This is a genomic window from Acinetobacter sp. 479375 (genome assembly GCF_000581715.1).
Taxonomy (GTDB): Bacteria; Pseudomonadota; Gammaproteobacteria; order Pseudomonadales; family Moraxellaceae; genus Acinetobacter; species Acinetobacter ursingii.
This window is the reverse complement of the sequence record NZ_JEZN01000001.1, coordinates 57,672-288,357: the sequence shown is the minus strand read 5'-3', so window position 1 is coordinate 288,357 and position 230,686 is coordinate 57,672. Positions and strand designations below refer to the sequence as shown.

Genomic DNA, 230,686 nt, shown 5'->3' with positions numbered 1-230,686 from the left:
AATTGCAGCATTTACCTTGCCTTTTATTGTCAATCTGTCTATTCAACATTTTATTAATGATGGTCAACAGCTTGGACTTCAGTTTAGCAAAGTCATTCAGGTTTTTCTTATTATCATCGTACCTGTTTGTTTAGGCATGCTCGTTCGCTATTTTTCACCTAATGTTGCGGACAAATTACATAAACCAGTGCGTACCTTTGCAGTGGTATTTTTAATACTGATTATTATTGGTGCTGTGGCAAAAGAACGAAATAGTATATTGGAATACATTATGCAGGTTGGACTGGCAACATCTCTATTTTGTATAGCAAGCTTATTGATCGGCTACTTTATCCCACGAATATTTGGGATCAGTAGTACGCAAGCACGTGCTTGTGCTTTTGAAATTGGGATCCATAATAGTACGCTGGCCATGACCATTGCTCTCACCATACTTGCAAGCACCACTATTGCAATGCCTGCGGCAGTTTATTCAATATTTATGTACATATTTGCTGCTATTTTTGGGACGTTGTTAAATCGTTATGATCCTCAAAGAGCCGAAACTCACTTAGTTGCAAAAAATGAATAACCTTCTCATCAAATCAATGGGTCGCTCGTTGAAATTATTTCTCGAGTGATCCATTTATCCGTTACAATAGATGTTTCAAATCGAATTTAGGTCTTATTCCCGTGAAGTGGTTACAAATACACATTACTGTTGATCAAGCGCAAGTGGATTTTACAGAAACATTACTTATGTCCTTAGGTGCAGTAAGTGTAACGCTAGATGATGCCGAAGATCAGGCATTGCTTGAGCCGCTTCCTGGAGAAACTCCGCTTTGGAATAAAGTCATTGTAACTGGGATTTATCAGGAAGATGATCAAGACCCTATCGATGTTGAAATGCTTCAAGCATTCCTAAAAGAACAACTTCCTGATGCCCCTATACGTCATGAACAACTTGAAGATCAAGTCTGGGAACGCGCATGGATGGATTATTATGAACCCATTCAAATTGCAGAAAATTTCTGGATTGTTCCTGAATGGCTAGAAGCTCCAGACAGTAATGCGGTCAACATTAAACTTGATCCAGGTCTGGCTTTTGGTACAGGGAATCACGCTAGCACTTTTCTTTGCCTGCAATGGTTAGGACAAACTGATCTTAAAGATAAAATTGTGATCGATTATGGTTGTGGCTCAGGTATTTTGGGTGTCGCAGCATTGTTGCTTGGGGCAAAAAAAGTCTATGCCACTGACATCGACCCGCAAGCTGTATTAGCCACTAAACAAAATGCTGAACTCAATCATGTATTAGATCGTTTATTTGTCGGTTTACCTGAAGAGTTTAATGCAGAATTTAAATCGCAAAAAGCGGATGTTTTAGTGGCCAATATTTTAGCTGCGCCACTCATGGCACTTGCGCCAGAGTTTGCAACTTTGCTCAAATCTGAGGGAGAGTTCGCACTTGCAGGCGTAATCGAAGAGCAAGTTGCTGATGTTACTGGTGTTTATTCTGAATTTTTTGATATAGTACACATCGAGAAGCGCGAAGAAAACTGGTGTCGCATATCAGGGAAGCGCCAATAACAAATAAAAGTAGATGACGGTTCCATGAGTGAAAAACAAACCCGCTGCCCCAAATGTTTGACAGTATATAAAGTCTCACTAACTCAGCTCACAGTTGCTCAGGGTATGGTTTGTTGCCCCAAATGTGATTTAAACTTCAATGCACTAACTAATCTCATTCTGGCAGAAGATCATTCTGCCAGCTCGATTCAGTATTCAGCTTTAAATCAATGTGCGATTTCACCCTCTGCTTTGCAATACAGTAACTTTAATGTTCTGGATATTTTTGATCGTAGAATTGAAAATTCAAATATTGATCTGCTGACCTATCTCAATAATTTAAATTATTTTCAAAATGAAGAAATCAGCAGTTTCCCCCAACTCAATCTTGCCGAGAGCGAAAGTCCAAGTTTAGACAATAGTCCCAAAAAACGTAAAAAGCATAGTCTGCTATATTATGTAATCTGGAGTTCTATTAACCTTGTATTATTGGGAATCCTGTTCTTCCAAATTTTATGGTTTAACCCAAGAGTTATGCATAATAGCCCTGTACTAGGCGCGGTATTCAATCAATTATGCAGTGTATTTAGTTGTAAGAAACTTGAAGAGAACTACGCACTTTTGACTATTAATAAAGTTAAAGTCGTGAGCATTGAGCATCATAAAACTCGTTTTTCAGGTGTTTTGGTCAATTATCATGATAAAAGCTTACAGCTTCCTCTACTCAAGCTGACTTTGAAAAATAAACATGAAAATAAGAGTGTTATTTTAAAGCCTCAAGATTATTTAGCCGCCAGCCTAAACGGTATTCAGCGTATTCCTAAAAACCTGCCTTATAAGTTCGAATTTAGCATTAATCAGCCCAGAAAAAGCTTTGATGATTATACTTTAGAAATAGTCCACCCCTAATCACTAAAAAAAACATAAAAAAAATGAAAAAAAATGCAGTTAATTTGCTCACTTTTTCTTAGACAATGGTATCATACGCGCCACGAAAGCTTGACCCTACAACATCTTCGGATTTATCCACAACAATTACTGTCGTCATCTGTGCTTTATCAAGTGATAGCGCATTGCGTGGCTTTTTTGTTTTTGAATCTGGGCTGTAACAAATATTAAACTATTGTTACGCTTATTTTTCGCACAATATACAGAGTTGTGGCAAGCTGTTGTTTCCATGTTTTAGAGCCTCTGTTTTAGGATCTAAAACGGGGTTCATTATTTAGACCACATTTACATACTGCTTTACCCAAGCGGTAATATGATTTCGGATTAACTCGCATGAATAGCAAATCTCCTATTTTTACTGCACAATCTGATGTTGCTCTTCGCATCCACGTGGATCGCGCAGTTCGCCATTATTTTGCACAATTGCAAGGTGAGCAACCATCACAAGTTTATGACATGGTGCTAGCAGAAATGGAGAAACCTCTTTTATCTGTCGTCTTAGAATATACCCGTGGCAATCAAACTCGTGCTGCGGAGATTCTAGGGCTAAACCGTGGAACTTTACGCAAAAAGTTAAAAGCTCACGGCTTAATGAGTGAATAAATGATAAAATGCTCACGTCCTGTGGGCATTTTTTATGCCTATTTGTTTTAATCTGTAAACTTAAACCGTTGATTTAATCATGACTATTAAACGTGCTTTGATTTCTGTTTCTGACAAAACAGGAATTGTGGAATTTGCTCAAAATCTTGCAGCTCTAGGGGTAGAAATTTTATCTACTGGCGGTACATATAAGTTGCTTAAAGACAACAATATCGCTGTTGTAGAAGTTTCTGAACATACTGGTTTTCCAGAAATGATGGATGGTCGTGTAAAAACCCTACATCCTAAAATTCATGGGGGTATTTTGGCTCGTCGTGGTCTGGACGAAGCTGTCATGCAAGAGCATGATATCGCGCCTATTGATTTGGTTGTAGTCAACCTGTATCCATTTGCAGCAACCGTTGCTAAACCAGACTGCTCTTTGGCAGATGCGATTGAAAATATCGATATCGGTGGCCCAACCATGGTTCGCGCAGCAGCAAAAAACCATGCTTCAGTCGGCATCGTGGTCAATGCATCTGACTACGCTACTATGATTGCAGAGCTTAAAGATTCTGGTGCATTATCTTACGCTACGCGTTTTGATCTTGCGGTAAAAGCCTTTGAACACACTGCACAATATGATGGCATGATTGCTTCTTATTTAGGTGCACGTGTAGGTAAAGAACAAGGCGAAGCAGATTTATTCCCGCGTACCTTTAATACTCAATTGGTTAAAGCTCAAGACTTACGTTATGGCGAAAACCCACATCAATCTGCTGCATTCTATGTTGATCCAGCTGCCAAAGAGGCATCCGTTTCAACTGCAAAACAGTTACAAGGCAAAGAGTTGTCTTATAACAACATTGCCGATACCGATGCAGCACTTGAATGTGTAAAATCATTTGCAAAACCAGCTTGTGTCATTGTGAAACATGCTAACCCGTGTGGGGTTGCTGTGTCATTAGATGGCATCAAAGCAGCTTATGATCTTGCTTATGCAACCGATACCGAATCTGCTTTTGGCGGCATCATTGCCTTTAACCGCGAATTAGATGTTGAAACTGCACAAGCCATTGTGGATCGTCAATTTGTTGAAGTGATCATTGCACCAAGTATTGCTGATGGCGTACTTGAAGTGACTGGCGCGAAAAAGAACGTTCGTGTCATGATCTGTGGTGAGCTTCCTGCCATTGATGAACGTGCTCCACAGTTAGACTATAAACGTGTTAATGGTGGTTTATTGGTTCAAGATCAAGATTTGGGTATGATCAAAGCATCTGACCTGAAAGTCGTGACTGAACGTGCACCAACAGAACAAGAAATTGATGACCTGATTTTTGCATGGAAAGTTGCAAAATATGTGAAATCAAATGCGATTGTCTATGCAAAAAATCGTCAAACCATCGGGGTTGGTGCAGGTCAAATGAGCCGTGTAAACTCAGCTCGTATTGCCGCGATTAAAGCAGAACACGCAGGACTTGTGGTTGAAGGTGCAGTAATGGCCTCTGATGCATTCTTCCCTTTCCGTGATGGGATCGATAATGCAGCCAAAGCAGGCATTAAATGTATCATCCAACCAGGTGGTTCGATGCGTGATGAAGAAGTGATTGCAGCAGCCAATGAACATGGTATTGCGATGGTCTTTACTGGTATGCGTCATTTCCGTCATTAATTTGACTGAATTTTAAAGTATAAGAAATTTTTTTGACTTTAAGCTGATCGCCCTCTTCTTATGAAGAGGGTCTTCTACATCAAGAATCGTGTAAAAGTCCAGATCAGTTTATGGATTCATGGAGTATGAACCCAATGAATATTCTTGTTTTAGGTAGTGGTGGTCGCGAACATGCACTTGCTTGGAAAATCGCGCAAGATGCTAAAGTCACCAAAGTTTTTGTTGCACCTGGTAATGCAGGAACTGCAACCGAAAACAAATGTGAAAATGTTCAAATTGATATTTTAAACAATCCAGAAATTATCAACTTTGCAAAAAATAACCATGTTGATCTGATTATTGTTGGCCCTGAAGCACCTTTGGTTAACGGAATCGTCGATGCAGCACGCTTGGCTGACTTAAAAATTTGGGGACCTACCCAATATGCAGCACAACTTGAAGGTTCTAAAGCCTTTGCCAAAGACTTTCTAAAAAAACACAACATTCCAACGGCTTTCTATGAAGTCTTTACTGAAGTAGAACCTGCTAAAGACTATATCAAAAGACATGGCGCTCCAATTGTCATTAAAGCTGATGGTCTTGCGGCTGGCAAAGGTGTGATTGTTGCGATGAGCAATGAAGAAGCTTTTGAAGCTATTGATGATATGTTGGCTGGCAATAAGTTTGGCGATGCAGGCTCGCGTGTGGTGATCGAACAATTCCTTGCAGGTGAAGAAGCATCATTTATTTGTATGATTGATGGTCAAAACATTTTACCAATGGCGACTTCTCAAGATCACAAACGAATTTTTGAAGGCGATCAAGGCCCAAATACAGGTGGTATGGGCGCTTACTCTCCTGCCCCTGTGGTGACTTCTGAAGTTTTTGATCGTGTCATGACTGAAATCATGCGCCCAACCGTTGAAGGTATGGCACGTGACGGTCACATCTATACAGGTTTCCTTTATGCGGGTTTAATGATTGACGATCAGGGTCAACCTCGTGTGATTGAATTTAACTGTCGTTTTGGCGACCCTGAAACACAGCCGATTATGATGCGTTTAAAATCATCTTTGGTTGATCTGGTTGAAGCAGGTATTGCAGGTAAACTTCCCGCTCAAGCCGAATGGGATGAACGTAAATCAATCGGTGTGGTACTTGCTGCTGAAGGATATCCTGAAACTGTACGTAAGGGCGATGTTATTTCTGGTTTAGGTCAATCTCCTGAAGGCACTAAAATTTTCCATGCGGGTACGAGCATGAAAGATGATGGTCATGTCGTGACCGCAGGTGGTCGTGTATTATGCGTGACCGCTTTGGGCGATAGCGTGCTTGAAGCTCAAGTGAATGCTTTAGAAGTTTGCGGTCAAGTGACATTTGCGGGTATGCAATATCGCAGTGATATTGGCTATCGCGCTATTGCACGTGAAAAAGCAGACCATTAAACACACTCAACCTCTGTTTGATCCTCTTAGATCAGACAGAGGTTTTGTTTTCAAAAAATTGATTAAGTGATGATCAAATACTTAATATCATCCGACTAGATTTTAATCTTATATCGTAACTTAATAACCTTATCAGAAATTATTAATGATTAATCCTTTTTCTTTTTGACATATAACAAGATATCTTTATACTCACTTTTTTTGATTTAAAAGCATTTTTTGTGCTTAAATTTCAAGCATCGCAATTCCCTATTGGGCTTTCACTTTTAAATTGATTTAGCCTGACTAAATCCAGGAACTCAAGCAATGAAAAAACTGTTTAGTGTTTTTTTAAGTATTGCAGTCGTTGTTCTCGCAGCTTGTTCAAAACAACCTGAAGATAACAAAGCTGCTGCGCCTGCAAATGCTTTGCATAAAATTACGCTTGCCTCTAGCGGGTCAGATACAGATATCTGGCGTTTTATCGCACAGCTTCCAGAGACCAAACAAGCGGGTATTGAACTTGATGTGAAAAACTTCACAGACTATGTTTCGATGAACACAGCGGTTGCCAACAAAGAAATCGATGTCAATGCATTTCAATCTTATGCATATTTAGTCGCATTTAATGCGGGAAATAAATCTAAAATTGCTCCATTGGCCACAACTTATTTAGAACCAATGGGGATTTATTCAGATAAAATCAAGAAGATTGAAGACTTCACAAATGGCGAAACGATTGCCGTTCCAAATGACCCTGCTAATGAAGCTCGTGCCTTGTTATTGCTTCAAACTGCGGGCTTGATTAAGTTAAAGCCTGATTTTGATGTGGCTAAAGGCTCTCCTGCTGATATTACTGAAAATCCGAAGAAACTCGTGATTAAAGAAATTCCAATGGCGACTTCTGTACGCGTAAAAAGCGAAGTCGATGCCATTGTATTGGGTAATGTTTTGGCCATGGAAGGTGGTTTGAATGTGCTTAAAGATTCAATTTTCCATGAACCTGTAGATCAATCTACCAAAATGAATGTCAATGTTCTTGCGGTTGCAGAAGGTCGTCAAAACGATCCTGAGTTATTAAAGCTGAAAGACCTTTATCATTCTGCACCTGTAAAACAATTTATTCAGGAAAAATTTCAGGGTACAAAAGTTGATGTGAACGAACCAATCAGCTACCTTACTGGCGGAAAACAGTAATATAATATCCTCTTCATAAACAGGCACACTGTTGCCTGTTTTTCTTTTTTTAGCACTCTAGATCATATGATTGAATTTAAGAATATCTCCAAGTTCTACACACAAAATGGGCAAACCATTCCGGCACTGGATCAAATTAACCTGAGCATTCCCGCTGGTAGTATTTTCGGCATCATTGGTTATAGTGGTGCAGGTAAAAGTACTCTCGTACGATTGATCAATTTACTGGAGCGTCCAAGTGAAGGTCAGGTCATCGTCAATCAAAAAGATATGACAGCACTGAGTGCTAAAGATTTGCGTACTGAACGTACTCATATTGGTATGATCTTCCAGCATTTCAATCTATTGCAAACCAAAACTGTAGCAGAAAATATTGAAATGCCATTGCTACTTTTAGGTGTCGATAAAGCCAAACGTCAGGCGCGTCTGGAAGAATTGCTGGATTTCATCGATCTAAAACATAAACGTAATGCTTTTCCTGATGAATTATCTGGCGGTCAGAAACAACGCGTTGGTATTGCACGTGCTTTGGCAAATCACCCTAAAATTCTATTATGTGATGAGGCGACCTCAGCACTTGATCCGCAAACCACCAAATCTGTCCTCGATTTACTTAAAAAAATTAATGAAGAACAAGGGATTACTATTGTTATCGTTACCCATGAAATGGATGTGATTGAACGTATTTGCGATCAGGTTGCGGTAATGGAAGCAGGCAAAGTGATTGAGCATGGTCCAACCGTGCAAATTTTTAGCCACCCCCAACACCCAACGACCAAAACCTTTATTCAAACCGTGTTTCAGCAACAATTACCACGTAAGATTCTGGATAATTTGCAACATAAAGGAATTGATACCATCTACCGTTTACAGTTTTTAGGCAAATCAGCACATCAACCTGTGATTCAAACGGTCATTCGTGAATTTGATATCGATTTTAATATTTTATTTTCCAATATGACTGAAATTAATGGCACGGTTATTGGTCAGATGTTTGTCCAAATATTAGGCAGTGTCGATGTTGTTGCACAAGCAGTTGACTATATGAAAAAGCATGATGTTCTGATTAGCCAAGCGGAGAATGAATAATGAAAGAATTCATTGTGCATTGGCTCACTGTGATTACACAACCATTCTGGACCAGTCCGCTCGGCATGGATCAATTTGTTGATGCCATGCAAGAAACTATACAAATGGTGCTGTTGTCTTTTCTATTTGGCGGAATTTGGGGTTTAATTCAAGGTGTAGCATTGGTTGTCACACGTGACAAAGGCATCTTACCTAACAAAGCCATTTATCATGGTTTGAATCCGATTATTAATGCTTTGCGCTCTTTACCCTTTTTCATCTTAGCCATTGCTGTCATTCCATTGACGAAATGGATTGTTGGATCATCCATTGGTACTTGGGCTGCGATTGTTCCTTTAACGATTTTTATCGGTCCTTATATGGGACGCTTGATTGAAACTTCTCTGCTCGAAGTTAATGATGGCATTATCGAATCCGCACAAGCGATGGGCGCGACGCCATGGCAAATCGTATTTAAGTTTATTTTGCCAGAAGCACGTAGTTCACTCATTTTAAATATGACCACTGCAACGATCAGTCTGATTGGTGCAACCGCAATGGCGGGGGCTGTCGGTGCAGGGGGTATTGGTGATTTGGCTTATTCTTATGGTTATCAACGTTTTGATAGTAGCGTGATGCTCTTGACCGTGATTGTCTTGTTAATCTTGGTACAATTGGTACAGTCACTAGGGAATTGGCTTTCCAAACTTCGCTAGTTAAGCCCAAAGCCGCTATAGAGGGAGCTTTATCAGCTCCCTATTTTATAGCTCAATGATTTTAATGATCTGAGCAATAGGTAACATTCGCTGCAATAAAGGTATTAACATGTAACGGGACTAGCTCTTCAAGTGGCTGATAACCACCAGCAAGTACAAATAAAATTGGAATGCCTTTTTGTTTTGCCATTTTAAATACAGCTTGATCACGTTGATATAACAATTCAGTCGTGAACCATTTTGAGCCATATTTGTCTTTTTGATGGCAATCCATTCCAGCCTGATACACAATTAAATCGGCTTGAAAGCGTTCAATCATTTCAAAACTTTCATGTAAGGCCTCTAAATATTGTTCAAAATTCCCCTGTTTAGGATGAATATATCGAGTAAAGTTACGACTGTTGGCACGGCACCCAAAACGAATCCCCAAAATTCCAAAGTTAATGAGATTGGGTAATTTTGTTGTAAATTGTGCTGTTCCATCTCCACCATGTTGATCACAGTCCAATATAAAGATCGTTTTCTTGGGATAATATTTAGTGATAAGTGCCAGCCCATTAAAAGTACAATATGCAGCACCAGCTTCATAACTGGCATGATGAAAACCCTGTGCAATATTGGCAGCAATTCCCTCTTTCATAGCAAGTTCAGCACCCAATAATTGACCTGCGTTAATTGATAATACTGCATCACGAAGCTGTGGATTCCAGTCACGAAATCCTTGTATCGAAGCTTCTGGTTGTTTACCCGCGATAAATGCTTCGACATAATCAGGACGATGCAACTGTTTAAGTAATTCCACCTCAATGATGCCTGGATTAATGCATAGTGCTAATTGTTTTTGTTCGTCTATTTTCACAACCGCAGTTAATTTTTCCATACTGTTGGTATGAGTATTTGCGTAATAACGTGGTGAATAACAGGCTTTGAGCATAGTATCCCTTTTTATGATTAGATTTGCTCTAGAACAACTTCAATTAATTGGCTCAGTTCAGTACTTTCAGGACGAAATAAACCATTTTGAATCTGTTGTTTAAAATGGTGACTAAATGCTCTCGCCCGATGAGCTGGAGAAATTGCAAGCGTCGTCAGTCTTAAAAACCAGAAACCCTCAACCTCATCGATTGGAATAATATTGCCTTTATAATTTTTATTTTTCCGTTTGCTAATACTTGCATGATCATAGCTGACAGAAAAAAGACAACCCGCGGGTAAACGCACACCATTCATGATTAACGACTGCAAACTAATACAGGAGTGATTATCCCCCATATTTAGTTTTTCAATCATGACGGGTTGTTGATGTGCATCGACAAAAATATTAATTTCACCCTGTCGCAATAAGCGTCGATGCGCCACTTTTAAAAAATATTTTTCTGCTAAAGGACATGAGCCTACTTTGGGTTTTTCTTGGAGGGTTTTTAATTCAATTAAAGGATTCATTTCAGCCAGTTTAGGAAGAATAATATCTTCAATCAACTTGCAAATCAGAATACTTTCTTCAAGTTGCATCTCTAGATAAAGATGTCTAAGTTTTGCCTGAAAACTTGCTTCCTGCGATACCGCCTGATGAAAATGTACTGAAACATCATGGGCTTTGAGATTATTTTGCAAATTATGATGTTGATCCAGATCGCGCCATGAATCCAGATCAATGTGATAGCAGGAACTTTGATTTAAAATATATTTCAAAAGTTTCGGATCATAATCTGCAAACAAACGTAAATCCTGAAAGTTTTGATGATCTCTGGGCTGATTCACTATTTCTGCAATCACACGAGTTGCTTGCGTATAACCACAGCCGCGTCGTTCGGTCTGATGGCTATAATGTTCATTTAACATTTCTGTCAGTTTTTCTGAAAGTGGATGCAAATATGTTTTAAATACTTCGACGATTTCATGATCTTGTCTTCCTGACATATCTCCTCTCCATACATGAAACTACTGATTAATCGTTTATTTAAATGTCGTTATTTTGATTGAACAAAAGTGTTGCTCAAGTGCGTATTTGTTCTTTTAAAAGAATCATAAAATGGTTGAATGATAAAATCCACTGTAAAATCATAAGATTAGCTTATTATATTTAACTGCATTATATTATTAGGAAAGAATGATAAATTCATCACTTTCTAAAAGTTAAACATTTATTCTATGCCAAGCTTACTCAAAATATCTGTTATGATGATATTGAACAAGTATAGACTCGCCTTTCAATTTAAACAGTTTAATTGATTTTTAGGATAAAAAAATGCGTTATCAGGTTCACTTTATTGATGTCCAAAATGATTTAAAAAATTACATATGGATGCTTGAAGATACAGAAACGCAAGAAGTCGTCGCTATTGATCCGACTGAATCAAAATTGGTAGAGAATTTTTGTGAGCAACATCATTTGAAGTTAACTCAAATCTGGCTTACTCACTGGCACAAAGATCATATCGGTGGCGTACCCGCTCTAATTGCCCAATATTCAATCCCTGTTTTTGGCCCTCGTGAAGAGTTGAGTAAAATTCCATTTATCACTCATGCTTTACAACATGCAGATCAATTTAGATTTAATCAATTAAATGTCGATATTATTGCAACTCCAGGCCATACGCTTGGTCATATTGTCTATTTTATCGATCAAATTGATAGTCTATTTTGCGGTGATACACTTTTTTCACTTGGCTGTGGTCGAGTTTTTGAAGGTACATTTGAACAAATGTATCACTCCTTAAATCGCTTGGCTGCACTACCACCACAAACCCAAGTCTACTGCACCCATGAATATACGCTTGCCAATGCACAATTTGCATTAACAATTGAACCTCATAATCTTGCACTGCAAGAACGTGCTCAACAGGTTCAACAACTCAGAGAAAATGGCCAAATCACCTTACCCAGCAGCATTCAACTAGAATTAGAAACCAATCCTTTCTTACGCACTGACTGTGTTGAAGAGTTCGCTAGAATACGAACGTTAAAAGATCAATTCTAAAGATCAAGGATCAATCGGTCATTGGTTGATGCAACCCTCTCTTTTGCCTTATGACCGATCTTTTTTAAAATATGAAATATATTTTTACATCTATTTTTTTTGAATGCTCTACTCATTTAGCTAATTCCTCATCTTTAGCATAAAAAATTAAATGATTAAAAATCAACATATTAATCAAAATAGTTTTAATTTTTTAAGCGCTGTGCTTTGTAAAAAACATAAAAATTGATCTTTTATCTATACAATTTGATGGTAATTTCATGAATTTAAAAATTCTTAAACAGTTTTCCCCTTTAAAAAATTCACAGTTACCCTTATTAATAAAAATAACGATTGTGGTGGTGATGGAGAACATTCAAATGAGAAAAGTGGTCAAAGCTAAAAATTTAATTGCGTTTCGTATCTGGCTAGAAAAACTGGGATATTCCGTAAAAAACTTAGCGGATAACAAAGGTTTTACGTTTAGTTTCAAAAAAGAATATGGTCTTGTTACCTGCGATTTATCTGGTAATAATTTAGCCATTCAACTTGGTGAAGAATTTGAGGATCATTTAAAAGCATAAACTTGATAAGCTATTTTCTCTATGTACTTAATACATATAGGATTGTATAAGAATAGAAATTTAAAAAATTATGGATGAGTTCAAATAGCATCATATCTGATGCTATTTTTTAATGTAAATTTTATAGTTGGAAATTTCTTAAGCTTAAATTTTGCTATACATTTCTTATATTGAGAATTATTCTCATTGCATTAAGTTGTTTTTTACTGTATAAAAAAGACTCAACAATTATAAAAAGGTGGGGTTATGAAAACAGTAGAAGTCGTTTTAGTTTCCTCGACCATTTTCACACTCATGATTATGGTCTACTTATTTGGACAATTAGCGTATAGATAAAATAAGTGATTGATAATAATATAATAATCACTCAAAGGCTTAAACATTATGTTTAAGCCTTTTTAATGTCTACAATTCATGAATATAGGTTTTACAAATAAAAAAAGCTTAATATTCTATAATATTAAGCTTTTATCGAAGCTAAGTTCTTAATTCAAGAGCAAATCAACTCTTGATAATATATGGTGGGGGCGAAGAGACTCGAACTCTTACACCTTGCGGCGCTGGAACCTAAATCCAGTGCGTCTACCAATTTCGCCACGCCCCCAAAACTTGGGATTTTACAACTAAATTCTGGCAGAGGATCAAGGACTCGAACCTTGACGAACGGTTTTGGAGACCGTCATGCTACCATTACACCAATCCTCTAGATCTTATAATGTGAAGGTTTTCACTTCTCACTATAATTAAGCAAAGCTTTATCTTGCTTAAAATGGTGGGGGCGAAGAGACTCGAACTCTTACACCTTGCGGCGCTGGAACCTAAATCCAGTGCGTCTACCAATTTCGCCACGCCCCCCGATGGCTGTGTATATTATAGAGAAGGTTGGATTGTGACAAGTATTTTTTATAAAAAAACCAATTGGTTGATTAAATAAAAAACAAATCAAAAACTTATGTTTATTATATCGGCATTTTTGTTAAGTTAAGTACTTTTAAAGCTTGATTTACATCATTAAATCGTAAGTTTTGCTGCTTGTTTAATAAGCCAGCGAGTAAGGGAAAAAAACATTGTTTATTTTCAGATAGCTCTATGTTGAGTTGTTGGCAATGTAAAATTGCCCAATCTTGATAACTACGTGAAGTGAATCGTTGTATTGTGAGCCATTCATATAAAATAACGCCTATAGCGTATAAATCACTTTGAATAGTTTTAGGACTACCATGAAATAACTCTGGCGCCATATAATGAGGTGTTGCTGTCATGGTTAACGCATTTTTAGCATTTATTTGCTGAGACTGCTCAAAATCGATGAGATAGACGTGCTCTTGATATTTTGCAAAATGTTCAGTTTTTAAATCACCGTGTATCCAGCCAGAGGCATGCATGTTCGCTAAACTCTGTAGTGCCTTTTCAATATATTGCTTAGTTTGCGACAAAGTCATTGAAGAGATCTGATGATCCGTAAAATAAGGATCAGCATGCGGTAGTACCATTCCCCACTTATATAATTCTTCTTGAAAAAAATCATCGATTTCGAGAAATTGTACAGGCAGTACAAAATCATAAGAACCTTGCTTTTGATAAAAGCTGAGCTCATGTTCAAATCCTGCTTTGCTGGTTGGATGAGAATCTTGTAACTGTAGCTTAAGCCAATAGTTTTTTCCTTCAGATTTAAAAGTATAAAGACGACGCCCAAGCGCCATACTTTTAGCTTTGGTCTTTAAACACAATTGATCAAAGTGTCCAAACATTTATTTTTTAACACTTTCTTTAGTCAAATGCTGCGTTTCTTGAAAATACAACAATTCTAAACAATGCTGAATGGTCTTTCCAATACGGGCATGAATTTCTATTGAGGAAATTTTGGGCCATGTGGCTCTCTCACCTTCTTGCTGCAACAGTTTAAATAATTCGGGGCGAGGATTTTGCAGCATATAACTATAATTACGCAGGTTAAAGCGACCAATAATATTGACATCGCCATAATAGCGCTGCCCAACGATACCATAACCATGATCCAATAAACGGCGTACTGGTTGTACACGACCTAAGCGTTCACGAGTAAAGTCCATGAAGCCCATTGCCACCACTTTCGCCTGACGACGTAAAATTCTTTGCGGCCAACTGAGTAAATCTTTACGATAACGCGATTGATCACTTTGCATAAATGGCACGACATGGGGGTTGACCTGACTGGCAATGGTATAGTTCAGATTATATAAACGCGCCATTTTTTCTTGAGGAAAATCACTACGAACACTTCCATCCACCCATTTTGCATTGGCCATATAAGGAGTATGAACACCATCGTAGCGTTTACTGGTTAAACGGATTGGCGGGAATAAAACAGGAACCGCACAAGATGCCAAGACAGCACTCCAAACCAGTAAATTAGGCGCGGTATATCCATTCATAATCCTTGGATTCTGTGAAGCATCATAAGGTGCCACTGCCACATTGGTATGTAAACCTGATTTCTTATAGGCTTCTGCAAAAGTTAAATCACCCAGATTTTCAATTAAAAAGTTTTTTAAATACTTAACATCTGCCAAGCCCCCATTCCCGTTTGCAATGTCACTTAACTTTCTAAAATGAAAGGCTTCAGTGAAGAATTTCTGCCCTTTCAGAATTTCAGGAATGTCGCCAATAGAAGAAGTGCCAAGCATCCCCGCCATAATCGCGCCTGCACTTGATCCTGATAACACTTTTGGCAATAGGTCTTGTTCAACTAACGCTTTACAAACTCCAGAATGAAACAAACCCAGTGTTGCACCGCCAGAAAACATTAAAGCGGGCTGACCATAGGCTTTTTGACAGTTTTCAAAAAAATTAATCTTTTGTTTAAGGGTAAGTGTCTGACAGGTACTAATCGCAATGAATCTCAGACAATGACTGACCTCTTCCACATAATCGACAATTAATTGTTTAGTCCCCAGATAAGTTGCTGTAAATAGCATCGGATGCCCAATATTTGCAATGTCATGGGTCAAGCCTTCCTGCAATAAATAAAGCGCATCTAGTACTCTTTGCTGAGTACGATATTTGCGTAATAAATTAAGCCGATAAGAAATAACTTCAGCATTGAAATAGGGCGAACTGTTATCATATTTCCATTCTTGCGCCCCTGTTTCTTCATCCAATTTTAAGGCGACAGTTTTCCATTCATCATAAGATTCGGCGTTTTTTAATTGATATTTCAATTTTTTTACACGATGCCGCTGATGTAAATTCATATCCTGTTGAAGTGTTTCAAACATATCAAGTCAAATCCTAATTCTGGATTATTTTATGCACTATGCAAGCTGAACAGCTTAGGGTCAATTGCTAAAATGTTCGACTCTAGGTTATAGAGGTTTACTTTGAAACATCACACAAGAGTCTGTATCATCTTGTGGCAATGACTACAAAGGAATCATAATGGCAAACTTTGAACTCCCAGATCATCTGATTGAAACCCTTTCTTTGGTGTTAAAACAACTTCATCAAACTTTGCCAGAGGTTCATCAAGAGCCTGATTTTAATGCCCCAGCCTTTAAATGGCATCATCATCAGCTCAAACCTATTTATCAACCCAAGCAAATGTATCTGGAGGATTTGCTCGGAATTGATACACAAAAACAAAAGATTATCCAAAATACATTGCAATTTCTTGAAGGTTTACCTGCCAATGATATTTTGCTGACAGGCTCAAGAGGGACAGGGAAATCCTCGATTGTTAGAGCGCTATTAACACAGTATGCAGACCGTGGACTTCGTTTGATTGAAATTGAACGTGATGATCTCTCTGATTTACCACTCATTCAAAAAATCATTCAAGATCGTCCTGAAAAATTTATCGTTTACTGTGACGACTTGGCGTTTAATGCAGAAGATGAAAACTATCGTAGCCTAAAGAGTGTTCTGGATGGTTCACTCCAATCAGGTTCAACTAATTTTATTATCTATGCGACCAGTAACCGTCGCCACCTTCTGCCAGAATTTATGCATGAGAATACACCAGTTACCAAAGTAGATGTTCCGCAGTACACCGAATTGCATCCACAAGAAGCCATTGAAGAGAAAATTTCATTATCAGATCGCTTTGGTTTATGGCTTTCATTTTATCCAATGAATCAGGTCTTATATCTTGAAATTGTTGAACATTACATCAAAAAATCAGGGCTCGAGTATAACGATGAAGTTCGTGCTGAAAGCTTAAGGTGGTGTCAATTACGTGGACAACGTTCAGGACGTGCTGCTTATCAATTTTCTAAACACTGGATTGGTGCTGAGCAATTACAGCAAAAACTGTCAAACAATTCATAGTAAATTGTGTCCTTAACTGACTTAAAAGTGACTCAATAAGGTCTGTAGCCTGTCGTTTAAAGATTTATACACTGAACAGTATAACTTATAACTAGACAGGCTATTTTTATGAATCTTTTCTCTCTTCCTAAATTATCTCCCCGTGCCGAACTATTGGCAAAAACTCTACATCACCTCACTCCATTAGTAGATCATTCCACAACTTTTTCACGTCAAATCTTCCAACAAGATGCCATGATCCAACCGTATTTTGATCATCCCTTTTATTCATGTACCCGTTATGGATTTAACTTTCCTCATCTTCCTTCGCCATTACAGTATCTAAATATCTCAGCGATTTTAGGTACAACAGGTTTACTTTGCTATGATCAGGATGAGTTACAGCATACTCCTCCGAGGAAAAATGCCACCGTTTTTATGAGTACCGCTTTTGAATCTTCAGCATTGTTGCAACATTATGCTTTAGATGGCGATGAGGTAGTACATACTTCAAATAAAATGTTATTTGGTCGTGAGCTTTTAATTGAAGGTCATTATCCAGAATTTGAGTTAAAAGCACATTTTCAAGGTATCGAACTTCAATTCAAGATTGATGTGAGTCGTCAAAGCTCATGGATGATGAAAACTCCCTTATATGATGATCTAAGTTTAGTGATGCACTATGAAGGATTTTTTCATATTCAAGGTGAACGCTATCCTGTTTCTGGTACAGGAACATTTGAATTTGCAAGAGCAGCGACGCCAAATAGTTTGCTCCCTCACCCTCTATCACTAACAGATAAAGTTCCAGTAAATTTTGTGACTTATCAAATTATCAACTTGGATGACCAGAGCCAACTGATTCTATCTAAAATTGACGTGGCTGCAAAATCGATGAGCTATAAAGCCTATATCAGGCATAAAAGCGGTCTATGCGAAGTCTATGATAACGTTGAATTTAGTATTGTTGAGTATCAAGACAAACCGACCTTGTCACCTTTTGGGCAATATACGCTTTTACCCAAAAGCTTTGAATGGAAAATATTCAATCAAAACCAAGAACCCTATTTAATGATTAAAGCCAAAATCAGTAGTACATTTCAGTATGGCGTTGGACTAGGCTATGCCGCGGCTTTTGAGTTTGAAGCCATTGATCATTTATATTCATGTCATCGATATGGTCAGGGTTATTTAGAATATATCGATGTAGTTGAACAAACCGAGATTTGCCCTTATCCCGATGCTATTTCAGGATTAACACAACCTCAGCAAAGCATCCCGATCATATAAATAAAGGCTTTCAGGCAAATAGCTTGAAAGCCTTGTGTTTTATCTCTTTAAAAATCCTGAAACGATATTCAGTACATTTTGAATATCTTGATTGGCTTCTTGCGGATTGGTTTGATCGCCCTGTGGGGTCAATGAATTAATAATCTGAGGCAATACAGATGAAATGGCTCCATAAATATCCTGCTTAGGAACTTGTGTTTGTTCAGCAACCTGCTCGACCTGCTGATCATCAAATAATTCCTGCACATTTTGAGGAGCTACGTTATTATTACTTTGTTCAGGGTCAACCCAACTTTGCACTTGAGAACCCAAACCTATATTTCTAAGTTTATCCAAAGCGCCCTGTAAACCACCCTGTTGCTGAATCCATGCCAAAATCAAAGGCACGACTGCAATCAATAATGCCTGTGTTGAACCACCTGAGCTATTAGTTGAACTTTGATTGCTTGAAGCCTGATTATTCGCTCCAACACCAAATTGATTTAATACCGAACCCAAAATGCCACCGAGTCCAGCGTCCGTATTTTGAGTTTGAGTATTGCCCTGATTTTGAGTCTGTTGGTTTGCACCTAACTGACCCAAAACCGAACCTAAAATACCACCTAGACCGCCTTGAGAAGATTGTTGACCGCCCATTGCCTGTTTGGCTAGGATTTCAACAATATTAGTTAAATCCGTCATCTTATGTTTATCCTGAAAAACATTCCATCCTCAGCATAGACCAGTTTTTAGATAGTTTCCAAAAGACAAATTGTTTATTTTTGCAAGATCAACGACCCTTTTAAAATTACCAGCGAAACTTATCCCAGTTATCAGGATTTGCCCAAAATTTTGAGTTAAACCAGTCAGGTACGTGCTTATAGGTTAAAATATTAAACTGCCACAACGCAAAATCCGCTTCGTGTGAAGTTTTATCAATCAATTGGGTAAAACCTAGAGCACGAAGTAATTTTTCATCCTGACGTTGACTCACCACCACGATTCTTTTTGCCATCAAATCACGTAATTTGACTAGCATTTGAGACTTTTGGATTTCTGAAATATCACGCATCAATGCTGTATCAAAAACCACAAAACCCAGATCATAACGCTGACTAAAAGGCAGATTTAAAAACTCATTTACGTTAAAATAGTGCCACTGGATTGCGCTATTCTGGTCAATATTTTGACCTATACAGAGTGCAGTATGTATGGGCTGTTCACTTGATAAATCGTCTAGCATAGAAGTGATGACATTTAATTCAGCCATAACTGCAACCTTTTTTGATGTGAGTTTAAATCGATGGAACTACAAGGCATTTGTCATAAAATGCACGCAGCGCTTAAAGACTGTAGTGTAACTGATCAGCAAGCAAGCAAGGCAAATGTTGAATACAAATTTATATTAGACCGTTCAGAAATTGACCTCCCTTTCGTTCCGGGTCAAGAAGTTGAGATTGAATGGACAGGAAATATTTATTGTACCTCTTGCGGTGCTAAAACGCCGAAATCCTATTCACAAGGTCATTGCTTTAAATGTTTTAAAACCAAAGCTGAATGTGATCTTTGCATCATGAAGCCAGAAACCTGTCATTATCATCTTGGAACTTGCCGTGAAGATGATTTTGCACATAAGGTTTGCTTTCAGCCACATATTGTTTATCTGGCAAACTCTAGCGCACTCAAAGTTGGGATTACCCGAGTCAGCCATATGCCCACACGTTGGCTAGATCAGGGGGCAACCCAAGCACTGCCGATTTTAAAAGTTGGCTCACGACGCTTATCAGGCCAACTCGAAATTTTATTTGGTACGCAAATCGCAGATAAAACCGATTGGCGTAAACTGCTAAAAGGTGAAGCTGAACCCTTAAACCTGCTTGAACAGCGTGATCAAATTATTGAAGAATTTGCGCCAAAAATTCAAAGCATTCGTGAAGAATTTGGGCAAAATCTTGAGCTTAATGAATCTGTTGAATTGCTAGAGAATGAACAGCCACGTGAGTTTGTCTATCCTGTGGAACAATATCCAGAAAAAATTAAATCATTAAACCTAGATAAAACGCCTAAAATTCGTGGTGTTCTGCACGGAATCAAAGGGCAATATTTAATTTTTGATATGGGCGTAATCAATGTACGTAAATACACAGGTTACGAGTTGATTCTACGCGCTTAAAACCTGCCCTTCTCAAGAAAAATGGAGCAATCATTGCTCCATTTTTTATGTTTAATGATCTACTAAGCTTAAAATTGCTTGAACGGGATCTTCAGTATCACCAGAAATGAGTCTTTTATGCATCGAAAGATGTTGCATCACCTGAATCTGAGATTTTTCTATATTCATGAGTGATTCAATTTCCTGTGCCAAGCGTTCAGGCGTGGCTTGTTTTTGAATCAACTCTTCAATGACTTTTTTACCTGCAATGATATTGGGTAAGGAGTAATATGGAATTTTGACCAAAAGCTTGGCAATAAAATAAGTCAACGTATTGAGCTTATAAAAAGTTACCATTGGTCGATGTAACAACATCGCCTCTAAGGTTGCTGTACCCGAAGCCAAAGCCACAATATCACTGGCACTCATCACCATTCGACCAACGTTTGATTCAGTATCGCTATTTTCAAGAATATGTAATTTCGCAATCAAAGCTGGATCACATTGCGCAACACTACTTTCTATTTGAGTCTTACGTGCATCATTAATGGCAGGGATCAAGTATTCAACATTTGGATATTTTGTAGATAAAATCTGGGCTGAACCTAATACTAAAGGCAACAGCCGTTCCACTTCGCCCCGACGGCTACCCGGTAGCAAGGCAATATACGTTTTCTCAGGATCAAGTCCCAAGTTTCGCTTTGCATCCTGAACTGAATTATTTAAAGGAAGTTGCTTTGCCAATGGATGTCCCACAAAAGCTGCTGGCACACCGTATTGTTGATAAAAATTCTTTTCAAACGGAAATAGGCATAACACCAAATCAATGGTTTTCTTGATGCCATGTACTCGTCCTTGTCGCCATGCCCATACCGATGGACTGACATACTGTACCGTTTGAATTGGCAGATTTTTTTCTTTGAGCGTTTTAGAAAGTCTTAAATTAAAATCTGGTGCGTCAATCCCAATAAATACATCTACAGGTTGCGCTATCCAGAGTTCGACCAATCCATCGCGTACTGCAAATAACTTTTTCAGGTCTTTTAAAACTTCAACGATCCCCATCACCGATAATATTTCCATCGGATAATAACTTTTAAATCCTTCCGCAATCATTTGCGGGCCACCTATACCTTCAAATTCAGCATCAATGCCCTGCTCACGAAAACTTTGCATCAGTTTTACGCCTAAGGTATCACCTGAAACTTCCCCAACCACAATGCCAATTTTTAGTTTTCGTGTAGACAATTGCAAACGTCCTGCATCAAATTTATAGCGGGTTCTATACTAACATATAGGTTTTATAATCAAGAAATTCCGCACTTTTTTCTATTTGTGTTCGTGTATTTGTTACATAAGTTTATCTAAAATTACATTTAGAAATATCATGATTATCACAATTAACGATGACAAGAAGATTGTAGAGCATTTAGCTAAATAATAAAATAAATGAGAATTATTCACATTACTTTATCTCATGACCACATCCAACCCACTTTTATTTAAGTTATCACTGATCACTCTAGCGATCTTCCAAGTGCATCTTGCGCATGCAGAAGATACAACTCTACCTGTGATCGAACTTCAGGCGGATGCTTCTGGTAATCAAAGTTCAGAACAGACTAAATCCTACATCATCAAAAAAAGTAGCAGTGCAACTAAGCTTAATATTGATGCTCAGGAAACACCTCAGACCATCAATGTTGTCACTCGTCAGCAAATGAATGACTTTAATTTAAACTCAACGCGTAAAGTTCTTGAAAATACTCCTGGCGTCACAGTTTCGAATCAAGAAACTGAACGTACCACCTACATGTCTCGCGGTTTTGAAATATCAAACATTTTGACTGATGGCGTAGGTTTCCCACTTTCGAATTACAATTATAATAACACCAATCCAGATACTTATTTTTATGATCGAGTCGAAGTAATTAAAGGTGCTGATGCACTTACCAATGCTTTCGGTGATCCAAGTGCCACGATTGATAATATTCGAAAACGCCCGACTAAAGAATTTCAAGCCAATGCTGGAATCAGTTATGGTTCTTGGGATACACAGCGTTATGAAGCAGACGTATCTGGATCTTTAACTAAAGATGGTCGTGTACGCGGTCGAATCATGGGTTTTGAGCAGACTGGCGACTCTTATTTAGATTGGTATTCGTCTGAAAAAAATGGTTTTGCAGGAATCTTAGATGCTGATTTAACTGACACTACTACACTAACAGTAGGTTATAGCGAACAGCAGAATAATCCAAATGCCAACAACTGGGGAGCTTTACCACTTTTAGATAATAATGGTCAGCAAATTTCCTATAGCCGTTCATATAATCCAAATCCAAATTGGACGCATTGGGATCATAAAACCCAAGAAGCATTTGCAGAGCTTAAGCAAAAACTTGGATAAAAATGGACAGCTAAGCTCACTTATAACTATACGAAAACTGAACATGACAGTAGATTACTTTACTATTACGGAAGTCCAACGGTACAAGGCAGCGATGTATCTTTAACAGCTTGGGGCGGCAAAGAAAGAAACGAGCAGAATTTATTCAATTTTGACTTACAAGGGAGTTATGCACTTTTTGGTCAGGAACATGAAGCTGCTCTAGGTTACAATCACGTAGAAAATAAACAAAATGATCAACAATCCAGTGGTTTTATTAACGACTCTAATATCAATAATGATAATTCACTAGGATATTTGCGCCAACTTACAACAAATTGGGCAAGTTGGACTCCTCAATCTGTGACGTGGTCAGATTTTTCAGATGCTGCAAATTACAAACAGAAAATTGATTCATTCTACGCTGCTACACGTTTGCATCTTACAGATGATTTAAAATTATTATTAGGCGGTAATTATGTACAAGCTGAAAGTAATGGTAATAGCTATGGCTCAGACATGTCATATGATAAAGATAAGTTTTCTCCATATGCAGGGATTACTTATAACTTCACTCCTGAATATACGGGCTATGCAAGTTATACCTCTATTTTTAGGCCTCAAACAGGGGTTGATGAAACTACGAACCAAGCATTGAAAGCCGTTGAAGGGAAAAGTTACGAAGTTGGTATGAAGAGCTCTTGGTTGGATAATAAGCTAACTGGAACACTCGCTGTCTTTAAAACCGAACAAAATAATTATCCATTAAGAAGTTCCGATGGCAATCCACTCAATCGGAAAGTTTTAACCAGTGATTTAGATTCGCAAGGTGTCGAAGTTGGTTTAGCAGGTCAACTCACAGATCATGTCAATCTTTCATTTGGTTATGCGCAGTTCAGCATTAAAGACAAAAAGAATGGTGGAGAAGCTCGTACCTATAATCCATCTCAAACGTTAAATTTACTCGCAACTTATACTGTTCCAGTTTTACCAAAATTAAAAATTGGAGCGGGTTTACGTTGGCAAGATTCAATCAAACTTTATGATGTAAGTTTAGGTGATTCAAATCTGATCAAACAAAATGCCTATGCTTTGGTAGACCTAATGGCTAGTTATGATGTGAATGAGCATATTAGTTTGCAAGCCAATGGAAATAATATTACAGATAAAAAATATCTGAATAGTTTTCCAGATGGGCAAGCTTTTTATGGTGAACCTGCCAACTATACCGTTGCTGTAAAATTTAAATACTAAGTCTATTAAGCCAAGTCTTTAGTACAAGGCTTGGCTTAAGCATTTTAAAAGAAGCAAGCCATTATGAGTAAAACACAGTCACTTTCCATTACTTACCGATTTACAGTGTTCTATCGCTTTGTAATTGCCTTTATTATCGGTTTTGTATGCACTGCTTTTTTTAGTATGGCTTTGGCTTATATTTTTAATATGATGATGCCAAAAGCTGACTCTGTTTATTTGGCAGCATTTTGCTCGATTTTATTTTATGCCGTTTTTGTCATCATCGCATTTTGCGTTCAATCTTTATTAAAACTGACCATTTATAGTGTTGTGGTGAGTGGCATCTGTATTTTTCTGACATTAGGATTAGGCTAAATCATGCATAAGAGTATTCGACAGTCGATGGCATGGTTACACTCATGGACAGGATTACTGTTAGGGTGGTTACTATTTGCTATTTTTGTAATGGGGACAGCCTCCTATTATCGTCATGAAATTAATTTATGGATGCAACCGAAGCTTGCCCAATATGATGTCAACCAAGAAACTGCGATTAAAACAGCCTATCAATATTTGCAAGAACATGCCGTCGGGGCTAAAACTTGGTATATCGGTGTTGCATCTGAACAGTCTCCTGTCACGAATATTTATTGGCAAAAAGCAGATGGTGGCTATGAAAGTAAAACACTCGATGCCACTACAGGCAAAGAGCTAAGTCTTTCTGCCACGCAAGGTGGCGATTTCTTTTATACCTTTCATTATCAACTTTTTGGTTTTCCCGTCATTATTGGTCGGATCATCGTCTGTATAGCAGCATTTATTATGTTGATTGCCCTGATTTCAGGGATCATTACCCATAAAAAAATCATTACCGATTTCTTTACGTTACGCACTTTCAAGTCTCAACGTTCATGGCTAGATTTTCATAATGTTTCATCCGTCATTGCTCTACCATTTTTCTTGATGATTACCTTTACTGGTTTGGCAATTTTCTTTTATATCTATTTACCATTTGGAATGAAAAAACTTTATCCAGAGAACTCTTTTCAATTCTTTAAAGAAATTCGCACCAATGTCATAGAAAACAAACAACCTCCAATAGACATGAAAAATTTACCTCTCGAAGTTCTGCTTGCCAAAGCACAAACTCAATGGGGAAATAAAGAAATCGATTCCATTACGGCGGACAAACCCAATACTAATCAAGCTCAAATCACGATTAGTCAAACTGAAGATCATTCCATTACAGGCAATAAACCACAAATTACCTTTGACGCAACGACAGGAAAACAATTGGCTGCCACACGAAATGATAGTTCGATTGCCACATTAAGTTTTGGGGTATATGGTTTACACATGGCGACTTTTGCCCAACCATTATTACGTCTTGCCTTTTTCTTTTCAGGTATTTTAGGCTGTTTTATGATTGCTTCTGGGTTGTTACTCTGGAGCCTGAAACGTCAAATTCAAAATAAAACACATGCATTTCATTTTGGACATTATCTGGTTGATCGTTTGAACGTGGCTACTTTTGTAGGTTTACCAATTTCTATGCTGGCTTATCTCTATAGTAATCGCTTTGTCGAGTTACAGCCTGCAATGCCGAACTATGAAATCTATACCTTTTTTATTGTCTGGCTGGCTAGTTTTATCTTGGCAATCTTTACAAAAAAACACTGGCTATGGCGTTCGCAACTCAGCATTTTTATCCTTTTGGCTATCGCCCTGCCTTTTTTCAATGTGATTTATTTAATCCAGAATCATCTGATTACAGACTTAAGAAGTTACTGGCTATTTTTAAGAGTCGATATTGTCTTTGTTCTGTTTGCTGGTTTGGGATTATTTATTGTTCGAAATATTCATCCGATACAAACCAAATCCCGAGAAAAGCTTGAAAAGAAGTTAGCGCTTGCTAATCCTGAGGTAAATGCCTCATGAGTATTGTATTGGGTGTCTTTTTGATCGTGTTCGGCATGTATATTTTATATGTGCTGAGCAGTAAACAGATTGAAAAAACCAAAAAATCTAAATTACATTTTATGACCCAGCATATCAATATCCTGCGTCTCTTCGCATGCCTTTTTTTTTTTGAGTGCAGGAAGTTTGTTTATTGCGGCTTATGGCACTTCTATTGGCTTTGTCAGTTGGTGGCTGTTTGCTACTCCTTTAGTTTTTGCACTTATATTGTATCTCAATGACTTAAAACCCAAAGCGGATAAGCGTAATCAGTCATCCAGAGTACATAAAATTTAATTTACCAATCTTAACTTGCTGATTTATCAAACGCTAAACATGCCTTTAGCGTTTTTTTGCATAAGCAAAGCATTATTATTCACAATCCTTTATCTCAAAAAGTCATAAGATATGCAGGTTTTTTATATTTGGCTGATTTATTCATGTTTGGTCCTCTTGAGTTTATATTAGCAGGCGTACTGGTTGGTTTCTGTGTGGGTATCACTGGCGTAGGTGGCGGTTCGTTAATGACCCCTATCTTAATCAGCCTTTTTAGAATTGAACCTCATATCGCGATTGGTACAGACTTACTCTATGCCGCAATTTCCAAATTTTGCGGCTCTCTGGTACATGCCAAAAAACTCAATATCGTCTGGCCGATTGTCATCTGGCTGGCAGTAGGCAGTATTCCTGCTTCTTTTGCTACCTCATGGGTGCTCGAACATTATTTAAGTCAGTCCTCGCACTATAAAATGGTTTTAACTATGGTGTTGGGCTTCATGCTCACCCTGACTGGTATTTCAATTATTTTTCGCGCCACGATTGAAAAGTTTTTTATGGGTTTGCGTAAGAAAAAAGAACTTCCAGAACAAATCGCACATGACACTATTTCTGAAACCAAACGCGTTTATATTATAATCATGGGCATTATTTTGGGTGTGTTTGTCACGTTATCATCGGTCGGGGCTGGTGCTTTTGGTATCATGGCACTGATTATTATGTTTCCTAATCTGCCGATGATTCGGATTATTGGTTCAGATGTGGTACATGCCGTACTGTTAACTTTGGTGGCTGGTTTGAGTCATATGAGTGCGGGTAATGTCGATTTTCACTTACTCATGTGGTTATTAGTAGGTTCAATTCCTGCGATCATAATCGGAACTTTAATTAGTTCACGTTTACCTGAAAAAATTATCCGTAAGGTTTTGGGTGTTACGCTATTTGCACTGGGTGTGAACTTTATTGTTCATCCTGTTAAAGCCAAACCTGTTGAAAAGCCTGCCATCACTCAACCTGTTTCTGCCGAAAAAACCACCACAAAATAAGCTATCTAACGGATTAATCGTTTTTTTTAAATGATTAATCCGTTGTAAATATAGTCAGATACCGCTTATTTCATGGTATATTCGTTAAACAGATAACCCTAAGCAATGATCGAATCAGTGACAGCAATGAATACTCTACAGTCTAATCCAGTCTCTCAGCCAGATATCGACGACGTTAATATTAAAAGCATCCATCCTCTTGTAACACCAGCAGAATTAAAGTCTGAACTGCCATTGACTGAAGATGCGTATCAAACCGTTCTCAAAGGCCGCGAAACCATCCGTAATATTTTAGATGGTACCGACAACCGTGTTTTTGTTGTGATTGGCCCTTGTTCTATTCATGACCCAAAAGCTGCACATGAATATGCTGATCGTTTAAAAGCTTTGAGTGAAAAAGTAAAAGATACACTTTACATCGTGATGCGTGTTTATTTTGAAAAACCACGTACCACTGTAGGATGGAAAGGACTAATTAACGATCCAGATATGAATGACTCTTTTAATATTGAAAAAGGGCTACGCATTGGCCGTCAATTATTACTTGAGTTAAACCAAAAAGGTTTGCCATGCGCAACCGAAGCACTTGATCCTAACTCACCACAGTATTATCAAGATCTTATTTCTTGGTCTGCGATTGGCGCGCGTACTACGGAGAGTCAAACTCACCGTGAAATGTCATCGGGCTTATCTTCTCCAGTCGGTTTTAAAAATGGGACAGACGGTGGTTTGACGGTTGCGACCAATGCAATGCAATCGGTTAAGCATGGTCATAGCTTTCTTGGTCTCAATGAAAATGGACAGGTTTCTGTGATTCGTACCAGTGGCAATCCATATGCGCATGTGGTGTTGCGCGGTGGAAATGGTAAACCAAATTATGATGCGGGTTCTGTAGCGGAAGCTGAAACGGCTTTGGCTAAAGCCAAAGTTAGTAACAAAATTATGATTGATGCCAGTCATGCCAACTCAAATAAAGACCCTTACCTGCAACCATTGGTATTACGTAATGTGGTTGAACAAATCAATGACGGAAACAAGTCCATTGTGGGTGTGATGGTAGAGAGCCATTTAAAAGGTGGTCGCCAAGATATTCCTGAAAACTTATGTGATCTTGAATACGGTAAATCTGTAACCGATGGCTGTATTGATTGGGATACTACGGAACAAGTTTTACTCGAAATGCATGAGAAACTTAAAGAGTTGCTTCCAAAACGCTAATTTGAGCAACCATTGAATAAAAAACCCTTAATTATTAAGGGTTTTTTTATATTCATCTGATTCAAGAATGTTTACTGATCAATGATCATATTTTCTGATCAACAATCCAGTAGATTTTATAGGGAATTTAAAGCTAATATGATGATGCGGTTAACATTCAGTTTTGGCTGAAACGAACACCTTATTATATTCTAACGATATATCAGTATTTCTATGACCACTTTAGAACAATCTTTATCCCAAATTCCGAACTTTTCTCCAGTCCATGAACATCTACTGAGTTCAGGACAACCGACAGCCGAGCAGTTACATCATATTAAAGAATATGGCTGTAGCACGGTCATCAATCTTGCATTGAATGATGCCGAACCACACCTTGATCAGGAAGACCGAATCTGTCTGGAACTAGGATTAAACTATATTCATTTACCTATTTTATGGGAAATGCCAGCAGCAGATCAGTGCCTATTGGTTCTGGATTTAATCGACCATTTGGTTACAAACGAGATCGTCTGGATACATTGCGCAAAAAATTATCGTGTCAGTTGCTTAATGGCACTGTACCGCCAATATTTCATGGGAATGGATATCGGCTCTGCACAAGAGCTATTGCATCAAATTTGGGAACCGAATGAAACGTGGACGGGACTGATGCATAGTGTTGCCCTACAACTTCAAGGTCGTATGGCAACTCAAGATTTACAACAATCTTTGATCGATCCAAATCAATTTACTTGATGGGTGATTAAAACGGTGGCCGTTGAGAGGATTCCCTCTTGGCGGCCTGTAAAGCCAAGCTTTTCTGTCGTGGTTGCTTTGATGCTGATTTGAGTAATATCTAGCTCCAACACATCTGCAATACTCTGACGCATTTCCAGATTATACTTTGCAAGTTTTGGACGCTCACACGCTACGGTAATATCTGCATTATTTAAAACATAGCCACGATCTAAAATGAGCTGATAGACATGTTTTAACAAGACACGACTATCTGCACCTTTAAAATCTGGATCAGTATCGGGAAAATGCTGGCCAATATCGCCAAGTGCTAAAGCCCCTAATAATGCATCCGATAAAGCATGTAATACCACATCACCATCGGAATGTGCCTTTAAACCATGGGTATGTGGAATTTTCACGCCTGCTAAAGTCACATGGTCTCCATCTTCAAAAGCATGCACATCCAGACCCTGACCGATGCGAATTGGTAATATCATTTATTTTCCTTTATAAAACAAATCACACAACTTGTATTCTGGCTTTTGGTTTCGCTATAGTACGTCTAGCCACTGAAATGGAAGTATAAGCGATCATGACGTCTCGTACAGATAGATTTCCTTTAAAAAACGTAGTTTGTGCACTCACGATCAGTTTTTGCTTTTCCTCAGCCCATGCAACGGATCAATTTGATTGTGACAATCATAAAGCGTCATTTGTGAGCAAGAAAATCTGCGCTGAAAATTTTCATGAGACACGACATGAGCTCAATAATAAATTTCTAATTGCTTATCTGGTTTCAGATGCGCCTATTAAACTGTTGTACGACACGCATTCGCTTTGGTTCAATCGTTTACAACAATGTAAATCTCAACACTGTATTGATCAACAATTTGCACTACGCGATGACGATCTCAACTTTTATACTTCTTTGAATCAGAGTTTAACCCAGCATTTTTTAAAGTTTGAACATGGCAAAATTGCCCAACCAGCAATTCATTTACAGGTTCATCAACTAGGCAAAGACAAAATTAAAATTGAAGGCATGGCGTATCGCAATCCCAATAACAGTAATGATAGCCAGACAATTTCTTTTTTGGCGTATACGACACCCGATAAAAAAGAGCAAATTTTTGATAATGAGCATGATTGTAAATACAATTTTAATTTTCAGAAAGGTATTTTAGTGGTAAAAACTGACCAGAAAGGTTGCGAACGGTTCAACGGTATCTATCGTCTTTATGATTAAAAATGAGGGTTGATCTCCCCTCATTTTATTTTCAATCTTTAATTTTATAGCGTCAGGCAGATAATTTCATCGCGATTTCCTGACTAATAATAGCCGCTGTTGCTGCTGAAAGTGTCCAGCCCAAATGCCCATGTCCTGTATTATAAAATACTCGCGGATGTTTTCCTTGTTTAATGACAGGCATCATATTCGGCATCATCGGGCGTAAACCCGCCCAAGGAACAGCATGTTCTGTAGATATGTCAAAGTTGGCATTGACCCAATTAATCAAGGGCTGAATACGGTCTGCACGAATATCACGATTATAACCATTAAATTCTGCCGTTCCTGCGACACGGAAACGATCCTCACCTAAGCGTGAAGTCACAATTTTGGCACTTTCATCAAGCAGACTAACCCAAGGCGCATTTTGAATACTTTTTTGATCGTTTAAATGTATCGTAATGGAATAGCCTTTCACAGGATAAACATTCACTCGATCACCCAGCATATCTGCCAGTTGATAACTCCCCACACCTCCACAAATCAAAATTGCATCAGCTTCTAAGCGAATAGGTTGATCTTTAGGTTCAAGCATGTTTTCTGTGCTTGGCTGGCAAGACACAATCACTTTTTGATCCGAAAGTTGCACTTGCTGTACATCTAGCCCAAAGCGATATTTCACGCCGTATTTTTTGGTTTTTTCAGCCAATCCTACAGTAAATTTATGGATATCACCCGTCGCATCGTCTGGTGTGTAATAACCACCATAGTAATCACCTGAGAGCGTAGGCTCAATTTGCTTAATTTCCTCTGGACTCACCGCATGTCGTGCCAATGTTCCCTTACAAAGCATATCATTAACATTTTTGGCAATGTTGTAATCTGCTTCGCTATGGTAAATATGTAAAATTCCACGCTTTTCCAAGTTGAAATCGACTTGCTCCTTTTCAGCAATTTCAAACAGACGTTTACGGGCCAGCAAAGCTAGTCTTACCGTTTCGAGTGTATTGGTTTCATAGTGTTTAATGCTGGCTAAAAATTCAAATAACCAGCTATATTTATGAACATCGAAAGAAGGATTGAGCAATAATGGTGCATCTTTTTTTGACATCCACTTCATGCCTTTCAGCACGGTAGATTTTTGATTCCAAACCTCGGCATTACAAGCTGATAATTGACCACCATTAGCAAAAGAAGTTTCCATCGCAGGAAATAAATGCCGATCGATCACGGTGACATCATAGCCCAATAAAGCCAACTCATAAGCAGAAGTGACACCCGTGATTCCAGAACCAACCACAATTACATGAGACATATACAACTCCTTGAAATGAAACTCATCTCAAAAAATGCCCCATCTGTCTATGTACCTGAGAGCTTCGGTTTTCAATAATTCCTATTAATTATTTTAACCATCCCCTTCGGTGAGTATTTTTAAATACTTCTCTCCAGATTGATGTCGATTATTACAGTCCTTTTGCCTGAGAGTTTCCGGGGTCGTTGCTCCTTCGGCGTGTTCACAGGAACATCTCTCCTGCAATAATTCATATTGTTATAAAAGCAATGTACATGCCAGTTTTTAAAAGTCCAACTTTATTTTGTAGCTCGAATAAAAAAACCTCATCAGCCTAAAACTAATGAGGTTTCTGGGAATCAAATTGTTGAAAAAGCTTAATCGTCGACTGGATAAGTAATCTTGATTGTCTTGATTCTATTTTCATCCATTTCCAATACTTCAAAACGAATGCCTTCATGATCAATCGTGGTACCAATCTGAATCGGTGAAGCTGCTTTATCCATAATTAAGCCCGAAACACTGATATATTCACCATCTTCTGGCATGAGTTCAATCATTCCCAGTTCAAGTTCAAGCTGATACAAATCCAAAAGCCCAGTTGCTTGCCATGTACGCTCATCGATTTTTACCAATTCTGGCTGTTCATCGGCATCTGGAAATTCACCGGCGATTGCTTCAAATACATCTAGTGGCGAGATCAGACCTTGTACTGTACCAAACTCATCACTCACTAAAACCAGTGATCCTTTGGAAGCACGTAAGGTATTAATCGCATCAATCACTTTCATGCGTTCAAAGATAAAGATTGGACGCTGTCGCTTTAATAAAACTTTGACATGATCTGGATGATCCAGCGCATCAATTAAATCCTTAGCACGAGCAACCGTAATCACTTTATCCAAACTGCCGCGACATACGGGAAACAAACTATGCGGAACAGACAAAATTTGCTGACGGATAAGTTCAGGATCATCATCAATATTGACCCAAGAGATCTGAGAACGAGGAGTCATGATCGATGCCACAGTTCGTTCGGCAAGCGTCAGTACACCGCCAATCATATATCGCTCATCATTAACAAATAATGTTTGAGATTCCGAGTTTTCATCCACAGCCGCAATTCGATCTTTTTCACCCATCATTTTGAAAATGGCATTGGCAGTTCGATGACGTAATGGAATCTTGGACTGATTTTTTTCGACATTGCGCTGTGAAAACTGATTAAAGGCTTCGATCAGAATGGCAACGCCAATACCTGAGTAGATGTAACCTTTTGGAATATGGAAACCCATTCCCTCAGCGATCAAGCTGACACCAATTAAAAGCAAGAAACTCAGACATAAAATGACAACGGTTGGATGTCGATTTACAAAGGCTGTTAAAGGTTTAGATGCGATGAGCATCACAATCACCGCAACAGTCACAGCAGTCATCATGACATAAATATTATCCACCATCCCAATGGCAGTAATAACTGAGTCTAGCGAGAATACAGCATCGAGTACAATAATCTGTGCAACCACTGCCCAGAAACTTGCATAGGCAACTGAAGAATTCGTTTTGATTTCAGGTTTGCCCTCCATCTTTTCATGAAGTTCAGTCACCGCTTTATAAACAAGAAATAAACCACCCAATAGCAGAATTAAATCTCGACCAGAGAATGTCATTCCCGCAACGTCAATCAAAGGTTTTGTGAGTGTAACCAACCATGAAATAACAGAAAGAAGCGCCAAACGCATAATAAGCGCCAACGATAAACCAATAACACGTGCTTTATCACGCTGTTCAGGAGGAAGTTTATCGGCCAAAATAGCGATAAAAACCAGATTATCAATTCCTAGAACAATTTCTAATGCAATCAGGGTCAGCAACCCTACCCAAATACCAGGATCTAATAAAAATTCCATCATTAGATCACCTCAAATACTTGAGAACAAATCAATACAAACAACCTACACGGCGATGGATCCATTCACGGATACCCTTTTCAATTAAGATGGTTTTATTATGCATAACTTTTTCTACTTGTAATTATTTTTTTGTATATTGAGTAAATTTTTTAAGCTTAAATTAAGTTTTATAAAAATATCTCACAAACTTTAATCAAAAAAGTTAATTTATCGAATAATTTTAACAATTGCCGCACACAATCAAATAAAAAAGTGAAACACTCAAATTTATCCAAAATATTGATACTTTACAACTGGATAATGACTGCTATAAATTATCATATTGTGCTTTTGAGCACTGCATTTCCACCGGAATAAATATACAAATTCAAAAAATATTGCCAAACACATCACAAAATATTATGATTATTCTGCTAACACAACGACTTTAGAACAATACGGTATAGCAACAATAATTACACATTCACCAACTTGGGAATTATGAAATGAGTAAAAAATACACGAGGTTTTTACCAACCGCAGAGTCTTATGACTTTAACGAATTTCCATATTACTGGATTACACAAGTCCATGCACGTTATGTCCTAAACATTGATAATGTCCTAAAAAAATACGGTTTGGATAATTCTCGTCGGCGTATTTTATTAGCATTGAATTCAAAACCCAAAGCCAGTGTTTCAGATTTATCTGAGATGATCATTTCAAAAATGTCTACGACCACGAAAATCGTTTACCGCCTAAAAGATGAAGGGCTAGTCAATACCTTTTGTTGCCCTGAAGATGCGCGAATTACTCGCGTTGAACTCACTGAAAAAGGCAAGGAAATGATTTATAAAATTAACGATATTACCAGTGTCGTGCTAGAACAGTCTTTTGATGGCTTGACTCCTCTTCAACTGGAAAAAACCATTGAAAACTTAAAACAGATTTATAAAAATCTGTCACATTAATCAAAAAAGTTTAATTGTGGTGATATTTTCGTAGCAGTTTGACGTGGCACATGCATACATTCAAACTCATCAACAGGAAAACCCTCTATAAAACTTTGTATGTCAGGTGTTTTTAAATCAAGCCATTCATGCAAACGTTCATGAGGAATGACGATTACCGATCGTTTGACATCTCCTGGTTCATGAAATTCTTTCATCATCGGGTGATCTATGGCGTCCATTGTAATCATGGCAGCCGAACGAATAATATCACCATCTAATCGACAAATTTCATAAATTGCTGCAATAAAGAAAGCTTCACCATCTTTACGACGCACACACCAACGTTGTGGTTTCCCATCACTATATTTAGCTTCATAGAACTCAGTGACAGGAATAACACCAAAGTTACACTTAGCCGCGGCTTCAAAGAAGCTTGAACGCTGTAATAAGGTTTCACTACGCGCATTATAAGTTTTTTTTGCAGAAGATAAATCAGTCGCCCATTTAGGTACTAAACCAAACATCACATCGCGCCATTCCAAACCCAATTCAGATTTAAATAATAACGGTGTCGTATAAGCAGGATAAACTTCATCCAAATATTCAAAAGGAATTGGAGGTAAATTCAATGCTTGAAGTTGACTATAAGTTAAAGGCTTAAAATTTGGGCACATTTTAATAAATCTTGATTACCCTCTATTTAAATGATGCTGATTTTCTATTTTTCAATAAAAAAGTCCCCGAAGGGACTTTTTTATCAACAAGTGATTAAATTAATCACCTGTATAACCTTTTAATTTTAAACGAGCTGCATGTAGTAAAGGCTCTGTATAACCTGAAGGTTGCTCAGCCCCTTTGAAGATCAAGTCAGAAGCTGCTTTAAAGGCAATATCATTGACAAACTTAGGCGCCATTGGCGTGTATTCCGGATCATTAGCATTTTGACCATCCACCACTTTCGCCATACGCTCCAGAACTTCTTCAACTTGCTCTTTGGTCACAATACCGTGACGCAACCAGTTCGCAACGTGTTGTGAAGAAATACGTAACGTCGCACGGTCTTCCATCAAGCCAACATCATTGATGTCTGGAACTTTAGAACAACCAACACCTAAATCAACCCAACGAACCACATAACCTAAGATACCTTGACAGTTGTTTTCAAGTTCTTTGGTAATTTCATCAGCTGTCCAGTTGGTATTTTCAGCCAACGGTGGAGTAAGCAAATCATCAAGTGGTAAAGCTTGCGTATTGAGTAACTCTTTTTGGCGCTCAGATACATTACATTGATGATAATGAATTGCATGAATCACCGCGCCAGATGGAGACGGAACCCAAGCACAGCTTGCGCCTGCTTCTGGATGCTCAATTTTGGTTTTATACATGTCTAACAGCATATCTGGTTTTGGCCACATGCCTTTACCAATTTGTGCTTTACCACGTAAACCGGTCTGTAAGCCAATCATAACATTACGGTTCTCGTAAGCAGGGAACCATTTTTGTCCTTTGATTTCGACTTTACGAACAAACGCACCCGCTTCCATAAAGGTATGAATTTCGTCACCTGTACGATCCATAAAACCAGTATTAATAAAGATGGTACGATCATTCGCCTGAGCAATACAGTTTTTCAGGTTTACAGAAGTACGGCGTTCTTCATCCATAATACCGACTTTAAGTGCTTTAGCAGGTAAACCTAATGCTTGTTCTACGCGCTCAAACAATTCAACCGTAAATGCAACTTCTTCTGGACCATGCATTTTTGGCTTAACGATATACATAGAACCTTTACGCGAGTTCTTCAATGTATTGTTGCCACGAATATCTGGAATCGTAAGCAAAGGCGTCACTAGAGCATCCATGATGCCTTCATAAATTTCTTTGCCATCGACTAAAATCGCTGGATTCGTCATCAAATGCCCAACATTACGAAGAAGCATCAATGAACGACCATGCAACGTCGTTGTACCGCCAATCAGATTCTTAATAACACGATCTTCGCTGAGTTTACGTGTAACCGTTTTACCGTTTTTCTCAATAGACTCTGTTAGATCACCTTTCATCAGACCTAACCAGTTACGATAGCCTTCAACTTTTTCTTCTGCATCTACAGCTGCAACTGAATCTTCCAAATCCTGAATAGTGGTAACCGCAGCTTCTAAAACTAAATCTTTGACCCCAGCAGCATCTGTTTTACCAATTGGGCTGTTGGCATCGATTTCAATAATGACATGCAAACCATTGTTGAGTAACACCACTTCGGTCGGTGCTGCTTCTTCGCCGTTATAACCAACAAATGCTGATTCTTGCTTAAGCTTGGTTTGTGAGTCATCTTTTAAGGTCACTACGAGTGCTTTATTTTCAATTGCATAGTGAGTTGCATCGGCATGTGAGCCTTGTGCTAAAGCGAATGTTTGATCAAGGAAATTTTTAGCAAAAGCAATTACCTTTTCGCCACGCACTGGGTTATAGCCCTTGCCTTTTTCAGCACCATCTGTTTCTGGAATCACATCGAAACCATAAAGTGCATCGTATAAAGACCCCCAGCGTGCATTAGCAGCATTAAGGCTATAACGTGCATTACGTACAGGTACCACCAATTGTGCGCCTGCAAGTAAAGCAATTTCTTCATCTACATTTTCAGTGGTGATCTGGAAATCTTCTACTTCTGGTAATAAGTAGCCAATTTCTGTAAGGAAAGCTTTGTAAGCTTCTAATTCAAATTTGTTATTACGGTGCCACTCGTCAATTTTAGCCTGTAACTCATCACGCTTTGCCAAAAGCGTCGTGTTTTTTGGACTAAGATCAACAACGACTTGCTCAAAGTTCTTCCAGTAAGTTTCACTGTCCAAACCTGAAACTGGTAGAGCTTCATTTTCGATAAAGTCGTAAAGTTCTTTAGCAATCGCTAACTTGCCTTTTTGAATACGTGCCGTCATTGTCTTTCCTGATGTTGCTACTTTTTATAACAAGAGTTTCAAGTATACCGATTTATACTTTGCTGAATAGTAATATCACGCTGCTAAATAACAAGCATTTCAAAAACAAACCATCTTGTTAGTTCTTATTTAGCGAGGTAAAACTTTCATTTCCGCAATTCGCATACCCAATTACAGTGTATAAAATTTTTAAAATGCCGAAATTAGACTTAAGTTCAGATCAGTCTAATCGACTCCTTTTTCATAATGAACCATAGTTATAACAAAAAAATATGGCATTGAAAGCATTGGCTCAAAGAAATTTGTACATTCTTTTATAACGATTTAGATGCAAAGAAAAAGGCGTTCAATTTGAACGCCTTGAGTATCCATTATTTCGAGCTTAGCTGTTTTCAGCGGCTTGATGAATCTGTCTGTGTTCAGAATGCAAATACTCATCAGATTGCATTTCTAGCAAGCGAGAACGAGTACGTTCAATTTCAAAAGCCAATTTTTCACCTTGATATAAATCAATGATGGAATCCTGAGAAGTCAGAAGCAATTTGACGCCACGATCATAAAACTCATCCACCAGATAAATAAAACGACGTACACCTTCAGATAAACTATCGGTTAAATGCGGCACATTACTCACCAAAACCGTATTATATAAGTTTGCAATTTCAATAAAATCTGCTGGACTGCGCGGTTTGAAGCAAAGTTCTGAAAACTCACACCAAAGTACATCTTCCGTATGACCTAACGTTTCTACAACACGGTGATTAATGGTGATCGGTTCATCCGAATAACCTTGTGTTTGGGTAATGGCTTTAAAACGCTGTGCCATCCAGATTTTAGCATCATCAGTAAGAGGATACTTAAACAGTTGCGCTTGCTTAAGTACACGCAAACGATAATCGACACCTGCATCTACATTTAAAACCACACAATTCTTTTTCACCTGTTCAATTGCAGGTAAGAAACGATCTCGATGAATGCCGTTTTTGTATAAGCCATCTGGAGCAATATTTGAAGTTGCAATGAGAGTAATACCACGTGCAAACAATTTTTGGAACAAATCGCTTAGAATCATGGCATCCGTGACATTGGATACAAAAAATTCATCAAAGCAAATCACCACAGCATCTTTATAGATTTGATCCGCGACCAAATCTAATGGATTACGCTGACCAGACAAACGATTTAGCTCACGATGTACATGTTGCATAAAATGATGAAAATGCATGCGTGTCTTACGGCGAAATGGAACAGAATCATAAAATTGATCCATCAACCATGTTTTACCACGCCCTACACCACCCCACATATATACGCCTCGTGGCGCAGTTTGGCGACGGAAACGGCGGAATGCTTTTTTTGAAGCTTTATAACGACTAATGAGATCCTGCCAAACTCGTTCTAATTCATGTACAGCCTGTGCCTGTGCTTCATCAGGCATAAATTGTCCTGAAGATAATGCTTGTGCATAACGCTCTGCAGGAGATAAAGGGGTAAACGCTGTACCATGAGGAGAATGAATGTTTGCCATGTCTTTTATTTGCTTTCAGTATTTGTAGAAAAAGTATATCGAAGATTCGATGCGTGAAAATAGAACTTTGGACTATAGCTTTGATGCTATTTTCCATACTGTCTTGGACTTTGTCCAAACCAGCGTTTAAATGCATGATTAAATGCAGCGGGTTCTGAATAGCCCAGTAATTCTGCAATGACTTCGATTGAATATTCCTTATATTCCATAAGCTTTAATGCCTTAGTTTTAATTAACTGCTCACGAATTTGTTTATAACTCGTATTCAGTTGTTGCAATTGATGCCGCAGAGTTCGCTCAGGAATCTGAAGAGCAATTGCCGTTTCCGCCATTGTGGGAATTACACCCTGTTGTAATTCGAGATAGTTATGCACACGCTGCACCAGATCGGATTGCTGTGTTGCTTCATCATCTAAACGTTTGATCTCATCCAGACATTTAGCTTCATAGACGCGATGGGTAATGATATCCGCAGATGGGATTTTTACATCTAATACCGCTTGATTCAAACTAAAAACCGCATGATCAGCATTAAAATGCAAATTATTGCCATAATAATGCTGATACTGCGCTAGCATATTTAAATTTTGCGGCTGCGGGAATGGCAAATCCACTCGAATTTCAGGTGCCTCCAATCCCATCATTTTATAAATATCTAAAATAAATTTGTAAGTACCCGATATTTCACACTGGGCTCTTAAGCGTCCCATTTCTGTATTTAAATCGATGGGTACGTAAACTAATGACGCATATCCATCTCGTTCACTCAGACTGAGTTGTCCAAACAAATGCGTGAGACTTTGATATTCAATACCTTTATAAATGGCATGACGAATGCTATCGGCAGTGACCAATAACATTAATAAAGGTCCATAACCTGCCAGCGCGTAATGTTGTCCAATATATAAGCCTTGTTCAGAAGGAACATCCTGACTGATAATATGCTGGATATCCCATTCCAAACTATCATGAATAATAGAATGTGGATTGAGGGCATCTATCCGAATCCCAATATTTGCCAGACGCGAATCGACATCAATACCAGAATTACGCATTCCTTGTATTAAATACATGAGTCCAAGTATTGATCGCTTCATTCACAGTTCTATTTTTCGATTACTGTAGTGTTGTACTATAAAGCAGCAATAAAATTAATTGCCGAATCTATCAATTTTGATGTCGATCTAATCATGTTTCTGGCTCTGATAATTCATTAAACTGATTATAAATAGATCATTATTTCATTATCGGATCAATATCATGCAAGATTCCTTAATCAATGCAATTCAAAAAACAAAAGTTGCAATTATCGGTGCGGGTTTTGGTGGGCTTGCAATGGCAATTCGTCTTCTACAAAACAATATTCATGATTTTGTAATTTTAGAAAAAGCCAAAGATGTCGGTGGAACTTGGCGAGAAAACCAATATCCCGGTGCGGCTTGCGATGTCCAATCACACATGTATTCATTTTCGTTTGCACCCAAAACCAACTGGTCTAAACGCTATGCCGAAGCGGGCGAAATTTTTTCATATATTCAGGATATTACGGAGCAATTTCAACTTAGAGAATATTGTCAATTTGAGCATGAAGTTACCCGTGCAGAATATGATGAAGGGCGTTGTATCTGGACACTTTCATTTAAAGAGCATGACCCATTGGAAGCACAATTTGTGATTTTTGCCTCAGGCCCTTTACATGTTCCACAAATCCCACATATTAAAGGCATTGAAAAATTTCAAGGCAAAGTATTTCATTCATCAGAATGGGATCACCATTACGACCTAATAGGTAAAAATGTTGCTTCTATCGGAACAGGTGGTAGTGCAATTCAATACATTCCTGAAATTGCAAAACAGGTCAAGCAACTATATGTATTTCAACGTACAGCAGCGTGGGTGATTCCCAGAGACGAGCGTCAATATTCACATTTAAGCAAATTATTATTTAAAAAATCAAACACTTATCGGCAAGTTCATCGTGCAAGATTATACTGGAGTAATGAGTCGAGAGTTATACCTATTGTCCAACCCCACATTATGAAATATGGACAAAAACTTGCAGAAGCTTTTATTCGATTTCAGGTAAAAGATAAAGCACTTGCGAAGAAACTGACCCCAGACTTTGTGATGGGTTGTAAACGTATTTTGATTTCAAATAAATACTTTCCAACCTTCAATCGTAAAAATGTCGAGTTAGTGACCGATGGAATTCAAGAAATTATAGAAAATGCCATTGTGACCCAAGATGGTAAGCAACGACAGATCGACTGCCTAATTTATGGAACAGGCTTTATTACAGATCCACGTATCTATCTGAAACATTTTGAATGTTTCGGGAAAAATAACCAAGAACTCAAACAAGCTTGGAAAAATGGTCCAGAAAGCTATTATGGAATAACGACAGCAGGCTTCCCTAATTTATTTCAGCTTCTCGGTCCAAATACAGTGCTTGGACATAATTCCGTTATTTTTATGATCGAATCTCAAGTGAACTATATCCTTCAACTGATCGAGATGGTGGATAAAACTCAAACACTTGCGGTTGAGGTGAAAGACGATGTTCAAACTCAATTTAACCATAAAATTCAACAGCAACTAAAAGATACTGTCTGGCAGTCTGGCGGATGTGTCAGTTGGTATCAAGCTGCGGATGGTAAAAACTTTGCTTTATGGCCAACCTATACATGGAAATATTGGTTAGAAACCCGAACTGCGAATGCCTCTGACTATGTCTTTCTTGGACAAAATAGAACAAATGATAAAAAACAGGTTGCTGCATAATTTCTTATCATCATAATAAGTAGGTTAAATATAACCTACTTATTTTATGCAATCCCTTATTTTAATTGTGCAAATTTTTATCGCAATTGGCTTAGGCTATTTTATTGCACCTCATTTAAAGCAAACCCTTCGCCAGTTTATATTTAAAACACTCCCCTACTTTTCTTACTTACTGTTAATCAGTGTTGCTTTTGAATTTGCTCAAGCCTTAACTCATTTAGAGCATCCTGAGCGGATTTTACCCACAGCTCTTTTAATTGCAGCATCAACTTCAATTGCTTCATTTTTTGTGTGTTTGATCGCTTATAAATTATTAGATAAAGACAGTGTACAGGGAACAATTTCTTTGCATTTGTTTTTAAATGCATTAAAAAACATCAGTTATGCCTTTATTGCACTGGGTTTTGGAGCCACTTTAGGCTTTGTAGTTCATCATTTTCAGATCAATGTGCTGTTCAATAGTTGGTATTTGCTTTTAGTTTTTATAGGTTTTATTGGTGTTGAACTTGCTTACACCCATTTTGACCGTACGTGGCTCAGTTGGAAAATACTGATTGTACCTTTGGCTGCGATATTTGGTTCACTGATTGCTGCTTTCTTCTGTTTTATGCTTTTAACTGGCTATAGCTTAAATGAAGTGATCGCTTTATCTCAGGGTTATGGTTGGTATTCGATGTCAGGAATCTTATTTACTAAATTGCACTCAACCGAATTAGGCGGCATTGCTTTACTTACTGATTTATTTAGAGAAATTTTTGCAATTCTATTGATGTATTGCTTAGGTTGGCGCTTTCCTCGCTCTGCAATTTCAAGCGCTGGCGCAACATCAATGGATGTCACGTTAGCAATGGTCAAACAGTCATGCGGCACACATTATGTACCACATGCCATGATGAGCGGGATTATATTAAGTTTACTTGCACCCTTGCTCATTAGTTTCTTTTTAATGCTTTAATTGAGTGATGCCCAAATACTTTTGAGCATCTCATTTGGATTTTCAGCTTTGGTAATCGGACGACCAATCACCAAATGAGTTGCACCATCCAGCATCGCTTGCTTTGGTGTCACAATCCGTTTCTGATCATCGGCACTTGAACCTTCTGGGCGAATCCCAGGCGTCACCAAAGAAAATTCTGAACCAATTTGCTCACGTAACATCTTAGCTTCTTGCGCAGAACATACTACGCCATCCAAACCACTGTCTTTGGTCAATTGAGCTAAACGTTTGACTTGTTCAAATGGCTCGATATCTAAACCAATATCACGTAAATCTTCTCTTCCCATTGAAGTGAGAACCGTAACAGCGATCAATTGAGTATGATAGTTCCCTGCTTTTAAACGCTCAACGCAAGTTTCCATCATTTTACGCCCGCCTGAAGCGTGAACATTGACCATCCATACGCCTAAATTAGCCGCGGCACAAACTGCCTGTGCCGTCGTATTCGGAATATCATGAAATTTAAGATCAAGAAACAACTCAAAGCCACGATCCTGTAAAATTCTGACCGTTTGTGGACCATCATGAGTAAATAGCTCTTTACCCACTTTCACCCGACAAAGTGATGGATCGAGCTGATCAGCAATGCTCAAAGCGTCATATTGGCTCTTTGCGTCCAAAGCAACAATAATACTCACAAATTTATTTCCACAGCTTTAAATTCGGCTAATTATAGATGGATTCACGCATTCAACAAAGCAGGAATATGGCTTTTATGACAAAAGCCATATCACAAAATTGATCTGATCTATCTTTGTTCAGAGATCAGGATAGCACGTGTATCATCATCAAGTACTTCAAGTATATGTTCTTGATCAGCAGCCTAACAAATATAATCCTCTTCATTTAAAATGACGGGTTCAGCAGTCAACCCAACTTTTGCGTGTCCTTGCATAATAATATGTTCAATACTTCCGATCGGGTACCGATGACTCAAATGTGGTTCAATTGGCTGAGTACTCAGGATATAAATCACATCTTGATTTTGTAGGACAATTCGCTAGTAAATACCTGATAATGCGCAATCTCCGATCTAACTGAGAGCCCTTAATCCTGGTCACAGTTAGAGTGACTGCCACCTTGAAAGCTATAGGTTTCCCATAAAAAAACCCTTTAAGTCATAAAGGGTTTTTTATTTCAATATCTAATGTTTTCATCTATAAATAAGACAATTTATAATGGAGTTCGATTCTGAGTCTCAGGTTGAACTTCCACCACTGTCTTTTCATGCTTGGTATTCGCCGCAACTTGGGCAGCAGCAACCTGTGCCATTTGAATCTGCTCTTTACGCAGATGTTCAATATCCTTTCTCAGTCGTTTAATTTCCCAACCTTTTTGAATGACTTTAAAGACTAAAACACCAAGTAAAAGTCCAATGACAATTCCAAGTGCCAAAGTAATCAAAAGTAGTAAGCCCAAACGCATTGCTGGTATTTGTGTGAACAACAAATCCACAGATAACTCCGTACTATTTTGGAGTACCAGAGCAAGCGAATAACCAAATAAAACAACGAGTAATGCGATCAAGATAATACGCATAAGCACCTCATTTTTATTAATTCTTAATTGTTATTTTGCCACAACTTCGTTTACCGCATCACGAAGTGCTTTTCCAGGTTTAAAGTGCGGAACGGCTTTCGCTGCGACTTCAACTGATTTTCCCGTCTTAGGATTACGCCCTACACGTGGATCACGATGATGCAATGCAAAGCTACCAAAACCACGAATTTCAATACGATTATCTGTTGATAAAGCCTCGATCATTTGATCGATCATGATCTTTACCGCTTCTTCTACTAAAGGTTCTGCCAAGTGAGGATTCTTTAAGGCAATACGCTCAATTAAGTCAGATTTATTAAGTGCTTCAGTCGTCATTGATGACCTCTTTATTTCTTACTGATTTTCAATGACTTTAATAATAACCTGTTTAAATACAAAACGGTAGCGCAGTACACTAATACTACGCTACCGTTTACAGTAAATCGTATAAAAAGTACGAATTAGTTACACTAACCGTACTTTTATATAAGTTTTACTTCATTTGTGCCTTGATCAAGTCACCAATGGTCTTAGGACCATTTTCTTGAGAAGTCGTTGCAGTACGAAGATTTGCAACAGCTTCTTTCTCTTCAGCTTCGTCTTTCGCTTTGATAGACAAGTTGATAGAGCGAGACTTGCGGTCAACGTTGATGATTTTCGCTTCAACTTCTTGACCAACTTCTAGGAACTTAGTTGCATCTTCAACGCGATCACGGTTGATTTCTGATGCTTTCAAAGTTGCTTCAACTTCGTCAGCCAACTTAACAGTTGCGCCTTTCGCGTCAACCGCAGTTACAGTACCTTTAACCAATGCACCACGTTCATTCGCTGCCAAGAAGTCATTGAATGGATCGCTGTTCAATTGCTTGATACCAAGGCTGATACGGTTGCCTTCAGCATCTACAGACAAGATAACCGCTTCAACAGTGTCACCTTTCTTGTAACGACGGATTGCATCTTCACCTTGTTCGTTCCAAGAGATATCAGACAAGTGAACTAGACCGTCGATACCGCCAGGTAAACCGATGAAAATACCGAAATCAGTGATTGATTTGATCGTACCAGAAACTTTTTCACCTTTGTCGTGAGCCTTAGCAAACTCTTCCCATGGGTTAGCACGAGTTTGTTTGATACCAAGAGAGATACGACGACGTTCTTCATCAACTTCAAGAACCATAACATCAACTTCATCACCAATCTGAACAACTTTAGATGGGTGGATGTTTTTGTTGGTGTGATCCATTTCAGAAACGTGAACAAGACCTTCAACGCCTTCAGCGATTTCAGCGAAACAGCCGTAGTCAGTTAAGTTCGTAACACGCGCTTTAACGATAGAACCTTTAGGATAACGGTTCATGATCGCTAACCATGGATCTTCACCAAGTTGTTTAAGACCTAGAGAAACACGGTTACGCTCACGATCAAATTTAAGGACTTTAACAGTCACTTCTTGACCTACTTCAACCACTTCAGATGGGTGCTTGATACGTTTCCAAGCCATATCTGTAATGTGAAGAAGACCATCGATACCGCCAAGATCAACGAACGCGCCGTAATCAGTAAGGTTCTTAATTGTACCTGTAACAGTTTGACCTTCTTCAAGCTGAGCAAGAAGTGCTTCACGGTCAGCAGAAGATTCAGCTTCCATAACTGCGCGACGAGATACCACAACGTTATTACGTTTAGCATCAAGTTTGATCACTTTGAACTCTAACTCTTTACCTTCAAGGTGAGTTGTGTCACGGATTGGACGAGTATCTACAAGTGAACCTGGTAAGAACGCACGAACAGGACCGATGTCAACAGTGAAACCGCCTTTAACTTTACCAGAAATAACACCAGTAACGATTTCGCCATCTTCAAAGATTTTTTCAAGCTTAGTCCAAGTTTCAGCACGTTTTGCTTTTTCACGTGATAAAACAGTTTGACCCATACCGTTGTCAAGCGCTTCTACAACGACGTCAACAGTATCACCAACTTGAACTTCAAGTTCACGTTGTTCATTTAAAAATTCAGCACGGTCAACAACGCCTTCAGATTTAAGGCCAGTGTCAACAGTTACCCAGTCACTATCGATGCTAACAACAACACCTTGGATGACTGCACCCTTTTCAACGTTGAGGTTTAATTCACTTTCTTCAAAGAGGGCTGCAAAAGATTCGGTCATGATATACCTGATAAAGTCAGCGGTCTTGGATCAGACAAGGCCGGTTTAATTAAGTCTCTACATAGTCCGTAATAAACTGATCAAGCTATGCTTTAACTGATTTAAAAAATCGGTTAGGCTTTTATACGTTGGTCGACGTAATCGGTCATTAACTGAAAAACTTGATCAATAGTCAAATTTGAGCTATCAATCTGATAAGCGTCTTCAGCTGGGCGCAAGGGTGCAACTGCTCGTTGCATATCACGCTGATCACGCGACTGTATATTAGCCAAAATGTCATTCATTTTAACATCTAGCCCCATCCCCTGCAACTGCTTTACACGACGCTCTGCGCGCGACTCAGCAGATGCGGTCAGATAAATTTTGGCTTCGGCTTCTGGGAAAATGGAAGTCGCCATATCACGACCATCTGCAACCAGACCTGGGGCCAGAATAAAAGCGCGTTGTCGATCAAATAAGGCTTTGCGAAGTTCGGGAACTGCCGCAACCTGAGATGCAAACTCCCCCACGCGTTCTGTACGAATCGTTTGGGTCACATCCTCACCATCTAAAATAATGGCAGTTCCTTCATCTTTTGTTTCAAATTTAATATTAAGATGGGTCGCAACTTCTACACATTCATCTAAACGTATATCTAACGCATCGAGTAAGTTTTTTTGATGTAATGACAGCCCCAGCAATCGATATAAAGCACCTGAGTCAAGTAAATGAAAACCATAATGTTGAGCAAGTTTTGCAGCAAGTGTGCCTTTACCAGAACCACTTGGTCCATCGATTGTAATAATATGAACTGTCATTAAAATCCCACTAAGCGATCGATTTTGCTAATTTTGAAAAGCCTAGTGTAATCGCTGCTTTAAGTTGTGCAAGAATTAATTTACTCACAAATGGAATTTTTGCGGTTAATTCAATGGTATAGGTCACTAAAGTTTTGTTGGGCGAAATTTCCTGAAAATCGATTCGACCAATATGATGTTTTATCAATGGATTATCGATTAATTTGTATTCGATACGCTTGTTTTCTTCCAACAAAGTAATTTCTTCTTTTAACGGCTTAAATGGCCCAAACCCCATACGACGTACTGACCCTAAACCATCTGGGCGATCAGGATCTGCGGAGTCCTTAACTCTCACCACTTGAATTGGTGCAAAAGCTTGGTTATAGGTTGCATGTTTTGAGAGTAGATCAAATACTTGATCTATCGGCGCATTAAATTCTTTTTTTATGGTGATGGCATTCATCACATCCCTCCAGATAGCAATGACAATTTATATTGTCAAAACACACTATCGAAACATACAAAAGGAATCAAGAGATGCTGCGTGAATGTTTTTTGTCAGTTCAGCGAATATGAGATTATTCTGCATCACTTTTTAAAGCGTTAAAATTAAGTAGACGCTCGGAACGCTTTTGCTCTCTTCGCTGCTTAAAAAAAAGGCTCAATTGCTCTGAGCATTGTTGTTGCATACAACCATGCTCAACGATAAATTTATGATTATAATAGCCTGAGTCGAGTAATTGGCGCGCACTGACCAACGATCCTGCCTTTGGTTCTGTGGTTGCAAATACCACACGATAAATACGCGAATGTATTAATGCGCCCACACACATCGTGCACGGCTCTAAAGTCACATACAAAGTTGCATCAGCGGGTAAGCGATAATTTTGAATCGATTCACAAGCCATGCGAATCGCACGAATCTCAGCATGTGCTGTAGGATCGTTTAAACAAATCGGTGAATTATAACCTGTACCAATCACACGATTTTGGCTCACAATCACCGCACCAACAGGTATTTCTCCTTTTGATGCAGCCAATGCAGCCTGCTCAAAAGCAAGCTGCATCCAATACTCATCAGAATAAATCGGCTCAGACATAAGCTAGTTGATAACACCATAATGTTTGAGCAATTGATTCCAGCTTTCAATATTGGTGACAGGTGGATGATCACCCAAAATACCTTTTAAGCTAAAATCTTGAGTATCTTTCCATGCAGGCGATAAATCTTTATCAACCAGACGTGCACGAACACCCTCTACAAAATCAGGATGGCGGATTTTCCAGTCAGAAATTTGCGCTTCAAGCTTAAACACTTCATCCCAAGCATGTACCTGCTTGCCCCATTGCCACAGAAGCCATGTAATTGCTGCCGTACTTGGAGAACCTTTTTGCAAGTTTTCACTGGCTTGGCGTAACCAGTCACTACGCGCATCATTTAGTCCAATAATCGCCTGATAATCCTGCTCAAAACTGACGCCACGACAGACACTATGAATGACATCCAGAGAGTTTTGTAATGGCCCTGCTGCCACAGGTCGATGCAAACTATTTAACGTATCATCAATTGCTCTAAAATCACCTGCGGGATAATGATTCCAGTCGATATCGATGACTTTTTTCAGTACATTATCACGTTGAGCATCGCAAATATGCGTCGCCCAACCGATACTGTACGCACCAGCTGCCGTCATGATTGAACCTGTCAGTCCTGTAAATAAACCTATAGGACCACGATCTGCAAGGAAACGACTTGCACCGACATCAGGATACAAACCAATGTTAATTTCTGGCATTGCCAAACGTGAATATGGCGTCACCAAACGAAATGGTGCAGCCATAAATAAGCCTAAACCACCGCCCATGACATAACCTTCGCCCCACACAATCACTGGTTTGGCATAGTTATGAAGTAAAAGATCTAGCGCATATTCCTGCTCAAAAAACTGATTGGCAGTTTCAACTTCATTATTAATCACCAACTGGCGCAGCTTACGGACGTCTCCCCCCGCACAAAATGCTTTTGGCGTTGTAGAATCTAACCAAATGGCTTTCACCTGATCATCCTTGTGGAAATCCTCAAAGACACGCAATAGTGCAGTCGCAATCGACTCATCTAAAGCATGCAAAGACTTCGGGCGATTCAGGCGAACAATGCGCCAGCCGTTTTTTGCCTCTTCGACAATAAGATCTGGGTGATATCGGGTTACATCGGGAGAATTTGTCATGCGTCCAACTGCCAATCTATAGGCTCAATGCCATTTTGTTTCAAATAATTATTCGTCTTGGAAAAGACTTTACAACCAAAAAAACCGCCACGATTTGCTGCCAGTGGCGATGGGTGTGCTGCGGTGAGCACCAGATGTTTGTTTCGATCGATACGTTGTCCTTTACGTTGTGCATAAGCACCCCATAAAATGAAAACCACATGTTCACGCTGTTCATTTAATACATCGATAACATGATCTGTAAACTCTTCCCAACCACGTTTCTGATGTGAGGTCGGTTGTCCTGCTTCAACAGTCAGTACGCTGTTGAGAAGCAAAACACCTTGATTGGCCCATTTGGTCAAATCCCCATGATTTGACATAGGCACACCCAAATCAGTGTGTAATTCATGAAAAATATTGCGTAAAGAGGGTGGTAAAGTGATGCCACGTTGTACAGAAAAACTTAATCCATTGGCCTGATTCGGTCCATGATAAGGATCTTGTCCCAAAATAACGACTTTGACCTGATCTAAAGGCGTGGTATTCAGGGCATTAAAAATCTGTTTACTCGGCGGATAAACCAGTTTTTGCGCCTGCTTTTCCTGAACCAAGAAATCACGCAAGTTATCCATCAGCGGACTTAGTAAAAAGTCTGCCAGTGAATATTTCCAACTTTGTTCTAACTGAACCTTACCCAGTTTATCCTGCTGTTGCTCAGTTAATTGCATTATTCCATCCTGAAATCAATCGATTACCTTTTATATTCTTTATTGACCTAGATGGTCACTTGTAACTCAACTTTTGGGTTTTGAAATTTAGCGCCTTGTTTTAATTGTTCATACATCTCTGGATCAGACCACTCTAATCTGACTTGCTCTGAAAATTCAATACTTTCCAGATCCAGTTCACCCATTTGTGTATTTTGAATATCTTCCAAAAAGCTTTGTGCATAGCCTGTATCAGTTTCATGCACAATCACCGAATAAACCTCAACATCTCCTTCACCATTTTGGGTTTCAGTTGATTTTAAAACTTGCTGTGCCAAATAAAAGAAGATACGGGAAAACTGTTCTGCCGAAGGTGAAACAGGTAACGCCACCCAACGTGCACTAAATGTTTTACAGGCTTGAATATATTCAGCACTATCATCCTGCCAGAAACAAATCGCATGATCAAAACTATCAAATAATTCTTTGATGACCCCTTTGAGCAAACCAAAGTCATATACCATTTGCCCATGATCAAGCTTGGAAGCTTTAAGTATCAACTCAACTTTATAGCTATGACCGTGAATCGAACGTTTACAACGATCCGATGTACAATTTCGCACAATATGAGCATTTTCAAACTTAAATAACTTTCGGATTAACATGCGCCAAATTAAAAATAATGATCAACGGATTCTAATTATAAAGGAAAAAGTCGGAGCTTTACATTAATTTTAACGTTAATAGCAATAGTCAAAAAGTATCAGAACATTTATTTTTAGGTCAATTTTTCAACACTGATGAACGATCTTACTTTTTAATACTTTTAAAAAGGTGCCAAGCTTCTTGAATAGACAAAAACCTTTTTGTCCTTACGCATCAGACTACTACTAAACTGACGTTTACGTTCACTCAACATGACCTCTATATGTGCCTGAAAATAATTGGATTTAACATCGAGTAAAGACATCACCCGTTGTTTATTGTCTGGATCAATATTTTTAAATGCATCTAATGACCAGAGATCATTGACACTATTAAAATATTCCATTTTGGCAAATTTTGCCTTTAGTTGGTCATCAATCGCGTGTTGATCCAGTTTTTCATCAATACTTGCCAGAACTAGAGCAGGTGCCGTATTAATATTGATTTTTGTGGATTGTGTAGTGGGTAAAGCACTAATATAAGGTTTGATCAAATCAAAATTTTTACCCTCAAAACCGCGTACTCTTTTTAATTCTTCAATACTATGAAACTGGGTATTAGGTGCAAGATAAGGTGGCTGTAAACCTTGATAATACGAACTTTCCGCCCCCATTGCGCCAGTAGGTTGATCATCTGGATCTTGCCAATCAATGACAGCCTGACTTAGTTCTGCTGGTAACCCAACTCTGACCAATAACTTTTCAAACCATTTTTGAACATTTTCATCAGGTGTTCCATCCGCCTTCACCAAATTATTAAGATTGAATTTTCCAGATTCATCCTGCAACTCTCCAGAAATATAACCATCTTCCACAGGAAAAGCAGGCATCGGCTTAGCCCATGTCTCCCCTAAATGATCAACTTGCGCACTATCTTGAGCATCTTGCACCAAAAGCTCAGAAAAGAAAGCCTCCGCACTTTTGGCATAAAGCAAGGATTGATCTTGTCGAATCAGATAGGCTGTGTTTTCAGCAGTATTGCTTTGTTTTTTTGCAATTGTTGCGGCCAAAATTGTTGCTAACGCCACCATCACCAGAATTGTAATCAGTGCAATGCCTTGCTGATTCTTTATGCGGCTTCTCATCATGACGATTAATTCTGTCCAGTCTGATTAGTGGAATTGTGATTGGTATTATTCGTTGAATTATTATTGTTGCTTGATGCATCATTTTGTTGCTGCTTTAAAACAATAGCTTTAGTATCCAATAAGCTGTAAATCCATTCATATTCAGTTCCTACCATGATGACATTAATTTTTAAACCTGCGGGCAGAAGTTTTAAATTTTGAGTCTGAGTAAAATCTAAACTTGCATCAGGCCATTGATTTAAAGCCTGAGGATTCAATACATTAATTTGAAACTGTTCCACATTTTTCAATAGGATACTGGATTGAGGCTGTATACTATTGGGTAGATTCAAATCTGAATATTTTAAGCGATAGACTACTTTCTGCGAAGCATCATAGCGATACTCAATCCGCTCATAGGGCGACACCCCCTGCCCTAATGGATCAGTCACACCAGCTTTGCTAAACTGAAGTACATTATTATTCAGTGATAATGCTGGACGCATTTGTCCATTCATATTTGCCGTAAGTGGAATGATCTGTAAAGTATCTCGTAAAATTTGCTGATACGCGTCTTGTAAAATAAAAAGTTGCTCTTCGTGCTGAGCATTTCGATCTTTAGTCTTGATGAGATAATCAAAAACTTTCCAACCTAATGCAGACAATACTGCAAATATCGCAATCGCGACCAAAAGCTCAACCAACGTAAATCCTGAGCAGCGATTAGCAAAACATCGTTTTGCCGCTGCGCAAGGTGAGAAGCTATGCTTCGAGTCGCGAGGTTTTAATCGAGCAACGCTCAATCCTGTCACCACAAGATGAGAAGCTTTACTTCGATTCCGATAATGTGAGCAAGGCATGAAGCCAGTGGTAAAGTGGCAAGATTTAAACTGAGTAATACAGCGTCTAAAAGCAATTACTTCAAAACATGATTGATTATTTTCTTTTATTTTCATTGTGTTTTTACTTGTTGAGGATAATTAAAAAACACAACATTGGTAATGCCAGATTCGACCTTACCTTGTTCAGTATTAAATAAACTGACTTGTATTTCAACGCGCTGCACATTAGGGCTGATCGTAGATTCAGAACGTTTATCAATTTGCCATGTTTCACCCTGAGACGTGATTTGCTTAGACTCAGTTCCAGTCAACCATTGTTTATTAATTTCCATTTGAGCCGCCTCATTCATGGCAACAAATTGGGCTTTGGTTCTTAAAATGGCATTTGCAGTGGACTGAGTGTATTGCATACCCACTTTTGTCACAGCAACGGCTGCAATTGCAAAAATAGCCAGAGCCACCATGACTTCAAGTAACGTAAATCCTGAGCGAGGATTAACAAAGCAAAGCTTTGTCCGAGCGCAAGATGATAAGCTACGCTTCGAATGGCGAGGACTAACAAAACATAGTTTTGCCGCTCTGCAAGACGAAAAGCTCTGCTTCGAGTGACAAGGTTTAAATCGAGTAACGCTTGATCTAAAAGGCAGCGCTTCGCAAGAATAATAAGAAGCTATGCGTCGAATACGAGGATGAGCACAACAATAGAATCCAGAAGTGGGCTTATTGGTTTTCATTAATATTACCCAAATGATCAACCTCAATTGGATCACCAACAGGGTTTTGTTCAAAATAAAACTGGATTCGTACTGGTTTTACTTCACCATTGCCAAACCAAATTAATTTGGGAGCTTGTTGATTAATTAAATCCTGTTGAGTTGCATTCTGATAGTTTTGATCAACAGATTCAATATTAAACGCGACTCTTTCAGGTAATACTCTGACAGGAAATTCCGAATAAGGTTGCCATTTTTTATCTTCCTGAATAACTGTTTGAGTACGAAGGTCATGATATTCAGCCAACTCATAGCTAAATGGAGCAACATCTGTCGCATTATGAGTTAATAGAGCAAAAATACGGGATTGATCAACCGATTCTTTATTGATTTTTTTTAAATCGAGAATAAAAAATTCACGTGCTTGCATTGCTTTACGCTGATCGACCCCACTGATATTTAATAAAATCAGCGAAGCCAAAATCGCGATAATAACAATGACCACCATCAACTCGATCAACGTAAATCCTGAGGCAGGTTTAAATCGAGCAACGCTCGATCTGAGAAGCAACGCTTCGCAAGAAGGCTGAGAAGCTATGCTTCGAGTATGAGGCTGAACCCAAGACGAAAAGCTATGCTTTGAGTGGTGAGGATTAAATCGAGTGTAACTCGGTCGCACCGTAAGACCGAAAACTTTGCTTGAGGTGTGATAAGCAAAACCACTACGCTTCGCTACATCTTGCGAAATACATTTCTCATTTGCAACTGCGCAAGACGAGAAGCTATGCTTCGCGTGTTCGTCCTGATTAGGCATATTGTTCATGGATAAGCTTGGGCATAGCTAAAGCCTGATCAATATAAGCAATGCGCAAAGTATCTCTGGAACCCAAATAACGCTGATAAAAACTCGAATTTAAAATAGCGGCTGCACCATGTGTAAGCGACCAAATTCCAGCCAAATAATCACGTGTGGTCATTGAGCTTTGGATTGACTCCAGATAAGTATCTGTCATACCAATAATAATACGTAAACGTTTCTTACGAATCTGATAAAGCTCTTGAAAAAGTTGCTGTATCCCTTGTCCAGTTGTCGACAAACGCTCTTCAATCTGATGAAACATCACAGTACGTTCAGGATGATGCAAATGATGCAACATAAAAAAAGCTAAATGCTCCTGAAAAGTCTTTTGCGTATCCTGCACCATTTCGTGCAACATCTTTTCATTACGAATGATCAATAAAATATACAGTTCATCTTTACTTTGAAAGTGCTTATAAAGCGTGCCTTTAGCAAGATCAAGCTCCGCTGCCAAAGCATCAAGTGTCATACCTGCTTCGCCATTTTCCAATAGGAGTTGTTCTGCAACCTGAAATATCAATATTTCTCTTGCTCGAAACTGAGCCTGACGATCCATCTTCACGCAATAACTCTCTTACTTTAGCTTTCGTTTAATTCAACTATTTCATATTCAGAAGATTTTCAAAGTTTTGGCGAGTAATAGCTGCCATTTCTTCTAGAGGTTTATCATATACATCACTTAAAGCTTTGGCTACAAATGGCACATATTTTGGTTCATTTGATTTACCACGATAAGGCATAGGTGCCAAATAGGGGCTATCTGTTTCGATTAACACTCGATCAAGTGGCACTTGTTTAGCGACATCTCGTAAATCTTGCGCATTTTTAAAGGAAATAATGCCTGAAAAGGAAATATAGTAACCACAATCTAGCGCTGCTTTTGCCGTTTCCCAATCTTCAGTGAAACAATGCAAAATACCATGTGTCGAATGTTCTGCACGAATAATATCAATGGTATCTTGCTTAGCAGAACGAGTATGCACCACCACTGGTTTTTTCACAATTTTAGATGCCGCAATATGTCGGGCAAAACATTGCTTTTGTTGTGCTACAAATTCAGTACTGTGATAATAATCAAGCCCCGTTTCGCCTAATGCCCAAACTTTATCAGATTGTGCCAATTCAACCAGAAATTCAGTGGTCGCTCGTGCCATCGTGGCTGCATCTTCACAGGGATGCACACCAACCGTATATCCCACATCATCATGGCGTTCGGCGATTTGAGCAAGTTGAAGATGATCATCCAGATCAACTGAAATACTCATAAACTTGGATACACCTGCTTGACGCGCCTGTGCCAAGGCCTGATCCAAATCTCCATCATAAGCTGTCAAATCCAGCATGGTCAGATGACAATGAGTATCTACAAACACAATTTTTTCCTATTTTTTACATGGTGAAATTAGGACGATCAGATACACTACCCGCCAAAAGCTTCTCTGCTTCATTTTTGTAGTAGATTCCCTTTTCGCCACTGAGTTGAATCGCAAAACCATGCGGTTTAACCCCAGTTTGTTTACGCGAAATCCAGATCACTTTTCCAGTGAGTGGAATCTTTTGCGACTGCTCAGGCAAGGTAGCCAGTACAAATATCTCATCACCTAGCTTGACAGCTTGCTTGGAAGGAATAAATAAACCACCACCTTGCACAAAACTCATATAACTGGCTTGCAAGGTTGCACGATCAGGAATATTTAACTGAATAATTCCGCCCATCATACGTGGTTCCATTCTACTTCCCCTTTATTTAACATTCATTAATTTTATAAAAAGTTGATCCAAAACCAGATTGGTTTGTACATTTTGCTCAACCAATTGCTTGGCATGTTGTATTTCTGCATAGATTTCAAACAATTGCTCAAGCGTATAGGCTGGCACGATTTGATCAAAAGACAGATCAATGTTTTTGATTGATTGATTGAGCTTGACACAAATTAGATCACCCAACAAGTACTCCAACATAGCAATAAAATCATTAAAGCTCAGCTCTTTTGACCATTTGGTTGCGAGCATTATGGGTCTATTTTTCTGTATGACCAAATTTGTCCAATCAGCCATAAAGTCAGTACGCTTATTTAACCAATCACTTTCTGCTAACTGTAACGCACTTAAGGGCATAGCGCCCGTAAGATTCAAAAGTAAGTTGATTTGTTCTACCGAAAGTTCAGGCTGTTCATTTTGAATATATTGCAATGCTTGCTCAGGTGAAATTCGATCCAGTGCAAAGTGCTGCAAACGACTACGAATAGTCGCAAGTAATTTTAAATAATGATCTGCCAATAAAATTAAAATGATACGTTCACCCGGCTCTTCGAGTGTTTTTAAGAGCGCATTGGACGAAGCAATATTCAAAGCTTCCGCGGGTTCAATCACAATCACACGCCAGCCATCTACGGTTTGTTGCACAAAAGGCAATAGCTCACGTATTTTCTCAATTTTGATCTTGGCATTTTGTTTTTTATTGTCTTCATCGGTACTGATATGTACATAATTGGGATGTGTATCGGACTTTAACCACTGACAACTTACGCATTCACCACATGCTGCTTGAGCCTGTTTATTAGAACAGAGAATCCAAGCTAAAAAATGCTGGGCAAATTCATGTTTCCCACAACCATTTTTGCCATAAAACAAGAGACCATGACCCACTTCTGGGAATCGGCTGGTGAGCGTCTCCCATACATTTTGTTGCCACGGATAAACAGTTTGCATCAAATCATCCAAAATTATTGAAAGCTTGAAACGGGCATCGCGTTTAAACGCTCTAAATCCGCCAAAGTGTCCACACCCGGTGGCAGATTGGCTTCTGCAATCGCAATCGCGATTCGATGACCATTTTCTAGCACACGCAACTGCTCAAGACTTTCAAGTTTTTCTAATGTGCCCTGTTCCCAAGTCACATATTCCTGTAACAAACTGACCCGATAAGCATACAACCCCAAATGACGATAAGCATGTGCATGTAGTTGTTGGGTGTGCTGTTGTGCCGCATCACGGTCATAAGGAATCGTTGCACGACTAAAATATAGCGCTTCATTGCCTTTAGACATGACGACTTTCACAATACTGTTACGCTGAAATTCCTCCAACTGGTGAATCGGCTCACATAAGGTCGACATGGAACAATTTGGTTTTTCAACCAATAACTGACTCACCTGTTGCACTAATTTAGCAGGCAACAAAGGTTCGTCACCTTGCACATTAACAATAATGTCATCACTTGCCCAGCCTTTGATTCGTGCAACTTCACTTAAACGATCTGTACCAGAAGGATGTTCCGTACTGGTCATCACGACATCAATATTTTCTGTACGACAAATATGAGCAATACGTTCATCATCTGTGGCCACGCAGTAATCATCAAAACCTTGAACTTTTTTTGCCTGATCAACAACACGTAAAATCATGGCACGACCATGAATCTCTAAAAGAGGTTTCCCAGGTAAACGTGAGCTAGCAAAACGAGCAGGAATGACGATGTGTTTCATTTAAATTTCCTGAGGCAGAGAAATACCCAACTGTTGTAATTGAGCGTCAATTAATTGGTAACAATCTTGAGAAAGGATTGCCTCTACAGGCACGACCCAAATTTCAGTAGCAAAATCTGGATACTGTTGAAGCAAAGCTAAAATCTTTACAGCATCTTTTTCAGTAGTAATAATGGGGTTGTGATCATCAAACTGTAAATCTTCAATTTCATAATCATAATGATCGGGAAATTCGTGACATTGAAATTCCTGAATGCCAATCGATTCAAGCGTTTTATAAAAACGCTGCGGAAAACCAATAGCAACTACTGCATAAAACTGGTCTTGCGGATTAAATAAATTTGCAGCATTTTTGGATGGATTTAACAAATACGGCTGACCTGCTTGAAGGTGCATATTTAAGCTCGACTGCGATTGTACTCCATGTTCAATAACAGTCCCCTTTTCTAAACGTGATTTGGGTTCACGTAAATAACCTTCGGGTAACAGTTTTTCATTGCCCAAGCCGCGATTAAGATCCAGTACAATCCATTCAATTTGTCGATCTAAGGCCCAATGTTGTAAGCCATCATCACTGATAATGAGATCAATCTCATATTTACTTAACAGTAATTGAATTGCTGCTTCACGGTCTGCTCCTACAGCCATCGGCACATGTGTAGATTGAACAATTAAACACGGCTCATCGCCCACTTCGTCAGGTTTGGAACTCATATCTACGAAAGCAGGAAAAGGACCTTGACCACCATAACCACGACTGATCACACCGACTTTAAGCTGTCGCTGCATCAGATATTTGATCAGTTGGATTAATAGAGGCGTTTTACCGCTCCCACCTACCGTAATATTACCAATCACCATCACAGGTACGGGTGCGGTATATACTGCTTTTACGCCAGTTTGATAAAGCTTGTGATTAAAACTTGAACCTACCCAATATAAACATGACAGTGGACGTAACAAAATTAGCCATTTTGCTTGTTTATTCCACGCATCCTGAATTATTTGGGCAAAAGACATGCGGACTAATCCTCGAAATTACGCTGGTGTAATTGATAGTAAGCGCCATGTTTAGCCAGTAATTCCGAATGTGTACCTTGCTCCACAATACGACCTTTATCCATCACCACAATTCGATCTGCATTTTCAATCGTCGACAAACGATGTGCAATCACAATGGTGGTACGATCTTGCTGCATCGCCTGATCAAAAGCTTTTTGGATAAAATGCTCAGATTCATTATCCAGTGCACTTGTCGCTTCATCCAAGATCAAAATCGGAGCATCTTTTAGGATCGCTCGGGCAATCGCGATACGCTGACGCTGACCACCCGATAGATTCAATCCCTGAGCGCCAAGAACAGTGTCATAACCTTGTGGTAAGTTCATGATAAAATCATGTGCATAAGCAGCTTTTGCCGCAGCGATAATATCTTCTTCTTTTGCACCTTCAAGCTGTCCATACGCAATATTTTCGCGCACTGTACGATTAAACAACACTACTTGCTGATTCACCATCGCAACCTGACGGCGCAAAGTAGGCAAATCGATATCTTCAATACGAAGATCGTCCAGATAAATTTGACCACTAGTCGTTTCCTGAAAACGCACCAACAAATTCACCAAAGAAGTTTTACCTGCACCAGAACGCCCGACCAAAGCTATCGTTTCACCTGATTTGATATTGAGCGTAAAATCCTGAATGGCATGAACATCTGATTTATACACCAGACCCACATGATCAAAACGAATATTACCTTTCAATTCAGGCTTCAAAGTTCCTGTATTTTTTTCTTCAGGTAGATCCAATAATTCAAAAACAGAATAAGCTGCTGCAATACCGCGTTGTATCTTTTCATTAACATCGGTCAGATTTTTTATAGGCTTTGCGAGCAAGCCGGCAGCCGTAATATAGGCCACAAACTCACCCGCAGTCGTATTACCCAAAATTTGTGGCCGCAATGCCAACCAGACGATTAAACTCATGGCAAATGCCATTACTAATTGTACCAGTGGCGAGTTCATGTTTTGAACTACCACCATTTTCAAACCACGTTTGAGGTTTTCCTGAGAAGATTTATAAAAGCGCTGTTGTTCTGAGGCCTCGCCATTAAAGGTTTTGACCACTGAATTACCATTGATACTTTCCTGTACCACGTGATTCACATCACCCATGGTATTTTGTACTTGAATCGAAAGTTTACGCATTCTTTTAGATGCTTTACGAACAAGCAAACCAATCAAAGGCATAAAAATTAGAATACACAGAGTCAAACGCCAGTTCGAGTAAAAAAGATAACCCAATAAACCAATGGTAATAAAACCTTCTTTAACAATGGTCGTCAGCGATTCAGAAGATGCAGCCGTGAGTTGCTCTACGTTATACATGATCTTGGCAGTAATATGCCCTGACGAATTATCCAGATAATATTGTGAAGGCAAACACAACAGTTTTGCATAGACATCCTGACGAATACTAAAGATCAAACTGCGTGAGATGACAGCGGTAAAATAACTGCCCATGAACAAGCCCAGACCACGAAAGAAAACCAACAACACTATAAGGGCTGGAAACCAATCAAGATTTTGTCGACTACCTTCCTGAATTGCATCAATGATATATTTTAATAACTTGGCAACTGACACCTCAGTTGCAGCATTGATCGCAAAACCAACCAATACTAATAATGCAATGCCCCAAAAGGGTTTTAGATAGGATAGTAGACGAAGATAAATCTTAAAATCTTGCTTCACTCAGTAAAACCTCTGGAAGGAACTTTTGTACTAATGTTGATGTTAACAAAACCAAGCTGTCCTGCCACATCCATCACGCGAATCACATCCTGATGCGTCGCTTTGGCATCAGCGGCGATGACAAACATTAAATCACGACGATCATGTGCAGCCTGTTTAATTGCACTACTTAAATCAGAACTACTCTGACTAGAAATGGCTTGACCATTGACCATGTAATGCCCCGAAGAGTCTACCATGACCTCGATTTTTTGATCGTATTGTTTTGGTGGAACCCCTTGTGCATCGGGTAAAGTCAGATTAATTCGACTATTTTGTGCAAAGGTCGTAGAAAGCAACAAAAACACCAAAATAAACAGTAGACAATCAATCATCGGTGTCAGATTGATATGAATATCTTCAACTTGCGGGCGCTTAAATTTCATAATATCCCGCCCTAGCCTACTCGACGTTGCTCAAATGCATTTGACTGCGAAGGTTTGAAAAAAAGTGCGGCATGGAAAAGAGTCGCTTGTTGTTCAAGCTCCGCGATGTATTCATGCACAAGACGCTGAAAATAACGATACGCCATTAACGCTGGAATTGCGATCAACATCCCCACAGCGGTAGTGATCAACGCTTTAGAAATACCAGGAATCATTAAAGTTGGACTACTACTCGATCCAATATCAATCACTAGAAAGGATTCGATGATTCCAACGACTGTACCCAAAAGACCAAGTAAAGGCGCAACAGCACTCATCGTTCCCAAAAAGTTAATATTACGTTCCAGATACCCAATTTCCTGAGAGGCGGTAACTTCCATTTGTGCTTTGGCAAATTGCTCGCCCATACTCTGGTTTTCAATACCAGCTTTTAAAATTCGTCCTAAAGGACTGGTTTGCAAGGCTTGGTTTTGCTGCAATTGCACAATGACCTGATCAACCGAATGAGAACTTGAAGACATGAGGGCGCTTGGCAAAACTGCTGATCGTTTCAGGCGAATAAAACGTTCGATACTAATCGCCACAGTAAAAATAGAACATAGAATGAGGGGCAGCATCAACCAGCCCCCTGCCTTAACTAATTCCCACATGCTGTACTTCCCCAATGACTACAAAAAATTTAAAAGGTCAGCATAGACTAATCGGTTAAGCAAATATTTAAAATACCATCTAACTCATCAAGTGAATGATAGTGAATGACCAGTTTGCCTTTTCCTTGTTTATTGTGATCGATTTTTACATTTGCACCAAAACGCTCAGATAATTTTTGGGTCAATTGCTCGATATCTGGCGAAATCACAGCCTGAGGTTTGTCTTGTTTTGGCTCATTCCATTCACGAACCAGTTGCTCTGTTTGACGTACTGAAAGACTTTTTTCGATGACAATTTTGGCGACTGCCATTTGATCTTTGGCCTTTAACGCCAAAATCGCACGGGCATGCCCCATATCCAATTGACCTTCCTGCATCAGATTTTTGATGGCATCATCCAGACTGAGTAAACGCAGTAAATTACTAACCGTGGTACGTGCCTTACCCACGGTTTCTGCAATTTCTTGATGACTTAAACCAAACTCGTCGTGAAAACGTTGTAAAGCCAATGCTTGATCAATTGGATTGAGATCCTGACGCTGAATGTTTTCAATCAATGCCAATGCAATCGCTACCTGATCATTCAAATCACGAACAATCGCAGGAATTTCTTTTAAACCTGCCAATTGTGCTGCGCGCCAACGACGTTCACCCGCAATGATTTCATACGGATATTGTTCATCCTCAATCGGACGAATCACAATCGGCTGCATCACACCATGTTTTTCAATCGATGCTGCAAGCTCTTTTAAGTCTTGTTCCTGTATAAAGCGACGTGGCTGGTATTCCCCACGTTTCAGTAGATTAACATCAATCTGTTTGAGCTGACCATGATCAATCGCCTGTGCTTCTATTTGTAACTTTTCCTTTTGAATAGAGCCGAGAAGTGCATCCAGACCACGACCTTTTGCCAATCCGCGTTTTTTTGTGGTCATGCGTGACTCCCTTTTTTCACTTTACTTTTTTTTAACATTTCAGCAGCAAGATTTAAATAAGCCACTGCACCTTTGGAGCTTTTCTCGAAATAAATAATCGGCAAACCGTGTGCAGGTGCTTCAGCAAGACGAACATTACGCGGAATGACCGTATCATAGAGTTTTTTGCCAAAAAATTGTTCTAATTCAGCAGAAACATCACGAGTCAAAGCATTACGTGCATCGTACATGGTGCGTAGTACACCAATAATTTGTAGCTCAGGATTCAATGCCTGTTGAATACGATCAATGGTCTGAGTTAAATCGGCTAAACCTTCAAGCGCATAATATTCGCACTGCATCGGAATCATAACCCCATCTACAGCAGCAAGTGCGTTAACGGTAATTAGACTCAGACTAGGCGCACAGTCGATGATGATATAATCAAAAGCATCACGAACACTATCTAGCGCTTTTTTTAGAATAAATTCACGCCCTTCCTGATCCGCAATCGCAAGCTCTACACCCGAAAGCTCACGGTTTGAACCCAGCACTTTATAACCTACTTCAGATTTTGTGATTGCAGTTTCGACAGGAACTTCACCGAGCAATACATCGGTGATGGAATACAGCAAATCATTTTTCTGCACACCAGACCCCATAGTGGCATTGCCCTGTGAGTCCATATCCACTAAAAGTACGCGTTTTTTTAATACAGCCAATGAGGCAGCCAGATTCACAGCGGTCGTGGTTTTACCTACGCCGCCTTTTTGATTGGCTATTGCAATAATCTGAGCCATAGTTACCCCAATTTAAGATTGTTTTTGTTCAAGTAAAAGCAAATGACGTTGTTCATCTAAACGCGGCACTTGCAACTCAATCACCTGACACGAAAATTCATGTTGCATTTGCTGCATTTCTTCTAAAGGAACCAAACCTTTCATCGCAGCGATGATACTACTTTGATGCATGTACGGCCGTGCGGCATTGACAAAATCAGTCAGTGAAGCAAATGCACGACTGGTAATTACATCGAATTGCCCCAATTCACCAATCGAATCTTCATTTTCTACACGTGTTTGGACAGCAATCACATTTTTTAATTTTAAATCTGCAATAAACTGTTTTAAAAATCGAATCTTTTTACCATTTGAATCTAGCAATACACAGCAACGTTCTGGCTGGCACAATGCAATGATCATACCCGGCATACCGCCACCTGTACCGACATCGAGTAAACGACCTTCAGGTAAATCTTTTAAGATACTTAGACTATCCAATAAATGCTTCACCAACATTTCTTTCGGATCCCGTATCGCCGTGAGATTATAGGCTTTATTCCAGAGCACCAATGCATCTTGATATTTCAACAACAGATTTAAAGCATCATCGCTCAGGTCTAAACCTAAAGCCTGACTGCCCTGTTTTAATTCGTGGAAAAAAGGATGCATATCCGTGGAACATCTCTAAAAAGTTAGTTGCAGTATACCTATTTCTCTACTCAAAAGTAGTGGTCAACGATTAGCGTTTACACAGTTAAATATATAAACCTGCTTTAATATGTTGATCTAGCTCATTTAATCGCTCAGGCGTGCCCACATCGACCCAAACACCCTGCATTTTTTCAGCACTCACTTGCCCGTTAAGCATGGCTTGTTTCAATAAAGGTGCTAAAGGTCGTTTACCGTGTTCTAAATTTTCAAATAGTTTTGGCGATAAAACAGCCACACCACTATAAGTTAGAGCCTCACCGATTTGCGCTTGCTCAAAAGTATAAGCTTTGCCATTGGATAGCACAAAATCACCCTGCGGATGTTGCACAGGATTAGGCACAAATACTAAATGCGCTAAATCGTCGATTAATTTGACCTTTAAAAGCGATGCAAAATCCATCGTTGTCCAAACATCACCATTGACGAGAATAAAAGGTTCATCACCCAACAATGGCAAGGCATTGATGATACCTCCCGCTGTTTCCAAACCTTCACTCTCATGTGACCATAAAATTTTGACACCTAAAAGCGAGCCATCGCCTAAAGCATCTACCAGTTTATCAGCCAACCATGCCGTATTAATAACGATCTCGGTGACACCAATTTTTTTTAATTTTTCGATATGCCAAACAATCAAAGGTTTTTCAGCGACTTGCAATAAAGGCTTCGGTGTATGCAAAGTCAATGGACGCATACGATTACCCAAGCCCGCAGCAAGAATCATAGCTTTCATTAGGCGGCTACCTCATAACGACCATATTTTTCAATAAACTTAGGCATAACTATCTGCTGCATAAATTGCATAAAAGCCTCCAGTTCTGGATAAGCTTTGCTTTCTTCGAGTAAATACCACATCACACGAGGCAAATCTTTGAGATAACCTGATTTTCCATCACGCTCAAATAAACGCACGAAAATACCTAAAATCTTGATATGACGCTGTATCGCCATAAAGTCCGCTTCTTTTTTAAATTGTTCAAAACTGCGATTGATCTTGGCTTCATCGGGTAATAAATCATAAAAAAGCTGGAACCAACGATAAACCCGATCTGCATTCCACTGCACATACGCATCACGCGTAATAGAGATCAGATCATAGGTATCTGCGCCGATCACCGCATCCTGAAAATCAATCACACCCAGTTGTTCTTCGCCCTCAATTTTCATCAAGTTACGACTATGAAAATCCCGGTGCACAATCACCTGAGGCTGCGCAAGCGCAGTATTTGCCAATAAATCAAATGTTTGATCGATAACTGTTTGCTGTTCTGCGCTTGGTATAATTTGAAGTGATGGCAGCATCCAATCCGTCAGCAACTTCATTTCGGTCAGTAACTTGTCATGCGAATAGACTGGGAAATGTCCCTCACCCTGAATCGATTGCAATTGAATCAGTTGCTTAAAGCTTTGTAAATAATAATGATCCACCGTGACATCATTCAGTAGAGTTGATAAGACCACATCACCAAAGTCTTCGAGTAGCAAAAAACCCTGCTCCAAATTTTTAGCAATAATATGTGGCACACGCACACCATGCTGATCAAAAAACTCATCAATCATCACAAATGGAGCACAATCTTCTTTTTCAGGTGGCGCATCCATCAACATAAAGGTATTATTTTGGTTAATGACGCGTGCATAGCGTCTAAAACTCGCATCTCCAGCTAAAAAGTGAACCTGAAAATCTTCAGTATTCAAAGCAGAGGCAATCCATGATTGTATCAATTGTTCACGTTGTGTATTCATTTGCAATAAAATCTAAAACTAGCTGAGATTTTGAAGTCATAAGTGTAGCCACTTATAAACTTTTTCTCTATGATGCGACAATAATTAATTGCGAATTAGCATACTTGGTTAATGAAACAATGAAGCATCAGTTTAAATTTAATCCTTTAGCGACCGCTATTTTGACACTTTTATGTGGTGGCTCCATACAATCAAGTTATGCTGAGTCGGATAATACGGCTTCTAACGTTGATAATAAACAGCTCAAGGAAAGCATTCAAAAAGCTTATCCTGGTCAGGAATTTTTTGAGCAATATTATGTAGATAAATCTGCACCTGAAGCTCAGGTCAGAGATACAAAATCATTAAGCTCTGCCTTTTGTACAGGTACATGGATCACTCCCATCAGCCCAACCGCTCAAGCCGTAGATCCAGAAAAGGCGACTTCTGTGGTGACTGCCGACTATGGACATTACAATCCCAAAGGCGATTCAGAGCTGAGTGGTAATGTTGTAATTGATCAGGAAGGTCGATCTATTCGCGCCGACAAAGTCACCATTGATCAGACTCAAACCTATGCTGACGCTGAAGGTCACGTACAATTAGCACAAGGAGGCCTGCTTTCTCAAAGTGACAAGATCAATTACAATTTAAAGACGCAAACAGGTGATTTAAATAATAGTTTCTATATTTCCGAGGAACGGCATGCGCATGGCCATGCACAGCAGATCAATCGTACATCACCGACGACGATGGTTTTGCATGATGCGACCTACACAACCTGTCCTCCTGAAGAAAAACCAACATGGCAAATTAAAGCCAAAGAAATCAAGTTGGATCAGGACAGTGGTCGGGGCATAACTAAGGGCACAAAACTTTACGTCAAAGATGTACCTGTATTAGCAGTTTCTTATTTTAACTTTCCGATTGATGATCGTAGAACTACTGGTATTTTAAACCCCACCTTTGGTTTCTCCAATGATGGTGGTTTTGAACTTGCCGTTCCTGTTTATCTTAATCTCGCGCCTAACTACGATGCAACTGTGACGCCACGCTACTATGCTGATCGTGGCACGATGCTGGAAGGTCAGTTCAGATATATCACCGAGAACTTTGGTGAGGGTAAAATTTCTGGCGCTTATCTTCCTGAAGATAAAAAATATAATGATCAAGACCGTAAAGATTTAAAATTTTTACATAATTGGGATATCAATGATTATTGGTCAACCAACTTAGAATACAATTACGCATCAGACAAAGACTTTACGGCTGACTTAAACTCAAGTCCTGATTCAAAAACAGATTTAAATTTACGTCGTGCCTGGGTGTTAAATTATAAAAATCAAATTCCTGGCTTAAAAGCTCAATTAAAAGTTGAAGACTTTCAAACTCTAGATAAAACCGTAGCTGATATTGACCGACCTTATGCGCGTCTGCCTCAGTTTTTACTAAACTATGTCACGGGCAATCCTCTAGGGTTACAATACGAGTTTAATAACGACACCGCATATTTCAAAAAAGACATTAGTGATACTAACAACTATAGCACTCAGCCAAGTGGTACTCGGATTTATAACCAATTCGCGGCACGTTATAACTTTAGAAACACCTATGCTTTTGCCATTCCTGAACTCTCGGTTCGTAGCATCAATACATTTTATGATGAAAACACCATCAACGCTTTATATCCTGAAGGTGGAGCAACACCTAACGATAAAAATAAATCGGTGGTTGTACCGCAATTCAGTTTGGATACTGGTTTAACCTTTGAAAAAGATGGAAAATACCTGCAAACCATTACGCCAAGAGCATTTTATGCCTATGCGCCGTATAAAAACCAGACAGATTATCCAAACTTTGATACCACTACTGCCTCGATTAACTACGATCAACTGTTTAACCCATATCGCTTCTATGGACATGACCGTTTAGAAGATAACAACTTTATGTCTTTGGGCGTAAGTTATAGTTTATTTGATCCAGAAGGTTTAGAACGCCTGCGCGCCAGTGTTGGACAAAGCTACTATTTTCAAGATAGACGGGTCACTTTAGTCAACAATGATGAAATTGATACAGAAAAAAATACAGGGCCTGTGGTGAGTTTATCTAGCCAGCTTTCACAGCACTTTACCATTGGTGCAAATTCGGCATGGATGTCGAACGGTACGAATTCACAACGTGATTTTCAAATGTACTACACAGGTGACAAAGGAAATCTGTATAACTTAGGCTATTTTTATCGTAAAGAAATTCCAGATCGCCAAAATACTTATGATCAGGTGGTTGCATCCTTTATACAACCTATCCATAACAATTGGCGTATTATGGGCCATGTTCAATACGACCTTGATAATAGTGTCGCACGTGAATATTTACTCGGTGTAAATTACGAATCATGCTGTTGGGGCGTTTCAGTCTATGGACGCTCTTATTACAATGACCTTGATAATCCAAACGATCCAAACGTCAATGTAAAAAAAGCGGTTATGGTCGAACTTACCCTGAAAGGCTTAGGTGGTGTAAATAACAAACTTGCATCTATTATGGAAAATCGAGTTTTAGGCTTTAAAGAAACTAATCAATCTTGGACACAACGTTAATGAAGACAAAGTATTTAAAACAGTTATTTAAAGCAACTGCCCTCGCAGCGGTTGTTTCTTCATCAATGCATAGTTTTGCTGCAACTCCTTCGGATGAAGTGATTGCAATTGTGGACAATAGTGTCATTTTAAAGAGCGATTTAGAACAAGGCGTTGCTGAGGCAGTCCATCAAATGCAAGCGCAAAAAAAAGAAGTTCCACCTGAACAATACTTACAGCTACAAGTTTTAGATCAACTGATTTTACGTGAAGCCCAACTTGAGCAAGTAAAACGTTATGGGATCAAACCTGACGAAAAAGCGCTGAATGAAGCCGTACTTAAAGTTGCAAACCAATCTGGCAGCAAATCTCTTGAAGCTTTCCAGCAAAAGCTGGATGCTATGGCGCCAGGGACTTATGCATCCTTACGTGATCGTATTGGTGAAGATCTAGCCATCAGTCGCTTACGTCAGCAACAAGTGATGTCACGTATTAAAATTAGCGATCAAGACGTTGCCAACTTTTTAAAATCCCCGCAGGGTCAAGCCATGTTAGGCAGTCAGGTTCATGTCTTACATGCACGTATTTCTGGTGCCAAGGCAGATCCGCAACAACTCAATCAGGTCGCTCAAGAAGTTAAAACCGCTTTAAATAGCAGCGATGATATTGCAAGTATTGGCAAGACTTATTCAACCAAAGATATCAAGGTTGAAGGTGCGGATATGGGTTATCGTGACTTAGCCGATATTCCTGCGGAACTGGCAGCGCGTGTAAGTGCCTTACAAACAGGTCAAACCACCGAACTGATTAATGTCCGTGATGGAATTCATGTATTAAAACTACTTGACCGCAAAACCAGTGATCAAAAAGCGATGGTGGAGCAATATAAAACTCGCCATATCTTAATCCAACCTTCTGAAGTGGTCAGCCCTGAAAATGCCAAGCAAATGATCACCAGCTTATATAATCGCTTAAAAGCAGGTGAAGATTTTGCAACTTTAGCAGCCACCTTTTCCAATGATCCAGGTTCTGCTCGTGATGGCGGTAGTTTAGGCTGGGTAACTCCTGGGATGATGGTTCCTGAGTTTGATGAAAAAATGAAGAATACGCCTGTGGGCCAAATCAGCGAGCCATTTCAAACTCAGTTCGGTTGGCATATTTTACAGGTACAAGATACCCGTAAACAGGATATGACGCATGAATATCAAGAGCGTATGGCGCGTCAAATATTAGGTGAACGCCAGTTTGATACCGAAGTGGATAGTTGGTTACGTGAAGTACGTTCTAATGCCTACGTCGAAATCAAAGATCCAACTCTGGATAAAAAAGCCCTTCAGGAACAAAGTCAGAAAAATAAATCTTAAAACCTGATTTTATAAAAAAGCCAGCAATTGCTGGCTTTTTTTGTTTTGACTTGTTCAAATTTAATCGCGCACACATACTTTTTGACATAAAAAAACCCCGATTAAGATCGGGGCTTCTCTAAAATGATCAATTAACGATTATTTTCGTCTTCTTGATTATCTTCAAATTTTGTATCGCCATCAAAGCCTGATGATTGACCACCACCGAAGCCACCTTGACCACCGAAGCCACCACCTTGACCACCAAAGCCACCTTGACCACCGAAGCCGCCTTGACCACCGAAGCCGCCTTGACCACCGAAGCCACCACCTTGACCACCAAAGCCGCCTTGACCACCGAAGCCACCACCTTGACCACCGCCAAAGCCACCACCTTGACCACCGCCAAAGCCGCCACCTTGACCACCGCCAAAGCCGCCACCTTGACCTGCTGTTGCAGGAGCGCCAGCTGGACGTGGATTACGAGCAGGAACAACTGTAGAAATTGCATGCTTATAAACCATTTGGCTTACTGTGTTTTTTAATAGAACCACGTATTGGTCAAAAGATTCAATATGACCCTGTAGCTTGATACCGTTCACAAGGAAAATAGAAACAGGAATACGTTCTTTACGGAGAGAATTTAAGAACGGATCTTGTAAAGTTTGACCTTTAGACATGTTATAACTCCAAAAAAAATTAAAAATCAGCGCAAAAAACCATCTTTAGTTTTCAATTAAAAATTATAAAAAAGATAGTATGTAAATTTTGCTTTATCCATAAGAGTTTCGCAAGTCTTCTTGAGCTTGCTTTATCGTTAAATAAGTTTTAAAACAGTGTGTTTCTTGCAAAGATCGTAACCAAGTGTATTGACGTTTTGCAAGTTGTCGTGTCGAAAATAATGCTCTATCTTCCATCTCCAGCTTATTTTTGTGACTTTTGTCACTTTTTAGAAGAAAATCGAGTGCTTGCCGATAGCCGACACATCGCATTGAGGGCAAATTATCATTAATATCGTATTTTTCAATCAAGTGTTCCACTTCATTTAAAAAACCAATATCCCACATTTTGCGCAATCTTTGTTCGATTCGCTGATGTAATTCTACTCGATCTGGGAGTAATGCATAATTATGAAAAATGTAGCGATATGGTAAATTTTTAGGCTGTTCTGCTTGTAATTTTGTGATTGGCTGACCAGTTAAACGAAAAACTTCCAATGCCCGAATAATTCGTTGTTTATCTGAAACTTTGAACTTTTCTCCTGCAAGTGGATCCACCCGCGTTAATTCTTCATAAACAGCTTGCCAACCCTGCTCATTTGCTTTTTGTTCAATTTCGGCTCTAACCTGCGCATCTGCATTAGGTAAATGATCTGAAAGTCCTTCAAGCAATGCTTTGAAATACAACATCGTTCCACCCACCAAAATCGGGGTTTTACCGCGTGCGTGAATGTCATCAATCAAGCGACTCGCATCTTCGACAAATTGGGCAGCAGAATACACCTCTAAAGGCGAAATAATATCAATCAGATGGTGCGGATAAAGTGCTTGTTCCTCTTGCGTAGGTTTAGCAGTACCAATATCCATATCTCGATAAATAAGTGCTGAATCCACTGAAATAATTTCAAAATGTCCACGTTCGTATAACTCACATGCCAGCGCAGTCTTGCCGCTGGCAGTCGGCCCCATCAGATTAATCACAGGCAAGTTTGATGACATTTGGGATTATTCTCCACGAGCAAAAAGTTTATCAAGTTGATTAAGTGGAAACGCTCGCCATGTCGGACGACCATGATTACATTGACTGGCAAATTCAGTCTGTTCCATCTGACGGAGTAAGGCATTCATTTCCGAAAGACTAAGCATACGATGCGCACGTACAGCCCCATGACACGCCATGCCTGCCAAAATCTGATCGCGCTTTTGCATCAGTGCCTGAGCCTCATCATTTGGATCCAAATCATGCAACAGTTCAGGAATGAGCTTGTCAAAATCGGCTTTTTGTAAAATCGCAGGCACCCCTCGAACAATGACCTGCTCATCGCCGTATTGATCGATTTCAAGCCCTAATCGAAGTAGTTGATTTTTTAAATCCTCAATGCGGGTGGCTTGCATGCGACTAATGGTAATAATTTTTGGAATTAAAAGTTGTTGAGATGTCCAAAACTCTGGTTTATCCCAAGCACTTTTCATTTGTTGCAATAAAATACGTTCATGCGCCGCATGCATATCAACGATAATCAGCCCTTCTGTATTTTGTGCCAAGATATAAATGCCATGTAACTGTGCAATGGCGATCCCTAAAGGAAACTCATCGACTGAAGAGGATGTTGCAGATGCATCATGCTCAGTATCTGAATTTTCCCGAAGCGGCGACAAATACGTTTTCAGGGCATTATTGAGCTGCGTTGAACCGTTATAACGACTTTGGGGTGAATATTGAACAGTCTGTGGACGGCTGGCATTAAAATCAGTCAGTAACTCAGTAGAGAGCTCTGGTGTTGTTTCAGACTGATCTGATACGCGTGGCGACGTATCCAAATTTTTATGTAAAGCAAATTGTTCCTGATAACGCGGTTGAATGACCGTATTTAAAGCGGATGTCACCTGCTCATCAGCTTTCATTGCCTGAGCCAAATCAGTACTTGCGGTTTGAAACTGCGCCAAGGTTTCTTTGGCATAATGTCTGACGAACTCGTGCACTTCGCGTTGATTGAGGAAACGAATTTCATGCTTGGTGGGATGCACATTGACATCGATCTGCTCGGGATCAGCCTCTAAAAACAGTAAATAACCCGCATATTGATGGCCATGTAAAATACCATCATAAGCCATGCGCAGCGCATGAGAAATGGTTTTATCCTTAACGATACGACCATTCACATAAACATATTGTAAATCAGCCTGTGGTCTGGCATCAGAAGGGTGTCCAAGCCAACCTGACAAACGCATATTGATGCTTTCACTATCGAGCCAATAAGCATTTTGCGTAAATTGTTGACCCAATAATTGTTGCACTCGTTGGAATCTTAAAGCACCGCTATCTGCTATCGGCAGGTTTAAACGAATCTGATCATTATGCTCAAGGACAAAGCGAATATCAAAATGGGTTAAAGCCAAACGGCGAACAATTTCTTCAATATGTCCAAATTCTGTACCTGGTTTTTTTAAAAATTTACGCCGCGCAGGTACATTAAAAAATAAATCCTGTACACGAATATGAGTACCTTTTTGTGCTGCCACTGCTTGAACCTGTTGATGTTCAAAAGCGGTACCGTTCACTTCTACCTGATAACCAATCCCTTCTTCATTTTGGCTACTCACCAGAGTCAAACGTGATACAGCTGCAATTGAAGCCAATGCTTCTCCACGAAAGCCCAAACTGACAATCGCATGCAAATCTTCAGCAGTTTGAATTTTACTAGTGGCATGTCGCATAACGGCAAGCGGCAGATCATCTGGATGAATGCCATTGCCATTATCAATGATTTCAATGAGGGTTGCGCCGCCTTGTGCAACACGAATAATCAACTCGGTTGCTCCTGCATCAATCGAGTTTTCCAGAAGCTCTTTCACGACTGATGACGGGCGCTCAATCACCTCTCCCGCAGCAATCTGGTTGGCTAAAGCAGGATTTAAAGCATGGATACGACGCAAGCTAATTGAATCACTCATGATTCCAATGTTTCCTTTAATGCCTGATAAAGGTTTTCATCATTTAAAGACAATGTAACAAAACGCTGAAGATCATCTTCTGATTTTTCAATATTGATCACAAGATCTGCCTGTGGAATTTCATCTCCACCTTTAGAGGGCCATTCAAATAAAAATAAAGCGTTAGGCACTTCGAGATAGTCACGAATCCCCATCAGCTCCAATTCATAAGGATCATTTAAACGATAAAGATCAAAATGAAAAATTTCGTTATTGTTAATTTTATAAGGTTCAACCAGCGTATAAGTTGGACTTTTGACTGCACCTTGATGTCCCATGTGTTGCAATAAATAGCGTGTAAAGGTGGTTTTCCCTGCTCCTAGATCACCAATCAAATAAATCACACCAGATTGCACAAAATTAGCTAAATGCTGCGCAAACTGCTGAGTATCATCTTCACTATTTAATTGTAACGATAAGGAATATTGCATAGCACACACGACATGAATCGAAGAACGGAATATGATAGCATTTTCAGGCTTTAAAAGCCTACGCTAGGCGGACATCTGTTTTATTTTAAAACAAGCCATTTACATCTGTTTATTTTTATCACATTTCATGAACAAAATTGAGTTTAAACCGCCGATGATCAATGGCGTGAGTGCCAGTCAAGTCTTCTTACCCCACGATCGAGATCAAACTATTCAGACGGTTTTTCAATATCTCTGCAAACATTTTGCACATATTTTAGAACAAGAATGGCGACAACGTTTTACAGAGGGTTTGATTTATGATTCGACTGGACAAATACTCTCAGTCGATAGTCCATATCAAGCCAATACCCATATTTTTTATTATCGTTTTTTGGCGCATGAAATTCATGTTCCGTTTGAGCACCAAATTTTATTTGAAAATGAACATTTATTAATTGTCGATAAACCACATTTTTTAACCATCAGCCCGACAGGACAATATGTACAGGAAACATTACTGGTACGCTTAAAAAATCAGACTGGAATTGAAGAATTAAGTCCAATACATCGGCTTGATCGAGAAACAGCAGGAATCGTTCTATTTAGTAAAAAAGCTGAAGTTAGACACGCCTATCAGGCGCTTTTTGCCAAACGACAAGTCCAAAAAACTTACCATGCAATTGCAGCTTATGATCCAGAATTATCTTTCCCCCAGACTCTCAATCTCTGTATGGAAAAAGGACAACCTTTTTATACCATGCAGATTAATCCTTGCGGTGAACCCAATAGCGAAACCTTGATTGAATGTTTGGAGCATAATCAAACATGGGCAAAATATCAATTAAAACCCCATACGGGTAAACAGCATCAACTGCGAGTTCACCTCAATTACTTGGGCATTCCGATTCAAAATGATCCTTTTTATCCTACTGTTCAGCATAAACCAGACGATGATTTTTCTGCGCCATTACAACTTTTAGCCAAAAGCATTGAGTTCACCGATCCCATCAATAGTCAGAAAATTTGTATTGAATCAACATTTGATTTGAGTTTGTCATACCAAAGTAATGACAAATGAACGATTTTTTATGTGCAAAATATTGAAATTACAATTTCTTGGTTTACAATGAATTTTTTAAAATTAAAAAATCATTCGGTTATTATTCATGCGAAAAACAGAAGTCTATCAGGTTCGCCTTGACTCACAAGAAAAGAAACAGGCCTTTGCTGTTTTTAAGCAACTGGGGATTACACCTGCTCAAGCAGTTCGTCTTTTTTTCAAGCAAGTGGTTTTAACTAAGTCTATTCCATTTACCATTGAGAACCAGAATATCAATATGGAACAGCTCTTAAAGCTGCGTAAAATGAAATCTGCAACGACGCAAAGCAATGGGTCTGCTATAGATACAGAACTTGATGATGATGCATTTTTTGAAGAGTTAAATGCACTGTTAGGTGAAAGTGATCAACTATAAATACGCTTTACTATTTATAAATATAAACAAGTTTTAACGTTCTTCTTTAGATTTTTTCGTTATGCTCTCCATGTTTAGGATAATTAATAAAATATATGGAGAAATTAGATGATTGTAAGACGCGCGACATTAGAAGATTTAAATCAGCTTGCGGTGTTATTTGATGAATATCGTCAGTTTTACGGTGCTTCATCTAATCTTAAACAATCTTATAATTTTCTAAAACAACGCTTCGAAAATAAAGAAAGTGTCATCTTCATCCATGTTAAAGACGATGTTTTTACTGGTTTTGTCTTGCTTTATCTGGGTTTTTCTTCTGTCGCCTGTTCAAATTATTATATTTTAGACGATGTCTATGTGACCCCCATTTATCGTCGTCAAGGATCTGCCAGACAACTCATCGATACTGCAATATTATTTGCTCGACATGAAAGTGCATTAAGGATCAGTCTGGAGACTCAGAAAACCAACGTCGAATCCCAACGGCTTTATGAGTCTATGGGATTTATTCAGGATGATGCTTTTCTTACTTATCACTGTTTTCTTAAATAATTTCACTGTGAATTTGATTGTTGTGCTGCCTGAATTTGCTCTTTATTTAAATAAACCCACTCCCCTAATTCAAGCTCAGGCAAATCCAATTCACCAATTTGCTGACGATGCAGCGCTTGAACTTTATTCCCTACTGCGGCAAGCATACGTTTAACCTGATGATAAACACCCTGATGAATGGTTAAACTGAGTTGGTACTCATTTAATAAATGAACATCTGTTGCAGCAAAAATTCCTTTTTCGTTATGTAATTCAACTCCATTTTCTAGCGCGATTAATTGTTCCTGAGAAATCGGATCGAGTGTCGTGACATGATAGACTTTTGGAACATGACGCTTAGGATGAGTGAGCGCATGTAAAAATTGACCATCATCTGTTAGTAATAATAATCCTGTTGTATCTTGATCTAAACGCCCAACCGCAGCGAGTCCACGTTCTCTTAAAATCTCTGGGAATAAATTAAAGACGCTTTTGTGATGCTGAGGTTGATGTGAACATTCAAAACCTTGGGGTTTATTCAGTGCAATATACACTTTTTCGCGATAAATATAATCTTGACCATATACTGAAAAATTTAAATCTTTCACATCGACACGACATTTTAGATCTGTTTGCACTTCGCCATGAATGCTTATTGCTCCATGTTTAATCAGTTGCTGGCAATGTTTACGTGAACCGAAACCTTGTGATTGCAACATTTTTTCCAAGAGCATAACAATATCCGAAATAAGCGATGGCATAGTTTAACTGATTTTTAAAATTTAACGCGACAAAATAGGCATAAATAGTACAACTGCCACAGAAATTTAAAAGTTTAGCTTTGCTTAAATCAACTAGACCTAAGCAACAATACAAATGTAAAGTCTGAATAACTTGGCAAATTTATTAATCAAATCTTAATCCTTATAAGTCTTATTTACTTGACTACAAAAGCACCTTCTAATCAACTTTATAATCATTTAAAGATATTATGATTTTAAATAAACGTGCCTTATATTTAATTTTATCATTCTTATTTTATTTATATGACTTGTATTTTACAAATTTTAAATAAACCTTATTTAAAAAAATAATACATACAAGCAAGATACTTATATGTATTATATACTGATTAATTAACCCACACTTTTAAAAAATATGTGATAACTCTAAAATCTAACCATTAGGATATTTTTGATTAATTAATTGGGTTCGGAGAAGACCCATTCGTGTTGAAAGATTAGTTAGTATATATAAATCTCTCCTCCGATTCTGTGCTGGCAAAGCATCGATATCATAATTTATTGGCATCACGATTCCTTTAGGTATTGCTGCATTCATTCCATAAATTTTAGATATATCAATAGCTAAAGATTGTTGATCTGCATGAGTAAAGATTGCAACTTTACCTAAACTAGTACCCGAGCTTGCTTTCTTAACAATCATAGCGGCCACTTGATCAATACTTGCCGTAACGACCCCATTTGTATTGATAGTTGGATTACCGACTGAAATGACTTTATCGCTCTCTAGGTGATACTTTGACTTTAAGATAGAAGCCACTTCCCACTGCGCGTAAATTAATACTGGGTTCATTTGATAAAGCATATACACTGCATCGGCAATTTGCTCATTAATAGGTCCAGATTCTGGCATTGTATTACCATTCAATGCTGGGCGACATCCAAAGCTATAAGCTACGATTGTATTAATTGTATTCAAATCGAAAGTAGCAGTATCCCAATTAAATAATGTCTTAAACAGGTTCTGAGTCTGTGTATTTGCCAAAGTAGCATCATTCAATTCAGTCGTTAATTTACCTAACATTTGTCGCTTTAATTCAGCATCTGATGCAGCCAAAGTTGAAACTGTTGCAAAGACAGAGGAACCGATTGTGCACAACCCCACAATAGAGGGCGCTAAAGTAAGAAAACGTCGACGTGTTAACATTATAAGATGTCCTAAATAAGGTATTAGCCCTGAGGGTATGCTTGCTTGGTTAATAGAATTGTTTTGGTATAAAGCTGTGCATATATATCGTGAATGAGGTATAGATCGCGACTGCGTGTCCAAGGTTGTCCAGACTGCTCATCATAAATAATTGGCAGAGGAACCTCTTGAACCACAGCTGCCTGTATTCCACGTAATTGTGAAGTCAAGATACATCGTTTTGCATGATCTCTATGACCTACAATAGCAGCATTACCTAGCGCAGATGCTCCACCAGAAATTTTAATAATTGTATTGGCGACATCGTCAGTACTGAGATAGATAATAGTTCCATCAGACGCGATGATCGGCTCAATAGAAGTTAATACATCTTTCTCTAAATGATATTTAGATGTTAAAAAACGAGCAATTTCCCATTGTGCATAAATTTTGACAGGCTTTAATTTATATATACTATAAATGGTATCCGCAAGTGCTTCATTCATTGGGCCAGGATCAGGCATTGCTGCTTGATTTCCACCATTACTAGAAGTATTTCCACTTTGTTCATTAGGACGATTACCAAAAGCGTAACCAATAATACTATTGATTTGATTCGCTTTAATTTGTGGTAATTCCCAGTTGAAGCAACAGTCAAGTATGATGGGAGAGACAATACTTGCGAGCTTAGCATCACCTAGTTGTAGATTCATTTTAGCTTCAATTTGTGTTAGTAAATTTGAGTCATTTATTGGCTCTTGATTACTTATTTCTTGCTGCTGGTCATTATCATTGCAACCGCTCAATAAAGTTCCTGCAGCCAGTGCTGTACCTATAGCTAGAAATTTTCTACGATTACTATTGGGAAATTCACTCATTATCTAATCCAAGATATATTTAAGTTTAAAAAAAGAATTTTAATGATTCAAAATCATGAAATTTTGGGATTTTAATTGTAATTAATGACAATAAAGTTAAAGTTTTGCTTTGATAAAATAATTTTCAATAGTAATAAAAATTAAATATATTTTGATTACTGTCCACTTCTTAATTGAATAATGCGATGGTTTGGATATGAAAAAAATTTTATTGGGCAGTCTTATTTTATCTGCTTGTACAACACAGGCTTTTGCAATGAATATATTATTAGTTAATGATGACGGTCTAACCAGTAATATTAAAGCTTTATACGACGAGTTAAAGACAGAGGGCCATAATGTTTTAGTCTCAGTACCCTGTTCACCACAAAGTGGACGTGGAGGTGCTATCGTAATGTATAGTACAACTGTAATAACATCTGACAATGATAAACAAATTGCAGCAGAAAATGGCTGTCATAATGGTGCAGCTCCAATAGGAGCACCTGCTGCTGGAACTTTTACTAAAGCGGGCTATACCAATGGTGACTGGAACTATGTCCATGGAACGCCTGTAATGGCGACCATTTACGGTTTAGATATTGTTGCTAAAAAGCATTGGGGAAAATTACCAGATCTAGTCCTCTCAGGACCCAATGAAGGACAAAATGTCGGAAAAGTAGTTATTCATTCTGGAACTATTGGTAATGTTCAATTATCTGCAGGTCGTGGGATTCCATCCATTGCATTAAGTGCAGATACTAATACAGTTGATGATAAATCTTTAAAAAATGCCAATTCTGTGATTGTGGCGAAGCAAACTGTAGTGTTGTTAAAAGAATTACAAAGTAAAGCGGGTAAAGGACCATTATTAGCCAAAGGTATAACTTTAAATGTTAATTTTCCAAAGAATTTAACAACCAATACTCCTTTTGCTTTTTCAAAAATTGGGACTTTTGATTTATACAATTTTAAATTTAATGTAAGTAAAGATAATAGTGGAAACAATCAATATGGTTTAGGCTTTGATGTGACATCTAGTACCCCAGCTTCTACTCAAATGTCCGATGAAAGTGTTGTCATGCAAAGTAAGATTGCCGTTACGGCAATGCAAGTTGCTTATGAGCAGCGACCCGCAGCTCAAGAATGGCTAAAAATACGATTAAAAGGGTTATTTAATAAGTAAAGGGGAATAAATTGATGAAACGTTACTTATTAGCTTTGTTTTTGAGTTTAGGTTTAACTGCTTGTAATGATGATCATAAGGATCAACAAAGTACAATAGCTGAGTCGCCCGAATTAGCCCCAAACTTACCAGTCGGCACATACATTATTAGTACAGTCACCAATGAAGATTTACCGCAGGTTGGCAAGTATTATTTAGGGCAAGATGGCGACAAGTTATTGGTGCTCAATGATGAGCAAGATCGTGCACAAATCGTGATGAGTTACGATGCAAAAAGTAAAACATGGCAAAGTAACCAGAAAGATAAAAATCTTGTTATTAAGCTAGATCATTATGAAAAAATTGTCGATGAAAAACTGGATATTAATCAGTTGATTGGACTCTATAACCTATCATTTTCCAATGGCACGACGATTCCTATCGAAGTGAAAGCTAACGGACAGATGATCGCTAAAGATCCAAACTGTACATTTAATGGTGTGATAACTGCTAGCCAACTGGCAAATACCGCAATATATGCATTGACAGATAATAAATGTGATTTATTAAAAAATAATACTCAAGGCTATATTGTTGTTGATGGCGATCTAGATCCAACAAGTTTTAGAATGCTTTCAAGTAAACTTGAATCACAAGATGTCTGGGCATTTTTAAATTAGTAAATGTAATGAGAAATGGTAACGAGCTTAAGTACGTTATCATTTCTCATATCCAGTATTTACAATAACTTAGCTCAAACGGCAACTACAGATATAATCAATCCCGACATTACTGCAAATATTTTCAATCAACTCATACCCTTCAACTATGTGTGGCTAATCTTACAGATAATGGCCTTCAGCTATATACATCCCTTATTGCCTGTGATTATCAAATATTAAAAAAGAAAAATGATATTTTTCAACCATTGGTAAAATAAAAAATCGTTATACAATATACCACTCCCCCAATATACGCTTTTATTACCATGATCATGTCACAGCTTGATGTCAATCTGTTGGTTTTACTCGTTTTACTGGCTTGTGGTATTTTCAGTCAAAATGCGGCAGTCACGATTGCTGCGGGTGTTCTAATCTTTTTTAAGCTTACCCCACTAAGTCAATTTTTCCCTTATTTACAACAACATGGTTTAAATATTGGCGTTATTATTTTAACCATCGGTGTGCTTACGCCTATCGCCAGCGGCAAATTAAGTGGTGAGACGATTCTTAAATCATTCCTGAGTTACAAATCCATTTTAGCCATTGCAGTCGGTCTATTAGTGGCGTGGTTGGGCGGTCGCGGTGTTAAACTCATGACCAATCAACCAGATGTTGTTGCAGGTTTATTGATTGGCACAGTAGCGGGGGTCGCCGTACTTCGAGGAGTTCCTGTCGGGCCATTGATTGCAGCAGGAATTTTGTCTTTACTGATTAGCTATCAATAATCAATTGATTAAAACCACTTAAGTCTTCAGGCTGTTTTTTTGATCGTTTTGATAAATACATTTGCTGATCTGCATATTCAAGTAATTGTTCAACGCTGTCTGCATGCGTTGGATAAATTGCAACCCCTGTGCTGGCTCGAATACTCAAGTTTTTATTTTCAAAGATAAATTCTTGATCACCAATTGCATCAATTCGATCAACTACGTTCAAACTTAGTTTTGGATCAGCTAATTGAGTAAGAATAATGGCAAACTCATCTCCTCCAATACGAGCCAGATGGTCTTGAACACGAATCACCATTTTTAATCTTTGGGCAAATTCTTTTAAAGCAGCATCACCAACCCGATGTCCATACTGATCATTAATTTGTTTCAAACCATCCATATCAATCATTAACAAAGCAAAATAATTCTGAGTGGATTGAGTTGAAGCAAGACATCTTCTGAAATGATCTAAAAAATGACTGCGATTGGAAAGCTCAGTGAGCACATCCTGAGTCGCCATACGATAGAGTTCTTGTGTGCCAAATCGTGTTGCATGATACATGGCGGCCGCAATCAGTTCAGACATCAGCTCGAGTAGTCGTAAGTCTCCTTCTGCAAAAGCGGCTACTTTTTTTGAATATATTTTTAAAACGCCTAAAGGTTCTTCACAATGAATAAGTGGAACCACCGCCATTGAACGAAGTCCTACATAACGACAGGCAAATACATCCACTCTTGGATCTGTCTCAGTATCTGGACTATATAAGATTTCTTTTTTTTCAATACAAAGCCCCGAAAGAGTATTTTTAACTTTTATGCGATGACCTAGTAGATTTAAATTATGATCAGATACTGAATGAACCACCATTTCATTGGTTTCTAAGAGTTCAATAATTGCTCCATCAGCTTCAATAATATTCTTTGACTGTTGGGCAACCACGGTCATCACTGAGTCTAAATCTAGTCCCAATTTTACAATTTCAGTCTGTGTCTTGATCACAGAAAGTAATTGTTCGACTGTCGGTTGAAATTTACCTGACATTCTAAGCCCTAACCCGTATTAAAAATGATGACTTTTTGACTATTAAAATAATAAGGAAGTGATGGGAGGGAATTTTACGACTAATTATGAAAAATGCATAGAAAATAAACAGACTTATGCGCTCAAAAAGGGCACTTTTAATCAATCTGCCGAATGGCCTACAATTTAAATAATGTCCAAGAGTCTTTCTTAGAAAGAATACAGACTTCTTTCATAAGTCCCTTTTATTTCTCTCTATTGAAGAAAAATAAAGAAGGTTTAAACAATGATGAAAGAAGTCTTATGATTAGGACGAATAATAATTTATTCTTTTCTGAGAAAATTTTTCCAACTGTTTCAAGAAACCTTCAAAATAGCTTTTTTCTTTCTCGTCAGTCCGATAACCCGCATATAAAGTACGGCGCAAGCCTTGTGGTGCAACACAACTCAAACGACGACTTGTCACCCAGCCTTTTTGCTCATATTCATTCACCACCCAATCAGGCAAAGCTGAAATACCACGCCCACTGGCCACCAGTTGAATGAGCATCTGAGTTAAATCGGTGGTACGGATGGCTTTAGGCTGGATATTTGCAGGAAGAAATAGATGCGCCATAATATCCAGACGATGTTTATCAACAGGATATGTGATCAACGTTTCTTCAGCTAAATTTTGTACCGTGATATTTTCGCTACGCACCAAAGGATGCGTATTGGATAAGACCAAACGTGATTCATATTCAAAAATCGGAAAATATTCAATCCCTTTAAGCGCAATCGGATCTGCGGTAATGAGTAAATCGAATTCACCTGTTTGTAAAAGTTCATGTGGATTGGCTTCAAAACCCGAAGCAAAGTCCAGATCGACATCAGGATACTGTTGACGATATTGATTTAATAATGGCATTAACCAGTCAAAACAACTGTGGCACTCAGACGAAAAAATAATACGTCCTGTCTGCCCATGCACAATACGCGTGATATCACTTTGTGCAATTTGAATTTGTGGTAACACATCATCGGCAAGTTTTAATAAGCGTTGCCCCACATTTGAAAAGGTTACAGGTCGACTACGACGATTGACGACTTCGACCCCATACCAATGATCAAGTTCTTTCAGTTGATGTGAAATTGCTGAAGGTGTTAGACACAAATCATTTGCAGCAGCGACCAGTGAACCATGCTCACGTAAAGCCAGAAGCGTTTTAAGATGGCGAATTTCAAGCATAAAGTCGAATCAAAACAAAAGAATGAATATTATTCATTATATCATGAAATTTATTAGCTTGTTTCAACCTAAATTTTATTTCATTATTCGTTCACTACATGAATATGACTCAACTTATATGACTTTAAAACAAAATCATCTTCTAGTTCCATTTTGACAGATCAAATAACCTGGATGCTAAATTCTTACTAAAATATTGAAAATAAAAATGTTATAAATTTTAAAATAATAAATATAAAAAACTATAATCAAAAACTCCAGACACTCTAGGTCAACGTTGACCTAGAGCTTTTTTATCAGAACGATTGATCTATCAAATTCATCATGAAGTTATTGTGCAACATCATTAACTTGAGTTTGTGATTGAGCAACCATTGAAAGTAACTGATGACTTGCAACATTATCGTTTTGATCAAATATCACCTGATAAGAAAGTTTCTTCCCATCAAAATATGATTCCGCAGGCGTTCCAATGACTTCCCACAAACCAATCGAAGCGACATCTGCTAAGCCATGCCAAATCACACGACTGGTTTTATTTGCTTTAGAATAACCTTGTTGGAAAGTATAAATTTCTACACGTTGACCATCTTTATATTCACTTGCAACAGGTGCACCAAACTCAGCAATCACGTGATTACGTGAAATACCTGTATTTAAAACACTTAGATTTTTCTTACTGGGCTGATTACTTGCCATGACTACAGCACAACCACTACTAGTCAATACAGATACCAGCAACCCCACAGCCATACATTTTTTTAACATCTTCATACTCATTATTCTGATTAACTCCATGACCGCATTAAAACCCCGTAATGCAGCATGCAAATATATATTGTATATAACTTTTTTCAATCATTATTTATCGCTGTAAAGATGTTAAAAATCTTTAATCCCGAGTAAATTAGTTAACTATTACAATCCCTTTCCACTATAATTATTTCTTGATTATTCTCCCATTTCTCTCAATTTTTTATGTCAGCTAAATCAAATACATCGATTGCTTCGGGTTCACCCCGACAATATTCATTATTTTGGGTCATTTTAGCATTAGCGATTGGTGGCTTTTGTATCGGAACAACTGAATTTGTTGCAATGGGACTGATTCAGGAAATTGCCAAAGATCTACATATTAGTGTTCCAGATGCAGGTCATTTTATCAGTGCTTATGCACTTGGCGTGGTGATTGGTGCGCCTGTTATTGCTATTTTAGCTGCACGCATTCCACGCAAGTCGTTATTACTGGGTTTGATGTTGTTTTACGGCATTGCCAATGCTCTGACTGCTTTGGCTCATACACCTGAAACTGTTTTACTTTCACGTTTTATCGCGGGTTTTCCACACGGCGCTTATTTTGGTGTAGGCGCATTGGTTGCCGCAGAACTGGCTGGTTCCAAAAAACGAGCTTCCGCTGTTGCTCAGATGATGATGGGACTAACCATTGCGACAGTTTTCGGTGTTCCATTGGCAACATGGCTAGGTCAACAATTTGGTTGGCGTTCAGGCTTTGAATTTTCCTCAATTATTGCTTTTGTTACCTTAGTTGCCATTGCCATTTTTGTACCCCAAATACCAGTCCATTCAACAGCCAGTGTTAAAACCGAGTTAGCAGGACTGAAAAATATCCATATGTGGCTCACGCTTGCTGTGGGTGCAATTGGGTTTGGCGGTATGTTTTCGGTCTATAGTTATGTCTCACCTATTTTGACTGAATATACCCAAGTCAGTATCGATATCGTTCCGATTGCTTTAGCCATCTGGGGCGTTGGTATGGTGATTGGAGGATTACTGGCAGGTTGGCTGGCCGATCGAAATTTGAATAAAACCATTGTAGCCGTGCTTATTAGTTCGGCACTTGCTTTTGTTTTAGCCAGTTTCATGATGAGCCAGCTTTATACTGCGATTTTTGCCTTGTTTTTGATTGGAATCACGGTCATGGGTTTAGGCGGAACTTTACAAATGCGCTTAATGGATGTTGCTGGCGAAGCCCAAGGTTTGGCGGCATCTCTTAACCATTCAGCCTTTAATTTGGCGAATGCGTTAGGCGCTTTTTTAGGTGGATGGGTCTTGAGTCATCAGATGGGCTGGATCGCACCTATCTGGGTGGGTTTTGTTCTAAGTCTTGGCGGATTAGTGATTTTATTGATCGCCTTTGCTGTAGAAAAATATAAGAAATAAAATCTTTGGCATGAGATCAATTTCAGTGACCTCATGCCTCTGGCAACTTTTCACCGCAATGAGGACAATATTTAAAGGCTTTCTTTTGTTGTTCCTGCTCTTCCAAATCTTTTTCACGAATCAATTGCATAATCACTTCATTGGTTTGCTCTTTGCTTAAGCCTATCCGTTTACGGATTTTTTCGATTTCCTTTGTTTCATTTAGATAGTCTATCTGATTTGAAATCAGCAAATTTCTAAACTCCTGAGCAAGTTTTTGATTACGTAAACTTAATTCATTTGCAAGACCAGTCGCCAAAATACCTGCTGGCAATGCAGCCAAACCAACACCTAAAATCGTAATCACAGCGCCCAATAATTTGCCAATATTGGTGACTGGAGTCACATCGCCATAGCCGACTGTAGTCAGCGTAACAACTGCCCACCACATTGCCTCGGGAATAGAGCTAAATACTCCGGGCTGTGCTTTATTTTCAACCACATAGATACCACCCGCAGCCATAACAATCATAATCAGCAAAATAAATACAACTGCCTGAAATGAACCTTTTTCACGCTCAATAACCGCAAGTAAAATCTGGAGTGAAACGAAATAACGGGTCAACTTTAACAGACGCAGTAATCTTAAAATTCTCAAGAAACGTAGGTCAATTGGTACTATAAAGTTGAGATATGCGGGTAAAATCGCCAATAAATCAATAATCGCACCACCACTACTAAACCATTGCAATCGTGTTTTCCATGCAGGTTGATCTGGATGCTCTTCTGCAACACACCATAAGCGCAATAAATATTCAATTGTAAATAGAGCGATAGAAACTGTTTCAAATACATCGAAGAGTTTTTTGTGCGCAAAATAAATGGAATCAATCGACTCCAACATGACGGCTAAAACATTTGCAACAATCAAAAATATCAAAAAGAAATTCAGTAGGCGACTTAAGTGACTTTCATAATCATGATTCTGTAAATTATTAAAAACAAAACGACGTAAATGACGTAAGGAAAATTTAGTCACCATAAATAAAAACTTATAATTATGCTCAATACTCGGCACAATTTAACATGCTCACTGTATTTGTGTCAGCTTTTAGCTAAATCCTAGTGAGAATGCATTAACAGACAGGCAACAATTCTTCATTTGGTAATAGAGCAAGACTCTTTCATAATAAAATCATAAACTCAAATGCGTTTGCGTGCAGTTTAACAATACTAACTATATAAATTATAACGTTAATCTATTCATAATAAGGCGGTTTTTTATGGGCTTTAAACCAATTCCAGCTGCAATATCCTGTGCATTAACACTTATCATCTGGTTTATTATTCCAGTCCCTCAAGGAGTAACGCCTGAAGCTTGGCATTTATTGGCCATGTTTGTAGGGGTAATTGCTGCCATTATCGGGAAAGCACTTCCGATTGGAGCAATTGCGATGATTGCCATTACGCTAGTTGCCGTTACGGGCGTCACCAACCCAAAACCCAGTGAAGCCATTAAGGACGCTTTAAGTAGTTTTGCCAATCCCCTTATCTGGCTGATTGGGGTGTCGATCATGATCTCCAAAGGGCTTCAAAAAACAGGGCTTGGAGCACGTTTAGGTTATCTATTTATTGCAGTATGGGGTAAACGAACCATTGGTATCGGTTATAGCATGGTGTTATCCGAACTCATACTTGCTCCTGTTACGCCAAGCAATACGGCACGTGGCGGTGGGATTATCCATCCGATTGTTCGCGCTATTGCGACCAGTTATGATTCAGACCCCGCCAAAGGCACTGAGGGTCGTATGGGGAAATATCTGGCTTTGGTCAATTATCATGCCAATCCGATTACCTCTGCCATGTTTGTTACTGCAACAGCACCTAATCCGCTGGTGGTAGATCTGGTCGCAAAAGCGACCAATACCCAGATTTACCTCAGTTGGACAACATGGGCAATTGCCATGATCCTTCCAGGAATCATAGCGCTTATTGTTATGCCGATTATTATCTATCTCATGTATCCACCTGAAATTAAACGAACGCCAAATTCAGCACAATTTGCAAAAGAACGACTGAAGGAAATGGGGAAAGTGACCCTACCTGAGATTATCATGTTAGGTGTCTTTGGCATCATGCTATTACTTTGGGCTGGTATTCCTGCCATGATCTTGGGTGATGCGTGGTCAGTGGATGCGACGACGACCGCATTTATTGGTTTAAGCCTCTTACTTTTAACAGGGGTTTTGACTTGGGAAGATATCCTGACTCAAAAAAGTGCATGGGATACCATCACATGGTTTGCTGCTTTAGTGATGATGGCAACCTACTTAAATAAGTTAGGTCTTATTACATGGTTCTCTGGAGTTCTTGAAGCCCAGATTGCACATCTTGGACTCAATTGGGTACTGGCAAGTTTATTGCTGTTACTGACCTATATGTATGCGCATTATATGTTTGCAAGTACTACAGCACACATTACCGCAATGTTTGCTGCCTTTTACACAGCAGGTATTGCACTTGGTGCTCCCCCAATGCTGTTTGCACTGATTATGGCGGCTGCATCCAGTATTATGATGACACTTACGCACTATGCAACAGGTACCTCACCGATTATCTATGGGTCTGGCTATACCACTTTGGGAGAATGGTGGAAGGCAGGCTTTGTCATGAGTGTGGTCAATATTGTGATTTTTATCCTCATTGGTGGCATCTGGTGGAAATTTCTGGGCTACTGGTAAATTTGCAGCTCTATCACCCATTAAAAAGCCTGTCATAAAAAATCATGACAGGCTTTTTTGCAATATTATGCAGGAATGACCACCAATTTCTTTTGTACAAATTCATTAAAACCTAGCTCAGAAAGTTCATGACCATAACCTGAACGTTTTACGCCACCGAAAGGTAACTCTGGTGCAGTTTGAGTCAAACTATTAATCCAGATCATGCCTGTTTCAACACGTGACGCTAGTTTTTTTGCTCGCTCAATATCTTTAGAGTGGATTGCACCGCCTAAGCCATAATGTGATTGATTGGCAATTTTTACAATCTCATCGTCGTCTTTAGCGACATAAAGTTGAGACACTGGGCCAAAAAACTCTTCATACCAAGCAGGATTACTTTCTTCAATATTTTCTAAAATAGTCGCTTCAAAAAAGTTACCCGCTCCGTCAATAGGTTTACCACCCAATACTAATGTGGCTCCAGCATCAACAGCCTTGACTACCTGTTTATGTAAGTTTTCTGCTGCCGAAGCCGATGATAGAGGCCCCAAGCTTGTCGACTCATCTAGTGGATCACCTGTTTTTAAGTTTTTAAATGCTTCGATCATGCCTTGCTTAAATTGCTCAGCAATTTTTTCATGCAAAATAAAACGCTTGGCTGCGGTACAAACTTGACCTGCATTATTCATACGTGCCTGACAACCGACCTTAATCGCACGTTGCAAATCAGCATCATCCAATACGATAAAAACGTCATTTCCGCCCAGTTCTAGCGTCGACTTTTTAACATATTTTCCCGCCTGTTCGGCAACACTACTTCCCGCACCTTCTGAACCGGTCAAGGCAACACCCTGTACACGTGGATCTTTAATAATCTCAGCAACCTGATCGGTTGAAATAAATAGATTGGTCCATACGCCTGCTGGTGCACCTGAATCATGAATAATCTTTTCAAAGGCTTCTGCACATTGCGGAACGATACTGGCATGTTTAGCTAGGACGGGATTACCAATCGCGCAGTTCGGCGCAAATACCCGCATGAGTTGATAAAAAGGAAAATTCCACGGCTCGACTGCCATAATCACACCCAGTGGATGATGTTCAACCCACGCTTCACCTATTTCAGTCGGATACTTTTGTGGGCTTAAAAACTTCTCGGCATTTTGTGCATAATAATCTGCAATATTGGCACATAACTCCACTTCACCAAGGCTCTGTTTGATCAACTTACCCATTTCTGTAGACATAAGTTGTGCCAGTTTTTCTTTATTTGCTCTTAACTGACTTGCCACTTTTTTAAGTAGCGCAAGGCGTTTTTCCAGGTCTTTTTTAGACCAATCTGATTTTAATAGCTTTTCAGCATGATCCAGACTTTCATCAATTTTAGCTTGATCATGAAAGTCATAAGTTTTAAGAATTTGACCGTTAAAAGGATTTACCGACTGATAACTCATGGCTATCTCCAATCATTATGTTTATCTTAAGTGAAATTTGAATGGTTTAAACATTTCAAAATGCGTTGGTCGAGCAACATTGTGTGGCGTTATTTTGTTTGCATATCTGTTAATCAGATGATTCACCAAAACACGGCACTATTTGTACACCCACCCACATTAAAGAGAGTTAAAGACATTGAATAGGCTTTGCAGCAAAACGCCTTCAAAGCCTCACTTATTGATACAAAATCTTGGTTTAGATAGCGTTTGAGTAAGTAAATCCATTCTTTTTGTATGTAGAAAATCATCCATAAGAAATAAAAAAACCTGATTTGATTGATCAAATCAGGTTTCTGAAAATTGCATCAAGTTTAAGTTATATACCACGCCAATCTACACGTGCATTACGTTCAGTTTCATAAATTCGTTGTACATATTGCCCCAAAGGTAAACTGAGCAAATAGTCTTTATATTGACGTAATTCAGGTGAACTGACTTCATTATTTTCCCGTTCCCACGGTGTTCCTGACAGCTCCAGAATCGGCGCAAGCATTGCACAAACGGCAATATCGGCCAACCCTAAACGATCCCCAACCAAATAACGTCCAAAATTATCAATAAGGCGTTCATTCAAGACCAATACCAATTCATCCATACGCAGTTTGGATTGAGCAATCTTTTCTTCCTGAAGCTCATAGCTTTTGGTCACTAAAGTTTTCAAAATCGGTTTTGAAAATTTTTCAAACTGACGCAAATAACCCTGCTCACCCATCATGATTTCAAGCGCTTCATCACCATGCGTCAGTGCATGCCCCAAACTCCAGCGACGTACATGAACGCCTAGTTCGTCAGCAATTTTATCGATCTCAATAGCCAGCTCACGTAACTGCGGATCTCGACGTAATAATGAATGTTCGGGGTAGTGATCATCCAGATACAACGCAATTTGAGTTGATTCAGCAATCCATCTTTTATCATCTTTTAAAATCGGAAGTTTATTTTGACCGGTTTTTAACTGGGCAAAAGCACGATGGAAACCAGGAATCAAGTTATGCGCAACATAATCCAATTCCTTATGATCAAGTAACCAGCGAGCTTTTTCACAATAATGGGACAAAGGAAACTGGTATAAAACCCGCATAAAAACTCCAATTTATTTTTTTAGTCAAACAATTTTAAAAAACAACATCTTGTTTTGCTTACTTTAAAAGTAACCCAAAATGAAAACAATGTACTTTTTGTGCCAAACATTGGGCGAAATCGTCTATTGGCACAATCTGCAATCTGATTTGGATACCTATAATTTATATGTTTTTCCGCGCTAGATATCTTTAAAATAAATAAATACGATATAAAAAACCAAAATTCAAATTATCAAAAATAAATATATTGTTGATTTTTATCAATTTCATGTTATTCAAAAAACAACTTAATTTAGATCAAAAATGATTAAGCACTTTTCTTCATAAACTACGCGCAATACTTCGTTTAACCATTAGGTATATTTTTTCTAAGGTACCCCTATCTATAGTAGGTATCATTATGTCTGAGTTAAATTTCTATCCTACCCGATCGGTTCAAGTCATTCAAAACGATCAACAAGCAATTAATGCAGCTTATCAAGTTGCAGATTTTGCGCTGGAAGGTCGTAATCAACGTGATCAAAAGCGGATTTTGCCCTTTGAAGAAATTGATCAATTTAGCCTAAAAGGTTTAGGCGGCATTCGTATTCCTAAACGTTACGGTGGCGCTTTCGTGTCCAATAAAACACTGGCTCAGGTATTTCGGATTTTAAATAAGGCAGATTCAAGTGTTGGGCAAATTCCTCAAAATCAAATTAGCTTACTGAATTTAATTGATCTGATGGGAACAGAATCACAAAAACATTTTATTTTTAATGAAATTCTGTCGGGTAAACGCCTTGCTAATGGCGGCCCTGAACGTCATACCAAAGATTCAAAAACACTACAGACCACCCTCACGCTTAAAAATGGCAAGTATTATCTGGATGGTGAAAAATTTTACTCAACAGGCAGTATTTTTGCGCACTGGCTTGCGATTAAAGCCATTCATCCAGAGGGTCATGTGGTTTTGGTGATTGTAGACCGACACAGTGACGGGATTGAAATCATCAATAACTGGAATGGCTTTGGACAAAGAACCACGGCAAGTGGCACGGTAAAACTGCATCAGGTCATCGTTGATCCAGACTTGATTTTTGATGAACGTATTTTAACTCAGGCACCCACCTATCGTGGTGCGTATTCACAATTATTACAGGTCGCCATTGATGTCGGAATCGCTGAAGCGGCTTTTGCGGATCTTATTTCAGCCGTGAAAAAAGCCCGTCCTATTCTCGATGCACAGGTGGAAAAGGCCAGTCTGGAACCTTATACACTGCAAGAAACGGGCAAGCTAGATATTCTCCTCAATGCTGCAATTTTACTTCTGGATGAAGCAGCTGAGTATCTGGATGAACTGGATCAATTAGGTCAAGTCACCGAACAACAAGCAGCCAAAGCATCCATTTTAGTGGCAGAAGCCAAAGTCTATGCCAATGATGCAGCCTTACAGATTTCAGAAAAATTACTGGAACTGGGCGGTAGTCGTGCCAGCTTGAGCCAATTTAATCTTGATCAACACTGGCGTAATGCACGCGTGCATACGCTGCATGATCCCGTGCGCTGGAAAATACACGCCATTGGCAACTATTACCTGAACGGTATTTTGCCTGCTCGTCATGCATGGATCTAAGGAGATAATAAAATGACCTCTTATCAAGCCATTCATCAAGCGGAAAATGATCTTGTTAATCATCCCAGTACCCAACATTATTCTGCGGTGCGTGTGATTCAAAATGATGCTGAAGCACTTGACGTCGCACAGCAACTTGCCGAGCAATTTAAAACTCAAAGTATCGAACGTGATGCACAGCGTATCTTACCTTTTGCTGAAATTGAGGCTTTTAGTCAATCTGGACTCTGGGCGATTACAGTCCCCAAACGTTATGGTGGTGCAGAAGTATCTAGCCTCACGGTTGCCAAAATTATTGCGTTATTGAGTGGCGTTGATGGATCAATTGGTCAGATTCCGCAAAACCATTTTTATGCGCTGGAAGTGTTAAGAAATACAGGAACCGAAGCACAAAAACAACGGTTATATCAGGAAGTTCTCGATGGCACCCGTTTTGGCAATGCATTGGCAGAATTTAAACCGAAAAATGCCAGTTTAAAACAAACAGCGCTGATCCCTGTTAAAGAGGGTTATCTGATTAATGGTGAAAAATTTTACTGCACGGGGAGTTTATTTGCGCATCGTATTCCGACCTTAGTGGTGGATGCCGAAGGTCGTGAATATCTAGCTTTTGTGCAACGTCAAAGTGAAGGGCTGAGTTTAATTGATAACTGGACCGGTTTTGGTCAACGTGTCACAGGCAGTGGAAGTGTCAAGTTTCATCAAGTCTTGGTTGCTGCCGAAGATGTCATTCCATTCGATACAGCTTTTCAGCAACCGACTCTGGTGGGGTCATTTGCACAAATTATGCATGCAGCGATTGAAGTGGGGATCGCCCGCGCTGCTTTTGAAGAAACTCTAAAACGGGTACATCAGGCACGTCCGTGGATCGATTCCAATGTTGAAAGTGCCGCCGAAGATCCACTCACGATTTATGAGCTTGGCCGTGTTGCCACCGATGTTCGTGCCAGTGAGGTTTTACTGAAACAGGCGGCACACTCCATTGATGCAGCAAAATTACAAACCAATGCTGAAACGATTGCCAAAGCGTCAATCGATGTGGCAAAAGTTCGAGCGCATAGTAGTGAGACAGCTCTGAAAGCTTCATCAAAGTTGATTGAACTGGCAGGCAGTCGAGGGAGTCAGGCTGAGGATGGTCTGGATCGTTTCTGGCGAAATGCGCGCGTTCATACCTTACATGATGCCGCGCGTTGGAAATATTACTTTATTGGAAACTATATTTTAAATGGCATTCTGCCTCCACGCAGAGGCACATTGTAATGACAAAAACATCACAAAAGAAAATTCTAATGAATGCCTTTGATATGAATAGTGTCGGTCATATCAATCATGGTTTATGGACGCATCCGCGTGATCAGTCACATCGTTTTAACGAGTTAAGTTATTGGACTGAGCTGGCAAAAACTCTGGAAGCTGGACTATTTGATGGCTTATTCATCGCGGACATTACAGGGGTCTATGATGTCTATCAAAACAATATTGATCTGACTTTACGAGAATCAATTCAACTGCCGAGTCATGATCCTAGTACCTTGGTTTCTGCAATGGCATCGGTCACCCAGCACTTGGGTTTTGGCATCACGGTCAATTTAAGTTATGAAACACCTTACCCATTTGCACGGCGTTTTGCCTCACTGGATCATCTCACACAAGGTCGTATTGGCTGGAATATTGTCACGGGCTATCTGGATAGCGCAGAACGTCTCATTGGTCATTCAGGTCTCAAAGATCATGATTTGCGTTATGAACAGGCCGAAGAGTTTTTACAGCTTTGCTATCAATATTGGGAAGGTTCATGGGAAGATGATGCGATTCAAAAAGACAAAATACGTCGTATTTTCACTGATCCGAGTAAAGTTCATGAAATTCAGCATCAAGGACGTTTTTACCAAAGTCAGGGTGTGTTTCAGGTTGCACCCTCCATGCAACGTACTCCTGTTTTATTTCAGGCAGGCGCTTCCCCGCGTGGATTAGCATTTGCGACAGCCCATGCCGAATGTATTTTTATTGGTGGCGATCAACCTGAAAAAATTCGCCAGCAAGTGGATAAAATTCGTGAATTTGCGGTACAGCAAGGCCGCCAAGCCGGTGACATTAAAATTTTTCTGGGCATTACCGTGGTCACTGGAGAAACAGAACAAATCGCTCAGGAGAAACTGGCAGAGTATCGTCAATACGCCAGCCCAGAAGCGGGACTTGCGCATTATGCCAGTTCAGTCGGCATGGATTTATCCAAATTTGCAGATGATGAAGTGATTCCTTATCAAAAAAGTAACAGTATCGCGTCTGTGAATGAAAAATTTAAAACTCAGCAAATCACGAAAAATGATCTAAAAAATCAGCATGTTTTGGGTGGACGTTATCCATTGATTGTCGGGAGTGGCAGCCATGTCGCACAGCAACTGATTGACTTGATGGATGACACAGACATTGACGGTTTTAATTTGACCCGTACTGTCGCGCCAGAATCACATCAGGATTTTATCCGTTTAGTGGTTCCTGAATTACAACAACGCGGACGTTATAAAACGGAATATCAAGCGGGTTCTTTACGACACAAACTGCATCAACAAGGTGATCGTCTTGCTGCATCTCCCCCTGCCGATGCCTTCCGATGTCGACCTTTACAACAAGAAAAATCTTCTCACCTTTCACAACATATTAGCGCTTAAATTTTGGAGTATCAGATGACTCAATCATCTTTCACATCACGTTCATCGAACAAAAAACTGATTATATTCGGGGCAATTTTTGTCATTTTAATTATTGGTTTATTCATCTGGAATAAACAACGCCAAACGCAGAATGAAGAGTTGGTGATTGGCATTAGCCCACCCTTTGCGCATCCCTTACAGGCTGCGGCTAAAGAAGCAGAGAAACAAGGCATTCATGTTAAGCTGGTTGAATTTTCCGATTGGAATACCCCGAATATTACCTTGAATAATGGCGATATTGATGCCAATTTTTTCCAGCACCAACCTTTTTTAAACAATGCCATTAAAGAAACAGGCTATAAGCTTAAAGCGTTTGGCGTAGGTGCAGCTTCGCATGTCGGACTGTATTCCAAAAAATATAAAAGTCTGGATGCTTTGCCACAAAATGCACGCGTGGTCATTCCAAACGATCCTGTCAATCAAGGACGCGCGTTATTGCTGTTACAACAAGCCAAACTGATTCAACTAAAAGATCCAAATAATTATTTATCCAAGTTAAGCGATATCTCATCGAATCCTAAAAACTTACAATTTATTGAAGTAGAAGGCCCACAAACGGCACGTGCCATTGATGATGTCGATTTAGCCTTTGGCTATCCACATTATTTACGTTTGGCCAAAACCGCTGATCCTGAAAGTGCCTTAGTGCTGGACGATACTACCAATAAACGTTATGCGATTTTATTCGTGGTGCGTGATGATTATCAGGACAAAGGCGATAAATTGAAAAAATTTGTCGAAATTTATCAAACTTCGCCTGCGGTTAAAGCAGCGCTGAATGAAGATTTGGGGCCAAAACTTTGGTTCCCAGGTTGGGTATAACTTACATTCATGGAGTTAAGTCATGGTCAGTTTCGGCGCTCAAGTGAGTTTTGCAGTTCCACATATTCAAATTCGCTCACTCAATAAAACCTATGATAGTCAAGGTCAACAGGTTGAAGCATTAAAAGAAATTAATCTGGATATTCCAGAAGGTAAAATTGTTGGGATCATTGGTAAAAGTGGTGCGGGTAAATCTTCTTTATTGCGTACCCTGAATGGACTTGAGCAACCGAGTTCAGGTTCCATCAAGATTCATCAAGATGAACTGACCACACTGGATCACTCACGTTTGATCAAGTTACGTCAACGCATTGGCATGATTTTTCAACATTTTAATTTAATGTCGGCCAAAACGGTATGGGAAAATGTGGCACTCCCACTCAAAGTTTCGGGCTATGCCAAATCTGAAATTAAAAATCGCGTCGATGAAGTTTTATCTTTGGTAGGGCTCAGCCATAAAGCTGGGCAATACCCTTCTCAGCTTTCAGGTGGACAAAAGCAGCGTGTCGGCATTGGCAGAGCACTGGTTCATCATCCAGAAATTTTACTCTGTGATGAAGCGACCTCAGCGTTAGACCCTGAAAGCACTGCTGTCATTTTGTCTTTACTCAAAAAAATTAATCAGGAACTTGGCATTACCATTGTCTTGATTACTCATGAAATGCAAGTGATAAGTGAAATTTGTGATCAAGTGGTGGTGATTGAACAAGGTCAAATCGTCGAATCAGGACAAGTGTGGTCGGTCTTTTCCAATCCTGTACAGCCGATTACTCAAGAACTGTTAAATCTGGAACAACTGGATTTACCATTTCAAGTGCATTCATACGTTCAAGCAGACTCCACCCATACGATTCTTAAACTTAAATATCAAAGCGATGCCCAACATGCGCCTGATCTGACGCAACTTCTAGCGAGCTTTGATACCCCTGTGTATTTGTACCAAAGTCATGTAGATAACATTCAACAACATTTGATTGGATCGTGGGTGGTCGGCATACCACGACTCAATCTTGATCTAAATCATTTAAAACAACAGCTTACATCGCTGATTCAACATATCGAGGTGATCGGTTATGCACGACCAACTCATTGATTTATTACTGACAGGAACGCTCGACACCTTGATCATGGTCGGGGTTTCCGCTTTATTGGCATTTCTCATCGGGTTACCACTCGCTGTAATTTTAGTCAGTACCTCAGAAAATGGTATTTATCCTTCTCAGGCCATCAATCAACCGATTGGCTGGATTATTAATATTACCCGCTCTATTCCCTTTTTGATTTTGATGGTCGCACTGATTCCCATCACCCGCTGGATTGTCGGAACCAGTTATGGCGTTTGGGCTGCGGTGGTTCCACTGACCCTTGCCGCGATTCCTTTTTTTGCTCGCATTGCAGAAGTTAGTTTACGCGAAGTAGATCAAGGGCTAATCGAAGCTGCACAAGCGATCGGCTGTAATCGTCAGCAGATTATCTGGCATGTGCTATTGCCTGAAGCATTACCGGGCATTGTGGCAGGTTTTACCGTGACCATCGTCACCATGATTAATTCTTCCGCCATCGCAGGTGCGATTGGTGCAGGCGGTCTGGGGGATATTGCGTATCGATATGGCTATCAACGTTTTGATTTAACTGTGATGTTTGCGGTGATTGTAGTGCTGATTGTATTGGTGATGTTGATTCAAGCCACAGGAGATACGCTTTCTCAACAGTTAGACAAACGCAAAATTTAAACTTGTGATGATTTGCACTTAGCCATGACCTGACTTTGTCATGGCTTTCATGTAAAATCAGCGCCAGTTTTTAATTTATATTTTTGTGAGTCCTCTCATGGGTTTTAATTGTGGTATTGTCGGCCTGCCAAACGTTGGTAAATCAACACTTTTTAATGCACTCACCAAGGCTGCGATTGCCGCAGAAAACTTTCCGTTCTGTACCATTGAACCCAATACTGGCATCGTACCAGTACCTGATGCACGTCTTGATAAACTTGCAGCGATTGTAAAACCACAGCGCATTCTACCAACCACGATGGAATTTGTAGATATTGCAGGTCTAGTCGCAGGTGCATCTAAAGGTGAAGGCCTGGGGAATCAGTTTTTAGCCAATATTCGTGAAACCGATGCGATTGCGCATGTCGTACGCTGTTTTGAAGATGAAAATGTCATTCACGTAAATGGTAAAATCGATCCACTCGATGATATTGCTACAATTAATACAGAATTAGTATTGGCGGATCTTGAAACTGTAGCCAAAGCATTATTGCGTCTGACCAAATCTGCAAAAGGCGGCGATAAAGATGCCATTGCGACCAAAGCCGTATTAGAAAAAATCCAGCCTTTGCTGGATGAAGGTAAACCTGCTCGTGCGGCGGATTTAAGTGACGATGAACGTAAACTTGTTCGTGGTTTTGGTTTAATGACTTTAAAACCGACCATGTATATTGCCAATGTTGCTGAAGATGGTTTTGAAAACAACCCACACTTGGATGCGGTTAAACAATTGGCGGCAGAAGAAAATGCCATTGTGGTGCCTTTATGCAACCAGATTGAAGCAGAAATTTCGTTGCTTGAAGATGAAGATCGCGCAGAATTTCTTGAAGCAATGGGTATGCAAGAACCAGGTCTCAATGTCGTGATCCGTGCAGGTTATGCCCTCTTGGGTTTACAAACTTACTTCACTGCAGGTGTACAGGAAGTTCGTGCATGGACAGTTAAAGTGGGTGCTACAGCGCCACAGGCGGCTGGTGTCATTCACACTGACTTTGAAAAAGGCTTTATTCGCGCAGAATGTATCGCCTATGATGACTTTGTCCAATACAACGGCGAAGCGGGTGCCAAAGAAGCGGGTAAATGGCGCCTTGAAGGTAAAACCTATGTGGTACAGGATGGTGATGTATTGCACTTCCGTTTTAACGTGTAATCACCACTCGATTTAATCAATTATAAAAAACCAGCACTGCTGGTTTTTTTATTGCTCATATAAATTTATAAACAATAAATACAATGATAATGATTATCAATATATTTACATAAAAACCAATATCCCCTAAACTAAATCTGATTAAAACACTTTGATTTTACGAATTGATTTAAAAAAGGATCATTTTCATGGCGTACACCCTACCCGCGTTATCTTATGCATACGATGCACTTGAACCCAATATCGATGCTAAAACGATGGAAATTCATCATAGCAAACATCATCAAACGTATATCAATAATATCAATGCCGCGATTGAAGGTACTGCGTGGGAAAAACTAGCAGTAGAAGAACTGGTATCAAAGGTCAATGAAGTGCCTGCTGATATCAAAAATGTAGTGATTAACAATGGCGGTGGTCATGCCAACCATTCTTTGTTCTGGACAGTCATGAGTCCTCAAGGAGGGGGAAATCCAACAGGTGCAGTTGCAACAGCCATTGAACAAGAGCTTGGTGGTTTTGATGTATTTAAAGAGGCCTTTACCAAAGCAGCGATTAGCCGTTTTGGGAGTGGTTGGGCTTGGCTCAGTGTCACCCCTGAGAAAAAACTCGTGGTAGAAAGTAGTGGAAATCAGGATTCTCCACTCATGAATGGCAATACTCCAATTTTAGGTCTGGATGTTTGGGAACATGCCTACTATTTGAAATATCAAAACCGTCGTCCTGAATATATTGCTGCATTTTACAATGTGGTGGACTGGAATGAAGTCAATCGTCGTTATCAAGCAGCAATCCAATAAGAGGTTCAGCTATTTTGCATACAGGTTCTTATGACATGCCCTTTCCTGCACTATTGCGTTATACGATCGGTATTTTAATTTTGTGCGGAGGATTCATGGTGTTTTTTCGCCATTTTTTTCAAATTTAAACCCCACATAATTGTATATTTGTCAAAATAGCGACCTAAGCTCTATTGTTTTGTTTACAATAGGGCTTGCTTTTATTTGCTTGCTCAATTGTCGATTAAATGCATCAAACTTAAATCTGAATTAAAAATAAAATCATTACTATAAATCTTAATGTTTTTAAGTAAATACAACACAAAACTACTCTTTTTGCTCAGTATGTGATCTTCTATTTTTTAATCAGGTACTAATGCCTTATATTCATCAGAACACTATGAAAAAAATTTCTGTCATCATCTTAAGCAGCACCTTAGCATTTATGAGTGCAACTGCATTTGCCTGCCCAAAAGGAACCTCACTACAAGGCGGAACTGGCCCAAATCATAAAGGTGGTAAATGTGTGGCTGTATCAGGTGCTAAAGCAAAACCAACTAAAGCTGAAGCGAAAAAAACCACGCAAACAGTCAAAACTACAGAAGTGAAAACAACCAAACCAGAAAAAGCTAAAGCCGCTTCGACTACCACAACCACCTCAACAACAACCAGTCACCAAAACCATTAATCTATTTTCACAAAAAATGAATCATAAAAAAGTGAGATTCTTTTGAATCTCGCTTTTTTACATAATCATTTAATTAGCGTTTGGGATCAGTATTACCTAAAGCAGGGTTAGCAATGGCATCCTTACATTGCGATTTATCCCGTTCATAATCTGCTTGTTTCTGGGTCACGGTGGCACTGTTGTCTTTTGTTTCTCTTGCCCATGTATCAAGCGAAGTTAATGCCTTACGACATAAAGCATATTTACCTTCAGTGACTGAATCTGTCATTTTGACATTAATTCGCCAGTCTGTACTGAGTTGGCGTAGTGGTTTTCTGACTTGCTCATCAATTTGATCCACTTTTTTTGTATATACAATCGGATCTATTTGATTAATCAAATCCCATGCTTTGTGCGCATAGGTGGTTGCATCATTGGTTAGTGTGGGAGCAGCTTTAATTTCAACCTTGTCGGTCTGCTTCTGCTCATTTTGATTACAACCAGAGAGCATAGCCAAAGTTAAAAATACGGAAGTAAAAATCAAAAATTTGGGTGTTGAAGTGATCATCAACGATTACCTGTCTCAACATTTCGCCACTATGCTAGTGAATTCCAAGACAATACTCAATCTTTATGAATTTGTTTTTTGAAACCTAAGAATTGTTAATGTTACATTGCTATTTTATGAGTTTGACCTAAACGTGATCATTAAATGTCTCAAATTAAAATTTATGCCAACCAAAGTATCATTCAAAAACATCGAATGACCCTATCAAATGCAATTCACCAAGCTTTGGTAATGACTCTTCAATACCCAGAAGATAAACGTTTCCATCGATTCATTGCACTAGCTCCAGAAGACTTTATTTATCCTGTAGACAGAAATGAAGCTTATACCATCATTGAGATTTCAATGTTTTCAGGACGGCAGGCAGAAACCAAAAAACGACTAATTCAACAGATTTTTAGCAACATTCAGGCGCAATGTGGAATCAGTCCACAAGATGTAGAAATTACAATCTTTGAAACCCCTAAAGAAAACTGGGGCATTCGTGGACAAAATGCCGATGAATTACAGCTAAATTATAAAATAAACATCTAATTTTTATTCAGATTTAAACTTTTATTCATTTTTCGTTTATTGTCGAACAAAACTATATATTTTTATGTGAATCAAGGCTTAATTCATGATCGAGTTCTGCTATGCTTAATACCCAACTTTTGCACGGATGATTCGCATGAGCGTGACTATTGGTACTCCCCTTCAATCTTCTGCCTTTAAAGTCCTTTTATTGGGTTCAGGAGAACTCGGTAAAGAAGTGGTTATTTCTTTGCAGCGTTTAGGAGTCGAAGTTCATGCCGCAGATCGCTATGATCATGCTCCCGCAATGCAAGTTGCACATTATTCTTATACGCTCAATATGGCGGATGCAAATGAGTTGCATCGACTCATTGAAAAAGTAAAACCAAATCTGATCATCCCTGAAATTGAAGCGATTGCAACTGAAGTGTTGGTTGAAATTGAAAATAAGGCCATTGCAACGGTTATTCCTTCTGCCAAAGCAGTTAATCTCACCATGAACCGCGAAGGCATTCGTCGTTTGGCGGCCGAAGAGCTAGGTTTGCCAACCTCAGCTTATCGCTTTGCAGACTCGCTAGAAAGTTTCCGTGCTGCCTGCGACGATATTGCATATCCAAACTTTGTAAAGCCCGTGATGTCTTCATCGGGTAAAGGTCAGTCGCGCGTTAAAAGCTTTGAAGAAGTCGATGCCGCTTGGGAATATGCTCAAACAGGTGGTCGCGTCAATCAGGGCAAAGTCATTGTTGAATCTCAAATTGATTTTGACTTTGAAATTACCTTACTAACTGTTCGTGCTAAAAATCCAGAAACGGGTGAAATTGAAACGCAGTATTGTGATCCGATTGGGCACCGTCAAGATTCTGGTGATTATGTTGAAAGTTGGCAACCTCAAATCATGACTGAAGCTGCCCTACAAGAATCAAAACGAATCGCGCATAAAGTCACGACTGCGCTTGGCGGATGTGGCATTTTTGGAGTTGAGCTATTCGTCAAAGGTGACCAAGTCTGGTTTAGTGAAGTTTCACCACGCCCGCACGATACAGGACTTGTTACCTTGGCATCTCAATTTCAAAGTGAGTTTGAGTTACACGCGCGTGCTATTTTAGGGTTACCTGTCAATACTGCACGACATAGCGTAGCAGCCAGTGCCGTGATTTATGCGGGTGTAGATGCCAATAATTTAAGCTTTAGTCATTTAAATACAGCATTAGCCCATCCCGATACTGACTTGCGCCTTTTTGGTAAGCCTGAAGGTTTTAAGCGTCGTCGTATGGGCGTTGCTACCGCACGTGCTGAAGATACCGATCAGGCGCGTGAGCTTGCTGCTCAAGCAGCTAGCCTTGTTCAAGTTCAAACAAATTCATCAGTTTAAGTTAGGCCTATTTTTATGATCAATACTTCTCCGCTGCTGAGTTATGTCACCAGTCACCATGACATTCAGGCAATTAATCAATGGCGTAATGACGTTGAACAGCAGCTACAGGAGTTTTATGAAAATGGTCAACCCATACGTGATATTGTTTTAGCACGTTCTAATTTTATTGATGAAGCGCTGATTTTTCTTTGGAATCATGCAGGACTAAATCAAACTGATTTAGGGCTTTTTGCAGTCGGTGGTTATGGCCGTCGTGAAATGTTGCCCTATTCAGATGTGGATATCATGATCTTGTCCGAGCATGATATTGCACCTGAACAAGAAAAACAGATTTCTACTTTTGTGTCCTCTTTATGGGATGTAGGAAATTTTAAACCTGGTATTAGTGTACGTAGTATTCGCAACTGTTTTGAAGAAGCCACCAATGATTTAACGGTTGCCACCACGCTCATCGAAGCACGACTGATTACAGGAAACTCACATTTAGCCAAATGGCCGCGTCGCATTGTTTCTCAAACATGGACGGATAAAACCTTTTTTGATGCCAAAATGGAAGAGCAGGAAAAACGCCATGCTCAACATAACAACACTGAAAGTAACCTCGAACCAGATATAAAAAATGCACCTGGTGGCATTCGTGACATGAATCAGATCGGCTGGATTGCCAAGCGGCATTTCCGCGTCAACCGCATTTATGATCTGGTTCATCTTGGCTTTATTTCCGAATTTGAACTGAGCGTACTGGAAGAAGCCGAAAGTTTTTTATGGGAAATTCGCCATCATTTACACCGCTTGACCAAGCGCGATGAAAATCGACTTTTATTTGACTATCAACGTGATATCGCCGCAAAATTTGGCTATGTACAAGAAGAAGGCAAACCTGCCAATTATGCGATAGAACAGTTCATGAAACGTTACTATCGTACCGCGCAGCAGGTTTCAACACTCAATGAAATGCTACTCGCCTATTTTAATGAGTCTGTGATTACCCCACGTTTGCCTAACTATGAACGTAAGATTGAAGAAATTAATGAAAACTTCAAATTGGTCGATGGCAAACTCGCAGTACAACATCATAAAATTTTTGCTGAACATCCAAGCGCAATTTTAGAACTCTTCTATTTATTAGCCAATCGCCCTGAAATCGAAGGGATCCGTGCAAGAACTTTGCGTTTGTTGATTATGGCGGCAAAACGGATTGATCAGGAATTTCGTGATCATCCTGTGCATCAAGCCTTGTTTATGGCGATTATCCGTTCGCCTTATCGTTTATATGACACGCTCGTCGATATGAAACGCTATGGAATTTTAGGCAACTATATTCCGGCATTTGGTCAAATTATGGGGCTGATGCAGTATGACTTGTTCCATATTTATACCGTCGATGCACATACCTTATTACTGATTCGTAATTTAAATCGCTTTAAAGAACCAGAATTTGCACAGCATTTTCCAGTGGTTAGCTCAGTGTTTCAGCGTTTGGCACGTCGCGATATCGTATATTTGGCTGCGATTTTTCATGATATTGCCAAAGGTCGTGGCGGTGATCATAGTGAATTGGGTGCTGAAGATGCCATTGAGTTTTGTCGTAAACATGGCTTTACCGAACGTGAATGTAAACTGGTCGCGTGGCTGATTCAAAACCATCTACTCATGTCACTCACTGCGCAGAAAAAAGATATTTCTGATCCAGATGTCGTCAAAGAGTTTGCGGAAAAACTAGGTGATATGGAGCATCTGGACTATCTATATAGTCTGACTGTTTCTGATATTAATGCCACCAATCCAAAACTCTGGAATACGTGGCGAGCTTCTCTCATGCGTCAGCTTTATACCTATTCTAGAGACGTGATCCGTTCAGGTTTAGGTCGTCCTGTCGATTATCAAATGTTGATTGAAGACACCAAATTTACTGCGAGTGAAGCGCTGGTGAATGAGTTCTCACTAGACGCTGTTGAAAAAGTCTGGCAAGAACTTGGCGATGAATACTTCCTTAAAGAATCTGCCGATGAAATTGCATGGCATACCCGTGCGATTTTGCAGCACGGTGATAACCCTGCACCCTTGGTATTATTCCGTGCACATCGTCAGTCGACACAAGCTCAGGATGCTATTCAGATCTTTATCTATACCCAAGATAAACCAAATCTGTTTGCCACCACTGTTGCGGTGCTAGATCGCATGAATCTGGATGTACAGGATGCACGAATTATCACAGCCACTAAAGCCTTTAGTCTGGATACCTATGTCGTATTAGATCGTTTTGGTACACTGCTGACCGATCCAGAACGCGAGACTACCGTGAAAGAGGCATTGGTGAAAGCGCTTAGCCAATCTGATAAATACCCGGGCTTGATGCAACGCCGTATTCCGCGCCAACTTCGTCATTTTGATGTAGAAAATACCGTTGATATTACGCTAAACCCTGTACTGCAACAAAACATGGTTGAAATATCTACACTGGATCAACCCGGCCTACTAGCACGAGTGGGTGGAGTCTTTATGATGCAAGGGCTCGATATCCATTCAGCCAAGATTGCCACACTCGGCGAACGTGCTGAGGATATTTTCTTTGTGACTAAAAAAGATGGTCAACCCATGAATATTGAAGAAGCCAAACTTTTTGCAGATCAGCTAAAATCTGCGTTAGATGAAGCATCTAATCAAGTCATCAGCCAACATTAATTCACAGTTTTAAATCGGTAAATGTTTCATGAATTCCAGTTTGTCGTTATTACATCCTTATCCTTTTGAAAAGTTAAATGCGCTTTTTAAAGATGTCACACCCGCAGATCTACCCCTCATTCCGCTTTCTATTGGTGAACCCAAACATCCTGCCCCTGAGTTTGTAAAACAAGCCATTATTGACAACTTTCAGCATTTATCGACTTATCCCAATAGCAAAGGGCTACCTGAGTTACGTCAGAGTATTGCCAACTGGCTGACCCAGCGTTTTAAGCTCAATAGTATTAGCGTTGAAGATCATATCTTGCCAGTCACAGGTACACGTGAAGGAATTTTCTCTTTTGTACAGGCACTGATTAATCGTGAAGATACACCTTATGTAGTGATGCCAAACCCTTTTTATCAGATTTATGAAGGTGCAGCTTTGCTTGCAGGTGCGAAACCGTATTTCATCAACTGTACGCCTGAAAATGATTATTTGGGTGACTTTGATGCGGTTCCAGCGGAAGTCTGGAAAAAAACAGCATTATTATTTGTCTGTACACCGGGTAACCCTACGGGCGCTGTATTGTCCAAAGAACAATTTAAAAAACTGATTCAACTGTCAGATCAATACAATTTTGTGATTGCCTCTGATGAGTGCTATTCAGAACTTTGGTTTGATCAAGCGCCTGTCGGTTTACTCGAAGTCTGTGCTGAGATTGGTCGCGATGACTATAAAAACTGTATTGTTTTTCATTCATTGTCCAAGCGTTCCAACTTGCCAGGTATGCGTTCTGGTTTTGTGGCAGGTGATGCTGAACTGCTAAAACCGTATTTAAAGTTTCGTACTTATCATGGTGCAGCGATGCCTGTACAGCATCAAATGGCTTCTATAGCGGCGTGGAATGATGAAGCACATGTTGAAGAAAATCGTCAGCAATATCGTGCCAAGTTTGAATTATTCCAGTCCGAATTGGGAGGATTAATTCCTCTTAAAAAACCAGATGCAGGATTCTATTACTGGTTACAAGTAGATCATGATGAAGCATTTGCCAAAATGTTGATGGAAAGAGCTCATATTAAAGTGTTACCAGGCCGCTATTTATCCCGTGAAACTAATCAAGGAAATCCTGGGGAAAATCATGTACGTATGGCATTGGTCGCGGACTTGGCACAATGTGAACAAGTGGTACAACGTTTAAAGAAAATCTTGTAGATTTTAAAAAATTAAAATAATAAAGCCTCTATATATATTGAGGCTTTATTATTTTGACTGAGTCAAAAATTAATTAAAAATCAAAGCTGGCGCTTAGCATAAATGTTCGTGGCTGACCTGCAACAACATAACCATTATTGGTATTCCCTGTACTATTGATATTGTCATACAGTCCGACCGAACCCCAATAATCTTTATCGAATACATTATTTACAGCAAAGTTAAATGTAGTCGGTGTTTGTCCAAGATGTGTCTTATAGCTTGCACCCAAATCAAGTGTCGTCCAGTCTTTCACTTTTAGATTGTTGTCTAGACTCGCATACGTCGAACCTGTGTAAATCAATTGTGCATTTAAAGAAATATCCTGTGCAACAGGGAGTTTCCAGTCTGCACCTAAATTAGCTTGAAACTTTGGAACACCTACTTCATCATTACCATCATAAGTGACTGAACCTGTATCTTCCTGTTTAGCATGCATCCACGTTACACCACCAAGTACGGTAATATCATCAGTTAATTTGCCATAAGTAGTAAGCTCAATACCACGATGTACATATTCACCACCATCACTAAAGACACCATTAGCATCTTTGATACCACGCTGCTTATTAATATCAAATAAACTCAGTGTTGCTCCAATCACGCCATTTTCATACTTGGCACCCACTTCTTTTTGCTTAGCAACAAATGGTTTTAGTGTCGTAGTGACATTAGCTGTTGTATTACTCAAACCTTTGGCTAAAGACTCAATATAATTACCATAGACTGAAATTTCAGGTGTGATTTTATAGGTTAAACCTAATGCAGGGGTAAATTTACTTTCATCATATGAAGGGTTTTTACCTTTATTATCATATTGATAAGTATCTTGAATAATGGTCTGATAACGACCACCCAACATAACAATTAATTTATCATCAAAGGCTTTTAAATTATCTCCAATAGCAATACTTCTAAGTCTTGTTCTTGTCGTAAGCTTTGGTGAATCCATATCATTACCATGAAATAACGGATTTAGTGCTTCAGGCTGATCATATTGGACTGGCCGATAAATATTGGTAGCTAGCTGATTTGCCCAATCCATAAAATATGCATTACGGGTATTCTGTTGAAAAGCTGACGCAGACAGCACTAAGTTATGTTGAACAGAACCCGTATCCAATTTTCCTCGAATACCGACTTCCCCCGTATTCACCATATCCACACGTGCATTATCAAAACGATAGAAGGTAGAATCACCCGTGTTTGCATTTGTAAGTGTCACATTACCCAAGCTATTTTGTTCTTGACCATGACGAAAACCATAAGCTGCATAGGCCGTAATCGCATCGGTTAAATCATATTCAGCGCGGTAACTTCCAAAATAATCTTCTTCGTTGGAATAAGACCATTTTTGTGCATAATTACTTGAACTATCAACAGGTGTCGGAATTGAGGTGATACCACTACCCAAAGTTACACTTGGACGCGTTGCTGTTAAACGATTATTGCTATGTCCCATATCTCCAGATAGACGCAAACGATCGCCACGATAATCTAGCCCGACTGAGACAAGTCCCAAAGATTTTTCTTCGTCATCAACTGGAGTATCACCTCCGTGATACGCGGTGTTTACTCGAACACCAAACTGTTGATCCTCTCCAAAACGGCGTGAAATATCACTTGAAATATAGCCACCATTAAAGTCAGTGCCCACAGTTACACGGTTTAAAGGCTCATTGCCTGCACGTTTAGGTAATAAGTTAATTGCCCCGCCAATCCCCCCATTACTTGGCATCGCTCCACTTAAAAATGAAGAAGCCCCTTTCAGCACTTCAACCCGCTCAAAAAGCTCTGTTGGAATATATTGACGTGGCAAGATCGAGTAAAGTCCATTATAGGCGGTATCATCTGAACCTAAATTAAAACCACGGATATAATAGTTTTCCTGAAAATTACCATAACCGCGTCCCACACGAACGCTTGGATCTGCCTTTAAAACGTCACCCACGCTTTTCGCTTGACGCTCCTGAATATATTGATTGGTATAACTGGTCAAGTTAAACGGCGTATCTAAATTTTTCTGATTACCAAAAATTCCTACTCGTCCACCACTAGCCACCTGACCTCCTACGTAGGCTTCCATAAGCCCTGTTGCAGAAGCATCTGCACTAGCAACCACACGAATAGTTTCCAAAGCAGTTGCGGGTTGACCATCCGACTCTGATTGCTGAAAAACCTGATCATCAGCATGGGTAATGATATAGCCTGATGCACAAGCCATCATCAAGACAAGCGGTTTAAGTTTGATCATCACAATTCCACGAGTACAGTTTATAAAATTGCGATGATACTAAATGAGAATAAAAATAATTTAAATAACTTTTCTCAAATACAGAATGTTTTTATTAATAGAACTTCACAATTCGATTGCAATTTTTCATGTAAAAAACTTCAATATAATTTATTCATTATCAACATTAGACTTCTTTTCATCATTGTTTAAACCCTCTTTATTTTCTCACATAGAGCTAAATAAAAGAGACTGATGAAAAAGTCTATGAGAAACATCATTTTTTTCTAAAGAATGTCTAAGATGGAATCAACATCAAAAGGCTTGCAAATCCCACAAAACTTAACCCAGAAAGATAGTAAAGCCATTTAGAATGGCTGCGTAAGGCGACCATCCAGCGCTCATGTGATAATAATCTCAGCAAAAATAAATTCCAAATTAAAACTATCATCACCATCCACACTGAAATGGTAATTTTTTGATAAACATTAAATTTTTCAGAAACGAGTAAGGTCAAGCTGCTATAAAAAAGGATATTTTTAGGATTAAGTAAACTGGATTGCAATCCAAGTAATAATTGTCTTAAAGCAGAAAAAGAAGAATATTGAGATGATTCAGTTTGATCAATTTCAATCTTGGCATGCGCATGACGTAAACACAAAAATGACAGATAAAAGAGGTAACATGCACCTCCCCATTTTAAATATTTCAAAGTCGAGTGATCTATTTTTCCAAGTAGGTACCAACTGGAAAAAACCACCCATAAAATTAAAGCATTTCCGAGAGCAATCCCTAAGCAGACCTGCTGTGCTGCCTTTTTATTTCGAGCAAGCAAAGTCGTTAAAATTAAAAAGAAATCTGGCCCAGGTGAGAGTAAAGCAACGAAATGAGTCACCGCAATCGCAAAAAAGAGTTCCATAAACACTATTCGATCAAATCAAAATCGCAGCTTAGGCAAATGCCAAATCGTGTTCTTGTATAAAATTGCGTTTAAAAGCCACTCTGATATTGTTTTGGCGTTACGCCTGTTAAGCTTTTAAACACGCGATGGAAATGACTTTGATCACTAAAGCCCAAATCATAAGCGATCTCGACGACTGAACTCCCGCCTTTCAACCTGTCTCGCGCTTGATTAATTCTCAAGTTAAGTTGAAAAGCATGAGGTGTCAGACCAAAGTTTCTTTTAAATAAACGAATAATCGCGTAACGACTAATACCACTTTGTGCGGATAATTGCTCAAGTGAAAGAAAATGCTCGTACTGAACAATAAGATCAACTAAATGTTTTAGATATTGCTGAAGATAAAGTTTTTCGTCTACTTGCTTTAATTGTAATGATGGAAAAATAATCTGCGTAAATGTTTCAACCAAAGATTGCTCTTTTTCTAAAATGGTTCGTTCTGGATCAAATAAAGTATCATTCAACTGACAAAAATGCTGATAAATTTCAGGCTTTTTGATAATTTCTGGCACTAACTCAGGGATCTGGTTGCAAATACGCTCTGTAACGGATTCTTCTAATAATTGCTTAAGCCAATCCAGATCAAGATGCATCATCTGATAACTCCACGCCTGATCTGGCAATGGATTACACGCGTGTTCAATATATGCAGGAATACAAACAATTGAACCCACTTCAATATTCTCTGTCGTATGTAAATAACTACTAAATCGACTCTGGCCCTGATCTACTGCACCAATTGAAAAAGTCGCATGGCTATGCGCTTTATAGCAAATACGACTTTGACATGCCTTACGTGTTTCCACATAAGGCATGCGAGGATCACTCCAGAATGCGATATCTGAGTGAGACATGCTTTATTTCTGTATAAATATTATTGAGCCAACGCTTTTTCAATATCTTCTTCTATACTCTCAGGTTTCGTGGTGGGTGCATAACGATTCAGCACTTTACCATCCTTACTAACAAGGAATTTGGTAAAATTCCACTTAATGCTTTCGCTACCCAAAATTCCTTTGGCTTCACGCGTCAGATAGCGAAAAATGGCATGTGCTTCAGGGCCTTTGACATCCACTTTAGCAAACATAGGAAAATCAACTCCATAGTTTCGCTGACAAAAAGCTCCAATTTCATCATTCGAACCTGGATCCTGCCCCCCAAATTGATTACAAGGAAAGCCTAATACTTCAAATCCCTGATCTTTATATTTTTCGTATACTTTTTCTAAGCCCGCAAATTGTGGTGTGAAGCCACATTTACTTGCAGTATTGACAATTAAAAGCACTTTGCCCTCATAGTCAGACATCTGCTTAGTGTCACCCTCTAATAATTCAGCTTCGAACTGATAAAGACTCGTCATGGATAAGTTTCCTCATCATTTTTTTCGTTGGTTTTTAGTTGTAATGAAGCCGAATTTACGCAATAACGTAGTCCTGTCGGCTGTGGTCCATCTTCAAATACATGTCCTAAATGCGCATCGCAATTATGGCAAATAATTTCTGTACGTGTCATACCATGGGTTGAGTCTTCCTGTTCATCAATCGCGCCTGCATTGACAGGTCGATAAAAGCTAGGCCAGCCACTACCACTGTCATACTTGGTGTCCGATGTAAAAAGCTCGGTACCACAACAACGACAAACATACGTTCCTTGCTGCTTGGTGTTCCAATATTGCCCGGTAAAAGCAGGTTCAGTGCCTTTTTGTCGCGTAATTCGGTACTCTTCTGGTGATAACTCTCTTTGCCATTCTCGTTCTGTTTTATTGAGTTTTCCCATGACCATTTCCCTATTCATCTAACTGTTTAAATAGAATAATTCTATATTTACGTGATTCATTCTAAAATTTCTAGTCTTTACTTCACAAATTACAAAACACTTATAATTCTCATAAAAGCAAAAAGTAAGCAAAATAATAAAACAAGGTGAGCATTTTATTTTCTAATATTGCTTTTTTGTGAGCATAAATATGATAGGCTTAGCGCTATTCTTGCTCAGGATTAAAAAATGTCGCAGAAAAAAAGCGTTATTTTTAAAAATCTACTGCCCGTGATCAAACAATATCAACTGGCAGGATTTACGCATGAAAAGATTGTTGCCTTACTTCGAGATCAACATGACCTTGATCTGGTAACAACCGAAACATTTAAAAGTTATTTATATCGTTATGCAAAAGTGACCCCTACTCCTTCTGAGAGCCCCAAAATGAACACAACACATCAAACGCCACGAGAAATTAAAAAATCGTCTAAGCTTGAGCATGTTTGCTACGACATTCGTGGACCTGTGTTACGAGCGGCCAATGAGATGGAAGAACAAGGCCACAAAATTATTAAACTGAATATTGGTAACCCCGCCCCTTTTGGCTTTGAAGCACCACAAGAAATCATTAATGATGTTGCACTAAATTTACCCAATGCCATTGGTTATACTGACTCAAAAGGGATATTTCCTGCCCGTAAAGCAATTTGCCAGTATTATCAACAAAAAGGCATTCGCGATATGCATGTCAATGACGTGTATGTTGGTAATGGTGTATCTGAACTCATTGTTATGGCTATGCAAGGTCTGCTCGATGATGGCGACGAAATGCTAGTGCCAATGCCTGACTACCCTTTATGGACAGCAGCAGTGAATTTGTCTGGCGGCACAGCGATTCACTATAAATGTGATGAAGAAAATAGTTGGTATCCAGATATTGTGGATATGGAAAGTAAAATCACGCCGAATACACGCGGGATTGTGGTGATTAATCCCAACAATCCGACAGGTTCGGTGTACCCGCGCCATGTCTTAGAGCAAATTGTCGCTTTGGCGAAAAAGCATGATCTGATTTTATTTGCCGATGAAATCTACGACAAAATTATTTATGACGGTATTGAACACGTCGCCTTAGCTGCTTTAGCAGGCGATCAATTGTGTATTTCGTTTAATGGACTGTCAAAGTCGTATCGTATCGCAGGCTATCGCTCGGGCTGGATGGCCATTACAGGCGATAAATCCCGCGCCAAAGATTATATCGAAGGTCTAGATATGTTGGCATCCATGCGTTTATGTGCCAATCATCAAGCTCAATATGCGATTCAGACTGCGCTTGGCGGTTACCAGTCTATTAATGACTTGATTCGACCAAGTGGTCGCTTATATGAACAACGCAATATTGCTTGGGAAATGCTCAATGAAATTCCAGGAGTTAGTTGTGTCAAACCTGAAGGTGCGATGTATTGTTTCCCAAAACTTGATCCCAATATGTATCACGTTGAAGATGATGAACAACTGATGCTGGACTTTTTACGTGCAGAGAAAGTTCTTTTGGTGCAAGGAACAGGCTTTAACTGGCCAACGCCTGATCATTTCCGTTTAGTGTTTTTACCTGCGGAAAATGAACTACGCGAAGCCATTACCCGTTTAGGTCGTTTCTTAGCCACAAAGCGTTAATTATGACTACATAATAATTTGCCAATGACTTAGGTGTTTAAAAAATCATAAATTAAAGCAATGTCTGGCATAGACATTGCTTTTTAATGGAATTTTAACAACTAGGAAACGGTTAATGATAAGTAAAACTTTTAAATCATGTGGTCTTGCGCTGACTCTGCTCGCTGCATCAGCGTCTTTATATGCAAAAAATAACGTCGTGGTAGTTGCAACAGGTGGAACCATCGCTGGTGCAGGAGCAAGTTCAACTAATAGTGCAACCTATACTGCTGCCAAAGTTCCAGTCGATGCGTTAATCAATGCTGTTCCCCAAGTCAAAGATCTCGCCAATGTCAGTGGCGTTCAAGCTTTACAGATTGCGTCTGAAAGCATTACCGATAAAGAATTGCTTTCACTGGCGCGTCAAGTCAATGACTTAGTCAAAAAACCATCTGTGAATGGAATTGTGATTACCCACGGCACAGATACTTTAGAAGAAACTGCATTTTTCCTCAACTTGGTGATTCATACTGATAAACCGATTGTGGTGGTGGGTTCAATGCGTCCATCAACCGCGCTTTCAGCCGATGGCCCTCTTAATCTGTATAGTGCAGTGGCGCTGGCTGCTTCTGATGAAGCTAAAAATAAAGGCGTCATGGTGCTGATGAATGACTCCATCTTTGCTGCACGAGATGTCACCAAAACCATTAATATTCATACCAACGCATTTGCTAGCCAATGGGGCGTTTTAGGGACGCTAGTAGAAGGTAAACCTTATTGGTTTAGAAGCTCGGTCAAACGTTTTAACAATACGTCTGAATTTAATATTGAAAATATTAAGGGTGATCAGTTGCCATTGGTGCAAATTGTATATGGTTCAGATTCAATGCTGCCTGATGCATACTTGGCCTACGCCAAAGCAGGCGCAAAAGCCATTATTCATGCAGGTACAGGTAACGGTTCGGTGGCAAACTATATTGTTCCAACTTTAAGACAACTCCATGATGAACAAGGCATTCAAATTATCCGTTCATCACGAGTGCCTCAAGGCTTTGTACTACGCAACGCAGAACAACCCGATGATCAATATGGCTGGATTGTCTCACACGATTTAAATCCACAAAAAGCACGTCTTCTTGCAGCGTTAGCTTTGACCAAAACCAATGATGCCAAAGAAATCCAGCGGATGTTCTGGCAGTACTAATCTGCTGTTTTTCAGCTATGATTTGAAAAGAAGCTCAACTTCCCATATTGAGCTTCTTTTTACATTGTATTTCCCATAAAAAGTGATTATGTTTTTATTGGAAAAATAATAGACAACGGCTCAACTCAGAGCATGTTAAACTACTGGCACCTTATATTCATCGACGGACTTGGTCAGGATCGTGTTATGCAGTTTGTTCATCTTGGTATTCATACAGAGTTTTCGATTACCGAATCAATTGTGCGGATACCTGATCTGATCAAAGCTGCGGTCAATGAAAGTATGCCTGCTTTGGCATTAACCGATCTTTCCAATTTACATGCTGCGGTCAAGTTTTATGAGAGTTGTCTCTCTAAAGGGATTAAACCAATTTTGGGCAGCGAAATTCGTCTGAATGATGCTGAACATCGCGTTACCCTGCTTGCCATGACCAATGATGGCTGGCGTAGTCTGACTGAAATTGTGTCACGTGGTTTTATCGAAGGCCAGCAACTTAGTATTCCTTGTGTACAAAAAGAATGGGTTTTACAGCAACATCAAGACATGATTGTGCTATTAGGGCAACATAGTGACGTTGGTAAAATGCTGTGTTCTTCCAATCCACAAAAAGCTGAAGCTTTACTTGAAGCCTGGCAAGAAAAATTTGGTAATCGGGTTTATCTTGCTCTCACCCGTACCGATCGTGCTGGTGAAGAAGATTATATTCAGGAAGCGGTTAAACTCGCTGCAAAATACCATGTCGGAGTCGTGGCTCACAATGACGTTCACTTTATTGAAAGTGATGACTTTGAAGCGCATGAAGCGCGTGTCTGTATCGCCGATGGTTATGTTCTGGCAGATGATCGCCGCCCAAGAAACTATAGTCCAGCACAATATTTTAAAACAGCCGAAGAAATGGCTGAATTATTCTCAGACATTCCCAGCGCTTTAGACAATACCTATTATATTGCTCAGCGTTGTAATGTCAGTTTACAACTGGGTACTTACTTTTTGCCTGATTATCCGATTCCAGAAGGCTTTACCATTGATACCTACTTTGAGCATTTATCCAAAGTCGGTTTAGAAGAACGTCTGGAATTACTCTATCCTGTTGCCGAACGTGATGAAGACTGGAATGAGATTCGTAAACCCTACGATGAACGTATCAAATATGAAGTTGATATTATTCTAAAAATGGGCTTCCCGGGTTACTTTCTGATCGTGATGGACTTCATTCAATGGGCCAAAAATAACGGCGTACCTGTTGGCCCAGGACGGGGTTCGGGTGCGGGCTCATTGGTGGCGTATAGTTTAAAAATTACCGATCTTGACCCCCTACGCTACGATCTACTATTTGAGCGTTTCTTAAACCCAGAACGTGTATCAATGCCCGACTTTGATGTCGATTTTTGTATTGCAGGTCGTGACCGCGTGATTGATTATGTATCGCGTACTTATGGACGTGAAGCCGTGTCCCAGATTGCAACCTTTGGTACGATGGCGGCCAAAGGTGCAATCCGAGACGTAGCGCGGGTTTTGGGTAAATCCTATGGTTTGGCCGATCGTATCTCCAAAATGGTGCCGACCAAACCTTTAGGTGTCGATCTAAAGCAAGCCATTGACATGGAACCGCAGCTCAAGGACATCGTCACCAATCCCTCTAATCCAGATAATGATGATGCCAGTGAAATTTGGGATATGGCACTCAAACTGGAAGGGATTACCCGTAATACAGGTAAACACGCAGGTGGCGTGGTGATTGCGCCGGGTAAAATCACAGATTATTCGGCCGTCATGTGTGAAGCAGATGGAACCAGCCGTGTTGCGCAATTTGATAAAGATGACGTTGAAGCCGCAGGCTTGGTCAAATTCGACTTTTTGGGTTTACGTAACCTGACCGTGATTGAAGACGCGATTCAAAATATTAATAAACGTAGCGATGTCAAAGAGCCGCTGGCGATTGAACGTGTTCCACTTGATGATGTCGATGCCTATAAAGTCTTCGCAGATGCAAATACGACAGCGGTGTTCCAGTTTGAATCCGTCGGTATGAAGCGCATGCTCAAAGAAGCACGCCCAAGTAAATTTGAAGAAATTATTGCCTTTGTATCTTTGTATCGTCCCGGTCCGATGGATCTGATTCCTGACTTTATTCACCGTATGCATGGTGGCGAGTTTGAATATTTGCATCCATTACTCGAAAGTGTACTCGAACCGACTTACGGCATTATGGTGTATCAGGAACAGGTGATGCAGGCGGCACAGTTCTGTGCAGGGTATACACTTGGTGGCGCAGACTTGCTGCGTCGAGCGATGGGGAAAAAGAAACCTGAAGAAATGGTGAAACAACGCCAGATCTTTATCGAAGGTGCTGCCCAAAAAGATATTGATGAAGCCACAGCCAACCATATCTTTGACTATATGGAAAAGTTTGCAGGCTATGGTTTTAACAAATCGCATGCTGCGGCTTATGCTCTCGTCGCCTATCATACTGCGTGGTTAAAAGCACATTATCCTGCTGAATTTATGGCCGCGGTGATGTCATCAGAAATGCAAAACACCGACAACGTGGTGTTTTTGATTGATGACTGCCGTAGTAATGGTCTAGACGTTTTGCCGCCTTCTGTGAATATGTCGATTTATCGCTTCCATGCCAGTGACGAAAAAACCGTGGTCTATGGTTTAGGTGCGATCAAAGGCGTAGGCGAACAAGCCATGCAATCCGTGATCGACTCGCGTGAAAAAGACGGCCCTTATACCGACCTGTTTGATTTTTGCCATCGAATTGATCTGAAAAAAATCAATAAACGTACTCTTGAAGCGTTAATTCGTGCAGGTGCACTAGACTGTTTAGGTATTGAACGCTCCAGTTTAATGGCACAATTGCCTGAAGCCGTACAGGCGGCGGAACAAGCGCGACAAAACCGTGAAACTGGAATTATGGATTTGTTTGGTGAAGTTGAAGAAGTTCAACGTAAACCTGCTAAACCCGTAAAACCATGGTCAGATGAGGTTCGGCTTAAAGGTGAAAAAGATACACTGGGCTTATATTTAACTGGCCATCCAATTGATGTGTATCGTTCAGAGTTAAAAGCGTTTATTCCACTTAAAATTAACGAGTTGACCCCGACGCGTCGGGGTCAAACCACCGTATTTGCAGGACTGGTGCTGGACGTTGCCAACTTTCCGAATCGAATCATGATTACACTGGATGATGGTACTGCCCGAATTGAAGTCAGTTGTAACCATGAACGCTTTCAACGTTTCAAAGATATTGTCCAAGTTGAACAAGTGGTGGTGATTGAGGGTGAAATTTACGAACGAGAAGGCTTTGATCGTCCAATGGCACGTCTAAGCAAAGCGTTTAGCCTGAATGAAATTCGTCAAAAACGTGCTAATCATATTCGGATTCAGCCGACCCAAGATTTAATGACTCCAGCACTGGCTCAAGAGCTACAACAGATCATTTTACCATTTTGTAATATTGATCTGTGCCAACACATTCCCGTGCAAATCGCGATAGAACAAAACTATGCTACAGCCGAATTACATTTAGGACAAAACTGGAAAGTTGCACCACTGGATGAACTACTGGTGAAATTACGTGATTATTTTGGTAAAGAATCGGTGTATATCGAATATCAAGTGAAGTCTAAAGCCGCAAAAGCAGCCGAAACCGTACGAACCGTGCCACTTGCACCACCGCCAACCGATCTGTCTATGGATGAAGCCATGGATTTGTATCAGGCTGAAGTTTCTCAATATTCTTAAAATTTAGTCTGGATTATTTATGAATACATCTGACAATGCGTCAGTTTCACAATCTTTGTCGCATGTAAAAATTGTCATGGTGAATACCACCTTGCCTGCAAATATTGGTAGTGCATTAAGAGCCATGAAAACCATGGGACTGAGCAAACTGGTTTTGGTCAAACCCAAAACTTATCCTCATCCCGATATTGACGCACTGGCAGCAGGCGCACAGGATTTAATTGATCAGATTGAGATTGTAGACACCTTAGAACAAGCAATTGAAGACTGTCATCTTGTATTTGGCACCAGTGCGCGTAGTCGCACCATTCCATGGCCATTGCTGGATGTACGCCCCGCCGCGGAGCTTTCCATGCAGGCAGTCGTACAAAAAAAACAGCAAGTTGCGATTGTATTTGGTCGTGAAGATCGTGGCTTGACCAACGAAGAGTTGGCATTGGCCAATTATCATCTGACCATTCCTGTCAATACGGAGTATGGTGTACTGAATGTAGCACAAGCCATTCAAGTGGTCTGTTATGAAATGCGCATGGCAACTTTACAACAGCATGAACAAAAGACTGAATCACAAGACAATGCCAAAGTTGAGCAAATGCCTGTTACCGCTGACACAGCAATGGATTGGGATGAACCTTTGGTCACGCATAAACAAATGGAAGAGTTCTATCCACATTTAGAAAAAATGCTGGTGGATATCGAATTCCTTGATCCTCAAAATCCACGACTCCTGCCTTTACGCTTGCGTCGTCTGTTTGGACGTATACAATTAGATCGTATGGAATATCATTTACTTCGTGGCATATTTAGCCGTGTCCAAGCCTTGAGTCAGGGCACATGGAAAAAAACATCAATGGATAAAGAGGATCAATCCAATGCTTAAACAGCTCAAAGAAGATATTCAGGCTGTATTTGCGCGTGATCCAGCAGCTCGCAATACCTTAGAAGTCATTAGCAACTACCCAGGTATTCATGCCCTGATCATGCATCGTGTCGCGCATAAACTCTGGGAAAAAGACTGTAAAAGTAGCGCGCGCTTATTATCGACTTTTAGCCGTTTCGCAACAGGGATTGAGATTCATCCCGGTGCCAAAATTGGTAAACGCTTTTTTATCGATCATGGTATGGGTGTGGTGATTGGTGAAACGGCTGAAATTGGTGATGATGTCACGCTATATCATGGAGTAACTTTGGGCGGCACGACTTGGAATAAAGGTAAACGTCATCCAACACTTGAAGATGGCGTGATTGTGGGTGCAGGTGCCAAAATTTTGGGGCCGTTTACAGTCGGCAAAGGTGCCAAAGTCGGTTCAAATGCAGTCGTGACCAAAGAAGTTCCAGCAGGCGTCACTGCGGTGGGTAATCCTGCCCGTTTTATCTATAAAGATAAAGTCACTGAAAATGAAGAAGAACAACGTCGTCGCAATTATGCTGAAAGTATTGGTTTTCAGCCTTATGCAACGACCAGTGATCAGACTGATCCTATTTTAGAAGGTATGCGTGTGTTGCTGGATCGAATCCAGAACAATGAAGCACGTATGAATACCTTGTGCCAACGATTATCACTGCTCGACCCGACCTTTAAAAAGCAAAATCAGGAAGAGCAACCATTTAGCGAAGAAGAACTCAAAATCATTGAAGAAGTTCGACGCGAATGTGAAGCTCAAAGCAGTTCGTCTAAAGCTTAAACAATTGGTTTAATACTGTAACACGTCTCTCATTGCATGTTTGTCTGGCTTTTCTTAGACTGGCTCGACAAACATCTTTTTAACTTTAAACAACAAAGAATGGACGTTTATATGATGCTTAAGCCTTTGGCATACACACTACTCGCAGCGTCGCTATTAACTGCATGTAGTCCTGTTGCTGTCAAAAAAAATAATGCACCTGAACCTTTTGTTTTTACCGAACCTGACGTTTCACCTCCATTTTATGCATTAAATCCATTCAATTATGATGCCCCCCCTCCTTTTGAAGTTGCTCTTAAAGAAGCCGCGGCTCAACCTGTAACCAAAATGGTGGTTAAAGACCCAAGCGATCCAAATAAAAGTATTACGCTTGATGTCAATAAACTGATTATTCCAACGGTCAATAGCAACACTCGCTCGATGAAATATGCCGCCCTTGCTGGTGAAAATGAGCTTGATGTCACTGATATAGATGACTTTTTACAATTAGTTGAAGGTAAAGCCCGTCATTATCCACCACGCTTCACCGATCGCCAAGAACGTAAAGGCTACGAAAGCAAATTAAAAGAAGTTTCACATCAACTAGATACGCTAGCAACCAATCCAAATGCATCATTTGACGTGCTTATTCGTGCGTTCAAAGCCAGTGTTTTAGGTCGTAATCTGGATTTAGGTTCTGCCTACACCACTAAATCGCTGACCTACGCTCAACGTTTACTCAAAATTAATCCAGAAGACCCAGAAGCGAATTTCTGGTTTGGTTTTGGTTTATCTGAAGGTGGTGGTCAAAGCGAAGCTATTCCTTATTTAAATAAAGCCATGCAAGGCGGTGTACAAGAAGCTTATTTAGCTTCTGTCAATAACTACATTGCGATGGAACAAAAGAAAAACGCGATCCAAACCCTAAAAAATTACAAAATCAAATATCCAGATGAAGCAGAAGTCGCTGACCGTTTGCTCACTGAGATTGAGAAACAAGGACGATGGAATGTCTGGCAAGTGTTAAATAATCCTGCCATTGCAGCTAAACCTGCATCTTAATACCATCCCTTTCATAATGAGGCTGTTTCTACAGCCTTTTTTGTGAATTATAATTGGGGTGAATTGAAAATTCACACAGATCACGTATGATCAAACTAAGTTTCTATCAGATTCTCTTTATAAACCATGATTAATTTTAGAAAAAAAAATAGCACTTTATTTTTGGTTTCCGCCCTTTCAATTACACTGCTGAGTGGATGTCAAGTTGTTAGTGTCAAACAACAAGCAGTGAATGTCACTATTGCCAATGAGCGTAATAGTATTTTGATGCAAGACAAATTAAGTGAAGCGAGCCTAAATGTTCTTTCCATGTCTGGACGTGAAGCCAAAATTTGTATGGATCAACCGACGTCCTGTGTCAATGAACTCAAAATGATCCCTGAAATTGTCGATGAGCAATTTCTCTCAACGGCAAGTGAACTCTATTTAGCCAAAGCCATGCAATTGGATAAATCCTCTGCATGTACCGTGAGCAGCATTACCAAGCATCGTTCAGAAGAGCATCAACGACAAACGCAACAAACCTATGATGACTGTCAAACTGAACAACTCAAAATGCTGGATAAAAGTATTCGTTATAGTTATGCATACTTATTTAAGACCAAACGCAAACCGATAGATCGTATTTTTGATAACAGACAAGTTCAAATTCGAGATTTTTATAATCAGGCCATTGCCAAATTAGTCACGATTAGCGCGCAACGTTCAAGTGTAAAAAAAGCAACTGATAGCGTAAAAATTGGTAATAGCATTTACAATATCAATCTGGATCAATATCAACTGTTAAAAAATAAAGAGTTAGATCGATTTATCTCAAGCTATAATTTGAATTTCTCTGGGCTACGTACCATCAACCGTCGTGATGGTTTCGGATCAGAGTTTGTCGCGGTTTTCCCAGCATCAGAGGAAAAATCCAATAATAAATATATTCTCGATCCTCTCAATGCATCTTACCAAACAAGCATAAACCCTAATATCCACAAGGCTCGATATTTATCTGCAACCATCGTCGCACGACCAGTCAAAGCAGAGAGTGTTGATGACATTATTAATTCACCTAACATTACTGTGCAGGTCATGGATCCATATCGTACAGAAAATGTGGATATCGCAGGAAAGAGCTATCCATTGGCTGCAAACTTTTCTGCCCCATACGGTTTATGGCTTGCAGAAAATAATTTAGGCGCTGCTGCCTACTTAAGCCTGATTGACCGTGAAGAACGGTTGACCATGCCACATCTTTATATGCTTGAACCCTATAACCCAAACAAAAAAGTGATTGTTCTGGTTCATGGTTTAGCAAGTAGTCCTGAAGCTTGGATTGCATTAACCAATGACATTATGGGAGATAGTATCTTACGTGAACATTATCAGGTATGGCAGGGCTTTTATTCGACCAATATGCCGATATTGGAGAGCCGTTTCCAAATATATGCTCTGCTTAAACAAGCATTTGGTGGACTCAATCCAAACGATCCAGCCGACAAAGATGCCGTTCTGATTGGACACAGTATGGGTGGCATTATCAGTCGACTTTTGGTGAGTAATGCCGATATTTCCCAATCAGCTTTGTCGATGATGAGTCCATATCAACAAGCCAAGCTCAAAAAACACCCTATCGTATCAGAACGTTTAAAAATTCAACCGATTACCAATTTTGACCGTGCTGTTTTCATGTCATCGCCGAATCGTGGAACTGATTTCGCAGATTTATGGTTTACTCGTGCGGCCCGTAAAATTATTAAGTTACCTGGTGCTTTCCTCGGTGCAGTGACTGATACCATTACCAATCAAGATATCGATGCGAAAGATATCCTGACTCGTATTGATAAAGGTCTTATTCAAAATGGACCAAGTGATTTAAGTCATAAATCTAAATTCATGGCTTTAACTGAAGATATTAACCCGCCAAAAGGCTTTGTTTTCCATTCGATTATTGGCAACAAAACTAATAGCAAAGATCCAGATGTGATGACTGATGGTATTGTTCCTTACAAGAGCGCGCATCTGGATGGAGCAACATCAGAAGTTATCATTAAAGGTGGACATTCGATTCAAAAAACTCCTGAAGCTGTCCTTGAACTCAGACGTATTCTTCGCCAACATTTAGTAGATCACAATATCAAATAATCAAAAAAAGGCTCTGTTTAAATCGACAGAGCCTTTTTATTCACACTGTGTTAGCGATTAAGCGTGTTGTTTATAGCAATAATCCAGTGCTAACTCATAATATTCAAGCCCTTCTCGAGCTGCCTTAAAGGCTTTTGTTTGTAACTCAGGTTGATGGTCACATAAACGTTTAATCAGTTCCATCGCTTCATAAGGATGCAGATCATCATAATGTGCATGCGCACGTAGCCATGCCAGTGAACGCTTATTAATATTGACTTCAGGATGATCGATATATGCATTAATTCCTTTATAGACCTGAATTGACCAATCTCCTGTCGCCCACTCAATCGCAAGGTTGGTTGCTGCCAGACATTCAGCCAATGAACTGCGATAATTCATATTCCATAAAAAATGATTCACTGCATTCATTTCTACTGGAGGCGTGACACGATCCAATTCATCGACCGTTAGCCCAAAACCAACCGCCCAGTCTCGATACCAATTTAGATGCCTTTCTTCAATTTTAATATTCTGAATAAGCCAATCTCGACTTTCAGTAACACCCGGTTGAGTGAAATCGGTTGCTTTTGATAAAGCCAGTGCCATATAAGAAGGGAAATGTGCGACCAAAGGATAAAAATTCAATAGCGCAAGACGAAAACACGCCAACGACAATTTTCCATTGGCCATGTCAATAAATAAAGGATGATGACTCACTCGCTCTTTTACGGGAACTAAATCATCCCAAAATGCTTGAGCCCAACCAGAATGTGGTGTAATTTCAAGTACTAATCCTTGCGTAAGAGCTCCCATCGTTCTCTTCCCTTTCTATGATCAACCGTAAGTGTCATTTATTGCATGAAATTTAAAGATTTTCTTCATTTCATCGGAGTCACTTTTAGTTTCAGTATCGATGACTCATTCAAAAAATATATTACCTACTATTTGTATAAGAGAGAATATCTTTCTAAAGTTATTGATCAGTTTTTTATAGGATGACTTATACTTTGTGAATTTAATCTCAATTTCTTAAATAAAACAAAGATAATTCAAATTATTTTTTATTTTCCCTTATTATTTTAACATTTTATTTTATTTTTAAAATTTGGCAGAATGTGACAATTTAAGTCTGTTTTTTAATTTATAATTTTAACCCCAATTTTTATTTACATTAACCAAATGATTCCAATGACTTATAAGCTCAACTAAAAACAGATAAAACTATAGTTTTATAAAGATTTATAATTTTTTAAACATTTACATAAATCATTTATTTCTATTTTTTTATGACTATAATATTATAAAAAATAGATTCTTTATTTTAAAAATAATTTTTAGCAAAAAATACATTATAAGCTCAGCTTAGCAGACTTTTATTTTTTGATAAAAAAGAGTAAAAGAAATATAGGACATGATGAAACATAACGATCTTAACAATTTCAAGGACAGTGAGATAAGCTATGAGATTACATGGCTCAAATATATTAACCCGTGAACAAATCGATCAGTTGATTGCACGTGGGTTAAATGTTGTCTGGTTTCCCAGACGGCTTGAGTCTGCTTATCGTCAACAATATCAAACTGAAGCTGCATATGAGTTTCGCTTTCGTGCTCCCATTATCTTAGCACTATATGCTTTTTTATGTTTCGGTATTTATCAGACATTACCCAAAGGCCAAGTCCATGAATGGTTTTCCTATTATGGCTGGGTTGGGATCATCGTATTCATTGCATGGCTCTTATCTTTTGTCAAAAAACTTAATCCCTATTTCGAGTTCTATGTTTGTTTAGGTTCTTGCGCTGCTGTCGCCATTACTTTCATTATGATCAATGTGCTTGAACGCGGTCAGAGCAGCATTTTGTATCATGCAGCCATGATGTATGCCATCGTCATTATCTATGGATTTGTAGGGATGCGTTTTTATACTGCCCTGATTGCGGGTTGGTTGGGAGGCCTTATTGGAATTGTCGTCAGCCATTCTTTAAATGGAGCAATTGACTGGACTTTATTAAATCGAACTTACACATTTAGTAGCTTTCTAGGTATGGCTTTGGCCTATGCAACAGACCGACAACATCGGGAAAATTATTTACAGGATTGCATCATTGAACTCAACCGTTTGGAATTAGTGCAACAAGCTCAAAAATTATCTGCACTCTCACAACAAGACTCATTGACAGGACTTGCCAACCGACGTTATCTGGATGAGGTTTTATCTGCTGAATGGAATCGGGCGATACGTTATCAAACTCCCATTACAGTGATGATGGTCGATATTGATTTTTTCAAAAATTATAATGACACCTTAGGACACGTCCAAGGCGATGAATGCTTAAGAAAAATTGCAACATCTATTGCCTCACTTGTTTCGCGCAGTGGCGAAGTTGCAGCAAGATATGGAGGTGAAGAGTTTTTATTATTATTTCCAATGACCGATGAATCTGAAGCAATTTTGCATGTAAAACGCTTAATGGATGCAGTTAAAAACATTGAAATACTTCACCCTTCTAGCCAAGTCTCTTCCCACGTGACGATTAGCGCAGGTGTAGCAACCATGACGCCAAATCAAGACTGTGATATATCTGATTTTATAGCCAAAGCCGATCATGCTTTATATCTTGCAAAAAGTAGTGGTCGTAATCAGTTTCAGATTGCACAGACAAGTTTTAGTGTTGAAATGATTTAATTTGGCATTTGATTGTTTTTTTAAGCTTATTTTAATGATTTATGGGATTTAAATAGCAAAAGTTGATTTAATGATAATGATTATTAGTTATAATGGCTCGTTTAAATTTTTTGCTCCGATCAGGTTATTTCAATGAATCAAATAAAACTTCTTGCATGTTTAATGCTAACTACTTCTGCTTTTGCCCACGAACCATATTTAGCACCTTTAAGTTATCATACCGAGAATACACAGATTCCTTTAATTGCAGGCTACGCAGAGGAAGCTTTAAATAGTGAACATGCGCTTAAAGATGCCAAAATTACAGTCATTAACCCCAAACAAGAAAGCATCCAAATTGACGTCACCAGTACTTTAAAATCAGTCAGTGTGGCAGATTTGGCATTACCTGTTAAAGGCACTTATTTGCTAGAGACGAAAGCCCAATTCCCTTTAACTTATGCCAAAGATCAAAAGCAATGGAAAATGTTATTTGAAGTTCCCGCAGATAAAGCAGGTGAAAAGTCTAAGCGTGAATACTTGATTCCAGACGATTTTAAAAATAAAAAATACAGTTCAGAAAAAATTACGCGTGAATGGACACTACAAAGCTATGTAACTAAAGGTGAAGCAACGCCGCTTAGCACGACAGGTACAGCACCGATTCAAGTGATCTTTAGTCATCATCCAACACAACTAAAAGCCAATCAACCAGAAAACTTAAAAATCAGCAAGTCGCAGCAGCCACTTAAACATGCAGAAGTAAATGTTCGTGCCAAAGGTGCATCAGACAAGCAGATCATACGGTTTAAAGCCAATGAGCAAGGGAATGCGGCTATTACTTTTCCACATGCAGGAGAATATCTGATTGAAGTCACAGAATCGGTTGATCCAGCACAAAAACCACAGAATCAGTACTACACCATTATTAGTGTGGCTGTAGCAGCTCAATAATACTCAAAACAAAGTATTAATTTGCATCATATAAAAGAAAACCCTCAAATTTAAATTTGAGGGTTTTTTTAAACTCCGATTATTTGCTGCTTAATTAACGAAGTGCTACAAGTAACAACCCAATAAAACTAAACACACTAAGACCACCGATCACTTTAAAAAAGCGCTGTGATTGATAAGATAATGCCCAACCCACTGTTAATGCAGCTAAAGTTAAAATACCAAACCAGTAACTCATGCCAATTGAAGCTTTAAGCATTTTGATCGCAATGATTAAAGCTATTGTAATGAGTATATAGCCCACAGCTAAAGCGCATTTTGCTTTTTGGCGAGATAAGACTTTTTGATAAATTTGGCTTTGGTGTTTATCCAGATAAGAAGCTAAAGCCACAAATCCCCATAGGCATAATATATAGAGTATGAAAAAAATCATCATGCCTCCTCAACCGCTTCTGCCAAAGCTCGTTTCGGCTGAATATGCTTTTTAACTTTAACTGTACCTTTGTGTTTTTTTAGCTTAAAGAAGCTAAAAATAAACAGGATTGCTAAGAATAAACAGACCAAATCAAAACTGGCGACCATCCATTGCTCATGATAGATACTACTCCATAAAGCACGTCCATCGGTCAAAGCATTGAGGACTGGAATACACAAATACATCAGTGCAGCCAATGTCAAAAGTTCAAGCCACGCCTGACGTGCAGGACGTAAAGCAGCATAAATAAGCGTAAATAACCATATCCAGAAAAAGGTTTTAATTTCCAAATCAGAACGATTTTCCAGTTGTGCAGGAATAAGGCGATTTGCATAAAAATAACTGGCAATCGCGATAGGCAAACCAATAATCGCAGCAATATTTAAGTTTTCAACCAATCTAAAGCCAAAACTTTTAAATCCCTGTTTTTCTTGTTGTGGCGCACGTTTAACACACCATAAAACCAGCCCAGTCGCGACCATCAAGGTACCCACCACCCCTGAGATAAACAGCAACCACCTCAGTCCAAGATCTAGACCACGACCTTCATGTAACACGGTCACAGCATTATAGATTCCTGTGGGAACTGAAATATAAACAGGTTTTGCATCTGAAACCAACTCCCCTGTGACACCATTGAAAATCAGAGTTGGAACAACGTTACGGTGCAGTACACTTTCAGCATACAACGCCTTAATCTCAATTTCACTGTTGGTCGTGTTCGGACGAATAATACTGATAGTACCAACTGTGTTATCTGGCCATTGCTTCTGTGCGTATAACATTAAAGGTGTGATGTCAGTCAATGCAGCAGTTTGTGTTGGTAAATCACGGCGCTCTCTGGCGCCATCTCGTGGAGCGCCGTTACGACGCTCGCCTCGTTGCTGTCCAGATTGAGAGACCGATCCTTCACCGCGCGACATCGATTGAGATCTGTCCTGACCTGCCACCATATTGCGATTGCCCTGATTCTGACTTTGTTCGCCACGCCCTTCTCTCCCACTACCTTCCTGATGTGGTGGCGGCTTTTCACCTAACATTTCAGCGCGCTGTGCCTGTAAAAATTGAATACGATCAGGATATACAGAAGAAATTCCCCAAGGCATCAACATATACATCAGTAGCAATAAACCACTAAACGTGATCATGATATGAAAAGGTAAAGCCAGTACTGCGGTCGCATTATGCGCATCTAACCATGAACGCTGACCTTTGCCTGCACGAAAAGTAAAGAAATCTTTAAAAATTTTCTTATGCGTAATCACACCACTGATAATGGCAACGAACATCATCAATGTCGCGATGCCGACTATCCATCGTGCCCAAATTCGTGGCATACCATAAAGTTCAAAATGAAAGCGATACAAGAAACCACCACCACGGGTTTCTCGCGCTTTAATTTCTTCACCCGTACTAGAATCAATCGTAATACGCTCACCACCGCGCCGTGCTCTTGGATCTTCATTGGCACCACGAACGTTAAGTTCAGTCGTCGTTTGACGTGATGAAGGTAAATTGATATTCCATGCACCTGCGTCTGGGGCTTTATGTTGTAAAAAATTTAATGCCGTTTGAACCTGTTGCACTTGTGACTGAGGCGGTAATGACTGATGTAACTCTGGCTTCATCCAGACCGTCATTTCACTTTGGAAAAAACTCAAAGTTCCTGTGAGAAAAATCGCATACAACAACCAGCCCAAAATCAAACTCGACCAAGTGTGTAACCATGACATTGACTGACGCGGGCCTTCGGCCTTTCCATCTACGCGCATTAGGATGTACCTCCTAAGCCGAAGTAGATGACAGTTAAAATCAGTAAAGGAATCATCACACCCATAATCGATTTAATCAATGAATGCTGCAAAAATACCCAAATAAAGACGCAAACATGACAGATAAAAGCGAGCATGGTTGCCGTCATGACTGCACTGGTAGGCGTATTTTTAAAAGCTAAACTGATTACGACGGCCAATAAAGCAGATAGTGCATAACCTCCAAATAACGCAACCACAAAACGTATAAAAATTTGAATACGATATGAAATAGGTGTGGTTTTAGATGCACGTTTTGACCGTGGCATCTGTTGAACCTGAACAGATGACTGTTGTGTTAACTCAGAACTAGACATATGCAATATCCCCTGATATGTCTGAAACAAAAAATAGAAACAATAACAAGAATCATTATTAGTTGTTATATTATAGTAAAATTATGGAGACTTTGTGGATATTTTCTGCAAGTCAAAGATAATCAAAGGAAATAAACACTTAGAGTCTAATAAACTTGAATGAAAGAAGACTATCTATTATCTCGACTCGACATTCATAGAAATTAAGTTCCTTTTTCCGTAAGTCTTTATCATAAATTTATCTTAATTTTTTGATTTAGAATATCTATATTTTTAAATCACGAGATAACAATGAAGATCACTCAACTTTGCGTGAATAAGTTTCAGGTTACTTCGAATGATTTGAGTTAAATTTAAAAAACTATTTTATTCTTTATTTTGTCTTCATGAGCAAATCGCGTATTAAACTCGAACTTCCAGCGCAAGCTGATAAATTATTACTACATTCATGTTGTGCACCATGCTCAGGTGAGGTCATGGAAACTTTGTTGCATTCTGAAATCGATTATTCCATCTTTTTTTATAATCCAAATATCCATCCTGTTAAGGAATATTTGATTCGCAAGGAAGAAAATATTCGTTTTGCCGAAAAGCACAATATTCCTTTTATTGATTGTGATTACGATACAGACAACTGGTTTCAACGTGCCAAAGGAATGGAGAACGAACCTGAAAAAGGTATTCGTTGTACCATGTGTTTTGATATGCGTTTTGAGCGCACGGCGCTGTATGCCCATGAACACGATTTTAAAATTTTTAGTAGTTCCTTGGGCATTTCTCGATGGAAAAATATGCAACAAATTAATGACTGTGGGATTCGTGCCGCATCACATTATCCAGATATACACTATTGGGATTATAACTGGCGTAAAAATGGCGGTGCGACTCGAATGCTAGAAATCAGTAAACGTGAAGAATTTTATCAACAAGAATATTGCGGTTGCGTCTATTCGCTACGTGATAGCAATCGCTGGCGCATGAGTCAGGGACGTGATCGGATTAAACTTGGCGTGAAGTTTTATTCAGCGACAGATCCTGATTAATTTAATTTTTAACTCCTCATTTCTTAACTCAAGCTTCACAAGCTGATGAGAAAAACTGACTCTAACGCTTATTTCAATGTACTTAGAGCCAAATCTTAACGATTTATGCTGCATCAATAAGCGCGTGACTCACCTTGTTCATGTAAAAAATCCTGAATAAGTTTGACCACTTGTTCAGGTTTTTCTGCATGTAACCAATGTCCTACACCCTCTATGGTTTTAATTTCAGCCAGTGGAAATTGTTCACGAATATTTTTTTCATATTCTGTTTGAATGTATTCAGACTTCGCGCCCTGAATAAATAAACACGGCTTATTCCACGGCTCAATGTCATTCCAGCCAGTCAAATTTGGATATTGTTTTTCAAGCGCATCGACATTAAATAACCAATGCCCCTGATTAAAAGATTTGAGTAAAAACATAATCACGCCATCTTGTGGAATGTATAGTTTCATAATCTCTGTCGCTTGCTTACGACTCAACTCATGCGGCTCTGCACGAACAGCATTAATGGCATCCAGAATATCTCGATGACGATGCCCCTGATAAGCCACAGGGCTGACATCTAATACAATCAATTTATCGACACGATCAGGATATAATCCTGTGATTTTCATGGAAGTTTTTCCACCCATTGAATGGCCAATTAAGCTGAATTGTTGAATACCAAGCTCATCTAAAGTATCGATCACATCCTGCGCCATAATTTCATAATTCATTTCATCACTGTGCGGTGATAAACCATGATTACGCAAATCAATTTGAATGATTTTATGATTGGTATTCAAAGCTCGAGCAATAACACCCAAATTCGACAAACTACCAAATAAACCATGTAATAAAACCACTGGTGTGTTACTGGTTACATGATCTGATTCGACGATATGAGTATTAAGTATCATAAGGATTTACCTGTATTTATTGCTCTATAGCTTAGACTAGCTCGGCTTGATCATTTTTTTCAAGCGACAACTACATTTCAGTAGCAAAAAGAAAGCTCTCCATTGAGAGCTGTTGTTTTTTAATACAGATTTATGAAGCTAATGCCATGTTTTCAGCGCGCTGCTGAAGTTTTTTGACAGCTTCACGAGCCTGTGCGGCTAATTCACGCATATCCAGATTAGGGATGTGATTGTTTTCAATCACTGTCTTACCGCCAATCAGCATGTGTTTAATTTGTGCCTGACCACCACTGGCGACAGGCCCAATTGCCATATCGTGCAACCCCATATAGCGTGAATCATCGAGTTGATACACCACCAAGTCAGCCTGCTGACCGACTTCAAGCGTACCAATATCAGATAAACCCAAAACCTGTGCCCCGCCTTGCGTCCCCCAACGGATGACATCTTCGACGGTCGCCGCATCAGCACCGCCTTCAAACGTCCCACCATCATACTTTGGTTGGGCAAACATACCTTTACGGGCACGCTGTAACATCCATGTTGCATGAGTTTCTGACAGCATATCTGCGGCTTCATTGGAGGCAGCACCGTCCACCCCAATTGAGATATTCATTCCCGCTTTTTCTAGAGTTACCAGATCTGCAATTCCACTGCCGAGACGCGCATTACTTTGTGGACAATGCGCAATCCCTGTTTTAGTTTGCCCTAAAAGCTGAATTTCTTCTGGTAAAAGTTTAACCAAGTGTGCAAACCAAACATCTTCACCGACCCAATCATGCTCAGCACAAAATTGAACAGGCGTCATGCCAAATTTGGCCCGCGCCGCATCCAGATAGTCCACCGTTTCAGACAAATGACTATGTAAGCGAATGCCTAAACGTCTTGCAACTTGTGCCGTTTCACGTAATTGTTCTGGTGTAGTCGAATGTAATGCCGTTGTTGGCGCCATGACAATTCTTTTAAAGGCTTGCGGGCGACTGTCATGATATTTACTGACTAAACGTTCAATATCAGCAATCACATTTTCAAATTTTTCTGGACGTAATGCCTGCGGAAGTTCTGCTTCCAACCCGCGGGTTAACGTCCCGCCACCACGACACAGGATAAAACGTAAACCGAGTCGATCGGCTTCATCGAATAAAATTTCCGCGCCATCAAAAGGCATATTTGGCCAATATAAATAATGATGATCTGCGACAGTCCCACAGCCTGATCGCAGCAGTTCAATCAAACCAATACGCGCTGCCAATCGAAAGCTTTCTTCATCAAAAGCCCCACGAAACCGATAGGGTGTAGAAGCCAACCACGGTGTCAAACTTTGATTCAGGCCTTGCGGCTCACCTTTCAAAAGTGACTGAAACAAATGATGATGGGTATTTACCCAAGCAGGATAAATCACGCAATCTCGTGCATCGATTACCGTTTCATTGGCCTGTAAGCTGAGTGATGAGCCAATCTCGGTAGTAACGCCATTTCCAATACGTATACTGTCTGCCTGAATACGCGCTGCTTCACCAGCCAGACCTGTTAAAATTGCGTGTGCATTTTTAATTAGATAATTCATCAGGTCTGCTCACTCTCATGCCATTTGTTTAGAAACATTTGACTTAACATGGACATTGCAACAAATAAAACCAATCCTGTGCAAGTAATCAAGAACAGTGCTGCAAACATTAACGGTAGATCAAGCTGAAATCCTGCCTGTAAAATCTGATACGCCAATCCTGCACTGGTTCCACCTGTTCCAGCAACAAACTCGGATACCACCGCTCCAATTAAAGCCAAACCACTGGAAATCCGTAAACCACCAAAGAAATATGGCAACGCATTTGGTACACGTAAACGCATTAACTCCTGCCAGCGACTGGCTTTATTGATACGAAATAGATTCAACAAACCTGCATTGACACTGCGTAAACCTAAGGTGGTATTGGTTAAAATTGGGAAAATAGCAACCAACATGGCACACACCACTAAAGCCAAAGTCGTGTTTTGAATCCAGATAATCACTAAAGGCGCAATTGCAACAATCGGTGTGACCTGAAATAAAATGGCATAAGGCATAAAACAGGCTTCAATCACACGACTTTGTACAAATAAGAAAGCAATCAAAGTTCCAATCACAACGGCGCAAAGAAAAGCCAGTAGTGTCACTTTTAAAGTTACCCACAGACTTCCAAAAAGTAAGCCTGACTGAGACACCAAAGCATGACCAATATCGGAAGGTTTTGGAATCAAATAAACAGGGACATTGAGTTGTTGCAAACTGATTTGCCAAATTAACAATAATACGACGCCCAAAAGCAAAGGTGCAGCGATACGGCGAAATTTAGGATGGCTCATTAACGGTTTAACCATGATGTTCGCCTCCACTGGCTTGCTCTAATACTTCAGATAAATGCGCACATTGCTTCATGAAAATATCTGAGTTTCTAAAATGTTCATCGCGATGATCAGGGCCTTCAATTCGGATATCAGCCACTACTCGACCAGGACGCGCACCCATCACAATGACACGTGACGATAAAAAAACAGCTTCATAAATACTGTGTGTGACAAAAACAATGGTTAAATCACGCTCAGACCACAAAGTCCGAATATCACTATCCAAGCGATGGCGAGTAAACTCATCCAAAGCACCAAAAGGTTCATCCATCAGCAATAAATCAGGTTCAGTGACCAATGCACGAGCCAGTGATGCGCGCATCTGCATACCACCAGACAGTTCTTTCGGATAAGATTCACCGAATTTACCCAGACCAACAGAAGTTAAAGCAGCGGTTACTTTTTGATTGCTGATATTTTTAGACACATGTCGTAAATCCAGTGGCAAACGCACATTATCCTGAATATTTGCCCACGGCATTAAAGTTGCTTCTTGGAACACCATTGCCATTTTGCACTGAGATTGCATATCAGCTTTCCCGTTCCAGCGCACCTGTCCCGCAGATGGCTGCTCAAGATCGGCAAACATTTTGAGTAAGGTACTTTTACCGCAACCCGATGGCCCAAGTAGTGACACAATTTCACCGCGCTGGATATCCAGATCAAAGCGCTGCAAAGCATGTGTTCCATTTGGATACACTTTTTCTACGCCACGCACCATCAACATAGGGCTACTCAGGTTTGCACTAGGTTCTGTCGCAATACTGACCGAAACTGCTGAATTCATATTAGGTTCCCCCTTTGGCATTTTTACAACCTAATTGGTCGGCTTAATTTTTCTTGGCAGTGGGTTTAACAAACTGAGTGGTATAAGCCGCTTTCCAATCCACTTTGGCATCCAATAATTTAGCCTGCACCATAAAATCACGCGTTTTCTTCCAACGCGCATCGGTCATAACACCAATGCCCATCGTTTTGGCATCACCACCATCAATCAGACCAAGCTTCTTCATTTGACCAACAGCAAAGGCTAAAAGTGGATCATCCATATTTGGATTTTCTTTTTTAATAATGGCATTTCCCGCAGCAGGATTTTTCAGATAACTTTTCCAACCTTCCATAGAAGCTTCTACAAAACGGCGCATCACGTCTGGTTTGCTCTGTAAAAGATCGTTACGGGTCACTAAGATTCCGCCATAGGCTGGATAGCCATCATTCGCGAATAAAAAGAATTTACTGGATGGTTCTGCTTTTTTTGCTTGAAAGACTTCTGAAGTTGCATAGGCTTGTTGTACAACATTTTTACCTGCCAAGAACGGCTGCATATTAAAGGTATAAGGACGTGCCTGAGAATTGTCTAATTTATACTTGCCACGTAACCACGGCCACCAGCTTGCTTGTCCGCTGGTCGAAACCAAAACGGTTTTACCTTTTAGATCAGCCAGTGATTTTACATCACTATGCGTAATCACCCCTTGTGGATCAAACTGGAATGGCGCAGCAATGGCTTTGATTGGGAAACCACTTTCGATTCCCTTTAAGACTTGTAAATCATAATTGATAATGACATCGGCGCGTTTAGCCAAGAGCAGGGTCATGTTATTGATTTGAGGGCCACCGACTTTGATGGTGACATCTAAACCATGTTTTTTATAAATCCCTTCTGCTAATGCTTGATAATAGCCACCTTGCTCTGCCTGCGCATACCACGTCGTTTGTAAAATCAATTTATCATTGGCTTGAGCCAAAGAAGTAAAAAGTAATGATGCGGCAACCACAGCCAGACGCGTTTTGCCTAAACAGTTATAAATTTTCATAATAAACCTCTGATGAATAGGTGAAAGCTTTTGCTATTCATTCAAAGGAGGCATTAAGTGTGCTGATCAATTTATTTATGACACACTCTCAAGGCTTTTATTATGATCAATAAAAACCCCGTCCCCCTAAGAGGAACAGCTTGCGCTGTAGAGCAATGTCCCATGCGACTGAACGCACTAACCGCTTATACTCAGTTATAGATTAGCAAGGGCTATGCCAAAATAGGTTCACACTAGTGATATAAATAAATTGATATATTTTTAGCAGTCAAAGTATTTTGTTTTATCTATCAAACACTTAATTAATTTAGTATTAAAATATATTTGACTTCATCAATCTGATTTTTATCGATGCATCTACACTTTGTCAGATTGATCATCGAATAAACAACCTATTGTTGCAACTAAAATACTTTTTCGATTCTGCTTAACAAGACAAGATAGATTGAAGTGCATCTTTTTTGTGCAAAATTTCTTTTTCGCTATATAACAACTCAGCCAGTCAAATAGACTCGCAAAACAGGTCAAGCTTGTGCCAATAACTTGCGTGCCTCAATCACTTGCTTTTCACCTGCACCATATTCAAGCTGTTGAATTGGTAAATGTAAACTATAGAAAATCTGCCTCTGTTCACAAAGCTCAACCAATGCCATCATCCAACTCAGTTTCTGTTCATGTTCCTGACATGGAATATGAGCATAATCAATTTCAAACTGATGCTGATCCGATTCATCTTCAAACATTTTGACAAATAAGCCTTGCCCCCGCGCAACTTGTTTCCACGACACCGCCTGAAAAGAATCTCCTTCTCTAAAGTTACGAAGCTCACGGAATTCTTCCAGATCATGCTGATTGAGCTGATGTTGTTGTTTATATTCAAGCTCAAGATTCAAACTTTGTGGTGCGATCCAGATCTCTTGCTCTAAATAAAGATATGTCCATGCCCGAACCAAACCAAATGGATAAGTTGAATATATCTGAATCACAGGAAATTTAAATTGACCTCGTTGCTCAGGTGAAAATACAAGTTCCGCTTCCTGACTTATTTGATCAATAAGAACGGTATGCACTTGATCCTCTACCCGTATTTGAATAAAGCGAGCCGATGCACGTGTTTGCTTATAGTGTAATTTTAGGATCAAGGAATGACCCAACTGTCCTACCTCTGGATAAATCATTTCAATCTGTAATTGATGAAGTTGTTTAAAAGTGAGATAAAAACTAATACATAGCACGGAACTAATTAAAAAACAAAAACCAAGAATAAGATTGTTTGCATAGTTAATCCCTGCAATGAACGTAATCACAATCAAAGTCAGATACAACCATCCTTGTTGATAGATAAAAACCAAAATATCGCGTTGCTTTAGGCTTTTAAAATGATCTATACGAAAACGTTTGGCAAACCATTTCTGAAACCCAGATGGCATGTTTGATTCTCTCACTTATAAAATATCCACGGCATCCAGACATTGACGCGCTTCATGCTCAGTCATATTCATACGATGCGCTGTGACTGCCACAAAAACAGCCTGTATATCGTCTGAAGTGACATAACTTCTTTTCTCAATCAAGGCATAAGCCTGAGCTGCCAACTTTAAAGCCAGAACACCACGTGTAGACAAACCATGTCGATGCTTACGGGTTTGTTCTGCCAAATCCAGTACGTACTCCAAAATCACATCACTGAGATAAACTTGTTTTACCAGCTCTTGAAGCTCAAGAATTTCGTCCGCACTGAAGACAGGCTGAATCCGAGCAACTAAATCTTGCCTTGAGGCTTGTTGTAATAGTAATTTTTCAGCGTTTCGGGACGGAAAACCAAGTGAAAGACGCATCAAAAAACGATCCAACTGAGACTCAGGCAAGGCGTATGTTCCACTCTGAAATAACGGATTTTGCGTAGCAACCACCCAAAACGGCTTCGGTAGATCATAATGTATGCTATCTACGGTCACTGAACCTTCTTCCATGGCTTCAAGTAAGGCACTTTGAGTTTTGGGACTACAGCGATTGATTTCATCAGCTAAAAGAATCTGGGTAAAAATCGGTCCCTGTTTAAACTCAAAAACATGTTCTTTTTGATTAAACATATTGATACCAATCACATCACTTGCAAGCATATCATTGGTAAATTGAATCCGCCCAAAATCCAGTCCAGCCAATCTCGCTAATGCACTCGCCAGTGTCGTTTTACCCAAACCGGGTAAATCTTCAAATAAAACATGCCCGCCAGCCAACAAACAAGTTAGTGCAAGTTGAGTTTGTTTAGATTTATCTAAAATGAGTTGATTAATTTCAGCTAAGAATTGCTCAATCTTGGGGCTATATTGCGCAATTTTCTGGTCAATTTCTGAATTTTCCTGTTGGAGTTCAGTTTTTTTGAGTTTTTCCATGCCCCACATCACAAGCTTTCCTAATTAAAAAAAGGGTGTATGAATCAACATACACCCTTTTTGTATTTTTCTAAACAAATGAAACAGATATCAACAAGGACATTTTTTTAGATTGCCACTGGATGGATAACGTGAATCCACGCAGTGACGATAAAATGTCTTGGCATCCATCGGTTCCAGATCTGGATGATGTTTACGCATATGCTCAAGATAAGTGTCATAATCTGGGACACCGACCATTAAACGGAAACTTTGCTGTAAACGCTTAAATAATGTCGCAATACGTGACCAATTCTTTGGAGAAAGTAATAGATCCTTTTGCGACATAATGGTCATTTTGATGATTTTAACAATCACCGCACGACCATTTTGAGCAACTTTTAGATTCATGATCATTCACCTCGCGTTGAAGCAGGCGCTACCGTTTCAGGATCGGCATACACAGCGGGCGCTTCATGTGTGGTCGGTTCGCGACTCGCTAAAGCACGACGAATCACGCCAATCGATGCAATCACCATCACCACTGCCACAATCATAAAGAACGCACAAAGAACAGCATTAATCTGGTTAGATAACACCACCGTTTGCATCTCTGCCATAGTTTTTGCAGGCGCTAACATTTCACCACGACCCATTGCATCTGAAAAACGGTTTGCTTGAGCAAGAAAACCAATTTTTGGATTTTCATGGAAAATCTTTTGCCAGCCCGCGGTCATACAAGTAATCAGTAAGAAAATCGTAGGGACAATCGTGACCCAAACATATTTTTCTTTTTTCATTTTAAATAAAATGACTGTACCCAAAATCAGTGCCATGGCTGCCAACATCTGGTTACCAATACCAAATAAAGGCCACAATGAGTTAATCCCACCTAAAGGATCAACCACACCCTGATAGACAAAGAAGCCCCAACCGCCAACTGCAACGGCGGTACCAATCACATTTCCTACAAATGAGCCTGACTTTTTAATCGCAGGAATAACGATCCCGACTGTATCTTGCACCATGAAACGGCAAGCACGTGTACCCGCATCGACCGCAGTTAAAATAAATAACGCTTCAAATAAAATCGCAAAGTGATACCAGAATGCCATCATTGAACGATTATTGAAAATCTCAGAGATGATATGTGCCATACCAATCGCAAACGTTGGCGCACCGCCTGTACGCGATAAAATCGTGGTTTCACCAACTTCCTGAGCCAATAAAGTCAACATTTCTGGTGTGACTACAAAACCGATATTACGCACCGCTTCTGCGGCACTTTCAACCGTTGTACCCAATACTGCGGCTGGCGCATTAATTGCAAAATAAACACCCGGATCAAGCACAGTCGCACAGATCATGGCCATAATGGCAACAAATGATTCCATGAGCATGCCACCATAACCAATTACACGAATATCTTTTTCATTTTCAATGAGTTTAGGTGTAGTGCCACTCGATACCAAGGCATGAAAACCAGAAATAGCACCACAGGCAATCGTAATAAACAGGAACGGGAATAAACTACCCGCAAAAACCGGTCCTGTCCCATCAATAAAATGCGTGACTGCTGGCATTTTAAGTTCAGGTAAGGCCACGATAATACCAATTGCAAGACCTGCAATCACCCCAATTTTCAGGAAGGTCGATAAATAGTCACGCGGAGCAAGTAACAACCAAACAGGTAAAACAGAAGCAATAAAACCATAAATGATCAAACACCATGTCAATTGCGTTCCAGTTAAAGTGAAAAATGGCCCCCAATATGGATCAGCCGCGATATGCCCACCATAAACAATGGCTAACATCATCAGCACAAAGCCAATGATTGAAACTTCCGCGATTTTTCCCGGACGTATATAACGCATATATACGCCCATCAATAGTGCGATCGGAATGGTTGCAGCAATACTGAATACACCCCAAGGACTGTGTGCCAGTGCTTTAACCACCACCAATGCCAATACCGCTAAGATGATGATCATCACCCCTAGCGCACCAAGCATGACCACAACACCGGCGAATGAGCCAAGCTCTAGTTTTGCCATTTCACCCAATGATTTTCCATCACGTCGAGTCGAAATAAATAAAACTAAAAAGTCCTGAACAGCCCCCGCCAAGACCACACCCACCAATAACCAGATGGTTCCTGGCAAATAACCCATTTGCGCTGCCAAGATTGGACCGACTAAAGGCCCTGCACCCGCGATTGCAGCAAAGTGATGTCCAAATAAAACGTATTTATTGGTCGGTACATAATCCAGACCATCCGCTAACCGATGTGCGGGTGTTAAGCGTCTTGAATTAAGTTCAAAAACACGAGTAGCAATAAATAGACTATAAAACCGATAAGCAATGCTATACACACAGATTGCAGCGAGCACCATCCAGACTGCATTAACATGTTCACCACGACTGACTGCCAGTATCCCGAAAGAAATGGCACCAATAATCGCGACTAGACTCCAGAGTATTTTTGAGGGGAGTGTAGATTTCCTTTGAATTGTATCCATTCATGACCTCATTCTTTATGATTAACCGCCCTAAAATTCAGATCCATCTTGATATAGAGAATTTCCTTGTGACTGTACTCCTCATCTTTTTATTTTCATCTAATACTTTGGCATAAAAAAAGGGATGATTTTAATCATCCCCTGCATAATAGTCTATTTTTAAACCATTATGCACGTTCTAAATATTCGCCTGTGCGAGTATCAACGCGAACGCTTTCTTCTTGCTGAACAAATAACGGTACGCGAACCACAGCACCTGTTTCAAGTTTTGCAGGTTTACCGCCGCCACCAGAAGTATCACCGCGAACACCTGGATCAGTTTCCACGATTTTTAATACCACAAAGTTTGGTGCATTTACATTTAATGGCACACCATTAAATAGCATAATGGTGCATTTCTCATTTGAGTCATCTTTTAACCATTTCGCCGCATCACCCATCGCAACTTTATCAGCTGCAATTTGCTCGAAACTTACAGGATCCATAAAGTTCCACAGCTCGCCATCATTGTATAAGTAGTCCATTTCTACTTCTACGATATCCGCAGCTTCTAATGAATCACCTGACTTAAATGTTTTTTCTAAAACTTTACCTGTTTTAAGGTTACGAAGTTTTACACGGTTGAATGCCTGACCTTTACCAGGTTTAACATATTCGTTTTCCATGATTGAACATGGGTTACCGTCAAGCATGACTTTAAGGCCTTGCTTGAATTCATTTGTAGAATAACTGGCCATGACTGGCACACTCCAAACTTACTAACTTAAATGTATTAATGCTAGACTAGCATTATTTTTTCCGTGTCGCATGATAAACTATTTGTATCAAGAGCAAAACTGGCAAAAACAACTCAATGATCTAATCATTGATCCATTAGAGCTGTTAAATGTATTACAACTGTCTAAAGAACAGTTGTTATCTGGCGCTATTCTTGCAACAAACGATTTTAAATTGCGTGTACCTCGTGCTTTTGTTGAAAAAATGCAAAAGTCTGATCCTTATGATCCCCTGCTTCTGCAAATTTTGCCACATCATTTAGAGCTCGAAGAACATCCTGAATTTGTTACCGATCCATTAGGTGAAGAAGAAGCCAATCAACTTCCAGGTGTTTTACATAAATATAGCTCCAGATTTTTGCTGACTTTAACGGGTGCTTGTGCAGTACATTGCCGTTACTGTTTCCGCCGACATTTCCCTTACCAGGAAAATTTGCCCAAAAATGAAGATTGGTTAAATATTCAAACTTATATCCAAGATCATCCTTCGATTAATGAGGTGATTTTAAGTGGCGGTGATCCATTAACGTTGTCCAATCGTAAATTACAACTCTGGCTAGAAAGAATTGAATCACTCCCTCAAATAAAAATTTTGCGAATTCATTCACGTGTTCCGATTGTTATTCCCAACCGTGTCGATGAAGAGCTGATTTCCCTATTAAAAAACAGTAGGCTACGCATTATAGTGGTGGTACACTCGAATCATGCTTCAGAGCTAGATGACTACACCTGTAGCAAGCTGGCAGCGTTATCATTTGGGCAAATAACTGTGTTAAATCAAGCAGTTTTACTTAAGGGTGTGAACGATAACGCACAAACCTTGATTCATCTTAGTCATCGTTTGTTTGAAGCTCGGGTTATGCCCTATTACTTACATGTTTTAGATAAAGTAAAGGGTGCTCAACATTTTGATGTTGTATCATCAGAGATTGATTGTATCTATCAGGAAGTCTTAGCGAATTTGCCAGGTTATCTGGTTCCTAAGCTAGTTAGGGAAATCGCGGGCGAAAAGAATAAAACACCGCTATTTGGGGTTTCAACATTTTGAGTTGAATAATAAAATATGATGAATCAAACTTTTACGGATATTTTTGAAACATCTACCACCTTAAGTCGAGATGAATTAAGCTTTAGCGAGTCTAATGTTAAAGCAGTTTCAGACTGGGTTTCATCATTATCCATCATGCAACTGGGGGATACTTCACGCGCTTTATTTTCTGCATTGATTGAACTCTCAGAATTAAATTGCTCTGAAACTTTACGTTTTGATTTATTACAAACCCTGCATCCTGTGCTTGAAAATGTTTTGGCAAGCTTTGAAAAACATTTTTTTAATCAAGGACTGATCAACACTGATCGGAACGAACATATTATTGAACTCGCCATTTTATTACGCAAACACTTTGCGGGCATTTATATTGATATTGTAAGACGTAGTACCGAGCAACTCGAACAAAATAAATTTTCTGTTTTTGCATTGCATAAAAAGAAAAATCTACAAACGGCACGAACACTTGCCATATTTTATGGTTTAAAACAGCTCACAGAATTACTATATCAGGAGCACATGCTCTACAGTGAGCCAATGACTGGGCAATGGTTAATTGCTCATCATTTATATGAAGTCGCAATGAAATCTCATGTGCATCTGGCCAATATCAATCAATTGCAAGGCACTCAAAATCAGCTCAATAATATTACCCAAGCCTATGCCCAACTGATTTTACTAGATATTCTAAATACCAATCAGATTCGTCAGGCTGAGATTCAGGCTTTATATCAATGTAGTTATGATTGGGCTAAGAAGATCCAGATTTTCCCAAAAGAAACGACACTATCCAAATATGTGATTGATACTCAAAAAGATCATCCGCCTGTTTATAATAAACATCAAAACTCAGGGTTTAGCCCCTCTATTTATGTCGTCATCCAAGATTTACTTGAACACATTACCGCGACTTTGCATCGTAATGCGGATTATCTGTCTCAAACAGAGAAAATTTATTTGAGTCCTGCGCTAAAATTTCATGTTCAGAACATTTTAGGAACGGTGGCTGAACGTCAACATGAACGATATGAATATTCAGCACAATTACAAATTTGTTTTGGTTTGCTAACTGCCCATTTTTACTTATCTAAAGCTAAAAATTTTAATGAAACGCTTCAGCTTGAGAGTCATTATGGTTTCCAAAATAGCTCAAAAACCTCATCTGGCTTAACCCAACAAGAGTCATCAAGCGATGTTCCCAATAACCAGCGTTTAAATCGTGAGGCCAAACTTATTTATCAAACCGAAGTGTTAGATATTAGTGTCAATGGTTATCGAATTAAATGGACTGAAGAAGCCCCTAAAAATTTAAGAACGGGTGAATTTATACTGGTTAAAGAAGATACACATAGCCAATGGCGTGGTGGAGTAATTCGCTGGATTAAACAATCGGCTGAAAAAAGTCTGGAAATTGGTTTAGAAATATTAGCGCAAGATATTTTCCCTTGCGCTGTTCGTGTACAAGCAGACCGTCATCGTCATAATTATTACCCTGCTTTACTCATGCAAAGCCAAAATTTGGATCAGGTTAAAACAACTCTGATTTTACCAGGTGCACAAATTTTCAGAGAGCAACAAGGGGTTCATCTAAGGTTAGAAAAAGAAGAGTTCAAAGTGTATTTGCTCAAAGCGCAACTGGTCACCCAAAGCTTTGTGCAATTTGACTATGAACTCTTGGATGATCAACAGCAAAACAGCCTGAAAAAATTGATGTTTAAACAGGCCAAAGATTCAGATAATCAGGATTTATGGGAAGCGTTAAAGTGAGAAACTCGTTACTTTCTAAAAAGTTGAAATTAAGCAAAACACGTTTACTCATTATTGATGATAACCAGCTTCGTTATAATCAAATTATTGAGCTATTTAACTCCAAAAATCATCAAGTTCAGGCAACACTGCTAGATGATTTAAATAGCTTTGAAAAGCAATTAAATATCGGTTGGGATATAGTCATTTTTGGGCGAGCTTATGACTTAAAAATTGAACAGGTATTGTCCCTCATTCAAGTATCAACGCAGCCCAATTTGCCTGTTTTATTGCTGACTCCTGATCAATATAGCGCTAATGATTATCTGAGTTATATACATAAAGGTGTCTATGAAATTATTGATCTCAAAGCACCAGAGCATTTATATATTGCAATTGTTAGAGCATTATCCTACAGCCGTTTGCAACAAAATGAACAACGCTTAATTGAAGAATTAGAGACTGCACATTCTCACGTTCAATCTATTGTAAAAGAAAGCAATAAGGCGGTTGCGACACTACAAGAAGGTATTCACATCAAAGCGAATGCTGAATACTTGGCACTTTTTGGGTTAAAAAATGAAAATGAGCTAGTCGGTCTTCCTATTCTTGATATTTTACAGCCGACAGATCCTAATCAATTTAAACAAAAATTTAAACGTGTTTCACAAGGAATATTTGACCAAGCCAGCTTTGATATTGTTTGTAGAAATTCTGCAATTACGATTGCAAACCCGCTTAAAATTGAATTTTTACCTTGTGATGAAGATGATGCCGTTCAATTGACTATCGAGTATGAAGACAGTACATCTAGTTCAATCCAACCCAATAACGCAATAGCATCGCAAGCGAGTCAAACTGAAAAGCTGTCACCCAATATCAATGCCTTAAATGCTATCAATCGTCAGTTAAATAAACAACCCGCAGAGGTCAATGCACTTGTTATAGTGACGCTTTCAAGCTGTCCTGATGATGTCTTTAAACATAATCTAGAAACGATTAAAACTTATTTTTCCAATATTTATGGCTTTATTAAAGAACAAGTCAATGTTTCTGTTTTCAGAATTAATCCCGTACTCTACGTGGCTTTATTTCAGGCAGAATCTGACCAAGTTCTTAAGTCTCAATTAATCAGCCTCAAATCATTAGAAAAACCTCAGTTGTTAAGTGTTGATAACTCAACTTTACATTTACATTTACATTTAGGTTTTTCTGTATTAAATCAACCTAGTATCGCAGATGATAAAAACTTTGATGATATTTTAGAGCAAGCATTTCATCAGCCTTTACCTAATATGGAACAAAGTTTGTCTCAACGTGATTTAGGTCAGGTCGCTGTTCTTAAACAAATAGACATCAGTACCGAAAATATTCCCAAAGTTCAACATTCGATACTTCAAACGCTTCAACAAAAACTTGAAGCAGGTGATATTCATCTAAAATACCAACAACTTTATGATAAACAAGACAGTAATTTGTATATTTATGAAGTAACGAGCGGTTTCATTTATGACAATAGTTGGCAAGATATTAATCATCTTGCGGATTTACGTGATGATCCAGAACTTTCTATTAAAGTTGATCGCTGGATATTAGTCGAAGCCTGCAAACAATTACACAATTTTTTAACACAATACCCAACTGCAAAGCTGATCATTAATTTAAATCGTCATATTCTTTTAAATGACAAACAATTACCTGATTTGATGGGCAAGCTTCTTACCATTGTCGGTAGCCGCGCTAAAGCGCCATTAATATTACAGTTCTCTGAGGAATCCATCAGTCAGAACGCGCCTTTGGCTCAACAGCAATTTGCTAAATTAAAGCAAAATGAAGTGGAAATTTCTGTACGTGACTTTGGTATCTCAATGTATAGCGACTCTATTTTAAGTCAAACCGATCTGGATTATTTAAGCCTACACCCTAATTTATGTAAAATGTTAGCCTCAAATCATGACATATCACAATTACAACAAAAACTGGAAAACTTTCATCAAATTAAACCTATAGAAATCTTAGCTCAGGGTTTAAATGATATGACTTTGTTTGCAAATGCATGGAATATTGAAGCGCGCTATTTACAAGGTGATTATTTCCAGAAAAAACTAGATCGCCTGACTGATGTACAAGATCAATAAATAAAGTTAAATGCTCTGAATTATTATTTGTTATTGAATAAAAAAGAACCGCTTAAGCGGTTCTTTTTAGCAAACTTAGCTTACCAATAGAAGTTAACACCAACTTTACCCACTGGTAACCATTCATATTTGTTTTTGTCTTCAATTTTTTGCTGTTCTTTCGCAACTTCATCATCTAAAATTGCTCCATTACCATTTAATGCAGTCCCTGAAACCACATCTAATGAAACTTGTGGATTACCTGTATAATAAGCACCTACTTCACCAAACAAGCCCCAGTGATCATTAAATTTTGGTGCGAAACCAAAGCCTAAATAAGGAACAATATCATTTTTGTATGACATTTTACCGCTGATATGGACATCTGAGGTAGCATTGAAATCAGTATTATTGACGGTAAAATTACGACCTTGACCAACTCGTCGATCCAAATCGTAATCATTATCTACATAAGCTGCACCAGCAGCTACATACAAACCTTGTGCCCAACGACTTGCACTCGCTCCCCAAGGACGAATTTCAGCATTTAAATAAACGTTGTTATTGTCCATATCCAGATCATATTTGGATCCATTAATTGACAAATCATCTGACCAAGAAATGTCACCACCGTTATAACCCAGTGCTAAACCAACGTATGGATTGGCCTGCCAAAGGAAAGCACCACCATAACCAGTCGTACCGACTTCAGCACGAACACCAACTGGAAGAAGTTGTTTCTGATCAAATGCATAATGATCATGGACTACAGAATCATCAGCCATAGTAGTCCCCGCCACAGCAGCTAAAGCACCAGCAACCGCAAGTAGTTTTAATGTTTTCATTGCTCTCTCCTCAAAAGACTTTTATTCAAATCTAAATTTTTATTGCGTAGATGTATCTTAGGAGAAAGTATGGTTTGGTTTTATACGAGAATTGATCATTTTCTGTTAAGTTTTGATACAAATAAGTTTGGTTCTTGTTTTTAAAGCAGTTATTCGTAATTTTTTTTATCAAGATTTTAAATAGCTTTTTTCAAATCAATCTTTTCTTTCACAACATTATCGACGCTAATTAGTGTAAAATTATGCAAATTTTTTTGGAAGGAAGAACATGTCTCAGCTTTCTACAATCATTGAGCAAGCATTTGAAGATCGTGCAAATTTAAGTGCTACAGCTTGCCCAACAGAAATTCGTGATGCTGTAGAGCAAGCGATTGCGGGTTTAGACAACGGTACATTACGTGTTGCTGAAAAAATCGATGGCGAATGGGTGGTTCATCAATGGCTAAAAAAAGCCGTGTTATTATCTTTCAAATTGAATGATAACAAACCAATCGAATCTTGTGATTTACGTTTCTATGACAAGGTTGATACTAAGCATGCAGGCTGGACTGAAGAACAGTTCAAAGCTGCGGGTGTACGTGTTGTACCGCCTGCTGTAGCGCGTCGTGGTAGTTTTCAGGCAAAAAATGTCGTGTTAATGCCTTCTTATGTCAACATCGGTGCTTACGTAGATGAAGGCACTATGGTGGATACATGGGCAACTGTGGGTTCATGTGCGCAAATTGGTAAAAATGTTCATTTATCTGGTGGTGTAGGGATTGGTGGTGTTTTAGAGCCTTTACAAGCCAACCCAACCATTATCGAAGACAACTGTTTTATCGGTGCCCGTTCTGAAATCGTTGAAGGTGTGATTGTTGAAGAAGGTTCTGTGATTTCAATGGGTGTATTCATTGGTCAATCAACCAAAATCTTTGATCGTGAAACTGGCGAAATTCACTATGGCCGTGTACCAGCAGGTTCTGTGGTTGTTGCGGGTAGTCTTCCATCAAAATGCGGTACTTATAGCCTTTATGCTGCGGTAATCGTGAAAAAAGTGGATGCTAAAACTCGTGCTAAAACCAGTTTGAACGATTTACTTCGCGCTGACTAATTGCATTTATTTGCGGAGTTTAATTGTTCCTCGTCTCTACGTTCAAATCTGATCGTAGAGATTTTTGTTTTCTAAGATGTGGTATTTCTGCAATGACTTCTCTACGCTCAACGACTATTCCGGTATCAGATCCTGCGGCGGGGCTTCGTATTACAGAAATTTTTTATTCCTTGCAAGGAGAAGCCAATACCGCAGGCTTACCCACTGTTTTTATTCGTTTAACGGGCTGTCCACTACGCTGCACCTATTGTGATACGACTTATTCTTTTGAAGGCGGTGAACGTCAGTCACTCGATCAAATTATTGAAACAGCGTTATCGTTTAAAACACCTTATATTTGTGTGACAGGAGGTGAACCTCTTGCTCAGCCAAATTGTTTGCATTTACTAACCAGATTGTCAGATTTGGGCTGTCAGGTTTCTTTGGAAACCAGTGGTGCGCTAGATGTGTCCAAAGTCGATTCTCGTGTATCTAAAGTACTGGATTTAAAAACCCCAACGTCTGGTGAAGAAAAGCGTAATCTGCTCAGTAATTTGGATTATTTAACTCCGCATGACCAAATCAAATTTGTGATTTGTAATCGTGAAGATTATGAATGGTCTAAACAGCAATTAGAGAATTATCAGTTGGATGAGAAAGTCAGCACCGTCTGGTTTTCCCCTGCTTTTGCAGTTGAAAAAGCTTCGGTTAAACTACCCCAGTTAGCGCGTGATATGGCGCAATGGATTTTAGATGACCATCTCCCTGTACGGTTTCAATTGCAATTGCATAAATTGCTCTGGAATGACGAAACAGGTCGTTAATCCAGTTTATTTTGTTAGTTATTTTTGGAGAATATCATATGCGCCCTCGTGCCATTGTTTTATTATCAGGCGGCTTAGACTCGACGACTTGCCTAGCTTGGGCACAAGCGCGTTATGAATGTATGGCGCTCAGTTTTATGTATGGACAGCGCTCCACGACTGAACTTGATGCAGCTAAAGCGATTGCTCAAAATGCAGGTGTAGAACACCGTGTCATTAATATTGATTTGGGTAATTTAGGGGGTTCTGCACTCACCGATCATAATATTGATGTGCCAGATCATGAGCAAGAAGGTATTCCAATTACCTATGTGCCAGCTCGTAATACCATCTTTTTATCTTACGCGCTGGCTGCTGCGGAAGTGTTTGGAGCGGAAGCCATTGTGATTGGGGTCAATGCGGTAGACTATTCAGGTTATCCAGATTGCCGACCAGAATATATTGAAGCATTTACAAATATGGCACGTTTGGCTACTAAAGCAGGTGTAGAGGGAAAACCTCTTACATTTGAAACACCTTTGTTACATTTATCCAAAGCGAATATTATACGTTTAGGTATTGAACATGGCGTAGACTATAGTCAAACTGTTTCTTGCTATCAGGCAGATGCTGAAGGTCGTGCATGTGGGAAATGCGATAGCTGTCGTTTACGTAAACAAGGGTTTATGGAAGCTGGCATTGCAGATCCTACACGCTATATACCATAATAATCAGGTAATATTTATGAAATTATTGAACACAAAACTACTTCTTTCTTCACTTATGGCTGCTGCTGCTTTTACTGCAACGGTTTCACATGCTGCTGATGAAAATAAACTTCAACAAGCCTACAAGAGTACAAATGTAAAAGGTGCTTTAATTAATCTGTGTAAAGATGAAACAGGTAAAGGCAATAAATTAACTGCGGCAGAAGTGAGTAAGTATTGTACTTGTGCAGTCGAAGCAGATGGTAAAATGACCAATGCGCAAAAATGGGAAGTGCAAAGTGCCATCAATGCCAAGAAAAGCCCAAGTTCTTTAGCTTTTGTACAACAGCAAAATAAAGATCTTCAAGCATGCTTTGGCCCACAGTTGACTGGCAAGTTAAAAGGTTTGACTGAAGAAGCGATGAAATCTGCTCAAGGCAAAAAATAAGCAGAACTGATGTGATTTGCTAGCCACTTTATGTGGCTAGTTTTTTATGGAAAATATGGAGAATAATAATGAGCAGTGAAAATATTTCATTACCCAATCAAACTTTCCCCACAACACAGGGTGAAATTAATCTGGCAGATGTCTCTGCTGAATGGTTAATTCTTTACTTTTACCCGAAAGATTCGACACCTGGTTGTACCACTCAAGCCGTTGGGTTTTCATGTTTAAAAGATCAATTTGATGCTCTTGGGGCAACAATTGTTGGTGTATCACGTGACTCAGTCAAAGCACATCAAAATTTTACTGAAAAACAGGCATTGACGATCGATTTAATTAGCGATAAAGATGAAATCCTTTGCCAGCATTTTGATGTGATTAAAGAAAAAAATATGTATGGTAAAAAAGTCATGGGCATAGAACGTTCAACTTTTATTTTCCATAACAAACAACTGGTTAAAAGTTATCGTAAAGTCAAAGCCGCAGGACATGCCGAACAAGTTCTGGAAGATTTAAAAACTCTTCAACAAAATAATTAGATTTCGAATGATGTAGCTTATTGATTGCTCATAAGCTACATCTGAATTTTTATGATGAACAATTAACGTTTTACTTTCCAATCGACGTTCATCTTGATATTTATTTTTTCACCCATCCCGTCTGGTGCCTTTTTCATACCAAAATCAGTTCGATTGATCGTTGTTGAAGACACCATATTCATTAACTTTTGATTGTTGGTAACAGGTTTTAGTGTGCTATCAAAAATGACAGGTCGAGTAATCCCTCTTATGGTTAATTGCCCTATAATTTGATACTTATTATTTCCCAAAACTCTAAATTGATCACTTTTAAAACTTACCGTCTTAAACTGTGCAGCATAAAATAAATCTTTTCCCAATAATGTACTTTTCATGGCAGGATTATTCAAACTTAAACTATCCACATCCATTATAAAGCGTGTAGATGCCTGCTGTGGCGCATTTTCATCAAAGTTCAAAGTCGCATGTACAGTATTAAACTTAGCGATGACCATAGACTCACGAGCTGAATCGATATGAAATCCGACATTGCTTGTTGGAGCTAATACCCAATTTGCCGCATGAACTTGGCTCATTGATACCACAATCAACGCACCAATCCATAAACTTTTTGCTAATCGCTGATTTGCAATGACAGTCATCATAAACACCAAGACAGGAAAAGAGACTTTACTTTAATCTCCTAAACCAGATTCGACTTGTCATTTAATACAAACTTATTTTGTAATTGCCGATAGATTGAAGTTTTCTGAAAATTCTCCAAAAACTGAATCGTTCCCTGTGGAAATGCCTGTTTTTGGATTTCACCACGATAATAAGCCTCTCGGATCGGAGTAGCAGACATCGACTCTTTCAAACTTTCTAACTCCACCATGGTCCACTCAGGAAAAAGCTTTAAGTAATACGAGGATTCATCTTTAAAATGCCCAATTAAACCAATTTTTGCATGCGTTGGCGTGATCTGCTTAACCAGTGTTTTGACTTGATTGACCCATTTTTGATCATCATAGACATCAATGACATGTACAAAGTGAATCCGCTCTTGATCTTCCTCGGAAAAATTAGAAAGAATCATTTGCTCCCTTTCTGCTGCCAAAAAAGGATTTTTAATATTACGCTCAGGTTGCGCCGATCCCAAAGCCAATATAACGTTTTGACTTTGTTGGAGGGCTATTTCTACAGTTTGCAAATGTGCAAGATGAAAAGGCTGAAAACGTCCAATAAAAACGAGATAATCAAATATGTACATAAACCAACTTAATTTTTTATGAACTCACCAGTAGTCATTTATAATCAAATTTACGACATAATGGCAGACATAAACCCAAGATTGAAAGCAAGGATAGTACGATGACACTTCGCTGTATTCAACAACCTCATCAACATTTAAATGCAAAACTTGAAAATGGCATACTGACTTTAGCCATTCATCGCCCTGAAGCAAAAAATGCATTATATGGTGAATTGTATTTGTGGATTGCACAGGCACTGGATGAAGCAGATCAATCCAGTCAGGTTCGCGTGGTGATTTTGCGTGGCGCAGATGCAGACTTTTCTGCGGGTAATGACATGAAAGACTTTATGTCATTTATTCAAAAACCTTATCAAGGCAAAGCTGGAGATCAACCTCCTTTTGTTTTACTCAAATCAGCGGCGAAACTTTCTAAACCGCTGATTGTTGCAGTTAAAGGGGTTGCGATTGGAATTGGTGTCACGATTTTACTGCATGCAGATATTGTCTATGCAGACAACACAGCGTTATTCCAGATTCCATTTGTCAGTCTTGGTCTATCGCCAGAAGGCGCTGCAAGTCGTTTATTGGTGAAACAAGCAGGTTATCACCGTGCCGCAGAACTTTTATTTACCGCCAAAAAATTTAACGCAGAGATTGCAGAAAAAGCAGGTTTGGTCAATCAAATCAGTGATGATGTTTACGCATTGGCCGAACAAACTGCTCAGCAATTGGCTGCATTACCACTTGCATCCATTCGACAATCCAAAGCTCTCATGAAGCATGATCTTGATGAAATTGTGCAATGTGTTGATGATGAAGCCGAGATTTTCATGCAACGTGTCCGTTCGCCTGAAATGAAAGAAGCGGTTCAAGCCTTTATGGAAAAGCGTAAGCCCGATTTTTCCCAATTTGGATAAAATCAATAGACTTCTTTCATAAATCCTTTTTATTTCTCCCTATGGGAGAAAAATAAAGAGGGTTTCAACAATTATGAATGAAGTCTAACACTAAAAAAACCTGAGATTGAATGTCTGCATTGAAAAACCAATGAATAAGATGCAGCTTAATCTCAGGAATACACTTTTTTACCTAGATAAAATGATTGAATGTTATTCTCATTCATCATCTTCATAACGAAATATTTAAATAGTGATGGCAAATTCAGAAAATCTCCCAAAAAATTCTCAGCAGGTTTCAGATAAAAAACGTTATTTTGAGCCTGCACCCCAAGATATTGATGTTGAAAATTTTCGTAAAGTGATCGAGAGTCGTCGTTCCGTACGCAAATTCACGGATAAAGCCATTCCAACCGAAGTGCTTGATGCATGTCTTGACTTGGCACTTATTGCACCAAACTCGTCCAATCTACAACCTTGGACATTTTATGTCGTCCAACATCCTGCGAAGAAAAAACAGTTAGTTAAAGCTTGTCTGGGACAATTAGCAGCAAAAACGGCTTCCGAACTTATTGTTTGTGTTGCGCGAACAGATCGTGTCGATGAAATGGCGAAAAAGAATATTTCAGAATTTCCATTTCCTGAAGCCCCTGAAATGGTCAAAAAATACTATCGTTTCATTCCGTATAACTATAAAACTGGTTATTTCAATGCACTCGGCAACTTTAAAAAAGTCGCGTTTAAAGTGGCACGAAGCTTAGATAAACAACTTCCTGTCACGGCATTTAATCCTGCCGATGCCAAGCTCTGGGCAAGTAAATCCACCGCTTTGGCTTGTGAAAATCTAGTGCTTTCACTCCGCGCTTATGGTTTTGATAGTTGTATGATGGAAGGTTTTGATGAGCCAATGGTTCGTAAGATATTAAAACTTAATGATCAGCAATTTCCTGTGATGGTCATTGGTGCAGGCGAACGTGCGAGTGATGGTGTATTTTTCCCGCAGTATCGTTTTGACCGTGATTTATTCATTCAAAAAGTTTAATTATTGAATATCTAAAATCTGAATAAATTCAAAAGCAGGCTCTTCATAAGGATGGCTTGCTTTTAATGCTGTTGCAACGGTACTGGCTTTTTCTTCTGAAACAATGGTTTCTACGCGCCATTCTTCAAACTGTTCTAACTCATCCAATTTGCCTAAAAATGGATTTGCACCGCAGACTGGCTTAAACTGCCCAATTCCTTTCACTTGCCATGCGCAGTGTTGATAGTTACCGATTCCACCTGCTCCAGCTGCAAAAATAGCTTGTTTAGTCACTTCAAGATGAGATTCAGGTACGTAATAAATCAGTTTAAGCATAATCCGATATAAGATGAATAAATTAGGTTTATCTTAAACGATTTAGTTTCAGGATTAATCGTTATGATTGTAAAACCAGATAATTTCCCAAAATCCATAATAATTCTGCGGTAATGACTGCGCAAAACCACATCCAACCTTTACGTTTTCGAGTAAGCATTAACTTATTTTTTTCCATATCTGTACTCCAAGCTAGTTTTATTTTACTTGTATAAAATAAAAGCAAAACCTATACCAATTTAGAGCCAGTTAAATTTAAAAAGTCTGTGGGCTAACTTTAAGTTTTAAAATACTGAGTCATTTTCATCATCATTGACAAATTTTCTTAGGAAAAATAGCGCTTCTCGAAAAATCTCATGCCAGTCTTCACTTGGTTCTTGATATAAGCGATGCCAGAAAAACTTAAACTCTAAACCACCATCATCAAGACAATAATGAATCCATGTATCTGGTATAACTTGAGTCGCCTCACAGCAATAAAAATACCAATCTTGATGATTAGATTTAAGTACTAAGTTCCCTATAAATTTGGGATTATCTCGTGCAATCAGACCTGATTCTTCAAATAACTCACGAATTGCAGCATGCTCATAGGTTTCATTTGGCTCTATGCTTCCTTTCACCAATTGCATTCCTGCTAAAGGATGTCTAAAAGCCAATATTTCAAAGGTCTGTGCTTTTCGTCTTATAAGAATTGGAACGACTTTCTTAATCATTGTAGACCCAATAAAAAACCATCTTTGATTGAGTCAATCAAAGATGGTTTTTTTAATCACTGATTTATATTAACCAATAAACTTACGTGCATTACGGAACATACGTAACCATGCACCATCTTCATTCCAGTCTTCTGGTTTCCATGAGTGTTGTAAAGCACGGAAATTACGCTCTGGATGTGGCATCATAATCGTAGCTCGGCCATCTTTCGAAGTTACACCCGTAATTGCTTCAGGTGAACCATTTGGATTCAGTGGATAATGTTGCGTCGGTTGACCCAAACTATCTACATAACGCAAGGTCACTTGATCATTGCTATTCAAGCTAGCCAAGTGCTCATTACTTGCAACCACACGCCCTTCTCCATGTGCTACAGCGATTGGCAGAATTGAACCCTGCATATCTTGCAGCAATACCGATACCGATTTTTCTACACGTACATTGACCGCACGTGCTTCAAAAACTTCTGATACGTTACGATGGAAACGTGGCCAGTTGTCTGCACCAGGAATCAGTGGCGCAAGTTGTGACAACATCTGACAACCATTACAAATCCCTAAACTAAAGGTACTTTCACGGTTAAAGAAGCTTTCAAACTGATCACGCAATTTTGGATTAAACAATACTGACTTCGCCCAGCCACCACCAGCACCAAGCACGTCGCCATAAGAAAAACCACCACAAGCGACTAAACCTTCAAAATCTTGAAGATCAACACGACCTGCCAATAAATCACTCATGTGCACATCGACAGTATTGAACCCAACTTTGTCGAAGGCTGCTGCCATCTCAACATGACCGTTGACACCTTGCTCACGCAAAATCACCATATTTGGACGACGTGTTGCAATGAATGGCGCTTCAACAGGTTCGTTTAGATCATAAGTTGCTTGTGCAATGAGACCTTTATGGGTCTGATCTGCAATAAGTGCAAATTCCTGATCGGCTGTTTCTACGTTATCACGTAAGCGCTGGATTTGATGAGACACTTCTGCCCATGCTTGTTGTAGTTCGGCACGCGCTAATATTAAACCATTGATACTCAGTTGATCAGTGTTATTCACACGTCCAACCAAATGTATAGCATCGCTTAAATTCGAGCTTTCAATTTCAGCTTGTAACGCATCCCAATCAGTGGCTTTAAGTTGTAAAACTGCACCAATTTCTTCTGCAAATAAACTTTCAATTGTTTGTGGTTCTAAAGCTGCACCTAAACGTGATGCAAACATCATCTCAGCCACAGTAGCCAACAAACCACCATCACCAATGTCATGGTAAGCTTGTACCAGACCGCGATTATTCCAATCCTGTATCAGATTAAAGAAATCTTTTAAATCTTCAAAACTGTCTACATCTGGCGTAACCGTACCAATGGCTTTATACACTTGGGTCAAAATCGATGCACCGATACGGAATTGACCTTTAGACAAATCAATACGTACCAGTACAGAACCATCAATCTGTCTAAGCTCAGGCGTTAATGTTTTACGCACGTCACTTACTGGTGCAAATGCAGTAATCACTCCAGACATTGGTGAAGTTACAGCTTTCTCAATGCCATCATCACTCCATGTAGTACGCATCGAGAGTGAATCTTTACCGACTGGAATCGCAATGCCCAAAGCTGGACACATTTCCATCCCAATCGCTTTTACGCCCTCAAACAAGGCTTGATCTTCACCTTTTTGACCTGCTGCTGCCATCCAGTTTGCAGAAAGCTTGATATCACCTAATTGTTCAATATTAGCAGAGGCGATATTGGTCAATGCCTCAGCAACAGCCAAACGCGCAGAAGCCGCTGGGTTTAACAATGCAACTGGTGGACGTTCACCCATTGCCATTGCTTCGCCTGTATAACCTTGCAAGCTGGTTGTAGTCACCGCAGCATCCGCGACTGGAACCTGCCATGGGCCGACCATTTGATCACGCGCCACCATACCTGTAATTGAGCGGTCACCAATGGTGATCAGGAATGATTTAGATGCAACAGTTGGATTTTTCAAAACACGGAAAATTGCATCTTTTAGATCAATTTTTGAGGTATCAAACTCGTTGCCTGTACGTTCAACGGTTTCATACGAACGCTGCATACGCGGTGTACCACCGAGCATGACTTGCATTGGGATATCTACCGCATTGTCATGGAATAATGGATCTTCAACAGTCAAATGACGTGCTTCAGTTGCTTCACCCAAGACCGCAAACGGACAACGTTCACGCGCACAGATTTCTTCAAACAAGTCTAACGACTCTGGACGAATCGCAAGTACATAGCGTTCTTGTGCTTCATTTGACCAGATTTCCATTGGGCTCATGCCACGTTCAAGCGATGGAATCTTACGCAAGTTTAAAATCGCACCCAACTCATGATCATTGACTAGTTCAGGCATGGCATTAGATAGACCACCTGCACCCACGTCATGAACAGAAACGATTGGGTTAAAGTCTTCCATGCGCCAGCAAGTATCAATCACTTCTTGGCAACGGCGTTCCATCTCAGGGTTTTCACGTTGTACTGAAGCAAAGTCCAGATTTTCACCCATGGTACCGCTATCCACAGAAGATGCTGCACCGCCACCTAAACCGATCAACATGGCTGGGCCACCGAGTACAATCAATAAATCACCCGGTTGAATCGCATCTTTTTCCACATGGTCAGGACGAATATTGCCGTAACCACCTGCAATCATAATCGGTTTATGAAAACCTTTCACTTCGCCATTGACGTTTTGTTCAAAAGTACGGAAATAACCATTTAAGTTAGGACGACCAAATTCGTTATTAAATGCCGCGCCGCCCAATGGGCCTTCAATCATAATTTGTAATGGCGATGCCATACGTGAAGGTTTGCCGTAGTTATCTTCCCATGGCTGCTCAAAACCCGGAATATTCAGGTTAGACACAGTAAAGCCTGTTAAACCTGCTTTTGGTTTACCACCACGACCAGTTGCACCTTCATCACGAATTTCACCGCCCGAGCCAGTTGCAGCCCCCGCAAAAGGAGAAATGGCAGTTGGATGGTTATGGGTTTCCACCTTCATCAAGATGTGAGCCGCTTGGCTCTTATATTTATATATAAAATGACCTGTTTCATTGTCTTTCTTTGGATAAAAACGCTGAGTGTCATAACCTACAATCACAGAAGCATTGTCTTTATATGCCGACAATACTTCACCTGGTGACTCTTTATAGGTATTTTTGATCATCTGGAACAACGATAATGATTGTTTTTCACCATCAATTGTCCATTCTGATCCAAAGATTTTGTGACGACAATGTTCAGAGTTTGCCTGCGCAAACATCATCAATTCGATATCGTTTGGATTGCGCCCCAAGTCAGTAAAGGCTTGAGTTAAATAGTCAATTTCTTGTTCAGACAAAGCAAAACCAAATTCATTATTGGCTTTGATCAGTGCTTGTTTTCCTTCACCCAAAATATCAATTGAGTTTAATGGTTTTGGTGCTGTTTCTAAAAATAAACGATGGGCATCTTCGATCTGGCTGAAAACGGTTTCAGTCATACGATCATGCAAAGCCTGTTTGACTTCATTACTGAGTTCAGAAACACCTTTTAAGGTATATAAAATACCGCGTTCCAAACGATGCACTGGGGTATTACAGTTTTTAAAAATATCTGTCGCTTTAGAAGACCACGGTGAAATCGTTCCAATGCGTGGAGTGACCAAAACTTGAAGTTCATCATTGGCCACTTGGCGCAACTCAAACGATGTACCATCATTTAAAAGTTGCAATGCAGATTGATGCTGCTGCTCGTCGAGCGCTTGATCAAACAGGTAAACCCATTGGCTGTCAAAGGTTTGGACTGAACTGATTGACGATAAACGTGTTAATAGTTGAGCTTTCTTGAATGAAGAATGTGCTGGTGCACCGGCCACGATAAACATGTTGATTTTGGCTCCACGGGCAAGTCTTTTGAACTTTACCGCAATGTGACTTTAGAGAGAGCGCATATTCTACTGTGAAAAGGCAAAATCAGCTAGATGGAGAGCATGGATTTCTCTCAGCTTATTCAACAATTAGCCCAATTTATATCTTTGTTCTTGATCCGATTAAACCATAGCTAAAGCTAAGCTGAATAAAAATAAACCGTTTTAGCACTTTGAAATAGGTTTTTTCAGATGTATCCAAATGTGACATTTACAAACCGATCAGAGCGCACAAATACCATTTTATGCGCTACTCCCCATTGAAGATGACTTATAAATAAACGACGATGAGCACATTTAAAAAAGAACAATCGAAGCTTTAGCTACAAGTCACACCATCGATGCTCACTACTTTTTTCGCATTCATCATCACCACAGAATCAGCAATATTTTCAATAATTCGATTCAGTGATTGTGTGGAGGCCGCCACAATATTATTAATATTTCGACGCTCACCCTGAACAGGCACAGTGAAATGAGTTCGACAACTGATTGAACGATTTTGTAAAGTAGTTGTAGCTTGATTCGTAGCAGATGACTCCATTGCTAGCGGAATATCTGCTTTAATGATCCATGTCACCATGACATTCATATAGTGATCATGCGTACTTGTCAGTGGATGATTTGCAGAATCCTCAATCACATCAAAATTTGAAAAATCAGTCGCAATTCGATAAGACACCTGACCAGCAGACATGCCACTATTATATCGATCGACCGCACCCAATTTTTGCTGTAATCCTGCCGACAAACCATCTCTTAATTGGGTACTTAAAGTCGAGGTCCAACGATCATTGTCCAGCACTTTAGATCTGCCTTGATGATCCTGTACCACAATAGATGCCCGATCTAAGCGATCAGGCAATCCAACAGGCATAACTTCAATGACTCTCACCCCCGAATGTGTAATCGGTGTTGCTTTAGCCTGCAAGGTGTAATAGTTGGGTGTTGGTGAGCTTGAGCAGGCGCTCAGAAATACTCCTGTCAGGATGACGACACCTAATCTGAAATTATTTTTATTTTTCATTTCGATCTACCTCAGGAGTTTTACCGCGAATCAACGATTCTGGATGTTGTTCAATATAATCTGACATTAATTGTAAAGATGCTGCTGCACGAGTCATTTGCTGTAAAGCTCGGCGAACGTCTTGTTGCATTGGCGCATCGCTAGAGAGAATAGATTGGGTCGAACGTAAAGTCCCACGTACATCATTCAAGGTAGATTGTAATTCTGGCGCAACTTTGCCATCTAACTGTTGAACCAGTTGATTGGTTGAGTTAATCGCATTATTCATATTCCCCAGTGTTTTTCGCATATCCTGACCAATTTCTACCAGTGGGAATTTAGTCAATTTATCTGCAATCTGAGAAATCTGAGCCTGTAATCCTTTTAATTCAGATGGCATGGTTGGAACTTCAAAGCGACCACTCGGCAATACTTTTACGGATGCAGGCTTAGCCTTAGGGAACAGATCGAAAGCAATATAATTTTGACCTGTGATTAAATTACCTGTTCGCATTTGTGCTCGCCAACCATTTTGCACAAAACGTTTAAAAATCTCTCCATCAGGATCCATCTCCTGACCATGCGTTAAACGGGATGGATAAACCACGCCTTCAGCACGCATACGTACATGTGTATAATTGTGATCAAACTCAGCATTGATCGCTTTAATTTCTCCGACATCAATCCCCATAAAGTCAATTGGCGCACCTGCACTTAAACCACGTAACGACTGATCAAAATACATGACAATATTAATCGCTTTACCATCAGGATCTTTTAAAGCCTCTGTTTTAGAGTCCCATAGATTAAAGTGACTCGAATTCTGAGCAATCGGCGCATCAGAATTATCAGGGTATCCAAATGCAATACCACCCGCCACGATACTTGCCAAAGACTGCGTATCCAGATTAAATCCAGATGCATTTAAACTCACATCAATCCCACTGGCCTGCCAAAAACGCGCATCTTGCGTGACAAATTTGTCGTAAGGTGAACGAATAAAGGTTTGTAGCTCAACATGCTGACCATCTTTAGCCAAATTATACGCAGTAATTTGACCAACATTGATCCGTCGATAATAAATAGGAGATCCAATATCTAACGATCCCAAATCTTTTGCTTTTAAGAAAAATCTTTTACCTGGTACATCCGAGGTCACGACAGGTGGGACTTCCAATCCGTTAAATTCTTCTTTTTTTTCCTTTGCTTTTCCGCCATCGACGCCAATATATGAGCCAGAAAATAAAGTATCTATGCCTGAAATACCACTGGTTCCTACTCTAGGGCGCACCACCCAAAATCGCGAATCTTTCGCTGCAAAATTACTGGCATCTTTGCGTAATTCGATTTTGGCAATAACGTGTGAGCGATCATCCGACAGTTCAATTTCACGAACCAATCCGATATCTACTTGCCGATATTTAACAGTCGTCTTGCCAGCCACCAATCCTTCAGCCGTTCGAAATGAAACATAAATCGTCGGCCCGATTGCAAGAATAGATTTGATTGCCAAAGACAGCCCAATTAATAAGGCAATAAACGGAATCAACCAAATTAATGCAGGTCGCCATTTGCCCTTTTTTTTCTGAGGCTGTGGCACACGTTGCTCAGTCTGATGATCCGTTTGAGTGGGATCAGCTTCTGCGGGGTTATTCGTTGTATTATTTTCCGTCATCATGCATGTTCTTTTTAACGAGGCTGAAAAAAATCATTTTTAGATGGCAAATGATTGACCTGATTCACCATGTTGTTTTTTGAAGCATTGGTTGAGGTATTTATTCGCTGTTGGGATAAATAATAATTATCCCAAATAATACGTGGGTCAAAACTCATTGAAGCAAACATGGTCAATACCACCACTGCACCAAAAGCCACGGCACCAGGCCCTGCCAAAATCGTGGCCAATGATTGAATTTGTATCAGCGCGGTTAGTAAGGCCACAACAAATACATCTATCATGGACCAGCGCCCCACAAACTCCACAATACGATATAACACGCTGCAATGTGAAGGTAATATAGTCCATTGCGCAGTAGATTGCATTCGCACCACAAAAACCAGAAAGTATAAAATTAGCAACTTGACCATGGGAATAAAAATACTGGCCGTAAAAATCACGGCTGCCACAAAATAATCACCGCTTTGCCAGAAGTAAATGACCCCACTCATAATGGTATCTTGCTGATGTCCCAATAATGAATCGGTAATGGTCATTGGCAATACATTTGCTGGAATATATAAAATCGTCGCAGCAATCACCAATGCCAAGGTGCGGCTTTGACTATGATCTTTACGAACATGCAATGCACTCTTACATCGAATGCAATATTGAGTTTGATCCGTGTGGTGACTTTGTGGATTCACCAGACCACAACAATGACATGCCACTAGTCCGAGATCAACCGCTCTTGGATTCACTCGATGAATACGGGCATCATCGGCAACATCGCTTGTTTGATGCACTTGTTCCCCGATGTGTTTGATTTTTTTCATGGTTGGCACCGATCAACTTCATCCCAAATATCTTGGACTTTAACTGACGCGATATAGACCAATAATAGGCTCAATATTGTAAATGCCCATAAAGCAATCCCCGGAATCACCACCACCATTCCTACTAATTTCACCAAAGTGACCAGTACACCAATTAGAAAAACTTCGACCATGCCCCATGTTCGAAATACATAGATTACTCTTAACGCAGGGATTAAGTATTTGGGTCTGGTTTTAAAAACACTGACTGATGCAAAGATATAAGCCAGTAACAATAAATCTGTGAGTGGAACAATAAATGTGGTGATTAAAATGAGCACCCCGACAAAAGCTCGATCAATATGAAACATCATCAAGGCTGCCCCCAACAATGTGGTTTGGGAAACATTGCCATTGAGCTCAACACTCACGATGGGAAAACTATTGGCGACAATAAAAATAATTAATGCGGTTATCACCAGCGCCAATAGCGTATTAAATGGTTTAACTTGCCGATAAAGTTCTGCACCACAGCAACTACAATACGCGCGTTCACCCCGTCCGAGTTTCACTTTCTGATAAATTGCATCACACTCTTCACAACAACATAAGTTACGCTGTGACACATCACGAGATGAATTTGAACGACTCTGATCTAACTCAGTCAAAAATGAATCCTGTGATGAAGGTTGACTCATAATGTATCAAGACTCTTTTATTGTTAATTTTTTCGATAATAAGATTGCATTTCAATCGATAAACAACGTACCAACAGATGAGAAATACTTCAAATTTTTCCTAAATCAGAGCAATCACTGAGCTGTGATAGGATCATTTTTAAATGCTCAAACCTTTCTAAAAAGTCCAGCTCATCATCATTTTATATATCATCCTCAATGCGCAAGCAATCATAGATCTGTTTCAGACTACATTGAATTTTGTTATTTTGAAAAAGCTAAAAAACCTTGGTAATTTAAAATTTGAGTAAATCGTGCCACTTGATTGAATTCGGCCTGTTCGAGCAATTCAAACGTTTGCTCATCCGTTAACGCATAGAAATCATCTGCAAGCCGTTTTAACATGGCAGTCGTTTGAGTTTGTGTCAGTCCATTACTTTCACAGATATTTTTTAAAGCACGTTGTTCGGGTTCTGAAGAAATTTCAGTTAAGTCAAAAGTAATAAATAAACCTTCTGTTTTGAGCCGTTTTTGAATGGCTTGTAAAAATTCCAACTTTTGAGGGAATGCAACAAAATGTGTCACTAAAATAGAAAGCGCGGCATCAAAACTCACGATATTTTCTAATTCATGAACATCACCCAAGTGAAAATCAACACGATGATCAATATTCAAATCTTGGAGAGAAGTTCGCGCTTTATCTAACATAGCGGCTGATAAATCAGTTGCAGTGAAGTGCCAATTGGGGAAAGTTTGTAATAAGTAACCAAGTTCATAACCCGTTCCGCAACCTACTACTAAAATATGCGCAGTCTCAGGCAAATAAGTTTTTAACAATGCTTGTATTTGTTGATGAACCACCTCATATCCGGGGATCAATTTACGAATATGTTGATCGTAACCTTCTACCACTTGCTGTGAACTAAAATCTTTTGCCATAATGATTTATCCCTTTTTTATATCTCGATCAATGCCTTATCAACAGATTTATTTCATCTTTGTTTTTATTTCACAATCGGAGAAAAAATAAAGATGATCTACGCTGTTATGAAAAAATCTAATCGAGTTTAAATATGATGTCTGGTGATAATCGCTTGACTTAAAAGCTGATAGATTTCTTTTAGATCAGGACGACTAGCCTGTTCGAGTAAATGCTGATGCATTTGCAAAATATTATGATCCTCTCGAAGTGCAGGCCCTGTTTGAACTTGAACAGGGTCATATTGGGTCGCTTTTTTTGCTGTTTCCAAGATTAAAGGATAAAGCAGTGAAAAATCGACCTGTTGCTGATCTACAATTTGCTTGGCCATATCGTAGCAATAATTACTAAAATTACAGGCAAACACCGCAGCCAAATGTAAACTTAAACGCTGAGATGATGAATAATGATAAACGTGTTTACTTAGGCTATTTGCTAATTGATTTAGAATTCCTAGCGCTTGTGGTTGTTTTGCCTCTATAAACAAAGGAGTTTCAGCCCAATCAATTTCGCGTTCAAAACTAAAAGTTTGCAGCGGATAAAATACCCCTGCATTTGGATGTATATCTGATAATACGCTGAGGTCGGTACTTCCTGAAGTATGCACCATTAAAACGTCAGATAATTGTGGTGAAATAGATTGCACGACTGTTGCAATAGACTGATCACTCACTGCGAGAACAACTAAATCTATTTCTGAATTAAATTGTTTTATATCATCAATCGCTTGTGCTCCAACCTGATTAGCAAGCTTTGTTGCGTGTTCGAGATTACGACTCATGATTTGAACAATTTGATGCTGGGATGCAAATGTTTTGGCCAAATGTGTTGCCACTTTGCCTGAACCCACAAAACTAATCCTCATAACTCAACCCATTGATCGCAATAGGCTTAAGCATGCCAATAAACAAAGGGCGAATCAATCGCCCGTTGATTTAAACGCTCAACCTGTTTCTCTTTTTGACGAATATCCATCATTTATTTTGCTAGATTATACTGAGCCGCTTCTTTCTGGTCATTATTCTGAATCATGGATTGATATTCTTTATTCCTTTTCACATAGCTTTCAAACAAAACTGCTTGTTCAGTGATAAAGGCAACACCATGAATCGTGTTAAATGCTTAATATCTCATTTAATGAGTGTAAACTTTTTTGCTTTAGCAACAACTCTAACCTATTATCCATATACTTGTTATCCTTTTCTAAGACATAATCATCAACTAGCCACCGCGCCCCAAATTTTGTATCATACTGCTTTTAAATCAGGGTGCTTTTTATGACTGCTTGGACACCGCACGTTACCGTTGCCACAGTTGTTGAAAAAGATGGGCGTTTTCTATTTGTTGAAGAACATAGCGAAGGCCTCACCCATACCGTATTCAACCAGCCAGCAGGTCATATTGAATCTGGTGAAACCCTGATACAAGCTGCGATTCGTGAAACTCTTGAAGAAACAGGTCATACGGTTGAAATTTATGGCTTACTTGGTATTTATACCTATACACCGCCAATGTTTCCTGATCGGACCTATTACCGTTTTTGCTTTTTAGCGCATAGCGTCAATGTTGACCTAAATGCGACATTAGATACAGGTATTGTCCGCGCTGTCTGGATGAATCTGGATGAATTGCAGGAAACAGCTCGCGCACGTAGTCCGTTGGTCACCAAAGCCATTCAAGATGCTTTAAGCGGTCAACGCTTTCCTTTATCGCTCATTTATGAGCACCACTCTCCTTCTTTCACTTCAAATCTGGATGCTTAATCCTATGTCACAACGCGTCATCGTCGGGATGTCTGGTGGAGTCGATTCATCGGTTTCTGCTGCACTTTTACTTCAACAAGGATATCAGGTTGAAGGTCTTTTCATGAAAAACTGGGAAGAAGATGATGGAACGAAATACTGTACAGCACTAGAAGATTTGGCAGATGCCCAAGCGGTTGCCGATAAAATTGGTATTAAGCTCCATACGGCTAACTTTGCCATGGAATATTGGGATCGTGTGTTTGAGCATTTTCTTGCTGAATACGCTGCGGGACGTACCCCAAATCCAGATATCCTCTGTAATAAAGAAATTAAATTCCGAGCATTTTTAGATCATGCGATGACCTTAGGTGCAGACTTTATTGCCACAGGTCATTACGCACGTCGTGGTGAAAGTCTGCAAAACTCACGTGGTGAAAGTTATGCACCTTTATTACGTGGCGTCGACAATAATAAAGATCAGACCTATTTTCTGCATGCGGTTCATGGTCGAGAAATTAATAAGACCTTATTTCCTGTGGGCGAAATTGAAAAACCAGAAGTGCGTAAAATCGCGGAACAACTTGATTTAGCAACAGCCAAGAAAAAAGACTCGACTGGTATTTGTTTTATTGGTGAACGTCGCTTTAATGATTTTCTTAAACAATATTTACCTGCTCAACCCGGAAAAATTGTTTTGGATAATGGTCAAGAGGTTGGTGAACATCACGGCTTAATGTACTATACGCTGGGTCAACGTGGTGGTATTGGTTTAGGTGGTTTGAAGAATGCACCTGAAGGCGCATGGTTTGTACTACATAAAGATATCGCCAATAATCGACTGGTGATTGGTCAGGGTCATGAACATCCGCTTATGCAAAGCACACAGCTTTGGAGTGAGTCGATTGACTGGGTGGCAGGTGAGCAAGAGATCCCGACTTCGGGTTTTCGATGTACAGCCAAAACCCGTTATCGTCAACCTGATCAGGCGTGTACCATTTATCGTGATGAAAATACTGAAAATGGTATTCGTGTTGAGTTTGATCAACCGCAGCGAGCGGTCACGCCAGGACAAAGCGTTGTATTTTACGCCGATGAGATCTGTTTAGGTGGCGGTGTAATCTTGAACACCAATGCACCCAAACCCGATTTTATTTAAAGTATATATGAAGGAATCTTAGGCATGGTTGACACCCCTTTTCAACAGCCTCAAGCACTGAATGTACGTCAAAACCGTGCCTTGGCGCTTGCGGGTGTCTTTCAGGCCGCGCAGTTGACCCACATGACAGCGATGACAGGTCAACAAAGTATTGGTGAAAGTGGAAACTTCTACTTTGAACAACTGATTAAGGCCTGTCTCAATATACGCCCTGCTATGAATTCAAGTACGCAAACACTGGATTTCTTTCATCAACTTGCCGATATTTCACTGGGTTTAAAAACACTGGAAAGTAGTATTACTCAACCTTTTTCAAGCTCACCGAAATCGCGTTTACCTAAACTCTCAAATGCCAAGCTGCCTATGACTTATGCCATGTCATTGTTGCAACTTGAAAAGAAAGTCTACAAAAACCCAGAATATGTTGAAATTATTGAAAAATCACAGCAAAAAATTTTAAAACAACTGTCATTTTTCGATAATAACTATTTACATCCGAGTATTATTGCCAACCTTGCGCAAACCTATGTCGAGACAGCAGGTCAGATTAATCCGCGCATTATGGTTCGCGGCAACGCTGAAGCGTTCAAAGATAGCAATCACACCAACCGTATCCGAGCCTGTCTATTTACTGGATTGCAAATGGCGCATCTTTGGCGGCAGTTAGGTGGTAGCTCATGGAATATGATTTTTAGCAAACGTAAATTGCTTCAAGACATTCAAACACTCGCTCGTTTACAGTATCAAATGGTCGAACTTTGATGTTGCAACGAATTTTATTTTATATCTTTATACCCTCTCTAAATCTCTCCCTGAGGAACGACTAAAGTTCCGCAAGAGAGACTAACTTTAAGGAACCTGTATGAACGCGCTCACCGCACTCTCGCCACTTGACGGACGTTATGCAAGCAAATGTGATGCTTTACGTCCCTATCTTTCTGAGTTTGGTTTAATTCATGCTCGTGTGACTGTTGAAGTGCGTTGGTTACAAGCGCTTGCAAACCATCCAGAAATCATTGAAGTTGCAGCATTTTCAAGTGAAACCAATGCCGCTTTAGATGCCATTGTAAGCAATTTCTCTGAAGATGATGCCAATCGTATTAAAGAGATTGAACGCACTACCAATCACGATGTAAAAGCAGTTGAATACTTTTTAAAAGAAAAAATTGCGAATATTGATGAATTAAAAGATGCAGGTGAATTTATTCACTTTGCCTGTACATCTGAAGACATCAACAACTTGTCTCATGCTTTAATGCTTAAAAATGGTCGTGAAGTTTTAGTCGCTAGTATGAAACAAATTTTGAATGCGATTGCAGCTTTGGCGACGACGCATGCTGACCAACCCATGTTATCTCGCACACATGGTCAAACTGCAAGTCCAACTACGTTGGGTAAAGAGATGGCGAACGTTGCCTATCGTTTGGCTCGCCAAATCAAACAGTTCGAAAATGTTGAATTACTTGGCAAGATCAATGGCGCTGTAGGCAATTACAATGCGCACTTGTCAGCTTATCCAGAGATTGACTGGGCGGCACATGCACAAGCATTTGTTGAGTCTCTAGGTTTAGCATTTAACCCATACACTACGCAAATTGAGCCGCATGACTATATGGCGGAATTATTTGATGCACTACGTCGTTATAATACGATTTTGATCGATTTTAACCGCGATGTTTGGGGCTATATTTCTCTTGGCTATTTCAAGCAAAAATTAAAAGATGGTGAAGTGGGTTCTTCAACCATGCCACATAAAGTCAATCCAATTGATTTTGAAAACTCTGAAGGTAACTTAGGTATTGCCAATGCAGTACTCGGTCATTTAGGTGAGAAACTCCCTGTTTCGCGTTGGCAGCGTGATTTAACCGACTCTACTGTTCTTCGTAACATGGGTGTTGGTTTTGCTCAAAGCTTGATTGCCTTTGATGCTTGCTTAAAAGGGATTGGTAAACTTGAGTTAAATGCAAATCGCTTAAATGAAGATTTAAACCAAGCTCAAGAAGTTCTGGCTGAACCGATTCAAACGGTGATGCGTCGCTACAATGTTGAAAAACCATACGAAAAATTAAAAGCGCTCACGCGTGGTCAAGCAATGACCCGTGACATGATGGTGAACTTTGTCAATGGTGAGGAACTTGCTCAAGTTCCGGCTGATGAACGTGCTCGCCTTGCTGAACTGACTCCTGCAACCTATACGGGAAATGCAGCAGAACAAGCTCAACAAATCAACGATTTAATCAATAAGCTTTAATCGATATCAGTTAAAATAGAGCGGAATCATTGTAAAATGGTTCCGTTTTTTATCGCCTATTACAAACAAAAAAGAATGATTCGATATGATTGAGAAAAAATTTACCCTAAGACACTGGCTTGGCTTTCTGCTTATTTTTATTGAAATTGCGATTGCCAGCATTCATCCCCTAGAAGTTGAATCATATTTATTGCATCAAGTGGGGACTGTCTTGATGCTTATTTTATTGGTGATTAGCTTTAAAAAAATTGGCTTAGATTTTCTAAGTTTTAGTTTCTATCTGGGTTTTCTATTTATTCATATTCTGGCAGCTCATTATTTATATTCTTATGTACCTTATAACGACTGGATTAAAGCGATTTTCCATTTTGATTTAGATCATTTTTTTGGATGGCAGCGCAACATGTATGATCGTTTGGTACATTTTAGCTATGGCTTTTTGCTCTATCCATTTTTTTATCGTTGTTTTCAAGTTTGGTTTCCAACAGCCCAACCCCGTACCTTATTTTTGCTCGTCTTACAATTTGTCATGGCGTCCAGTATGGCCTATGAACTCATAGAGTGGGCCATCGCGATCGGCATGTCACCTGAAGCGGCTGAAAAATATAATGGACAACAAGGTGATATGTGGGATGCGCATAAAGATATGCTCATGGCAACGATTGGAACCATAATCTATGGTTTGGGACAATATCTGTTCAGTAAAAAGCACTCTTAATCGAGTGCTTTTAAAGATGCAGCAAAAAAATTAAAGTTTAGGATCACGCATTTGAACCAAATTACTATTCGCTTTACTCAAACTTTCCACAAATTTATTCATTACAGTTGGAATCAAATGATCCGCCAATTGCGCGGCTTGCAGTCCAAGCTTTTCACCTAAGGTTGGACGCTTACGTGTGCTAATGACATAGACATCATGTTGTGGCAATAAGCCCAAAATGTATTCATCAGATGTTTGTAATTTATCCACCAGATTTAAATCTAAAGCATCTTGTCCGTACCAATGTTCACCTGTTGCAACTTTCTCAACATTCAGTTGTGGACGATATTTCTCCACAAAATGCTTAAATAGTGCATGCGTTTGTTGCAACTCTTCTTCAAATTTGGCTTTACCTTCAGGCGTATTTTCACCAAACATGGTCACGGTACGTTTGTATTCACCCGCTGTGTACAGTTCAAAATCGACATTATGCTGTTTCAGCAAACGATTAAAATTTGGAACCTGTGCCACAACACCAATCGAACCTAAAATGGCAAATGGCGCTGAAATAATTTCACTCGCAATACAGGCCATCATATAACCACCACTCGCGGCCACTTTATCGACCACAATGGTGACATGAACCCCTGCATCACGCAGACGAACCAATTGTGCTGCTGCCAAGCCATAACCGTGTACCATGCCGCCTGGACTTTCTAAACGAACCACTACACGATCTTTTCCTGCTTTGGCAGTTGCTAATACCAGTGTAATTTCTTCACGTAGTTGTTCAACAGCAGATGCCTGAATATCACCTTTAAAATCGAGTACAAAGACTTTTTGGTTATTTTTCTTACGCGATCTGGATTCTTTCGCCAGTTGTTGAGTTAATTGTAATAGCTCAAATTTTGACGCAGTGGTTTGAGCTATTTTTTTACGCTGTTCATTCACTCGCGCGTTCAAATGGCTGACATGGAGTTCAGCGGGTAATTTAGGTAAATGAAATAGCATAAGCTGTTTATTCTCTACAGTTCCTGTTTATGAACAAAAGATGAGGGCTAAACTAGAAAATTTCAATATGACTTTTGAAAACAAGATGATATACAGCCATTTTTTCGATAAAAAAAGCACCCAAAGGTGCTTTTTCTAATAGAACAGAATCAACCAAAACGACCCGTAATATACGCTTCAGTCAACTGATGATCAGGTTGAGTAAAGACTTTTTCAGTAGAGTTGACTTCAATCAAGTCACCCAAATGAAAGTATGCAGTACGGTCAGAAACACGCGCTGCTTGTTGCATCGAGTGCGTTACAATCGCAATGGTGTACTGATTAGAAAGTTCAGAAATTAATTCTTCAACTTTTGCTGTTGCGATTGGATCAAGCGCTGAACAAGGTTCATCCATCAGGATCACTTCTGGACTGACTGCAATGGTACGTGCAATACACAAGCGTTGTTGTTGACCACCCGATAAGCCTGTTCCTGGCTGATTCAAACGATCTTTGACTTCATCCCACAAACCTGCTTTACGCAAACTATTTTCAACAATCTCTTCGAGATCGTATTTATCACGTGCCAAGCCATGTAATTTCGGGCCATAAGCAACGTTGTCAAAAATTGATTTTGGGAATGGGTTTGGTTTTTGGAATACCATACCAACTTGAGCACGTAGTAACACTACGTCCAAGTTTGGATCATAAATGTCGTGATTATCCAATAATACCTTACCCGTCACACGACAGCTATCAATCGTATCATTCATACGATTCAGGGTACGTAAGAAAGTTGATTTACCACAACCAGAAGGTCCAATAAAAGCAATCACTTCATTTTCATAAATACTGATATCAATGCCTTTAATCGCTTCGCTATCACCATAATAGACATGCACATCATTAGCACTGAGCTTGACGTTTTGCTTTGTTTCTTTTTTTGGACTCGTCTGAGTATCAAACTGTGAAACAAATGAAGTCTGACGTTTTGGTTCCGTTTCAGCACTGGTAAATTGCTTTTGATCAGAATTCACTGTTTTATCCTTTTCTAAGGCATTTGTTGTATCAATAGTATTCATCATCTCACCCTCTATTACCAACGCACTTCGAATTTTTTACGTAACCAAATTGCGAGGCTGTTTAAACCAATCATCATTGCCAAGAGTACAATAATGGCTGCTGCGGTACGTCCTTCAAAGAAGTTACGTAATTCATTACCCTGCCATAAGAAAATTTGAACAGGTAGGGCTGTTGATTGATCCAGTGGACTGGTAGGAATACTTGCGACGAAAGCACTCATACCAATTAAAAGTAACGGCGCAGTTTCACCCAAAGCCTGAGCCACACCAATAATTGCACCAGTTAAAATACCCGGCAATGCCAATGGCAACACATGATGGAATACCACTTGCACCCGTGAAGCTCCTAAACCAAGCGCAGCTTGACGAATCGATGGTGGAACAGCTTTCAGGGCAGCACGCGTCGTAATAATAACGGTTGGAAGCGTCATCAAGCTGAGGACCAGACCACCAACCAATGGGGCAGATAAAGGTAAATGCATCCAGTTAATAAAGATCGCAGCGCCAAGCAAACCAAATACAATCGACGGAACCGCAGCCAGATTATTAATATTGACTTCAATGACATCGGTCATCACGTTTTGTTTCGCAAACTCTTCCAGATATACCGCACTGGCAACACCAATTGGGATCGAAATAAAGATCACAATCAACATCATAAACAGCGAGCCCATAAATGCACCGGCTAAACCACTGGTTGCAGGCGAACTACGAGAGTCTGGATTAGTGAAAATATTGGTATTAAATGAATGTGTAAGTACGCCATTTTTATCAAGTTGATCGGCCAATTGACGCACTTCTGGACTCAATTGTTGTTGATCATCTGGCAAACTACGATCGATCTTACCTGTTAACCAGACATCGACATTGGCATCTGCTAGGAACTTGATATCTTCACGCTTACCAATCAGTGATGGATCCTTAAAGACCATATCACGTAAGCGATAAGATTCAGAGCTAGTGTACAAACTACTTAAATCATCACGTTTTGAAGCTAAAGATGGATCTTTGGCAATCAAACCATTTACGATTAATGCATCCCAATCGACCATACCCATTTTGGTTTGCCACTCAATATAGCGTTCCTGAAAATGGGCTGGTGTTTCCCCTGACGCCTGTACAGGTTTAGGGCCTGCCTCAATGAGAGTCGGATCGAAATAAACAGGAACGGTCATACTCGTTTGCCAAAAAGCAGGTAAACCTTTTGCCAAGATACTACCAAATAACAGGGCAACAAATAACAGACCAATCACAACCGCAGAAAAACCAAATAATCGAAATGTCGTTTCTTTGCGATGGCGTTTTGCCAAAGACTTTTGAATCGTATTCTTACGTTTTTCGCGTAATTCCGCGGCAACTTGTGGATCAAAACTATTTTGATCCAAAGGTGTAGAAGTATTTGATGTACTCATTCGTATTGCTCGCGATATTTACGCACAATATAAAGTGCAACAATGTTAAGACCCAAAGTGATTACAAACAGCGTCAAACCTAGAGCAAATGCAACCAGCGCCTGAGGACTTGCGAAATCTGTATCACCTGTTAATTGGTTGACAATCGTGACTGTCACAGTAGACACTGCTTCTAATGGATTGACATGAAGTAAAGGACTATTCCCTGCTGCCAGTACCACGATCATGGTTTCACCAATGGCGCGGGAAGCAGCCAATAAGAATGCACCAATAATGCCGGGCAATGCTGCTGGAATCACCACCTGACGAATCGTTTCAGATTTAGTCGCGCCAAGTCCAAGTGAACCATCACGTAGTGCACGTGGAACCTGAGTAATGATGTCATCCGAAAGTGAAGATACGAATGGGATAATCATAATGCCCATCACAAAACCCGCGGTGAGCGCACTGGTGGCATTGATATTAATGCCAACCAATTCACCCGCCATTTTAAAGAATGGGCCAATAATCATCAGGGCAAATACACCATACACAATGGTCGGAATACCCGCCAAAATTTCAATGGCTGGTTTTGCCCATGAACGCAACGTAGGAGAAGCATATTCAGCCAGATAAATTGCGATCATCAAACCAATCGGCACTGAAACCAGTAAGGCAATACCACTCACCATGAGGGTACCCCAAAGTAGTGGTAATAGACCGTAACTACCTTCTGCACTACCTGATGTACTAAAACCTGGATTCCACTCAGTACCAAAGAAGAAGTCGAGTGGGCTCACGAAAGAGAAAAATCTTAAGGCTTCACTAAACATTGACATCACAATGCCAAGTGTCGTCAGAATCGCTACACCCGAGCAAAGTGCAAGCGTGATATTAATAATTTTTTCAACTTTATTACGTGCTCTAAAATTCTCTGCAACACGTTTTTTTGCAATCAATAAACCAACGATCGCAGCACAAAGCACTACCGCAAGTTTGGCATATGACCCAATGGTTTGTACTTTAGCGAGTTGCGCTGCGGCGGCAAGTTCGTAAGCAGCGGGTTGATCGGTAACACCGAAACCAGAAGCAATTGCTTTGACACGATTCATCAATACTTCAATGCTGGCTTGATCCATTCCTGCCAAAGTTGCGGCTGGAACTTGATCCAAAACGACATGCTTTAAAATATTGGGTTCGACCAAATTCCAAACAATCAAAATTAAAAAAGCAGGGATACCACACCATAACGCGACCAATGCGCCATAATAGCCCGGTCGTGAATGTAATAATGCAGAGTTATTTCCCTTACCTGCTAGGCTGCGACTTTTGCTCAACCCAATTTGATAAGCTATGGCAATGAGTGCCAATAGCACGCCAATCAATAGCAGATTCATGTAATCTCCACCGTTTTCTCAATTTTCATTCTTTGAAAAAACCCAGTTAAACATCTTGCTAGACAAAAAGCTGATGAAGGTATCACACCGACATCAGCTCTCATTTTCAATCTATTATTTAACAGATTTACCTGCTTTAAAGTCTGCCAGTACTTTTGCACGTTCTGAATCAGACATTGAAATCAAGCCCGCTTTTTCAAGTTTAGAACCTTTACCTGAAGTCTTTTTGTTCAGGAAGAATTCTACATATTGCGGTAAGCCTTTAATTGATTTCACATGCTCGCCTTTCACATAGAAGAATAAAGGACGAGATACAGGATAACTACCATTCAAAATCGTTTTTTCAGAAGGTGCTACGTTGTTTACAGTTGCAACACGAAGCTTGTCACGGTTTTGGTCATAGAAACCTAAGCCAAATACGCCAACTGCGCTAGGAGAGGTTTTTAAACGTGCCAGAGTTTCAGTATAGTCGCCTGCGATTTCAATCACACGACCATCCTTACGAAATGCTGAACAAGCTTTTTTCTGTTCTTCTTTGTCCATTTTTTTGAAGTAATCGTAAGCTTCACAGCCCGCTTCTACCATTTTCTCTTGGAATACTTCGCGAGTACCGTGGTTAGATGCAGGAATCACCAAAGTAATCGGTTCATTTGGAAGTGATTTATCAATCTGGTTCCAACGCGTATATGGGTTTGCGACCAATTGACCATTTGATGGTAGTTTTTCAGCAAGCGCAGCAAAAACAAAGGCTGGTTTTAATTTATAAGCCGCTTTGTTTGAGTTTGATGCAAATACAATACCATCATAACCAATTTTGATTTCTTGTACTTGGTTCACGCCTGCTTTTTTACAAGCAGCTAATTCTGTATCTTTAATTTTACGTGATGCGTTTGCAATATCAATCGTGTTATCGCCAACACCTTGACAGAACTGTTTTAGACCACCAGACGTACCACCAGAACCGACTACTGGAGTTTTAAACTGTGGGAAAGTATTACCAAACTCTTCTGCAACAACACTTGCATAAGGTAAAACAGTGGATGAACCAGCGATCTGAATCGTATCACGGGCTGCATTCGCAGTTGTCGCGATAGCGGCCCCAGAAACTGCAAGTGCAATGGCAAGTTGACGTGGATTTAAGCGCATGCTCTTCTCTCTTTATTTAGCTTAAGTGGGTACATCACTGGGTAAGTGAATGTGTGTACTTTCGATACATGCATTTTGATTTTAAAATATGACAATTAGGTGACAACTTGATGACGCTTTTGTGATAATTCAACCCTAAACTTTGATTTTTATAAAATTCTTTTAATTTCAATATGTAACTTCAATTTTCAATATAAGCTTTGTATTTTTATTTATCCATTAAAATGTAATATTTCATTATTCTGTCATAAAAAAGGCCACCGAAGTGACCTTTTCATAATCATAAGACTTAATCAATCGCAGGTGTATAAGTTCCTGCAACGATGTCATCTTTAATACGACCACTTTCAGCAAGCACCAGTGCCAATAAGCTTTTCACATTATCCAGTGTTGCCACTGGGCTAAGTGTCGTCATTTTTAAAGACTGAACTTGCCCAACTTTAGTTACACCAATATTGGCATCGCCACGCGCAAATAATTCATCGGCAACGTTTTGATTCAGACTATCGATAAATTCAACAGGATAATCTTGAGGCACAACACGGAACAATACTGAAGCAAATTGTGGTTCTACCAAAAGCTCAAGCCCATCTGTTGCTTTAATATAATCAGCAACTTCACGAGTAAGCGTCACACCATGATCAATCATGGAGCCATAAAGTTCTTCACCCAAGGCTTCCACAGTCATCCAGAGTTTTAAGGCATCAAAACGTCGAGTCGTTTGCAATGATTTAGAAACCAGATTTGGTACACCATGTTCTTCATCGTAAGCAGAGTTTAAATATTCTGCTTCATAATGCATAAAGCGATAATTCGCTTCATCTTTCAATAAGAAAGCACCACAGCTAATGCTTTGGAAATAATGCTTATGGAAGTCTAAAGTGATCGAATCGGAGAGTTCAATACCATCTAGCATATCACGATGTGCATTAGATAAAATCAATGCACCTCCCCAAGCAGCATCAATATGCATCCATGCACCATATTTATGGGTGATTTCACGGATTTTCTTGACTGGATCAATCGCACCTGCATCGGTTGTACCCGCAGTTGCAACCACACATGCCACGATTTTGCCTTCCGCTTGTAAATGCGCCATGGTTTTTTCAAGCGCATCCACATCCATTTGGGCATTGTCATTCACAGGAACGGTCACTACCGACTGAAAGCCCATGCCCATCATCGCCATGTTCTTTTGCACAGAGAAATGTGCATTTTCAGAACAAATGACTTTAACGTTTTTCATGGCTTCCGCAGGAATACCATCACGTTGGACTGACCACGGCTGACCGTTTTCATTTTTCCAATTTTTGGAAATACACCAGTCACGCGCCAGTAGGACACCCATCAAATTGGACTGCGTACCACCTGAGGTAAACACGCCTGCTTGACCAGACCCATAACCAACCTTTTGACGTAACCAGTCAATCAATTGCACTTCCATCAAAGAACCCGCAGGGCTTTGATCCCAGGAATCCATCGACTGGTTAGTCGCATTGATGAGTACTTCCGCAATTTGGCTAGTCACCATCGTTGGACAATGCAAATGTGCAAGAGAATATGGATGGTGTACCTTTAAGCTTTTGTTGAGAAATAACTCAACCATACGACTTAAAGACTGGTGTAGCCCCATCCCTTCTTTTGAAGGATTAAAAGAAATCGCTGAACGCAACTCTTTAATGCTCCCACCTGTATACATTTTGTCATTTTGCAACCATGCAGCAACGGCTTTCACCGCCTCATCCATTGCTGACTGATAGTCAGCAATAGAACCAGCATCATTGCAGAGTAACGCTTTACGATGTTCTGCAAAATCAACCATGCGATTAGCCTCGAACTGCTTTAAGTGCTTCACCCATTGCTTTTTTGAAACGCGCAAGCACTTCAACACATTCATCCTGAGAGATGATCAGTGGACAAAGTAAACGAATCACGGTACCGTTACGACCACCTTTTTCAAGCAATAGTTTATTGTTGAAACAAGCGGTTTGAATGGCAGCAGCCAATTGTGCATCAGCTGGACGTGAACCAATACGATCTACTGGTTTACGTTCATCTACGATTTCAACACCAATCATCAGACCGCGACCACGCACGTTACCAATACATGGAAATTCCTGAGCCAATTTTTTCAATTCAGCTTGCAGGTAATCGCCACGCTCTTGTGCATTTTTGGCTAGGTTTTGTTCTTTAATGGTATTTAACACCACTAAACCTGTACCCATTGCCAATTGGTTACCACGGAAAGTACCAGTATGACCCGCAGGTTGCCATGCATCAAATTTACGTTTAATACCTAATACAGCAAGCGGTAAACCACCACCCACAGCTTTTGACATGACGACCACATCAGGCTCAATACCTGCATGTTCAAAAGCAAACATTTTGCCTGAACGTGCAAAACCAGCCTGAACTTCGTCCAGAATTAAAACGATATTGTGCTTTTCAGTCACTTCACGGATTTTTTGCAACCATTTCACTGGTGCAGTCACGACACCGCCTTCACCTTGAATTGCTTCAAGAATCACGGCAGCAGGCTTGGTGACACCGCTTTCAACATCTTCAATTAAGTTTTCAAAATAATAAGTTAATGCATCAACACCCGCTTCACCACCAAGTCCTAATGGACAACGGTACTCATGCGGATATGGCATAAACTGTACGCCCGGCATTAAATTATTCACGGCATTTTTAGCACTGAGATTCCCTGTCATTGCAAGAGAACCATGCGTCATACCATGATAACCGCCAGAGAAACTAATCACCGAGCTACGCCCAGTATAAGTTTTGGCAAGTTTAATCGCCGCCTCGGTCGCATCTGCACCAGATGGACCACAGAACTGTAAGCAATATTCTTCCTGACCGCCAGGCAAGTAAGAGAGTAATGCTTCAGTAAATGCATCTTTCAAAGGAGTTGTTAAATCTAAAGTATGTAAAGGCAAACCACTTGCTAAAGTGTCTTGAATACTTTGAATCACCGCAGGATGATTGTGGCCTAAAGCCAGTGTCCCCGCCCCCGCTAAACAGTCAAGGTATTGTGTACCTTCAACGTCTGTAACCCAACAGCCTTGCGCTTTGGCAATGGCTAACGGTAATTTACGCGGATAACTACGAACATTCGATTCCATCTGACTTTGGCGAGTCAAGTAGTATTCGTTAGTTGAATGGGTGGCAGGATTTACAGAATTAACGCTCATATCGAATTACCATCTCTGATATGGGTTGAAAGAAATAAGTCTGGTGACTTGCGGTCCTTTGACTCGGTGCTTGTAGGATCTAGTTAGGCAACATTTGCTTTCTTATCACTAGGAGGGCGATGATACCCTTTTTTGTATAAAAATAAAGACCTTTTGGTCTATAATTTCATGCAGATAGATCAAAAAAAATAAATGCCTAACTCCTTGAACAATTTATAATCATACTATGTGACAAGCGAAAGAAAATACGCTTTTTTTATCTACTATTTTGCTTTTGATAAATTTAACATTTATTTTATCATCAAGAATAATTAAACATATGATTTTTAATAGCTTAACTGTCAATATATAGATTCTAATTACATCTAAATTATTACAAACTCTCCACAAAAGATGTTTAAGTTCTACATCACTGATCATTAAGATAGATTGAGATAAAAACAATTTTTTATTTTATATTCTAAGGAGATGTTATGCGCCATTTATTATTGGGCAGTGTATTACTTTCTGCGAGCATGAGTCCTGCTGTATTTGCAGCAGAAAATGAGTCGCTTAACTATAATGTCGTGAACGTTCAGGCAGAAGCATCCCGTCAGGTGTCCAATGATGAAATGCATGCCACACTTTATATTGAAAAAAGTAATAAACAACCTGCTGCATTGGCTACACAAATTAATCAACTGATGAATGAAGCGATGGCAGTCTCGCGTAAATATCCACAGGTTAAAGTAGAAACAGGCGCGCAAAGCACTTATCCAGTTTATGACAATGACAGCAGTAAGTTTAAGGAATGGCGTGGACGTGCTGAAATCCGTCTGGAAAGTAAAGACTTTAAAGCTGCAAGTCAGTTGATCAGTGAATTACAACAAAACTTCCAGACCCAATCGATCAATTTTACAGTCTCGGATGAACAACGTAAAAAAGTTGAAAATGAGCTCATGGTGGAAGCATCCAAAAACTTCCAGCAACGTGCGCTAGTGATTACACAGGCATGGAATAAAAGTAGCTATAATTTGGTCAATTTAAATTTAAATACCAATAATTATTTCCCACAGCCCATTATGATGCGCGCCAGTATGGCAAAATTTGCGACGGCTGAAGCTGCTCCTGCACAAGATGTGGCAGCAGGTGAATCTAAAATTACAGTCAGTGCAAATGGTACGATTCAGTTTAAATGATTAAATATCCTTTAAGGACGTATTAGATACGTCCTTTACTTTTCTTCGAGATTGAATAAATCGCTAAGTTCTTGCCATACTGGTAATTCTTTATATTGTTGAATAGATATACCAGACATAGGTTTTGCCCAAGTTACCTGAGAATTCACACAGAAACTCAACTCGCGCTCTATTGAAAAATCTTGTGCCACTAAACCCAATGGAATCCACATGACATCTGCATGATTCGACAATGCATTAGGTACTGGTGAACCACATTCTTTGCAAAAGTGACTGTTAAAACCAGTATCTTTTGAAAACTTTGCTATATATTCCAACCCGTGTAACCATTTAAAATGCTGACTTCGCACTAGTAATGCCGCATTTGATCCAGTACCACTTTGTTTACGGCACAAACTACAATAGCAACGATAAATAGTACTAACTTTTTCATTTAAAAATTGAAATTTTACAGATTCGCACAAGCATGCACCTGTATATGTTTGATGATTTTTTGAAGTCATTTTTTAATCTTGGAATAATAAAAAGTCCATAATCTTATGATATGGACTTTTTCATTGAAATTGAATCATTTCTTAAACGGAAACGCATATTTCACAATACGTCCAAGCACTTGACCATACTGTTTTACCAAACTAGCGTTGTTGTAATGAATACCATATTTTTTACACACCGCTTCAACTTTGGGTGCCATTTGACGATAACGACGTGCAGGGACATCAGGAAATAAATGGTGTTCAATTTGGTGACTCAAATGTCCCGTTAAAATATGAAAAACTTCCGAACCTGTCAGGTTTGAAGAACCACGGATTTGACGCATATACCAATGTCCACGGCTTTCATTTTGCAATACTGTTTTAGGGAAAACTTCGACATCTTTGGTAAAGTGACCACAAAAAATAATACTGAACGTCCAGATATTACGAATCCCATTGGCCACCAGATTTCCCGTAAATACAGGCAAAGCCGCAGGCCCAGCAATCAATGGAAAAAATACATAATCTTTAAACAGGAGCTTACCCATTTTTTTCTGTGCAGGTTTCCAATCTGTCATAAACTGTTTCCATGTTCTACGTTTATAGATCACTTTACCAATTTCCAGATTTTGAATAGCAACGCCCCATTGGAATAACAAACAAAAAGGGATGCTATAAATAGGTTGCAACAAGAAACCCGGTTTCCAACGTTGTTCTGGAAATAAACGCAACAGTCCATAACCAATGTCATCATCCATACCTTTAATATTGGTATAGGTATGATGTTTAAAATTATGGGTTTGACGCCAGTTATCTGCTGTTCCTACGGTATCCCATTCATAGGTCTGTCCATTAAATTTGGGATCATTCATCCAGTCGTATTGTCCATGCATCACATTGTGACCCATTTCCATATTTTCCAGAATCTTGGAAACACCCAAAAGACCAGTTCCCAAAACCCATGCTGGCGGGAACCAGCCTGCAAATAAACAGGCACGCCCTAAGACGCTGGTATAACGAATTGCACTATAGACACGGCGAATGTAGGCAGCATCTTTTTCACCAATATCATCCAAGACTTCTTGCTTGATTTGATCCAACTCTTGGGCAAATTGATCTAACTCAGCTTGGGTTAATTCTCTATTTTTTGGATTTTTAAAATATTCAACTTTGACAGGCATATTCATGGGAGTTCTCTCTTTAAAGGTCGATCACAAGATCAGACTTGGCTGAACTAACACAGATTTTAATGTGATTTTTTGGTTCGCTATTTTCACTGGCATTGAGCAAATCTTGAGTAGTGCCTTGCGTCTTTTGGCAGACACACTTATGACAGACGCCCATGCGGCAGCCGTAAGTAGGTTTGATATTGGCCTGTTCAAGTCCAGCCAAAATGGATTGTCCTTTTGGAATAGCGACTGTTTTATTGGAACGACTTAAAGTGACATTGACAAAGCCTGTGTCATTGTCAGAGATTTGAGTCAAACTAAATGCTTCACTCATAAAGCATTGAGCATGACCACACAATTCTTCTGCGGTTTGCACAAAACCTGAAGGTCCACAAGCGTAGACGGTCGTATTTTCCAGATTTTCGATTGCAGCCAAATGCGTTACATTTAAACGGTCATCGTGTTGCGCATCTTGCGTACTAAAAATTTTGTACTCAAATTGTGGATATTGCACTGCAAGTTGTTCAAATTCAGAGGTAAAAGCAGCTTCATCGCGATGTTTGACCCAATATAAAAGTTTGACTTGGGCTTGAGTCAATTGCTGATTGCGTTTCAGTTGTTCGATCAGGCTATACATTGGAGTAATACCACTCCCCGCAGCCAGTAAGACCACATTTTGTTGATCATCTAGTTGCATATCGCCAAAGGGCTGACCAAGTTCTAGAATGTCACCCACTTGGCTTTGCTCGTGTAACCAAGTACTGACTTTACCATCAGCAATTTTTTTTACCGTCAAAATCAGATCGCCATCGCGCTCCGTTAAACTATAGCTGCGCTCATATAAACGACCCTCTATTTTAACTTTCACTGGATGATGCTGACCTGCTTTGCCCAACTTCACATGGCGATTGGTTTGCAAAGTTAAACTGATCGTATCTTTTGCAACTTGTTTTTTTTCTATAATTTGCGCCAAAACACGTGATGTCGACCAAATTGGATTAACTTTTTGTAGCCAAAAATCAGCTGCATGCGGATCGAACACTGATTGCGTCAATGTACGAAAGAGTGATGGACTCTTTTGAATTGCTTGCATAGTAATGCCACTCTAGGTTGCTTTTTAATTATTATACATATGTATATAAATTTGTATATACACTTGTACTTTTATTTACATTTCCCAACGGCCTAGCTCTATGGTTATAATGATTCAATACCGACAATGTATTGAAAAATATGACCGCTTCTTCCCTTTCTTCAACGCTTGCTTCTCATTCTGACACTCCTGAATTTGATCAGAAAACACCTAGCCGTACCGTAGGTCGTAAAGCAACCATTACCAAAGAGGAATTGTTTGAAGCCGCGTTAAACTTGATTGGACCAGAAAAAAGTATCGCATCTTTAAGTTTAAGAGAAGTTGCACGCGAAGCTGGCATTGCCCCGAATAGTTTTTATCGCCATTTTAAGGACATTGATGAACTGGCAATTGCACTGATTGATCGTTCAGGAATTGTGTTACGTCAAATTATTCGCGAATCTCGATTACAAGCCTCTAAACAAAACAGTATCATTCGCAGTTCAGTCGAAGTATTTATTCAGCAGCTTGATACCGATGAAGGCAATTTAAGCTTATTACTGCGTGAAGGCTTTACTGGTTCCAAATCCTATAAAGAAGCCGTAGAACGTCAACTCATTTTCTTTCAACAAGAATTGCAAGAAGATTTAATTCGTCTGGAACGCTTAAACCGTAGCAAACTTTTTCATCCAGACCTTGTTGCCAAAGCCATTACTCAATTGGTGTTTAATATGGGGGCAAAAGTCATTGATTTACCTCATGAACAGCGTGAAGAAGTTGCGGAACAGACGATGGTGATGATTCGTATGATTTTAGAGGGTGCGCGTCATCTAGATGAATCAAAAATACGCTAATTCTTTGACTTTACAAATAAAAGTCAAATAAAAAATTCTGATACAAAACTTGAATAATAAAAACAATTCTCAATTAGATATTGTGATAGCTTAAAAATACAACATTAAGTCAGACCAATTTTAATTGGTTAATATCATCTCAATACGGGGTTATCATGAGTAAATCAACTTCAAAAGTATTAAAAGTTTATACACGAAATAATTTAGATGCGTCAGTTAAAGAAGCTACGGTTAAAATTTTAAATCAAATTCTTGCGAATCTGATTGATCTTTCATTACTGACTAAGCAAGCGCACTGGAATATGCGTGGTAGTAATTTTATTGCTGTACATGAAATGTTGGATACCTTTAGAACTTCGCTCATCACGCACTTGGATAATGTTGCTGAACGTGCAGTTCAGATTGGTGGAACTGCGTTAGGAACAACTCAAGCCGTCAGTAACACGTCACATTTGAAAGCTTATCCAGTTGAAATTCACGATGTGCAGGATCACTTAAAAGAGTTGGCCGATCGTTATGCGATTGTAGCGAATCATTTACGCGACACGATTGATGAAATTGAAGATCCAATTTCTGAGGATATTATTCATGCAGCTCTAGAGGATCTGGATCAATATTTATGGTTCCTTGAAGCCAATATCGATCAGGACAAGACGGCTTAATCTGAATCTTAAGGCTATACGACGCTTTTAAATCACAAAAGGAGGAATCAATTCCTCCTTTTGTATTTTTAACTGATTCAAAAATTTATGGTTTTACTACGACCATTACTTGAATCGCTTCTGGAGTCACAGCTAATCCATCCAGTAAATTTAAACCTTCTTTTTGCAATTTTTGCAGACGTTCAATTTCATCTGGACGAATACTTGGATTGAACTGTTTTAAATAGCTTAAACGTTCAATTTCATATTGCCACTTTTGACCATAATGTTGTTTGGCTTGTTCAATCAAGGTTGGTAAAGATGTTTTTGCAATATCAAGTGCCTGAGTATAACGTTGTTCAATCACTTCTCGACGCGCTTTCACGACCTGACGGCAACTATTACCATCCAGATGATGCAAATAAGGCTTCAAAATCGCTGGATCAATCTTTTCAGACAAATCCTGACCTGTTTCACTGAGCAATACACGAATTAACTGTTTTGGTAAACTTGACGGAAGATTAAGGGCTTTAGGGGCAACCACATCTACTTTGAACCAGACTTCAATCAATACGGAGCCTTGTTTAAGTGCATTAGACTTTAATACTGCCACATTGGTACTACCAAAGGCTTGGGTATTGATCAACTCCATGACACTTTCCACAAACGGATGTTCCAATGTCAGGTATTGCGCATCTTCACGAATTTGTGCCTGATCACGATAAAAAGTCGCAGTCATGCCCTCTTCATCTAAGGTTAAACCCTGTACCTGCATTTGATCAGTCGGCTTGATAATGACCGTACCATTACTTTGCTCATCAAAGTCGATATTGGTTGATGACATAAATCGCTTCATAAACATCGGCAGCGTAGTATTGTCATCATAATCTTCAAGTGCTTCTACAATCTGTTGTGCAACGACAGGACGACAAGAATTGTACTCCAGCAAACGATCACGACCCGCTTGTAATTCAGCTTCCAATGCCTGACGCTGAACATTCACTTCTTCAAGTAAATCTTCAAAACGTTGCCCAAGATCAGCCAGTAAGCATTCTTTTAGATCGACAATAAAGTTTTCTTGTAAGGTCTGCGCTGTTGGCGAAATGCTGCCAAAAATATTCAATGCTTCGTTGTACCAACGGAACATACGTTCTTGTGCAGTTCCAATTAAATAAGGCACATGAATCTGAATACGATTTTCCTGACCAATTCGATCGAGACGACCAATACGTTGTTCCAATACATCAGGATTTGCGGGTAGATCGAATAAAATCAAATCACTGGCGAACTGAAAATTACGACCTTCGGAACCAATTTCAGAGCAGAGCAAAATCTGCGCACCATAACTATCTTCCGCAAAGTATGCGGCAGCCTGATCACGCTCCAACAAACTCATCCCTTCATGGAACATCGCAGTACGAATACCTGCGTGTAAACGTAATGCATTTTCCAGTGCTTCTACCACAGGCCCACTACGCGCGATCAATAACACTTTTTTATGTTTTAAATCTTTACGCAAAATTTCCATGAGCCATGCGACACGTGGATCTGTTTCCATCCACGCACCATCCAGTTGACCTTCTTCTGGCCACATTTGCTCACGCAACTTACCATCCATTGACCAATCTGCGGGTGCTGGCAAAGCGGCAGGCTGACAATCACGTCCAGGGAAACCCTGAATCGCTTCACGGGTATTACGGAACAAGATACGACCCGTTCCATGACGATCCAATAATTCTTGAATGGCTTGATAACGCTGTTCAGGTTGATCATCAATACGATGACCCAATAAACCTTCAAGCGCAGCTAAATGCTCTTCTGTTAATGCTTCATCTGACATGAGTACTTCAGCAACTTTCGCAGTTTGCTGATATTGCTCTTCTTCGTCCAAAAAACGATCTAGACGACTAAAACGTTGTGGATCGAGTAACCGTAAACGGGCAAAATGACTTTCTACACCCAGTTGCTCAGGCGTTGCAGTGAGTAGCAGTACACCCGCAGTTTGCTGAGCAAATTCTTCAACCAGATCGTAGCGGTCATTACCACCTTCTTCTTCGCTCCACATCAAATGATGTGCTTCATCGACCACAAGCAAGTCAAAACCTGCTTCAAGCGCCTGCTCACGCAAATCTTCATGGTCAATCATCAAGTCAACGCTAGCAATAATACATTGTTCAGTCGAAAATGGATTTAAGTCAGGATCATGTTCTTTCATCGACGCAGTACGCGTCAAATCAAATAAAGAAAAATGCAGATTGAAACGGCGACGCATTTCAATCATCCATTGATATTGTAAAGAATCAGGAACTAAAATCAGAATACGTTCTGAACGACCTGTTTTGAGTTGTTGGTGAATGATCAAGCCGGCTTCGATGGTTTTCCCCAAACCCACCTCATCTGCAAGCAGTACACGCGGTGCAAAACGCTGACCAACTTCATGTGCAATATAAAGCTGATGTGGAATTAAGCCAACACGCGCACCAATTAAACCACGCAAAGGACTGGTTTGCATTTGTGCCTGCATGATCAACGCTTCTATGCGTAAATCGTACCATTCCTTATAATCGACTTGACTCGCAAGCAAGCGATCTACAGGTTTAGATAACTGAATTTGAGCGCCAATACGGGTTTCATTCAGTGCTTTACGCTCTTGTTCACCACTTTCTAGAGTACGTACAACATTGTAGCGTAGAACCCCATGACGATCTTCGATGGATTCAACCAGCCACTTACTGCCTTCTTGATCCTGCACTTCATCATTGATATTAAAAATAATACGCGATAAAGGTGCATTGTTGCGTGCATAGACACGAGTTTCATCACTTTTTGGGAATAAAATGCTGATTGAACGTTCATCAACATCAATTAAAACACCCAAGCCGAGTTCAGTTTCCGTATCTGATAACCAACGTTGACCAATAGCAAACTGCTGCAATTTTTCCACCTTTATCTCAAATTTGCACCACACATTTTACGCTGTTCATTTGATTAAATGTCAGTCATTTTGTGTAGTCTTTAAGCACATATTTTGACACAAAGCTCATTAAAAAAAATGAGCTTTTCACGATTGTTAAAAAAGTTTTGACACTAAAACGGAACAGGACAATGAAATGTCAATAGCTCTCCCGTTTTAGGATGATGAAAACTCAAGCTCATCGCATGTAAGCACAAGCGAGGCATAAGTTGCTGATATTTTTCATCTGCATATAAAGTATCACCCACAATCGGATGACCTAAATATTGCATGTGCACACGTAATTGGTGCGAACGACCTGTAATCGGAGTCAATTGTACTCGCGTTACAGGCTGACCTTGCCATTCAAGATGTTCAATGACCTTCCAGTGCGTTAATGCAGGTTTGTGATGTGCTGGATCCACAATATGTAACGGCGGACGTTCAGGATCGTAGATCACTGGAATATCAACCGAACCTTCACCTGTCAAATTGCCCGCGACCACTGCCTGATAGATTTTATCAGTTTCACGCGCCTGAAACTGCTTTGAAATATGAGTTTGCGCAGCTTTCGATAAAGCAAATACCAAAATGCCAGAAGTATCACGATCCAGACGATGAATCAGTAAGGTACGTGGCTCTTCTGCGACTAATCGCGTTAAGACACTATCATGTAAATCACCTTTTCCTGGAACACTAAGTATGCCTGCTGGTTTATGAACGACTATAAAATCGTCATCACGATGAATCAGGTGATCGCTTAGAAAATTACTCAAAATCTATTCCGGAAGTGATTTTTAAATCAGCGGGCAATAATAAAAATCTTAAGACAGAAATACAATGCAAAAACAGCATTTTTCCTAAAGTTTTTATTCGAGCTTGGTGTCAGCATTGAGTTTTCATACAATAAAGACAGTTATATTCAGTATTTATGAAATTTGCTGAAAGAAATCGTGGATTACTGTCTGTGCGATTTCTGCATCTTCAAAAGATTTAGCACCAGAAACCCCAATCGCTCCGATCAATTGCCCTTCATAAATAATCGGCTCACCGCCTTCAAGCATACCCGTGACACTTTCAAGCGTTAAAAAGCCCATTTGACCATTACGAATAATGTCTTCATAAAATTTGGATGGACGACGACTTAGGGCTGAACATTTCGCTTTTTCCAGACTCAAATGAGCCGTCAATGGCGTTGCGCCATCCATGCGTTTCATGATTAACAAAGCTCCTGCTTCATCAACAATCGAAATACTCATATTGAAACTGCGCTCAATCGATATCTCAACAGCACGATTCATTAAAATTTCAGCATCAGCCAACGTCAAATAGTGTTTAGTTTTCATGGTTATGCTCCATTAAAAAAGCCCGTCAAACGGGCTTTAGTGTCATTATTTCATCGATTGAAATGTGTCTTTTGCCGCTTGAATCGTAAATTCTATGTCCTCATCACTATGCGCAGCCGAAATAAATCCTGCTTCAAAAGCTGAAGGAGCAAAATTTACTCCACGATCCAACATGCCATGAAAAAACTTTTTGAAAGCTTCGGTGTCACACGCAAGCATAGAATCGAAACTGGTAATGTCGTCTTGATCGGTAAAGTACAAACCAAACATCGCCCCTGCTTGTTGAGTTTTAAATGGAATCCCTGCTTCATTTGCCGCTGCTTGTAAACCTGTGAGCAATTTTTCAAGTTTTACATTCAGGTTCGTATAGAAATCTGGCTGGCGCAAATGCTTAAACATTTCAATACCTGCGCGCATCGCCAACGGATTTCCTGACAAAGTTCCTGCCTGATAGACGCCACCTAAGGGTGCAATGCATTCCATAATTTCACGTTTACCGCCAAATGCACCGACAGGAAGACCTGCACCAATAATTTTACCCAAAGTAGTCAAATCTGGTTTGACGTTATAATGCGCTTGCGCACCGCCTAGAGCCACGCGAAACCCTGTCATGACTTCATCAATAATAAATACAGCGCCGTATTCATCACAGACATCACGAATCGCTTGAAGAAAACCATCGATCGGTTTTACCAGATTCATATTACCTGCCACAGGCTCTACAATCACCCCTGCAATTTCATGTCCAAATTTTGCAAAACATTCTTTTAATGCAGCAATATCGTTATATGGAAGGGTTAAGGTATGTTTCGCAAAATCAGCTGGCACACCTTTAGAGGTTGGCTCACCCTCACCTTTGGTCAGTAGACCTGAACCCGCTTTAACCAGTAATGAATCCGAATGCCCGTGATAACAACCTTCAAACTTCACGATTTTGTCACGTCCCGTATAGCCACGTGCCAAACGGATTGCGGTCATAGTCGCCTCTGTCCCTGAATTGGTCATACGTACCAATTCAATAGAAGGCATAATGTCGCAAATAATATCGGCCAAAGTAGTTTCATGCACAGTGGGCGCACCAAAGCTTAAACCATCTTCAGCTGCTTTTTGGACTGCCTGAATAATATCGGGATGCGCATGACCCAAAATCATAGGGCCCCAAGAACCGACATAATCCACATAACGCTGATCATCTTCATCCCAGAGATAAGCTCCTTTGGCTTTTTTAATAAATACCGGAGTTCCACCAACGCCATTAAAGGCACGAACAGGAGAATTGACACCGCCAGGAATATGCTTACTGGCTTGCTCAAATAATTGCACTTGTTTTGGAGATAAACTCATGAATACTCTCGATACTTGTAAATTCAGTTAAAAATCAGAATGCAGAACATTTTTCTTTGAATCAGGCTTTAATCAAAAACCGATGGATTCTTTAGATCAGGCTTCTGCAAATAACGCAGCCCACGCATGAACACGCGCAGGAATCTCTGGAACTGGAAGGCCTAATATATCACTAATCACAGCACACAAGTCAGCACCGCTTTCAATCACAGCTTTGGAATTTTCAACAGTCAGACCACCTATGGCACAGATCGGAACATTGACTTTTGAACGTGCCTGTTTCAATGTTTCCAAACCAATATTACCTGCTTCGGGTTTGGTCGTCGTTGCATAGACTGCACCGAAAGCCACATAAGTTGCACCGTCAATAATCGCTTGTTCAGCCAGCTCAATCGAGTTGGCACAGGTTCGACCAATAATCGCATTGGGTGCCAATCTGGCTTTGGCATCAGTAATTTCACCATCCGACTGACCTAAATGCACACCCAGCTTAAACTGCGCTGCCAAAATCAAATCATCATTAATGATTAAAGGTACCTGATATTTCTCACAGAGCCATTTAATCGCATCGACTTCAGCGGGTTGATTGAGTGGTGGTACTTTTTTACGACGATACTGTAAAATCGCCACTTGACCCGTAGCCAAAGCTGCTTCTAATTTTTCCAATAAGAGTTCGATCGGATCATCATTGGTAATTAAATATAAACCACGCATTACATTTATATCTCTTTATTGCTTTAGTAAAAGGAATATCAAAAACGATATAAGTTTTCCTATAGATATCCATGATCTATTTAAGCCATAAATCCAGTTTGGCTTGGTCTTCAATCTTAAATTCAACAGTTTGTAATGGAATTTCTCCACCAGTTACAGTGAACTGAATGAATTCATCACGTCGGAATGCAAATACGGTGAACTGTCCCTGTTGTTTTGCATATTGCGCCAATAATTTTTCAGATGCCTTAAGTCCATCAATCGCAACAATCACATCATGCGCAGACAAACCTGCTTTTGCACCCTCTCCCGCACGATTGGCTTGCTGAATCAGGACACCTTCAGGTTTATCTTGCAGTTTTAGACCAAAAGGCAATGCTTTATCGTGTTTAAACTCATAGCTTAATCCAAACGATGGCAGTAATTCATTGATTGGCAGTTCATCTGTAGTATTGATCAAGAAGCTTAAACGTTCTGTCCAATCTTGCCCTGTCAACTCCTTGCAAAGATCAAAAATGCTTCGCTCACTGACCTGAATACCATTTTGTGTATTTTCATATAAACGGCACAGTAAAGCATCTAAGCTTGAGCCATAAGTACGCAAACCAAGATCCAGACACAACGCCACCAAAGCACCTTTGTTGTAATAACTGGTACCTGCATTATTTGAGTTTTCATCCTGACGATAAAACTTGATCCACGCATCAAAACTCGACTCAGACACAGATTGAATAAATCGTCCTGGATTTTGCAGATAACGATCCATCTGTGCTTTCAATAATTTCAGATAAGAGGTTTGTGAAATCACGCCACTGCGTAGCAAAATCAGGTCATCGTAATACGAGGTAAAACCTTCAAATATCCACAGTAAAGAGGTATAAGATTCTTGATGTAAATTGTATTGAGCAAAATTTTCAGGACGTATAAATTTCACCAACCACGAATGAAAATACTCATGACTACATAAACCCAAGAAACGCTGATAATCTTCAGATGGTTCTTCAGGTTCATTGGCTTTAGGCAAATCATTGCGTGGTGTAATCAAACTGGTGCTATTACAGTGTTCTAATCCACCATAACTATTGCCCGTTGCCATCGTCATAAAAGTATAATTTTTAAATGGCGCAGAACCAAATATTGCAATTTCAGTTTCACAAATTTTAGTTAAATCAGACTTTAAGCGTTCAACATTGGTTTGATGCTGACCAGACACCACAAATTCATGTGCAATTGCATTTGCTTCAAAACTAAATCGGGTTTGCTCTGCAAGTTCAAAAGGGCTATCAATCAGTTGATCATAACTTTCTGCTTTTAAGGTAAAACGCCCTTTCACTAAACTTTTTGATGTTAAACCTGTTGCAAGCTGAAAGTGCTTCAGTTCTTCTGGCAAAAACAATTCGACTTCACAAGCGGATTGTTCCTGATCTTTTAATCCCAGACAGACACATGCAGGATTGACATATAAACGAGTCTGGTCGACGTAAGCACCACGAACCGATAAATCATAAGCATAAACATCATACTCAACTGTAATCAGTTCATGATCTGTATTGAATAATTGCCATCTATTTTTCTGATCTTTTCGAATCGACAATAATCGACCCGCTTCATCGTAGGCTTTGACTGATTCAATATGTTTTGCAAATTCACGAATCAAATAACTTCCAGGAATCCACGTCGGTAGCCAAAGTTCCTGATTGGGATTAGCTAAAAAACGCATGGTGACATGGATCAGGTGTTGGCGATAATCATCAAATTCAATTTGGTAATGCAACATATTTTCAGGATATCAAATCAATCAATTTCATCTAGCTTAACATTTTTTTAACAGCGCATGAGTAGTTGTCGCATTTGTCTACAAAAGTCACTAGCCACCAAGAAAAAAAAGGCATAGCATGCAACTATTTTTAGCATTTCACACCACAGGATGGTCATGCAGGTGAACACGTGAGATTTTTCCTTTCACTTTTTACGCTTTTTAGTTTGTTTTGTACCACGCTTGCCAATGCACAACTCCTGAATATTGCACCTGAAAGTGTCGAAGCTCAGGCATGGAGCATCATCGATGCACAATCAGGGCAAACCATTGCTGAATATAATAGCAATGCACAACGCGCTCCTGCCTCTTTGACCAAGATGATGGTAGCTTATATTGCCCTTAAAGAAATTAAGGCAGGCAAACTACGTAAAGATGAAATTTTGACTGCAACTCCTGTGGTTAAAATGGTTCAGTGGGATGAATCCCAAATGTATTTAAAAGAAGGTGAACAGATTTCTGTTGATCAACTTTTAGCAGGTTTGATTGTGATGTCAGCCAATGATGCTGCGGTGACCTTGGCGGAGCGGATTTCAGGCAATGTTCCTGCTTTTTTAAAACGCATGAATCAGGAAGCTCAAGCTTTGGGCATGCAGAATACACATTTCTCCAACCCTGCTGGCGTCACCATGCCAGATCATTATTCGACTTCACATGATTTGGGCTTACTCGCCAAAGCATTGGTCAATGAAGTTCCTGATTATTTAAGCTATTCAAAACTACCCAGTTTCAGTTATAACCAACGCTTTCATCGTGCAACCAATTTGGTACTAAAAAATGACCCAACTGTGGATGGTTTAAAAACAGGCTTCACCAAAGCCGCTGGCTACAATCTCGCACTTACAGCCAAACGTCCAACCATGAATCCAGATTTGCCTGAACGTCGATTAATTGTGGTGGTATTAGGTACTAAAAGTGCCATGAAACGTGCTGAAGTCGCGCATAAGCTCTTAAATTTGGCTTATACCTATACACGTGATGAAGAAGTGATTAAAGATAAACAATTGATTGCAGAATTACCTGTGATTAAATCAACTCTCAAAATGTTTAAGGTTGAAACTCAACAACCTACTATTGTCACAACGTCTTTGTATGACTTAGCTCAACCTATTGATCTCAATCAATTTGATATGCAAACTCAACGTTTACATGTCACCTATGACAATGGGATCATGACCTCGATTGAACCACTTGAAACCACAAAAACTCATGTCAATGTTGAATTGAATGAAAAGCAGCTTACAGCTCCATTAATGAAAGCTATTAACCTTGCAACTGTTCAGGTTTATCAAAATAACCAGTTGATTCAGAGCATTCAGATTAATGACAATGTTCAAATTCAGGAAGCCAATATTTTTGAACGATTCTTTATGTGGTTCAAAGGTTTGTTTTCGCTATTTGGTCATGATGATCGAAGTGTCAAACTCTACCCGCTGAACTAAAATTATTTCATCGATGATAAGGTAGCTTTTAAGCTACCTTTTTTGTAGAGTTAAACGACGAGATTTACAGCATAAAAAATTCAATTTTGCATTGAAATTGAGAAAATTGCCCTTATTAATGAAAAAATGAGTGTTTAAATGTGAAAACTTGTGGTTTTTTACGATTTTTCATCTACAAAACCAGTTTTTCACTTTATCATGTGTACTTAAATTGATTGAATGGATCAAATAACATGACTGCTATTGCAAATAACCACGTGGTTTCATTCCACTACACGCTGACTAATGCAGAGGGTGAAACTCTTGACCAATCACAAGGTGAACCACTTGCCTATTTGCACGGCGCAGGTAATATTATCCCAGGTTTAGAAAATGCCTTGGCTGGTAAAACTGTTGGTGAAAAATTTACAGTAAATGTACCTGCTGCTGAAGGTTATGGTGAATATAATCCTGATCTTGTACAAGAAGTACCAGCTCAAATGTTCCAAGGTGTTGAAAACATTCAACCAGGTATGCAATTCCAAGCTCAAACTGATGATGGCGTGCAAATCGTTACTGTTAAAGCAGTTGAAGGCGATAATGTTGTCGTTGATGCAAACTTCCCACTTGCTGGTCAAGATTTAACTTTTGAAGTTGAAATCGTTGAAATTCGTGATGCAACCCAAGAAGAACTTGATCATGGTCATGTTCATGGCGCGGGTGGTCATCACCACTAATCGGTTAATTGACCGATTTCAAATAAAGCAAAGTTTCGACTTTGCTTTATTTTTTAAATCATAATGCCCAATCAATATTAAAAACCATCAATTGTAAATTTAATCATCAATTTTATTTGTCTTTATTCATAAACTCACCAAAGATGCCTTCTGATTTGTAATTCGCCTTGTAGTTGTTTTCATTTATTTTTATGATGAAGACTAAAGGTGCATACGTAGTTTCTATTTCAACAGAGATTGCACTTTAGATTTATAACAATGATTGATTTACATAGGAATAATACATCATGAAATATGAACACATTTTAGTTCCAGTTGACGGCTCTGATATCTCTCTCGCTGCGCTTAAACAAGCCGCTTCTATTGCAAAAGCATTTGACAGTAAAATTACAGCAATCAGCTTATTGGCCGTTGATCCATTTAGCGGTGTCGATTTTTATTATGTTTCCCCTGTAATGAAAGATTACTTTGTAGAAGCTCATGCACAAGCAGAGGAAACTCTGGCAAAAGCTGAAACTATTGGAACTGAATTAGGTATTGAGATTGAGACTCAAATTATCAAAGGTGAAGTCTCATCAGAAGGTATTTTACAAGCAGCGGAAGACTTAAAAGTTGACTTGATTGTGATGGGTTCACATGGCCGTAAAGGATTCCAAAAATTCTTCTTGGGTAGCTTTGCGCAAGATGTACTTGGAAATACAGAATTACCTGTTTTAATTGTAAAAAAATAATCTTAAACCCACTAAAAAGCCCGTTTTTACGGGCTTTTCTAGAACCAAAACAACTTGAGTGAATATCCTCAAATATTGTTTGTTGTTAGCTAATTACAAATCGAGGTTACCATATCTGGTTTATCTTGGCCGAGAATGAACTCTTATAGACCAAGCAGTATATGAATACCTTATTTTTAAGATAGCACTTATTACTAAATCGATCAAGTTTTACTCAATTATTTTATTAGTCTCTTTGACGAAAATGGAATGCTACATCAAATTCTTTATAGGCTAACCATGTTGCAATAATACACAATAACCCCACCCCAAGAAGAATCTTATCCATATTCAAAATTCCCAAAATCAAGAATATACAGGAGAACAGACCAAGCAAAGCACAAATTAAAAAGCCGAGATAAAAGTGACGCATAGGAGATACCCAAATTTAATAAAAAAAAATTTACACATAATTAAAATGTAAAACAGTGATGATGCTCAATAAAAATCCGAATCGAAGTATACCCTTTTGCCTTTCTTTAATATTTTCATTTAAAGACACAACTTATGTAAACAAACGAAATAAACTGTGAGCTTTTGCAGCAATTCTTATTAAATATTCTAAAATTGTACTTAAACAGTAAAATAATGAATTAAAAGCATATTTTTATCTTAGAATGCCTAAGTTGGTTTGTTCCACGTTCATTATCAAAAATAAATCACTCATCTTTACGAACTGAATAAAATTGAATTGGAGAAAAACATGTTAAAAAAAATCATGATGACGACTGGTATTGTATCTGCATTAGCCATGACAGGTTGTGCCACAATGTCCAATCCATCTACCGACCGAAATCTAGCAATGCTACAAAATAAACTGTGGCTAGTGACTGAAATCAATGGCGTAGAATACAAAGTCAATCCAGCTCAGACGACGAATGTTGCTGCCCTAATGTTTGACAATAGTGCATTGAGTGGTTCTGATGGTTGTAATCGTCTAATGGGCGGATACACCGTCAAAGGTACCCAAATTGCTTTCACTCAGTTAGCAAAAACTCAAATGGCTTGTTTATCTGCAACAGATGTTCCAGAAAAATTCTCTAATGCTTTAGAGCAAACTACAAGCTATAAAGTTTCTGAGAAAAAATTAGAACTTTTAAATAAAGACGGAAAAGTTCTAGTTGAATTAAAAAGTAAATAAATAAGTAAAGCTCCCAATGATAAGTTGGGAGCTTTTAATTTAATGGTAAATATTAGATTTCTTTGATCATTGTTTAAACCCTCTTCATTTTTCTCCCACAAACAAAAATAAAAAAGTCTTGTGATTTAAACTATTTATCACAACATATCTTATCTAGCGAAATCCTTCGCTGACTTTAGTTTGAAGTTAAGCCGTTTGTTTCATCTTGAAAACTAAAATGTTTCTGCTTCGCATATAAAAATTCACAAGAACAAATGCCAAAATCATTGCTCCAACAATATCCAAAGGGAAATGTACCCCCAAATAAATACGTGACCATCCAACCAAAGCTGCAATCAGAATAGCAATAGCCCCTAGTTTTTGGCAGCCTTGATATAAAAAAGAAAATGCCAATATGCTAATCGTTAGCGTATGATGACTTGGAAAAGAATTTGTTGCTTTATGAGCAATCAGCAAATGCCCTAATCCCAATGCAAATGGTCTCGCATGATAATAAAAGTGATCAATCATGGCGGCAATACACACACCGATCAGAACCAGCAGCAAACTATGTAAATAGGCTTTTTTATAATTTGAATTCCCTTTAATCAATAAAACGGTACATAAAAGTAGATAAATACCAATCAGATCATGTGAGATAAAAATAGCCATTTTTAATAAAAATGGTGCTGGTGTAGCAGATGCATTGATCCATAAAAATACACAATGATTAAAAGTGGAAATAAACATAAGTCGGTCATAAAAGCCAAATCACTTCGTTTATTAGACTCATTTTAGATTAAGTGTTCCTTAGATTTAATTCGCAATAAGTTATTGAAAAATCAATTAGAAAAAATCAATTAATTCCTAATAAACACTTAATCTTGGTTATTTATTCTTTAGGTAGATATACTTTTGGATCTAGTAAAAGTGGCTTTGCATTTAAAAAAATTTGACTGTTTAAATCTTATTTTATTGTTCTCTACTGCCCTCTTGATGCTAATTTTCATACCTGTTGCTGGGTCAGTAGATCAAATGCTCAGTCTTCCTTGGGTAGATCATTCAGGATATTACTTAAGGGAAAACTGGTTTTTAGTTAAAGTTGGACATGAATTTTTAAAAAATCTCGTGATTGTGATTGCAATCATACATGCTGTTGTCTGGCTAAAATTATCAATTGAAAAATCACGCTCACCGTGGCGTTCGATCAGTGGCGTTGTGGTACTTGGAATGATGATTTCTGTTGCAGTAATCGGTTTACTCAAATCCCAATCAATACATGCCTGCCCTTGGGCACTTTTACAAATCAATCAAAAACATGTCGACTGGCTCAAACCTTTAAGCTCGCGAGGTAAGTGTTTCCCAGGCGGTCAAGCGTCTGCTGGATTTTCTTTACTCATTTTATATTTTGCTTATCGTCCATTTTATCCCAAGCTGGCACGATATGGACTTGCGTTCGCTTTGATCATGGGTATAGTAATGAGTGCGGTTCAAATGGTACGTGGTGCTCACTTTTTAAGTCATAACTTATGGGCACTCTGGTGGTCATGGCTCATTGATTTTATCTTGTATAAAGTATGGCAAATACGTTGGTCTTATCACTTAAAGGCCCTCTCAATTTATAACAAGAATTAAGTAAATTAATATTAGTTATTGATTTTTAATCAAATTTAATCTAATTATTTCTTAATCTTATCAGTTTTAAATAGAGCATCTGCATCAATTAGCTGAAATTATGCGTATGACTACTCTATTTAAGCTTAAACGAATCTCCGTCTCTCTAAGAATGTTTAATATTCTGGTCGCCAGCTGGTTGGCCAGTTTCACCAATATTGGTTTCTATGAACATCTTTGCTCTTTTAGTTCTTTTTCTGGGTTTATTCAATACTCTTTTGTTTTTGTGACTTTTTTAATCTTAAGCGGATTTTATTTCTTTGTCTTACAGATTTTTAGTTGGCAGCATTCAGCCAAAGCACTTGCCGTGGTCTTAATTGTATTGACAGGACTTTCATCTTATTTTGTCAATCAACTGGGTGTAAATATTAATCCTGATCAAATTCAAAATGTCATGCAAACAGATGTCGATGAAGCGTTTGATTTATTATCTGTTCCCTTTTTATTGTGGATCATTCAGACCGTTGTTTTACCATTAATCGTTGTATTTTATATAAAAATCAAACCCATTCAGAGTATTAGAGGCCTTGTTCTTGATAAATCAATCAGCTTGATCATTGCTTTGTTTATTATGGGTCTTGGTTTGTTTTCATTCTATAGTCAATACGCGCCTATTTTTCGGGAAAATCGTGAATTAAAAGCCCAAATTTCTCCTTTAAATATTTTATCGAGTAGCTGGAGTTATGCACATAAAAGTACAAAAGAACAAAATCTACCCTTAATACCTTATGGTGAAGATGCGCATCAAGTCAATCATGCGATCCAACAACCCGCTAAAATTATGGTTTTGGTGGTCGGTGAAACTGCGCGCGCGCAAAATTTTAGTTTAAATGGCTATGCCAAAGTAACCAATCCTGAACTCAGTCAGTTGGATATTGTCAATTTTAATCAGGCATCCTCATGTGGAACACAAACCTCGGTGTCTGTACCCTGCATGTTTTCTGGAATGCCTCGCAAGAACTATGACGCTGCTTTAGCCTCACACCGTGAAGGTTTACTGGATATCGCTCAAAGAGCAGGTTATCAAGTCACATGGATTGATAATAATTCAGGATGCAAAGGCACTTGTGATCGCATAAAAAATTATATCGTGCCCAAAGATGAGCCTGCTTATAAAAAATGGTGCGGAAATGGTGAATGTCATGATGGCGCATTATTGGCAGCACTTTCTGATTATTTAAAACAACTTGATACTCAGCATTTGAAGCAAAATCAGCTCATTGTATTACATCAAATGGGGAGTCATGGCCCAGCCTACTATAAACGTTATCCTGATGAATTTAAGAAATTTCTACCTGTTTGTGAAACCAATAATATTCAAAATTGTGATCATCAGTCATTGATTAATACTTATGATAATACGATCTTATATACTGATCATATTGTAGCCAGTACGATTCGTGTATTACGACAAACAGGTGTGCCTACTGGATTAATTTATTTATCTGATCATGGTGAATCCACTGGAGAAAGCGGTTTATATTTGCATGGAACGCCTTATTTTATTGCACCTAAAGAACAAACTCATATTCCCATGCTATTTTGGACCTCACAACAATGGCCAGAACATCAAAAAATTCAGAATTGTTTAAGTAAACAACAGGATCATGCAGTGAGTCAGGATAATTTATTTCCAACTTTATTGAGTTTTTTAAATATTCAAACCAAAGTACTCAATCGCCAACTCGATTTACTCGCACAATGTGGAGGTAGTGTTTAAAGTGATCCGTATTTTATATATCGAAGATGACTTAATGGTAGGCAAATCAACCTACCAGCTGTTTCAACACGAAAAATTTGAAATTGATTGGGCGAAAACAGGTTTAGAAGCCCTCGATTATTTGTTCGGTCAAACCTATCACATTGTACTGTTAGATCTTGGATTGCCCGAACTAGAAGGGTTGGAAGTCCTTAAACATATTCGCAAACAAGTCGATATGAATAAGATGGGGGTGATTATTATCAGTGCGCGTGACCAAAATCGTGACAAGATTCAGGGACTCCGACTGGGGGCTGATGATTATATTGTTAAACCCTATGATTTTGATGAGTTAATTGCCAGAATTGAATCTGTTTTAAGGCGTGGAAACTACAATTCACTCGAAGAAATTCATTTTAAAGTGGGCAATGTTCAACTTTTTCCAAATACGCATCGGGTCATAAAAGGAAAAAAGAAAATCGAACTTTCAGCCAAAGAATGGGCAATTTTAGAACCCATGATGATGTATCCCAATCAGATTTTTTCCCGACAAATGCTCGAACAAAAACTTTATAACTGGGATACTGACATCAGCAGTAATACCATTGAAGTACACATTCATAATCTTAGATATAAATTAGGCAAAGATTTTATTCGTACCGTTCGTGGTCTGGGTTATTGTATAGATACACCAAAAGTTTCAGGGTAGCTGCTGAGATGCCCCCTTTTTACAATAATTACAACAGACTCAAGCAAATTTATCGTGACCTGCCACTTAGTTCGAGAATGTCATGGAGCATCTCGATTTTTAGTATTATTTTGCTGATTATCATTGGTATAGCTGCCTATCGGATCGCTCTTGAAGAATCACAGGAAGTCATTGATCGCCAAATGCAGGAAATGGCAGAATTTCTGGATAAAAATAATCTTTCAAATCGTCTTTCTAGCTTTGATCCTCACAAACAATATGATGAAACCGATGTCTTTATCGACATTATTCCTAAAAATGAACTTGAGTACATCAGTCAGCATCATAACTATATTTTGCCGTATTCAAATTCAGCACATTTCTCCAAACATAAAACCTCTCGGGGTGAATTAAAGATTTATGTATTACCACTTGCAGATAAGCAAATCCAAATTAGCCAGCTCATCAAAGTCCGCCGTCATCTGGCCGTGGAACTGGCATTTAATATGCTTATTCCTTATCTTTTTTTCATGCCATTTGCAATTTATGCAGTGTATCGGCTCATACGCCATCACTTAAGATCGATCGATGAGCTCAGTGTGACTTTTGCACAACGGGATTATCATGATTTATCCGAGATTCATGTTAAGGATTTACCCGTTGAACTTACCCCTGCGATCAATGAGTTAAATTATTTATTTAAAAGAATTGAAAACGCACAAAAACAACAACAACTTTTTGTTGCGAACGCTGCACATGAATTAAGAACCCCGCTTACTGCCTTGAATCTGCAAAGCTCATTGTTGATGAAAATTCAACGCAATAGCTCAACCTATCATGAAAATTTGCAAGACTTAAGACATAGCCTAGATCGAATGACCCATTTAGTTGAACAGTTAATGGCTTTGGCACACCAAGAGGTTCAACAACATGAACCTCTTGAAAAATTGAATCTTGTAGACGCGACGCGTCGTAATGTCGGTCAATTGCTTGCCAAAGCACATCATAAAAATATGGATGTACAAGTCGACATTCAAAGTCCGCCTGAGGAATTAAATATATGGGCAACTCGCAATACCGTAGATAGTATTTTGATTAACTTGATTGATAATGCGATCAAATATAGCCCCGCACAAAGTCTGGTTCTGATTAAAATATACTGTGCAGAAAACGAGCATTGTCAGGTGGAAATTCATGATAGTGGTAGTGGAATTGCACCAGAGCAATATGAATATGTTATGCAGCGTTTTGTTCGACTGGTTGAAACTCAGCATCAAGCTATAGGAAGTGGGCTTGGGCTCTCCATCGTACAATCGGCCCTACAAGCCATTGATGCTACGATGCAACTTAGTAGTTCAGAGCGCTTAACAGGTTTGAAAGTCGTCCTGACTTTTAAACAAAATAGAGATGCCAACACATAGTTTTATAAACAATAACTAAGTTGCACAAACATTCAAAAATTATCCCGCCTGATTCATGAGGTCGATCTAACTTCATGATTTTATGAAGTTAGATCAGCTTTCAAGAAAAAGTCATGCTGTATTTGAATAATACAAATTAGATGCTAAATGAGCCCAACAACTCATTGGGCTCTTTATGGCATTACTCTTCTTCAACTTCGATAGGATCACCATCTTCTGGACGAATATGACGTTCACCATCCTCTGCTGGATCAATACTTGAACCATCTTTGGTAATTGCATTGTACAATTCATCTTCTTTTTTATCATCGATGAATTCTTCATCTTCAAAATCCAAAGGTTCATTATCATCATCGAAATTTAAAGGTTGTTCTTCGTCTATCATGAGTCTTTATCCTTAATAGAAATAGACTTCTTGCATAAATCCCTTTTATTTCTCCTTAATGAGGAAAAGATAAAAAGGCTTTAACACTGATGAAAGAAGTCTAATACATTAATTTTATAGTCGGTCATTTCAAAATAAGTTTTCATGCAGGAAATGAAGCATCACTGTAAATAATATCGTGGCTCATTTTCTTTAAACTTTAAATCAAAATGGATTCGTTAAATGCGTTTGTTCATCTGCCAGAAAGTGAAGTAAATCCTGTGCAACCCGCTCCTGTTGGGTGGCTAGGACGCCATGCGGTTCTCCCTCATATTCAATCAGGGTCGCATTTGGTATCGCTTTTTTCACCGCATGTGCACTGACTTCAATCGGTACTGTTTTATCTGCGGTGCCATGAATCACCAATAAAGGTACGGTGAACGCAGCAAGATCTGGTCTAAAATCAGTATAGGCAAAGGCTCGAACACAATCTACTGTGGCTTTAAGGCTTGCCTGCATGGCAACTTGTGTATTCCATTTAAGGAACTCATCACTAACAGCATGTTTGAGTAAGCCAACACCATAAAAGTCTTTAAAGAAATCGCTATAAAACTTTGGACGTTCAGCCAATAACCCTTCGATCATTTCCTGAAAAACTGACCCATCGACACCATCGGGATGATCTTCAGTCTTTAATAGAAAGGGTACAACGGATGAAATCAGAGCCACTTTTTTAATATCTTGTGCCTGATAGCGACTTAAGTAACGCGCGATTTCTCCACCTCCCATTGAAAAACCAACCAACGTAACATCTGTTAATTGTTTGTCTTCAATGATGCCGCGCAAATCGTCTGCCAATGTGTCGTATTGATACCCAGACCATGTTTGTTCAGAGCGCCCAAAACCACGTCGATCATAATGAATGACACGATAGCCAGCTTCGACAATTTTCATCGCAATCCAGTCCCAGCTATCAGAGGATAAAGGCCAGCCATGAATTAAAATAACAGGGTCGCCCTGTCCCCAGTCTTTTATATAAAGTTGTGCTTTTACATCGAGTGTTTCATATTCATTTTCAGTGACTGACATGGGTATTATTCCTTTAAGATGGCATACCCTTTTGAATCTACGTGTGATCAGTTTAAATTGATAAAGCTAAAATGTTGATATTTTATACAGTACGTGAAGCTGTGTAGACTTTACGTTTTTATGCCATGAACACTTACTCTCATGAAAAACCAGAGATCATCAATAAAATAAAGCGATGCACTGAATATTGAGGTAAGCAATTAAATAGTGCGGTCATGATTGAGTCACATTATTAATGCAAAATCTACATTTGGTTGCGAATCGCCCTAAATTAACAACATCACTTCAATATTTCATGGTTTAGATCAATGTTATTTTGGCTTTCATTCATCATTACAACAATCCAATCATCATGAAAACTGAGATCATTACACAATTACCTTCGATTATGGCGATGTGGGAATTCTTTAATGAAAACCTACATTTTAAATTATCAAAATATGAATTTACTGAGGGCGGCATCAAAGTCATCTATGTGGTTATAGGATAAGCTCTCCCCCTAGCCTTTGACTTCAAAATAATGTTTTTCTGTGACTAGTCGAATTTTTATTTTTTTATAATATTTTTGCTTAGTATTCTGATTCGATTCAATCAGCTTGTCAGCAAACTTATCGTCCGCCACCAAATTGGCATAGGTTTTATAGCCTATTTCCAGAACCTTAGCTTTTTCCCCTTTTGCCTCAAAGGCTTCAATTTGCTGATTCACTTCTTTAGCACTCGAAATACCCATAATTCACCTTACGTTATAATATTGTGTTTGTAAGAATAGCCTTAAATTTGATATCTAGCCTACCGTATTCCAATCCATCAACTGTTGTTGAGCCATATAAACAGGTTGATCTGGTTTGGGCTGGCATTGAGTCCACTTGGCATTTGCATCAAGTTGCCATGCCAGTCGATTGTCTTTTAAATAATTCACCAGACCCTGTTGCAAGATACGATCTTTCAGTTTTTTATTTTCAATAGGAAAGCAGGTTTCGATTCGTGAGAATAGATTACGTCCCATCCAATCCGCGCTGGCGCAATACAACAATTCTTCCCCCGCATGATAAAAATAATACACACGTGTATGTTCCAGATATCGTCCAACAATAGAACGCACAGATATATGATCAGATAAGCCCTTGACCTGAGGTCTTAAACAACAGATCGAACGAATAATCAAATCAATTTGTACACCTGCCTGTGAAGCTTCATAGAGTTTCTGGATCAAATCAGGTTCAGTTAATGCATTCACTTTAATAATGATATGGGCTTTTTTACCCGCCTTACAATTTTCAAATTCCTGATCAATCAAATTCATCAGTTGTGAATGTAATGTAAAGGGGGCATGGAGTAGTTTTTTTAATTTTGCCATTTTCCCCATGCCCGTTAACTCCATAAAGATTTTATGTACGTCTTCACAGATGGCTTCTTCGGCAGTAATGAGTCCATAATCGGTATAAATTTTAGCATTGGTGGCGTGATAGTTCCCTGTTCCCAAATGAACATATCTTTTGATGTTGTTAGCTTCGCGTCTTACCACCAATATCATCTTGGCATGGGTTTTATAGCCAACAATTCCATACACCACAACAGCCCCCGCCTCTTGCAAGATATTGGCGACTTCAATATTCGACTCCTCATCAAAACGTGCACGTAGTTCAATGACAGCCGTCACTTCTTTACCATTTCGTGCAGCTTCTGCCAATATCTGAACGATTTCTGAATCAGCACCACTTCGATACAAGGTTTGCTTAATGGCAAGCACATTTGGATCATGAGCAGCATCTTTTAGAAGTTTGATGACAGGTGCAAATGAATCAAAAGGATGATGTAACAAGATATCCTCTTTTTTTAATGTCTCAAAAATGGGTTTCTTGCTATATAAAACTTGAGGTAGATTTTGAGTGTAAACAGGGAATCGAAGTGCAGGAATAGAAAAATTTGAAATAAAACGTGCCAGGTTTACAGGCCCTTGAATGTAATACAAATCTTCTTGCTCAAGATCAAATTTGCTGAGCAGATATTCTGCAATTTCCTGTGGGCATTTTTTACTGACTTCTAGTCGTACTTCCTTACCAAAGCGGCGTGAGGATAACTCCCCTTTCAACGCCAGGGCCAGATCTTCTACGTCTTCTGATATTGATAAATCTGCATTTCTTGTGAGCCTAAACTGATAACATCCAGTCGCTTTCATCCCAGTAAATAAATCAGCAATATGTTCATGAATGATGGCAGACAACAAAATATAATGTTCTGGTGCGCCAGAGACATGTTCTGGAATCTTGATGAGACGTGGCAATGATCTTGGAGCAGGGACTACAGCCAAATCAATGTTGCGTCCAAAAGCATCCTTTCCCTCTAAAGTCACAATAAAATTTAGGCTTTTATTAACTAATCTGGGAAAGGGATGTGATGGGTCCAGACTAATGGGCGTTACCACAGGCTGGATTTCATTGATAAAATATTCTTTGATCCACGCCTTGTGCTTCTCAAGAATATCTTCATGCTGAACAAAATGCACACCATGTGCCTGAAGCTGTGGCAAAAGGTCATAATTCAATATTTGATATTGCTCTCTTACCGCCTCATGGGCAACTTCGGAAATCTGCTGCAAAACCTCTTGAACTGGCATGCCTTCGGCACCAGTCAAATGTGGAGATAAAGCCAATTGCTGTTTTAAGCCCGCGACTCGAATTTCAAAAAATTCATCTAAATTTCTGGAAAATATAATTAAAAAGTTTAAGCGTTCTAATAACGGAAAATCTGAATCTTTTGCCTGAGCCAATACTCTTTTATGAAATTCGAGTAAAGAAAGCTCCCGATTGATATAAGTCTGCACAGTATGTTTTGATGATTTATTTAATCTTGTTAATGAACTCATATCTGACTCTTTACCTAGCTTATTATATCTAATAAATAAAAAGTTAAGATTTTATAAATTAACCATTGGATTTTATTAGAATTTATATTGTCAAACAAAATTATGACATTGATGTTACATAAAGGCGAAAGTTTTGTCATTTGGTGAGTTTATAGAAGATATTGTCAAATCCATAAAATATTTACATGATAAATATAAAAAATGAATTTTGAAAAAAAGTTAAAATAAATCATGAGGTACAAACTAGCTATAACAAGCGGCCGCAAATTTTATTTTAAAAATTACACATAAGGATATGCCTTCACCATTATATTTGCCTTACAGCCAACATAATGAATTAGGAAAATGCGACAACAGCTAAGCCCTGAAGATCAGGAGACTTTACTGGGTTTGGGCAAGGCGCATGCCAAAGATGTTAAGAAAAATAATGTATTGGAATTGAAAAACCCACGTTCAAACCTGGGCTTTACTTTTAACGAGGTTTTTCCAAATTGCTTTTTGATTCTAATCGTCACTTTCATCACCTAAATCTGCAAATAGCGCTTTAGCTGAATGATAGGTTGCAGGCTCGGGATCAGCATTCATGGCTGCGATGGTGATTAAATTTGGTATTTTTAACTCTCGCGGAAATTGCTCAGGATTAACAACGTGTGTCAGTAAAAGTCGTATTGCCTCTGAACTCCTAAGTCCAACTTGCACTAAGGTGTCTTCAGCCTGATTTTTTAAATCATGCTCTTACACGTACATAATCATTTTTGTCTAAAGCAGTTGCCATAGCATGCTACATATAACTTTTTAATGGCATTTTAGGAAGATTTATTTCCCAAAACGCCATAATTCACACTTGCACAAAAACACAAGTTATTGTTTTAATTGGGCTAATTGGTGCGCTCAGCGGGACTCGAACCCACGCCACAGGCTTCGGAAACCTGTACTCTATCCAGTTGAGCTATGAGCGCATGCGTGGCACATCATAGGCAAAAAAACGCATGGGGTAAAGTAAATAAGCAAGACTAATTGCATTTATGTTTAATTAATCATCACTTTAAAATAAATTTAAATGCCCCATACATCTTTTGCACCCTATAAAGTGAATGACTATCGTTGCAAATTTAGTTTGATTAAATCCTATTAATACACTTGGCTTATGTTTTCAGATCGATCAAAATACCGCTACTATTTCGTATTGTGAGATTTTCATGACTGATGCATTGAAGTTACACGATTTGTCTAAGACATATCGCAATGGATTTCAGGCACTTAAAGGAATTGATTTAACCGTTCCTGAAGGCGAATTTTATGCACTCTTAGGGCCAAACGGTGCAGGTAAATCAACCACCATCAGTATTATTAGTTCATTGACCAAAAAAACCTCTGGAACAGTCGAGATTTTTGGACATAATCTGGACACTCATCCTTCTCATGCCAAACAATGCCTCGGTGTCGTTCCCCAAGAATTTAACTTTGGTCAATTTGAGAAAACCTTTGATATTCTCGTCACTCAAGCGGGATATTATGGCATTCCGCAAAAACTGGCAGAACAACGTGCAGAACTTTATCTAGAAAAATTAGGACTTTGGGAAAAGCGTAATATCCAGTCACGTATGCTTTCTGGCGGGATGAAACGCCGTTTGATGATTGCCCGTGCCATGATGCATGAACCCAAATTATTGATTCTGGATGAACCTACTGCGGGGGTTGATATTGAACTTCGACGTTCCATGTGGGATTTTCTGGTCGAAATGAATAATAATGGAACGTCTATTATTTTGACAACCCATTATCTCGAAGAAGCAGAAATGCTCTGCCGTCGAATTGCTATTATTGATCGAGGGACGATCAAAGAAGATACCTCTATGAAAAACTTCCTGAATCAACTCAGTGAAGAATCCTTTATTTTTGATCTCGCTTATCCGATTGAACCCTTAGATAACATTAATATTATTGGCGTTCGATTTAACCAGATTGATCCAATGACTTTAGAAGTCACCATGGATAAGGCTCATTCGCTCAATGATCTTTTCCAGCTTTTAGAGGCTCAAGGAATCACTGTCCGTAGCATGCGTAACAAATCTAATCGCCTTGAAGAACTCTTTGTCAAAATGGTCGAAAAGAATCTTCAGGGAGCAGCATCATGAATTTCGCCCAATTACAAACCGCACTCTGGACATTAGTTCGTAAAGAAATCCGTCGTTTCATGCGGATTTGGCCTCAGACCCTATTGCCACCTGCAATTACCATGAGTTTGTACTTCATTATTTTTGGTAATCTCGTCGGTTCGCGTGTGGGACAAATGGCTGGCTTTAGCTATATGCAATTTATCGTTCCTGGCTTGATCATGATGGCAATTATTACCAACAGTTATGCCAACGTCTCCTCCAGTTTTTTTAGTGCTAAATTTCAAAAAAGCATTGAAGAATTAATCATGAGTCCAGTGCCATTACATCTTATTTTATGGGGCTATGTGATTGGTGGGGTGTGTCGCGGTGTACTTGTTGGGATTATCGTCACCATCATGAGTTTATTTTTTACAGACCTTTATATCCATAATTGGTTCGTGACGATCTATACCGTTTTAGTGACCGCTTTTTTATTTTCGCTTGGCGGCTTTATTAATGCGGTTTATGCCAAATCCTTTGATGACATTTCGATTATCCCGACTTTCGTACTTACTCCGCTGACTTATTTGGGCGGTGTATTTTATGCGATTAGTGCTTTGGCTCCATTTTGGCAACATTTATCATTAATTAATCCAATTGTTTATATGGTCAATGCCTTTCGTTATGGAATTTTAGGGCAAAGTGATGTCAATGTGACGCTTTCCCTTGTCATCGTAACAATTTGCTGTGCCGTTTTATATGCGGTCGCTTACTATTTATTAGCTCGTGGTTCAGGAATGCGTGAATGAGTGTTGAACAATCTTTATTGGGTAAAGAAACTGAATATCCTACTGAATATCAGCCCAGTGTTTTATTTCCAATTGCCCGTGCCCTTTCGCGTGAAAATTATGCTGACTTAAAAGGCATTACTCAGGGTTTAGACTGGTGGCATGTTTTTGAATTGTCATGGTTGAATGCCTTAGGTATTCCACAAGTTGCGATTGGTCGTATTACGCTACCCGCGACTTCAACCAATTTGATCGAGTCTAAATCGCTTAAACTTTATTTTAATAGTTTAAATTTTCATCGGCTCGATTCAAAACAGGATTTAATTGACCTTGTAGAACAAGATTTAAGCCAAGCTGCCAATGCAAAAGTGACGCTTGAATTGTTTGATGTAGATGCGCTAGAAATTACCAAACCTCAAGGCATCTGTATCGATGATTTAATTCCTGAGCATCTGGAAAATCATCCAAATGCTGGACTTTTAAAACTAGATGTAGAACAGCAAGATCATGTGGATGTCACACTATTTTCACATTTATTGCGTAGTAATTGTCCTGTAACAGGACAACCCGACTGGGGCACGGTATTTATACGTTTTCAAGGGCTTAAGCCTTGTTATCGTAGTATTTTGGCGTATATTATCTCCTACCGTCAGCACAATGGCTTTCACGAGCAATGTGTAGAACAGATGTTTGCCGATATCTGGACTCACCTGCAACCCGAAAAGCTGATGGTATATGCAACATATACACGTCGTGGAGGACTGGATATCAATCCATGTCGTGTATCGGATTTGTCATGGATGCCAAACCCTATCCGATTGGCTCGACAATAAAACGAATAATTGAGGAACTTATATGCCATTTTTTGGTTTTATCCCGTCTGAATCATTGCTCAACAATATTCAAACTGGTATTCAGAAAAAAAATTCAAGTGAACCGCTTTATCCATTACGTGATGAAGTTGCTTTACAGATTAATGATGAAATTCTGGATGCCATTTTGCTTGAGCTCGTCCGTCGTTTTCCTGAAAGTGATAAGCGTGAAACAGCCGAAAAACTGGCAGGCTATGTCAAATCAACAGTTGCTGTTCTACTTAAACAACTATTAAGTAAAGCACCGAACGATGTGGTTAAACAATCTATCGAATTTTCTGAACATAGTTTACATAAAGACCCAGAAGGTCGTTATCGAGTCGGTGAAGATCTTGATCCGACACTGGTGACCAATCTTAAAAATAGCTTTGCTGAAATCAAAGCAGGAAACGAGGTCGATCGTCGCGTATTGTCTGAGCAATACAAACAATTTGCTGATGCCACGATTCGTCATTTCATGATTGATTTCAATAAAACTCTAGATTTAGGCATGATCAAACGAAAAGGTGCCGATATTGGTGCAGCAGCGGTGACAAAGGCCGTACATATTGCCATCGACAAGCTCATTCCTCATTTACATAAAGAGGAAATTAATGCCTTGGCAGAATATCACGACACATTATTTTTCAATTGATTGATCGTTATAATAGAATCTTCATCGAAAACTCGGCAAAAGTCGGGTTTTTTTTTATTGCAAAATATGGATATACATTGCCTAAAACAGCAGTTATGTTAGCATGCGCCAAGCATTGATTGACCCTGTATAAAATCGCATGTCTCCAAGTTCTCAATACAAATTTTTACGTCAAGCACCCCGTGATGGCTTAAGCACAGCTATGCAACCTTCACGCTTTCAAAAATTACATATTGACCCTTGGCTATGTACTTTTTTAATTCTAAACGCCTGTCTGGGATTGACCGTTTTATATAGCGCCTCCGCACAGGATGTTGGGCTGGTCACCAAGCAAGCCATGAGTTTTGGTATCGGATTTGCCGTGATGATCACCTTGGCTCAGATCCCCCCCAAAGTTTATCAAGCCTTTTCACCGTATTTTTATGCGTTTGGGGTTTTATCACTGATCTCCGTCATGGTATTTGGCGAAATTCGTATGGGTGCAAAACGCTGGATTGATATTCCAGGGTTTGGAAGTGTACAGCCCAGCGAATTTATGAAAATTGGCATGCCGATGATGATTGCGTGGTTTTTATCACGTAAACCACTGCCCCCAAGTTTTATGAATGTCATCCTTTCTTTGGTGTTGATTGGTATCCCTTTTCTACTAATCGCTGAACAGCCTGATTTGGGAACTTCTGTGCTCATTTTGGCCAGTGGTATGTTTGTACTCTTTCTCAGTGGACTATCTTGGAAAATGATTGGTGCTGCGCTGATTGGTGCTGGCATTATTATTCCAATTGCATGGGAATTTTTACTACATGACTACCAAAGACAGCGCGTACTCACTTTGCTTAATCCAGAAGCGGATGCTCTAGGTACAGGCTGGAATATTATCCAGTCTAAAACAGCCATCGGTTCTGGCGGCTTTTCAGGAAAAGGCTTCCTTGAAGGCACTCAATCACATTTACACTTCTTACCTGAAGGTCATACTGACTTTATTATCGCGGCATTTTCAGAAGAATTTGGTCTGATCGGCGTCACTATTTTAATCCTTCTTTATTTTGCCATTATTTTTAGAACTTTCCAGATCGGTATGAACTGCTTCCATAACTATGGGCGTTTGGTTGCTGGTGCATTAGGTTTGTCCTTTTTTGTTTATGTATTTGTAAATGCAGGCATGGTCAGTGGTATTTTACCTGTAGTCGGTGTGCCTTTACCTTTTATGAGCTATGGCGGAACGGCAATTATTACCTTAATGGCCACTTTTGGACTGGTGATGTCCATTCACACTCATCGTTGATGGGTCACTCTATAATTAGGAAAACTTTAAATCATGTTGAAACTGGTATTGAAAAAACCATTGAAACAATTTTGTCTTTTTAGCGGTTTTCTTGCCGCAGCAGTATGTGCTGAAGCCAATGAATTTATAAATGATCCCAATTACGCAGCATTTAAACAAAAAACCATGTCCAAATATGGTCTAAGTGCTGAACAAATTGATAGTGCGATGAATGGCGCGCGAAACTTACCCAATATTTTAACCATTATGACCCGCCCTGGTGAAAGCAAACCGTGGTATGACTATAAAGCAATGTTTCTCAGCGAAGGAACAATTCAACGCGGTGTACGATTTAAAAATCAGTATGCAGATGTGCTCAATCGCGCTGAACAGCAATTTGGCGTCCCTCAGTCCGTTATTTTGGGCATTTTAGGGGTTGAGACGGGTTATGGCGCCAATAGAGGCTCTTTCATCACCCGAGATGCGCTCGCGACGCTGGCATTTGGATATCCACGTCGTGCTGAGTATTTTGGTGATGAACTGAGCTCATTGCTAGCATGGACGTATAAAGAAGGCTATCCAACCAATAGTATTGTAGGTTCTTATGCAGGTGCGATTGGCTATCCACAATTTATGCCAAGCAATATTACCAAGTACGGCGTGGATTACGATGGCAGCGGGCATATTGATTTAAGAAATTCCGCAGAAGATGCGATCGCCTCTATTGCAAATTATCTGGCTCAAAATGGCTGGCAACGTAACCGACCGATCGGATTTGCAGCACGTTATATAGGTTCTAATCCCGACAGTGTGATTGCCAAAGATCTGACTCAACCCGTTCCCTATGGCACATTAAAAGATCAGGGCGTAACCCCACTTAATCCGATTATCAAAATCGATAATCTAGATCTGGTAAATGTCATTCAACTTCAAGAAAATTATGGACCTATGTACTATATTACCTACCCTAATTTCCAAGTGATCACGACCTACAATCGAAGCAGAATGTATGCGACTGCGGTGTGGTTATTGGGTACTGAGGTTGCAAGCCGTTAACACGAATTTTTAAATAAAATACAAAAGTCAATAAAAATTTATGATGCATTGCTCACAAAAAATACTTTTTAAATGATTTGTTACAAAATTGATCATTTATTAACCGTTTTTTGTGAGTTTTTGTCCTTTTTGTAACTTTTTTCTAGCAAAGACTAGACACTATGATTCAGCGCTGAATATCATCCTCCTCCATAAAGCAATTGCAAAAGTGAATAATTTAGACACTTTCCGCTTTAATTTTTTAGGAATCCGCCTGAATTAAAAAGCGTTTTTCGTGTCTGTAGGAGTTTAAGTAATGCAGTTTTCGCTAAAATATGTCTTAGCGCTTACAGTCGGACTGACGGTTACGCAGTCTCAGGCTGAAATGATGCCAGCAAGCTCTCTTTCAAATGATACTGAAAGTTCTAGCCTTGCAGCACGTGTGCTAAACAAACAGTCACAAAGTTTTAATTCACATTTTTCAAACTTGAATAGTCTTTCAATCACCGAAAGTTCGGGTGATCAAATCCGTCGTCAAACCATTGCGGCAAAAATTGAAGTTCCTGAAGATGAGCCTTCAGTGATTGAAAAATTAAATACTGTTGCATCAAACACTGTTCGTAAATTTACACAAACAGGGATTGCATCTTGGTATGGTCGTCAATTTCATGGTCGTAAAACAGCCAGTGGCGATACGTTTGATATGAATGAGCTCACTGCTGCTCATCGTAGCTTGCCGTTAAACTGTTACATCCGTGTGACCAATAAAGACAATGGTAAAAGTGTTGTCGTGAAAGTTAACGATCGTGGTCCTTTCCATGGCAATCGTGTTCTTGATTTATCTTATGGTGCTGCCAAACGCATCGGTCTGACCAATGCAGGCACAGCGAAAGTCAGTATTGAACGTGTTGATGGACCAAATTCTTAATTATTAAAACTCCTATTCACTGCTTTATAGAGCCGCATCCTGTGGCTCTTTTTTATTTTTCAGACAATACTTTTATCTCTATTCAACCTGAATTTTACATTCTACAGAAACTTCAAATCAGGCATTTTTTATACACAAATTTTTTACATCAGTTCCAATTTAGTTATTTCCTCACCATTTGCGATTAGAGCCGTTTAATTTTAAAAAAGCTACCCTAGTATTGTTTTTATCAAATATTACGTTTATACGCGTTTTAAAGGCGCTAATACGCCAAATATTTTGAGCAATTTTACGGTGTGTCGTATTTTTCTTTAAAATTGCATGATTTTGAACGCTCAATTGGACAAGATGACTGGTACATTCAAGATGTCTTTTGACGCATTTAAAATTCTGGTCTATATTCAATTTTAGAACCGTTTTTTAACATGCATGGAGTGCATCATGAAAACAATTACTGAATGGTTTGATGACTACAGCGATAGTCATCAAAATAAAACCAACAAAGCCATTCACTGGGTCTGCGTTCCCGCTATTCTTTTTTCGATTATAGGGATTGTTGCCCATTTTAGCGCTCTGCTCACTGCACTTTTACTGGTTCTCACTCTTGTTTTTTATGCTCGACTCGATTTAGTACTTGCTGTTGCGATGGTCGCACTGATCGCAATCATGGCATGGTTAATTTATATACTTCCTGTGGGATTCGGATTTTATATTGGCATTTTTATCATTGCCTGGATTGGCCAATTTTATGGTCATAAGATTGAAGGAAAAAAACCATCTTTTTTCAAAGATTTACAATTTTTACTGATTGGACCAGTCTGGTGTATGGATGCTTATCTTGCAAAAGTATTTCCAAACTGGAAAAGTCGTCAGCTAGGTTTATCCAATTCATAAACTAGCCTATAAGCTTTAGGCTGATTTCGCCTAAAGCTTATAGCGTATGAAACATAAAATTTAGTGCATAAAAGAACAATAAGCTAATGATTACATTATAGATAATTTTTATGCGCAAATAAGCCAATACCACACACAAAATAGCGGCATATAGATAAGCATTTGTCGGAAGCGCTCTAATTTGATTACCCTCAAAAAATACGATTGGTAAACAAATCGCAGTCAACAAACAGGGGGCTGAATATTTCAACATTCGTTCAATAAAGGTTGGTAGTCGAATATGAATATTGGGCGATAAAAAGATATAACGATTAAAAAATACGATAGCAGCTAACGCACAGATCATGAGCCATGTCATTCTTTGCTCTCCTCTGCGAAGCGCTCGAGATAAACAGCAGTTACCATGCCAAGTAAACCAGAAATCAGGATTGCCCCTTCCACGTGATAAAGACGCAATATAAAACCGCTCAGGCAAGTGACCAATACTGCCAAAACCACCCGAAAATTTTTGATTAAAGGGACAACCATGGCAATAAAAATCGCGACAATTGAAAAATCCAGATGATAGTTCATTAAGTTTGGAATCATATGTGCCAGCAAAATTCCAACAACACTAAATACCAGCCAAAATAGATAAAAACATAATCCAGCCCCTAACATATAATCTGGATGACGTTTTTCTGGAGCTAAACTGACTGCAAATAATTCATCTGTCAGTAAAAAACCAAGAGGTAGTCTCTGTCTGACGGGTAATACCGAAATATTATTTCTAAAGGTCAAAGCGTAAATAAAATGCTGCGAAGTAAGAAAAAAAATCGTAATTAAAATGGTGAGTGTAGAAGCCCCTTCCATGACTAGACTTAAACTCACCAATTGAGCCGCGCCAGCAAAAACTAATGAAGACATCGCAAAGGCTTTAGCAAAAGACAAACCTGCATTGACTGCCATCGAACCTGCCAGAATCCCCCACGGAATAACTGCGATGGAAAGCGGCATAATTGCCATGACGCCCTGAAAAAAAGGACGCGTCCTAAAAGATGAAGAATCAGGTAAAGACATTGAATACTCATCCAAATTTTGATTTGAAGGTGAATAAATACAAATTATGGACGATTTTAAAGTTGTTGCCTTGTATAAAATTGCTATTCAGTGAGATGAGCTGGGTTTGAGTATCTTAGATTGGCGATATATTGAGCAGGTGTTACACCCATCGCCTTTTTAAAATGTCGATTGAAATGACTTTGGTCAGAAAAGCCACATAGCGTTGCAACAGTCGCAATTGAATGTTCCTTTTTAAGCATTTGTCTTGCTTTATGCAATCGTACTTGTACCAACCAACCATGTGGTGGCAATCCTACGTATTTTTTAAATTGACGTAAGAAATGCCACGCGCTCAGACCTGCCAAATTCGCCAATTCAGTTAAACTATAATGATTTTCAGGAGTACTCGCCAATAATTCCTTAATCATTAATATTTTTCTCTGAGCTTCTGGTACATTGACCAAGTTACGCTGATATTGTCCATGACGCGACATAAGGTAAGTTAAAGTAGACAAATACATACTTTCTTTCAGCAAAACATTCTCTTTTTGCTCAAGCAAATCAAAAAGTAAACACAATTGCTGGGCTAGCCCTTCATCGCGTACTACAGCTTGCGGAAACCACGGCGCTCCGTGCCGATCTACAAAAACATCTCTGCCAATTTCACTCAACATTTCCGGGGTTGGATAAATCGCACGATAACGCCAACCCGACTCCACAGCGGATGAGCCTGTATGAATTTCATCGGCATTGACTAAAATAATATCGCCTTTAGGCGCGATATGCAGCTCACCCGTCCTAAAAAAAGACTGTGCGCCATCTTCAATTACGCCAATACAATAGCCTTCATGCACATGTTTGGAAAATTGTGTCTGGTGATAATGTGCTTTTAGTAATTCTAAGCCACCTAATTCACGAACATGTAAATAGTTGGCTTGTTCTTGCTGCATATTCTGCCTCATTCTGCTCTACAGGCAACCTTAGCATGTACAGACAAACTGTCTAGAATAAAATTGCTGTAAATCACAAATCACTGCGATTTGATTTACTCGATATTTTACTATTCCCAAACTTCAAAAACTTATTGATAAGTTTGTCCATTATGCTTTAACCAACCATTTTCATGGGTACCACGAGGATCACGATGCGTCCAGTGAACGATTCCGCCCTTTGGGTTATATTCATATTCACCATTAAACTCAACCGTATCGCCTTTTTTTAAATGCTCAATGCGAGGCGCAAGGTCAATATTATGCGCAACTAAAACCGTTAAACCATTCGCTAGACTGAGAATAAATTTTTGATGACGAGAACCCTCATGATCATCAGCCAGAACTGCTTTAACTTTACCGCTAGTCTGCACCTGAATATGACTTCGATGCTGTGCAAAAGCATCTGAAATAGCTTGTAACCCTTGTTGTGCTTGAGTTTGGTTGTCTTGATTCTGATCGAGCACCACTTGATTTTGCATTTCATGGTGGGTAGTCTCATTATTTAATCGTGAATTTGGCTTTATAACGGAATACGCATAATAACCCGCTATAAACGCAATGATAGCGATCATTAAATAGTTTTGTTTCTTGCTCATTGTTGTTCTCATCTACTTGTTATGCATCATCTAAATATAAAAAAAGCCCCAAACGGGGCTTTTCTTGGCAAAATAAAATTATTTTGCAGCGGCTTGAGCAGCAGCAACTTCTTCAGCGAAGCTCATTTCTGCTTTTTTCTCAATCCCTTCACCCACTTCGAAACGTACAAACTCAACAACATTAGTACCAGATGCTTTTAATACATCAGCAACTTTCTTGTCATTGTCGATAACATACATTTGACGATCAAGTGCAACTTCGTTCAAATATTTTTCAACTGAACCAGATACCATTTTTTCAACGATATTTGCAGGCTTACCAGATTCAATTGCTTTTGCTTCAGCAATTTCTTTCTCTTTCGCGATAAGGTCAGCAGAAACCGCTTCAGCATTTACTGCAACTGGATTGAACGCAGCAACGTGCATTGCAATACCTTTACCAGTTTCAGCATCACCCGCATAAGAAACCACAACACCGATACGAAGACCGTGTTTGTAAACTGCAAGTGCATCACCAGTTACGATTTTGGCACGGCGAACTTGAATGTTTTCACCAATTTTTTGAACAAGCGCAATACGAGCTTCTTCAACAGTTTGACCGTCAGCTAATTTTAATTCTGCAATTTTAGCAGGATCAGTTTCACCAGATGCCAAAACCGCTTGAGCTACTGCATTTGAGAAGTTTGCAAAGTTTTCGTCTTTTGCAACGAAATCAGTTTGGCAGTTTACTTCAACCAATACTGCTTTATTACCATCTTGAACGATCGTGATCGCGCCATCAGCTGCAATGTTACCCGCTTTTTTAGCAGCTTTTGCTTGACCAGATTTACGAAGGTTATCAATCGCAAGCTCAATGTCACCGTTCGCTTCTGTTAATGCTTTTTTGCATTCCATCATTGCAAGACCAGTACGGTCACGTAATTCTTTTACCATGCTTGCAGTAATTGCAGTCATGTTGTTCTCCTAAATCGGTAGAAAATAAATCTGTTCAACAAAAACGGCCCTAAGTAAAACCTGGGCCGTTTGCTTTTCGACGCTTTAATTTGCCACCATTACATGTCGCAAAAATGACAAGCTTGCGTCAAAACGCATTAAGCCTCAGGAGCTTCTTTCGCTTCTTCGCCTTTTGCTTGTGCATTTGCTTGAGTTTGAGCGTATTCTTTACCAGCAAGAATTGCATCAGCCATTGCTGAAGCATACAAAGTTACTGCACGGATCGCATCGTCATTACCAGGAATGATGTAATCAACATTGTCTGGGTTTGAGTTTGTATCAACGATACCGATAACAGGAATACCTAAGTTTTTAGCTTCTTTAATCGCAATTGCTTCGTGGTCAACGTCAATTACAAATAATGCGTCAGGTAAACCACCCATGTTCTTAACACCGCCTAAAGAGCGCTCAAGTTTATCCATCTCACGAGTACGCTCTAACGCTTCACGCTTAGTCAGCTTAGCGAAAGTACCGTCTTGAGATTGAGTTTGAAGGTCTTTTAAACGATTGATAGATTGGCGAAGTGTTTTCCAGTTCGTCAACATACCACCTAACCAACGGTGATCTACATAGGGTTGACCAGCGCGTTGAGCTTGTTCACGGATGATGTTTGAAGCAGCACGTTTTGTACCAACGAACAAAACTTTGTTCTTTTTGCTTGCTAACTGGTTAGCGAAGTTCAAAGCATCATTTAACGCAGGAACAGTATGCTCAAGGTTGATGATGTGAATTTTGTTACGCGCGCCAAAAATGTATTGACGCATTTTTGGGTTCCAGAAACGAGTTTGGTGACCAAAGTGCGCGCCTGCTTGAAGAAGGTCACGCATGCTTACGTTGTATTCTGCCATTTTTCTTTACCTTAAAGTTGGGTTAGGCCTCCATATGTCCAGCATTCTCCACCTTTATAAAAGGCACCCAGAGTAACGTGACGACATATGTGCGGATTTTTCCAGTCCATCAAATTTGTTCGTAAAGGATATTCACGAAAAGCATTTGATAAAATGGGCGGCTATTTATACCATAGACACCTACAAATTACCAAAAGTTTTTAGAGATCATGAATAGTACTTATACAGCCCCTCGCCGATTAATTAAAACTCCTGATGAAATTGAAAAAATGCGCATCGCAGGCAAGCTGGCGGCTGAAGTGTTGGACATGATTAAGCCGCATATTGTCCCGGGTGTAACCACGCTTGAACTCGACACCATTTGTCATGATTATATCGTCAATATTCAACAGGCCATTCCAGCATGTTTGGGTTATGGAGCAGCGCCTGGTCGACCAGCGTTTCAGCATGTCATTTGCACCTCGGTCAACCATGTGGTTTGTCACGGCATTCCTTCTGAAAACAAAGTGTTAAAACATGGCGATATTTTAAATATTGATGTCACGGTGATTAAAGATGGTTATCACGGTGATACCAACATGATGTATGTGGTCGGTGGTGAAACTTCTATTCTGGCAAATCGCTTATGTAAAGTGGCTCAGGAAGCTATGTATCGCGGTATGGAAACTGTAAAAGCAGGCTCTTATATTGGCGATATTGGCTATGCGATTCAAAAATATGTGGAATCAGAACGTTTTAGCGTAGTACGTGAATATTGTGGACATGGCATTGGAACTGTCTTTCATGATGAACCACAAGTCTTGCACTATGGTCAAAAAGGTACGGGGATGCAACTTGAAGCAGGTATGACATTTACCATTGAGCCTATGGTCAATGCGGGTGTCTGGCAGACGAAACTTTTAGGCGATAAATGGACGGTGGTCACTAAAGATCATAAATTATCTGCACAATACGAACATACCATTTTGGTGACTGAAACTGGTCTTGAAGTTTTAACTGCACGTCCAGAAGAAGACTTATCACGTTTTCAAAAATAGTTAAATCCTCATCTTTTCTTCATAAAGGCTACATTTTTGTGGCCTTTTTTGTGTATTTTTACAGTATTTATTATGCATATTTTCAAAAAACATACCTAGTATTTCATTTTCATTACATTTATTAATTTTTTTTGAACATTGTAAAAAATAAAAAAGCGTTATGGTGGGCGCATAAAAATTATCTACAAACGTAAATTGGACATGGAGTCCCCTCATGGAAAAGTCTTTGCTAGGAATAGCGACGAGTCTTATTGTACTGCCCACTTTATCTTATGCCGATTCACCTTATTTCAGTTTTAAGGATGGCGATGGCTTTAAGCGTTTTTCCGCCTCGATTGGTTGGTTACATGCCATGCCACAAGGAAAAGCCAATAATGTCAATGTGAATACCAGTATTGCTGAAGGAACTACCGCCAAAGTCGGAGAAGTTTCAAAAGATGCCGTACTTAATGCTGCGGTAAAAGATTCAAATCCTCTACTTTATGGTGCTCTGCAACTTCTGCCTTTAGAAACTTTACCGAGCGGTTTATCTGGCACATCAACTATTAATGGATTGTCTAATTGGCAGGCGGATGGAACTGGTCTCGAAGCAGATGATGTTGATACTGTCGGCATGATGCTGAACTACCATTTTACCGATCATGTCTCTCTTGAGGTTAAAGCAGGTATTCCACCCAAAGTGGATATAAAAGGTAAAGGCGATATTTATGCACCTTTGTCAGGATCAGCGGATACTCCATTGGGTTCAATAGATCTTAAAAAAGATATTCACATCACTGATTTAACTCAGGGTGGTAAGGCAGCCTCAGTACGCGCTTGGTTACCTGCCGCAGAATTACATTACCAATTTGGTAAATCAGGTGTAAATAAATTCCGTCCCTATGTAGGTGTTGGGGTGATGTATGCCTATTTTAATGATGTAAAACTGAACTCAGGGATTGAATCAGATTTGGTTGCCGCAGGTCACATGATTCAAAATATTCACGATGGACAAGCTGGTGCAGCATTAGATGGTAAGACATCCTCTGCCGATCCACGAGTAAAGGTCAAAACTACCGATACTTTTGCACCAATTGCAACTTTAGGAGCAACCTATGATTTTAATGAAAATTGGTTTGCTGCTGGTTCAGTGTCTTATTCAAAAATGAATAATGAAGCCAAAATTAGCGTCACTGACAATAATACAGGTAAAGAGTTGATCAATGCTAAAACCAAAATCGATATTGACCCCATCATTACTTATGTTGGTGTAGGTTATCGTTTTTAATCTATTTTTACGATTAAAGCAGCTTAGGCTGCTTTTTTTATTAGTGTAACTTTCAAATAATAGAGAGGCTGTATCGAATTTTGTAGATTCGTGATCTACAATAGCGCCAAACTATTATTTCTTCGTCGATAAATATGTCTAATCCAAATACTACATTTTCTAAGACCATGATTTATATGCTCATTGGAAGTGCATGTATTTTGGCATTGTCATTGGGTGTACGACATTCTTTTGGCTTGTATTTAGTTCCCATGAGTCATGAATTTGGCTGGAATCATCAAGTCTTTAGCCTTGCCATCGCCATGCAAAATTTAATTTGGGGTGTAGTTCAACCTTTTACTGGGGCTTTGGCAGACAAATACGGCAGTAAGAAAGTCGTTGCTTGTGGCGGGGGTCTTTTTACGCTGGGCTTATTATTAATGGCTTTTAGTTCAACTGGATTATTACTCAATCTCAGCTTAGGCCTGATTTTAGGAATGGCGCTCTCCGCAACCTCTTTTTCTGTTCTTCTTTCTGCCGTTGGACGAGCGGCCGCTCCAGAAAAACGCAGTATGGCGATGGGAATTGCCAGTGCCGCAGGCTCTTTCGGTCAATTTATCATGCTTCCAACTACCCTATTGTTATTACAACATTTTGGCTGGTCGGCAACTTTAATCATCAGTGCAATTCTAATTGCATTGATTATACCGCTCGCATTGACACTAAATGCACCTGCTTATCGAGCGCCTAGCTTTAGTGCCATTCAACCAAATAAAACATTTAAAGAAATTTTAACGCTTGCCAAAAATCATAGACCCTTTTGGTGGTTAGCGTTAGGATTTTTAGTCTGTGGCTTTCAAGTCGTATTTTTAGGTGTACATTTACCGGGTTATTTGATTGATCATGGGTTCGATGCCACAACAGGAACTATCTTTTTAGCTTTGGTTGGACTTTTTAATATTTTTGGAACTTATGGCGCTGGCTGGCTCGGCGATCGTTATTCAAAACCTAAATTATTAATGCTTCTGTATGGCTTACGCGGCATCGCGATTATCGCATTTCTGTTAATTCCGCTTTCTAATATCACCGTTTATGCTTTTGGTATTGTAATGGGACTACTCTGGTTATCCACCGTACCATTAACCAATGGTATTGTTGCCAATATGTTTGGTGTTCAATACTTGTCTATGCTCAGTGGTATTGTATTTTTCACTCATCAGGTCGGTTCATTTTTTGGTGGCTATCTGGGCGGACTCAATCACGATATGACAGGAAACTACAATGCAATCTGGATGATTTCAATTGCATTGAGTATAGTAGGTGTATGCGTACACTTCTTTGTCACTGAGGAGAGTGTGGTTGATGATTAGTCTAAATTCACTTAAATATCTGGTCGCTTTCTTTGTACTGACTGCTTTGGTGATGGCAATTTATATGTGGTCAAAAACACCTGAACTTTTTCATTATTTCAATCAGGCATTTTGTCCTCATTAAAATCAGATATTTGTTTATCACAAACACTTAAAAATATATAAAACAAATGGATAGATTAAAAAAATAATCCATCATAAGCTTTGCATTTTTTCTCATTTTAATATGTTGCAGGTCTTTTCTATGCTTGGATAATTCCCAAATAATTAGAGCGATATTAGATGAGCAGCCTAACGCAACTTTCACAAGCCATTCATGATGCACCACGTTGGCATCAGCCAGAATATTTTCAGCATACACATGAAATCCAAATTGTGGCTCAGAAAGACCAAGCGCTGGGCGCAGTAGTGATAGGGCTTGATGCAAGCAAGGCTCAATCTGGTGAAACTATTTTTAAACTCAAACGTGCATTGGCCGAACATTTAATTCTTATTTTTAAAAATCAACGTTTAGATGATTTACAATTTTTGGCTTTTGCTAGTTACTTTGGTTCAATTTTTCGCCCAAGTAAAGACAACCCAGTGCTAGGCTATGACTTAGAAACAGGTGTCCCACCCGATGTTGTTCCAGTTTCCAATGCAGTTGGTCAGGGTGATTATACTGGTCACGGCGAACTTGCTCCACATGCCGATCATCAGTGGACACCACTTCCCTCGTTTGGCTCTTTACTGTATGCGATTGAATTACCTCAAGATGGTGGAAGAACTTCATGGTTCAATACCATTGCTGCTTATGATGCTTTGGATAAAGCAACCCAAGCCCAAATCGATCAATTACAACTGATTACTTATAATCCTTTTGTTCGTGCGCAAAGCAATAAAGGCTCAGGCAATTATAGCAATAGTCCTTTGTATCGTTTCAAGGATCAACCCATTTTAGGACATGCGTATCCTCACCCATTGGTACGCACCCATCCAGAGACTGGACGTAAAGCATTATGGCTCAATAGCAAAAGTGAAGTTGAATTGGTCAATTATGATGATCAGGCAGGTGCAAAATTAATTGCAGAATTACGTCAACATCTAGAAAAACCTGAGTTTCGCTATCAACATCAATGGGAAACTGGAGATATTGTCTTTTGGGACAATCAAGTGACGTTGCATGCTAGAGAGCCGTTCCCAGCCGATCAAAGACGTTTGTTAAAAAGAATTAGCTTGGCAGGCAGTCGCCCCTTTTAATAAAAAATCTAAATTGTCATAAAACGATCAAATTTGTCTGTTTTAATAAAAAGAAAAACAAAACAAAAATAATCAGAGGTCATCGCAAAAAAGCCCGTCAAATGACGGGCTTAATTTTATCCAGACCAATATTTTCTAAATATTCGATCTTAGAACAGTCGATTTAAACCATTTAACGCAGCCACACGATAGGCTTCTGCCATCGTTGGATAGTTAAATGTAGTTTCCATAAAATACTTCATCGAATTATTTGGACTTTGCATGACGGCCTGCCCGATGTGAATAATTTCAGAAGCATTATTGCCAAAACAGTGAATACCCAAAATTTCCAAAGTATCACGATGGAATAAAATTTTAAGCTCGCCCACCGTATCACCCGTGATTTGCGCACGTGCCAAATGACGGAATGATGACTGACCAACTTCATAAGGAATTTTTTCTTCAGTCAACTGTTGCTCAGTTTTACCAAAACATGAAATTTCTGGAATGGTGTAAATCCCTGTCGGAATATCGGTTACAGGTTTTACATTTTCCTCGCCACTCATATTGGCACCCGCACAACGACCTTGGTCATACGCCGCAGAAGCTAGCGAAGGCCAGCCGACAACATCACCCGCTGCATAAATATTTTCAGCTTCAGTCTGGTATTTTTCATTGACTGCGAGCTGACCGCGGCTGTTCGGAGTCACACCCACGTTTTCAAGTCCCAAACCATCTGTGTTGCCTGAACGCCCATTACACCAAAGAATTGCATCGGCTTTGATTTTCTTACCACTTTGTAGATGCAGAACCACATAATCATCGTGTGTTTCCAAATGATCAATTTGTTCATTATGGCGAATTAATACACCTTGTTCACGCAAGTGATAAGACAATGCATCTGCAATTTCATCATCCAGATAACTCAGTAGTTTTTGTTGCGTATTAATTAAATCGACTTTGTGATTTAAACCAATAAAAATAGAAGCGTATTCACAGCCAATCACCCCCGCACCATAAATAATGATTTTTTGAATAGTGAAGTCCAAATCCAGAATTTTATCCGAATCAAACACACGTGGATGTTTAAAATCTAAACCTTGTGGCTGGGATGGGCGGCTACCCGTTGCGATGACTAATTGATCAAATACGATCGTTTCCTTGACCCCTTCAGGATTGAAAACGATGGCTGTATTTTTATCCTGAATATACGCGCGCCCATGAAACACATCGATATTATTGCGATCGTAAAACCGTGTATGCGTCGCAACTTGTTGTTGGATCACACGATGTGCATTACTTAATACCTGTTTCATAGTGAATTTTTTCCATTCACCGACTTTTTGAAACATTGGATCACGTTGATAACGAATAATACTAGAAACAGTTTGACGAAGTGCTTTACTTGGAATCGTACCAACATGGGTACAGTTGCCACCCAGTTGCTCTCGAATATCCACAATTGCAACTCGCTTACCCGCTTTTGCAAGCTTCATTGCCGCGCCTTCGCCCGCAGGTCCTGAACCGAGAACTACCGCATCATATCTAACGAAATTCCCACTAATGACCTCTTTCTTACGTGGCATTTAAAGCTCCTGTGCAATCTAATTATGCTGCTATTTTATAACAAACTATAGCTAATATGCTGTGCAATAATGTATTTCTCAAGCCAATATCTTTGCATAACGACATTTTTTAAATGAATAGTGAATTTGCCCAATTTACGGCTAAGTCCGTTATAATAGTCAAATGAAATCCTCTCGAATCACAGTGGAACAGTTGACTATGTCTGAAAACCGTAAACCAGAACAGGGTGTAAAGCTACGTGGCGCAGAAAAAGTTGCCCGAATTCCTGTAAAAGTTGTCCCTACGGTTGAAGTCCCGCGTAAGCCTGACTGGATCCGCGTAAAAATGACCGCGCCTGAAGAGGTGCAACGTATCAAAACCACACTTCGTTCGCAAAAATTACATACCGTTTGTGAAGAAGCTGCTTGTCCGAATCTACCAGAATGCTTTGGTGGTGGTACTGCCACTTTTATGATTATGGGTGATATCTGTACTCGTCGTTGTCCATTTTGTGATGTTGCACATGGTCGTCCAAATGCATTAGATGCTGATGAACCGCGCCATATGGCAGAAACAATTTCGAACTTAAAATTGAAATATGCGGTCATTACCTCTGTTGACCGTGATGATCTACGCGATGGTGGTGCACAACATTTTGTAGATTGTATTAAAGAAGCGCGTGCTTTAAGTCCAAATACCTTATTAGAAATTTTAGTTCCTGATTTTCGTGGGCGTATGGACATTGCGCTACGTATCATGACCGAATGCCCACCCGATGTGTTTAACCATAATATTGAAACTGTACCGCGCCTTTATAAAGCCATGCGTCCTGGTTCAGATTATCAGCATTCTTTAAACCTGCTCAAAATGTTTAAGGAATATTGTCCTGACATTCCAACTAAATGTGGCTTGATGGTGGGTATTGGTGAAACTGAAGAAGAAGTGATTTCTTTATTGAATGATCTACGCGAACATGATGTTGACTATGTCACCATTGGTCAATATTTACAGCCTTCTAAACAACATGCGCCAATTGACCGTTTTGTGAGTCCTGAAGAATTTGAACGCTATGCAGAGCATGGCCGCAAACTCGGCTTTAGAAATATCTGGTCTGCACCAATGGTACGTTCAAGTTACTTTGCAGATCGTCAATATCATGGTGAACCTGTACCAGCAGTTCGTCGTAAAGTGGATCCTGCTAAAAAAATTACAGTTCAGACAATCGAAGCGTAATAAATCGATCTCTCTATTAAAACCTCTCTCCACTGAGAGGTTTTTTTATTTCTGATCATCTCCAATACTCAAAAAATAAAATCGTTCTCTAAAAGGTCAAAACTATTGATCTGTCATCATCTTTTAAGCAAATAACCAATATATTTTTTATATTTAACTCTCATGCTTTACAGTAGTTTACTGCTCTTGCTGTTTAAATATTTCTCTGAAATGCTATAGTAAAATTACGGCAAAAGAGTCAATTAAAAATGTGGTTTAACTCTATATCTCAAGCTCTAACGTCATGACACCTATTCTTTATTTTTGTCTGATTCCATTACTTACCCTCATTTTTATCGCGCAATTGCCATATATGCCCTTCACTTTGCTCAGTGTATGGGGCGTTATGCTCATCGTCATCATTTGGCGTTATTCAAAAGGTAAAATTACGCCAATCTCTAAAAGCTTATTAGTGGTATTTGTCTTAAGCTGTCTTGCTGCCATTTATATAAAGTTTAAAAGTTTTTGGGGTGTAGAAGCTGGCGTCGCGTTACTTAGTACTTGTTTATTTGCAAAGTGTTTGGAAAGTAAAAATATTAGAGATTTATTAATTTCCTTTAACTTTGGATTATTTGTTAGCGCGAGTTTATTTTTACATAGTCAGTCTTTTGTAATGACATGTGTAGTACTTCTTTGCTTAATTTTTTGTTTTATCGGTTTATATCGGATTCAGACCACAAAATTTTTATCGCAACACAATAAAAAAATATCCATAAAAAACGATTTAAAACTTGTGACAAAATTTTTAACCATCGCAATTCCTTTTTTTATTGTGCTTTTTATTTTCTTCCCACGCCTCCCCCCACTTTGGCGAGTTCCTATAGCATCTGGTCAAGCTGTCACAGGAATGAGTGATCGTATGTCTCCAGGAGATATTGCTCAATTATCACAATCTTCGGCATTGGCTTTTCGGATTCTTGGTGATCTCAAGCAACTTCCACAACGACAGGATATGTATTGGAGAGCGATGGTACTGGATGACTACGACGGTGCAACTTGGACAAATAACGCGATCAATCAAACACCTGTTCATTATGATAATGAACGCTTAAAAGCCATAGATTATCAATATTTATCGGCTGAACCTCAACAAACATGGATCATGTCACTGGAGCACTCTGTCCCTGCTGAGTCAACTTATCAAATGTATGCGGATGGCAGTATAAAAGCAGGTCGAATGGTTCAAAGCAATCAGCCTATTCATCTGAGTTGGATAGGTTCAAAAGATTTTAAATATCAAAATGCTGAAACTAATCTTCAACATTCACAACAGCTTAATTTTCCACTCCAATCCAAAACTCAAATATTGGCTAAACAGCTATGGCAACAAAGTCATGCGCAACCTGAACTTTATATCAATAATGTTTTACAGTGGTATCGACAACAAAACTTTGTTTATACACTATCACCTGGAATTTTAAGTGGAAATCGAACAGATCAATTCTTATTTGAAACAAAAAAAGGATTTTGTGAACATTACGCTTCAAGCTTTGTACTGCTGATGCGTTATGCAGGTCTTCCCGCTCGGGTTGTCATTGGCTATCAAGGAGGGCAAATGGCACCTGATGGTCAAAGTTGGGAAGTTCGACAGCTGGATGCTCATGCGTGGAGCGAAGTTTATATCGATGGAATCTGGCAACGTGTCGATCCAACAGCTGCCATTGCACCTCAGCGTGTAGATGAAGGCATGCAGCAATATCTACAACAAAATGATCATATTTGGGGCGAGCAAACAGGTCATTTTTGGAAGCAACAGAATTTTAACTTTGTTAAAAACTTAAGGGTCTGGAGTGATTACTTAGGCTATCAATGGCAAAATAAAGTTGTCGGTTATGATGTCGATCGTCAGAAAAGTTTTTTATCGAAATTAGGTATTTTTTCTATCTATACTTATGCACTGATCATGATAATAACTATTATCGTTTTGGTTGCGCTGTTTGCCGTGTGGCTTTGGTTTAGAAACATAAAACAAAGGTCTAGAATTGAGCGTGACATTTTAAAATTTCAGAAAAAGTTACCACAATCTCTCAAAAGACGCACTAGTGAAACCTTTAAACGCTGGATGTTTAGATTAGCGCAAAATGTTCAACAACAAGAATCTTTTGATGAAATTATAAAAACATATGAAAAACTGACCTTTTCTAGGCAATCTACACATGAAGACCATATAAAATTCAAGCAATTGCTTAAAGACTGTTCATCTGAATTAAAGCGTACAGAAAAAACTTGTCATCCTGCTGAAAACTGAATATGATTGCTCACACTTAGGCGTATAGCTCAGTTGGTTAGAGCGCTACGTTGACATCGTAGAGGTCTCCAGTTCGAGTCTGGATATGCCTACCAAATACTTAAAATCATATGCTGTTACATAACTTTATATGAGTATTAAACCCTTAAATTATCTTGATTTAAGGGTTTTTAATCGCTTTATATAACCTTATATAGCGATATATAAGAAGCTACACGTTGTATCCCTTTACAATAATTGGACTACTCCCAGTATCCTAAACAAGAAACAGCATCATTTTGAAGCTGATTCAAATGCTTCTGGACTCATCCCATCGAGATGCGAATAGCGTCTGACTCGATTGTAAAACATATCTATATAATCAAACACATCTGCACGAACTATTTCTCGAGTTTTATAGACTCACTTTTTAATTCTTTCCTTCTTCAAGCTGCTAAAAAAGGATTCAGCAACACACCCTAATAATGAAATTGGTAATTTTGTCAACACGTCAATGACATACAAATTTTCATTTGCTTTCGGTGGAGTGTTTTTTATTGTCGATTGTTGATCTATTGAACAAATCAACTTTTATCCTCACAGAAATATTAAATTATTTGTTATCCTTTCAAGCTATCCATTTTCCAATATTGCTCAGGAATTATGGCTAGTTTAAAGCAAGCAAAACCTACACTCATGTTTGTGAGCAAGTTAGATTTGTTTAGATTTCACCCAACTTTATTGGATATTCCACCTATGTCGATCACTGTTAAATATATTGAAAATAAAGGATTTAATAACAATGAAAGATAATAACGGCATGGTAGACGTCTCTCAACACACCCCTATGATGCAACAATATCTAAAAGTCAAAATGGAACATCAGCATGCTTTACTTTTTTATCGCATGGGTGACTTTTACGAACTTTTTTTTGACGATGCACGTAAGGCAGCCAAGTTATTAGGTATTACCCTGACCCATCGCGGTAAAACCAATGGTGAACCTATTCCTATGGCTGGCGTACCTTATCATGCGGCCGAAGGTTATCTAGCACGTTTGGTCAAAGCAGGACAAACGGTTGCAATTTGTGAGCAGGTGGGTGAGGTTACAGGCAAGGGACCTGTTGAGCGTAAAGTCGTTCGTATTATTACGCCAGGGACCATTACTGATGATGCATTGCTAGGCAGTTATCAATCTTCAAATTTGGTCGCGCTGTGTATTCAACAAAATAAAATTGGACTGGCTTTACTAGATTTAAGTGCCAGTATTTTTAAGGTTCAGGAACACGAGTTTAAAACTGAACAATTAGCAATTGAGCTTTCACGCTTAATGCCGAGTGAAAT

Annotated in this window: 214 protein-coding genes, 5 tRNA genes, 5 pseudogenes and 1 riboswitch (2 of these 225 only partly in view); of the genes and pseudogenes, 101 read left to right on the top strand and 123 right to left on the bottom strand. The window is 39.2% G+C overall.

Features of this window, described 5'->3' with window-relative positions; all coding sequences use genetic code 11:
- The 9 genes from J500_RS01410 to J500_RS01370 all read left to right on the top strand — a co-directional run.
- Window positions 1-571, top strand: partial view of a bile acid:sodium symporter family protein gene (locus tag J500_RS01410; protein WP_004997430.1) — the 3' portion only. Its footprint begins 320 nt before the window's first position; the window shows 571 of its 891 coding nt (coding positions 321-891); the start codon falls outside the window, past its left edge; the stop codon is at window positions 569-571.
- Window positions 572-672: 101 nt separating this feature from the next.
- The gene (gene prmA, locus J500_RS01405; RefSeq protein WP_004997427.1) at window positions 673-1,569 is read left to right on the top strand and encodes a 50S ribosomal protein L11 methyltransferase; all 897 of its coding nucleotides are present in this window, start codon (window positions 673-675) and stop codon (window positions 1,567-1,569) included.
- 24 nt (window positions 1,570-1,593) lie between these two features.
- Window positions 1,594-2,457 (top strand): DUF3426 domain-containing protein, encoded by an 864-nt coding sequence (locus tag J500_RS01400; protein ID WP_004997424.1) that lies wholly within the window; start codon window positions 1,594-1,596, stop codon window positions 2,455-2,457.
- A gap of 372 nt (window positions 2,458-2,829) precedes the next feature.
- Window positions 2,830-3,099 (top strand): DNA-binding transcriptional regulator Fis, encoded by a 270-nt coding sequence (gene fis, locus J500_RS01395; protein ID WP_001086304.1) that lies wholly within the window; start codon window positions 2,830-2,832, stop codon window positions 3,097-3,099.
- A gap of 79 nt (window positions 3,100-3,178) precedes the next feature.
- On the top strand, window positions 3,179-4,753 hold the full coding sequence (gene purH, locus J500_RS01390; protein WP_004997420.1) for a bifunctional phosphoribosylaminoimidazolecarboxamide formyltransferase/IMP cyclohydrolase: 1,575 nt from the start codon (window positions 3,179-3,181) through the stop codon (window positions 4,751-4,753).
- 134 nt (window positions 4,754-4,887) lie between these two features.
- Window positions 4,888-6,177 (top strand): phosphoribosylamine--glycine ligase, encoded by a 1,290-nt coding sequence (purD, locus tag J500_RS01385; RefSeq protein WP_004997416.1) that lies wholly within the window; start codon window positions 4,888-4,890, stop codon window positions 6,175-6,177.
- 306 nt (window positions 6,178-6,483) lie between these two features.
- On the top strand, window positions 6,484-7,353 hold the full coding sequence (locus J500_RS01380; RefSeq protein WP_004997413.1) for a MetQ/NlpA family ABC transporter substrate-binding protein: 870 nt from the start codon (window positions 6,484-6,486) through the stop codon (window positions 7,351-7,353).
- 66 nt (window positions 7,354-7,419) lie between these two features.
- Window positions 7,420-8,442 carry a methionine ABC transporter ATP-binding protein gene (locus J500_RS01375; RefSeq protein ID WP_004989347.1) on the top strand — a complete coding sequence of 341 codons (1,023 nt, stop codon included), beginning with the start codon at window positions 7,420-7,422 and terminating at the stop codon, window positions 8,440-8,442.
- On the top strand, window positions 8,442-9,137 hold the full coding sequence (locus tag J500_RS01370) for a methionine ABC transporter permease (RefSeq protein ID WP_004989349.1): 696 nt from the start codon (window positions 8,442-8,444) through the stop codon (window positions 9,135-9,137). The genes J500_RS01375 and J500_RS01370 overlap by 1 nt, the downstream gene beginning before the upstream one ends.
- 61 nt (window positions 9,138-9,198) lie before the next feature.
- Here the strand turns inward: J500_RS01370 and J500_RS01365 are convergent, their stop codons facing one another.
- Both J500_RS01365 and J500_RS01360 read right to left on the bottom strand, forming a co-directional pair.
- The gene (locus tag J500_RS01365; RefSeq protein ID WP_034697768.1) at window positions 9,199-10,071 is read right to left on the bottom strand and encodes a histone deacetylase; all 873 of its coding nucleotides are present in this window, start codon (window positions 10,069-10,071) and stop codon (window positions 9,199-9,201) included.
- 17 nt (window positions 10,072-10,088) lie between these two features.
- Window positions 10,089-11,057, bottom strand: coding sequence for a hypothetical protein (locus J500_RS01360; RefSeq protein ID WP_004997408.1), 969 nt, complete (start codon window positions 11,055-11,057; stop codon window positions 10,089-10,091).
- 328 nt (window positions 11,058-11,385) lie between these two features.
- On the opposite strand from J500_RS01360, the gene gloB reads away from it, so the two are divergent.
- On the top strand, window positions 11,386-12,117 hold the full coding sequence (gene gloB / locus J500_RS01355) for a hydroxyacylglutathione hydrolase (protein WP_004997407.1): 732 nt from the start codon (window positions 11,386-11,388) through the stop codon (window positions 12,115-12,117).
- Window positions 12,118-12,476: 359 nt separating this feature from the next.
- Window positions 12,477-12,680, top strand: coding sequence for a hypothetical protein (locus tag J500_RS01350; protein ID WP_004989356.1), 204 nt, complete (start codon window positions 12,477-12,479; stop codon window positions 12,678-12,680).
- 519 nt (window positions 12,681-13,199) lie between these two features.
- Here J500_RS01350 and J500_RS01345 read toward each other — a convergent pair.
- The 5 genes from J500_RS01345 to J500_RS01325 all read right to left on the bottom strand — a co-directional run bounded on the left by J500_RS01345 (window position 13,200) and on the right by J500_RS01325 (window position 15,937).
- Window positions 13,200-13,284 (bottom strand) — tRNA-Leu (locus tag J500_RS01345).
- 27 nt (window positions 13,285-13,311) lie between these two features.
- Window positions 13,312-13,385: transfer RNA gene (locus J500_RS01340), tRNA-Trp, on the bottom strand.
- Window positions 13,386-13,450: 65 nt separating this feature from the next.
- A tRNA-Leu gene (locus J500_RS01335) sits at window positions 13,451-13,535 on the bottom strand.
- Window positions 13,536-13,639: 104 nt separating this feature from the next.
- Window positions 13,640-14,431, bottom strand: coding sequence for a protein kinase domain-containing protein (locus tag J500_RS01330; RefSeq protein WP_004997402.1), 792 nt, complete (start codon window positions 14,429-14,431; stop codon window positions 13,640-13,642).
- On the bottom strand, window positions 14,432-15,937 hold the full coding sequence (locus tag J500_RS01325) for a DUF3336 domain-containing protein (RefSeq protein WP_004997401.1): 1,506 nt from the start codon (window positions 15,935-15,937) through the stop codon (window positions 14,432-14,434).
- Window positions 15,938-16,097: 160 nt separating this feature from the next.
- On the opposite strand from J500_RS01325, the gene J500_RS01320 reads away from it, so the two are divergent.
- A complete protein-coding gene (locus tag J500_RS01320) occupies window positions 16,098-16,985 on the top strand; it encodes an ATP-binding protein (RefSeq protein WP_004997397.1) in 888 nt (295 codons plus the stop codon).
- A gap of 108 nt (window positions 16,986-17,093) precedes the next feature.
- The gene (locus J500_RS01315) at window positions 17,094-18,254 is read left to right on the top strand and encodes a DUF6670 family protein (protein WP_004997394.1); all 1,161 of its coding nucleotides are present in this window, start codon (window positions 17,094-17,096) and stop codon (window positions 18,252-18,254) included.
- A 39-nt stretch (window positions 18,255-18,293) separates the two neighbouring features.
- On the opposite strand, the gene J500_RS01310 is transcribed toward J500_RS01315, so the two are convergent.
- Both J500_RS01310 and J500_RS01305 read right to left on the bottom strand, forming a co-directional pair.
- The gene (locus J500_RS01310; protein WP_004997392.1) at window positions 18,294-18,935 is read right to left on the bottom strand and encodes a YidB family protein; all 642 of its coding nucleotides are present in this window, start codon (window positions 18,933-18,935) and stop codon (window positions 18,294-18,296) included.
- A 106-nt stretch (window positions 18,936-19,041) separates the two neighbouring features.
- Complete coding sequence (locus J500_RS01305; protein ID WP_004989364.1) at window positions 19,042-19,503, bottom strand: DUF6231 family protein; 462 nt, start codon at window positions 19,501-19,503, stop codon at window positions 19,042-19,044.
- A gap of 33 nt (window positions 19,504-19,536) precedes the next feature.
- Here J500_RS01305 and J500_RS01300 point away from each other — a divergent pair, with 33 nt between their 5' ends.
- Complete coding sequence (locus J500_RS01300; protein ID WP_004997388.1) at window positions 19,537-20,406, top strand: DUF2797 domain-containing protein; 870 nt, start codon at window positions 19,537-19,539, stop codon at window positions 20,404-20,406.
- Between the two features lie 51 nt (window positions 20,407-20,457).
- Here J500_RS01300 and lpxB read toward each other — a convergent pair whose 3' ends face one another.
- A complete protein-coding gene (lpxB, locus tag J500_RS01295) occupies window positions 20,458-21,633 on the bottom strand; it encodes a lipid-A-disaccharide synthase (protein WP_004997387.1) in 1,176 nt (391 codons plus the stop codon).
- A 229-nt stretch (window positions 21,634-21,862) separates the two neighbouring features.
- Here lpxB and J500_RS01290 point away from each other — a divergent pair.
- From J500_RS01290 to J500_RS01265, 7 genes and pseudogenes are all read left to right on the top strand, one after another.
- Window positions 21,863-24,025 (top strand): annotated as a pseudogene (locus J500_RS01290) (TonB-dependent siderophore receptor).
- 63 nt (window positions 24,026-24,088) lie between these two features.
- The gene (locus J500_RS01285) at window positions 24,089-24,382 is read left to right on the top strand and encodes a hypothetical protein (protein WP_004997376.1); all 294 of its coding nucleotides are present in this window, start codon (window positions 24,089-24,091) and stop codon (window positions 24,380-24,382) included.
- A 3-nt stretch (window positions 24,383-24,385) separates the two neighbouring features.
- Window positions 24,386-25,945, top strand: a complete 1,560-nt coding sequence (locus J500_RS01280; protein WP_004997374.1) for a PepSY-associated TM helix domain-containing protein — start codon at window positions 24,386-24,388, stop codon at window positions 25,943-25,945.
- Window positions 25,942-26,260 (top strand): annotated as a pseudogene (locus tag J500_RS17650) (DUF1634 domain-containing protein). The gene J500_RS01280 and the pseudogene J500_RS17650 overlap by 4 nt, the downstream one beginning before the upstream one ends.
- Window positions 26,261-26,403: 143 nt before the next feature.
- On the top strand, window positions 26,404-27,285 hold the full coding sequence (locus tag J500_RS01275) for a sulfite exporter TauE/SafE family protein (RefSeq protein ID WP_004997371.1): 882 nt from the start codon (window positions 26,404-26,406) through the stop codon (window positions 27,283-27,285).
- 126 nt (window positions 27,286-27,411) lie between these two features.
- Window positions 27,412-28,503 (top strand): 3-deoxy-7-phosphoheptulonate synthase, encoded by a 1,092-nt coding sequence (locus tag J500_RS01270; RefSeq protein WP_034697849.1) that lies wholly within the window; start codon window positions 27,412-27,414, stop codon window positions 28,501-28,503.
- A gap of 213 nt (window positions 28,504-28,716) precedes the next feature.
- Window positions 28,717-29,241 (top strand): protein tyrosine phosphatase family protein, encoded by a 525-nt coding sequence (locus J500_RS01265; protein ID WP_005004011.1) that lies wholly within the window; start codon window positions 28,717-28,719, stop codon window positions 29,239-29,241.
- Here J500_RS01265 and ispF read toward each other — a convergent pair.
- Window positions 29,229-29,720, bottom strand: coding sequence for a 2-C-methyl-D-erythritol 2,4-cyclodiphosphate synthase (ispF, locus tag J500_RS01260; protein ID WP_004989384.1), 492 nt, complete (start codon window positions 29,718-29,720; stop codon window positions 29,229-29,231). The genes J500_RS01265 and ispF overlap by 13 nt on opposite strands.
- 95 nt (window positions 29,721-29,815) lie before the next feature.
- On the opposite strand from ispF, the gene J500_RS01255 reads away from it, so the two are divergent.
- Window positions 29,816-30,469 (top strand): hypothetical protein, encoded by a 654-nt coding sequence (locus tag J500_RS01255; RefSeq protein ID WP_004997364.1) that lies wholly within the window; start codon window positions 29,816-29,818, stop codon window positions 30,467-30,469.
- Window positions 30,470-30,521: 52 nt separating this feature from the next.
- Here the strand turns inward: J500_RS01255 and J500_RS01250 are convergent, their stop codons facing one another.
- A complete protein-coding gene (locus tag J500_RS01250) occupies window positions 30,522-31,766 on the bottom strand; it encodes a D-amino acid dehydrogenase (protein ID WP_005004007.1) in 1,245 nt (414 codons plus the stop codon).
- 144 nt (window positions 31,767-31,910) lie between these two features.
- Window positions 31,911-31,998, bottom strand: a riboswitch (glycine riboswitch).
- A gap of 124 nt (window positions 31,999-32,122) precedes the next feature.
- Window positions 32,123-33,655: a TerC family protein gene (locus tag J500_RS01245; RefSeq protein ID WP_034697847.1), complete on the bottom strand. Its 1,533-nt coding sequence runs from the start codon at window positions 33,653-33,655 to the stop codon at window positions 32,123-32,125.
- Window positions 33,656-34,143: 488 nt separating this feature from the next.
- On the opposite strand from J500_RS01245, the gene J500_RS01240 reads away from it, so the two are divergent.
- A complete protein-coding gene (locus J500_RS01240) occupies window positions 34,144-34,608 on the top strand; it encodes a MarR family winged helix-turn-helix transcriptional regulator (RefSeq protein WP_004997357.1) in 465 nt (154 codons plus the stop codon).
- Here the strand turns inward: J500_RS01240 and J500_RS01235 are convergent.
- The 4 genes from J500_RS01235 to J500_RS01220 form a co-directional block, all read right to left on the bottom strand.
- The gene (locus J500_RS01235; protein WP_034697763.1) at window positions 34,605-35,264 is read right to left on the bottom strand and encodes an SOS response-associated peptidase; all 660 of its coding nucleotides are present in this window, start codon (window positions 35,262-35,264) and stop codon (window positions 34,605-34,607) included. The two genes, J500_RS01240 and J500_RS01235, sit on opposite strands and share 4 nt — an antisense overlap.
- Before the next feature lie 99 nt (window positions 35,265-35,363).
- Window positions 35,364-37,529 carry a malate synthase G gene (locus J500_RS01230; protein WP_004997214.1) on the bottom strand — a complete coding sequence of 722 codons (2,166 nt, stop codon included), beginning with the start codon at window positions 37,527-37,529 and terminating at the stop codon, window positions 35,364-35,366.
- Window positions 37,530-37,911: 382 nt separating this feature from the next.
- A complete protein-coding gene (gene zapE, locus J500_RS01225) occupies window positions 37,912-39,057 on the bottom strand; it encodes a cell division protein ZapE (RefSeq protein WP_004997212.1) in 1,146 nt (381 codons plus the stop codon).
- Window positions 39,058-39,143: 86 nt separating this feature from the next.
- Window positions 39,144-40,154 (bottom strand): helix-turn-helix transcriptional regulator, encoded by a 1,011-nt coding sequence (locus J500_RS01220; RefSeq protein ID WP_034697761.1) that lies wholly within the window; start codon window positions 40,152-40,154, stop codon window positions 39,144-39,146.
- 163 nt (window positions 40,155-40,317) lie between these two features.
- Here J500_RS01220 and J500_RS01215 point away from each other — a divergent pair, with 163 nt between their 5' ends.
- A complete protein-coding gene (locus J500_RS01215; protein WP_004997205.1) occupies window positions 40,318-41,838 on the top strand; it encodes a flavin-containing monooxygenase in 1,521 nt (506 codons plus the stop codon).
- A 46-nt stretch (window positions 41,839-41,884) separates the two neighbouring features.
- Window positions 41,885-42,793 (top strand): lysine exporter LysO family protein, encoded by a 909-nt coding sequence (locus tag J500_RS01210; RefSeq protein ID WP_004997197.1) that lies wholly within the window; start codon window positions 41,885-41,887, stop codon window positions 42,791-42,793.
- Here the strand turns inward: J500_RS01210 and pyrF are convergent.
- The 29 genes and pseudogenes from pyrF to J500_RS01070 all read right to left on the bottom strand — a co-directional run bounded on the left by pyrF (window position 42,790) and on the right by J500_RS01070 (window position 65,891).
- Window positions 42,790-43,473 carry an orotidine-5'-phosphate decarboxylase gene (gene pyrF / locus J500_RS01205; protein WP_004997195.1) on the bottom strand — a complete coding sequence of 228 codons (684 nt, stop codon included), beginning with the start codon at window positions 43,471-43,473 and terminating at the stop codon, window positions 42,790-42,792. The two genes, J500_RS01210 and pyrF, sit on opposite strands and share 4 nt — an antisense overlap.
- Before the next feature lie 110 nt (window positions 43,474-43,583).
- Window positions 43,584-43,882 (bottom strand): annotated as a pseudogene (locus tag J500_RS17030) (transcriptional regulator); the annotation flags it as partial.
- A gap of 126 nt (window positions 43,883-44,008) precedes the next feature.
- Complete coding sequence (locus tag J500_RS01200; protein WP_004989418.1) at window positions 44,009-44,374, bottom strand: lipopolysaccharide assembly protein LapA domain-containing protein; 366 nt, start codon at window positions 44,372-44,374, stop codon at window positions 44,009-44,011.
- 30 nt (window positions 44,375-44,404) lie between these two features.
- A complete protein-coding gene (locus J500_RS01195) occupies window positions 44,405-44,710 on the bottom strand; it encodes an integration host factor subunit beta (RefSeq protein ID WP_004989420.1) in 306 nt (101 codons plus the stop codon).
- Window positions 44,711-44,867: 157 nt separating this feature from the next.
- Window positions 44,868-46,541, bottom strand: coding sequence for a 30S ribosomal protein S1 (gene rpsA / locus J500_RS01190; RefSeq protein ID WP_004989421.1), 1,674 nt, complete (start codon window positions 46,539-46,541; stop codon window positions 44,868-44,870).
- Window positions 46,542-46,654: 113 nt separating this feature from the next.
- Window positions 46,655-47,338, bottom strand: coding sequence for a (d)CMP kinase (gene cmk / locus J500_RS01185; protein ID WP_004997193.1), 684 nt, complete (start codon window positions 47,336-47,338; stop codon window positions 46,655-46,657).
- 10 nt (window positions 47,339-47,348) lie between these two features.
- Window positions 47,349-47,786 (bottom strand): SRPBCC family protein, encoded by a 438-nt coding sequence (locus J500_RS01180; protein ID WP_034697759.1) that lies wholly within the window; start codon window positions 47,784-47,786, stop codon window positions 47,349-47,351.
- A 112-nt stretch (window positions 47,787-47,898) separates the two neighbouring features.
- Window positions 47,899-48,420, bottom strand: a complete 522-nt coding sequence (tadA, locus tag J500_RS01175; RefSeq protein WP_004997181.1) for a tRNA adenosine(34) deaminase TadA — start codon at window positions 48,418-48,420, stop codon at window positions 47,899-47,901.
- Window positions 48,421-48,423: 3 nt separating this feature from the next.
- Window positions 48,424-49,548: an enoyl-CoA hydratase/isomerase family protein gene (locus J500_RS01170; protein WP_004997179.1), complete on the bottom strand. Its 1,125-nt coding sequence runs from the start codon at window positions 49,546-49,548 to the stop codon at window positions 48,424-48,426.
- Window positions 49,545-50,258 (bottom strand): uracil-DNA glycosylase, encoded by a 714-nt coding sequence (gene ung / locus J500_RS01165; protein WP_004997171.1) that lies wholly within the window; start codon window positions 50,256-50,258, stop codon window positions 49,545-49,547. The genes J500_RS01170 and ung overlap by 4 nt, the downstream gene beginning before the upstream one ends.
- Window positions 50,259-50,305: 47 nt before the next feature.
- Window positions 50,306-50,902: a 6-pyruvoyl trahydropterin synthase family protein gene (locus J500_RS01160; protein WP_004997169.1), complete on the bottom strand. Its 597-nt coding sequence runs from the start codon at window positions 50,900-50,902 to the stop codon at window positions 50,306-50,308.
- 161 nt (window positions 50,903-51,063) lie between these two features.
- Window positions 51,064-52,029 carry a type II secretion system minor pseudopilin GspK gene (gene gspK, locus J500_RS01155; RefSeq protein ID WP_004997166.1) on the bottom strand — a complete coding sequence of 322 codons (966 nt, stop codon included), beginning with the start codon at window positions 52,027-52,029 and terminating at the stop codon, window positions 51,064-51,066.
- Window positions 52,030-52,034: 5 nt separating this feature from the next.
- The gene (locus tag J500_RS01150) at window positions 52,035-52,868 is read right to left on the bottom strand and encodes a type II secretion system protein GspJ (protein ID WP_373866485.1); all 834 of its coding nucleotides are present in this window, start codon (window positions 52,866-52,868) and stop codon (window positions 52,035-52,037) included.
- Between the two features lie 92 nt (window positions 52,869-52,960).
- Window positions 52,961-53,314: a type II secretion system protein GspI gene (locus J500_RS17645; protein WP_004997163.1), complete on the bottom strand. Its 354-nt coding sequence runs from the start codon at window positions 53,312-53,314 to the stop codon at window positions 52,961-52,963.
- A gap of 256 nt (window positions 53,315-53,570) precedes the next feature.
- Window positions 53,571-54,134: a type II secretion system protein gene (locus tag J500_RS01140; RefSeq protein ID WP_034697754.1), complete on the bottom strand. Its 564-nt coding sequence runs from the start codon at window positions 54,132-54,134 to the stop codon at window positions 53,571-53,573.
- Window positions 54,135-54,369: 235 nt separating this feature from the next.
- Entirely contained in the window at window positions 54,370-54,978 is a 609-nt protein-coding gene (locus J500_RS01135) for a TetR/AcrR family transcriptional regulator (protein WP_004997159.1), read from the bottom strand.
- A gap of 43 nt (window positions 54,979-55,021) precedes the next feature.
- Window positions 55,022-55,795 (bottom strand): TatD family hydrolase, encoded by a 774-nt coding sequence (locus tag J500_RS01130; RefSeq protein WP_004997157.1) that lies wholly within the window; start codon window positions 55,793-55,795, stop codon window positions 55,022-55,024.
- A 16-nt stretch (window positions 55,796-55,811) separates the two neighbouring features.
- Window positions 55,812-56,153, bottom strand: coding sequence for a PilZ domain-containing protein (locus tag J500_RS01125; RefSeq protein ID WP_004989449.1), 342 nt, complete (start codon window positions 56,151-56,153; stop codon window positions 55,812-55,814).
- A gap of 12 nt (window positions 56,154-56,165) precedes the next feature.
- A complete protein-coding gene (locus J500_RS01120) occupies window positions 56,166-57,134 on the bottom strand; it encodes a DNA polymerase III, delta' subunit (RefSeq protein WP_004997153.1) in 969 nt (322 codons plus the stop codon).
- Window positions 57,135-57,148: 14 nt separating this feature from the next.
- Window positions 57,149-57,910, bottom strand: a complete 762-nt coding sequence (kdsB, locus tag J500_RS01115; RefSeq protein ID WP_004989453.1) for a 3-deoxy-manno-octulosonate cytidylyltransferase — start codon at window positions 57,908-57,910, stop codon at window positions 57,149-57,151.
- Entirely contained in the window at window positions 57,911-58,930 is a 1,020-nt protein-coding gene (lpxK, locus tag J500_RS01110; protein ID WP_004997151.1) for a tetraacyldisaccharide 4'-kinase, read from the bottom strand. It lies immediately after the preceding gene.
- 5 nt (window positions 58,931-58,935) lie between these two features.
- A complete protein-coding gene (gene msbA / locus J500_RS01105; protein ID WP_004989457.1) occupies window positions 58,936-60,663 on the bottom strand; it encodes a lipid A export permease/ATP-binding protein MsbA in 1,728 nt (575 codons plus the stop codon).
- Window positions 60,660-61,088, bottom strand: coding sequence for an ExbD/TolR family protein (locus tag J500_RS01100; protein WP_004989460.1), 429 nt, complete (start codon window positions 61,086-61,088; stop codon window positions 60,660-60,662). Before J500_RS01100 ends, msbA begins: the two co-directional genes overlap by 4 nt.
- Before the next feature lie 11 nt (window positions 61,089-61,099).
- Window positions 61,100-61,738 carry a MotA/TolQ/ExbB proton channel family protein gene (locus J500_RS01095; protein WP_004989462.1) on the bottom strand — a complete coding sequence of 213 codons (639 nt, stop codon included), beginning with the start codon at window positions 61,736-61,738 and terminating at the stop codon, window positions 61,100-61,102.
- Between the two features lie 47 nt (window positions 61,739-61,785).
- On the bottom strand, window positions 61,786-62,673 hold the full coding sequence (locus J500_RS01090; RefSeq protein WP_004997150.1) for a ParB/RepB/Spo0J family partition protein: 888 nt from the start codon (window positions 62,671-62,673) through the stop codon (window positions 61,786-61,788).
- Window positions 62,670-63,452 (bottom strand): ParA family protein, encoded by a 783-nt coding sequence (locus J500_RS01085; protein ID WP_004997149.1) that lies wholly within the window; start codon window positions 63,450-63,452, stop codon window positions 62,670-62,672. Before J500_RS01085 ends, J500_RS01090 begins: the two co-directional genes overlap by 4 nt.
- Before the next feature lie 12 nt (window positions 63,453-63,464).
- Entirely contained in the window at window positions 63,465-64,103 is a 639-nt protein-coding gene (rsmG, locus tag J500_RS01080; protein WP_004989469.1) for a 16S rRNA (guanine(527)-N(7))-methyltransferase RsmG, read from the bottom strand.
- 85 nt (window positions 64,104-64,188) lie between these two features.
- Window positions 64,189-64,878 carry an N-acetylmuramate alpha-1-phosphate uridylyltransferase MurU gene (murU, locus tag J500_RS01075; protein WP_004997148.1) on the bottom strand — a complete coding sequence of 230 codons (690 nt, stop codon included), beginning with the start codon at window positions 64,876-64,878 and terminating at the stop codon, window positions 64,189-64,191.
- The gene (locus tag J500_RS01070) at window positions 64,878-65,891 is read right to left on the bottom strand and encodes an aminoglycoside phosphotransferase family protein (protein WP_004997146.1); all 1,014 of its coding nucleotides are present in this window, start codon (window positions 65,889-65,891) and stop codon (window positions 64,878-64,880) included. The genes murU and J500_RS01070 overlap by 1 nt, the downstream gene beginning before the upstream one ends.
- A gap of 119 nt (window positions 65,892-66,010) precedes the next feature.
- On the opposite strand from J500_RS01070, the gene J500_RS01065 reads away from it, so the two are divergent.
- Window positions 66,011-68,470: an LPS-assembly protein LptD gene (locus tag J500_RS01065; RefSeq protein WP_034697751.1), complete on the top strand. Its 2,460-nt coding sequence runs from the start codon at window positions 66,011-66,013 to the stop codon at window positions 68,468-68,470.
- Window positions 68,470-69,813 carry a peptidylprolyl isomerase gene (locus J500_RS01060; protein WP_005003951.1) on the top strand — a complete coding sequence of 448 codons (1,344 nt, stop codon included), beginning with the start codon at window positions 68,470-68,472 and terminating at the stop codon, window positions 69,811-69,813. The genes J500_RS01065 and J500_RS01060 overlap by 1 nt, the downstream gene beginning before the upstream one ends.
- A 131-nt stretch (window positions 69,814-69,944) precedes the next feature.
- Here J500_RS01060 and hfq read toward each other — a convergent pair whose 3' ends face one another.
- From hfq to tsaE, 4 genes are all read right to left on the bottom strand, one after another.
- On the bottom strand, window positions 69,945-70,472 hold the full coding sequence (gene hfq, locus J500_RS01055) for an RNA chaperone Hfq (protein WP_004989480.1): 528 nt from the start codon (window positions 70,470-70,472) through the stop codon (window positions 69,945-69,947).
- Between the two features lie 93 nt (window positions 70,473-70,565).
- Window positions 70,566-71,510 carry a tRNA (adenosine(37)-N6)-dimethylallyltransferase MiaA gene (gene miaA / locus J500_RS01050; RefSeq protein WP_004997125.1) on the bottom strand — a complete coding sequence of 315 codons (945 nt, stop codon included), beginning with the start codon at window positions 71,508-71,510 and terminating at the stop codon, window positions 70,566-70,568.
- A gap of 6 nt (window positions 71,511-71,516) precedes the next feature.
- On the bottom strand, window positions 71,517-73,466 hold the full coding sequence (gene mutL / locus J500_RS01045) for a DNA mismatch repair endonuclease MutL (protein ID WP_004997123.1): 1,950 nt from the start codon (window positions 73,464-73,466) through the stop codon (window positions 71,517-71,519).
- Window positions 73,463-73,936 carry a tRNA (adenosine(37)-N6)-threonylcarbamoyltransferase complex ATPase subunit type 1 TsaE gene (gene tsaE, locus J500_RS01040; protein WP_004997121.1) on the bottom strand — a complete coding sequence of 158 codons (474 nt, stop codon included), beginning with the start codon at window positions 73,934-73,936 and terminating at the stop codon, window positions 73,463-73,465. Before tsaE ends, mutL begins: the two co-directional genes overlap by 4 nt.
- 127 nt (window positions 73,937-74,063) lie before the next feature.
- Here tsaE and J500_RS01035 point away from each other — a divergent pair, with 127 nt between their 5' ends.
- The 3 genes from J500_RS01035 (at window position 74,064) to J500_RS01025 (ending at window position 75,945) form a co-directional block, all read left to right on the top strand.
- The gene (locus tag J500_RS01035) at window positions 74,064-74,996 is read left to right on the top strand and encodes an RluA family pseudouridine synthase (protein ID WP_034697747.1); all 933 of its coding nucleotides are present in this window, start codon (window positions 74,064-74,066) and stop codon (window positions 74,994-74,996) included.
- A gap of 88 nt (window positions 74,997-75,084) precedes the next feature.
- Window positions 75,085-75,393, top strand: a complete 309-nt coding sequence (locus tag J500_RS01030) for a type II toxin-antitoxin system RelB/DinJ family antitoxin (protein WP_004989494.1) — start codon at window positions 75,085-75,087, stop codon at window positions 75,391-75,393.
- 108 nt (window positions 75,394-75,501) lie between these two features.
- Complete coding sequence (locus J500_RS01025; RefSeq protein WP_004989495.1) at window positions 75,502-75,945, top strand: GNAT family N-acetyltransferase; 444 nt, start codon at window positions 75,502-75,504, stop codon at window positions 75,943-75,945.
- A 2-nt stretch (window positions 75,946-75,947) separates the two neighbouring features.
- Here the strand turns inward: J500_RS01025 and J500_RS01020 are convergent, their stop codons facing one another.
- The 3 genes from J500_RS01020 to J500_RS01010 form a co-directional block, all read right to left on the bottom strand.
- The gene (locus tag J500_RS01020; RefSeq protein WP_004997119.1) at window positions 75,948-76,658 is read right to left on the bottom strand and encodes a pseudouridine synthase; all 711 of its coding nucleotides are present in this window, start codon (window positions 76,656-76,658) and stop codon (window positions 75,948-75,950) included.
- A gap of 442 nt (window positions 76,659-77,100) precedes the next feature.
- Window positions 77,101-77,874 (bottom strand): hypothetical protein, encoded by a 774-nt coding sequence (locus tag J500_RS01015; RefSeq protein ID WP_004997118.1) that lies wholly within the window; start codon window positions 77,872-77,874, stop codon window positions 77,101-77,103.
- Between the two features lie 23 nt (window positions 77,875-77,897).
- Window positions 77,898-78,731 (bottom strand): hypothetical protein, encoded by an 834-nt coding sequence (locus J500_RS01010; RefSeq protein ID WP_004997113.1) that lies wholly within the window; start codon window positions 78,729-78,731, stop codon window positions 77,898-77,900.
- A 196-nt stretch (window positions 78,732-78,927) separates the two neighbouring features.
- On the opposite strand from J500_RS01010, the gene J500_RS01005 reads away from it, so the two are divergent.
- The 3 genes from J500_RS01005 (at window position 78,928) to J500_RS00995 (ending at window position 81,322) form a co-directional block, all read left to right on the top strand.
- Window positions 78,928-79,896 carry a 5'/3'-nucleotidase SurE gene (locus J500_RS01005; protein ID WP_004997109.1) on the top strand — a complete coding sequence of 323 codons (969 nt, stop codon included), beginning with the start codon at window positions 78,928-78,930 and terminating at the stop codon, window positions 79,894-79,896.
- Window positions 79,897-79,910: 14 nt separating this feature from the next.
- Window positions 79,911-80,555: a hypothetical protein gene (locus J500_RS01000; protein WP_004997107.1), complete on the top strand. Its 645-nt coding sequence runs from the start codon at window positions 79,911-79,913 to the stop codon at window positions 80,553-80,555.
- A gap of 311 nt (window positions 80,556-80,866) precedes the next feature.
- Window positions 80,867-81,322, top strand: a complete 456-nt coding sequence (locus tag J500_RS00995; protein WP_161798701.1) for a DUF441 domain-containing protein — start codon at window positions 80,867-80,869, stop codon at window positions 81,320-81,322.
- Here J500_RS00995 and J500_RS00990 read toward each other — a convergent pair.
- The 3 genes from J500_RS00990 to J500_RS00980 all read right to left on the bottom strand — a co-directional run bounded on the left by J500_RS00990 (window position 81,309) and on the right by J500_RS00980 (window position 84,324).
- A complete protein-coding gene (locus J500_RS00990) occupies window positions 81,309-82,349 on the bottom strand; it encodes a sensor domain-containing diguanylate cyclase (protein ID WP_034697742.1) in 1,041 nt (346 codons plus the stop codon). The two genes, J500_RS00995 and J500_RS00990, sit on opposite strands and share 14 nt — an antisense overlap.
- Window positions 82,350-82,635: 286 nt before the next feature.
- A complete protein-coding gene (locus J500_RS00985) occupies window positions 82,636-83,556 on the bottom strand; it encodes a LysR family transcriptional regulator (RefSeq protein ID WP_004997099.1) in 921 nt (306 codons plus the stop codon).
- A gap of 330 nt (window positions 83,557-83,886) precedes the next feature.
- Complete coding sequence (locus J500_RS00980) at window positions 83,887-84,324, bottom strand: hypothetical protein (RefSeq protein ID WP_034697739.1); 438 nt, start codon at window positions 84,322-84,324, stop codon at window positions 83,887-83,889.
- Window positions 84,325-84,534: 210 nt separating this feature from the next.
- Here J500_RS00980 and J500_RS00975 point away from each other — a divergent pair, with 210 nt between their 5' ends.
- Entirely contained in the window at window positions 84,535-85,737 is a 1,203-nt protein-coding gene (locus tag J500_RS00975; protein WP_034697736.1) for an MFS transporter, read from the top strand.
- A 31-nt stretch (window positions 85,738-85,768) separates the two neighbouring features.
- On the opposite strand, the gene J500_RS00970 is transcribed toward J500_RS00975, so the two are convergent.
- Complete coding sequence (locus tag J500_RS00970) at window positions 85,769-86,758, bottom strand: ion transporter (RefSeq protein WP_044435397.1); 990 nt, start codon at window positions 86,756-86,758, stop codon at window positions 85,769-85,771.
- A gap of 241 nt (window positions 86,759-86,999) precedes the next feature.
- On the opposite strand from J500_RS00970, the gene J500_RS00965 reads away from it, so the two are divergent.
- On the top strand, window positions 87,000-88,457 hold the full coding sequence (locus J500_RS00965) for a DASS family sodium-coupled anion symporter (protein ID WP_034697732.1): 1,458 nt from the start codon (window positions 87,000-87,002) through the stop codon (window positions 88,455-88,457).
- 65 nt (window positions 88,458-88,522) lie between these two features.
- Here J500_RS00965 and J500_RS00960 read toward each other — a convergent pair whose 3' ends face one another.
- Both J500_RS00960 and J500_RS00955 read right to left on the bottom strand, forming a co-directional pair.
- Window positions 88,523-89,893: an NAD-dependent succinate-semialdehyde dehydrogenase gene (locus J500_RS00960; protein ID WP_034697730.1), complete on the bottom strand. Its 1,371-nt coding sequence runs from the start codon at window positions 89,891-89,893 to the stop codon at window positions 88,523-88,525.
- A gap of 358 nt (window positions 89,894-90,251) precedes the next feature.
- On the bottom strand, window positions 90,252-91,016 hold the full coding sequence (locus J500_RS00955; protein ID WP_004997088.1) for a glutathione S-transferase family protein: 765 nt from the start codon (window positions 91,014-91,016) through the stop codon (window positions 90,252-90,254).
- A gap of 401 nt (window positions 91,017-91,417) precedes the next feature.
- Here J500_RS00955 and J500_RS00950 point away from each other — a divergent pair, with 401 nt between their 5' ends.
- The 9 genes from J500_RS00950 (at window position 91,418) to J500_RS17850 (ending at window position 100,554) form a co-directional block, all read left to right on the top strand.
- Window positions 91,418-92,629, top strand: coding sequence for an SfnB family sulfur acquisition oxidoreductase (locus tag J500_RS00950; protein WP_004997080.1), 1,212 nt, complete (start codon window positions 91,418-91,420; stop codon window positions 92,627-92,629).
- 12 nt (window positions 92,630-92,641) lie between these two features.
- Window positions 92,642-93,889: an SfnB family sulfur acquisition oxidoreductase gene (locus J500_RS00945; protein WP_004997077.1), complete on the top strand. Its 1,248-nt coding sequence runs from the start codon at window positions 92,642-92,644 to the stop codon at window positions 93,887-93,889.
- Window positions 93,889-95,301, top strand: a complete 1,413-nt coding sequence (locus J500_RS00940; protein WP_034697728.1) for an LLM class flavin-dependent oxidoreductase — start codon at window positions 93,889-93,891, stop codon at window positions 95,299-95,301. Before J500_RS00945 ends, J500_RS00940 begins: the two co-directional genes overlap by 1 nt.
- Before the next feature lie 15 nt (window positions 95,302-95,316).
- Window positions 95,317-96,165 carry a MetQ/NlpA family ABC transporter substrate-binding protein gene (locus J500_RS00935; RefSeq protein WP_004997074.1) on the top strand — a complete coding sequence of 283 codons (849 nt, stop codon included), beginning with the start codon at window positions 95,317-95,319 and terminating at the stop codon, window positions 96,163-96,165.
- 22 nt (window positions 96,166-96,187) lie between these two features.
- The gene (locus tag J500_RS00930) at window positions 96,188-97,258 is read left to right on the top strand and encodes a methionine ABC transporter ATP-binding protein (protein WP_004997073.1); all 1,071 of its coding nucleotides are present in this window, start codon (window positions 96,188-96,190) and stop codon (window positions 97,256-97,258) included.
- The gene (locus J500_RS00925; protein ID WP_004997071.1) at window positions 97,239-97,898 is read left to right on the top strand and encodes a methionine ABC transporter permease; all 660 of its coding nucleotides are present in this window, start codon (window positions 97,239-97,241) and stop codon (window positions 97,896-97,898) included. Before J500_RS00930 ends, J500_RS00925 begins: the two co-directional genes overlap by 20 nt.
- A 97-nt stretch (window positions 97,899-97,995) precedes the next feature.
- A complete protein-coding gene (ychF, locus tag J500_RS00920) occupies window positions 97,996-99,087 on the top strand; it encodes a redox-regulated ATPase YchF (protein WP_004997070.1) in 1,092 nt (363 codons plus the stop codon).
- Window positions 99,088-99,275: 188 nt separating this feature from the next.
- Window positions 99,276-99,887, top strand: coding sequence for a superoxide dismutase (locus J500_RS00915; protein ID WP_004997069.1), 612 nt, complete (start codon window positions 99,276-99,278; stop codon window positions 99,885-99,887).
- A 379-nt stretch (window positions 99,888-100,266) separates the two neighbouring features.
- A complete protein-coding gene (locus tag J500_RS17850; RefSeq protein WP_010588705.1) occupies window positions 100,267-100,554 on the top strand; it encodes a hypothetical protein in 288 nt (95 codons plus the stop codon).
- 73 nt (window positions 100,555-100,627) lie between these two features.
- Here the strand turns inward: J500_RS17850 and J500_RS00905 are convergent, their stop codons facing one another.
- Complete coding sequence (locus J500_RS00905; RefSeq protein ID WP_227546650.1) at window positions 100,628-101,044, bottom strand: hypothetical protein; 417 nt, start codon at window positions 101,042-101,044, stop codon at window positions 100,628-100,630.
- Between the two features lie 201 nt (window positions 101,045-101,245).
- On the opposite strand from J500_RS00905, the gene J500_RS00900 reads away from it, so the two are divergent.
- The 4 genes from J500_RS00900 to dapC all read left to right on the top strand — a co-directional run bounded on the left by J500_RS00900 (window position 101,246) and on the right by dapC (window position 106,872).
- Complete coding sequence (locus J500_RS00900) at window positions 101,246-101,635, top strand: tautomerase family protein (protein ID WP_004997066.1); 390 nt, start codon at window positions 101,246-101,248, stop codon at window positions 101,633-101,635.
- 127 nt (window positions 101,636-101,762) lie between these two features.
- On the top strand, window positions 101,763-102,986 hold the full coding sequence (gene purT / locus J500_RS00895; RefSeq protein ID WP_171063802.1) for a formate-dependent phosphoribosylglycinamide formyltransferase: 1,224 nt from the start codon (window positions 101,763-101,765) through the stop codon (window positions 102,984-102,986).
- A gap of 15 nt (window positions 102,987-103,001) precedes the next feature.
- Complete coding sequence (gene glnD / locus J500_RS00890; RefSeq protein WP_034697726.1) at window positions 103,002-105,674, top strand: [protein-PII] uridylyltransferase; 2,673 nt, start codon at window positions 103,002-103,004, stop codon at window positions 105,672-105,674.
- A gap of 28 nt (window positions 105,675-105,702) precedes the next feature.
- Window positions 105,703-106,872: a succinyldiaminopimelate transaminase gene (dapC, locus tag J500_RS00885; protein ID WP_034697724.1), complete on the top strand. Its 1,170-nt coding sequence runs from the start codon at window positions 105,703-105,705 to the stop codon at window positions 106,870-106,872.
- 73 nt (window positions 106,873-106,945) lie between these two features.
- Here dapC and J500_RS00880 read toward each other — a convergent pair whose 3' ends face one another.
- The 5 genes from J500_RS00880 to msrB form a co-directional block, all read right to left on the bottom strand.
- Window positions 106,946-109,165 carry a TonB-dependent receptor gene (locus J500_RS00880; protein WP_034697722.1) on the bottom strand — a complete coding sequence of 740 codons (2,220 nt, stop codon included), beginning with the start codon at window positions 109,163-109,165 and terminating at the stop codon, window positions 106,946-106,948.
- A 277-nt stretch (window positions 109,166-109,442) separates the two neighbouring features.
- Window positions 109,443-110,063 (bottom strand): LysE family translocator, encoded by a 621-nt coding sequence (locus tag J500_RS00875; protein WP_004997059.1) that lies wholly within the window; start codon window positions 110,061-110,063, stop codon window positions 109,443-109,445.
- A gap of 71 nt (window positions 110,064-110,134) precedes the next feature.
- On the bottom strand, window positions 110,135-110,959 hold the full coding sequence (locus J500_RS00870) for an AraC family transcriptional regulator (RefSeq protein WP_201686623.1): 825 nt from the start codon (window positions 110,957-110,959) through the stop codon (window positions 110,135-110,137).
- A gap of 20 nt (window positions 110,960-110,979) precedes the next feature.
- Window positions 110,980-111,465, bottom strand: a complete 486-nt coding sequence (locus tag J500_RS00865; RefSeq protein ID WP_004997057.1) for a glutathione peroxidase — start codon at window positions 111,463-111,465, stop codon at window positions 110,980-110,982.
- A complete protein-coding gene (gene msrB / locus J500_RS00860; protein ID WP_004989584.1) occupies window positions 111,462-111,881 on the bottom strand; it encodes a peptide-methionine (R)-S-oxide reductase MsrB in 420 nt (139 codons plus the stop codon). Before msrB ends, J500_RS00865 begins: the two co-directional genes overlap by 4 nt.
- Before the next feature lie 228 nt (window positions 111,882-112,109).
- Here msrB and J500_RS00855 point away from each other — a divergent pair, with 228 nt between their 5' ends.
- The 7 genes from J500_RS00855 (at window position 112,110) to J500_RS00825 (ending at window position 123,329) form a co-directional block, all read left to right on the top strand.
- The gene (locus J500_RS00855) at window positions 112,110-113,540 is read left to right on the top strand and encodes a pyridoxal phosphate-dependent aminotransferase (protein WP_004997056.1); all 1,431 of its coding nucleotides are present in this window, start codon (window positions 112,110-112,112) and stop codon (window positions 113,538-113,540) included.
- 115 nt (window positions 113,541-113,655) lie between these two features.
- Window positions 113,656-114,723, top strand: a complete 1,068-nt coding sequence (locus tag J500_RS00850; RefSeq protein ID WP_004989587.1) for an asparaginase — start codon at window positions 113,656-113,658, stop codon at window positions 114,721-114,723.
- A 186-nt stretch (window positions 114,724-114,909) separates the two neighbouring features.
- The gene (dnaE, locus tag J500_RS00845; RefSeq protein WP_004997054.1) at window positions 114,910-118,473 is read left to right on the top strand and encodes a DNA polymerase III subunit alpha; all 3,564 of its coding nucleotides are present in this window, start codon (window positions 114,910-114,912) and stop codon (window positions 118,471-118,473) included.
- Between the two features lie 19 nt (window positions 118,474-118,492).
- Window positions 118,493-119,353 carry an RNA methyltransferase gene (locus J500_RS00840; RefSeq protein WP_004997053.1) on the top strand — a complete coding sequence of 287 codons (861 nt, stop codon included), beginning with the start codon at window positions 118,493-118,495 and terminating at the stop codon, window positions 119,351-119,353.
- Window positions 119,346-120,158: a serine O-acetyltransferase gene (gene cysE, locus J500_RS00835; protein WP_034697719.1), complete on the top strand. Its 813-nt coding sequence runs from the start codon at window positions 119,346-119,348 to the stop codon at window positions 120,156-120,158. The genes J500_RS00840 and cysE overlap by 8 nt, the downstream gene beginning before the upstream one ends.
- Window positions 120,159-120,269: 111 nt before the next feature.
- Window positions 120,270-121,199: an ABUW_2363 family tetratricopeptide repeat lipoprotein gene (locus J500_RS00830; protein WP_004997050.1), complete on the top strand. Its 930-nt coding sequence runs from the start codon at window positions 120,270-120,272 to the stop codon at window positions 121,197-121,199.
- 126 nt (window positions 121,200-121,325) lie between these two features.
- Window positions 121,326-123,329, top strand: coding sequence for a lipase family alpha/beta hydrolase (locus J500_RS00825; protein ID WP_034697717.1), 2,004 nt, complete (start codon window positions 121,326-121,328; stop codon window positions 123,327-123,329).
- 57 nt (window positions 123,330-123,386) lie between these two features.
- Here the strand turns inward: J500_RS00825 and J500_RS00820 are convergent, their stop codons facing one another.
- On the bottom strand, window positions 123,387-124,124 hold the full coding sequence (locus tag J500_RS00820; RefSeq protein WP_004997047.1) for a TenA family transcriptional regulator: 738 nt from the start codon (window positions 124,122-124,124) through the stop codon (window positions 123,387-123,389).
- Window positions 124,125-124,771: 647 nt separating this feature from the next.
- Between J500_RS00820 and J500_RS00815 the strand changes: the two genes are divergently transcribed.
- On the top strand, window positions 124,772-125,998 hold the full coding sequence (locus J500_RS00815; RefSeq protein ID WP_034697716.1) for a GGDEF domain-containing protein: 1,227 nt from the start codon (window positions 124,772-124,774) through the stop codon (window positions 125,996-125,998).
- 132 nt (window positions 125,999-126,130) lie between these two features.
- A complete protein-coding gene (locus J500_RS00810; RefSeq protein WP_034697714.1) occupies window positions 126,131-126,931 on the top strand; it encodes a DUF4198 domain-containing protein in 801 nt (266 codons plus the stop codon).
- 94 nt (window positions 126,932-127,025) lie between these two features.
- On the opposite strand, the gene J500_RS00805 is transcribed toward J500_RS00810, so the two are convergent.
- Genes J500_RS00805 through J500_RS00795 form a run of 3 tightly spaced genes read right to left on the bottom strand, consistent with a single transcriptional unit; the run spans window position 127,026 to window position 129,534 of the window.
- Window positions 127,026-127,364 (bottom strand): DUF3325 family protein, encoded by a 339-nt coding sequence (locus tag J500_RS00805; protein ID WP_049175568.1) that lies wholly within the window; start codon window positions 127,362-127,364, stop codon window positions 127,026-127,028.
- Window positions 127,364-129,178 carry a PepSY-associated TM helix domain-containing protein gene (locus J500_RS00800; protein ID WP_034697709.1) on the bottom strand — a complete coding sequence of 605 codons (1,815 nt, stop codon included), beginning with the start codon at window positions 129,176-129,178 and terminating at the stop codon, window positions 127,364-127,366. Before J500_RS00800 ends, J500_RS00805 begins: the two co-directional genes overlap by 1 nt.
- A complete protein-coding gene (locus tag J500_RS00795) occupies window positions 129,178-129,534 on the bottom strand; it encodes a hypothetical protein (RefSeq protein WP_004997022.1) in 357 nt (118 codons plus the stop codon). Before J500_RS00795 ends, J500_RS00800 begins: the two co-directional genes overlap by 1 nt.
- A gap of 386 nt (window positions 129,535-129,920) precedes the next feature.
- Between J500_RS00795 and J500_RS00790 the strand changes: the two genes are divergently transcribed.
- Entirely contained in the window at window positions 129,921-130,577 is a 657-nt protein-coding gene (locus tag J500_RS00790; RefSeq protein ID WP_004997020.1) for an epoxyqueuosine reductase QueH, read from the top strand.
- Window positions 130,578-130,690: 113 nt separating this feature from the next.
- On the opposite strand, the gene J500_RS00785 is transcribed toward J500_RS00790, so the two are convergent.
- From J500_RS00785 to efp, 10 genes are all read right to left on the bottom strand, one after another.
- Window positions 130,691-131,479, bottom strand: coding sequence for an alpha/beta fold hydrolase (locus J500_RS00785; protein ID WP_004997016.1), 789 nt, complete (start codon window positions 131,477-131,479; stop codon window positions 130,691-130,693).
- 130 nt (window positions 131,480-131,609) lie between these two features.
- Window positions 131,610-133,046 (bottom strand): amidohydrolase family protein, encoded by a 1,437-nt coding sequence (locus J500_RS00780; RefSeq protein ID WP_034697706.1) that lies wholly within the window; start codon window positions 133,044-133,046, stop codon window positions 131,610-131,612.
- Window positions 133,046-133,840 carry an ABC transporter permease gene (locus J500_RS00775; protein WP_004997010.1) on the bottom strand — a complete coding sequence of 265 codons (795 nt, stop codon included), beginning with the start codon at window positions 133,838-133,840 and terminating at the stop codon, window positions 133,046-133,048. Before J500_RS00775 ends, J500_RS00780 begins: the two co-directional genes overlap by 1 nt.
- On the bottom strand, window positions 133,833-134,654 hold the full coding sequence (locus J500_RS00770) for an ABC transporter ATP-binding protein (protein WP_010588771.1): 822 nt from the start codon (window positions 134,652-134,654) through the stop codon (window positions 133,833-133,835). The genes J500_RS00775 and J500_RS00770 overlap by 8 nt, the downstream gene beginning before the upstream one ends.
- Window positions 134,655-134,697: 43 nt before the next feature.
- Complete coding sequence (locus J500_RS00765; RefSeq protein ID WP_004989605.1) at window positions 134,698-135,684, bottom strand: ABC transporter substrate-binding protein; 987 nt, start codon at window positions 135,682-135,684, stop codon at window positions 134,698-134,700.
- A 524-nt stretch (window positions 135,685-136,208) separates the two neighbouring features.
- A complete protein-coding gene (locus J500_RS00760; RefSeq protein ID WP_004989606.1) occupies window positions 136,209-137,114 on the bottom strand; it encodes a DUF58 domain-containing protein in 906 nt (301 codons plus the stop codon).
- Window positions 137,115-137,129: 15 nt separating this feature from the next.
- Window positions 137,130-138,089, bottom strand: a complete 960-nt coding sequence (locus J500_RS00755; RefSeq protein WP_004989608.1) for an AAA family ATPase — start codon at window positions 138,087-138,089, stop codon at window positions 137,130-137,132.
- Between the two features lie 81 nt (window positions 138,090-138,170).
- Window positions 138,171-138,473 (bottom strand): YbdD/YjiX family protein, encoded by a 303-nt coding sequence (locus tag J500_RS00750; protein WP_171063279.1) that lies wholly within the window; start codon window positions 138,471-138,473, stop codon window positions 138,171-138,173.
- Window positions 138,473-140,578, bottom strand: a complete 2,106-nt coding sequence (locus J500_RS00745; RefSeq protein ID WP_004989616.1) for a carbon starvation CstA family protein — start codon at window positions 140,576-140,578, stop codon at window positions 138,473-138,475. The genes J500_RS00750 and J500_RS00745 overlap by 1 nt, the downstream gene beginning before the upstream one ends.
- A gap of 167 nt (window positions 140,579-140,745) precedes the next feature.
- Complete coding sequence (gene efp / locus J500_RS00740; RefSeq protein ID WP_004989617.1) at window positions 140,746-141,315, bottom strand: elongation factor P; 570 nt, start codon at window positions 141,313-141,315, stop codon at window positions 140,746-140,748.
- A 70-nt stretch (window positions 141,316-141,385) separates the two neighbouring features.
- On the opposite strand from efp, the gene epmB reads away from it, so the two are divergent.
- The 3 genes from epmB to J500_RS00725 are packed head-to-tail and all read left to right on the top strand — an operon-like array spanning window position 141,386 to window position 146,286.
- Window positions 141,386-142,402: an EF-P beta-lysylation protein EpmB gene (gene epmB / locus J500_RS00735; RefSeq protein ID WP_004997008.1), complete on the top strand. Its 1,017-nt coding sequence runs from the start codon at window positions 141,386-141,388 to the stop codon at window positions 142,400-142,402.
- Between the two features lie 15 nt (window positions 142,403-142,417).
- Window positions 142,418-144,169 (top strand): hypothetical protein, encoded by a 1,752-nt coding sequence (locus tag J500_RS00730; protein ID WP_034697704.1) that lies wholly within the window; start codon window positions 142,418-142,420, stop codon window positions 144,167-144,169.
- Complete coding sequence (locus J500_RS00725) at window positions 144,151-146,286, top strand: EAL domain-containing protein (protein ID WP_004996999.1); 2,136 nt, start codon at window positions 144,151-144,153, stop codon at window positions 146,284-146,286. The genes J500_RS00730 and J500_RS00725 overlap by 19 nt, the downstream gene beginning before the upstream one ends.
- 80 nt (window positions 146,287-146,366) lie before the next feature.
- Here the strand turns inward: J500_RS00725 and carO are convergent, their stop codons facing one another.
- A complete protein-coding gene (gene carO / locus J500_RS00720) occupies window positions 146,367-147,110 on the bottom strand; it encodes an ornithine uptake porin CarO (RefSeq protein WP_004996998.1) in 744 nt (247 codons plus the stop codon).
- A gap of 268 nt (window positions 147,111-147,378) precedes the next feature.
- On the opposite strand from carO, the gene dapD reads away from it, so the two are divergent.
- The 5 genes from dapD (at window position 147,379) to J500_RS00695 (ending at window position 150,673) form a co-directional block, all read left to right on the top strand.
- Window positions 147,379-148,200, top strand: coding sequence for a 2,3,4,5-tetrahydropyridine-2,6-dicarboxylate N-succinyltransferase (dapD, locus tag J500_RS00715; RefSeq protein WP_004996996.1), 822 nt, complete (start codon window positions 147,379-147,381; stop codon window positions 148,198-148,200).
- Between the two features lie 92 nt (window positions 148,201-148,292).
- Window positions 148,293-149,003, top strand: a complete 711-nt coding sequence (gene queE / locus J500_RS00710; protein WP_034697700.1) for a 7-carboxy-7-deazaguanine synthase QueE — start codon at window positions 148,293-148,295, stop codon at window positions 149,001-149,003.
- Window positions 149,004-149,041: 38 nt separating this feature from the next.
- Complete coding sequence (gene queC, locus J500_RS00705) at window positions 149,042-149,710, top strand: 7-cyano-7-deazaguanine synthase QueC (protein WP_004989634.1); 669 nt, start codon at window positions 149,042-149,044, stop codon at window positions 149,708-149,710.
- A gap of 16 nt (window positions 149,711-149,726) precedes the next feature.
- The gene (locus tag J500_RS00700) at window positions 149,727-150,137 is read left to right on the top strand and encodes a hypothetical protein (RefSeq protein WP_004989635.1); all 411 of its coding nucleotides are present in this window, start codon (window positions 149,727-149,729) and stop codon (window positions 150,135-150,137) included.
- Between the two features lie 68 nt (window positions 150,138-150,205).
- On the top strand, window positions 150,206-150,673 hold the full coding sequence (locus J500_RS00695; protein WP_004996989.1) for a peroxiredoxin: 468 nt from the start codon (window positions 150,206-150,208) through the stop codon (window positions 150,671-150,673).
- Between the two features lie 62 nt (window positions 150,674-150,735).
- Here the strand turns inward: J500_RS00695 and J500_RS00690 are convergent, their stop codons facing one another.
- Together J500_RS00690 and J500_RS00685 are read right to left on the bottom strand one after the other, a co-directional pair.
- Window positions 150,736-151,317, bottom strand: a complete 582-nt coding sequence (locus tag J500_RS00690) for a YceI family protein (protein WP_004996987.1) — start codon at window positions 151,315-151,317, stop codon at window positions 150,736-150,738.
- Between the two features lie 38 nt (window positions 151,318-151,355).
- The gene (locus J500_RS00685) at window positions 151,356-151,922 is read right to left on the bottom strand and encodes a nicotinate-nicotinamide nucleotide adenylyltransferase (protein WP_004996983.1); all 567 of its coding nucleotides are present in this window, start codon (window positions 151,920-151,922) and stop codon (window positions 151,356-151,358) included.
- A gap of 101 nt (window positions 151,923-152,023) precedes the next feature.
- Between J500_RS00685 and J500_RS00680 the strand changes: the two genes are divergently transcribed.
- Together J500_RS00680 and J500_RS00675 are read left to right on the top strand one after the other, a co-directional pair.
- Entirely contained in the window at window positions 152,024-152,824 is an 801-nt protein-coding gene (locus J500_RS00680) for an enoyl-CoA hydratase-related protein (protein ID WP_004989642.1), read from the top strand.
- 235 nt (window positions 152,825-153,059) lie between these two features.
- Window positions 153,060-153,845 (top strand): nitroreductase family protein, encoded by a 786-nt coding sequence (locus J500_RS00675; protein ID WP_004996980.1) that lies wholly within the window; start codon window positions 153,060-153,062, stop codon window positions 153,843-153,845.
- On the opposite strand, the gene J500_RS00670 is transcribed toward J500_RS00675, so the two are convergent.
- From J500_RS00670 to J500_RS00630, 10 genes are all read right to left on the bottom strand, one after another.
- The gene (locus J500_RS00670; protein ID WP_004996979.1) at window positions 153,846-154,160 is read right to left on the bottom strand and encodes a hypothetical protein; all 315 of its coding nucleotides are present in this window, start codon (window positions 154,158-154,160) and stop codon (window positions 153,846-153,848) included. It abuts the gene before it with no gap.
- A gap of 61 nt (window positions 154,161-154,221) precedes the next feature.
- Window positions 154,222-154,338, bottom strand: a complete 117-nt coding sequence (locus tag J500_RS17820; RefSeq protein WP_004989648.1) for a KGW motif small protein — start codon at window positions 154,336-154,338, stop codon at window positions 154,222-154,224.
- A 106-nt stretch (window positions 154,339-154,444) separates the two neighbouring features.
- Window positions 154,445-154,876, bottom strand: a complete 432-nt coding sequence (locus tag J500_RS00665) for an NUDIX hydrolase (protein WP_004996978.1) — start codon at window positions 154,874-154,876, stop codon at window positions 154,445-154,447.
- Window positions 154,877-154,945: 69 nt separating this feature from the next.
- The gene (gene purL / locus J500_RS00660; protein WP_004996974.1) at window positions 154,946-158,782 is read right to left on the bottom strand and encodes a phosphoribosylformylglycinamidine synthase; all 3,837 of its coding nucleotides are present in this window, start codon (window positions 158,780-158,782) and stop codon (window positions 154,946-154,948) included.
- 361 nt (window positions 158,783-159,143) lie between these two features.
- The gene (locus J500_RS00655; protein ID WP_004989654.1) at window positions 159,144-159,851 is read right to left on the bottom strand and encodes a PqiC family protein; all 708 of its coding nucleotides are present in this window, start codon (window positions 159,849-159,851) and stop codon (window positions 159,144-159,146) included.
- Entirely contained in the window at window positions 159,841-161,505 is a 1,665-nt protein-coding gene (locus J500_RS00650; protein WP_034697694.1) for an intermembrane transport protein PqiB, read from the bottom strand. Before J500_RS00650 ends, J500_RS00655 begins: the two co-directional genes overlap by 11 nt.
- 14 nt (window positions 161,506-161,519) lie before the next feature.
- Entirely contained in the window at window positions 161,520-162,323 is an 804-nt protein-coding gene (locus J500_RS00645; protein WP_004989663.1) for a paraquat-inducible protein A, read from the bottom strand.
- The gene (locus tag J500_RS00640) at window positions 162,320-163,000 is read right to left on the bottom strand and encodes a paraquat-inducible protein A (RefSeq protein ID WP_004996966.1); all 681 of its coding nucleotides are present in this window, start codon (window positions 162,998-163,000) and stop codon (window positions 162,320-162,322) included. The genes J500_RS00645 and J500_RS00640 overlap by 4 nt, the downstream gene beginning before the upstream one ends.
- 243 nt (window positions 163,001-163,243) lie before the next feature.
- Window positions 163,244-163,918 carry a class I SAM-dependent methyltransferase gene (locus tag J500_RS00635; protein ID WP_004996965.1) on the bottom strand — a complete coding sequence of 225 codons (675 nt, stop codon included), beginning with the start codon at window positions 163,916-163,918 and terminating at the stop codon, window positions 163,244-163,246.
- Window positions 163,919-164,046: 128 nt separating this feature from the next.
- On the bottom strand, window positions 164,047-164,823 hold the full coding sequence (locus J500_RS00630) for a Rossmann-like and DUF2520 domain-containing protein (RefSeq protein WP_034697688.1): 777 nt from the start codon (window positions 164,821-164,823) through the stop codon (window positions 164,047-164,049).
- Between the two features lie 412 nt (window positions 164,824-165,235).
- On the opposite strand from J500_RS00630, the gene J500_RS00625 reads away from it, so the two are divergent.
- From J500_RS00625 to J500_RS00605, 5 genes are all read left to right on the top strand, one after another.
- A complete protein-coding gene (locus J500_RS00625) occupies window positions 165,236-165,721 on the top strand; it encodes an NUDIX hydrolase (RefSeq protein ID WP_004996960.1) in 486 nt (161 codons plus the stop codon).
- A 4-nt stretch (window positions 165,722-165,725) separates the two neighbouring features.
- Window positions 165,726-166,859, top strand: a complete 1,134-nt coding sequence (mnmA, locus tag J500_RS00620; protein ID WP_004988349.1) for a tRNA 2-thiouridine(34) synthase MnmA — start codon at window positions 165,726-165,728, stop codon at window positions 166,857-166,859.
- A gap of 24 nt (window positions 166,860-166,883) precedes the next feature.
- Complete coding sequence (gene hflD, locus J500_RS00615; protein ID WP_004988352.1) at window positions 166,884-167,621, top strand: high frequency lysogenization protein HflD; 738 nt, start codon at window positions 166,884-166,886, stop codon at window positions 167,619-167,621.
- A gap of 100 nt (window positions 167,622-167,721) precedes the next feature.
- Window positions 167,722-169,110, top strand: a complete 1,389-nt coding sequence (purB, locus tag J500_RS00610; protein ID WP_004988359.1) for an adenylosuccinate lyase — start codon at window positions 167,722-167,724, stop codon at window positions 169,108-169,110.
- 85 nt (window positions 169,111-169,195) lie between these two features.
- Window positions 169,196-169,828 carry a DUF2238 domain-containing protein gene (locus tag J500_RS00605; protein ID WP_004988360.1) on the top strand — a complete coding sequence of 211 codons (633 nt, stop codon included), beginning with the start codon at window positions 169,196-169,198 and terminating at the stop codon, window positions 169,826-169,828.
- A gap of 30 nt (window positions 169,829-169,858) precedes the next feature.
- Here J500_RS00605 and sohB read toward each other — a convergent pair whose 3' ends face one another.
- The 7 genes from sohB to J500_RS00570 all read right to left on the bottom strand — a co-directional run bounded on the left by sohB (window position 169,859) and on the right by J500_RS00570 (window position 179,013).
- The gene (gene sohB, locus J500_RS00600) at window positions 169,859-170,821 is read right to left on the bottom strand and encodes a protease SohB (RefSeq protein ID WP_034697684.1); all 963 of its coding nucleotides are present in this window, start codon (window positions 170,819-170,821) and stop codon (window positions 169,859-169,861) included.
- Window positions 170,822-170,970: 149 nt separating this feature from the next.
- Complete coding sequence (gene pstB / locus J500_RS00595) at window positions 170,971-171,885, bottom strand: phosphate ABC transporter ATP-binding protein PstB (RefSeq protein WP_370684998.1); 915 nt, start codon at window positions 171,883-171,885, stop codon at window positions 170,971-170,973.
- 11 nt (window positions 171,886-171,896) lie between these two features.
- Complete coding sequence (gene pstA / locus J500_RS00590; RefSeq protein ID WP_034697679.1) at window positions 171,897-173,294, bottom strand: phosphate ABC transporter permease PstA; 1,398 nt, start codon at window positions 173,292-173,294, stop codon at window positions 171,897-171,899.
- Window positions 173,291-174,670, bottom strand: coding sequence for a phosphate ABC transporter permease subunit PstC (gene pstC / locus J500_RS00585; protein ID WP_004988369.1), 1,380 nt, complete (start codon window positions 174,668-174,670; stop codon window positions 173,291-173,293). Before pstC ends, pstA begins: the two co-directional genes overlap by 4 nt.
- A 114-nt stretch (window positions 174,671-174,784) precedes the next feature.
- A complete protein-coding gene (locus J500_RS00580) occupies window positions 174,785-175,816 on the bottom strand; it encodes a substrate-binding domain-containing protein (RefSeq protein ID WP_004996950.1) in 1,032 nt (343 codons plus the stop codon).
- 289 nt (window positions 175,817-176,105) lie between these two features.
- The gene (locus J500_RS00575) at window positions 176,106-177,638 is read right to left on the bottom strand and encodes a pyridoxal phosphate-dependent decarboxylase family protein (protein ID WP_004996947.1); all 1,533 of its coding nucleotides are present in this window, start codon (window positions 177,636-177,638) and stop codon (window positions 176,106-176,108) included.
- 4 nt (window positions 177,639-177,642) lie between these two features.
- Window positions 177,643-179,013 (bottom strand): diaminobutyrate--2-oxoglutarate transaminase, encoded by a 1,371-nt coding sequence (locus J500_RS00570; RefSeq protein WP_004988376.1) that lies wholly within the window; start codon window positions 179,011-179,013, stop codon window positions 177,643-177,645.
- A gap of 473 nt (window positions 179,014-179,486) precedes the next feature.
- Between J500_RS00570 and J500_RS00565 the strand changes: the two genes are divergently transcribed.
- Window positions 179,487-180,191: an SIMPL domain-containing protein gene (locus J500_RS00565; protein ID WP_004996945.1), complete on the top strand. Its 705-nt coding sequence runs from the start codon at window positions 179,487-179,489 to the stop codon at window positions 180,189-180,191.
- A gap of 35 nt (window positions 180,192-180,226) precedes the next feature.
- Here J500_RS00565 and J500_RS00560 read toward each other — a convergent pair whose 3' ends face one another.
- The 3 genes from J500_RS00560 to J500_RS00550 all read right to left on the bottom strand — a co-directional run bounded on the left by J500_RS00560 (window position 180,227) and on the right by J500_RS00550 (window position 182,929).
- Window positions 180,227-180,694 carry a GFA family protein gene (locus J500_RS00560; RefSeq protein WP_004996942.1) on the bottom strand — a complete coding sequence of 156 codons (468 nt, stop codon included), beginning with the start codon at window positions 180,692-180,694 and terminating at the stop codon, window positions 180,227-180,229.
- A 65-nt stretch (window positions 180,695-180,759) separates the two neighbouring features.
- Window positions 180,760-181,854, bottom strand: coding sequence for a fatty acid desaturase family protein (locus tag J500_RS00555; RefSeq protein ID WP_004996939.1), 1,095 nt, complete (start codon window positions 181,852-181,854; stop codon window positions 180,760-180,762).
- 13 nt (window positions 181,855-181,867) lie between these two features.
- Window positions 181,868-182,929, bottom strand: coding sequence for a ferredoxin reductase (locus J500_RS00550; RefSeq protein WP_034697675.1), 1,062 nt, complete (start codon window positions 182,927-182,929; stop codon window positions 181,868-181,870).
- Between the two features lie 140 nt (window positions 182,930-183,069).
- On the opposite strand from J500_RS00550, the gene fabR reads away from it, so the two are divergent.
- Together fabR and dps are read left to right on the top strand one after the other, a co-directional pair.
- Window positions 183,070-183,762, top strand: a complete 693-nt coding sequence (fabR, locus tag J500_RS00545; RefSeq protein ID WP_004996933.1) for an HTH-type transcriptional repressor FabR — start codon at window positions 183,070-183,072, stop codon at window positions 183,760-183,762.
- Between the two features lie 155 nt (window positions 183,763-183,917).
- Complete coding sequence (gene dps, locus J500_RS00540; protein ID WP_004996931.1) at window positions 183,918-184,424, top strand: DNA starvation/stationary phase protection protein Dps; 507 nt, start codon at window positions 183,918-183,920, stop codon at window positions 184,422-184,424.
- Window positions 184,425-184,509: 85 nt separating this feature from the next.
- On the opposite strand, the gene rapA is transcribed toward dps, so the two are convergent.
- From rapA to J500_RS00510, 6 genes are all read right to left on the bottom strand, one after another.
- The gene (gene rapA, locus J500_RS00535) at window positions 184,510-187,347 is read right to left on the bottom strand and encodes an RNA polymerase-associated protein RapA (RefSeq protein ID WP_004996928.1); all 2,838 of its coding nucleotides are present in this window, start codon (window positions 187,345-187,347) and stop codon (window positions 184,510-184,512) included.
- Between the two features lie 143 nt (window positions 187,348-187,490).
- Window positions 187,491-188,132: an RluA family pseudouridine synthase gene (locus tag J500_RS00530; protein ID WP_004996926.1), complete on the bottom strand. Its 642-nt coding sequence runs from the start codon at window positions 188,130-188,132 to the stop codon at window positions 187,491-187,493.
- 153 nt (window positions 188,133-188,285) lie between these two features.
- Window positions 188,286-188,702 (bottom strand): GlcG/HbpS family heme-binding protein, encoded by a 417-nt coding sequence (locus J500_RS00525; RefSeq protein WP_004996925.1) that lies wholly within the window; start codon window positions 188,700-188,702, stop codon window positions 188,286-188,288.
- A 45-nt stretch (window positions 188,703-188,747) separates the two neighbouring features.
- Window positions 188,748-190,046 carry a glutamate-1-semialdehyde 2,1-aminomutase gene (hemL, locus tag J500_RS00520; RefSeq protein WP_004996923.1) on the bottom strand — a complete coding sequence of 433 codons (1,299 nt, stop codon included), beginning with the start codon at window positions 190,044-190,046 and terminating at the stop codon, window positions 188,748-188,750.
- A gap of 96 nt (window positions 190,047-190,142) precedes the next feature.
- On the bottom strand, window positions 190,143-190,760 hold the full coding sequence (gene thiE, locus J500_RS00515; RefSeq protein WP_004996921.1) for a thiamine phosphate synthase: 618 nt from the start codon (window positions 190,758-190,760) through the stop codon (window positions 190,143-190,145).
- Between the two features lie 76 nt (window positions 190,761-190,836).
- The gene (locus J500_RS00510; protein WP_004996916.1) at window positions 190,837-192,537 is read right to left on the bottom strand and encodes a M61 family metallopeptidase; all 1,701 of its coding nucleotides are present in this window, start codon (window positions 192,535-192,537) and stop codon (window positions 190,837-190,839) included.
- A gap of 170 nt (window positions 192,538-192,707) precedes the next feature.
- Between J500_RS00510 and J500_RS00505 the strand changes: the two genes are divergently transcribed.
- The 4 genes from J500_RS00505 to J500_RS00490 all read left to right on the top strand — a co-directional run bounded on the left by J500_RS00505 (window position 192,708) and on the right by J500_RS00490 (window position 196,645).
- The gene (locus J500_RS00505) at window positions 192,708-194,018 is read left to right on the top strand and encodes a D-alanyl-D-alanine carboxypeptidase PBP6B (protein ID WP_004996914.1); all 1,311 of its coding nucleotides are present in this window, start codon (window positions 192,708-192,710) and stop codon (window positions 194,016-194,018) included.
- 233 nt (window positions 194,019-194,251) lie between these two features.
- The gene (locus tag J500_RS00500; RefSeq protein ID WP_004988415.1) at window positions 194,252-194,734 is read left to right on the top strand and encodes an FKBP-type peptidyl-prolyl cis-trans isomerase; all 483 of its coding nucleotides are present in this window, start codon (window positions 194,252-194,254) and stop codon (window positions 194,732-194,734) included.
- Window positions 194,735-195,021: 287 nt separating this feature from the next.
- A complete protein-coding gene (locus J500_RS00495; protein ID WP_004988418.1) occupies window positions 195,022-195,465 on the top strand; it encodes a universal stress protein in 444 nt (147 codons plus the stop codon).
- A 742-nt stretch (window positions 195,466-196,207) separates the two neighbouring features.
- A complete protein-coding gene (locus J500_RS00490; protein ID WP_004988425.1) occupies window positions 196,208-196,645 on the top strand; it encodes an META domain-containing protein in 438 nt (145 codons plus the stop codon).
- A 186-nt stretch (window positions 196,646-196,831) separates the two neighbouring features.
- Here J500_RS00490 and J500_RS00485 read toward each other — a convergent pair whose 3' ends face one another.
- Window positions 196,832-197,374: an undecaprenyl-diphosphatase gene (locus J500_RS00485; RefSeq protein ID WP_004996910.1), complete on the bottom strand. Its 543-nt coding sequence runs from the start codon at window positions 197,372-197,374 to the stop codon at window positions 196,832-196,834.
- A 285-nt stretch (window positions 197,375-197,659) separates the two neighbouring features.
- Here J500_RS00485 and J500_RS00480 point away from each other — a divergent pair, with 285 nt between their 5' ends.
- From J500_RS00480 to J500_RS00465, 4 genes are all read left to right on the top strand, one after another.
- Window positions 197,660-198,259, top strand: a complete 600-nt coding sequence (locus J500_RS00480; RefSeq protein ID WP_228130662.1) for a phosphatase PAP2 family protein — start codon at window positions 197,660-197,662, stop codon at window positions 198,257-198,259.
- A 100-nt stretch (window positions 198,260-198,359) separates the two neighbouring features.
- Window positions 198,360-200,018 (top strand): phosphoethanolamine transferase, encoded by a 1,659-nt coding sequence (locus tag J500_RS00475; protein WP_004996903.1) that lies wholly within the window; start codon window positions 198,360-198,362, stop codon window positions 200,016-200,018.
- 1 nt (window position 200,019) lies between these two features.
- Complete coding sequence (locus J500_RS00470; protein ID WP_004996901.1) at window positions 200,020-200,706, top strand: response regulator transcription factor; 687 nt, start codon at window positions 200,020-200,022, stop codon at window positions 200,704-200,706.
- An 8-nt stretch (window positions 200,707-200,714) separates the two neighbouring features.
- Window positions 200,715-202,106, top strand: coding sequence for a sensor histidine kinase (locus tag J500_RS00465; RefSeq protein ID WP_004996899.1), 1,392 nt, complete (start codon window positions 200,715-200,717; stop codon window positions 202,104-202,106).
- 181 nt (window positions 202,107-202,287) lie between these two features.
- Here J500_RS00465 and J500_RS00460 read toward each other — a convergent pair whose 3' ends face one another.
- The 6 genes and pseudogenes from J500_RS00460 to J500_RS00435 form a co-directional block, all read right to left on the bottom strand.
- Window positions 202,288-202,491, bottom strand: a complete 204-nt coding sequence (locus tag J500_RS00460; RefSeq protein ID WP_004996898.1) for a hypothetical protein — start codon at window positions 202,489-202,491, stop codon at window positions 202,288-202,290.
- A 204-nt stretch (window positions 202,492-202,695) separates the two neighbouring features.
- Entirely contained in the window at window positions 202,696-203,559 is an 864-nt protein-coding gene (locus J500_RS00455; RefSeq protein ID WP_004996896.1) for an alpha/beta fold hydrolase, read from the bottom strand.
- Window positions 203,560-204,058: 499 nt separating this feature from the next.
- Window positions 204,059-204,289: a hypothetical protein gene (locus tag J500_RS00450; protein ID WP_004996894.1), complete on the bottom strand. Its 231-nt coding sequence runs from the start codon at window positions 204,287-204,289 to the stop codon at window positions 204,059-204,061.
- A gap of 54 nt (window positions 204,290-204,343) precedes the next feature.
- Window positions 204,344-206,425, bottom strand: coding sequence for a polyphosphate kinase 1 (ppk1, locus tag J500_RS00445; protein WP_004996892.1), 2,082 nt, complete (start codon window positions 206,423-206,425; stop codon window positions 204,344-204,346).
- Between the two features lie 504 nt (window positions 206,426-206,929).
- A pseudogene (locus J500_RS17020) lies at window positions 206,930-207,145 on the bottom strand (type II toxin-antitoxin system RelB/DinJ family antitoxin); the annotation flags it as partial.
- A 163-nt stretch (window positions 207,146-207,308) separates the two neighbouring features.
- Window positions 207,309-207,384, bottom strand: a tRNA-Arg gene (locus tag J500_RS00435).
- A 240-nt stretch (window positions 207,385-207,624) separates the two neighbouring features.
- Between J500_RS00435 and J500_RS00430 the strand changes: the two genes are divergently transcribed.
- The 8 genes from J500_RS00430 (at window position 207,625) to J500_RS00395 (ending at window position 214,936) form a co-directional block, all read left to right on the top strand.
- Window positions 207,625-208,563, top strand: a complete 939-nt coding sequence (locus J500_RS00430) for an ABC transporter ATP-binding protein (RefSeq protein ID WP_004988582.1) — start codon at window positions 207,625-207,627, stop codon at window positions 208,561-208,563.
- A complete protein-coding gene (locus tag J500_RS00425) occupies window positions 208,560-209,333 on the top strand; it encodes an ABC transporter permease (RefSeq protein WP_004996891.1) in 774 nt (257 codons plus the stop codon). The genes J500_RS00430 and J500_RS00425 overlap by 4 nt, the downstream gene beginning before the upstream one ends.
- A complete protein-coding gene (gene queF / locus J500_RS00420; RefSeq protein ID WP_004996889.1) occupies window positions 209,330-210,145 on the top strand; it encodes an NADPH-dependent 7-cyano-7-deazaguanine reductase QueF in 816 nt (271 codons plus the stop codon). The genes J500_RS00425 and queF overlap by 4 nt, the downstream gene beginning before the upstream one ends.
- 22 nt (window positions 210,146-210,167) lie before the next feature.
- Entirely contained in the window at window positions 210,168-210,818 is a 651-nt protein-coding gene (locus J500_RS00415; protein WP_004988601.1) for a hypothetical protein, read from the top strand.
- A gap of 139 nt (window positions 210,819-210,957) precedes the next feature.
- Window positions 210,958-212,100 (top strand): rod shape-determining protein RodA, encoded by a 1,143-nt coding sequence (gene rodA / locus J500_RS00410; RefSeq protein ID WP_004988605.1) that lies wholly within the window; start codon window positions 210,958-210,960, stop codon window positions 212,098-212,100.
- A 33-nt stretch (window positions 212,101-212,133) separates the two neighbouring features.
- Complete coding sequence (gene mltB / locus J500_RS00405; RefSeq protein WP_004996887.1) at window positions 212,134-213,135, top strand: lytic murein transglycosylase B; 1,002 nt, start codon at window positions 212,134-212,136, stop codon at window positions 213,133-213,135.
- A gap of 295 nt (window positions 213,136-213,430) precedes the next feature.
- Window positions 213,431-214,042, top strand: a complete 612-nt coding sequence (locus J500_RS00400) for a septal ring lytic transglycosylase RlpA family protein (protein WP_004996886.1) — start codon at window positions 213,431-213,433, stop codon at window positions 214,040-214,042.
- Window positions 214,043-214,483: 441 nt separating this feature from the next.
- Complete coding sequence (locus tag J500_RS00395; RefSeq protein ID WP_004996885.1) at window positions 214,484-214,936, top strand: DUF962 domain-containing protein; 453 nt, start codon at window positions 214,484-214,486, stop codon at window positions 214,934-214,936.
- Window positions 214,937-214,973: 37 nt separating this feature from the next.
- On the opposite strand, the gene J500_RS00390 is transcribed toward J500_RS00395, so the two are convergent.
- The 6 genes from J500_RS00390 to rpsB all read right to left on the bottom strand — a co-directional run bounded on the left by J500_RS00390 (window position 214,974) and on the right by rpsB (window position 219,406).
- Window positions 214,974-215,294: an AzlD domain-containing protein gene (locus J500_RS00390; protein WP_004996884.1), complete on the bottom strand. Its 321-nt coding sequence runs from the start codon at window positions 215,292-215,294 to the stop codon at window positions 214,974-214,976.
- Window positions 215,291-215,995 (bottom strand): AzlC family ABC transporter permease, encoded by a 705-nt coding sequence (locus J500_RS00385; RefSeq protein ID WP_004996882.1) that lies wholly within the window; start codon window positions 215,993-215,995, stop codon window positions 215,291-215,293. Before J500_RS00385 ends, J500_RS00390 begins: the two co-directional genes overlap by 4 nt.
- Before the next feature lie 83 nt (window positions 215,996-216,078).
- Window positions 216,079-216,927 carry an AraC family transcriptional regulator gene (locus tag J500_RS00380; protein ID WP_004996881.1) on the bottom strand — a complete coding sequence of 283 codons (849 nt, stop codon included), beginning with the start codon at window positions 216,925-216,927 and terminating at the stop codon, window positions 216,079-216,081.
- 131 nt (window positions 216,928-217,058) lie between these two features.
- On the bottom strand, window positions 217,059-217,565 hold the full coding sequence (locus J500_RS00375; protein WP_004996880.1) for a DUF3465 domain-containing protein: 507 nt from the start codon (window positions 217,563-217,565) through the stop codon (window positions 217,059-217,061).
- 78 nt (window positions 217,566-217,643) lie between these two features.
- Entirely contained in the window at window positions 217,644-218,519 is an 876-nt protein-coding gene (gene tsf, locus J500_RS00370) for a translation elongation factor Ts (protein WP_004996875.1), read from the bottom strand.
- 137 nt (window positions 218,520-218,656) lie between these two features.
- The gene (gene rpsB / locus J500_RS00365) at window positions 218,657-219,406 is read right to left on the bottom strand and encodes a 30S ribosomal protein S2 (protein ID WP_004988625.1); all 750 of its coding nucleotides are present in this window, start codon (window positions 219,404-219,406) and stop codon (window positions 218,657-218,659) included.
- A 209-nt stretch (window positions 219,407-219,615) separates the two neighbouring features.
- On the opposite strand from rpsB, the gene map reads away from it, so the two are divergent.
- The 5 genes from map (at window position 219,616) to J500_RS00335 (ending at window position 224,298) form a co-directional block, all read left to right on the top strand.
- Window positions 219,616-220,443: a type I methionyl aminopeptidase gene (gene map / locus J500_RS00360; protein WP_004988627.1), complete on the top strand. Its 828-nt coding sequence runs from the start codon at window positions 219,616-219,618 to the stop codon at window positions 220,441-220,443.
- Between the two features lie 214 nt (window positions 220,444-220,657).
- Complete coding sequence (locus J500_RS00350) at window positions 220,658-221,710, top strand: OmpW/AlkL family protein (RefSeq protein ID WP_034697659.1); 1,053 nt, start codon at window positions 220,658-220,660, stop codon at window positions 221,708-221,710.
- A 134-nt stretch (window positions 221,711-221,844) separates the two neighbouring features.
- A complete protein-coding gene (locus tag J500_RS00345; RefSeq protein ID WP_034697656.1) occupies window positions 221,845-223,059 on the top strand; it encodes an MFS transporter in 1,215 nt (404 codons plus the stop codon).
- Window positions 223,052-223,183 carry a hypothetical protein gene (locus tag J500_RS17815; protein WP_004996870.1) on the top strand — a complete coding sequence of 44 codons (132 nt, stop codon included), beginning with the start codon at window positions 223,052-223,054 and terminating at the stop codon, window positions 223,181-223,183. The genes J500_RS00345 and J500_RS17815 overlap by 8 nt, the downstream gene beginning before the upstream one ends.
- A gap of 158 nt (window positions 223,184-223,341) precedes the next feature.
- Entirely contained in the window at window positions 223,342-224,298 is a 957-nt protein-coding gene (locus tag J500_RS00335; RefSeq protein WP_004996866.1) for a TauD/TfdA dioxygenase family protein, read from the top strand.
- Between the two features lie 149 nt (window positions 224,299-224,447).
- Here J500_RS00335 and sthA read toward each other — a convergent pair whose 3' ends face one another.
- Window positions 224,448-225,863, bottom strand: a complete 1,416-nt coding sequence (sthA, locus tag J500_RS00330) for a Si-specific NAD(P)(+) transhydrogenase (RefSeq protein ID WP_034697653.1) — start codon at window positions 225,861-225,863, stop codon at window positions 224,448-224,450.
- A 199-nt stretch (window positions 225,864-226,062) separates the two neighbouring features.
- Here sthA and lipA point away from each other — a divergent pair, with 199 nt between their 5' ends.
- The 3 genes from lipA to J500_RS00315 all read left to right on the top strand — a co-directional run bounded on the left by lipA (window position 226,063) and on the right by J500_RS00315 (window position 229,458).
- Window positions 226,063-227,076, top strand: coding sequence for a lipoyl synthase (gene lipA, locus J500_RS00325; protein WP_004996863.1), 1,014 nt, complete (start codon window positions 226,063-226,065; stop codon window positions 227,074-227,076).
- A gap of 283 nt (window positions 227,077-227,359) precedes the next feature.
- A complete protein-coding gene (locus tag J500_RS00320; protein ID WP_034697650.1) occupies window positions 227,360-229,363 on the top strand; it encodes a transglutaminaseTgpA domain-containing protein in 2,004 nt (667 codons plus the stop codon).
- A gap of 18 nt (window positions 229,364-229,381) precedes the next feature.
- Window positions 229,382-229,458 (top strand) — tRNA-Val (locus J500_RS00315).
- A 178-nt stretch (window positions 229,459-229,636) separates the two neighbouring features.
- Here J500_RS00315 and J500_RS17015 read toward each other — a convergent pair.
- Window positions 229,637-229,816, bottom strand: a pseudogene (locus tag J500_RS17015) (IS3 family transposase); the annotation flags it as partial.
- Window positions 229,817-230,144: 328 nt separating this feature from the next.
- Between J500_RS17015 and mutS the strand changes: the two are divergent.
- Window positions 230,145-230,686, top strand: the beginning of a protein-coding gene (gene mutS / locus J500_RS00310; protein WP_004996860.1) for a DNA mismatch repair protein MutS. 2,098 nt of this gene lie beyond the right edge of the window; 542 of the gene's 2,640 nt are visible here — the first part of the coding sequence; it begins with the start codon at window positions 230,145-230,147; its stop codon lies off the right edge, out of view.

What these genes read in the sequence shown, in the direction of transcription:
- J500_RS01400 (WP_004997424.1), top strand. Translation starts at nt 1,594, where the DNA reads ATGAGTGAAAAACAAACCCGCTGCCCCAAATGTTTGACAGTATATAAA.
- fis (WP_001086304.1), top strand. Translation starts at nt 2,830, where the DNA reads ATGAATAGCAAATCTCCTATTTTTACTGCACAATCTGATGTTGCTCTT.
- purH (WP_004997420.1), top strand. Translation starts at nt 3,179, where the DNA reads ATGACTATTAAACGTGCTTTGATTTCTGTTTCTGACAAAACAGGAATT.
- purD (WP_004997416.1), top strand. Translation starts at nt 4,888, where the DNA reads ATGAATATTCTTGTTTTAGGTAGTGGTGGTCGCGAACATGCACTTGCT.
- J500_RS01380 (WP_004997413.1), top strand. Translation starts at nt 6,484, where the DNA reads ATGAAAAAACTGTTTAGTGTTTTTTTAAGTATTGCAGTCGTTGTTCTC.
- J500_RS01375 (WP_004989347.1), top strand. Translation starts at nt 7,420, where the DNA reads ATGATTGAATTTAAGAATATCTCCAAGTTCTACACACAAAATGGGCAA.
- J500_RS01370 (WP_004989349.1), top strand. Translation starts at nt 8,442, where the DNA reads ATGAAAGAATTCATTGTGCATTGGCTCACTGTGATTACACAACCATTC.
- J500_RS01365 (WP_034697768.1), bottom strand. Translation starts at nt 10,071, where the DNA reads ATGCTCAAAGCCTGTTATTCACCACGTTATTACGCAAATACTCATACC.
- J500_RS01360 (WP_004997408.1), bottom strand. Translation starts at nt 11,057, where the DNA reads ATGTCAGGAAGACAAGATCATGAAATCGTCGAAGTATTTAAAACATAT.
- gloB (WP_004997407.1), top strand. Translation starts at nt 11,386, where the DNA reads ATGCGTTATCAGGTTCACTTTATTGATGTCCAAAATGATTTAAAAAAT.
- J500_RS01350 (WP_004989356.1), top strand. Translation starts at nt 12,477, where the DNA reads ATGAGAAAAGTGGTCAAAGCTAAAAATTTAATTGCGTTTCGTATCTGG.
- J500_RS01330 (WP_004997402.1), bottom strand. Translation starts at nt 14,431, where the DNA reads ATGTTTGGACACTTTGATCAATTGTGTTTAAAGACCAAAGCTAAAAGT.
- J500_RS01325 (WP_004997401.1), bottom strand. Translation starts at nt 15,937, where the DNA reads ATGTTTGAAACACTTCAACAGGATATGAATTTACATCAGCGGCATCGT.
- J500_RS01320 (WP_004997397.1), top strand. Translation starts at nt 16,098, where the DNA reads ATGGCAAACTTTGAACTCCCAGATCATCTGATTGAAACCCTTTCTTTG.
- J500_RS01315 (WP_004997394.1), top strand. Translation starts at nt 17,094, where the DNA reads ATGAATCTTTTCTCTCTTCCTAAATTATCTCCCCGTGCCGAACTATTG.
- J500_RS01310 (WP_004997392.1), bottom strand. Translation starts at nt 18,935, where the DNA reads ATGACGGATTTAACTAATATTGTTGAAATCCTAGCCAAACAGGCAATG.
- J500_RS01305 (WP_004989364.1), bottom strand. Translation starts at nt 19,503, where the DNA reads ATGGCTGAATTAAATGTCATCACTTCTATGCTAGACGATTTATCAAGT.
- J500_RS01300 (WP_004997388.1), top strand. Translation starts at nt 19,537, where the DNA reads ATGGAACTACAAGGCATTTGTCATAAAATGCACGCAGCGCTTAAAGAC.
- J500_RS01285 (WP_004997376.1), top strand. Translation starts at nt 24,089, where the DNA reads ATGAGTAAAACACAGTCACTTTCCATTACTTACCGATTTACAGTGTTC.
- J500_RS01280 (WP_004997374.1), top strand. Translation starts at nt 24,386, where the DNA reads ATGCATAAGAGTATTCGACAGTCGATGGCATGGTTACACTCATGGACA.
- J500_RS01275 (WP_004997371.1), top strand. Translation starts at nt 26,404, where the DNA reads ATGTTTGGTCCTCTTGAGTTTATATTAGCAGGCGTACTGGTTGGTTTC.
- J500_RS01270 (WP_034697849.1), top strand. Translation starts at nt 27,412, where the DNA reads ATGAATACTCTACAGTCTAATCCAGTCTCTCAGCCAGATATCGACGAC.
- J500_RS01265 (WP_005004011.1), top strand. Translation starts at nt 28,717, where the DNA reads ATGACCACTTTAGAACAATCTTTATCCCAAATTCCGAACTTTTCTCCA.
- ispF (WP_004989384.1), bottom strand. Translation starts at nt 29,720, where the DNA reads ATGATATTACCAATTCGCATCGGTCAGGGTCTGGATGTGCATGCTTTT.
- J500_RS01255 (WP_004997364.1), top strand. Translation starts at nt 29,816, where the DNA reads ATGACGTCTCGTACAGATAGATTTCCTTTAAAAAACGTAGTTTGTGCA.
- J500_RS01250 (WP_005004007.1), bottom strand. Translation starts at nt 31,766, where the DNA reads ATGTCTCATGTAATTGTGGTTGGTTCTGGAATCACGGGTGTCACTTCT.
- J500_RS01245 (WP_034697847.1), bottom strand. Translation starts at nt 33,655, where the DNA reads ATGGAATTTTTATTAGATCCTGGTATTTGGGTAGGGTTGCTGACCCTG.
- J500_RS01240 (WP_004997357.1), top strand. Translation starts at nt 34,144, where the DNA reads ATGAGTAAAAAATACACGAGGTTTTTACCAACCGCAGAGTCTTATGAC.
- J500_RS01235 (WP_034697763.1), bottom strand. Translation starts at nt 35,264, where the DNA reads ATGTGCCCAAATTTTAAGCCTTTAACTTATAGTCAACTTCAAGCATTG.
- J500_RS01230 (WP_004997214.1), bottom strand. Translation starts at nt 37,529, where the DNA reads ATGACGGCACGTATTCAAAAAGGCAAGTTAGCGATTGCTAAAGAACTT.
- zapE (WP_004997212.1), bottom strand. Translation starts at nt 39,057, where the DNA reads ATGGCAAACATTCATTCTCCTCATGGTACAGCGTTTACCCCTTTATCT.
- J500_RS01220 (WP_034697761.1), bottom strand. Translation starts at nt 40,154, where the DNA reads ATGAAGCGATCAATACTTGGACTCATGTATTTAATACAAGGAATGCGT.
- J500_RS01215 (WP_004997205.1), top strand. Translation starts at nt 40,318, where the DNA reads ATGCAAGATTCCTTAATCAATGCAATTCAAAAAACAAAAGTTGCAATT.
- J500_RS01210 (WP_004997197.1), top strand. Translation starts at nt 41,885, where the DNA reads ATGCAATCCCTTATTTTAATTGTGCAAATTTTTATCGCAATTGGCTTA.
- J500_RS01200 (WP_004989418.1), bottom strand. Translation starts at nt 44,374, where the DNA reads ATGCGTATTATCTTGATCGCATTACTCGTTGTTTTATTTGGTTATTCG.
- J500_RS01195 (WP_004989420.1), bottom strand. Translation starts at nt 44,710, where the DNA reads ATGACGACTGAAGCACTTAATAAATCTGACTTAATTGAGCGTATTGCC.
- rpsA (WP_004989421.1), bottom strand. Translation starts at nt 46,541, where the DNA reads ATGACCGAATCTTTTGCAGCCCTCTTTGAAGAAAGTGAATTAAACCTC.
- cmk (WP_004997193.1), bottom strand. Translation starts at nt 47,338, where the DNA reads ATGACAGTTCATATTATTACAATCGATGGACCAAGTGGTTCTGGTAAA.
- tadA (WP_004997181.1), bottom strand. Translation starts at nt 48,420, where the DNA reads ATGTCTGAGCCGATTTATTCTGATGAGTATTGGATGCAGCTTGCTTTT.
- J500_RS01170 (WP_004997179.1), bottom strand. Translation starts at nt 49,548, where the DNA reads ATGACAAATTCTCCCGATGTAACCCGATATCACCCAGATCTTATTGTC.
- ung (WP_004997171.1), bottom strand. Translation starts at nt 50,258, where the DNA reads ATGCAATTAACTGAGCAACAGCAGGATAAACTGGGTAAGGTTCAGTTA.
- J500_RS01160 (WP_004997169.1), bottom strand. Translation starts at nt 50,902, where the DNA reads ATGTTAATCCGAAAGTTATTTAAGTTTGAAAATGCTCATATTGTGCGA.
- gspK (WP_004997166.1), bottom strand. Translation starts at nt 52,029, where the DNA reads ATGATGAGAAGCCGCATAAAGAATCAGCAAGGCATTGCACTGATTACA.
- J500_RS01150 (WP_373866485.1), bottom strand. Translation starts at nt 52,868, where the DNA reads ATGCCTTGCTCACATTATCGGAATCGAAGTAAAGCTTCTCATCTTGTG.
- J500_RS17645 (WP_004997163.1), bottom strand. Translation starts at nt 53,314, where the DNA reads ATGGTGGCTCTGGCTATTTTTGCAATTGCAGCCGTTGCTGTGACAAAA.
- J500_RS01135 (WP_004997159.1), bottom strand. Translation starts at nt 54,978, where the DNA reads ATGGATCGTCAGGCTCAGTTTCGAGCAAGAGAAATATTGATATTTCAG.
- J500_RS01125 (WP_004989449.1), bottom strand. Translation starts at nt 56,153, where the DNA reads ATGGAACCACGTATGATGGGCGGAATTATTCAGTTAAATATTCCTGAT.
- J500_RS01120 (WP_004997153.1), bottom strand. Translation starts at nt 57,134, where the DNA reads ATGCAAACTGTTTATCCGTGGCAACAAAATGTATGGGAGACGCTCACC.
- kdsB (WP_004989453.1), bottom strand. Translation starts at nt 57,910, where the DNA reads ATGAAACACATCGTCATTCCTGCTCGTTTTGCTAGCTCACGTTTACCT.
- lpxK (WP_004997151.1), bottom strand. Translation starts at nt 58,930, where the DNA reads ATGTCTTTTGCCCAAATAATTCAGGATGCGTGGAATAAACAAGCAAAA.
- J500_RS01100 (WP_004989460.1), bottom strand. Translation starts at nt 61,088, where the DNA reads ATGAAATTTAAGCGCCCGCAAGTTGAAGATATTCATATCAATCTGACA.
- J500_RS01095 (WP_004989462.1), bottom strand. Translation starts at nt 61,738, where the DNA reads ATGTGGGAATTAGTTAAGGCAGGGGGCTGGTTGATGCTGCCCCTCATT.
- J500_RS01090 (WP_004997150.1), bottom strand. Translation starts at nt 62,673, where the DNA reads ATGACCACAAAAAAACGCGGATTGGCAAAAGGTCGTGGTCTGGATGCA.
- J500_RS01085 (WP_004997149.1), bottom strand. Translation starts at nt 63,452, where the DNA reads ATGGCTCAGATTATTGCAATAGCCAATCAAAAAGGCGGCGTAGGTAAA.
- rsmG (WP_004989469.1), bottom strand. Translation starts at nt 64,103, where the DNA reads ATGCATCCTTTTTTCCACGAATTAAAACAGGGCAGTCAGGCTTTAGGT.
- murU (WP_004997148.1), bottom strand. Translation starts at nt 64,878, where the DNA reads ATGAAAGCTATGATTCTTGCTGCGGGCTTGGGTAATCGTATGCGTCCA.
- J500_RS01070 (WP_004997146.1), bottom strand. Translation starts at nt 65,891, where the DNA reads ATGAATACACAACGTGAACAATTGATACAATCATGGATTGCCTCTGCT.
- J500_RS01065 (WP_034697751.1), top strand. Translation starts at nt 66,011, where the DNA reads ATGAAGCATCAGTTTAAATTTAATCCTTTAGCGACCGCTATTTTGACA.
- J500_RS01060 (WP_005003951.1), top strand. Translation starts at nt 68,470, where the DNA reads ATGAAGACAAAGTATTTAAAACAGTTATTTAAAGCAACTGCCCTCGCA.
- hfq (WP_004989480.1), bottom strand. Translation starts at nt 70,472, where the DNA reads ATGTCTAAAGGTCAAACTTTACAAGATCCGTTCTTAAATTCTCTCCGT.
- miaA (WP_004997125.1), bottom strand. Translation starts at nt 71,510, where the DNA reads ATGTCATCAAACTTGCCTGTGATTAATCTGATGGGGCCGACTGCCAGC.
- mutL (WP_004997123.1), bottom strand. Translation starts at nt 73,466, where the DNA reads ATGAGTGATTCAATTAGCTTGCGTCGTATCCATGCTTTAAATCCTGCT.
- tsaE (WP_004997121.1), bottom strand. Translation starts at nt 73,936, where the DNA reads ATGCAATATTCCTTATCGTTACAATTAAATAGTGAAGATGATACTCAG.
- J500_RS01035 (WP_034697747.1), top strand. Translation starts at nt 74,064, where the DNA reads ATGAACAAAATTGAGTTTAAACCGCCGATGATCAATGGCGTGAGTGCC.
- J500_RS01030 (WP_004989494.1), top strand. Translation starts at nt 75,085, where the DNA reads ATGCGAAAAACAGAAGTCTATCAGGTTCGCCTTGACTCACAAGAAAAG.
- J500_RS01025 (WP_004989495.1), top strand. Translation starts at nt 75,502, where the DNA reads ATGATTGTAAGACGCGCGACATTAGAAGATTTAAATCAGCTTGCGGTG.
- J500_RS01020 (WP_004997119.1), bottom strand. Translation starts at nt 76,658, where the DNA reads ATGCTCTTGGAAAAAATGTTGCAATCACAAGGTTTCGGTTCACGTAAA.
- J500_RS01015 (WP_004997118.1), bottom strand. Translation starts at nt 77,874, where the DNA reads ATGTTAACACGTCGACGTTTTCTTACTTTAGCGCCCTCTATTGTGGGG.
- J500_RS01010 (WP_004997113.1), bottom strand. Translation starts at nt 78,731, where the DNA reads ATGAGTGAATTTCCCAATAGTAATCGTAGAAAATTTCTAGCTATAGGT.
- J500_RS01005 (WP_004997109.1), top strand. Translation starts at nt 78,928, where the DNA reads ATGAAAAAAATTTTATTGGGCAGTCTTATTTTATCTGCTTGTACAACA.
- J500_RS01000 (WP_004997107.1), top strand. Translation starts at nt 79,911, where the DNA reads ATGAAACGTTACTTATTAGCTTTGTTTTTGAGTTTAGGTTTAACTGCT.
- J500_RS00990 (WP_034697742.1), bottom strand. Translation starts at nt 82,349, where the DNA reads ATGTCAGGTAAATTTCAACCGACAGTCGAACAATTACTTTCTGTGATC.
- J500_RS00985 (WP_004997099.1), bottom strand. Translation starts at nt 83,556, where the DNA reads ATGCTTGAAATTCGCCATCTTAAAACGCTTCTGGCTTTACGTGAGCAT.
- J500_RS00980 (WP_034697739.1), bottom strand. Translation starts at nt 84,324, where the DNA reads ATGTTAAAAAAATGTATGGCTGTGGGGTTGCTGGTATCTGTATTGACT.
- J500_RS00975 (WP_034697736.1), top strand. Translation starts at nt 84,535, where the DNA reads ATGTCAGCTAAATCAAATACATCGATTGCTTCGGGTTCACCCCGACAA.
- J500_RS00970 (WP_044435397.1), bottom strand. Translation starts at nt 86,758, where the DNA reads ATGGTGACTAAATTTTCCTTACGTCATTTACGTCGTTTTGTTTTTAAT.
- J500_RS00965 (WP_034697732.1), top strand. Translation starts at nt 87,000, where the DNA reads ATGGGCTTTAAACCAATTCCAGCTGCAATATCCTGTGCATTAACACTT.
- J500_RS00960 (WP_034697730.1), bottom strand. Translation starts at nt 89,893, where the DNA reads ATGAGTTATCAGTCGGTAAATCCTTTTAACGGTCAAATTCTTAAAACT.
- J500_RS00955 (WP_004997088.1), bottom strand. Translation starts at nt 91,016, where the DNA reads ATGCGGGTTTTATACCAGTTTCCTTTGTCCCATTATTGTGAAAAAGCT.
- J500_RS00950 (WP_004997080.1), top strand. Translation starts at nt 91,418, where the DNA reads ATGTCTGAGTTAAATTTCTATCCTACCCGATCGGTTCAAGTCATTCAA.
- J500_RS00945 (WP_004997077.1), top strand. Translation starts at nt 92,642, where the DNA reads ATGACCTCTTATCAAGCCATTCATCAAGCGGAAAATGATCTTGTTAAT.
- J500_RS00940 (WP_034697728.1), top strand. Translation starts at nt 93,889, where the DNA reads ATGACAAAAACATCACAAAAGAAAATTCTAATGAATGCCTTTGATATG.
- J500_RS00935 (WP_004997074.1), top strand. Translation starts at nt 95,317, where the DNA reads ATGACTCAATCATCTTTCACATCACGTTCATCGAACAAAAAACTGATT.
- J500_RS00930 (WP_004997073.1), top strand. Translation starts at nt 96,188, where the DNA reads ATGGTCAGTTTCGGCGCTCAAGTGAGTTTTGCAGTTCCACATATTCAA.
- J500_RS00925 (WP_004997071.1), top strand. Translation starts at nt 97,239, where the DNA reads ATGCACGACCAACTCATTGATTTATTACTGACAGGAACGCTCGACACC.
- ychF (WP_004997070.1), top strand. Translation starts at nt 97,996, where the DNA reads ATGGGTTTTAATTGTGGTATTGTCGGCCTGCCAAACGTTGGTAAATCA.
- J500_RS00915 (WP_004997069.1), top strand. Translation starts at nt 99,276, where the DNA reads ATGGCGTACACCCTACCCGCGTTATCTTATGCATACGATGCACTTGAA.
- J500_RS17850 (WP_010588705.1), top strand. Translation starts at nt 100,267, where the DNA reads ATGAAAAAAATTTCTGTCATCATCTTAAGCAGCACCTTAGCATTTATG.
- J500_RS00905 (WP_227546650.1), bottom strand. Translation starts at nt 101,044, where the DNA reads ATGCTCTCTGGTTGTAATCAAAATGAGCAGAAGCAGACCGACAAGGTT.
- J500_RS00900 (WP_004997066.1), top strand. Translation starts at nt 101,246, where the DNA reads ATGTCTCAAATTAAAATTTATGCCAACCAAAGTATCATTCAAAAACAT.
- purT (WP_171063802.1), top strand. Translation starts at nt 101,763, where the DNA reads ATGATTCGCATGAGCGTGACTATTGGTACTCCCCTTCAATCTTCTGCC.
- glnD (WP_034697726.1), top strand. Translation starts at nt 103,002, where the DNA reads ATGATCAATACTTCTCCGCTGCTGAGTTATGTCACCAGTCACCATGAC.
- dapC (WP_034697724.1), top strand. Translation starts at nt 105,703, where the DNA reads ATGAATTCCAGTTTGTCGTTATTACATCCTTATCCTTTTGAAAAGTTA.
- J500_RS00880 (WP_034697722.1), bottom strand. Translation starts at nt 109,165, where the DNA reads ATGATCAAACTTAAACCGCTTGTCTTGATGATGGCTTGTGCATCAGGC.
- J500_RS00875 (WP_004997059.1), bottom strand. Translation starts at nt 110,063, where the DNA reads ATGGAACTCTTTTTTGCGATTGCGGTGACTCATTTCGTTGCTTTACTC.
- J500_RS00870 (WP_201686623.1), bottom strand. Translation starts at nt 110,959, where the DNA reads ATGTCTCACTCAGATATCGCATTCTGGAGTGATCCTCGCATGCCTTAT.
- J500_RS00865 (WP_004997057.1), bottom strand. Translation starts at nt 111,465, where the DNA reads ATGACGAGTCTTTATCAGTTCGAAGCTGAATTATTAGAGGGTGACACT.
- msrB (WP_004989584.1), bottom strand. Translation starts at nt 111,881, where the DNA reads ATGGGAAAACTCAATAAAACAGAACGAGAATGGCAAAGAGAGTTATCA.
- J500_RS00855 (WP_004997056.1), top strand. Translation starts at nt 112,110, where the DNA reads ATGTCGCAGAAAAAAAGCGTTATTTTTAAAAATCTACTGCCCGTGATC.
- J500_RS00850 (WP_004989587.1), top strand. Translation starts at nt 113,656, where the DNA reads ATGATAAGTAAAACTTTTAAATCATGTGGTCTTGCGCTGACTCTGCTC.
- dnaE (WP_004997054.1), top strand. Translation starts at nt 114,910, where the DNA reads ATGCAGTTTGTTCATCTTGGTATTCATACAGAGTTTTCGATTACCGAA.
- J500_RS00840 (WP_004997053.1), top strand. Translation starts at nt 118,493, where the DNA reads ATGAATACATCTGACAATGCGTCAGTTTCACAATCTTTGTCGCATGTA.
- cysE (WP_034697719.1), top strand. Translation starts at nt 119,346, where the DNA reads ATGCTTAAACAGCTCAAAGAAGATATTCAGGCTGTATTTGCGCGTGAT.
- J500_RS00830 (WP_004997050.1), top strand. Translation starts at nt 120,270, where the DNA reads ATGATGCTTAAGCCTTTGGCATACACACTACTCGCAGCGTCGCTATTA.
- J500_RS00825 (WP_034697717.1), top strand. Translation starts at nt 121,326, where the DNA reads ATGATTAATTTTAGAAAAAAAAATAGCACTTTATTTTTGGTTTCCGCC.
- J500_RS00820 (WP_004997047.1), bottom strand. Translation starts at nt 124,124, where the DNA reads ATGGGAGCTCTTACGCAAGGATTAGTACTTGAAATTACACCACATTCT.
- J500_RS00815 (WP_034697716.1), top strand. Translation starts at nt 124,772, where the DNA reads ATGAGATTACATGGCTCAAATATATTAACCCGTGAACAAATCGATCAG.
- J500_RS00810 (WP_034697714.1), top strand. Translation starts at nt 126,131, where the DNA reads ATGAATCAAATAAAACTTCTTGCATGTTTAATGCTAACTACTTCTGCT.
- J500_RS00805 (WP_049175568.1), bottom strand. Translation starts at nt 127,364, where the DNA reads ATGATTTTTTTCATACTCTATATATTATGCCTATGGGGATTTGTGGCT.
- J500_RS00800 (WP_034697709.1), bottom strand. Translation starts at nt 129,178, where the DNA reads ATGCGCGTAGATGGAAAGGCCGAAGGCCCGCGTCAGTCAATGTCATGG.
- J500_RS00795 (WP_004997022.1), bottom strand. Translation starts at nt 129,534, where the DNA reads ATGTCTAGTTCTGAGTTAACACAACAGTCATCTGTTCAGGTTCAACAG.
- J500_RS00790 (WP_004997020.1), top strand. Translation starts at nt 129,921, where the DNA reads ATGAGCAAATCGCGTATTAAACTCGAACTTCCAGCGCAAGCTGATAAA.
- J500_RS00785 (WP_004997016.1), bottom strand. Translation starts at nt 131,479, where the DNA reads ATGATACTTAATACTCATATCGTCGAATCAGATCATGTAACCAGTAAC.
- J500_RS00780 (WP_034697706.1), bottom strand. Translation starts at nt 133,046, where the DNA reads ATGAATTATCTAATTAAAAATGCACACGCAATTTTAACAGGTCTGGCT.
- J500_RS00775 (WP_004997010.1), bottom strand. Translation starts at nt 133,840, where the DNA reads ATGGTTAAACCGTTAATGAGCCATCCTAAATTTCGCCGTATCGCTGCA.
- J500_RS00770 (WP_010588771.1), bottom strand. Translation starts at nt 134,654, where the DNA reads ATGAATTCAGCAGTTTCGGTCAGTATTGCGACAGAACCTAGTGCAAAC.
- J500_RS00765 (WP_004989605.1), bottom strand. Translation starts at nt 135,684, where the DNA reads ATGAAAATTTATAACTGTTTAGGCAAAACGCGTCTGGCTGTGGTTGCC.
- J500_RS00760 (WP_004989606.1), bottom strand. Translation starts at nt 137,114, where the DNA reads ATGCCATCTGGGTTTCAGAAATGGTTTGCCAAACGTTTTCGTATAGAT.
- J500_RS00755 (WP_004989608.1), bottom strand. Translation starts at nt 138,089, where the DNA reads ATGTGGGGCATGGAAAAACTCAAAAAAACTGAACTCCAACAGGAAAAT.
- J500_RS00745 (WP_004989616.1), bottom strand. Translation starts at nt 140,578, where the DNA reads ATGGATACAATTCAAAGGAAATCTACACTCCCCTCAAAAATACTCTGG.
- efp (WP_004989617.1), bottom strand. Translation starts at nt 141,315, where the DNA reads ATGGCCAGTTATTCTACAAATGAATTCAAGCAAGGCCTTAAAGTCATG.
- epmB (WP_004997008.1), top strand. Translation starts at nt 141,386, where the DNA reads ATGATAAACTATTTGTATCAAGAGCAAAACTGGCAAAAACAACTCAAT.
- J500_RS00730 (WP_034697704.1), top strand. Translation starts at nt 142,418, where the DNA reads ATGATGAATCAAACTTTTACGGATATTTTTGAAACATCTACCACCTTA.
- J500_RS00725 (WP_004996999.1), top strand. Translation starts at nt 144,151, where the DNA reads ATGGGAAGCGTTAAAGTGAGAAACTCGTTACTTTCTAAAAAGTTGAAA.
- carO (WP_004996998.1), bottom strand. Translation starts at nt 147,110, where the DNA reads ATGAAAACATTAAAACTACTTGCGGTTGCTGGTGCTTTAGCTGCTGTG.
- dapD (WP_004996996.1), top strand. Translation starts at nt 147,379, where the DNA reads ATGTCTCAGCTTTCTACAATCATTGAGCAAGCATTTGAAGATCGTGCA.
- queE (WP_034697700.1), top strand. Translation starts at nt 148,293, where the DNA reads ATGACTTCTCTACGCTCAACGACTATTCCGGTATCAGATCCTGCGGCG.
- queC (WP_004989634.1), top strand. Translation starts at nt 149,042, where the DNA reads ATGCGCCCTCGTGCCATTGTTTTATTATCAGGCGGCTTAGACTCGACG.
- J500_RS00700 (WP_004989635.1), top strand. Translation starts at nt 149,727, where the DNA reads ATGAAATTATTGAACACAAAACTACTTCTTTCTTCACTTATGGCTGCT.
- J500_RS00695 (WP_004996989.1), top strand. Translation starts at nt 150,206, where the DNA reads ATGAGCAGTGAAAATATTTCATTACCCAATCAAACTTTCCCCACAACA.
- J500_RS00690 (WP_004996987.1), bottom strand. Translation starts at nt 151,317, where the DNA reads ATGATGACTGTCATTGCAAATCAGCGATTAGCAAAAAGTTTATGGATT.
- J500_RS00685 (WP_004996983.1), bottom strand. Translation starts at nt 151,922, where the DNA reads ATGTACATATTTGATTATCTCGTTTTTATTGGACGTTTTCAGCCTTTT.
- J500_RS00680 (WP_004989642.1), top strand. Translation starts at nt 152,024, where the DNA reads ATGACACTTCGCTGTATTCAACAACCTCATCAACATTTAAATGCAAAA.
- J500_RS00675 (WP_004996980.1), top strand. Translation starts at nt 153,060, where the DNA reads ATGGCAAATTCAGAAAATCTCCCAAAAAATTCTCAGCAGGTTTCAGAT.
- J500_RS00670 (WP_004996979.1), bottom strand. Translation starts at nt 154,160, where the DNA reads ATGCTTAAACTGATTTATTACGTACCTGAATCTCATCTTGAAGTGACT.
- J500_RS17820 (WP_004989648.1), bottom strand. Translation starts at nt 154,338, where the DNA reads ATGGAAAAAAATAAGTTAATGCTTACTCGAAAACGTAAAGGTTGGATG.
- J500_RS00665 (WP_004996978.1), bottom strand. Translation starts at nt 154,876, where the DNA reads ATGATTAAGAAAGTCGTTCCAATTCTTATAAGACGAAAAGCACAGACC.
- purL (WP_004996974.1), bottom strand. Translation starts at nt 158,782, where the DNA reads ATGTTTATCGTGGCCGGTGCACCAGCACATTCTTCATTCAAGAAAGCT.
- J500_RS00655 (WP_004989654.1), bottom strand. Translation starts at nt 159,851, where the DNA reads ATGAAAAATAAAAATAATTTCAGATTAGGTGTCGTCATCCTGACAGGA.
- J500_RS00650 (WP_034697694.1), bottom strand. Translation starts at nt 161,505, where the DNA reads ATGACGGAAAATAATACAACGAATAACCCCGCAGAAGCTGATCCCACT.
- J500_RS00645 (WP_004989663.1), bottom strand. Translation starts at nt 162,323, where the DNA reads ATGAAAAAAATCAAACACATCGGGGAACAAGTGCATCAAACAAGCGAT.
- J500_RS00640 (WP_004996966.1), bottom strand. Translation starts at nt 163,000, where the DNA reads ATGAGTCAACCTTCATCACAGGATTCATTTTTGACTGAGTTAGATCAG.
- J500_RS00635 (WP_004996965.1), bottom strand. Translation starts at nt 163,918, where the DNA reads ATGGCAAAAGATTTTAGTTCACAGCAAGTGGTAGAAGGTTACGATCAA.
- J500_RS00630 (WP_034697688.1), bottom strand. Translation starts at nt 164,823, where the DNA reads ATGAGGATTAGTTTTGTGGGTTCAGGCAAAGTGGCAACACATTTGGCC.
- J500_RS00625 (WP_004996960.1), top strand. Translation starts at nt 165,236, where the DNA reads ATGACTGCTTGGACACCGCACGTTACCGTTGCCACAGTTGTTGAAAAA.
- mnmA (WP_004988349.1), top strand. Translation starts at nt 165,726, where the DNA reads ATGTCACAACGCGTCATCGTCGGGATGTCTGGTGGAGTCGATTCATCG.
- hflD (WP_004988352.1), top strand. Translation starts at nt 166,884, where the DNA reads ATGGTTGACACCCCTTTTCAACAGCCTCAAGCACTGAATGTACGTCAA.
- purB (WP_004988359.1), top strand. Translation starts at nt 167,722, where the DNA reads ATGAACGCGCTCACCGCACTCTCGCCACTTGACGGACGTTATGCAAGC.
- J500_RS00605 (WP_004988360.1), top strand. Translation starts at nt 169,196, where the DNA reads ATGATTGAGAAAAAATTTACCCTAAGACACTGGCTTGGCTTTCTGCTT.
- sohB (WP_034697684.1), bottom strand. Translation starts at nt 170,821, where the DNA reads ATGCTATTTCATTTACCTAAATTACCCGCTGAACTCCATGTCAGCCAT.
- pstB (WP_370684998.1), bottom strand. Translation starts at nt 171,885, where the DNA reads ATGATGAATACTATTGATACAACAAATGCCTTAGAAAAGGATAAAACA.
- pstA (WP_034697679.1), bottom strand. Translation starts at nt 173,294, where the DNA reads ATGAGTACATCAAATACTTCTACACCTTTGGATCAAAATAGTTTTGAT.
- pstC (WP_004988369.1), bottom strand. Translation starts at nt 174,670, where the DNA reads ATGAATCTGCTATTGATTGGCGTGCTATTGGCACTCATTGCCATAGCT.
- J500_RS00580 (WP_004996950.1), bottom strand. Translation starts at nt 175,816, where the DNA reads ATGCGCTTAAATCCACGTCAACTTGCCATTGCACTTGCAGTTTCTGGG.
- J500_RS00575 (WP_004996947.1), bottom strand. Translation starts at nt 177,638, where the DNA reads ATGGTTGATTTTGCAGAACATCGTAAAGCGTTACTCTGCAATGATGCT.
- J500_RS00570 (WP_004988376.1), bottom strand. Translation starts at nt 179,013, where the DNA reads ATGAGCGTTAATTCTGTAAATCCTGCCACCCATTCAACTAACGAATAC.
- J500_RS00565 (WP_004996945.1), top strand. Translation starts at nt 179,487, where the DNA reads ATGCGCCATTTATTATTGGGCAGTGTATTACTTTCTGCGAGCATGAGT.
- J500_RS00560 (WP_004996942.1), bottom strand. Translation starts at nt 180,694, where the DNA reads ATGACTTCAAAAAATCATCAAACATATACAGGTGCATGCTTGTGCGAA.
- J500_RS00555 (WP_004996939.1), bottom strand. Translation starts at nt 181,854, where the DNA reads ATGAATATGCCTGTCAAAGTTGAATATTTTAAAAATCCAAAAAATAGA.
- J500_RS00550 (WP_034697675.1), bottom strand. Translation starts at nt 182,929, where the DNA reads ATGCAAGCAATTCAAAAGAGTCCATCACTCTTTCGTACATTGACGCAA.
- fabR (WP_004996933.1), top strand. Translation starts at nt 183,070, where the DNA reads ATGACCGCTTCTTCCCTTTCTTCAACGCTTGCTTCTCATTCTGACACT.
- dps (WP_004996931.1), top strand. Translation starts at nt 183,918, where the DNA reads ATGAGTAAATCAACTTCAAAAGTATTAAAAGTTTATACACGAAATAAT.
- J500_RS00525 (WP_004996925.1), bottom strand. Translation starts at nt 188,702, where the DNA reads ATGAAAACTAAACACTATTTGACGTTGGCTGATGCTGAAATTTTAATG.
- hemL (WP_004996923.1), bottom strand. Translation starts at nt 190,046, where the DNA reads ATGAGTTTATCTCCAAAACAAGTGCAATTATTTGAGCAAGCCAGTAAG.
- thiE (WP_004996921.1), bottom strand. Translation starts at nt 190,760, where the DNA reads ATGCGTGGTTTATATTTAATTACCAATGATGATCCGATCGAACTCTTA.
- J500_RS00510 (WP_004996916.1), bottom strand. Translation starts at nt 192,537, where the DNA reads ATGTTGCATTACCAAATTGAATTTGATGATTATCGCCAACACCTGATC.
- J500_RS00500 (WP_004988415.1), top strand. Translation starts at nt 194,252, where the DNA reads ATGACTGCTATTGCAAATAACCACGTGGTTTCATTCCACTACACGCTG.
- J500_RS00495 (WP_004988418.1), top strand. Translation starts at nt 195,022, where the DNA reads ATGAAATATGAACACATTTTAGTTCCAGTTGACGGCTCTGATATCTCT.
- J500_RS00490 (WP_004988425.1), top strand. Translation starts at nt 196,208, where the DNA reads ATGTTAAAAAAAATCATGATGACGACTGGTATTGTATCTGCATTAGCC.
- J500_RS00485 (WP_004996910.1), bottom strand. Translation starts at nt 197,374, where the DNA reads ATGTTTATTTCCACTTTTAATCATTGTGTATTTTTATGGATCAATGCA.
- J500_RS00480 (WP_228130662.1), top strand. Translation starts at nt 197,660, where the DNA reads ATGCTCAGTCTTCCTTGGGTAGATCATTCAGGATATTACTTAAGGGAA.
- J500_RS00475 (WP_004996903.1), top strand. Translation starts at nt 198,360, where the DNA reads ATGCGTATGACTACTCTATTTAAGCTTAAACGAATCTCCGTCTCTCTA.
- J500_RS00465 (WP_004996899.1), top strand. Translation starts at nt 200,715, where the DNA reads ATGCCCCCTTTTTACAATAATTACAACAGACTCAAGCAAATTTATCGT.
- J500_RS00460 (WP_004996898.1), bottom strand. Translation starts at nt 202,491, where the DNA reads ATGATAGACGAAGAACAACCTTTAAATTTCGATGATGATAATGAACCT.
- J500_RS00455 (WP_004996896.1), bottom strand. Translation starts at nt 203,559, where the DNA reads ATGTCAGTCACTGAAAATGAATATGAAACACTCGATGTAAAAGCACAA.
- J500_RS00450 (WP_004996894.1), bottom strand. Translation starts at nt 204,289, where the DNA reads ATGGGTATTTCGAGTGCTAAAGAAGTGAATCAGCAAATTGAAGCCTTT.
- ppk1 (WP_004996892.1), bottom strand. Translation starts at nt 206,425, where the DNA reads ATGAGTTCATTAACAAGATTAAATAAATCATCAAAACATACTGTGCAG.
- J500_RS00430 (WP_004988582.1), top strand. Translation starts at nt 207,625, where the DNA reads ATGACTGATGCATTGAAGTTACACGATTTGTCTAAGACATATCGCAAT.
- J500_RS00425 (WP_004996891.1), top strand. Translation starts at nt 208,560, where the DNA reads ATGAATTTCGCCCAATTACAAACCGCACTCTGGACATTAGTTCGTAAA.
- queF (WP_004996889.1), top strand. Translation starts at nt 209,330, where the DNA reads ATGAGTGTTGAACAATCTTTATTGGGTAAAGAAACTGAATATCCTACT.
- J500_RS00415 (WP_004988601.1), top strand. Translation starts at nt 210,168, where the DNA reads ATGCCATTTTTTGGTTTTATCCCGTCTGAATCATTGCTCAACAATATT.
- rodA (WP_004988605.1), top strand. Translation starts at nt 210,958, where the DNA reads ATGTCTCCAAGTTCTCAATACAAATTTTTACGTCAAGCACCCCGTGAT.
- mltB (WP_004996887.1), top strand. Translation starts at nt 212,134, where the DNA reads ATGTTGAAACTGGTATTGAAAAAACCATTGAAACAATTTTGTCTTTTT.
- J500_RS00400 (WP_004996886.1), top strand. Translation starts at nt 213,431, where the DNA reads ATGCAGTTTTCGCTAAAATATGTCTTAGCGCTTACAGTCGGACTGACG.
- J500_RS00395 (WP_004996885.1), top strand. Translation starts at nt 214,484, where the DNA reads ATGAAAACAATTACTGAATGGTTTGATGACTACAGCGATAGTCATCAA.
- J500_RS00390 (WP_004996884.1), bottom strand. Translation starts at nt 215,294, where the DNA reads ATGACATGGCTCATGATCTGTGCGTTAGCTGCTATCGTATTTTTTAAT.
- J500_RS00385 (WP_004996882.1), bottom strand. Translation starts at nt 215,995, where the DNA reads ATGTCTTTACCTGATTCTTCATCTTTTAGGACGCGTCCTTTTTTTCAG.
- J500_RS00380 (WP_004996881.1), bottom strand. Translation starts at nt 216,927, where the DNA reads ATGCAGCAAGAACAAGCCAACTATTTACATGTTCGTGAATTAGGTGGC.
- J500_RS00375 (WP_004996880.1), bottom strand. Translation starts at nt 217,565, where the DNA reads ATGAGCAAGAAACAAAACTATTTAATGATCGCTATCATTGCGTTTATA.
- tsf (WP_004996875.1), bottom strand. Translation starts at nt 218,519, where the DNA reads ATGACTGCAATTACTGCAAGCATGGTAAAAGAATTACGTGACCGTACT.
- rpsB (WP_004988625.1), bottom strand. Translation starts at nt 219,406, where the DNA reads ATGGCAGAATACAACGTAAGCATGCGTGACCTTCTTCAAGCAGGCGCG.
- map (WP_004988627.1), top strand. Translation starts at nt 219,616, where the DNA reads ATGAATAGTACTTATACAGCCCCTCGCCGATTAATTAAAACTCCTGAT.
- J500_RS00350 (WP_034697659.1), top strand. Translation starts at nt 220,658, where the DNA reads ATGGAAAAGTCTTTGCTAGGAATAGCGACGAGTCTTATTGTACTGCCC.
- J500_RS00345 (WP_034697656.1), top strand. Translation starts at nt 221,845, where the DNA reads ATGTCTAATCCAAATACTACATTTTCTAAGACCATGATTTATATGCTC.
- J500_RS17815 (WP_004996870.1), top strand. Translation starts at nt 223,052, where the DNA reads ATGATTAGTCTAAATTCACTTAAATATCTGGTCGCTTTCTTTGTACTG.
- J500_RS00335 (WP_004996866.1), top strand. Translation starts at nt 223,342, where the DNA reads ATGAGCAGCCTAACGCAACTTTCACAAGCCATTCATGATGCACCACGT.
- sthA (WP_034697653.1), bottom strand. Translation starts at nt 225,863, where the DNA reads ATGCCACGTAAGAAAGAGGTCATTAGTGGGAATTTCGTTAGATATGAT.
- lipA (WP_004996863.1), top strand. Translation starts at nt 226,063, where the DNA reads ATGTCTGAAAACCGTAAACCAGAACAGGGTGTAAAGCTACGTGGCGCA.
- J500_RS00320 (WP_034697650.1), top strand. Translation starts at nt 227,360, where the DNA reads ATGACACCTATTCTTTATTTTTGTCTGATTCCATTACTTACCCTCATT.